At 65.6% G+C, this 228,126-nt stretch carries 202 protein-coding genes, 2 tRNA genes and 1 pseudogene (2 of these 205 only partly in view); 124 read left to right on the forward strand and 81 right to left on the reverse strand.

What is annotated here, in order from left to right; genetic code table 11:
• Together hutI and FHS02_RS06810 are read left to right on the forward strand one after the other, a co-directional pair.
• Positions 1-922, forward strand: partial view of an imidazolonepropionase gene (gene hutI, locus FHS02_RS06805; RefSeq protein ID WP_137314763.1) — the 3' portion only. It extends 350 nt beyond the left edge of the window; 922 of the gene's 1,272 nt are visible here — the last part of the coding sequence; its start codon lies beyond the left edge, outside the window; the stop codon is at positions 920-922.
• 20 nt (positions 923-942) lie between these two features.
• Positions 943-2,469: an ABC transporter permease/substrate-binding protein gene (locus FHS02_RS06810; protein WP_137317524.1), complete on the forward strand. Its 1,527-nt coding sequence runs from the start codon at positions 943-945 to the stop codon at positions 2,467-2,469.
• Positions 2,470-2,684: 215 nt separating this feature from the next.
• On the opposite strand, the gene FHS02_RS06815 is transcribed toward FHS02_RS06810, so the two are convergent.
• A complete protein-coding gene (locus tag FHS02_RS06815; RefSeq protein WP_137314762.1) occupies positions 2,685-3,185 on the reverse strand; it encodes a GNAT family N-acetyltransferase in 501 nt (166 codons plus the stop codon).
• Entirely contained in the window at positions 3,182-4,135 is a 954-nt protein-coding gene (locus FHS02_RS06820) for a DMT family transporter (RefSeq protein WP_137314761.1), read from the reverse strand. The genes FHS02_RS06815 and FHS02_RS06820 overlap by 4 nt, the downstream gene beginning before the upstream one ends.
• Before the next feature lie 167 nt (positions 4,136-4,302).
• On the opposite strand from FHS02_RS06820, the gene FHS02_RS31825 reads away from it, so the two are divergent.
• Entirely contained in the window at positions 4,303-4,434 is a 132-nt protein-coding gene (locus tag FHS02_RS31825) for a hypothetical protein (protein WP_259772473.1), read from the forward strand.
• Between the two features lie 34 nt (positions 4,435-4,468).
• On the forward strand, positions 4,469-4,960 hold the full coding sequence (locus FHS02_RS06825; protein ID WP_137314760.1) for a DNA-deoxyinosine glycosylase: 492 nt from the start codon (positions 4,469-4,471) through the stop codon (positions 4,958-4,960).
• Between the two features lie 85 nt (positions 4,961-5,045).
• On the opposite strand, the gene FHS02_RS06830 is transcribed toward FHS02_RS06825, so the two are convergent.
• Positions 5,046-6,935: a hypothetical protein gene (locus tag FHS02_RS06830; RefSeq protein WP_137314759.1), complete on the reverse strand. Its 1,890-nt coding sequence runs from the start codon at positions 6,933-6,935 to the stop codon at positions 5,046-5,048.
• Between the two features lie 15 nt (positions 6,936-6,950).
• Complete coding sequence (locus tag FHS02_RS06835; protein WP_137314758.1) at positions 6,951-7,187, reverse strand: hypothetical protein; 237 nt, start codon at positions 7,185-7,187, stop codon at positions 6,951-6,953.
• A gap of 658 nt (positions 7,188-7,845) precedes the next feature.
• Here FHS02_RS06835 and infA point away from each other — a divergent pair.
• Both infA and FHS02_RS06845 read left to right on the forward strand, forming a co-directional pair.
• Positions 7,846-8,106, forward strand: coding sequence for a translation initiation factor IF-1 (gene infA / locus FHS02_RS06840; protein ID WP_137314757.1), 261 nt, complete (start codon positions 7,846-7,848; stop codon positions 8,104-8,106).
• Between the two features lie 270 nt (positions 8,107-8,376).
• Positions 8,377-8,934 (forward strand): RNA 2'-phosphotransferase, encoded by a 558-nt coding sequence (locus FHS02_RS06845; RefSeq protein WP_137314756.1) that lies wholly within the window; start codon positions 8,377-8,379, stop codon positions 8,932-8,934.
• Between the two features lie 2 nt (positions 8,935-8,936).
• On the opposite strand, the gene FHS02_RS06850 is transcribed toward FHS02_RS06845, so the two are convergent.
• From FHS02_RS06850 to FHS02_RS06870, 5 genes are all read right to left on the reverse strand, one after another.
• Positions 8,937-9,842, reverse strand: a complete 906-nt coding sequence (locus FHS02_RS06850) for an alpha/beta hydrolase (protein WP_137314755.1) — start codon at positions 9,840-9,842, stop codon at positions 8,937-8,939.
• Positions 9,843-9,929: 87 nt separating this feature from the next.
• Positions 9,930-11,141: a tetratricopeptide repeat protein gene (locus FHS02_RS06855; protein ID WP_229422239.1), complete on the reverse strand. Its 1,212-nt coding sequence runs from the start codon at positions 11,139-11,141 to the stop codon at positions 9,930-9,932.
• A gap of 145 nt (positions 11,142-11,286) precedes the next feature.
• Positions 11,287-13,266 (reverse strand): CocE/NonD family hydrolase, encoded by a 1,980-nt coding sequence (locus FHS02_RS06860; protein WP_137314754.1) that lies wholly within the window; start codon positions 13,264-13,266, stop codon positions 11,287-11,289.
• A 67-nt stretch (positions 13,267-13,333) separates the two neighbouring features.
• Positions 13,334-14,524 carry a hypothetical protein gene (locus tag FHS02_RS06865; RefSeq protein WP_137314753.1) on the reverse strand — a complete coding sequence of 397 codons (1,191 nt, stop codon included), beginning with the start codon at positions 14,522-14,524 and terminating at the stop codon, positions 13,334-13,336.
• 31 nt (positions 14,525-14,555) lie between these two features.
• Positions 14,556-15,434: an HDOD domain-containing protein gene (locus tag FHS02_RS06870; RefSeq protein WP_229422238.1), complete on the reverse strand. Its 879-nt coding sequence runs from the start codon at positions 15,432-15,434 to the stop codon at positions 14,556-14,558.
• A 186-nt stretch (positions 15,435-15,620) separates the two neighbouring features.
• On the opposite strand from FHS02_RS06870, the gene FHS02_RS06875 reads away from it, so the two are divergent.
• Positions 15,621-16,205, forward strand: coding sequence for a DNA-3-methyladenine glycosylase (locus FHS02_RS06875; RefSeq protein ID WP_137314752.1), 585 nt, complete (start codon positions 15,621-15,623; stop codon positions 16,203-16,205).
• Positions 16,206-16,247: 42 nt separating this feature from the next.
• Here FHS02_RS06875 and FHS02_RS06880 read toward each other — a convergent pair whose 3' ends face one another.
• On the reverse strand, positions 16,248-17,918 hold the full coding sequence (locus tag FHS02_RS06880) for a methyl-accepting chemotaxis protein (RefSeq protein WP_137314751.1): 1,671 nt from the start codon (positions 17,916-17,918) through the stop codon (positions 16,248-16,250).
• Between the two features lie 118 nt (positions 17,919-18,036).
• The gene (locus FHS02_RS06885) at positions 18,037-18,495 is read right to left on the reverse strand and encodes a cache domain-containing protein (RefSeq protein WP_137314750.1); all 459 of its coding nucleotides are present in this window, start codon (positions 18,493-18,495) and stop codon (positions 18,037-18,039) included.
• Between the two features lie 181 nt (positions 18,496-18,676).
• On the opposite strand from FHS02_RS06885, the gene FHS02_RS06890 reads away from it, so the two are divergent.
• From FHS02_RS06890 to FHS02_RS06900, 3 genes are read left to right on the forward strand one after another with little or no spacing between them, the layout of a single operon-like run.
• The gene (locus FHS02_RS06890; protein ID WP_137314749.1) at positions 18,677-20,071 is read left to right on the forward strand and encodes a KamA family radical SAM protein; all 1,395 of its coding nucleotides are present in this window, start codon (positions 18,677-18,679) and stop codon (positions 20,069-20,071) included.
• A 2-nt stretch (positions 20,072-20,073) separates the two neighbouring features.
• A complete protein-coding gene (locus tag FHS02_RS06895) occupies positions 20,074-21,375 on the forward strand; it encodes an MFS transporter (RefSeq protein WP_175424840.1) in 1,302 nt (433 codons plus the stop codon).
• Between the two features lie 55 nt (positions 21,376-21,430).
• Positions 21,431-22,276 carry a fumarylacetoacetate hydrolase family protein gene (locus FHS02_RS06900; protein WP_137314748.1) on the forward strand — a complete coding sequence of 282 codons (846 nt, stop codon included), beginning with the start codon at positions 21,431-21,433 and terminating at the stop codon, positions 22,274-22,276.
• Positions 22,277-22,307: 31 nt separating this feature from the next.
• On the opposite strand, the gene FHS02_RS06905 is transcribed toward FHS02_RS06900, so the two are convergent.
• The 4 genes from FHS02_RS06905 to yjgA form a co-directional block, all read right to left on the reverse strand.
• Entirely contained in the window at positions 22,308-23,645 is a 1,338-nt protein-coding gene (locus tag FHS02_RS06905) for an aspartate aminotransferase family protein (RefSeq protein ID WP_137314747.1), read from the reverse strand.
• Positions 23,646-24,010: 365 nt separating this feature from the next.
• Positions 24,011-24,679 carry an alpha/beta hydrolase gene (locus FHS02_RS06910; protein WP_137314746.1) on the reverse strand — a complete coding sequence of 223 codons (669 nt, stop codon included), beginning with the start codon at positions 24,677-24,679 and terminating at the stop codon, positions 24,011-24,013.
• An 11-nt stretch (positions 24,680-24,690) separates the two neighbouring features.
• Entirely contained in the window at positions 24,691-25,365 is a 675-nt protein-coding gene (gene mog / locus FHS02_RS06915; protein WP_137314745.1) for a molybdopterin adenylyltransferase, read from the reverse strand.
• Positions 25,346-25,963, reverse strand: coding sequence for a ribosome biogenesis factor YjgA (gene yjgA, locus FHS02_RS06920; RefSeq protein ID WP_137314744.1), 618 nt, complete (start codon positions 25,961-25,963; stop codon positions 25,346-25,348). The genes mog and yjgA overlap by 20 nt, the downstream gene beginning before the upstream one ends.
• Positions 25,964-26,055: 92 nt before the next feature.
• On the opposite strand from yjgA, the gene pmbA reads away from it, so the two are divergent.
• The 3 genes from pmbA to FHS02_RS06935 all read left to right on the forward strand — a co-directional run bounded on the left by pmbA (position 26,056) and on the right by FHS02_RS06935 (position 32,775).
• Positions 26,056-27,408 carry a metalloprotease PmbA gene (pmbA, locus tag FHS02_RS06925; protein WP_137314743.1) on the forward strand — a complete coding sequence of 451 codons (1,353 nt, stop codon included), beginning with the start codon at positions 26,056-26,058 and terminating at the stop codon, positions 27,406-27,408.
• A gap of 86 nt (positions 27,409-27,494) precedes the next feature.
• Positions 27,495-28,583 (forward strand): TRAP transporter substrate-binding protein, encoded by a 1,089-nt coding sequence (locus FHS02_RS06930; protein WP_137314742.1) that lies wholly within the window; start codon positions 27,495-27,497, stop codon positions 28,581-28,583.
• Positions 28,584-29,079: 496 nt separating this feature from the next.
• Complete coding sequence (locus FHS02_RS06935; protein WP_229422237.1) at positions 29,080-32,775, forward strand: TonB-dependent receptor; 3,696 nt, start codon at positions 29,080-29,082, stop codon at positions 32,773-32,775.
• A 160-nt stretch (positions 32,776-32,935) separates the two neighbouring features.
• Here the strand turns inward: FHS02_RS06935 and FHS02_RS06940 are convergent, their stop codons facing one another.
• From FHS02_RS06940 to FHS02_RS06955, 4 genes are all read right to left on the reverse strand, one after another.
• Entirely contained in the window at positions 32,936-33,712 is a 777-nt protein-coding gene (locus FHS02_RS06940) for a DUF2145 domain-containing protein (RefSeq protein ID WP_137314741.1), read from the reverse strand.
• A complete protein-coding gene (locus FHS02_RS06945) occupies positions 33,709-34,104 on the reverse strand; it encodes a hypothetical protein (RefSeq protein WP_137314740.1) in 396 nt (131 codons plus the stop codon). Before FHS02_RS06945 ends, FHS02_RS06940 begins: the two co-directional genes overlap by 4 nt.
• Positions 34,105-34,188: 84 nt before the next feature.
• Positions 34,189-35,046 carry a DUF2145 domain-containing protein gene (locus tag FHS02_RS06950; RefSeq protein ID WP_137314739.1) on the reverse strand — a complete coding sequence of 286 codons (858 nt, stop codon included), beginning with the start codon at positions 35,044-35,046 and terminating at the stop codon, positions 34,189-34,191.
• Complete coding sequence (locus tag FHS02_RS06955) at positions 35,046-35,441, reverse strand: hypothetical protein (protein WP_137314738.1); 396 nt, start codon at positions 35,439-35,441, stop codon at positions 35,046-35,048. Before FHS02_RS06955 ends, FHS02_RS06950 begins: the two co-directional genes overlap by 1 nt.
• Positions 35,442-35,569: 128 nt before the next feature.
• On the opposite strand from FHS02_RS06955, the gene FHS02_RS06960 reads away from it, so the two are divergent.
• Positions 35,570-36,388, forward strand: a complete 819-nt coding sequence (locus tag FHS02_RS06960) for a helix-turn-helix domain-containing protein (protein WP_137314737.1) — start codon at positions 35,570-35,572, stop codon at positions 36,386-36,388.
• Here FHS02_RS06960 and FHS02_RS06965 read toward each other — a convergent pair.
• Positions 36,309-37,433, reverse strand: coding sequence for a M14 family metallopeptidase (locus FHS02_RS06965; RefSeq protein WP_137314736.1), 1,125 nt, complete (start codon positions 37,431-37,433; stop codon positions 36,309-36,311). The genes FHS02_RS06960 and FHS02_RS06965 overlap by 80 nt on opposite strands.
• Before the next feature lie 107 nt (positions 37,434-37,540).
• Between FHS02_RS06965 and FHS02_RS06970 the strand changes: the two genes are divergently transcribed.
• The 8 genes from FHS02_RS06970 to FHS02_RS32045 all read left to right on the forward strand — a co-directional run bounded on the left by FHS02_RS06970 (position 37,541) and on the right by FHS02_RS32045 (position 47,280).
• Positions 37,541-38,638 carry a TRAP transporter substrate-binding protein gene (locus FHS02_RS06970; protein ID WP_137314735.1) on the forward strand — a complete coding sequence of 366 codons (1,098 nt, stop codon included), beginning with the start codon at positions 37,541-37,543 and terminating at the stop codon, positions 38,636-38,638.
• 129 nt (positions 38,639-38,767) lie between these two features.
• Complete coding sequence (locus FHS02_RS06975) at positions 38,768-39,883, forward strand: type IV toxin-antitoxin system AbiEi family antitoxin (RefSeq protein ID WP_221403797.1); 1,116 nt, start codon at positions 38,768-38,770, stop codon at positions 39,881-39,883.
• Positions 39,880-40,797: a hypothetical protein gene (locus tag FHS02_RS06980; RefSeq protein WP_137314733.1), complete on the forward strand. Its 918-nt coding sequence runs from the start codon at positions 39,880-39,882 to the stop codon at positions 40,795-40,797. Before FHS02_RS06975 ends, FHS02_RS06980 begins: the two co-directional genes overlap by 4 nt.
• 244 nt (positions 40,798-41,041) lie before the next feature.
• Positions 41,042-42,643: an alkaline phosphatase D family protein gene (locus FHS02_RS06985; RefSeq protein ID WP_137314732.1), complete on the forward strand. Its 1,602-nt coding sequence runs from the start codon at positions 41,042-41,044 to the stop codon at positions 42,641-42,643.
• A 265-nt stretch (positions 42,644-42,908) separates the two neighbouring features.
• Positions 42,909-43,250 carry a YciI family protein gene (locus FHS02_RS06990; RefSeq protein WP_137314731.1) on the forward strand — a complete coding sequence of 114 codons (342 nt, stop codon included), beginning with the start codon at positions 42,909-42,911 and terminating at the stop codon, positions 43,248-43,250.
• Between the two features lie 5 nt (positions 43,251-43,255).
• Positions 43,256-44,362 carry a DUF1176 domain-containing protein gene (locus FHS02_RS06995; protein ID WP_217496835.1) on the forward strand — a complete coding sequence of 369 codons (1,107 nt, stop codon included), beginning with the start codon at positions 43,256-43,258 and terminating at the stop codon, positions 44,360-44,362.
• A gap of 132 nt (positions 44,363-44,494) precedes the next feature.
• On the forward strand, positions 44,495-46,054 hold the full coding sequence (locus tag FHS02_RS07000) for an ATPase domain-containing protein (RefSeq protein WP_175424839.1): 1,560 nt from the start codon (positions 44,495-44,497) through the stop codon (positions 46,052-46,054).
• Positions 46,051-47,280 carry a sensor histidine kinase gene (locus FHS02_RS32045; RefSeq protein ID WP_137314729.1) on the forward strand — a complete coding sequence of 410 codons (1,230 nt, stop codon included), beginning with the start codon at positions 46,051-46,053 and terminating at the stop codon, positions 47,278-47,280. The genes FHS02_RS07000 and FHS02_RS32045 overlap by 4 nt, the downstream gene beginning before the upstream one ends.
• Before the next feature lie 15 nt (positions 47,281-47,295).
• On the opposite strand, the gene FHS02_RS07010 is transcribed toward FHS02_RS32045, so the two are convergent.
• The gene (locus tag FHS02_RS07010) at positions 47,296-47,739 is read right to left on the reverse strand and encodes an Rrf2 family transcriptional regulator (RefSeq protein WP_137314728.1); all 444 of its coding nucleotides are present in this window, start codon (positions 47,737-47,739) and stop codon (positions 47,296-47,298) included.
• Between the two features lie 96 nt (positions 47,740-47,835).
• Here FHS02_RS07010 and FHS02_RS07015 point away from each other — a divergent pair, with 96 nt between their 5' ends.
• From FHS02_RS07015 to FHS02_RS07030, 4 genes are all read left to right on the forward strand, one after another.
• Entirely contained in the window at positions 47,836-48,750 is a 915-nt protein-coding gene (locus tag FHS02_RS07015) for an NAD(P)/FAD-dependent oxidoreductase (RefSeq protein WP_137314727.1), read from the forward strand.
• 105 nt (positions 48,751-48,855) lie between these two features.
• Entirely contained in the window at positions 48,856-49,209 is a 354-nt protein-coding gene (locus tag FHS02_RS07020) for a nuclear transport factor 2 family protein (RefSeq protein WP_137314726.1), read from the forward strand.
• Between the two features lie 152 nt (positions 49,210-49,361).
• Positions 49,362-51,230, forward strand: coding sequence for a putative bifunctional diguanylate cyclase/phosphodiesterase (locus tag FHS02_RS07025; protein ID WP_137314725.1), 1,869 nt, complete (start codon positions 49,362-49,364; stop codon positions 51,228-51,230).
• 172 nt (positions 51,231-51,402) lie between these two features.
• Positions 51,403-53,799, forward strand: a complete 2,397-nt coding sequence (locus FHS02_RS07030; RefSeq protein WP_137314724.1) for a diguanylate cyclase domain-containing protein — start codon at positions 51,403-51,405, stop codon at positions 53,797-53,799.
• 27 nt (positions 53,800-53,826) lie between these two features.
• On the opposite strand, the gene paaX is transcribed toward FHS02_RS07030, so the two are convergent.
• A complete protein-coding gene (gene paaX, locus FHS02_RS07035; RefSeq protein ID WP_137314723.1) occupies positions 53,827-54,792 on the reverse strand; it encodes a phenylacetic acid degradation operon negative regulatory protein PaaX in 966 nt (321 codons plus the stop codon).
• Positions 54,793-54,907: 115 nt separating this feature from the next.
• On the opposite strand from paaX, the gene paaA reads away from it, so the two are divergent.
• From paaA to paaZ, 11 genes are read left to right on the forward strand one after another with little or no spacing between them, the layout of a single operon-like run.
• Complete coding sequence (gene paaA, locus FHS02_RS07040; protein ID WP_137314722.1) at positions 54,908-55,897, forward strand: 1,2-phenylacetyl-CoA epoxidase subunit PaaA; 990 nt, start codon at positions 54,908-54,910, stop codon at positions 55,895-55,897.
• Between the two features lie 10 nt (positions 55,898-55,907).
• Positions 55,908-56,192 (forward strand): 1,2-phenylacetyl-CoA epoxidase subunit PaaB, encoded by a 285-nt coding sequence (paaB, locus tag FHS02_RS07045; protein ID WP_137314721.1) that lies wholly within the window; start codon positions 55,908-55,910, stop codon positions 56,190-56,192.
• An 8-nt stretch (positions 56,193-56,200) separates the two neighbouring features.
• Positions 56,201-56,953, forward strand: coding sequence for a 1,2-phenylacetyl-CoA epoxidase subunit PaaC (gene paaC, locus FHS02_RS07050; protein ID WP_137314720.1), 753 nt, complete (start codon positions 56,201-56,203; stop codon positions 56,951-56,953).
• A 2-nt stretch (positions 56,954-56,955) separates the two neighbouring features.
• The gene (gene paaD / locus FHS02_RS07055) at positions 56,956-57,492 is read left to right on the forward strand and encodes a 1,2-phenylacetyl-CoA epoxidase subunit PaaD (RefSeq protein WP_137314719.1); all 537 of its coding nucleotides are present in this window, start codon (positions 56,956-56,958) and stop codon (positions 57,490-57,492) included.
• A 1-nt stretch (position 57,493) separates the two neighbouring features.
• Positions 57,494-58,576 (forward strand): 1,2-phenylacetyl-CoA epoxidase subunit PaaE, encoded by a 1,083-nt coding sequence (gene paaE, locus FHS02_RS07060; protein WP_137314718.1) that lies wholly within the window; start codon positions 57,494-57,496, stop codon positions 58,574-58,576.
• A gap of 22 nt (positions 58,577-58,598) precedes the next feature.
• Positions 58,599-59,390 carry a 2-(1,2-epoxy-1,2-dihydrophenyl)acetyl-CoA isomerase PaaG gene (gene paaG / locus FHS02_RS07065; RefSeq protein WP_137314717.1) on the forward strand — a complete coding sequence of 264 codons (792 nt, stop codon included), beginning with the start codon at positions 58,599-58,601 and terminating at the stop codon, positions 59,388-59,390.
• The gene (gene paaH, locus FHS02_RS07070) at positions 59,390-60,946 is read left to right on the forward strand and encodes a 3-hydroxyacyl-CoA dehydrogenase PaaH (protein ID WP_137317518.1); all 1,557 of its coding nucleotides are present in this window, start codon (positions 59,390-59,392) and stop codon (positions 60,944-60,946) included. Before paaG ends, paaH begins: the two co-directional genes overlap by 1 nt.
• Positions 60,936-61,394, forward strand: coding sequence for a hydroxyphenylacetyl-CoA thioesterase PaaI (paaI, locus tag FHS02_RS07075; RefSeq protein ID WP_137314716.1), 459 nt, complete (start codon positions 60,936-60,938; stop codon positions 61,392-61,394). The genes paaH and paaI overlap by 11 nt, the downstream gene beginning before the upstream one ends.
• A 46-nt stretch (positions 61,395-61,440) precedes the next feature.
• A complete protein-coding gene (paaK, locus tag FHS02_RS07080) occupies positions 61,441-62,751 on the forward strand; it encodes a phenylacetate--CoA ligase PaaK (RefSeq protein ID WP_137314715.1) in 1,311 nt (436 codons plus the stop codon).
• A 6-nt stretch (positions 62,752-62,757) separates the two neighbouring features.
• The gene (locus FHS02_RS07085; RefSeq protein ID WP_137314714.1) at positions 62,758-63,369 is read left to right on the forward strand and encodes a phenylacetic acid degradation protein PaaY; all 612 of its coding nucleotides are present in this window, start codon (positions 62,758-62,760) and stop codon (positions 63,367-63,369) included.
• 47 nt (positions 63,370-63,416) lie between these two features.
• Positions 63,417-65,453 (forward strand): phenylacetic acid degradation bifunctional protein PaaZ, encoded by a 2,037-nt coding sequence (paaZ, locus tag FHS02_RS07090; RefSeq protein WP_137314713.1) that lies wholly within the window; start codon positions 63,417-63,419, stop codon positions 65,451-65,453.
• Here paaZ and FHS02_RS07095 read toward each other — a convergent pair.
• From FHS02_RS07095 to argH, 4 genes are all read right to left on the reverse strand, one after another.
• Positions 65,450-66,679, reverse strand: coding sequence for a M24 family metallopeptidase (locus FHS02_RS07095; protein WP_137314712.1), 1,230 nt, complete (start codon positions 66,677-66,679; stop codon positions 65,450-65,452). The genes paaZ and FHS02_RS07095 overlap by 4 nt on opposite strands.
• A 249-nt stretch (positions 66,680-66,928) precedes the next feature.
• Positions 66,929-68,584 (reverse strand): TRAP transporter large permease, encoded by a 1,656-nt coding sequence (locus tag FHS02_RS07100; RefSeq protein ID WP_137314711.1) that lies wholly within the window; start codon positions 68,582-68,584, stop codon positions 66,929-66,931.
• Positions 68,585-68,597: 13 nt separating this feature from the next.
• Positions 68,598-69,170, reverse strand: coding sequence for a TRAP transporter small permease subunit (locus tag FHS02_RS07105; RefSeq protein ID WP_137317517.1), 573 nt, complete (start codon positions 69,168-69,170; stop codon positions 68,598-68,600).
• Between the two features lie 134 nt (positions 69,171-69,304).
• Complete coding sequence (gene argH, locus FHS02_RS07110; RefSeq protein WP_137314710.1) at positions 69,305-70,702, reverse strand: argininosuccinate lyase; 1,398 nt, start codon at positions 70,700-70,702, stop codon at positions 69,305-69,307.
• A 104-nt stretch (positions 70,703-70,806) separates the two neighbouring features.
• On the opposite strand from argH, the gene FHS02_RS07115 reads away from it, so the two are divergent.
• From FHS02_RS07115 to FHS02_RS07155, 8 genes are all read left to right on the forward strand, one after another.
• Positions 70,807-71,352, forward strand: a complete 546-nt coding sequence (locus FHS02_RS07115) for a hypothetical protein (protein ID WP_175424838.1) — start codon at positions 70,807-70,809, stop codon at positions 71,350-71,352.
• Entirely contained in the window at positions 71,353-71,787 is a 435-nt protein-coding gene (locus tag FHS02_RS07120) for a GNAT family N-acetyltransferase (protein ID WP_137314709.1), read from the forward strand. It abuts the gene before it with no gap.
• A 439-nt stretch (positions 71,788-72,226) separates the two neighbouring features.
• Positions 72,227-73,459: a cyanophycinase gene (locus tag FHS02_RS07130; protein WP_229430033.1), complete on the forward strand. Its 1,233-nt coding sequence runs from the start codon at positions 72,227-72,229 to the stop codon at positions 73,457-73,459.
• A 278-nt stretch (positions 73,460-73,737) separates the two neighbouring features.
• On the forward strand, positions 73,738-75,189 hold the full coding sequence (locus FHS02_RS07135) for a DUF4331 domain-containing protein (protein WP_137317513.1): 1,452 nt from the start codon (positions 73,738-73,740) through the stop codon (positions 75,187-75,189).
• A gap of 10 nt (positions 75,190-75,199) precedes the next feature.
• On the forward strand, positions 75,200-75,442 hold the full coding sequence (locus FHS02_RS31200; protein ID WP_217496834.1) for a hypothetical protein: 243 nt from the start codon (positions 75,200-75,202) through the stop codon (positions 75,440-75,442).
• Between the two features lie 22 nt (positions 75,443-75,464).
• A complete protein-coding gene (locus FHS02_RS07145) occupies positions 75,465-76,610 on the forward strand; it encodes a tetratricopeptide repeat protein (protein ID WP_137317512.1) in 1,146 nt (381 codons plus the stop codon).
• Positions 76,607-77,779: a HupE/UreJ family protein gene (locus FHS02_RS07150; protein WP_137314708.1), complete on the forward strand. Its 1,173-nt coding sequence runs from the start codon at positions 76,607-76,609 to the stop codon at positions 77,777-77,779. Before FHS02_RS07145 ends, FHS02_RS07150 begins: the two co-directional genes overlap by 4 nt.
• 2 nt (positions 77,780-77,781) lie before the next feature.
• Complete coding sequence (locus FHS02_RS07155) at positions 77,782-79,749, forward strand: TonB-dependent receptor (protein WP_137314707.1); 1,968 nt, start codon at positions 77,782-77,784, stop codon at positions 79,747-79,749.
• Positions 79,750-79,791: 42 nt separating this feature from the next.
• Here FHS02_RS07155 and FHS02_RS07160 read toward each other — a convergent pair whose 3' ends face one another.
• Together FHS02_RS07160 and FHS02_RS07165 are read right to left on the reverse strand one after the other, a co-directional pair.
• The gene (locus FHS02_RS07160) at positions 79,792-80,487 is read right to left on the reverse strand and encodes an anti-sigma factor (RefSeq protein ID WP_137314706.1); all 696 of its coding nucleotides are present in this window, start codon (positions 80,485-80,487) and stop codon (positions 79,792-79,794) included.
• Positions 80,484-81,071, reverse strand: a complete 588-nt coding sequence (locus FHS02_RS07165) for a sigma-70 family RNA polymerase sigma factor (protein ID WP_229422235.1) — start codon at positions 81,069-81,071, stop codon at positions 80,484-80,486. Before FHS02_RS07165 ends, FHS02_RS07160 begins: the two co-directional genes overlap by 4 nt.
• Before the next feature lie 112 nt (positions 81,072-81,183).
• Here FHS02_RS07165 and FHS02_RS07170 point away from each other — a divergent pair, with 112 nt between their 5' ends.
• The 3 genes from FHS02_RS07170 (at position 81,184) to FHS02_RS07180 (ending at position 84,591) form a co-directional block, all read left to right on the forward strand.
• Positions 81,184-82,593, forward strand: a complete 1,410-nt coding sequence (locus tag FHS02_RS07170; RefSeq protein WP_137314705.1) for an IgA Peptidase M64 — start codon at positions 81,184-81,186, stop codon at positions 82,591-82,593.
• Positions 82,594-82,725: 132 nt separating this feature from the next.
• Complete coding sequence (locus FHS02_RS07175; RefSeq protein WP_137314704.1) at positions 82,726-83,193, forward strand: hypothetical protein; 468 nt, start codon at positions 82,726-82,728, stop codon at positions 83,191-83,193.
• A 333-nt stretch (positions 83,194-83,526) separates the two neighbouring features.
• The gene (locus FHS02_RS07180) at positions 83,527-84,591 is read left to right on the forward strand and encodes a patatin-like phospholipase family protein (protein ID WP_137314703.1); all 1,065 of its coding nucleotides are present in this window, start codon (positions 83,527-83,529) and stop codon (positions 84,589-84,591) included.
• A 243-nt stretch (positions 84,592-84,834) separates the two neighbouring features.
• On the opposite strand, the gene parC is transcribed toward FHS02_RS07180, so the two are convergent.
• Entirely contained in the window at positions 84,835-87,186 is a 2,352-nt protein-coding gene (parC, locus tag FHS02_RS07185) for a DNA topoisomerase IV subunit A (RefSeq protein ID WP_137314702.1), read from the reverse strand.
• 29 nt (positions 87,187-87,215) lie between these two features.
• Entirely contained in the window at positions 87,216-89,213 is a 1,998-nt protein-coding gene (locus tag FHS02_RS07190) for a DNA topoisomerase IV subunit B (RefSeq protein ID WP_137314701.1), read from the reverse strand.
• Positions 89,214-89,529: 316 nt separating this feature from the next.
• Between FHS02_RS07190 and FHS02_RS07195 the strand changes: the two genes are divergently transcribed.
• The 7 genes from FHS02_RS07195 to FHS02_RS07225 all read left to right on the forward strand — a co-directional run bounded on the left by FHS02_RS07195 (position 89,530) and on the right by FHS02_RS07225 (position 98,275).
• Positions 89,530-89,625 (forward strand): potassium-transporting ATPase subunit F, encoded by a 96-nt coding sequence (locus tag FHS02_RS07195; protein ID WP_137314700.1) that lies wholly within the window; start codon positions 89,530-89,532, stop codon positions 89,623-89,625.
• Positions 89,622-91,340, forward strand: a complete 1,719-nt coding sequence (gene kdpA, locus FHS02_RS07200) for a potassium-transporting ATPase subunit KdpA (protein ID WP_137314699.1) — start codon at positions 89,622-89,624, stop codon at positions 91,338-91,340. The genes FHS02_RS07195 and kdpA overlap by 4 nt, the downstream gene beginning before the upstream one ends.
• Positions 91,341-91,349: 9 nt before the next feature.
• Complete coding sequence (gene kdpB, locus FHS02_RS07205) at positions 91,350-93,440, forward strand: potassium-transporting ATPase subunit KdpB (protein ID WP_137314698.1); 2,091 nt, start codon at positions 91,350-91,352, stop codon at positions 93,438-93,440.
• Between the two features lie 10 nt (positions 93,441-93,450).
• A complete protein-coding gene (gene kdpC, locus FHS02_RS07210; protein WP_137314697.1) occupies positions 93,451-94,035 on the forward strand; it encodes a potassium-transporting ATPase subunit KdpC in 585 nt (194 codons plus the stop codon).
• A gap of 18 nt (positions 94,036-94,053) precedes the next feature.
• Positions 94,054-96,771, forward strand: coding sequence for a DUF4118 domain-containing protein (locus FHS02_RS07215; RefSeq protein ID WP_137314696.1), 2,718 nt, complete (start codon positions 94,054-94,056; stop codon positions 96,769-96,771).
• Positions 96,761-97,477 carry a two-component system response regulator KdpE gene (kdpE, locus tag FHS02_RS07220; protein WP_175424836.1) on the forward strand — a complete coding sequence of 239 codons (717 nt, stop codon included), beginning with the start codon at positions 96,761-96,763 and terminating at the stop codon, positions 97,475-97,477. The genes FHS02_RS07215 and kdpE overlap by 11 nt, the downstream gene beginning before the upstream one ends.
• 93 nt (positions 97,478-97,570) lie before the next feature.
• On the forward strand, positions 97,571-98,275 hold the full coding sequence (locus FHS02_RS07225; RefSeq protein ID WP_137314695.1) for a TorF family putative porin: 705 nt from the start codon (positions 97,571-97,573) through the stop codon (positions 98,273-98,275).
• 97 nt (positions 98,276-98,372) lie between these two features.
• On the opposite strand, the gene FHS02_RS07230 is transcribed toward FHS02_RS07225, so the two are convergent.
• The 4 genes from FHS02_RS07230 to FHS02_RS07245 form a co-directional block, all read right to left on the reverse strand.
• Complete coding sequence (locus tag FHS02_RS07230) at positions 98,373-98,633, reverse strand: hypothetical protein (protein ID WP_229422234.1); 261 nt, start codon at positions 98,631-98,633, stop codon at positions 98,373-98,375.
• 99 nt (positions 98,634-98,732) lie between these two features.
• Positions 98,733-99,902, reverse strand: coding sequence for a vWA domain-containing protein (locus FHS02_RS07235; RefSeq protein WP_137314694.1), 1,170 nt, complete (start codon positions 99,900-99,902; stop codon positions 98,733-98,735).
• Positions 99,896-100,489 carry a GNAT family N-acetyltransferase gene (locus FHS02_RS07240; protein WP_137314693.1) on the reverse strand — a complete coding sequence of 198 codons (594 nt, stop codon included), beginning with the start codon at positions 100,487-100,489 and terminating at the stop codon, positions 99,896-99,898. Before FHS02_RS07240 ends, FHS02_RS07235 begins: the two co-directional genes overlap by 7 nt.
• A complete protein-coding gene (locus FHS02_RS07245; protein ID WP_137314692.1) occupies positions 100,486-101,349 on the reverse strand; it encodes an AAA family ATPase in 864 nt (287 codons plus the stop codon). Before FHS02_RS07245 ends, FHS02_RS07240 begins: the two co-directional genes overlap by 4 nt.
• A gap of 218 nt (positions 101,350-101,567) precedes the next feature.
• Here FHS02_RS07245 and FHS02_RS07250 point away from each other — a divergent pair, with 218 nt between their 5' ends.
• Both FHS02_RS07250 and FHS02_RS07255 read left to right on the forward strand, forming a co-directional pair.
• Positions 101,568-101,897: a c-type cytochrome gene (locus tag FHS02_RS07250; RefSeq protein WP_137314691.1), complete on the forward strand. Its 330-nt coding sequence runs from the start codon at positions 101,568-101,570 to the stop codon at positions 101,895-101,897.
• 11 nt (positions 101,898-101,908) lie between these two features.
• The gene (locus FHS02_RS07255; protein ID WP_137314690.1) at positions 101,909-102,247 is read left to right on the forward strand and encodes a c-type cytochrome; all 339 of its coding nucleotides are present in this window, start codon (positions 101,909-101,911) and stop codon (positions 102,245-102,247) included.
• 252 nt (positions 102,248-102,499) lie between these two features.
• On the opposite strand, the gene FHS02_RS07260 is transcribed toward FHS02_RS07255, so the two are convergent.
• The gene (locus FHS02_RS07260; RefSeq protein ID WP_137314689.1) at positions 102,500-102,931 is read right to left on the reverse strand and encodes a DUF1841 family protein; all 432 of its coding nucleotides are present in this window, start codon (positions 102,929-102,931) and stop codon (positions 102,500-102,502) included.
• Between the two features lie 219 nt (positions 102,932-103,150).
• Complete coding sequence (locus FHS02_RS07265; RefSeq protein ID WP_137314688.1) at positions 103,151-103,780, reverse strand: RNA pyrophosphohydrolase; 630 nt, start codon at positions 103,778-103,780, stop codon at positions 103,151-103,153.
• 231 nt (positions 103,781-104,011) lie between these two features.
• Here FHS02_RS07265 and FHS02_RS07270 point away from each other — a divergent pair, with 231 nt between their 5' ends.
• Complete coding sequence (locus tag FHS02_RS07270) at positions 104,012-105,748, forward strand: proline--tRNA ligase (protein ID WP_137314687.1); 1,737 nt, start codon at positions 104,012-104,014, stop codon at positions 105,746-105,748.
• Positions 105,748-106,383: a lytic transglycosylase domain-containing protein gene (locus tag FHS02_RS07275; RefSeq protein ID WP_137314686.1), complete on the forward strand. Its 636-nt coding sequence runs from the start codon at positions 105,748-105,750 to the stop codon at positions 106,381-106,383. Before FHS02_RS07270 ends, FHS02_RS07275 begins: the two co-directional genes overlap by 1 nt.
• 241 nt (positions 106,384-106,624) lie before the next feature.
• Here the strand turns inward: FHS02_RS07275 and FHS02_RS07280 are convergent, their stop codons facing one another.
• Together FHS02_RS07280 and ffh are read right to left on the reverse strand one after the other, a co-directional pair.
• Positions 106,625-107,008, reverse strand: a complete 384-nt coding sequence (locus FHS02_RS07280) for an SWIB/MDM2 domain-containing protein (RefSeq protein WP_137314685.1) — start codon at positions 107,006-107,008, stop codon at positions 106,625-106,627.
• A gap of 319 nt (positions 107,009-107,327) precedes the next feature.
• Complete coding sequence (gene ffh / locus FHS02_RS07285; RefSeq protein WP_137314684.1) at positions 107,328-108,695, reverse strand: signal recognition particle protein; 1,368 nt, start codon at positions 108,693-108,695, stop codon at positions 107,328-107,330.
• Positions 108,696-108,903: 208 nt separating this feature from the next.
• Here ffh and FHS02_RS07290 point away from each other — a divergent pair.
• Both FHS02_RS07290 and FHS02_RS07295 read left to right on the forward strand, forming a co-directional pair.
• Positions 108,904-109,954 (forward strand): annotated as a pseudogene (locus FHS02_RS07290) (YjgN family protein).
• Between the two features lie 2 nt (positions 109,955-109,956).
• Complete coding sequence (locus FHS02_RS07295) at positions 109,957-110,985, forward strand: M48 family metallopeptidase (RefSeq protein ID WP_137314683.1); 1,029 nt, start codon at positions 109,957-109,959, stop codon at positions 110,983-110,985.
• Between the two features lie 46 nt (positions 110,986-111,031).
• Here FHS02_RS07295 and FHS02_RS07300 read toward each other — a convergent pair whose 3' ends face one another.
• Positions 111,032-113,329 carry an NHL repeat-containing protein gene (locus FHS02_RS07300; protein ID WP_137314682.1) on the reverse strand — a complete coding sequence of 766 codons (2,298 nt, stop codon included), beginning with the start codon at positions 113,327-113,329 and terminating at the stop codon, positions 111,032-111,034.
• Positions 113,330-113,561: 232 nt separating this feature from the next.
• Here FHS02_RS07300 and FHS02_RS07305 point away from each other — a divergent pair, with 232 nt between their 5' ends.
• The 11 genes from FHS02_RS07305 to FHS02_RS07355 all read left to right on the forward strand — a co-directional run bounded on the left by FHS02_RS07305 (position 113,562) and on the right by FHS02_RS07355 (position 126,718).
• Positions 113,562-114,536, forward strand: coding sequence for an ABC transporter substrate-binding protein (locus tag FHS02_RS07305; protein ID WP_137314681.1), 975 nt, complete (start codon positions 113,562-113,564; stop codon positions 114,534-114,536).
• Between the two features lie 9 nt (positions 114,537-114,545).
• Complete coding sequence (locus FHS02_RS07310) at positions 114,546-115,367, forward strand: ABC transporter permease (protein ID WP_137314680.1); 822 nt, start codon at positions 114,546-114,548, stop codon at positions 115,365-115,367.
• 13 nt (positions 115,368-115,380) lie between these two features.
• Complete coding sequence (locus tag FHS02_RS07315) at positions 115,381-116,178, forward strand: ABC transporter ATP-binding protein (protein WP_137317508.1); 798 nt, start codon at positions 115,381-115,383, stop codon at positions 116,176-116,178.
• A 130-nt stretch (positions 116,179-116,308) separates the two neighbouring features.
• Complete coding sequence (locus FHS02_RS07320) at positions 116,309-117,112, forward strand: cytochrome C assembly family protein (RefSeq protein ID WP_137314679.1); 804 nt, start codon at positions 116,309-116,311, stop codon at positions 117,110-117,112.
• A complete protein-coding gene (locus FHS02_RS07325; protein WP_137314678.1) occupies positions 117,109-117,378 on the forward strand; it encodes a PP0621 family protein in 270 nt (89 codons plus the stop codon). Before FHS02_RS07320 ends, FHS02_RS07325 begins: the two co-directional genes overlap by 4 nt.
• A 34-nt stretch (positions 117,379-117,412) precedes the next feature.
• A complete protein-coding gene (locus FHS02_RS07330) occupies positions 117,413-119,128 on the forward strand; it encodes a sensor histidine kinase (RefSeq protein ID WP_229422233.1) in 1,716 nt (571 codons plus the stop codon).
• Positions 119,125-120,645, forward strand: a complete 1,521-nt coding sequence (locus FHS02_RS07335; protein ID WP_137314677.1) for a sigma-54-dependent transcriptional regulator — start codon at positions 119,125-119,127, stop codon at positions 120,643-120,645. The genes FHS02_RS07330 and FHS02_RS07335 overlap by 4 nt, the downstream gene beginning before the upstream one ends.
• A gap of 705 nt (positions 120,646-121,350) precedes the next feature.
• A complete protein-coding gene (locus tag FHS02_RS07340) occupies positions 121,351-124,302 on the forward strand; it encodes a ribonucleoside-diphosphate reductase subunit alpha (RefSeq protein ID WP_137314676.1) in 2,952 nt (983 codons plus the stop codon).
• 175 nt (positions 124,303-124,477) lie between these two features.
• A complete protein-coding gene (locus FHS02_RS07345) occupies positions 124,478-125,584 on the forward strand; it encodes a ribonucleotide-diphosphate reductase subunit beta (RefSeq protein ID WP_137314675.1) in 1,107 nt (368 codons plus the stop codon).
• 520 nt (positions 125,585-126,104) lie between these two features.
• Complete coding sequence (locus tag FHS02_RS07350) at positions 126,105-126,527, forward strand: hypothetical protein (RefSeq protein ID WP_137314674.1); 423 nt, start codon at positions 126,105-126,107, stop codon at positions 126,525-126,527.
• Entirely contained in the window at positions 126,524-126,718 is a 195-nt protein-coding gene (locus FHS02_RS07355; protein ID WP_137314673.1) for a hypothetical protein, read from the forward strand. The genes FHS02_RS07350 and FHS02_RS07355 overlap by 4 nt, the downstream gene beginning before the upstream one ends.
• Before the next feature lie 92 nt (positions 126,719-126,810).
• On the opposite strand, the gene FHS02_RS07360 is transcribed toward FHS02_RS07355, so the two are convergent.
• The gene (locus FHS02_RS07360; protein WP_137314672.1) at positions 126,811-127,116 is read right to left on the reverse strand and encodes a hypothetical protein; all 306 of its coding nucleotides are present in this window, start codon (positions 127,114-127,116) and stop codon (positions 126,811-126,813) included.
• 634 nt (positions 127,117-127,750) lie between these two features.
• Here FHS02_RS07360 and FHS02_RS07365 point away from each other — a divergent pair.
• A complete protein-coding gene (locus FHS02_RS07365) occupies positions 127,751-127,957 on the forward strand; it encodes a hypothetical protein (RefSeq protein ID WP_137314671.1) in 207 nt (68 codons plus the stop codon).
• Positions 127,958-128,087: 130 nt separating this feature from the next.
• On the opposite strand, the gene FHS02_RS07370 is transcribed toward FHS02_RS07365, so the two are convergent.
• Positions 128,088-130,199, reverse strand: coding sequence for a glycoside hydrolase family 43 protein (locus FHS02_RS07370; protein ID WP_137314670.1), 2,112 nt, complete (start codon positions 130,197-130,199; stop codon positions 128,088-128,090).
• A gap of 66 nt (positions 130,200-130,265) precedes the next feature.
• Positions 130,266-131,072 carry a nucleotidyltransferase domain-containing protein gene (locus FHS02_RS07375; RefSeq protein ID WP_175424835.1) on the reverse strand — a complete coding sequence of 269 codons (807 nt, stop codon included), beginning with the start codon at positions 131,070-131,072 and terminating at the stop codon, positions 130,266-130,268.
• 1,085 nt (positions 131,073-132,157) lie between these two features.
• Between FHS02_RS07375 and FHS02_RS07380 the strand changes: the two genes are divergently transcribed.
• Positions 132,158-133,339 carry a hypothetical protein gene (locus FHS02_RS07380; RefSeq protein ID WP_183444248.1) on the forward strand — a complete coding sequence of 394 codons (1,182 nt, stop codon included), beginning with the start codon at positions 132,158-132,160 and terminating at the stop codon, positions 133,337-133,339.
• Positions 133,340-133,507: 168 nt separating this feature from the next.
• A complete protein-coding gene (locus FHS02_RS07385; protein ID WP_371861483.1) occupies positions 133,508-134,017 on the forward strand; it encodes a YggT family protein in 510 nt (169 codons plus the stop codon).
• Between the two features lie 349 nt (positions 134,018-134,366).
• Here FHS02_RS07385 and FHS02_RS07390 read toward each other — a convergent pair whose 3' ends face one another.
• From FHS02_RS07390 to FHS02_RS07425, 8 genes are all read right to left on the reverse strand, one after another.
• Positions 134,367-135,302, reverse strand: coding sequence for a carbohydrate kinase family protein (locus FHS02_RS07390; protein ID WP_137314665.1), 936 nt, complete (start codon positions 135,300-135,302; stop codon positions 134,367-134,369).
• A 15-nt stretch (positions 135,303-135,317) separates the two neighbouring features.
• On the reverse strand, positions 135,318-136,526 hold the full coding sequence (locus tag FHS02_RS07395; RefSeq protein WP_137314664.1) for a DUF3426 domain-containing protein: 1,209 nt from the start codon (positions 136,524-136,526) through the stop codon (positions 135,318-135,320).
• 11 nt (positions 136,527-136,537) lie between these two features.
• Positions 136,538-137,479, reverse strand: coding sequence for a 50S ribosomal protein L11 methyltransferase (gene prmA, locus FHS02_RS07400; RefSeq protein WP_137314663.1), 942 nt, complete (start codon positions 137,477-137,479; stop codon positions 136,538-136,540).
• The gene (gene accC / locus FHS02_RS07405; protein WP_137314662.1) at positions 137,476-138,834 is read right to left on the reverse strand and encodes an acetyl-CoA carboxylase biotin carboxylase subunit; all 1,359 of its coding nucleotides are present in this window, start codon (positions 138,832-138,834) and stop codon (positions 137,476-137,478) included. Before accC ends, prmA begins: the two co-directional genes overlap by 4 nt.
• Before the next feature lie 185 nt (positions 138,835-139,019).
• Positions 139,020-139,487, reverse strand: coding sequence for an acetyl-CoA carboxylase biotin carboxyl carrier protein (gene accB, locus FHS02_RS07410; RefSeq protein ID WP_137314661.1), 468 nt, complete (start codon positions 139,485-139,487; stop codon positions 139,020-139,022).
• A gap of 123 nt (positions 139,488-139,610) precedes the next feature.
• Complete coding sequence (aroQ, locus tag FHS02_RS07415) at positions 139,611-140,048, reverse strand: type II 3-dehydroquinate dehydratase (protein ID WP_137314660.1); 438 nt, start codon at positions 140,046-140,048, stop codon at positions 139,611-139,613.
• A 140-nt stretch (positions 140,049-140,188) separates the two neighbouring features.
• Positions 140,189-140,749, reverse strand: coding sequence for a TlpA family protein disulfide reductase (locus FHS02_RS07420; RefSeq protein ID WP_137314659.1), 561 nt, complete (start codon positions 140,747-140,749; stop codon positions 140,189-140,191).
• Positions 140,746-141,402 carry a hypothetical protein gene (locus FHS02_RS07425; protein ID WP_137314658.1) on the reverse strand — a complete coding sequence of 219 codons (657 nt, stop codon included), beginning with the start codon at positions 141,400-141,402 and terminating at the stop codon, positions 140,746-140,748. The genes FHS02_RS07420 and FHS02_RS07425 overlap by 4 nt, the downstream gene beginning before the upstream one ends.
• An 89-nt stretch (positions 141,403-141,491) precedes the next feature.
• On the opposite strand from FHS02_RS07425, the gene mpl reads away from it, so the two are divergent.
• The 8 genes from mpl (at position 141,492) to corA (ending at position 150,011) form a co-directional block, all read left to right on the forward strand.
• Positions 141,492-142,892, forward strand: a complete 1,401-nt coding sequence (mpl, locus tag FHS02_RS07430; protein WP_137314657.1) for a UDP-N-acetylmuramate:L-alanyl-gamma-D-glutamyl-meso-diaminopimelate ligase — start codon at positions 141,492-141,494, stop codon at positions 142,890-142,892.
• Between the two features lie 2 nt (positions 142,893-142,894).
• Positions 142,895-143,485: a YqiA/YcfP family alpha/beta fold hydrolase gene (locus FHS02_RS07435; RefSeq protein WP_137314656.1), complete on the forward strand. Its 591-nt coding sequence runs from the start codon at positions 142,895-142,897 to the stop codon at positions 143,483-143,485.
• On the forward strand, positions 143,482-144,084 hold the full coding sequence (locus FHS02_RS07440) for a chorismate--pyruvate lyase family protein (RefSeq protein WP_137314655.1): 603 nt from the start codon (positions 143,482-143,484) through the stop codon (positions 144,082-144,084). Before FHS02_RS07435 ends, FHS02_RS07440 begins: the two co-directional genes overlap by 4 nt.
• 2 nt (positions 144,085-144,086) lie before the next feature.
• A complete protein-coding gene (locus tag FHS02_RS07445) occupies positions 144,087-146,177 on the forward strand; it encodes a ribonuclease catalytic domain-containing protein (protein WP_137314654.1) in 2,091 nt (696 codons plus the stop codon).
• A gap of 222 nt (positions 146,178-146,399) precedes the next feature.
• Complete coding sequence (locus FHS02_RS07450; RefSeq protein WP_137314653.1) at positions 146,400-147,281, forward strand: energy transducer TonB; 882 nt, start codon at positions 146,400-146,402, stop codon at positions 147,279-147,281.
• 22 nt (positions 147,282-147,303) lie between these two features.
• The gene (gene aroE, locus FHS02_RS07455) at positions 147,304-148,128 is read left to right on the forward strand and encodes a shikimate dehydrogenase (RefSeq protein ID WP_137314652.1); all 825 of its coding nucleotides are present in this window, start codon (positions 147,304-147,306) and stop codon (positions 148,126-148,128) included.
• Between the two features lie 53 nt (positions 148,129-148,181).
• On the forward strand, positions 148,182-148,895 hold the full coding sequence (gene mtgA, locus FHS02_RS07460; protein ID WP_137314651.1) for a monofunctional biosynthetic peptidoglycan transglycosylase: 714 nt from the start codon (positions 148,182-148,184) through the stop codon (positions 148,893-148,895).
• Positions 148,896-149,045: 150 nt separating this feature from the next.
• On the forward strand, positions 149,046-150,011 hold the full coding sequence (gene corA / locus FHS02_RS07465; protein ID WP_131143941.1) for a magnesium/cobalt transporter CorA: 966 nt from the start codon (positions 149,046-149,048) through the stop codon (positions 150,009-150,011).
• Positions 150,012-150,028: 17 nt separating this feature from the next.
• Here corA and FHS02_RS07470 read toward each other — a convergent pair whose 3' ends face one another.
• From FHS02_RS07470 to thiD, 3 genes are all read right to left on the reverse strand, one after another.
• On the reverse strand, positions 150,029-150,487 hold the full coding sequence (locus FHS02_RS07470; RefSeq protein WP_137314650.1) for a cbb3-type cytochrome c oxidase subunit I: 459 nt from the start codon (positions 150,485-150,487) through the stop codon (positions 150,029-150,031).
• A 182-nt stretch (positions 150,488-150,669) separates the two neighbouring features.
• A complete protein-coding gene (gene hemL / locus FHS02_RS07475; protein WP_137314649.1) occupies positions 150,670-151,956 on the reverse strand; it encodes a glutamate-1-semialdehyde 2,1-aminomutase in 1,287 nt (428 codons plus the stop codon).
• A complete protein-coding gene (thiD, locus tag FHS02_RS07480) occupies positions 151,953-152,804 on the reverse strand; it encodes a bifunctional hydroxymethylpyrimidine kinase/phosphomethylpyrimidine kinase (RefSeq protein ID WP_137314648.1) in 852 nt (283 codons plus the stop codon). Before thiD ends, hemL begins: the two co-directional genes overlap by 4 nt.
• Positions 152,805-152,923: 119 nt before the next feature.
• Between thiD and FHS02_RS07485 the strand changes: the two genes are divergently transcribed.
• The 8 genes from FHS02_RS07485 to FHS02_RS07520 all read left to right on the forward strand — a co-directional run bounded on the left by FHS02_RS07485 (position 152,924) and on the right by FHS02_RS07520 (position 163,805).
• Entirely contained in the window at positions 152,924-153,076 is a 153-nt protein-coding gene (locus FHS02_RS07485) for a rubredoxin (protein WP_131148850.1), read from the forward strand.
• A 352-nt stretch (positions 153,077-153,428) separates the two neighbouring features.
• Positions 153,429-153,827 carry a response regulator gene (locus FHS02_RS07490; protein ID WP_137314647.1) on the forward strand — a complete coding sequence of 133 codons (399 nt, stop codon included), beginning with the start codon at positions 153,429-153,431 and terminating at the stop codon, positions 153,825-153,827.
• 12 nt (positions 153,828-153,839) lie between these two features.
• The gene (locus FHS02_RS07495; protein ID WP_137314646.1) at positions 153,840-154,205 is read left to right on the forward strand and encodes a response regulator transcription factor; all 366 of its coding nucleotides are present in this window, start codon (positions 153,840-153,842) and stop codon (positions 154,203-154,205) included.
• A complete protein-coding gene (locus tag FHS02_RS07500; RefSeq protein WP_137314645.1) occupies positions 154,205-154,837 on the forward strand; it encodes a chemotaxis protein CheW in 633 nt (210 codons plus the stop codon). The genes FHS02_RS07495 and FHS02_RS07500 overlap by 1 nt, the downstream gene beginning before the upstream one ends.
• Before the next feature lie 19 nt (positions 154,838-154,856).
• A complete protein-coding gene (locus FHS02_RS07505) occupies positions 154,857-157,208 on the forward strand; it encodes a methyl-accepting chemotaxis protein (protein ID WP_137314644.1) in 2,352 nt (783 codons plus the stop codon).
• Between the two features lie 15 nt (positions 157,209-157,223).
• On the forward strand, positions 157,224-162,785 hold the full coding sequence (locus tag FHS02_RS07510; protein ID WP_229422231.1) for an Hpt domain-containing protein: 5,562 nt from the start codon (positions 157,224-157,226) through the stop codon (positions 162,783-162,785).
• Positions 162,786-162,958: 173 nt separating this feature from the next.
• Positions 162,959-163,387 (forward strand): hypothetical protein, encoded by a 429-nt coding sequence (locus FHS02_RS07515; protein WP_137314643.1) that lies wholly within the window; start codon positions 162,959-162,961, stop codon positions 163,385-163,387.
• 193 nt (positions 163,388-163,580) lie between these two features.
• A complete protein-coding gene (locus tag FHS02_RS07520; RefSeq protein WP_137314642.1) occupies positions 163,581-163,805 on the forward strand; it encodes a hypothetical protein in 225 nt (74 codons plus the stop codon).
• Positions 163,806-163,902: 97 nt separating this feature from the next.
• On the opposite strand, the gene FHS02_RS07525 is transcribed toward FHS02_RS07520, so the two are convergent.
• Positions 163,903-164,148: a hypothetical protein gene (locus tag FHS02_RS07525; protein WP_137314641.1), complete on the reverse strand. Its 246-nt coding sequence runs from the start codon at positions 164,146-164,148 to the stop codon at positions 163,903-163,905.
• Between the two features lie 94 nt (positions 164,149-164,242).
• Positions 164,243-165,679, reverse strand: coding sequence for a cryptochrome/photolyase family protein (locus FHS02_RS07530; RefSeq protein ID WP_137314640.1), 1,437 nt, complete (start codon positions 165,677-165,679; stop codon positions 164,243-164,245).
• A gap of 257 nt (positions 165,680-165,936) precedes the next feature.
• Between FHS02_RS07530 and FHS02_RS07535 the strand changes: the two genes are divergently transcribed.
• The 6 genes from FHS02_RS07535 to FHS02_RS07560 are packed head-to-tail and all read left to right on the forward strand — an operon-like array spanning position 165,937 to position 170,625.
• The gene (locus FHS02_RS07535; protein WP_137314639.1) at positions 165,937-166,602 is read left to right on the forward strand and encodes a YqgE/AlgH family protein; all 666 of its coding nucleotides are present in this window, start codon (positions 165,937-165,939) and stop codon (positions 166,600-166,602) included.
• Positions 166,595-166,993: a Holliday junction resolvase RuvX gene (ruvX, locus tag FHS02_RS07540; RefSeq protein ID WP_137314638.1), complete on the forward strand. Its 399-nt coding sequence runs from the start codon at positions 166,595-166,597 to the stop codon at positions 166,991-166,993. The genes FHS02_RS07535 and ruvX overlap by 8 nt, the downstream gene beginning before the upstream one ends.
• A 2-nt stretch (positions 166,994-166,995) precedes the next feature.
• Complete coding sequence (pyrR, locus tag FHS02_RS07545; RefSeq protein ID WP_137314637.1) at positions 166,996-167,517, forward strand: bifunctional pyr operon transcriptional regulator/uracil phosphoribosyltransferase PyrR; 522 nt, start codon at positions 166,996-166,998, stop codon at positions 167,515-167,517.
• Positions 167,518-167,526: 9 nt separating this feature from the next.
• Entirely contained in the window at positions 167,527-168,492 is a 966-nt protein-coding gene (locus tag FHS02_RS07550) for an aspartate carbamoyltransferase catalytic subunit (RefSeq protein ID WP_137314636.1), read from the forward strand.
• 8 nt (positions 168,493-168,500) lie between these two features.
• On the forward strand, positions 168,501-169,799 hold the full coding sequence (locus tag FHS02_RS07555) for a dihydroorotase (RefSeq protein WP_137314635.1): 1,299 nt from the start codon (positions 168,501-168,503) through the stop codon (positions 169,797-169,799).
• 4 nt (positions 169,800-169,803) lie between these two features.
• Positions 169,804-170,625, forward strand: coding sequence for a lysophospholipid acyltransferase family protein (locus tag FHS02_RS07560; protein WP_137314634.1), 822 nt, complete (start codon positions 169,804-169,806; stop codon positions 170,623-170,625).
• Positions 170,626-170,766: 141 nt separating this feature from the next.
• Here FHS02_RS07560 and FHS02_RS07565 read toward each other — a convergent pair whose 3' ends face one another.
• Positions 170,767-171,618: a symmetrical bis(5'-nucleosyl)-tetraphosphatase gene (locus FHS02_RS07565; RefSeq protein WP_137314633.1), complete on the reverse strand. Its 852-nt coding sequence runs from the start codon at positions 171,616-171,618 to the stop codon at positions 170,767-170,769.
• A 514-nt stretch (positions 171,619-172,132) separates the two neighbouring features.
• Here FHS02_RS07565 and FHS02_RS07570 point away from each other — a divergent pair.
• The 5 genes from FHS02_RS07570 to waaA all read left to right on the forward strand — a co-directional run bounded on the left by FHS02_RS07570 (position 172,133) and on the right by waaA (position 177,581).
• Positions 172,133-173,230, forward strand: coding sequence for a glycosyltransferase family 4 protein (locus FHS02_RS07570; protein ID WP_137317505.1), 1,098 nt, complete (start codon positions 172,133-172,135; stop codon positions 173,228-173,230).
• Between the two features lie 66 nt (positions 173,231-173,296).
• Entirely contained in the window at positions 173,297-173,605 is a 309-nt protein-coding gene (locus tag FHS02_RS07575; protein WP_137314632.1) for an H-NS histone family protein, read from the forward strand.
• 305 nt (positions 173,606-173,910) lie between these two features.
• Positions 173,911-175,293: a phosphomannomutase/phosphoglucomutase gene (locus FHS02_RS07580; RefSeq protein ID WP_137314631.1), complete on the forward strand. Its 1,383-nt coding sequence runs from the start codon at positions 173,911-173,913 to the stop codon at positions 175,291-175,293.
• Positions 175,294-175,309: 16 nt separating this feature from the next.
• Complete coding sequence (waaC, locus tag FHS02_RS07585; protein ID WP_137314630.1) at positions 175,310-176,284, forward strand: lipopolysaccharide heptosyltransferase I; 975 nt, start codon at positions 175,310-175,312, stop codon at positions 176,282-176,284.
• A gap of 13 nt (positions 176,285-176,297) precedes the next feature.
• Positions 176,298-177,581: a lipid IV(A) 3-deoxy-D-manno-octulosonic acid transferase gene (gene waaA / locus FHS02_RS07590; protein WP_137317504.1), complete on the forward strand. Its 1,284-nt coding sequence runs from the start codon at positions 176,298-176,300 to the stop codon at positions 177,579-177,581.
• A 4-nt stretch (positions 177,582-177,585) separates the two neighbouring features.
• Here waaA and FHS02_RS07595 read toward each other — a convergent pair whose 3' ends face one another.
• From FHS02_RS07595 to FHS02_RS07625, 7 genes are all read right to left on the reverse strand, one after another.
• Positions 177,586-178,647: a M48 family metallopeptidase gene (locus FHS02_RS07595; protein ID WP_307722156.1), complete on the reverse strand. Its 1,062-nt coding sequence runs from the start codon at positions 178,645-178,647 to the stop codon at positions 177,586-177,588.
• Positions 178,593-179,291 carry a lysophospholipid acyltransferase family protein gene (locus tag FHS02_RS07600; protein WP_137317502.1) on the reverse strand — a complete coding sequence of 233 codons (699 nt, stop codon included), beginning with the start codon at positions 179,289-179,291 and terminating at the stop codon, positions 178,593-178,595. The genes FHS02_RS07595 and FHS02_RS07600 overlap by 55 nt, the downstream gene beginning before the upstream one ends.
• A 71-nt stretch (positions 179,292-179,362) precedes the next feature.
• Entirely contained in the window at positions 179,363-179,917 is a 555-nt protein-coding gene (gene gmhB / locus FHS02_RS07605; protein ID WP_137314629.1) for a D-glycero-beta-D-manno-heptose 1,7-bisphosphate 7-phosphatase, read from the reverse strand.
• Between the two features lie 10 nt (positions 179,918-179,927).
• Positions 179,928-182,030 carry a glycine--tRNA ligase subunit beta gene (glyS, locus tag FHS02_RS07610; protein ID WP_137314628.1) on the reverse strand — a complete coding sequence of 701 codons (2,103 nt, stop codon included), beginning with the start codon at positions 182,028-182,030 and terminating at the stop codon, positions 179,928-179,930.
• 10 nt (positions 182,031-182,040) lie between these two features.
• On the reverse strand, positions 182,041-182,940 hold the full coding sequence (glyQ, locus tag FHS02_RS07615; RefSeq protein WP_131143970.1) for a glycine--tRNA ligase subunit alpha: 900 nt from the start codon (positions 182,938-182,940) through the stop codon (positions 182,041-182,043).
• Between the two features lie 113 nt (positions 182,941-183,053).
• The gene (lnt, locus tag FHS02_RS07620; protein WP_229422229.1) at positions 183,054-184,550 is read right to left on the reverse strand and encodes an apolipoprotein N-acyltransferase; all 1,497 of its coding nucleotides are present in this window, start codon (positions 184,548-184,550) and stop codon (positions 183,054-183,056) included.
• A gap of 62 nt (positions 184,551-184,612) precedes the next feature.
• Positions 184,613-185,536: a CorC family transporter gene (locus tag FHS02_RS07625; protein WP_229422825.1), complete on the reverse strand. Its 924-nt coding sequence runs from the start codon at positions 185,534-185,536 to the stop codon at positions 184,613-184,615.
• A 145-nt stretch (positions 185,537-185,681) separates the two neighbouring features.
• Between FHS02_RS07625 and FHS02_RS07630 the strand changes: the two genes are divergently transcribed.
• Positions 185,682-186,695, forward strand: a complete 1,014-nt coding sequence (locus FHS02_RS07630) for a transporter (protein WP_137314626.1) — start codon at positions 185,682-185,684, stop codon at positions 186,693-186,695.
• Between the two features lie 201 nt (positions 186,696-186,896).
• Here the strand turns inward: FHS02_RS07630 and ybeY are convergent, their stop codons facing one another.
• Genes ybeY through miaB form a run of 3 tightly spaced genes read right to left on the reverse strand, consistent with a single transcriptional unit; the run spans position 186,897 to position 189,768 of the window.
• A complete protein-coding gene (ybeY, locus tag FHS02_RS07635; protein ID WP_137314625.1) occupies positions 186,897-187,367 on the reverse strand; it encodes an rRNA maturation RNase YbeY in 471 nt (156 codons plus the stop codon).
• A complete protein-coding gene (locus FHS02_RS07640) occupies positions 187,351-188,406 on the reverse strand; it encodes a PhoH family protein (RefSeq protein WP_137314624.1) in 1,056 nt (351 codons plus the stop codon). The genes ybeY and FHS02_RS07640 overlap by 17 nt, the downstream gene beginning before the upstream one ends.
• Before the next feature lie 30 nt (positions 188,407-188,436).
• Positions 188,437-189,768: a tRNA (N6-isopentenyl adenosine(37)-C2)-methylthiotransferase MiaB gene (gene miaB / locus FHS02_RS07645; RefSeq protein ID WP_137317500.1), complete on the reverse strand. Its 1,332-nt coding sequence runs from the start codon at positions 189,766-189,768 to the stop codon at positions 188,437-188,439.
• Between the two features lie 523 nt (positions 189,769-190,291).
• Here miaB and FHS02_RS07650 point away from each other — a divergent pair.
• The gene (locus tag FHS02_RS07650; protein ID WP_137314623.1) at positions 190,292-190,657 is read left to right on the forward strand and encodes a hypothetical protein; all 366 of its coding nucleotides are present in this window, start codon (positions 190,292-190,294) and stop codon (positions 190,655-190,657) included.
• A gap of 277 nt (positions 190,658-190,934) precedes the next feature.
• Here the strand turns inward: FHS02_RS07650 and FHS02_RS07655 are convergent, their stop codons facing one another.
• Both FHS02_RS07655 and FHS02_RS07660 read right to left on the reverse strand, forming a co-directional pair.
• Positions 190,935-191,777 (reverse strand): HDOD domain-containing protein, encoded by an 843-nt coding sequence (locus FHS02_RS07655; protein ID WP_137314622.1) that lies wholly within the window; start codon positions 191,775-191,777, stop codon positions 190,935-190,937.
• A complete protein-coding gene (locus FHS02_RS07660) occupies positions 191,774-192,061 on the reverse strand; it encodes a hypothetical protein (RefSeq protein WP_137314621.1) in 288 nt (95 codons plus the stop codon). Before FHS02_RS07660 ends, FHS02_RS07655 begins: the two co-directional genes overlap by 4 nt.
• Before the next feature lie 114 nt (positions 192,062-192,175).
• Between FHS02_RS07660 and FHS02_RS07665 the strand changes: the two genes are divergently transcribed.
• The 3 genes from FHS02_RS07665 (at position 192,176) to FHS02_RS07675 (ending at position 193,902) form a co-directional block, all read left to right on the forward strand.
• On the forward strand, positions 192,176-192,721 hold the full coding sequence (locus tag FHS02_RS07665) for a DUF1697 domain-containing protein (RefSeq protein WP_137314620.1): 546 nt from the start codon (positions 192,176-192,178) through the stop codon (positions 192,719-192,721).
• A 36-nt stretch (positions 192,722-192,757) separates the two neighbouring features.
• Entirely contained in the window at positions 192,758-192,934 is a 177-nt protein-coding gene (locus FHS02_RS07670) for a DUF3224 domain-containing protein (RefSeq protein WP_371870559.1), read from the forward strand.
• A gap of 134 nt (positions 192,935-193,068) precedes the next feature.
• Positions 193,069-193,902, forward strand: a complete 834-nt coding sequence (locus FHS02_RS07675; protein WP_137314619.1) for a ChaN family lipoprotein — start codon at positions 193,069-193,071, stop codon at positions 193,900-193,902.
• 158 nt (positions 193,903-194,060) lie between these two features.
• Here the strand turns inward: FHS02_RS07675 and FHS02_RS07680 are convergent, their stop codons facing one another.
• Both FHS02_RS07680 and garD read right to left on the reverse strand, forming a co-directional pair.
• Complete coding sequence (locus FHS02_RS07680) at positions 194,061-194,876, reverse strand: NAD-dependent epimerase/dehydratase family protein (protein WP_137314618.1); 816 nt, start codon at positions 194,874-194,876, stop codon at positions 194,061-194,063.
• Positions 194,877-195,004: 128 nt separating this feature from the next.
• On the reverse strand, positions 195,005-196,573 hold the full coding sequence (gene garD, locus FHS02_RS07685; RefSeq protein ID WP_137314617.1) for a galactarate dehydratase: 1,569 nt from the start codon (positions 196,571-196,573) through the stop codon (positions 195,005-195,007).
• A gap of 186 nt (positions 196,574-196,759) precedes the next feature.
• Here garD and FHS02_RS07690 point away from each other — a divergent pair, with 186 nt between their 5' ends.
• The 5 genes from FHS02_RS07690 (at position 196,760) to FHS02_RS07710 (ending at position 204,849) form a co-directional block, all read left to right on the forward strand.
• Positions 196,760-197,452 (forward strand): FadR/GntR family transcriptional regulator, encoded by a 693-nt coding sequence (locus FHS02_RS07690; RefSeq protein WP_175424834.1) that lies wholly within the window; start codon positions 196,760-196,762, stop codon positions 197,450-197,452.
• Between the two features lie 429 nt (positions 197,453-197,881).
• Positions 197,882-200,587 carry a TonB-dependent receptor gene (locus FHS02_RS07695; RefSeq protein ID WP_137314615.1) on the forward strand — a complete coding sequence of 902 codons (2,706 nt, stop codon included), beginning with the start codon at positions 197,882-197,884 and terminating at the stop codon, positions 200,585-200,587.
• Positions 200,588-200,720: 133 nt separating this feature from the next.
• On the forward strand, positions 200,721-201,497 hold the full coding sequence (locus tag FHS02_RS07700; RefSeq protein WP_137314614.1) for a rhamnogalacturonan acetylesterase: 777 nt from the start codon (positions 200,721-200,723) through the stop codon (positions 201,495-201,497).
• Entirely contained in the window at positions 201,494-202,942 is a 1,449-nt protein-coding gene (locus FHS02_RS07705; RefSeq protein WP_137314613.1) for a pectinesterase family protein, read from the forward strand. The genes FHS02_RS07700 and FHS02_RS07705 overlap by 4 nt, the downstream gene beginning before the upstream one ends.
• Before the next feature lie 8 nt (positions 202,943-202,950).
• Entirely contained in the window at positions 202,951-204,849 is a 1,899-nt protein-coding gene (locus FHS02_RS07710; RefSeq protein WP_229422227.1) for a glycoside hydrolase family 28 protein, read from the forward strand.
• 79 nt (positions 204,850-204,928) lie between these two features.
• Here FHS02_RS07710 and FHS02_RS07715 read toward each other — a convergent pair whose 3' ends face one another.
• Positions 204,929-205,759, reverse strand: a complete 831-nt coding sequence (locus FHS02_RS07715) for a glycosyltransferase family 2 protein (RefSeq protein WP_137314612.1) — start codon at positions 205,757-205,759, stop codon at positions 204,929-204,931.
• Positions 205,760-205,951: 192 nt separating this feature from the next.
• Here FHS02_RS07715 and FHS02_RS07720 point away from each other — a divergent pair, with 192 nt between their 5' ends.
• The 6 genes from FHS02_RS07720 to FHS02_RS07750 all read left to right on the forward strand — a co-directional run bounded on the left by FHS02_RS07720 (position 205,952) and on the right by FHS02_RS07750 (position 213,555).
• Positions 205,952-206,278, forward strand: coding sequence for a thioredoxin family protein (locus FHS02_RS07720; RefSeq protein ID WP_137314611.1), 327 nt, complete (start codon positions 205,952-205,954; stop codon positions 206,276-206,278).
• A 40-nt stretch (positions 206,279-206,318) separates the two neighbouring features.
• The gene (locus FHS02_RS07725; RefSeq protein WP_137314610.1) at positions 206,319-207,590 is read left to right on the forward strand and encodes an MFS transporter; all 1,272 of its coding nucleotides are present in this window, start codon (positions 206,319-206,321) and stop codon (positions 207,588-207,590) included.
• A gap of 124 nt (positions 207,591-207,714) precedes the next feature.
• On the forward strand, positions 207,715-209,559 hold the full coding sequence (locus FHS02_RS07730; RefSeq protein WP_229422226.1) for an amidohydrolase: 1,845 nt from the start codon (positions 207,715-207,717) through the stop codon (positions 209,557-209,559).
• A 10-nt stretch (positions 209,560-209,569) separates the two neighbouring features.
• The gene (locus FHS02_RS07735) at positions 209,570-209,812 is read left to right on the forward strand and encodes a DUF1427 family protein (RefSeq protein WP_137314609.1); all 243 of its coding nucleotides are present in this window, start codon (positions 209,570-209,572) and stop codon (positions 209,810-209,812) included.
• Positions 209,809-209,961: a XapX domain-containing protein gene (locus tag FHS02_RS07740; protein ID WP_137314608.1), complete on the forward strand. Its 153-nt coding sequence runs from the start codon at positions 209,809-209,811 to the stop codon at positions 209,959-209,961. The genes FHS02_RS07735 and FHS02_RS07740 overlap by 4 nt, the downstream gene beginning before the upstream one ends.
• Before the next feature lie 726 nt (positions 209,962-210,687).
• On the forward strand, positions 210,688-213,555 hold the full coding sequence (locus FHS02_RS07750; RefSeq protein ID WP_137314606.1) for a beta strand repeat-containing protein: 2,868 nt from the start codon (positions 210,688-210,690) through the stop codon (positions 213,553-213,555).
• A gap of 148 nt (positions 213,556-213,703) precedes the next feature.
• Here FHS02_RS07750 and FHS02_RS07755 read toward each other — a convergent pair whose 3' ends face one another.
• Positions 213,704-213,955, reverse strand: a complete 252-nt coding sequence (locus FHS02_RS07755) for a hypothetical protein (RefSeq protein WP_137314605.1) — start codon at positions 213,953-213,955, stop codon at positions 213,704-213,706.
• A gap of 157 nt (positions 213,956-214,112) precedes the next feature.
• On the opposite strand from FHS02_RS07755, the gene FHS02_RS07760 reads away from it, so the two are divergent.
• The 3 genes from FHS02_RS07760 to FHS02_RS32050 are packed head-to-tail and all read left to right on the forward strand — an operon-like array spanning position 214,113 to position 218,342.
• Positions 214,113-214,874 carry a hypothetical protein gene (locus FHS02_RS07760; protein ID WP_137314604.1) on the forward strand — a complete coding sequence of 254 codons (762 nt, stop codon included), beginning with the start codon at positions 214,113-214,115 and terminating at the stop codon, positions 214,872-214,874.
• Between the two features lie 23 nt (positions 214,875-214,897).
• Positions 214,898-215,599 carry a hypothetical protein gene (locus FHS02_RS07765; protein WP_137314603.1) on the forward strand — a complete coding sequence of 234 codons (702 nt, stop codon included), beginning with the start codon at positions 214,898-214,900 and terminating at the stop codon, positions 215,597-215,599.
• The gene (locus FHS02_RS32050) at positions 215,559-218,342 is read left to right on the forward strand and encodes an ankyrin repeat domain-containing protein (protein WP_137314602.1); all 2,784 of its coding nucleotides are present in this window, start codon (positions 215,559-215,561) and stop codon (positions 218,340-218,342) included. The genes FHS02_RS07765 and FHS02_RS32050 overlap by 41 nt, the downstream gene beginning before the upstream one ends.
• A gap of 39 nt (positions 218,343-218,381) precedes the next feature.
• On the opposite strand, the gene FHS02_RS07775 is transcribed toward FHS02_RS32050, so the two are convergent.
• The 6 genes from FHS02_RS07775 to FHS02_RS07800 all read right to left on the reverse strand — a co-directional run bounded on the left by FHS02_RS07775 (position 218,382) and on the right by FHS02_RS07800 (position 223,282).
• Positions 218,382-218,458: transfer RNA gene (locus tag FHS02_RS07775), tRNA-Met, on the reverse strand.
• A gap of 76 nt (positions 218,459-218,534) precedes the next feature.
• Positions 218,535-218,611 (reverse strand) — tRNA-Met (locus FHS02_RS07780).
• 142 nt (positions 218,612-218,753) lie between these two features.
• Complete coding sequence (gene miaA / locus FHS02_RS07785; RefSeq protein ID WP_137314601.1) at positions 218,754-219,701, reverse strand: tRNA (adenosine(37)-N6)-dimethylallyltransferase MiaA; 948 nt, start codon at positions 219,699-219,701, stop codon at positions 218,754-218,756.
• 5 nt (positions 219,702-219,706) lie between these two features.
• Positions 219,707-221,617, reverse strand: coding sequence for a DNA mismatch repair endonuclease MutL (gene mutL / locus FHS02_RS07790; protein ID WP_137314600.1), 1,911 nt, complete (start codon positions 221,615-221,617; stop codon positions 219,707-219,709).
• Positions 221,618-221,681: 64 nt separating this feature from the next.
• Positions 221,682-222,386, reverse strand: coding sequence for a hypothetical protein (locus FHS02_RS07795; protein WP_137314599.1), 705 nt, complete (start codon positions 222,384-222,386; stop codon positions 221,682-221,684).
• Entirely contained in the window at positions 222,383-223,282 is a 900-nt protein-coding gene (locus FHS02_RS07800; RefSeq protein WP_137314598.1) for a peptidylprolyl isomerase, read from the reverse strand. The genes FHS02_RS07795 and FHS02_RS07800 overlap by 4 nt, the downstream gene beginning before the upstream one ends.
• Positions 223,283-223,433: 151 nt before the next feature.
• On the opposite strand from FHS02_RS07800, the gene FHS02_RS07805 reads away from it, so the two are divergent.
• Together FHS02_RS07805 and FHS02_RS07810 are read left to right on the forward strand one after the other, a co-directional pair.
• Complete coding sequence (locus tag FHS02_RS07805) at positions 223,434-224,078, forward strand: VTT domain-containing protein (RefSeq protein WP_137314597.1); 645 nt, start codon at positions 223,434-223,436, stop codon at positions 224,076-224,078.
• A gap of 82 nt (positions 224,079-224,160) precedes the next feature.
• On the forward strand, positions 224,161-225,186 hold the full coding sequence (locus FHS02_RS07810) for a carbonic anhydrase (RefSeq protein ID WP_137314596.1): 1,026 nt from the start codon (positions 224,161-224,163) through the stop codon (positions 225,184-225,186).
• Between the two features lie 155 nt (positions 225,187-225,341).
• Here FHS02_RS07810 and FHS02_RS07815 read toward each other — a convergent pair whose 3' ends face one another.
• Genes FHS02_RS07815 through tsaE form a run of 3 tightly spaced genes read right to left on the reverse strand, consistent with a single transcriptional unit; the run spans position 225,342 to position 227,993 of the window.
• Positions 225,342-226,133, reverse strand: coding sequence for a D-hexose-6-phosphate mutarotase (locus tag FHS02_RS07815; protein ID WP_137314595.1), 792 nt, complete (start codon positions 226,131-226,133; stop codon positions 225,342-225,344).
• Positions 226,134-226,143: 10 nt separating this feature from the next.
• Positions 226,144-227,544 carry an N-acetylmuramoyl-L-alanine amidase gene (locus tag FHS02_RS07820; RefSeq protein ID WP_137314594.1) on the reverse strand — a complete coding sequence of 467 codons (1,401 nt, stop codon included), beginning with the start codon at positions 227,542-227,544 and terminating at the stop codon, positions 226,144-226,146.
• The gene (tsaE, locus tag FHS02_RS07825; protein ID WP_137314593.1) at positions 227,508-227,993 is read right to left on the reverse strand and encodes a tRNA (adenosine(37)-N6)-threonylcarbamoyltransferase complex ATPase subunit type 1 TsaE; all 486 of its coding nucleotides are present in this window, start codon (positions 227,991-227,993) and stop codon (positions 227,508-227,510) included. Before tsaE ends, FHS02_RS07820 begins: the two co-directional genes overlap by 37 nt.
• 41 nt (positions 227,994-228,034) lie before the next feature.
• Between tsaE and queG the strand changes: the two genes are divergently transcribed.
• On the forward strand, positions 228,035-228,126 hold the start of the coding sequence (gene queG / locus FHS02_RS07830; protein ID WP_137314592.1) for a tRNA epoxyqueuosine(34) reductase QueG. Its footprint extends 997 nt past the window's final position; 92 of the gene's 1,089 nt are visible here — the first part of the coding sequence; its start codon is at positions 228,035-228,037; its stop codon lies beyond the right edge, outside the window.

A 228,126-nucleotide genomic window follows, 5' to 3' on the forward strand; every position in this document is an offset into this window, starting at 1 on the left:
CATGGCCACCGTGCGCGCCACCCGCGCGGTGGATGAGGAGGCCCTGCTGGAGCAAAGCCTGCCGCGCATCCGCAACCTGCTGGCCGAAGGCGTGACGACGCTGGAAATCAAGTCCGGCTACGGCCTCGATCTGGAAAACGAAGCGAAGATGCTGCGCGTGGCGCGGCGCGTGGCGCAGGTGCTGCCGGTGCGCGTCGCCACCACGTTCCTGGGCGCGCATGCGCTGCCGCCCGAATATGCGGGGCGGGCCGACGACTACATCGATGCCGTGTGCACGATGATCCCCGCACTGGCCGGCGAAGGACTGGCCGACGCCGTGGATGCCTTCTGCGAGCGCATCGGTTTTACCGCGGCGCAGACCGGGCGCGTGTTCGAAGCGGCCCGGCGCGCGGGGCTGCCCGTGAAACTGCATGCGGAACAATTGTCGGACCAGGGCGGCGCCGCGCTCGTGGCGCGCTACCGCGGCCTGTCCGCCGATCACCTGGAACATGTGAGTGAAGCCGGCATCGCCGCGATGGCGGCCGGCGGCACGGTCGCCGTGCTGCTGCCGGGCGCGTACTACTTCCTGCGCGATACCACGCCGCCGCCGGTGGCCGCCTTGCGTGCGGCCGGCGTGCCGATGGCGGTCGCCACCGACTGCAATCCCGGCACGTCGCCGCTGACGTCGCTGCTGCTGGCGCTGAACATGGCCTGCACGCTGTGGCGGCTGACACCGCGCGAGGCGCTGCTTGGCGCCACCATCCATGCCGCCCGCGCGCTCGGCCTGCACGGCGAAACCGGCACGCTGGAAGTGGGCAAGCGCGCCGACTTCGCGCTGTGGCGCATCGCCCGGCCGGCGGACCTGTGCTACGCGATCGGCGGCAATCCCTGCGCGGCGGTCGTCAACGGCGGGGTGTGGCGCATGCCGCAAGTGGCAGCGTGAGGGCCGCCTTCCTTGCCGCCATGGCGGCCGTGGCGCTGCTGTGCGCGTCGCTGGCCCGCGCCGACGACGGCACGCTGCGCGTCGGCTCCAAGCGCTTCACGGAATCGTACATCCTGGCCGAAGTCGTGGCGCAGACGGCCGCCCCCCATGTAAAGGTCGAACACCGGCAGGGGCTCGGCAACACCGCCATCGTGCTGGCGGCGCTGAAGAACGGCAGCATCGACCTGTACCCGGAATACGTGGGCACGATCGACCAGGAAATCCTCAAGCACGGCACACGGGACAAGCGGCCCTCGAGCCTCGCACAGATCCGCGCCGAACTGGCGAAAATGGGCTTCGGCGTCGCCGTGCCGCTCGGCTTCAACAATACCTACGCGCTGGCGGTGCGTAGCGATGCCGGCATCGCTACGCTGTCCGACCTGGCGCGCCAGCCAGACCTGCGCTTCGGCCTTTCCCACGAATTCATCGGCCGCGCCGACGGCTGGCCGGGCCTGGCGCGCCGCTATGCCTTGCCGCAGGAGCCGCGCGGCCTCGATCACGGCATCGCCTATGAAGCGCTGGCGGCGCGGCAGGTGGACGTGATCGACATCTATTCGACGGATGCGAAGATCGCCCGCTACGGCCTGACGGTACTGCGCGACGACCGCGCCTACTTCCCACGCTACGACGCGGTGCTGCTGTACCGCCTCGATGCCGCGCAGCGTTTTCCCCAGGCGTGGAAAGCCATCGAAGGACTGGAGGGAAAGATCGCCGAACGCGACATGATCGGCATGAATGCGGCCGCCGAACTGGAAGGGCAGGCGTTCGCGGAAGTGGCGCGGCGCTGGCTGGCGCGGCAGGATGCGGGCAAACGTGGCGCCGGAGGGGAGCAGGTGGCGGCGCAGGTAGCGGTGGAGGAGCAGCCCGCCGCCGCGCCGCGGTCGCTGGCCGGCGTGCTGTTCGGCCCCGACCTCGCCAGGCTGACAGGGCAGCACGTGCTGCTCGTCGCGCTGTCCGTACTGCTGGCCGCCATCGCCGGCATTCCGCTTGGCGTGCTGGCGGCCTTCCGGCCGCGGCTGCGGCAACCGGTGCTGGCGTTGACGGGCATGTTGCAAACGGTGCCGTCGCTGGCCCTGCTGGCGATGCTGATTCCGCTAATGGGCACCATCGGCATCGTGCCGGCGCTGGTGGCGCTGTTCGTGTATGCGCTGCTGCCCATCGTGCGCAACACGTGCACCGGCATCCTCGGCATCGCCCCCGGCCTGCGGCAAGCCGCGCTGGCGCTGGGGCTGACGCCGCACCAGCGCCTGTGGCACATCGACCTGCCGCTGGCGCTGCCGGTAATCCTGGCGGGCGTGAAGACGGCGGCCGTGATGAGCGTGGGCACCGCCACCATCGCCGCGTTCATCGGTGCCGGCGGCTACGGCGAGCGGATCACCACCGGCCTGGCGCTGAACGACAACATGATGCTGCTGGCCGGCGCCTTGCCCGCGGCGGCGCTGGCGCTGCTGACGCAGGGACTGTTCGAACTGCTCGAGCGGCGCTTTGTCGTTGCACACAGGAAGTAAGCGTTTTACTCCTGGGCGTAAGCATTTGTAAAAGCCCGGGCAGCAGCCGGGAGCACGGGACTATATTGAACCCGTTGATTATCTCCCCTCCCACCTGACACCTGGGTTCACGCCACGCCGCCAAGTGCCGCGTGGCTTCTTTTTATCCCCGCTGCATCTCAGCCGTATCTCAGTCGCATCTCAGCCGCATCTCAGCCGCATCTCAGCCTTATCTCTCAGCGTTGCAATGCCAGCGCCGTCAGCGCATCGCCGGTGACGCGGCAGATGCGCCAGTCGGGCAGTACGGCGGCGCCCATCTTTTCGTAGAACGCGATCGCGTTGGCGTTCCAGTCCAGCACCGACCATTCGAAGCGGCCGCATTGGCGCTCGACGGCAAGTGCCGCCAGCGCCGACAGCATGCGCTTGCCATGCCCGTGGCCGCGCCGATCCTGCTTGACGTAGAGGTCTTCCAGGTACAGGCCCTTGCGGCCGAGGAAGGTGGAAAAATTGTGGAAGAACAGCGCGAAGGTGACCACTTCGCCCGCTTGTCCGTCCTGTGTTTCCTCGCCGACGATCGCCTCGCATGGCGGCCGCGCGCCGAATAGCGCGTCGTGCAGCATCGCTTCGTTGGCGATCACCATGTGTTCCAGTTTCTCGAACACGGCCAGTTCGCGGATCATCGCGAGGATCGGGGCAACGTCGTCGGGGCGGGCAGGGCGGATGTGCAGTGCGGTCATGAGGCTTTCTTCAACAATTCGGGTTCGGGTTCGATGGCGGCCGGGGCAGGGGCGCGCGGGGCGGTTGGCCCCTTCAGCGCCCAGGCCACACTGGCCAGGCACAGCAGCATACCCAGGCATTCGATGACGCCCGGGCGGAAATCTTCGAGGCGGATCGACAGCAGCACCGAGATCACCGGCGTGACCACGCCGATGTACACGGCCTTGCCGGAACCGATCCGGTGGATCAGCGTGAAGTAGCAGGCAAACGCGATCACGGAGCCGAACAGCGACAGGTACAGCAGCCCGCCCCAGTAGCGGGCCGTGGCCGGCAGCACGAACGGCTGGCCGGTGACGACGACCCATGCCGCCACCATCAGCGTGCCCCACAGCATGCCCCACGCCATCGTCAGCAGCACGTTGCTGTCGTGTTCGCGCACTCTCACCACCAGCACGTTGCCGACGGAACTGGCCACCGTGGCCACCAGCGCCAGGACCAGCCCCAGCAGGAAGTGGCCATCGCCGCCGGCGAGGATCTCGCGCACGGCCCCGCCGATCGATTGCCAGAACAGCAGGATCACGCCGAGTACCGAGACGGTACCTGCCGCCCACGTCCGCCACGACAGCGGCGTGCCGAGGATCATGCGGTTCAGGATCGGGTTCCAGAACACCATCAGTGCGAACAGCACGGCGACCAGCGCCGAGACGAGGTATTGCTCCGACGTGTACGTGCAGATGTAGCTGAGGCCGAACGTGGCGCAGCCTTGCACGATCGTCCACCGTTGCGCGCGCCAGGAGAGCCGCAGGCTGTCGCCGCGCAGCTTGCACCAGGCGAACAGCACGGCCGAAGCGAGCGCGAAACGGTAGACGACGGAGACGGACGGCGGCACCTCGCCCAGCTGCAGGGTGATGGCCCAGAACGTGGAACCCCAGATCAGGCAGGCGATAACGAAAAGAACGGGAGAAGGCATTGCGCCAGTATAGGGTGTTTCCGTTTCCTTGCCCTAGAGCATCTTGCGATTGCCGGTGTTGCTGTCACACCCGTGCCACTTGAGTCGTCTCAAGTGAAGCCGATACGTCAACGAAGCTGCAAAAAGCGCAATTACGATGGACGACCAACTAGCCAGGAATCAACATCATGAACTGGACGCTGCATCTGAAAGTCATCACGCTGCTGGCCTATATCGGCGTCCTGGCCGCTTTCCTCGCGACCTGCGCGGAGGGTGCGCTGTCGCACCTCGTTATCCTGCGGCTGGTGTCGCCGCTTTGAACGATTTTCATCGGGCGGCGCTACAATCCGGCGCATGGCATCCGAAACGCTCCTGACCGGCCTGGCGCCGGTGATCGATTCCCGTACCCGCATCCTGATACTGGGCAGTTTTCCCGGCGCCGCATCGCTGGCGGCGCAGCAGTATTACGCACACCCGCGCAACGGGTTCTGGCGGCTGGTCTCCGCGCTGGTCAACGAAGACCTGTTTTCCCTGCCCTACAGTGAAAGGCTGCCGCGGCTCCTGGCCCACGGCATCGGCTTGTGGGATGTGCTCGGCGCTTGCGAGCGCGAAGGCAGTCTCGACTCGGCCATACGCCGGCCCGCCGCCAATGATTTCCAGCGGCTGCATCATCTCTGCCCGCAATTGGAAACGGTAGGGTTCAACGGCCAGGCATCCGGCAAGTTCGCCCCGCAGTTCGCCGCCGCCGGATACCGGACCGTCGTGCTGCCCTCGTCGTCGCCGGCGAACGCTGGAATGACGTTCGAGCAGAAACTGCGGGTATGGTCAGCATTGATCGGAAATTAACCCTGAGCCAGCGATAGGATTGGCCATACTGGATTTCCAGCTGCGCAGGCATGCTTGGGACGAAAGGCGGCGGTTCCTGAGGAGTTCACATGTCTACTGAATTAAATGTGTAATTTTCGAGAATATGGGCTTTGGATGGTGAGGCCGGGATAATTGAAATTGAAGCGGTTTGCAGATTTGCACTTAAAAGATATCCGGCCTTGTAAAGTCCATCAATATCCTGCCAGCGGATCAGGGTACTGGAATTATTTTCAACATCTCTTTCCAGATAAATTTGACCATTGGTTCTTGTTTTATTGATGACTTCCCTGGTAGTGGTCATGAGTTGATCTTTTTCGCCAAGCACGATTGCTATCTTATAAGGTAAGCTGGTCGCCCGATCAAAGGTATCGGTAGAGGTAAATGCATGTGTTAATTTATCGAGACCCTTGGTATCCCTTCCCAGCTTTGACAGCAATTCATTCGCCAATCCCTGTGCCAAAATCGTTCGCGGATCAGGGATGTAATGCAATTTCGCGCCATTCCTGGTTGCTTGTGATAATGCGATCGCTGGAGTGGACGCGCTGGTTGAAGTCCAGACGACGCGAATGCCACTTTCAACAGCCTTTTGGAGAAATGGTATGGCAAAGCTCAGCCGCTGGGCTTTCTCCTGCTCGGGTACCGGATCGTATGTAAACCGGGCTGGGGCCAGGCGGGCAAGTGCCGCAAGCGCAATGACGGCATTTTCCAGAACCACGTCTTCACCTCTGTTTTTCTTCTGCAGGAACGCGTGGAGGTCTGCTGAACGAAAGTCGATTTCGGCCAAAACTGATGCGGCCTCAAGCTGAAGCGTGGCATTTGTGAGGTCATCTTTCTCCACGTCCAGTTTCAGGATTGGCTTTGCAAGGGGAAGAACAGTCCGTTCGGATGTGGTCTTTCGGATGTATCTGAAAGCAGCGGCTTGGGAGACAATATTTTTGTCATTCAAGAAGACTTTCAGAGCGGCGTCCCGAAGCGATGGGTCGAAGCCGAATGTTCGCAGGATCACTGCCTTTTTCTGGGCCGGAAACGCCGGGTCGATCAGCGCGTTTTTTATGACTTCGATCACCCTGCCACGATGCTCACCGCCTCCAATCAGCGAAGATTCTGTCGCCAAAGCAAGCACCAGATCACTGAAGTCAGATTCCGATGTTAACGGGTCAATAATTTCTTTTAGAATTTTATCGATCCAGACTGACGTTATTTTTAGTTCGCCAATCGCAGTCCGGGTTCCAGATCTCGCACGTTCCATGATCAATGCTGTGGTGGCAACACGGGTCGTTAACTTTGTTATGGACCCGTGTAAAGGGGATGATTCATCAGTCACGTCAAGCCATGATTTGACTTTGGCTTCGGCAAAAGATTTGACATGCCTCTGGATTTGGAAATATCCGCCGATTCCTAAAATCGTTCCCCCAGCAATCAGGAGGAGAATCATGTTCTTCGTCAGTTCAACTATTTTAACAACCCGGTCAACTGCAGCGCCCGATGCTTTGTTCGCGGCCTCTTCAATATTCTTAAGTGTTACGGCCTCTGCGGTTTTAAGCGACGCTTCTTTCGCTTCAATGTTTTTTGTCAGCTCGAGAAGGCGATTTTCCAGCTTTAAAACGGCTTCGTTTTGCTCAGGATGTGATGCTTTCGGATTTTCAGTTTCCACGTCAGTTCGAGAGGATTGGTGATGAACTAAGCTACCATCACCTCGGCTGGAATTCAATTTTTGCTGTCCAGTTGCGATTTGATAGTGTTGTGTACGGCTTACGACTGGATGAATATAGTGGCCATGAGGAATAAGTTTTTCTGAATAGGCAAATTGGGTACATTCGGAAGCAATGGTCAGATCAATTGGCCAGTTCGGGAAACCGTAGGTGCGGGATTTCAGTGGGTGCCAGCTAATGACCTGGAGCGGTATCACGGATGCGTACGGCCCGATCCGGGCAGCTGCGCGGCCTCCGGGCATGCCCTGAGCACCTGCCTAAGAGCGCAATTTCTCCAGGATCGTCATCGCCACCCGTTCCGCCTCGGCCTCGGCGGCCTGCTGGTCCAGCAACGTGAGATCGGCCGACACGCGCTTCTTGGGGTAGAGAACGTGCATGTGCATCGGGTTGGCGGACGGCGCCAGGATCGACACGTAGGCACCCCACTGCGCGGTGCCTTCCAGCGCTTCGCCCGTAAACTCGACCTCGTAACTGTCTATGTCCTTGATGGGCACGGTGCTCTCCGGAGAAGGGGATCTGGCGTCCTGCTATAGCTTAGGCAGCAAATCGTCCGATTGCATTGACTGTCAGGCAACTGGTCAACGTTCCGCCAGGTAGGCCACGAACGCTTCCGCTAAGGGCTCCGCCAGATCCTCGTCCGTGGCTGCGATGGCGATGTGCCAGAGCCGGTATTATTCCAGCGCGATCTGCACTGCGCGCCCGGCACACCGACTCGGCAAGCACCAAAAATTTCTTCGCATAATTTTGTGCGTCGCACAAAGGCTTATGCTATACTTTGTTTGTCGGTGAGTTTATTCGCATCGGCCGAAGCAGGTGGCGCGAACAGGCAAGTGTAATGCTGTGACGCGAGCGGTTGAAAAACCGGGACGCCTGCAGGGTTGTCGTTCCAGACTTTGTCGGATTTACACGCCGGCCGCACTGCGCAGATAGCGCAGGCGCCCCGGAGTTTCGCACCATGCAGATAGCATGGGCTGAAACAGCGATACAAGCATTGGCAGCACATTGAAACGAAGCCCGCAGCAAGCGGGCTTTTTTTTCCCCGTTACGCCCTCATCTGCGTAACTTCCCGCTTGCCACCGAGCGCACCCTCACTGTTGCTCATCCATTACTGTAGTATCCGTCCGCGTCATGCGGGCACCATCGAAAGGGAATATGGCTAAAGAAGAACTTATCGAAATGAACGGTCTCGTCACGGAAATCCTGCCGGAAATGCGCTTCCGCGTCGATCTCGACAACGGTCACAAGCTGATCGCCTACACCTCCGGCAAAATGAAGAAAAACCACATCCGTATCATTGCGGGTGACCGTGTGACGCTGGAAATGTCGCCATACGACCTGAACAAGGGTCGCATCACATTCCGTCACATCGAAAAGCGTGGCCCAGTGCCAACGCATCAGCCTCGCCGCCGTTAATCGCTGTACAGCGCGATTTCCTCAGCGCGGCACAAGGTAGTACCCGTTCGTCACCTGCGGGCCGGTCCTGGCTGATTTCAGCTGGCGACTTCAGCTAGCGACTTCAGCTAGCGGACTTCAGGGACGTACGCATCGGCACAGGCGTTGGCACCTGGGCTGAATACAACATGCCAATGGCGACCTGATCGCCTGCCGGTCCGACCGATAACCTCGTACCGGCAAACCCAATACAATCATGGGCAACGCCATCGCCAGACCGATCCGCTGCCCATGCCTGCCCGCAAGCCCAACGAACGTATCAGCCGGTTCCTGTCCCTGATCCTGCGCCACGCGCCCGATACGATCGGCCTCACGCTGGACCGTAACGGCTGGGCCGACGTGGCCGAGCTGCTCGACAAGGCCAGTCAACACGGCACGCCGCTCACGCTGGAAACGCTGCGCGAGGTCGTCGCCGGCAACGACAAACAACGCTTTGCCTTCAGCGAGGACGGTGCGCGCATCCGCGCCAGCCAGGGCCATTCGCTGCGTTCCGTGGACCTGGCGCTGGCCCCATCGATTCCGCCTCGCGTGCTTTACCACGGCACGGCCAGCCGCTTCATCACCGCGATCCGCCAGTCCGGACTGCGGCCGGGCGCGCGGCAGCATGTGCACCTGTCCGCCGACCGGGATACCGCCACCAGGGTGGGAGCACGCCACGGCGTGCCGGTCGTGCTGGAAATCCGCGCAGCCGACCTGCATGCGCAGGGCCAGGTGTTCTACCAGTCCGACAACGGCGTGTGGCTGACCGGCGCGGTGCCGGTGCGCTTCATCGATTTTCCGGGAAAGTGACGCTACGCCGCGGTCGGGGTATCGTCCGTCTGCGTCTGCTGCTGTGTGTCCGGCGTCGGCGCCGGCTGCAACGGCTGGGTGAGCGTGAATTGCGTGGTCAGGAACTGCGCGATCTTCTGCTGCGTGGCCGGCAGGTAGGGAATGTTCATGTGATCCGATTCGGGAATCGTTTCATCCATGTGGACGCGCAGCAGTTTCGATACGAGCACATCGGTATGCATGTGCGGCACCACGTCGTCGCTCGCCGCGCGCAGCACATAGGTCGGGGCGGACAGCAGCGAGGCGTACTTGATCGATTCGAAGCGGTGGCGCAGCAGGTAGCTGACGGGCACGCCGCGGAAACGGCGCTGGGCCAGCGCCAGGATCGAGTCGTAGGGCGTGATCAGCACCACCGAATGCGCCGGCCTTTCCTTGGCCACCTGCACCGCCACGCCGGAACCGAGGCTACGGCCCACGACGGCCATCCGTTGCCGGTCCACGTTGCTGCGGCCGCACAGCCAGTCGAACAGCATGCAGCCATCCTCGACCATGTGTTCCTCGCCCGGCTCGCCGCGCGAATCGCCGTAGCCGCGGTAGTTCATCGCCAGCACGGCCATGCCGGGAAACAGGTTGCCCGCATCGCGCACCACCCACGACACTTCTTCCGAGCGGCCGCCGAAATAGACGACGGCCGGATGCGGCCCCGGCGTAGGCGGCGTCATCAGCCAGCCCGCCAGGCGCGTGCCGTCGTTGGCGCGCAGCACCACGGCGCGCGTGCGATGCGCGCTGCTGCGCGGATTTTGCACTTCACGTACCAGCGTGGGATTGAACAGCAGCTTGCGTTGGCCGGCTGCGATTGCGGAAATCATGCCGGCCCACAGGAAACCGACCACGCCCACGGCGGCGGCGACTTTTCTCGATGTACTCATGAGCCCAGTCTACCGCCAAACGCGGCCGGGCGTCGCGCATGCTGTTGCGTTTTCGCTAGGGGTGTTGCCTGGGAGCCGCTCCAGGATTCAGTGCTGCGGCACGGGTGCCGCCTGCGCGCGCAGGCGGTCCAGCTTGGCCGCATACAGCGCGTGGTCGGTGCGCGTGGTGCTGGTGTCCCTGGCCCGTTTGATATGCTCGTCGGCGCGGCGATGGTCGCCCAGTTGCCGCAGGGCGGCAGCCATCCAGGCATGGAATTCGTGATAATCCGGGTCGCGCTGCAATTCGCGTTCGAACAGCCGGCGGGCGCGGGACCAGTCGCCCATCGCCATCGCCGCACGGCCCAGGTCGAAGTAGTGGAACGGTGCCACCGGCTGCAGCCGCGCCAGCTGCTGGCGCAGCACGCCCGCTTCGGCCTTGCGGCCTTCGGCGTCGAGCAGCTGGGCCAGGTTGTTCAACACCATCGTGCTGTTCGGCTCGCGCTCCAGCGCCCAGCGCAGCGTGCGCTCGGCCAGTGCCGCATCGCCATGGCGGCGGTACACCACGGCCAGCGTGTTGTAGGCATACAGCAGGGCCGGGTCGGCGGCAATCGCCTGGCGCGCCCACCAGTAGGCGTCGTCGAAGCGCTCGCGCGCCAGGGCCTCGGCGGCGCGGTTGTTCATGAACATCGCCACCACCGTGTGGCGGGCGATCACGTTGCCTTCCTTCATGCGGCCGTCGGGCGGCGGCAGGAAGTCGACCACCATGTAGCTGGCGCTGTCGTACGTGCTCACGGTATCCCGGAATATCCTGCCCAGCTTCAGGTTGACGTGGCCGCTGTTGAAATAAAGGTCGCCGCTGCGGCTCCACGCATCGTCGACGGGAATGTCCTGGAACACGACCGGAATGTTCAGCTCGTTTGCGAGCGCCGCCGTCATGATCACCAGCGACAGGCAGTTGCCCTGGCGCGCCTCGAACGCCTGCGATGCCGTGCGCGTCATCGCGGAGTCGTATTCGAGCTGCAGGCCGTCGCGCTGGTACAGCGCCTCGAACAGCGCGCGCCGGATTTCCCGGCCGCGGCGGTGGCGCTGCACTTCACGCGTATAGGTCTGCATGGCCGGCGTCAGCGCGAAGATCTCGGCTTCGGTGAGCGTGGTATTGGCGGGGGCGAACAGGTGATCGGCAAACAGGTCGCCGGGCGGCGCCTGCGGTGCGAGCGCGGTGGCGCAGCCGCCCAGTGCGGCCATGGCGGCCGCGAGAAGCAGGGCCAGCGCCAGCCGCGCGGCGCGCCAGCGCGATTCACGCCGGCGCGATTCACGCAAACGGGATTCAAGCGGGAATTCAAGCGGGGATTCAAGCCGACCAACCAGCGAGGACCCCGGCAGGCAAGCGGGCGAGGAACTGGACATGGCACCCTCCTATCGGGCCAGTATCCTCCCCGCCGTTTCGCTTGTCAAAGCCGCGGCATCAGCGGGACGGCAGCACCAGCAGCTGCAGGCCCGAAGGCGTTTCCGGCGCGTGGTAGACGCGCTGGGTGGCCTTCCTGAAGTCTTCCGGCTTGGCCGTCGGGATATCCGTGAACGTCTGCGGATTCAGGTCGATCAGCGGGAACCACGAGCTTTGCACCTGCACCATGATGCGGTGGCCGCGGCGGAACGTGTGATGCACGTCGCCCAGGTGGAAATTCACGGCCTCGACCTTGTTCGGCACGAACGCCTCGGCCCGCTCGAAGCTGTTGCGGAACTTGCCGCGCAGCGGGTTGCCGCGCACCAGCTGCTGGTAGCCGGCCATCGTCGGGGTCGGTGCCGGCACGTCCTTGCCGCGCTTGCGCTCGCCGTCGGAGGCATCCGGATAATCGTTCGGGTAGACGTCGATCAGCTTCACCACCCAGTCGGCGTCCGTGCCGCTGGTGGAAACGAACAGCTTCGGCGTGACCGGCCCGGCGATCGTCACGTCCTGTTCCAGCGGTTCGGTCTGGTAGACCAGCACGTCCGGCCGGGTGGCGGCGAAGCGCTGGTCGGACACCATGTATTCCTTCGGCACGCCGGTGGCGGGGTAGCCGACGAACGGCACCGGCTTCTTCGGATCGCTCACGTATTCGTCGTAGCCGCTGTCGCGGTCGGCCGCGGTGGCGGGCTTTTGCCAGCCCAGTCCGCCATTGGCGCCGAAGTAGAGGATGCGCGGCTTTGCCGCCTGCGGCGGCCATGCGGTGTACTGGCGCCACACATTGGTGCCCGTTTCGAAGGCCGTCACCTCGGCGATCGGCTTCGCCGGCTTGGCGCCCTTCAGGTGCTGCTCGAAGAACGGGTACTGGATCTGCTTGCGGAAGTAGTCGCCCGTATTGGCATCGAACCGGACCCGGCCCAGGCTCTTGCCGTCGCCGCCGGCCCAGCCGCCGTGCACCCACGGGCCCACCACCAGTCCGTTGAACGTGGTGGGGTTGTATTTCTTGATGGCGTGATACGTGGTGAAGGGGCCCTGCAGGTCTTCCGCGTCGTACCAGCCGCCCACCGTGAGCACGGCCGCCTTCACGTTCTTCAGGTGCGGCGCGATATTGCGGCTCTTCCAGAAATCGTCGTAGGTAGTGTGCTCGATCATCGGCGAAAACAGCGTGCGCTGCTTGTCCGACAGGCTCGACGCGATGTTCGCCAGCGTCAGCCGCTGCAGGAAGTAATCGTAGCCGTCCGGCACGCCGTAGTCGAAGTCGCTCCACGTTTTCGGCAGCGGCGTGGGGTTCGGTTCCTCGGTGAACGCGGCATAGAAGTCGAAGTTGGCGGCCAGCATGAAGGCGCCGCCGTGGTAGGCATCGTCGCCCATGTACAGGTCCGTCACCGGCGCCTGCGGCGACGCGGCCTTGATGGCCGGGTGCGAATCGATGATGCTCGCCGACGTATAGAAGCCGGGGTAGCTGATGCCGAGGATGCCGACCTTGCCATTATTGTTCGGCACGTTCTTCAGCAGCCATTCGACGGTGTCGTGCATGTCCTGCGATTCGTTGCCCTGGCCTGCCACGCGCCGGGCGTTCACGTGCGGCGTCATTTCCTGCCATTTACCCCCGGACATGAAGCGGCCCCGCACATCCTGCTTGACGAAGATGTAGCCGCTGTCCTCGAACTCCTTCGACGGCCCGATCTGCTTCGGCATGAAGTTCACGCCGTAGCGCAGCTGCTCGTCGGCGTACACGCCCGCACTGTAGGGTGTGCGCTGCATCAGGAACGGGTAGCTGCGGCTGCTGTCTTTCGGCACGTAGACCACGGTGAACAGCTTCACGCCGTCGCGCATCGGCACCTGGAATTCGTATTTCGTGTAGCGCTCGCGCAGGTCGCTTTTGGCTTCCTTTGCCGGTTCGTCGTCGTGGACGGCCAGCCCGGCTGCCTGGGCGGTGCCGAATGCACACAGGAGGGAGAGGGCGAGGGCGCTGATTTGCGTGGGGATGGGGCGGGACATCGTTTCCTTCGTTCGGTCGACACAAGAAGCGTGCAGTGTAGCCGAAGTGGAAACGTGCCCGGGCCCGTCAGTCGACCGGCCGTGGATCGACCGGGTTGCCCTGGGCGTCGAAGCGCGCGGCGACAGCCACGTCCTCGATGCCCAGCGTGGCCAGCGCATCGCGCACGTCGTCCACTTCCACCGCCAGGTCGCTGCCCAGTGCCAGCGGGCGCTCGCCCGTGCCGAGCACGGCGTCGCCGCCCACCAGCTGCACACGCAGCACCATGTCGCCCTGTACGTCGGCCGGGCCGACGATGGCCCGCACCGGGCCGGCATGCCCGTCGAGCGCCGCGCCCAGCGTGGCCATCAGCGCCAGCATCGCCTGTTCCGCCAGCCCCTGTTCGCGGGCGCCGAAGAACAGGTCCTGGTACAGGAAATTCAGCTGCAACGGGCGGCCGGCCGGCGCGAACAGGCGCTGTACCAGCGGCGCGGCCTCTTCCGTCCAGCGGCGGAAGCGTTCCGTCCGCGCGTCGAACCATGCCGCGGCCTTTTCCTCGTCTTCCGGCACCGCGTAAAAGGGATCGTCGGCGCGCTTTTGCGAAAAGCCGACCAGGAAGCGCAGTTCCACAGCCGCATCGTCCGCGCCGAACTGGCTATCGGTCCAGCCGGTGATGCTGCGTTCCAGGGCCGGCGCCTCGGCCACTTTCTTGTTGCCCAGCACAACGGACGCTTCGCGCGCCATCGCATGCAGCTGGCTGTAGGTAATGCGGCTGGCTTCCGCGGCATCGTAGGCGTGGCGCACCAGCACCAGTTTCGCGTGCGGGCTCTCCAGGCCGGCGCGCTTCATGCTGTCGAGCAGCGCGTCGTAGGCCGCATCGTCCTGGAAGCCTTCCGCTTCCACCAGGCCGCCGGTGCTGCCGACGAAGACGGGAATGGCAAAGACATCGATTTCCAGTGCCGGCGCATTCTCCCGGCGGATCTGCAGGGACGCCGCGGCTTCCTCGACGGCGGCGCGCAGCAGGCGCCAGGCACCGATATCCTCGTGGCTGGCCTGCTCGATGGCGCCATACAGCAGGTCGTCGTGATTGCCGTTCAGGTAGCGCCGCAGCAGGCGGTTGAACTCCGCTTCCTTCTGGCGCAGCGCATCGCCGAGCGTGTCGCTGTCTTCCTGTTCGGCCAGTTCGAGCGCGAGCGCGCACAGCGCGGCGACCTGCACTTCCTCTTTTTCTTCTGCGGGGAGGGCGGACTTGCGGGGAACGGGCTTTTTATTCTTGGGCATGGGTTTCCCGATGCCTCCGGAGGGGGCATCGTCAATGATCGATGTGGAAGGTGTCGTGCAATTCCTCGAGCAGGTCTTCCGCCTCCCCGGCATCCAGGCCCAGGTGGCGGCAGGCCGGTTCACCGCCTTTTTCCCACTCCAGCGAATCGCGGTTGCCATGGTAGCGCGCAATGCCCCGTTCGGCCAGCACCGACGCGGCCACCAGCGAACGGATCGCGTCGTCGGTGGCGTCGTCGTCCAGCACCGAATAGTCGTGGTGGTGCAGGATCGCCCATGAAACGTCGGGCGACAGCCCCCAGTTGCGGGCCAGCAGGCAGCCGATGGCGGCATGGTTGGTACTGTGGCGCGCATCTTCCACGTCGGTGAAGCGGCGCAGCGTGTCGTGGCCGGCGATCGCCAGCGTGTCGGCGTAATCGGCGAAACGGTCCATCAGCAGCGGTACGCCGATGTCGCAGAACAGGCCGAACGTGTGGGCGATGTCGGGCGGGGCGATGCGCAGCCGGCGGGCGATGAACACCAGCGACTCGGCGCGCCGCGCGCTGGTATCCCAGAACTGGTTCAACGCATTGCTGCCGCCATCGATCGCCTGCCGCGCCAGCAGGCCCGTCAGCAATGCGGCGCACTGGTTGATGCCCAGGAAATTGATCGCCTGCTCGACCGACTTGGCCTTGCGGGCGGCACCGAAGAACGGCGAATTGGCCAGTTTCAGCAGCGCGCCGGACATGCCCACGTCGTTGCCGATGATGCGCGCGATGCGGCGCGGCGACGGGTCGTCCTCCGCCAGCTCGGCCTGCAGGTCGACCAGCAGGCTCGGGCGCGGCGGAATGCGGATCGAGCGCAGCAGCGCGTCTTCTACGGTGGATTCCCTGGCATGGGCGGTGGCGGTGGTCATGGTCGTGGGTTGGAACATCGAACGCGCCATTATCGCTTGTTTCGATGCGGCAATATCATTTTGCCCCAATTTTTGTTCTGGACGAGGTATCGATGTTGTCGATCCGCGCCGGTTCGATAGCGAAAAGAACAGATTGCACTTGCCTGGAAGGCAAGGTCGCCGAGCCCGGCGCTGGCTTTGAAAGCCCGGCGCTACAATCGTCGCATGACCAATTTTCTTGCAGGAATCGACTTCAGCGCACCGTCGCACGAGGTGGCACGGCTGCTGATCGGGGTGACGGTGCTGGTGGATGGCGTGGGCGGCCGCATCGTCGAAACCGAAGCCTACGACCGGGAAGACCCCGCGTCGCACACCTATAACGGCCCCACCGAACGCAATGCCGCGATGTTCGGCCCGCCGGCTCACGCCTATGTGTACCGCTCGTACGGCATCCACTGGTGCCTGAATTTCGTGTGCCGCGAAGAGGGCCATGGCGCTGGCGTGCTGATCCGCGCGATCGAACCGCTGCACGGGCTCGACATGATGGTGGCGCGCCGCGGCCTCGACGATCCGCGGCTGCTGTGCTCGGGCCCGGGGCGGGTCTGCCAGGCGCTGGGCATCACGCGCGAGCACAACGCCAAGCCGCTGGCGCTGCCGCCGTTCCAGCTGCTGCCGCGCGATGCCGCGGCGATGGACTTGCCGGTGGCGGCCGGCCCCCGCATCGGCATCTCGAAGGGAATGGATACGCCGTGGCGCTTCGGCGTCGCCCGCTCGCCCTACCTGAGCAAGCCGTTCAGGCAGGCCGGCTGAACGAACCGGCCAGGCGCGCCGGGTGAGCGGTCCCGCTGGCAGTCAGCCGCGGCGCTGCTGGCGCCCGCTGTCGTTGGCGGGTGCCTCGAGGCGCCGCCCGCGCATCGCACTGTCCGGCACCCGGCGCTCGCCGCCGTGGATCGCCGGGCGGGCCGGCGGCTCGATCGCGGCATCCAGCTCGAACACGTTGACCGCGCGCGACAGGCTCACGGCCTGCTCCTGCAGGCTCTCCGCCGCGGCGGCGGCCTGTTCGACGAGGGCCGCGTTCTGCTGCGTGACGTCGTCGATCTGCCCCACCGCCTGGTTCACTTCCGAGATGCCTTTCGCCTGTTCCGCGCTGGCCGTGCTGATGCAGCCGATGATGTGGTTCACCTGCTGCACCGACGAAACGATGTCGCCCATGCTGCGTCCCGCCAGGCTGACCGATTCGGCACCGTCGTCGATCGTGGCGACGGATGCGGCGATCAGTTCCTTGATTTCCCTGGCGGCGGCGGCCGAGCGCGCCGCCAGCGTGCGCACTTCGCTGGCCACCACGGCGAAGCCGCGGCCCTGTTCGCCGGCCCGGGCCGCCTCCACCGCCGCGTTCAACGCCAGGATATTGGTCTGGAACGAGATGCTGTCGATCACGCCGGTGATTTCCACGATCTTGCGCGAGCTGGCGCGGATCGATTCCATCGTCGTCACGGCTTCGGACACGGCGCTGCCGCCTTTCTCCGCCATCGTGGTGGCGGTCGCCGCCAGCCGGCACGCTTCGCGGGCATTTTCCGCGTTCTGGTGCACGGCCTTCGTCAGGCTGGCCATCGCACAGGCGGTTTCTTCCAGCGAGCCGGCCTGGCGCTCGGTGCGGCTGGACAGGTCCAGGTTGCCCACCGCGATCTCATGCGAGGCAGTATCGATCGACTGCACCGCGCCGCGGATCGTGCGCAGCGTCTGGTTCAGGTTGGCGATGCTCTGGTCCAGCACGCGGGCTGTTTCCGCGATCTCGTCGCGGCCGTCATTCGGCCGGGCCGACGTCAGCCGGCCCGCCGCCAGGCTGCGCACCACGTCGGCGATCGAGCGGATATCGCGCAGCAGCGCTGCCCGCACCAGCATCGATACCAGCAATGACAGCGCTACCGACAGCACGCACAGGGCCGCCATCGCGATGCCCAGCTGGCGGAACTCGGCCTTGGCATCGGCATGCGCCGCCGCCGACAGCGCCTGTTCCCGTGCCGCCAGCCGCTGCAGGTCGCCTTCGAGCAGCACGAACTGGCGCTCCGCCTTCTGCATCGCATTGGTGGCGATCGACTGGTCCATCTGCGCCATCTCGATGGTTTCCAGCACGCTCTTGCGGTAGGCGATCAGTGCGTGGGTGGACGCCTCGACCAGCTTGCGCTCTTCCTGGTCCGACACGCGCGCCAGTTGTACCAGTTGCTGTTCGATGCCGCGGTGGCGGGAATCGATGCGGCCCGTCAGTTCTTCCAGCCGGGTCTTCGTGAAGCTGCCGTTGACCCAGGCCAGCAGCTGGTAGATGTTGGCGTGGGCGAACCTGGCTTCGCCGGCGATGTCGGCCGTGGCTTTCAGCCGCGGCGCATGGACCTGCACCAGCTTTTCCAGCGACGCGTTCTGGCGCACCATGCCGACCCAGGCGCAGGCCGTGATGGCCACCAGCAGGATCAGCACGACGCCAGGCGCCAGCAACAGTTTGGGACCGATTCGTAATTTGTTCAGCATGACTACTCCCGCCAGGGACGATGATGGATGAGTGAATTGTCGAGCGACGCGCTTGCGACGATGGGATGTGCTTGCTTCGTATGCTTGGTGTGCTTGCTGGTCTGCTTTTTCCGACGATTTATTTCTTGTAGATGCCGGCCTCCAGCACGACATCGCCGACACGCAGGATGTACGTGGTCTTCGGCTCGATCTTGCCGCTGACCGGATTCTTGTACATATAGTCGACCCAGCCTTTGCCCTGCTTTGCGGCCAGTTCGATGATCTCGCGGCGATACACCTTGCCGCTGGCGTCCGGCACGTCGGTCAGGTTCTTGCCCACGATCGACGGATTGACCGGATGGGCGATCACGATGCCGGTGTGGATGTCGCGCATGTCCACGTACAGCTCGCCCTGCACGAAGTCCGGATCCTTGGCGGACAGTTTCTTCATCAGCGCTTCCTTGCCGTTTGCCTTGATGAACGCGGCGCCCCGTTCGGCCATGGCAATCGCATCCTTCTCGGTCGGCTGGGCAAACAGGGCGGTGCTGACACTGGCAATTGCAAGGCAGGCCATGCTGCGGATCAGTACTTGTTTCATCGGAAGCTCCCGTGCTTGGTTAAGGTCAAGCCATTGTGCGCCGGTGCTGCCGGGCGGAAATTGCGCTAGCGCAAGGTGTAAAGAAGAACGACGGAAAATTTCCTTATGGATATTGATGCTCGGCAACACGACCGGCTGGCGAGTGCCTACGATGAGGATTCTTTTTCAGGAGAAAACCAACATGACCGCCGACTTCGCCCCGCAAAAATTCAAGCCGTACACCCGCCAGAGCATTCGCCAGGCCCGCCAGTGGCAATGGCTGCCACCGGACCAGCAGGAAGCCGTGCAGGTGCTGTCGCACGTGCTGCCGTTCCGCACCAACGAATACGTGATGGAGAACCTGATCGACTGGAACAACGTGCCGGACGATCCCATCTACCGCCTGGTGTTCCCGCACCGCGACATGCTGCCGGTGGACGAATATCGCCAGCTGCGCGACCTGGTGATGGTGAAGCAGGACGACGCGGCGATCGCCGCGATGGTGCACAGGATCCGCATGCGAATGAACCCGCATCCGGCCGGCCAGATGACGCACAACGTGCCGCGCGTGAACGACCATGTGCTGAAGGGCCTGCAGCACAAGTACAAGGAAACGGTGCTGTTCTTCCCCAGCGCCGGCCAGACCTGCCACGCCTATTGCACGTTCTGCTTCCGCTGGCCGCAGTTCGTCGGCATGGACGACATGAAGTTCGATGCCCGGGAGACCACGGAACTGGTTTCCTACCTGAAGAATCATCCGGAAGTGACGGACGTGCTGTTCACCGGCGGCGACCCGATGATCATGAATACCCGTTCGCTGGCCGAATTCATCGAGCCGCTGCTGGAGCCGGAGCTGGCGCATATCCAGAACATACGCATCGGCACCAAGTCCGTGGCGTACTGGCCACAGCGCTTCGTGACCGACAAGGATGCCGACGACCTGCTGCGCCTGTTCGAGAAGGTGGTCGCCAGCGGCAAGAACCTGGCGATCATGGGCCACTACAACCACGCGGTGGAACTGCGCCAGGACATCGCGCAGAAGGCCGTCAAGCGCATCGTCGGCACCGGCGCCACGCTGCGCATGCAGGGCCCGCTGATCCGGCACATCAACGAAGATCCGCACAGCTGGGCCGAACTGTGGAGCACCGGCGTGCGCCTGGGCGCGATCCCGTACTACATGTTCGTCGAACGCGACACCGGCCCCAGCGAATACTTCCAGCTGCCGCTGGCGCGCGCCCACGAGATCTTCCAGCAGGCCTACCAGATGGTGTCGGGCCTGGCGCGCACGGTGCGCGGTCCGTCGATGAGCGCCTTCCCAGGCAAGGTCGCGATCGATGGCGTGGTCACGATCAACGGCGAGAAGCTGTTCGCGCTGCAGTTCCTGCAGGCGCGCAACCCGGACTGGGTGCGCAAGCCGTTCTTCGCGAAATACGACGAGAACGCGACCTGGCTCGATCACCTGAAGCCCGCCTTCGGCAAGGAGAAATTCTTCTTCGAGACCGACGACACGGCGCCGGCGCTGCACGTGCCGCCGCAGCGCAAGGTGATCCCGATCAGCAGCGCCCGCTCGTGCGCGTCGCAGGGCAACGCCGCCTGAGCATGGATGCATCGGCACCGGCTTCGGCATCGGCATCCGCACCGGCGCCGGCATCGCTGTCCGGTCCGGCCGTGCTGTGCCTCGTGCTGCTGCCGTACGCGCTGGGGCATTACCTGTCATGCCTGCTGCGCACGGTGAACGCGGTGCTGGCGCCGCAACTGGTGGGCGCGGCGGCGCTCACGCCGGGCGACCTGGGACTGCTCACCAGTGCCTACTTCCTGGCGTTCGCGCTGGCCCAGCTGCCGGTCGGCGTGGCGCTGGACCGCTTCGGCCCGCGCGTGGTGCAGGTGCCGATGCTGCTGCTGGCGGCCGCCGGCACGTTCGCCTTCGCGTTCGGCACCGGCTTCATGTCCCTGCTCGTTGCGCGCACGGTGATGGGCCTCGGCCTGGCCGGCTGCTTCATGGCGGCCGTGAAGGCGATCGCCACGTGGATCCCGCCGGCCAGGATGCCGTCGGTGCAGGGCTACCTGATTGCCGCGGGCGGCCTGGGCGCGGCGTCGTCCACGCTGCCGGTGGGCCTGTTCCTGCAGCATGCCGACTGGCGCACGCTGTTCGTCCTGCTGGCGCTGTGCTGCGTCGCGCTGGCCATGCTGATCCTGCTGGTGGCGCCGGCGCAGGCGGCCGCGCCGAAGCAGCCTTTCGGCGTGGCGGTCCTCGCCGAGGTGTTCCGGCATCCGGCGTTCCGCGAAACCGCCTCGCTGGTGCTGGTGCCGCACACGGTGTTCTTCGGCATCCAGGGCCTGTGGATCGGGCGCTGGCTGACGGATGTGGGGCACTACTCGGAAGGAGACGTGGCGTGGCTGCTGTCGATCGGCATGGGCGCCGTGATCGCCGGCGCGCTCGCCGTCGGCATGGTGACCGAATGGGCTGGCCGGCGCGGCGCCGAACCCCTCACGGTGGCCGGCGTGGGCGTGGCGCTGTTCGTCGCCGTGCAGTGCGGCTTCGTACTGGGCTGGCAGCCGGCCCATTTTCATTATTCCGGCATGCTGTCCGTGCTGTTCGCGCTGGCGGGCACGATCACCGGCATCGAATACGCGATCGTGGCGCGCGCGATGCCGCCGGCGCTCACGGGGCGCGCGGCCACATGCCTGAACCTGTTGATTTTCCTGGGCGCGTTCGTCGTGCAGGCGGGCTTCGGCATGATCGTCGGCCTGTGGCAGCCGGACGCCGCGCAGCATTATCCGGCCGCCGCTTACCAGGTTGCGTTCGGCGCGCTGGTGCTGCTGCAGCTGCCCGGCATCGTGCGCTTCTTCCGGCGACGGCGCAGGCCGCTTCTCGCGAACCCTGTAGAATCTCCGCTTTGACCGGAAGCAGGCTACCTGGCAGGCTTCCGCCGCATCACAAGCAGGAGAAGAAAAGATGAAACTGGTTCGTTATGGCCGCGTCGGTAAAGAAAAGCCGGGCCTGATCGATGATGAAGGCAGGCTGCGCGACCTGTCGGGCGTGATCGGCGACCTCGCCGGCGCCAACCTGTCGGACAAGGTGTTGAAGAAGGTCGCCAAGATCCCTCACGACACGCTGCCGCTGGTGCGCGGCAATCCGCGCTTCGGCGTGCCGGTGGGGAAGGTGGGCAAGTTCATCGGCATCGGCCTCAATTACGCCGACCATGCGGCCGAATCGAACCTGCCGGTGCCCAAGGAACCGATCGTGTTCATGAAGGCGATCACCAGCCTGTCCGGCGCGGACGATCCGGTGATGCTGCCCAAGGGCTCGAAGAAGACCGACTGGGAAGTGGAGCTGGGTGTCGTCATCGGCACCCGCGCGCGCCATGTCAGCGAAGCCGATGCCGAGAAATACGTGGCCGGCTACTGCGTGGTGAACGACGTTTCGGAGCGCGAGTTCCAGCTCGAACGGGGCGGCCAGTGGGACAAGGGCAAGGGCTGCGACACGTTCGGCCCGGTCGGGCCGTGGCTCGTCACGCGCGACGAAGTGTGGGACGTCAACGACCTCGACCTCTACCTGGAATTGAACGGCAAGCGCATGCAGACGGGGAACACGTCGACGATGATCTTCAAGGTACCGCAGATCGTCGCGTACCTGTCGCAGTTCATGACGCTGGAACCGGGCGACATCATCTGCACCGGCACGCCGCCCGGCGTCGGCATGGCGCGCAAGCGCTTCCTGAAGAAGGGCGACTTCCTGCGGCTGGGCATCGCCGGGCTGGGCGAGCAGCAGCAGGATGTGATCGGGTTCCAGCAGTTTTGAGGCAAGGGTAGCGGCTGGCCGCCGGACACCGTCAAGCCGGGCGGATCGCCGCCAGCGCCCGCCCCAGCGCATCCGACAGCCGGCTGACGATCTGCGCCATGTCCGCCTCGGTGGCGATGAACGGCGGCGCCAGCAGGATATGGTCGCCGCGCCTGCCGTCGGCGGTGCCGCCCATCGGGTACACCATCAGGCCGCAATCCATCGCCTTTTCCTTCACCGCCGCGAACAGCTTCAGGTCCGGGTCGAACGGGCGCTTGTTCTCGCGGTCCTGCACCAGCTCCATCCCGACCAGCAAGCCGCGCCCGCGAATGTCGCCGACATGCGGATGGGCGCCGAACGCGTCGCGCAGCATGCGGCGCAGCGTGGTGCCGCGCACCGTGGCCGCGCCCAGCAGGCAATCGCGCCTGATCACTTTCTGCACCGCCAGCGCGGCGGCCGCCGCCACCGGGTGGGCGTTGTACGTGTGCCCGTGCTGGAAGACGCCGCTGCCGCCGCGCAGTCGTTCCACCACGTGGTCGCGCGCCAGCACGGCGCCGATCGGCTGGTAGCCGGCCGCCAGGCCCTTGCCCAGCGCGACCAGGTCCGGCACCACGCCATCCTGCTCGATCGCGTACAGGGTGCCGGTGCGGCCCATGCCGCACATGACTTCGTCGGCGATGAACAGGATGCCGTACTTGTTGCACAGCGCACGCACGCCCTTGAAGTAGCCGGGCGTCGGCGGCACGGCGCCGAGCGTGGCGCCAACCACCGGCTCGGCGCAGAAGCCGATGATGTTGTGCGGGCCCGCTTCGAGGATTTTCCGTTCCAGTTCGTCGACCAGGCCGGCGGTGTACTCGTTGACGTCCTGCCCGGCCGGCCGGTCCCGGTACTCGTAGCACGGCGCGACGCGCGCCACGTCCATCAGCAGCGGCTCGAACTGCTTGCGCCGCGCCTCGTTGCCGCCCAGCGCCAGCGCACCCAGCGTATTGCCGTGATAGCTTTGCCGGCGCGAGATGAAGACGCGGCGCTCGTGTTCGCCGTTCTCGACGAAGTACTGGCGCGCCATCTTCAGCGCCGATTCCATGGCTTCGGAACCGCCGGACACCAGGTACACGTTGTTCAGGTCGCCAGGGGCATCGGTGGCCAGGCGGTGCGCCAGTTCCTCGGCCACGTCGGTGGTGAAGAAGCCCGAGTGGGCATAGGCCGTCGATTTCATCTGCGCGCCCATCGCGGCCAGCACGTCCGGATGGCTGTGGCCCAGCGACGATACCGCCGCGCCGCCGCTCGCATCCAGATAGGTATTGCCATTGCTGTCGCGCAGGTACATGCCGAACGCGCACACGGCGGTGGGAGGGGTATGGCGCAGGTTCCGGTGGATCATTTGGGTCATGATGGCCTCGTCGTGGTTGATCGTTCGCACGACGGTAGCCCGCAGGAAACACCCTGGTATTGATCTATCTCCTGCCCTTATCGAATATTTCCCATATGCCAGATCGTCTCCCTGCGATCCCACCAGCACCTATGACGCTGGAACAACAAGCCGCCGGGCGAAACGTCACCGGCCAAAACAGAAAACCGGTGACAGACACCGGTTTTTTTGCAACAGTCATTCCGAAATAACTGGTGTCTGTCACCGGTTTTTTCGCAACAGTCGTTCCAAAGTAACTGGTGTCTGTCACCGATTTTTTTGCAACAGGCGTTCCAAAATAACTGGTGTCTGTCACCGGTTTTTCACCGGTTTTGACCGGTTTTGTCTTACTTGAGGATCTTGTTCAGCCAGCCGGAAATGTCACTGACTTCTTCCGGGCACACGGAGTGCTGCATGTAATAGTCGTGCCACTCGACGTTATAGCCCAGCGATTGCAGCAGGTCGCGCGAGGCGGTGGCGCGGGCCAGCGGGATCACCGGGTCGAGCCGGCCGTGGACGAGGAAGATCGGCGTGTCCTGGTTGGCGGCGCTGCGCTCGGCGGCCACCTTGTCGGCCATCGGCACGTAGCCGGACAGGCACAGCAGCCCGCCCAGCTTTTCCTTGTAGCGCAGGCCGGTCTGCAGCGTCATCGCGCAGCCTTGCGAGAAGCCGCCCAGGATGATCCGGCTGGCCGGGATGCCGCGCGATTTCTCGCGCTCGATCAGCGCTTCCACGTGCGCCTGCGATGCGCGCAAGCCTTTCTCGTCTTCCTGGCGGCCCAGGTCGGTATGGATGATGTCGTACCACGCGCGCATCACGTAGCCGCCGTTGATCGTCACCGGCATCGTGTTCGCGTGCGGGAAGATGAAGCGGATGCCGGGCAGGCCGGACAGGTTCAGCTCTTTCACGAAGGGCACGAAGTCGTTGCCGTCCGCGCCCAGGCCGTGCATCCAGATGATCGCAACCTGCGGCGCGTCGTTGGTGGAAACTTCGATATTCGGTAAGACGTCGATCATGGATGTCCTCCTCATTGCAGGGGCGTCGCCGCCGCCTTGTTGTCGGGTGGATTGCGCAGTGCGGACTTCGGCCGGAATGCCTTGCACACGGCGGCATCGGTCTCGATATACGGGCCGCCGATCAGGTCGATGCAGTAGGGCACGGCGGCGAAGATGCCGGCCGCGACCTGCTTGCCCGCGTCGTCCTTCAGGCCTTCCAGCGTTTCCTTGATGGACTTCGGCTGGCCGGGCAGGTTCATCACCAGGGCAGCATGAGGGGGCGATGCATCCGCGGTTTCGCGGATCACGGCCACCTGCCGCGACAGGATCGCGGTCGGCACGAAATGCAGGCTGATCTGCCGCATCTGTTCGCCGAAGCCCGGCATTTCCTTCGTGCCGATGGCCAGCGTGGCTTCGGGCGTCACGTCGCGCCGGGCCGGGCCGGTGCCGCCGGTGGTCAGCACCAGGTGGCATTTCACCGTGTCGACCAGCTCCGCCAGCGTCGCTTCGATGGTGGCGCGGTCGTCCGGGATCAGGCGCGTCTCCACGCGGAACGGCGTGGTGATCGCGCTTTGGAGCCAGTCTTCCAGCGCGGGAATGCCCAGGTCCTGGTAGACGCCGCCGCTGGCGCGGTCGGAGACCGATACCAGGCCAATCACCAGCTCATTCGGCTCGGTGCCGACGTCGTTATTCGTCGCGTTCGTCATCGTCGTCGTCCTCGCCCTCCGCGTCGGCATCGGCCGCGGCCTTGGCCGCGCCGCGCGTCTTGGCATCGAGTTCCTTGAGCAGTTGGAAGATCTCGCGGTACGCCTTCGGCGGCTTGTTCTCGGCCTGTTCCTTGCGCGCGTTGCGGATCAGCGTGCGCAGGTGCTGCGCATCCAGCTCGGCGTGCTCGGCCAGCAGCGCGGTCAGCGCCTGGTCGTCGGCCAGCAGCTTGTCGCGGCGGCGTTCCAGCGCGTGCAGCGCGGCCGTATCGGCCTTCGACGCGCCTTTCCAGCCTTCGATCGTGCGCTGGATGACCGCCACTTCTTCTTCGGTCAGCGTGCGCATCTTCTTGCCGACGAACTGCAGCTGGCGGCGGCGGCCTTCGTGATTCTTGATGTTCTGGCATTCCAGGATGGCATCCTTCACGTCGTCCGGCATCGGCACGCGCTTCACGCGGTCGCGCGGCTGTTCCACCAGTTCGAGGCCCAGGGCTTGCAGCGCGTCGGAGTGGCGTTTCATTTCGGTCTTGGAAGGACGCTCGTATTTTTCCTGGAATTCGGAGGAATCGAAGCCGACGGCCCCGCGGTTTGCATTTGGCATGATGAAAAACGCGCCACTTCAGGCGCGCCTGTAAAAACGGTAAACGGCTGCTATGATAACTGTTTTAAAGATTAGCCGACTAAAAGCACCCTATGAGCGAATCGCATTTCACCCACAGCCAGGACCAGTTGAAACAGATTGCGCGCGATGTACTGGACTACGCGCGCAAGACCGGCGGCACCGATGCCGCCGTCGAGATCAGCGAGGGTAGCGGGCTGTCGGTGTCGGTGCGCAAAGGCAAGATCGAAACGATCGAGCAGAACAAGGACAAGGGCCTCGGCATCACCGTCTTCGTCGGCCAGAAGCGCGGCAATGCGTCGACGTCGGACTTTTCCACCGCATCGCTGCAGGCCACCGTGGAAGCGGCCTACAACATCGCCCGCTTCACGGCGGACGACGAAGCGGCCGGCCTGGCCGAGGAACACCTGCTGGAACGCGAACCGCGCGACCTGCAACTGTTCTATCCGTGGCCGATTAGCACCGAAGAAGCCGTGGTGCTGGCGCAGCGCGCCGAAGCCGCCGGCTTTGCCGTGGATCCGCGCGTGACCAACAGCGAAGGCGCCGGCGTGCACGTGCAGCAGTCGCACTTCGTGTCGGCCAATACGCGCGGCTTCATCGGCGGCTACCCGTACTCGCGGCACACGATCTCGGCCACGCCGATCGCCGGCAAGGGCGCCCACATGCAGCGCGACGACTGGTACAGCTCGGTGCGCGATCCGCAGAAGCTGGCCACGCCGGAAGCGATCGGCCGCTATGCCGCGGAACGCGCCCTGGCCCGCCTGAACGCGCGCCAGATCACCACGCGCACCTGCCCCGTGCTGTTCGAGGCGCCGCTGGCCGCGGGCCTGCTGGGCGCGTTCGTGCAGGCCACGTCCGGCGGTGCGCTGTACCGCAAGTCCACCTTCCTGCTCGACACGCTGGGCCAGCAGGTATTCCCGGACCACGTGCAGGTCAGCGAAGATCCGCACGTGCCCGGCGGTATCGGCTCGGCGCCGTTCGACGAGGAAGGCGTGCGCACGCAATACCGCGACGTCGTCAAGGATGGCGTGCTGCAGGGTTATTTCCTGTCCACGTACACGGCCCGCAAGCTGGGCATGCAAACCACCGGCAATGCCGGCGGCTCGCACAACCTGTCGCTGACGTCGAAACTCACGCAGCCGGGAGACGATTTCGCCGGCATGCTGAAGAAGATGGGCACCGGCCTGCTGGTCACCGAACTGATGGGCCAGGGTACCAACTACGTGACGGGCGATTACTCGCGCGGCGCCTCCGGCTTCTGGGTCGAGAACGGCATCATCCAGTACCCGGTCGAGGAAATCACGATCGCCGGCAACATGAAGGAAATGTTCCGCCAGATCGTCGGCATCGGCAACGACGTGCTGATCCGTGGCACCAAACAGACGGGTTCCATCCTGATCGAGAAGATGGTGGTCGCCGGCAACTGAACAGTTGCCACGCCATCGGCGTTTCCCTACACTGTCCTGAGCAGTAGCCGTTTTTCCTTACGTTACAAAAAATCTCAGGAGACCGTATGGAACGTCGACGCTTCATTGCGAAGGCTGCCGCGGGCGCCGGTGCGGGCATCATCGCCGCTCCCGCGCTGGCGCAGTCCCAGCCCACCATCAGCTGGCGCCTCGCCTCCAGCTTTCCCAAATCGCTGGACACCATCTTCGGCGCTTCGGACACCTTCACCCGGCGCATTTCCCAGCTCACCAACGGCAAGTTCACCATCCGCTCGTTCGCGGCCGGCGAGATCGTGCCCGGCCTGCAGGTGCTCGACGCGGTGCAGGCCGGCACCGTCGAATGCGGCCACAGCGCCTCCTACTATTACTTCGGCAAGGACGCCGCGTTCGCCTTCGACTGCGCGGTGCCGTTCGGCCTCACGTCGCGGCAGCACACGGCGTGGTACGACCAGGGTGGCGGCCGCGAACTGATGCGGGCGTTCTTCAAGGACTACAACATCGTCAATTTCCTCGGCGGGAATTCCGGCACGCAGATGGGCGGCTGGTTCCGCAAGGAGATCAAGTCGGTGGCCGACCTGAAAGGCACCAAGATGCGCGTGGCCGGTTTCGCCGGCAAGGTGCTGGAACGCCTGGGCGTGGTGCCGCAGCAGCTGGCGGGCGGCGACATCTACCCGGCGCTGGAGAAGGGCACCATCGATGCGGCCGAGTGGGTCGGCCCGTACGACGATGAAAAGCTGGGTTTCTTCAAGGTGGCGCCGTTCTACTACGCGCCGGGCTGGTGGGAACCGTCCGCGTCGTTCTCGTTCTACGTGAACATCAAGGAATGGGAAAAGCTGCCGAAGGATTACCAGGCCGCCATCGAGGTGGCCAGCTACGAGGCGCACGTGACGATGCAGGCCGAATACGACGTGAAGAACCCTACGGCGCTGGCCCGGCTGCTGAAGAACGGTGTCAAGCTGCGCACCTATCCGCGCGACGCGATGGATGCCTGCTACAAGACGTCCGTCGCGGTGATGGAGGAGGAGGCATCGAAGAACGCCAAGTTCCGCAAGATCTACGACCCGTGGAAAAGGTTCCGGCAGGATCAGAACCAGTGGGCGTCGGTGGCCGAGGCGCCGATCCAGAACTACCTGATCAATGCGGGGCGCGCGAAATAAGACCGCTCTGTCGCAAAACAATTAAAAAACCGGAACGAATAGGCCATTCGTTCCGGTTTTTTTTATGCGGCGGTAAATCGCCATTTCATCGGAGGCTATCAAATTGGTATATGGAATTAATATAGCCGAACTGCGATTTTATATACCTCAAAAGCGATGACAATACCAACTATACTTAAATGAATTTGGCTTTTTACAACACAAGCGTTATTGCCGATGGAGGAAATTGTTGCGGTGCAATGCCGCGACATCGATCACATTACTGATCATTCGCGACAAAACGATCAGGAATCTGCTCATGAAAACGCTTTCATTGACGTATCCGTGGCCTTTCCCCGTCGCGTAACACAGCAATCCTTGCTGCAGGTATGACATTTTTTAATTGATCAACTTACTGAGCATTGGACTGCCTGAAACATAAAACACTTCTCCGCCGATTAAATTTCCGTTGCAGGGAATCTAATTAAATTAAATCCAATAAAGTGTGGAGAAGAGAATGCAAGGGTTCAAGTTCCAACCACTGCGGCTCAGTACGCTGAGTGCCGCGGTATCGCTGGCGCTGGCGTCGATGGCCGGCAGCACGCCTGCGATGGCACAGCAGGCAGCCGCGGCTGCCGAAGCGGATACGCCCATCCAGAAGGTGCAGGTGGTGGCCACCCGCGCATCGCAGCAATCGGGCATCGAGCGCAAGAAGAATGCCGCCACGGCGATCGATTCGATCGTCGCCGAGGACGTCGGCGCATTCCCCGACCGTAACGTGGCCGAAGCCATCTCGCGTATCGCCGGTATCGCCGTGGACCGCGGCGATTTCGGCGAAGGCGTCAACGTGGCCCTGCGCGGCAACGGCCCGGAACTGACCCGCGTGGAAATCGACGGCCAGGGCGTGCAGTCCGGCGGCGGTACCGACCTGAACGGCGGTGGCGCCGGGCGCGGCGTGGAATTACGGGAAATCTCCGCGGACCTGATCAAGAGCGTGGATATCGTCAAGGGCGCCACCGCCGACGGCACCGAAGGCGGCCTGGGCGGCAGCGTCATCATCAAGACCCGTACCGGTCTCGACTTCAAGAAGCCGTTTTACTCGCTGCGCCTGTCCGGCGCGCAGAACTCGCTGAACAAGGACTGGACGCCGGACGGCAACCTGGTGATTGCCCGGCAGTTCATGGACGGCCGCCTGGGCGTGGTGCTCAACGGCTCCGCTTCGCAGGTGCGCAACGAGAGCCACTCGGCGCAGAACTGGGCCAACAGCTCCGGTTATGCCCGCGCGATCGACTTCGACGGTTCGCCGGAAAAAACGTTTGCGTACAATCCTTCCACCGTGTCCACCACCGACGCGACCGCCACGCAGCCGGCGCTGCGCAGCCCGCTGGCGGCCGGCGGCTTCTTCGATGCCTCCACGCCGCTCGACGTGGTGACCCGGTCGGCAGCGGCGCAGTCCAAGGCCGACTGCTATGCGGCGTTCCCGAACCTGACCGAGGCGCAAGTCAATGCGATCACTGCCGGCAGCGCCCGCAGCGCCGCCATCAACCACCGCGGCAACGAACAGCTGTCCTGCCTGAACCAGTGGAACGACTACACGCCATCGCTGATCCGCTACGTGCAGAAACGCCAGGTCGACAAGCGCCGCTCGCTCGACCTGCGCGTGGACTTCAAGGTGAACAACGAACTGACCGTGTACGGCAAGGGCAGCTACCAGCGCCGCCGCGTGGACGACAACTTCCTCACCTATAACCTGGGCGGCATGGCCATCAATCCGGCCTCCACGGCCGGCCCGACCTACGCGGGCGCGGCCTTCACCGAAGACGCCGCCAACAACCGCCTGGTGCCGGTGGCCGGTTCCGGCTACTACAGCTATGCCACGCCGTCGTGGCGCCGCGATAACTACCCGTGGACCAACTCGGCGGTCAACGTCGATCCTGGCTCGGTCGCGTACGACGACAAGCACCACGTGACGAAGCTCACGATCTCCGACGGCAACGTCGGCACGGACCAGATCCACAACATCATGGAAACCTCGGCCCGCTACCTGCAGCTGGGCGGCAGCTACCGCAAGGGCGGCCTGTTCGCCGAGTTCCTGGTGGGCGATGCGAAGTCGGACTTCACGCGCGGCGACAAGCGCACCAGCTGGAACTACAACTACGGTCCGGCCACGTTGTCCGTGCTGCCGAACGGCTTGTGGACGTACGAGTTCCCGCAAGGCGGCGGCCCGTCGGCCGTCACGCCGGCGCAATACGCAACGCTGCGGCCCGCATCGAACGCGCTGGTCGAGGTGAAGCCGGGAGGCAATGTCGTCAGTGGCGTACCGGCCTACTCGATCAACCAGCAACCGCTGCAGACGCAGGCCCCGCAGATTGCCTGGACGCCGAAGATCAACGAAACCGGCGAACGCACCGCGAAGCTGGACCTGACCTATGCGCTGCCCGAAGGGATCCCGTTCCTGACCCGCCTGAAGAGCGGCTTCAATTTCCGCGACACCAAGGGCAGCAGCTGGGGGGCCGGCGGCTTCGACGCACAGACGGCGATGGGCGAATTCGGCAAACCGGGTTACCAGCGCGCCGTGCTGGTGCCGCAAGCTAACGTGCGCAGCACGTTCGTCGGCTGCCAGGATACGCCTGGTTCGCTGGGCGCGGGCGGCAAGCCTTGCCAGTACGGCTATGTACCGAGCAATTCCTATGCGCCCAACTCGCTCCAGTCCGGCCAGACGGTGCTGACGCAGGCGCAGTTCCAGGACATCATCGCCCAGTCGATGCACACCGCCACCACCAACTTCTTCAACGGTGCGAAGGATCGTCCGTCCCAGCTGATCAACGGCTGGACCGAGATCGACGTCGAAAAAGTGTTCAGCATGGTCAACTCGCCGAACGTGAATTTCGACTGCGTGAAGGAGTGCACGGGTACCGATGGCCAGGTGTACGCGCAGCCGGTGAACACCTTCCGCGAGCGCACCAGGTCGGGCTACCTGATGACCGACTTCGCGCTCGACCATATTCCGTTCTCGGACCGTCCGCTGCCGTTCGGCATGGAGCTGGAAGGCAACGCGGGTATCCGCATCGTCAATACCCGGGTCGAGGCGACGGGGCGCATGAACTTCGAGTCGATCATCCCGACCGCGAATTTCGACCCGCTGAATCCGAATGCCGACGCCGGCAGGATCAGGGCGACGGTGTCGAAGCTGACCACGCTGGAATCGAGCGAAACGGATTACCTGCCGATCTGGAACCTGGCGCTGTGGGTGGTGCCGAACGAGTGGGTGGTGCGCTACAACCAGGGCAAGGCGGTAGCCAGGCCGCCCGTCGCCCAGCTGATCCCCGCCGGCACCTGCACGTTCGATGCGACGCAGCTGGCCTCCAACGGCGACGACGCCGACATGCGCTGCTCCGGCACGGTGGGCAATCCCGCCCTGCGGCCGCAACAGAACATCAACCAGAACGTGACGCTGGAGTGGTATCCGAACGTCGACACACAGTTCTCGCTGGCCGCGTTCCGCCAGCGCGGCAAGATCGGCCCGTCGCGCACCACCGGCGTCAGCGGCGTGAAGGTGTTCCAGGGCTCGAACCTGGTCGATCCGCTGACCGGCGAGCCGCTCGACGACGTGGACTTCAGCTACAACACCTGGGAAAACGGCGCCGCCACCACGCGCAAGGGCTTTGAATTCTCGTCGAAGACGGCGTTCACCTTCCTGCCATGGTACCTGCGCTACACGGGCCTGGACATCAACTACACCCGCGTGCGTTCGGCCACCTCGGCGGTCAACGTGGTGGACCTGCTCACCGGCGATCCGCTGCCGCCCGTGCGCGAATCGAAGTACTCGTACAACTGGTCGCTGTGGTACGACGATGGCAAGCTGTCGGCCCGCGTGGCGGTCCAGGCCGATACCGGCTTCTTCTACTGTATCGCGGCCTGCGGCGGTAACGCCGTCAACAACTACCCGAACGCCGGCGGCGGCCGCACCAACGTGCTGCCATACAACCCGGGTTCGCCGAACTTCAAGGATGCTTCGAAGTTCATCGACGCCAAGGTCGCGTACCGCATCAACGACAACATCGAAGTGTTCGCCGAAGCCCGCAACCTGGGCAAGGAAACCACGTCGAACAGCCAGGGCAGCTACAACGCTTTCTCCAACGGCACCCCGATGCTGGCCGACTATGCGTACGCCGGCCGCAAGCTGATGTTCGGCATCAACCTGCGCAATTGATGGTGTAAACGTCGCACAAAAAAACCGGTGGCGGAGCAGGGGTTTAAAAACCGGTGACAGACACCGGTTTTTTTGTAACGAATCTGGCTCCCGAGCATCATCGCCCTGTGCCTTGGTGCTCCACGCATATGCCGCAGATCACCTCATGCGCATACAGGCTTCAATCGACGACGAACACCTTTGCCGTGCTATCCGTCGCCTGCACAAAGCGCACGATCGCGTCGGTGGTGATGGTGTCGATTTGCCCCGTCATGCGCTGCTCGAACGGATGATCGTCGAACGCCACGTTGGCGCGGAACATCCGGGCACCCAGCCGCGTGAACATCGGCACCTCGATCGTTAGCGGCGTGAAGCCTGCGCCCTTCAACCAGGCCTGCGCTTCGGCGCGCGTTTCCACCTTGCCCGTTGGCGCGCTCGCGGCGGCGTAAGTCTCCAGTACCCACTGGTTCGAGTTCTGGTAGCGCGTGGAAAACGCATACGCCAGCATGTTGTAGTGCGGCTCGTGCAGCCGTCTCGGCGTGCGCGAGGCGAGCAATGCGGCAAGCCTTGCCTGCACTTGCGGCGCCGGAACCAGCACGTGCGTCGAGTGGCGGTGCAGGCCGATCAGCAGGAAATTGCCGACGCCTTCGTTCCACAAGTCCGAGCCGGCCGTGCCGCAGTCGTTCAGCTCATGCACGACGGTCCAGCGGCCGGCGGCATGGTCGCGCACCACGAACGCCATATGCGAGTACGTGAGGCCGTACTTGCTCAAGTCCTGGCCGGCGCGGGAAATCATCGCCACGGTCGCGCCGCTATCGTCCAGCGCCTTCAGCGTGCGCTGTGCCAGGTTCATCGTCGTCACCACTTCTTCGATCGGTAGCGGGGCTTCTTCGCAACTGCGCCCCGCCAGCGCGAACGGCGAGTGCAATACCAGCGCCACCAGCACCGCCGCCTTCATTGCGGCACCTTTTCGCGGCGCAGCAGTGCTTTGCCAAGTTCGTTCGGAATGAAGGCGATCACCTTGCCCGACAGGACGAGCGCGTGGCCGGTGGACGTGGCAACGACGTCGACCATCGTGCCGGACGCAATCGACAGGCTGGTTGCCGCCTCACCGGACAGGCGCACCGTCGAGCGGCTGGCATTGCCCACGCTTTCGACGACCAGTTCGACGCCGTCACTGACTTTCTCCGACCCGGCGACGATGACGCTTCCAGCCACCAGCGAACCGAAGACGACGACACCGGAAATTTCTCCTGCCGTGTGCGACAGGTCGGACTGGGAAAATGCCGCAGTGTGGACGGCGGCGGTGGAAAAGCACAGGGCAATGGACAGGACGAGCAGGCGTTTCATGGCGGTTCTCCAGGGTTGAGGTGCCGCCATCATCCCGTCCGCCTTGTCCGCTGGTGCTGATCTAAGGCAACATGTGGTCGCCTGTCATTGGACGATGATCACCTTTGCGGCGTGATCAGAGTGCTGCACGAACCGCACCACCGCATCCGTGCTGACCGTATCGATCTTCCCCGCCACCCGGCGGTCGAACGGGTGATCGTCGAATGCCACGTTGGCGCGGAACATCCGTGCGCCGAGCCGCGTGGCCGGCGGGATGTGCACCGTGATCGGCGCGAAGCCGGCGCTTTTCAGCCAGGCCTGCGCTTCCTCGCGCGTGGCCACGTCGCCCGCCGGCGCACTGGCCGCCGCGTAGTTCTCCAGCACCCACTGGTTCGAATTCTGGTAGTGCGTCGCAAACACGTACGACAGCATGTTGTAGCGCTGCTCGTGCAGGCGCCGTGGCGTGCGCCCGGCCAGCAGTTGCGCCAGCCGGGCCTGCGCCACCGGTCCCGGAATGACCAGCTGCGCTTCGTGGCGCACCAGGTCCGTCAGGAAAAAATTGCCCATGCCTTCCTCGTACAGCGCGGAGGAGGCGGTAGCGCATTCGTTGAGTTCGTGCACCACGGTCCAGCGGCCGGCCGGATGGTCGCGCAGCGCGATGCCCATGTGCGAGTAGCGCAGGCCGTACTTGCCCAGGTCCTGGCCGGCGCGGGATACCAGCGCCACCTGCGCGCCGCTGGCATCGAGCGCCTGCACGGTGCGCAGCGCCAGATCCAGCGAGCGGGCCGCGTCGGCGGTGGCCAGCGGCCTGGCCTCGCAGGCCTGGCCGGCCCACGCGGGCAGGGCGGCAAACAAGCCCAAAAACAGGCTGGCACCCAGCCACGCGCACAGCAGCAGGCGGCGCGTCCACAGCCGCCGCGTCAGCAGCTGCCGGGCCGGCAGCCTGCGCAGTGTCAGCTTCATCAGCTCACCTTCCGGCTGTGCAGCAGTGCCTTGCCCATTTCGTTCGGGATGAACGCGATGGCCTTGCCGGAGACGACCAGCAGGTGGCCGGTGGCCGTCGCCGATACATCCACCGCGGTACCGGCGGCAACCGACAGGCCCTCTGCCGCCTTGCCGGACAGCCGCACGGTGGCGCGGCTGCCGTCGACGGCGCTTTGCAGCAGCAGGTCGACGCCTTCGCCGGCCTTCGCCAGTCCGACGGCGACGACGCTGCCGGCGACCAGTACCGTCGCCAGCGAGCCCGCGACGACAAGGCCCGACGCTTCGCCTACCGCCTGCGACGGGCTCGAAGCATCGGCCGCTTGGCCGTTGGCACAGGCCAGCGAAAGCAGGGCGGCGAAGAGCAGGCTTTTCATGATTCGTTCCGTATAAGTGAAAGTGCCTGCATCATCGGCCGCGCCGGTACGGCGGGCAACCGCCATGTGCACGGTGGCAAACCGTTGCTGTTAAAGTATCGTAAATCGATACTTTCAACGGAGCGAGCATGTCGAGCAGCGTGATGCTGGTGGAGGGATTGAAGCGCGAACTGAAGGCGCACGGCATCACGTACGCGGAACTGGCGCGGCGCATCGGCATGTCGGAGGCCAGTGTGAAGCGCATGTTCGCGCAGCGCAGTTTCACCTTGCAGCGGCTCGACGAAGTGCTGGCGGCGGCCGGCATCGACCTGCTCGACCTGACCCGCGCCGCGCTGGAAGCGCCACGGCTGATCGCGCAACTGAGTTATGCGCAGGAAGAGGAGCTGATCGGCGATCCGAAGCTGCTGCTGGTGGCGGTGGCGGCGCTGAATGGCGTACCGGTGGACGAACTGGTGGCGACGTTCGCCCTGACCGAAGCCGAAGCGGTGAAGCATCTGCTGCGGCTGGATAAAATCGGCTTCCTCGTGCTGAAGCCGAACAACCGCGTAAAACTGCTGGTGGCGCGTACGTTCGACTGGATCCCGAACGGCCCGATCCAGACCTGGTTCCGGCGCGAAGCGGCCGCCGACTACCTCGATGCGCGCTTCGACGGCGAAGGCGAGATCCTGCGGCTGGTCAGCGTGATGCTGTCGCCATCCTCCACCGCGGCGCTGCTGGAACGGCTGCGCCAGGTGGCGGACGATTTTTCGCAGCAGCACCAGGCCGATGCCCGGCTGCCGTACGAGGCGCGGCAGTCGATGACGTTCCTGCTGGCCGCGCGGCCGTGGATGCCGGAGGCCTTCGCGGCGCTCCGGCGCGGGGAAGCGGTCAGCGGCGCAGTGCGCCCAGCACCGGTTGCAGCACCGCGGCACCCAGCTTCATCGAACGGGCGCCGTTCCAGCCGTTGACCGGGTCCGGGTCGTTGGCGTTGTCCTTGAACGGCAGTTCCAGCGTCAGCGACAGGCAGCCGAACAGGTGGGTGATGTGCGGCGAACCCATCGTCAGCACTTCCGGCGTGAACGGCGCGTCCGGGTAGCCGAATTCGCTCTGGAAGTCGGGGCTGGCCACCTTGAAGTCGGCGATGAAGGCATCCTGCGCGGCCTTCTGCTCCGGCGTGAAGTTTTCCAGCGAATCGCTGCCGGCCACGAACACGTAAGGCAGGCCTTCGTCGCCATGCACGTCGAGGCACAGGTCGCAGCCGGTTTCCAGCATCGCCTGCTTGACCAGGAAGACTTCCGGGCTGCGCTCCATCGTCGGTGTGTTCCATTCGCGGTTCAGGTTCGCGCCGGCCGCATTGGTGCGCAGGTTGCCGCGCACCGAGCCGTCCGGGTTCATGTTCGGCACCACGTAGAACACGGCCTGTTTCAGGCACTGGCTGGCGAACGGATCGGCCGGGTCGAGCAGCGCTTCGACCATGCCTTCGACGAACCATTCGGCCATCGTTTCGCCCGGATGCTGGCGCGCGATCACCCAGACTTTTTTCGGCGCGTCCGGGTCGCCGATGACCAGCATGTTCAGGTCGCGGCCATCGACGGTGGAACCCAGGTCGACCAGTTCGGCCAGCGGCGACAGCTGCGCATTGTCCAGCAGCGACAGGTGGCGTTCCCACGAATACGGCTCGAAGTAGGCGTAGTACACGCTGTCGTATTCCGGTTCGTGCTCGATGGTCATCACTTCGCCGTCGAAGCTGGTGGGCACGCGGAACCACGTGTCGCGGTCGTAGCTGGCCACCGCCTGGTAATCCTTCCAGCCATCCGGGTAGGCTGCCTGGCCGGCATTCAGGAAGCGGATCGTCAGCGGCATGCCGCCCGCACCCTGGACGCGGAAGTAGAACCACTGGGTAATGTCGGCGTGGGAATCCTTGCGGATGTTCAGGTCGATGTCGCCAACGCTGGTGGCGCTGACGAACTCGATGGCACCAGCGTCGAACTGGCTGCTGATCTTGATAGACATTGTGTGTCCTGTGATGAATGGGAGCGCCGTGTGGCGCGAGGCCGACATGATAACGGCTTTTGTATTTTCGGTACTACAATGGCCCATCCATTCCAAGGAGACCGACGATGCAGCGCCGTTCCTTCCTGACCCGTTCCGCCGCCGCGGCGGGCACCGCAACCATCGCCACGGGCATCGCCACGCCGGCCATCGCGCAGGCGCAGCCCGCCGTCAGCTGGCGGCTGGCATCGAGCTTTCCCAAAACGCTGGACACGATCTACGGCTCGGCCGAGAACTTCGTGAAACGGGTCGCCCAGCTCACCGGCGGCAAGTTCCAGATCCGCCAGTTCGCCGCCGGCGAAATCGTGCCCGGCCTGCAGGTGATGGATGCGGTGCAGGCCGGCACCGTCGAGATGGGCCACACGCCGGCCTACTATTACTTCGGCAAGGATCCCACCTTCGCCTTCGACTGCGCCGTGCCGTTCGGGCTCACGTCGCGCCAGCAGACGGCCTGGTTCGACCAGGGCGGCGGCCGCGAACTGCTGCGCGCGTTCTACCGCGACTATGGCATCGTCAATTTCATGGGCGGCAACACGGGCGTGCAGATGGGCGGCTGGTACCGCAAGGAGATCCGCTCGGTGGCCGACATGAAGGGCCTCAAGATGCGCGTGGCCGGCTTTGCCGGGCGCGTGATGGAGCGCATGGGCGTGGTGCCGCAGCAGATCGCCGCCGGCGACGTGTATGCCGCGCTGGAGAAGGGCACGATCGATGCCGCCGAGTGGGTCGGCCCCTACGACGACGAGAAACTCGGCCTGGTGCGCGTGGCGCCCCACTACTATTCGCCGGGCTGGTGGGAAACGGGCCCGCAGCTGTCGCTGTATGTCAACGGCAAGGGATGGGACAAGCTGCCGAAGCAATACCAGGCCGCGCTGGAGGCGGCCGCGTACGAATGCCACGTGCGCATGCAGGCCGACTACGATGCCCGCAACCCCGCCGCGCTGGCCCGGCTGATCAGGAACGGCGCGAAGCTGCACAATTTCAGCAAGGACGTGATGGACGCCGCCTACCAGCAGTCCACCGCGGTGATGGAAGAGGAAGCGGCGAGAAACGCGAAATTCAGGAAAATCTACGAGCCCTGGAAGAGGTTCCGGCACGACCAGAACCAGTGGGCGTCGGTCGCCGAGGCGGCCATGCAGAATTACCTGATCGCGGCAGGGCGGCGCTGAGTGTCGCGGAAAAGAGCATGTTTAGAGATGCTCCTCTGCGGAGACGAAGATTAGCTGCGCAGCTAATTCGGCACTTCCATCTAACTTAGGTGATTGTCTAATATTAGCTGTGCAGCTAATATGGCACCTATGGATAACGTCTATATTTCCTTACTGCACGATTTCACTGGTTCGCTCCAGAGCGCTACCGGTTTCTTGGCAGAACATGAAGAGCTAGAGGTGCAATTTGGCGAACTTCGTCGAAATGCACGCTTGGACGCACTAGTGAAAACAAAGACTCCGGACGGGGGCTCCTGCGTATTGGCAATCGAGATGAAACGGATAGCCTACCCGCGAGATGTCCGGATGGCGATCAGCCATCTGATGGAGTATCGAGCTACGGCCCCTCAGGACACTCGAGTTGAACTATGCTTCGTCGCCGACTCGATCAGTCCAGGTTCGCGTCAGGCTCTGCGGGAGGCGGGCATCAACTACTATGATCAGAGCGGAACGCTGTACTTCAAATATCACACGTGGTTAGTTGATATCGAGCGCGCACCGATACGTCCAGCCCGTAAAAAGGATTTCGCCCTGTTCAGCGGGGCGCGGGAACAAGTCGTCCATGCCTTGCTCTACCATTGGTATGGAAATGCTGATGAGGGGGACATCACCGGAGCGGAGCTCGCTTCCCTCTCGCATACATCAACCTATACCGTGTCTAGCACGATGCAGGCCCTTGAGCAGCTGGATTTCGTCGAATCGAAGGGCAGCGGGCCCAGCCAACGCCGCCGCTTGCGTGATCCGGCAGCACTCGTTGATGCATGGGCTGAGGAGTGGACCCGGCGGCGAGAAGTGAAGACTCGTTGGTACACATATGCTCCCAGCGGGCACATCACTGACCGGGTCATCGAAGGATTCGTCAGCCACGCGCGGCAGGAATGGGCGCTCACTGGGGCTGCTGCTGCCAACGCCATCGTTCCGCGATTGACCCAGGTTGATCGGGTGGAAGTCATTGTTCAGCCAGGCGAGGCAGAGCAGTTAGCGTCCGCAATAGGGCTGACTCAAGCGGATAAAGGCTCCAACGTAGTCATGATCGAACGGACCGGCGCGTCCTTACTGTTCCTGGACGAGCACCCTGAACGCCCACATTCCCGCTTTGCCAGCCGATTCATACAGTATCTGGATCTTCTCAACGGCTACGGTCGCAACAAAGAGCTCGCGGAAGAGTTCCGCAAGCATGCGCTCAAAATAGGAAGCAGCAAGTGAACACGAAACACAAGACCGCCGCGGAGTACAACACCGACCACACCAAGGCGTGTGAGATCGCACTCGTCGAGCTGCTGCGCGCATTTGGCTCATTGAAGAATGATTTGCGGCTTGTAGGTGGGCTGGTTCCTCGCTATCTGACGCCGTCACAGCCACCGGAAGTTCCTGAGCATGCCGGCACGACCGACGTCGACGTTGTTCTCAACATTACGTTACTCGCCGCGAAAGGAACATACGATAAGCTGAAGCGGCAGCTGAAAGACGGAGGCTTCGTCCGCTATCAACCCGACCCGGAGGGTCCGGTAAGTTCCTGGCAATGGGTGTACAACGTCGGCGGCACACCAATTGTCGTCGAATTTCTGCAGCACACTGACGACCCGCAACAGAGTTCCTTTCTCGTAGAAATTGACGGCGAGGATGTCTCAGCGTGCCAAATCCTGTATGCCGGCATTGCGCATGACTGGTTTGAGGAGAAGGAAATCGTCGTCGACCTTCCCAATAACGGTGGGATAGTCAAGGAGACTATTCGCTACGCAGATGCGGTAGCCTTCATCGTCCTGAAGGCGCTCGCCTTCAAGACCCGCCATGAACGCAAGGATGCTTCGGACCTTATCCATGTGATGCGTTACTGGGGTAGCGTCGAATCAGTCGCCAAATCATTCAGCGAGCGTCTAGCCAGTGGAGCCCACGGCGGCGCAATCGATCGTGCGCTGGCAGCACTGGCAGAGAACTTCTGCGACGAGCCGGAGATTCCTGGTTACCGCAAGGATGGGCCGTCGGCCGTAGCCAACTTTCACGGCCTTCAGGATGGCGACGAAGAAACACGGATCCGAGAGCAACGCGACGTGAGCGGCATGGTGGACTACTTCCTCCAGCGAGTTGCGCAACTCCGTGGCGATGGCGGTGCTGAATGAGTATGGCATCGTTTCGTTACACCGGCGCTGTCGAGCTGCGCGCGATGGCGAAGTTTACTATTGCGAACTGGTAGACTATCCCCCGAAGCCCCGCCGATGCGCAGGGCGCCGCATAACCGGCCAGGCCCGCCAGGGCACCACCAGACACGATGCCGCCGCTGTCAGCGCCACTGCACCCGCCGGCTTCATCGGCGTGTCATATTGGCAACCTACACTTGCCTGCTCACAGATCACCGGAGCAAGCATGACTTCATCTATTTCGCGCCGCCGCTTCCTGTCCCGGGGCGGCGTGCTGGTGGGCAGTTCGGCATTGGGCGGCTCGCTGCTGCTGCAAGGCTGCGGCGGCAGCAGCGCCGCCATCGGCGTCAGTGAAAACGAACGGCCCAAGATGCCGTCGGGAATACAGTTCGGCGACATTACGGACAATAAAGCGATCATCTGGAGCCGCAGCGACCGCAACGCGCAGATGATCGTCGAATACGACACCAGCGACCGTTTCACCAACGCCAGCCGCATCGCCGGCCCGTATGCCAGCGACGCCACCGATTTCACGACCCGTGTCGACCTGAGCGGCCTGCCCGCCGGGCAGACGGTGTTCGTGCGCGTGCGCTACGTGGATCGCGACAATGCGCGGATCGAAAGCGAAACCCTGTCGGGCCAGTTCCGGACCACGCCGGCCGCCGACAGCAACCGCGCCGTGCGTTTCCACTGGAGCGGCGACCAGTGCGGCCAGGGCTGGGGCATCAACACCGATTTCGGCGGCATGAAGATCTACGAGGCGATGCGTTTGCGCGACCCGGACTTCTTCGTCCACAACGGCGACACCATCTATGCCGACGGCCCGATCCTGGCCCAGGTCACGGCGGAAAACGGCCAGGTATGGCGCAACCTGGTCACGGAAGAAGTGAGCAAGGTCGCGGAAACGCTGAAGGAATTCCGCGGCCGTTATGCGTACAACCTGATGGACGCCAACTTCCGCAAGTTCGCAGCCCAGGTGCCGCAGGTCTGGCAATGGGACGACCATGAAGTGACGAACAACTACAGCGACGCCAAGAACCTGTCGGCCGACGCGCGCTATACGGAAAAAAGCATCGCCACGCTGACGGAGCGCGGCCGCCGCGCCTTCCTCGAATATGCGCCGATGCGCTATTACAAGCAAAGCGAACCGCAGCGCATCTACCGCAGCATCTCGCATGGTCCGCTGCTCGACGTGTTCGTGGTGGACATGCGCAGCTACCGCGGTCCGAACAGCACCAACCTGCAAACCACGGAAGACGCCACGTCGGCCTTCCTGGGCAGCGAGCAGATGGAATGGCTGATCGCCGGGCTGAAAGCGTCGAAGGCGACCTGGAAGGTCATTTCCGCCGACATGCCGATCGGCCTGCAGGTCGGCGACGGCAAGGACAGCCAGGGCAACGCATTGTGGGAAGCGGTCGCCAACGGCAACCACGGCGTTCCGCTCGGCCGCGAGCTGGAAATGGCCCGCCTGCTCGGCAGTATCAAGGCGGTGCCCAACGTGGTCTGGATCACCACCGACGTCCATTACTGCGCGGCCCACTATTACGACCCGGCCAAGGCCCAGTTCACGAACTTCAGCCCGTTCTGGGAATTCGTTGCCGGTCCGATGAACGCCGGCAGCTTCGGCCCCGGCCTGCTCGACAACACCTTCGGCCCCACCGTGGTGTTCTCGAAAGCCCCGCCGATCCAGGCCTCGTCGCCGTTTGCCGGCTACCAGTTCTTCGGTGAAGTCAACATCGACCCGCGCACCAAGGCGATGACGGTCGAACTGTTCAACCTCGACGGCGTCTCGCAGTTCGCGCAGACGATCCCGGCGGCGGGCACGTAACGAAGCACCTGTCCGACGCACCTGCCGACGCGCAGGCATCGGCTCCACGCTCCCGGCCCGGGCTTCATCAAGCCCGGGCCGTGGACCATCTTCCTCCCCCGGTTTTCTCGTCCATTCCGGTATCCCCGATGCTGGTAATGTAGGGAAAAGTTGTCTATCGTCGTACCAATGCCCGCTCCTCGCATGGCACCGCACCTGTCTGCCATGACCGAAGCCGGCTTTCGCCCGCCTGCCGCCCGCCAACGTCACCCTCGAGGACCGCACCATGACAAAGTTTCTCATCTCCTTTCCTGCCGATGCGATGGATGTTGCCGCCGAAGAAATTGCCGCTGCCGGCGAGGCGTCGCGCGCGGTCATCCGGGAAGCGAAGGCTGCCGGAATCTACGTGTTCGGCGGCGGCATCAACAGCCAGGTCGCGCCGGTGATGGTGTCTGCCGACGAAGGCTGCATTACCGGCACCTACCGCCAGACCAGGGAGTTCGATGGCGGCTTCTGCGTGCTCGAACTGCCGTCCAGGGCAGCCGCCGTCCAATGGGCGGCCAGACTCGCCGCCGCCTGCCGTTGTGCGCAGGAGCTTCGCGAGTTCCACTATGACGCTGAAAGCTGATGCCGATGACAGTAAAGACAGCCCAGGCCGCCGTAGTGGCACTTGCCTTGCTTGCATCGGGCAGCGCAGTCATGGCGGCCGAGCCGCACGGCATCGCATTCGTCCATCACGATTGGGAACTTGCCTGCGATAACACGCGCACCTGCCGTGCTGCGGGCTATCACCCCCAACCGAACGACGAAGACGACGGCGACAGCGACACGGACACGCTGGAAAAGGCATTGCCGGTGTCGGTCCTGCTGACCCGGAAGGCCGGACCGCACCAGCCTGTCGTCGGTGAACTTCACATCGGCCATTATGGAGAGGAAACGACGGAGTCGTTTCCCGGCAAGCGCTCGTTGACGCTGCTGATCGACACCAGGCCCGTGGGGCAGGTCACGCTCGCGCGGGGACACTGGATCGCAAGCCTGGCGCCTGGCCAAACGGCCGCCTTGCTGGCGGCGCTTCCCGGTCACGGCAATATCCAATGGACGGACGGCAAGCGGACGTGGAAACTGTCGAACAAGGGCGCTGCCGCGGTGATGCTGAAGATGGACGAGTTCCAGGGACGCCTGGACACGCCTGGCGCCCTGCTGGCCAAGGGGACCAGGGACGAACGCGATGTATTACCAGCCGTGCCGGCGCCCGTCGTCGTCGCTCCTGGCGTGCCGGCCGATGCCGATCGCGTCCGTTTGTCCACGCCGGACCTGGCTGCCCTGCGACAGGCCCTTGCCGCGTCCAGTGGCGACGAATGTTCCGCCCTTGCCGATCCTGCCGGGGGGCATTCCATCCATATGCGCCGGCTGTCGCGTACCAGGCTGCTGGCATCCACCACTTGCTGGGCCGGGGCATCCGACGTCGCGGAAGCCTACTGGACGACCAGCGCGATGCCGCCCTTCGCTGCCACGCTCGTTACGACGAACGGCAGGGCGTATTTGCAAGGAAAGATCGACGCTTCGCGGTGGGCCGGCGGTTTCGATTGCATGGATATCGACGAATGGACGTGGGACGGCAAACGCTTCGTGCAGACCAGGAAGGGGACGACGGGCATGTGCCGGGGCATCGACATGGGCGGCGCCTGGTCGTTGCCGGTCATCGTGACCGACGTGCGGCCCGCTCCGGTCCGGCCATAGCGGCGCAGCCCGGCGACGACCAGTCTTGCCGGGCGCATCGGGCTGGACATGCGATCGCAATCCACGATGCTCGCGTGTGCATTGCGCAAACGCATGTTAAGCTGGAATAAACATATGAAAAGGGCAACTCGAATGAATGACTGGGTGAAGACCGGCGTCATGGGTCTTGACGAAATATTGCATGGCGGAATTCCACGGAACAACAACCTGATCGTCGAGGGCCCGCCGGGCTCCGGCAAGACCACGCTCGGCCTGGGCTTCATCTACCATGGCGCGCGCGACCACGGCGAACCGGGCGCCATCGTCTCGTTCGAGCTCGATCCGGCCAAGCTGCTGCGCGACGCGGCCGGCTTCGACTGGGACCTGCAGGGCATGATCGACCAGGGCAAGATCAAGATCATCCAGACCAGCCCGGCTGTACTGCTGAGCGAATTCCGCAGCGAGGATGGCGCTTTCACGGCAGCGCTGCGGGAAATGGGCGCCAAGCGCCTGCTCATCGACGGCCTGACACCGATGCGCCTGTATGCCGAGGTCAACGACCTGCCGTTCCGCGAAGATGTGCACCTGCTGATCGAAGGCTTGACGCGGCTGGGCGTGACCGCCATGGTCACGGCCGAAAAGGACGAGTCGATGACCGGCGTGTCGGCCCACGAGCGCTTTGTCTTCGACACCATCATTTCGCTGACGCGGGAAGAAATGCGCCGCCGCGTGCATCGCCGGCTGGCGGTGATGAAGTCGCGCGGCCAGGATTTCATCGGCGGCAGCCACACGATGCGCATCGAGCCGTCGGTGGGCGTGCATGTGTACCGCCGCGCCCAGTCGCGCCCCGTGGCGTCGGTCGACCAGCCCACGTCGGAAGAACGCCTGTCGACCGGCTCGCCGGCGATCGACAAGATGATGGATGGCGGCATCTACAAGGGCTCCGTCACGCTGGTGAGCGGCATCTCCGGTACCGGCAAGACGGTGCTGAGCGTCCAGTTCCTCACGCATGCGATCAAGAACGGGCACAAGGCGATGCTGGTCAGCCTGGACGAACACCCGGCCCAGCTGATGCGCAACGCCCGCTCGCTCGGCTTCGACCTGCAGGCCCTGGTCGACGCGGGCCAGCTGTTCATCCATTACGAATCGCCGCTGGAGCTGGAACTCGATGTGCACTTCGAGCGTATCGTCAAGCTCGTCGAAGAGCAGGGCATCGACTGCGTGGTGTTCGATTCCATCGCCGTATACGAAATGACCAGCCGGAACGAGGTCGCCGACTACCTGTATGCGCTGGCCACGTTCTTCAAGAACCGCCTGGCCACCACGCTGTTCAATTACGAGAGCCCGGAACTGCTGGGCGTGTCGCAGATCAGCGAAGAGCTCAAGGGCTCGCACCTGGTCGACAACATCATCCTGCTGAACTACGTGGAAGTGTCCACCGTGCTGCGCCGGGCCATTGCCGTGCCGAAAGTGCGCGGCAGCCGCAACCAGCAGGTCACGCGCGAGTACACCATCGGCGTGGGTGGCCTGCTGCTGCTCGACGAGAGCGACAACGATACCCAGTCCGGCGCCGTGCCGCAGCTGCCGTTCTCCTCGTATTACGGTCTGCTGTCGCGCTCCCCATCACGCCAGAGTCCGCTGATCGAGGGCGCCGTCGCCAAGGGCGAGCCCATGCCGGAATCGGCCGACCTGCCAACCGAAAAGCCGCAGTGATCACGGCCAATTTGCCGGGCAATACGCCGGTCGACTGGGCCGACTGGGAAACGCCGCTGCTCCAGTTCAGCGAGGCGACAGGCCTCGTCGCGTCCGCCTTCGACATCGCCGGCGTGCGCCGCATCGGTCCCAAGACGGGCTCGCGCCTGGCCGCCCTGCTGGCCCGTTCCACCCTGTGGGCCGAGGACGGCCCGGGCACGGCGATCGAGCGCTCGCTGGTGCAATCGGTGTGCGCCGACGGCCAGCCCGCGTCGGCACAGTTCTGCGGGCTGCGCGTGTGCACGCAGCCGCTGCTGCTGGGTGGCAAGCTCTACGGCGTGGTGGTGTTCGGCTGGCGCTTCGCCGACTTCAGCTCGCCGCTCGAATGCGAACAGATCGCCCGGCAGATCGGCCTGCCGGGCCACGTGCTGTGGAACGAAGTACGCCTCGACGCGCCCGTGTCCGCGCAGCGCATGGAAACCTATACCACGCTGCTGGGCACGCTGTGCCGCACGCTCGACCGGCAGCGCGAGATCATCGACGACCTGACGCGCGTGAACCGCACGCGCGAGCTGTTCCTGGCCACGGTGTCGCATGAAATGCGCACGCCGCTGTCGGCCCTGTCGCTGCGCATCGAGATGATGCTGCGCACCATCCCCGACCTGCCGCCGGCCGTCGTCAGCGGGCTGGAAACGATGCGTGTGCACGTGCGCCAGGAAGCGGGCATGGTCGACGACCTGATCGATGCCGCGCGCACGCTGACCGGCCAGATGTCGATCACCCGCACGCCGGTCATGCTGGGGCAGGTGCTGCGCGATGCGATCTCGACCGTGGAAACGTCCGCGCACATGAAGCGCATCGTCATGCAGGTCACGCCGGCCGATCATGGCGACGGCATCCGCCTGCAGGCCGATGGCCGGCGCCTGCAGCAGGTGATCTGGAACCTGTTGATCAATGCCACCAAATTCACGCCGGAAGGCGGCATTATCCGCATCAGTGCCGGCTGCAGCGACGGCATGGTCGCGATCGATATCGCCGACTCAGGGCAGGGTATCGAAGCGGACGACCTGCCGCACGTGTTCAATGCCTTCACGCTGCAGCAGGACAATAACGCCACGGGCCTGGGACTGGGGCTGTACATCGCCCGCCGCATCGTCGAGCTTCATCGCGGCACGCTGAGCGTCAGCAGCGCCGGGCGCGGCAAGGGTGCCACCTTTTCGATCCGGCTGCCGGTCGCGGCCGGTTGAACGGGGCTGGTATTCCTAGCCGGCCGGCAGCCGCGTCTTTGCCGTCTTTTTCTTCACACCCCTTGCCAGGTCGGCCAGCGTCACGCTACCGAAGCGCTCCAGCAGGATCCGTTCCGCTTCCCGCATCGCATCGCCGAGCTCCGCGTTGACGGCGCGCTCGACCAGGCAGTTCGCATGTTCGTCCGTCGTGCCGATCGCAAAGACGGGCGGCTCGCCCAGCGCGCGGTGGATGTCGAGCAGCGTGATCCGGTCCAGCGGCCGCGTCAGCAGCCAGCCGCCGCCGTGCCCTTTGCCGGACTGCACATAACCCTGCTCGCGCAAGCCCGCCATCGTCCGGCGCACCACGACGGGATTGGTGCCCAGCATCGCCGCGATTGTCTCCGATGTGGCGGGCGCGTCGAGGCTGTCCATGTGGATCAGCACATGGAGCATGCGGGAAAGGCGGCTGTCGTGTCTCATGCCGCGATCATAGCAAACAGCGCTCAAGTAACAAATGAAGTTTCTTGATCGGATTTTTTGCGATATCATGTAACTCCACAAAGTACATAAGGAGCGATCATGTTCGATGCCATCATCGTGGGCGGCGGCTTTGCCGGCCTGTCGGCGGCGCTGCAACTGGCGCGGGCGCGGCGCAGCGTGCTGCTGGTCGACGCCGGCGCGCCGCGCAACCGGTTCGCCGCCAGCGCGCAGGGCTTCCTGGGGCACGACGGCAAGCCGCCGCAGCAGATCCGCGCCGAGGCCCGGCAGCAGCTGGCCCGCTATCCGACCGTGACGTTCGCGGACGGGGCGGCCACCGCCGCCATCCAGTCGGAAGGCGGCTTTCTCGTGGCGATCGACAGCGTGGCCGGCGAGCGCCAGGAGCGCCAGGAACGCGGTAAGCGCCTCGTACTGGCCACCGGCGTGCGCGACGAACTGCCCGCGTTGCCGGGCCTGGCGGAGCGCTGGGGACACACCGTCATCCACTGCCCGTATTGCCATGGCTATGAAGTGGCGGGCCAGCCGCTGGGCATCCTGGGCGGCGACGCGATGGCCGCGCACAAGGCGGCGATGATTCCGGACTGGGGACCGGCGACGCTGTTTACGCAAGGCGGCGAAGAGCCGGCGGGGGAACAGGCCGCGCTGCTGGCGGCGCGCGGGGTCGCGATCGAGCGCACGCCCATCGTCGCGCTGCTGGGCAGCGCACCGGGTCTCGATGCGGCGTGCCTGGCCGACGGCCGCGTGGTGCCGCTGGGCGCGCTGTTCGTGTCGCCGATGACGCTGCCGGCCAGTCCGCTCGCCGGGCAGCTGGGCTGCGCATTCGACGACGGGCCGTCCGGGCCGTACCTGCGCGTGGACGAGCGCAAGCAGACCACCGTGCCCGGCGTCTTCGCCGCCGGCGACGCGGCCACGCCGATGCATAGCGCGACGCTGGCATCCGCGGCCGGCATGCTGGCCGGCGTGCATGCGCACCAGTCGCTGGTGTTCGGCTAGGGCGCCGCGAAGCGGGTCATCGCGATACGGTCGCGCCGTGCGCGGCGCGGGTCTGCTACTCTCGAATCCGCTGAAGCGGGGCGAACGAAGACAAGGAGAATGCAGATGTCCGATGCGAACAAGCGTGTGCTGCAACAGGCGAATGCGGCGGTCGCCGCCGGTGACAACGAAGGGTTCCTGTCGTACTGCGTGGACGATGTCGTCTGGTCCACCGTGGGCGGCGAAACGCTGCACGGCAAGGAGGCGGTGCGCCGCCTGATGGCAAGGGAATACGTGCAGCCGCCCGTGTTTACCATGCGCGAACTGGTGGCCGAAGGCGATCATGTCATCGCCCTCGGCGAGATCGACAGCCGGGACGATGCCGGCAATACGGTGCACAACACCTACTGCGACGTGTGGCGGCTGCGTGACGGCAAGCTGGCCGAGCTCAGGGCATTCGTCATCCCGGTCGGACGCTAGCGGGAGAACTGGCGGCAGGAACTGGCGGGAAGCCCGGCGAAGCACTGGAGGCCACGGCCTCGCGTGCATGTGGTAATTTGGCAGCTATCATACTTAACGTTACGTATGGGTGAAATGCTGCATTTGTCCACGACAATTCCAAGGGCGATGACATGAACGACTATTCACGTCCGCCGCTGCCTGCCGATGAAGAAGGGAGGCTGGAGGCGCTCTATGCATCCCAGTTGCTCGATACGCTGCCTGAGGAGGTCTTCGACAGGCTCACGCGCATCGTCTGCGCATCGTTGAACGTGCCCGTCAGCCTGATCTCCCTCATCGACAAGGACCGGCAATGGTTCAAGTCGAGTTGCGGGCTGCAGGCGCGGGAAACGGGCAGGGATGTGTCCTTTTGCGGGCATGCCATCCTGTCCGATGAACCGTTCATCGTGACCGATACCAACCGCGACCCGCGCTTTGCGTCGAATCCCCTGGTCGTCGGCGCGCCGGGGATTCGATTCTATGCGGGCGTGCCCATTCATTCGGCGAATCATCGTATCGGCACGCTGTGCGTCATCGACACGGTGCCGCGCGAACTGACTGCCGAGGAAATCCGGCTGCTGAAGTCGCTGGCCCGTACGGTCGAGGACCTGCTCCATTTGCGGCAGGCGACGATCGACTCGGTCGACGCCCTGAACAGCTGGACGATCACTTCCGCCGGGAGCGCGGGCGATCCCATGCAGTTCCTGAACGACCGGCTCGCGCGCGATCATCTGACGGGGCTGCCGAGCAGGTATGCGATCGACAAGGCAATCCATGAGGCCCTGGCGCAAGGCACCGACGGTAACGCGAGCGGGTTGCTGGCGCTGATCGATATCGACAACCTGTCGGCGATCAATGAAAGGCTGGGCCACGTCAGTGGCGACCGGCTCATTGCCGCGATCGGCGAGCGCCTGATCCTGGCCAGCGATCCCGGCGACGTGGCTGCCCGCATCGGCGGTGGCCTGTTTGCCTTCCTGTTGCGCCGCCAGCCCGATTTCCAGTCCGGTATCGCCCGTCTCGGCCACATCCATGAAGCGCTGAACCGGCTGGTCATCGGCGACGCCTTGACCGTGCCTTGCAGTATCACTACCGGCTACGTTCCGCTGGCAAGGGGCAGCGACGATGCGGCGGAGCTGCTCGATACCGCCCATGAGGCCGTGCGGCAGGCCAAGGCGCTCGGCCACGGGCTGATGTGCCAATACAATCGCGCGCTCAGCCGCCTGGGCCACCGTGCGCTCGGACATGACCTGCGCTCGGCCGCCCAGCGCGACGAGTTCTTCCTGGTCTACCAGGTCAAGACATGCCCCGGCACCATGCAGCCGACCGGTGTCGAAGCCCTGCTGCGCTGGCGTCATCCTGCGCTGGGCATCGTTCCGCCTGCCGACTTCATCCCGATCGCCGAGGAGAGCGGCATCATCGTCGAAGTCGGCCGATGGGCGCTTGTCGCCGCGTGCCGGCAAGCGTATCGGTGGTTCAGTGAAGGCAAGGCGTTTTCCGCAGTGGCGGTGAACCTGTCGCCCAGGCAGTTCCTGCATGGCGACATCGTCGGGGCGGTCCGGTCGGCGCTGATCGACAGCGGGCTGCCGGCCAGCCTGCTGGAACTCGAACTGACGGAATCGGTCGCCGTTTGCGATGTCGAGCGCGCCATCGCGATCATGCAGGAGCTCAAGGGGATGGGTATCACCCTCAGCATCGATGATTTCGGCACCGGCTACTCCAGTCTTTCCTACCTGCTGCGCCTGCCGGTCGACAAGCTCAAGATCGACCGCGCCTTCATCGCCGGGCTGCGCGACGATGCGCGGTCCCAGGCCATCGTCAAAGGCGTCATCGACATCTGCGAGGGCCTGGGTATCGACGTCATTGCCGAGGGTGTCGAAACAGCGGATCAGGTGGCGCTGCTGATGAAGCTGGGCTGCCAGGAAATGCAGGGGTTCTACTTTGGACGGCCCATGACACCGGCGCAGCTGGACCAGGCCTCCGCCTTCTCTGCGAGCGAGGCATGACCGGTCATCCGCACGGGACCGGAGGCGTGTACGGCCCCGCAGCGCACCTGGCCGGCATGCCTGCGCCGCTTTCGGAGGCTGGTGCCCGTATCTGCGAATCTTCCTGGAAAGAGGCTGTTTGAACCTGCAACGGTTGTTAGGGGCGACCCTGTTAGTCCTGGGAGCCAACACCATGCTCGGCTGGCTCCTGCAGGTGCCGGGCATGGTGAGTATCGTGCACGGGCTCGTGCCGATGGTGTTCAACACCGGCCTGGGTTTCGCCCTGGCTGGACTTGCCCTGATGCTCGGCGACCATGCCAGGGGCGTGCCGCGCACCCTCATCGGCTGGTTCCTGCTGATCCTGTGCAGCATGACCCTGGTGGAACACATGCGCGACGCCAGCCTTGGCATCGACATGGCATGGGTGCACCACTGGCTCGACTATGGCAATACCCGCCCCGGCCGCATGGCACCCAATACCGCACTGGGATTCATGCTGTTCGGTGCCGTGAATATTGTCTTGCGGCGGGTGGATACGCGCGCAAAGGCCTATTTCGTCGTGGTGCTGACCTTTTGCGTCCTGACCATTGGCCTGACGGGGCTGATCGGCTACCTGCTCGCGCCCGACCTGCTGTTCGGCTGGTCGCGCTCGGCGAGGATGGCGATCCATACCGCATGCGGCATGATTGCCGCCGCCATCGGGCTGTGGGCGAGCTGGTTCGCTGCCGGCTGGTTTGCCGGCCCCGCCTACTTTACCGAGGCGGCAAAAGTGCGCGTGCTGGGGACTGCGATCCTCATTGTCGTGACGACCACCGTGGGGCTCACCGGATTCGTGCTCATGCAGGAGTCGCTGGAGAGGGCCATCGAAGGCCGCCTCCGTTCCGTGGTGCAGGGCAGGGCGCCCTGGCTGGCCACGATCACCGGAGAAATCGTCCAGCATGCGAAGACCGAACTGCGGATGGTCGGCGCGGTCGATGCGGCCCTTCCCATGCTGCTTGGACGTCCGCTGGGCAGCCATGAAGGCACCTTTGACGACGTGGCGAGGCGCCTCCTTGCCGAAGGTTATCCGCATGTTGCCGTCGAAGATGCGGCGCGGCGCGTCGTGAACGAAATGGGCGAATTCGAAGCGCCTGCCAGGTTCGCCGCTCCGCTCGATAACGACGGTACCGAGCTGGTGTGGAACGGCATACAGATGCTGCGGGTGCGCGTGCCTGTCATGCAGGACGGGCGGCTGATCGGCTATGTCCGCCTCGACAGGTCGCTGGAAGCGTTCAACCGCTCGCTGTTCGATGTTGCCACACTGGGGCGCAGCGCCGAGCTGTCCGCATGCATCCGGCAGCGGGACGAACTGGTCTGCCTGCCGAACAGCCGCAACGAAAACGTGTTCCATATCGATCTGCGTGCCGGTCGAGGCAAGCAGAAGTTACCGATGGAATATGCGCTGGAGGGCAAAACCGGCGTCGTCTATGCGCACGATTACCGCCGCAACAATGTCGTCGCCGCATATGGCCCGATATTCCCGGGCCTGGGTCTCGTGGCAAAGCAGGACACCGTCGAGGCTTACAGCGTGATTCGCGGCGCACTCGAATTCGGTGCGCCGGTCATCGTGCTGATCTCCATTGCCGGTGCCTTTGCGCTGTATTCGCAGATGGATCCGCTGGTCACCCGCATGCACGAATCGGAAGCGCGCGCCGAACGCGCCGCCACCGAGATCCGCACGCTGATGTCCGCGGTGGGCGAGGGGATCATCACGATCGACGGCAGGGGGCGCATACGGGAGGCCAATCCGGCTGCCAGCAGCATATTCGGTTACGAAGGCAATGAACTCGTCGGCCAGGACGTGGCCACGCTGATACCGCCGGAGTCGCGCGCGGCGCATGAAAGCGGGCTGGCCCGTGCAGCGGCCGGCGGACCGCCGCGGCTGATCGGAACGCCCAACGTCAAGGTCGAAGGGCTGCGCAAGGACGGCACGCGGTTTGCGCTCGAGCTGACGATCACGGCTGCGTCGGTAGGGTCCGAACGCCAGTTCGTCGGCATCATGCGCGACATCACCGAGCGGCTGGCGCTCGAACAGAAGCTCGAACGGATGGCGCAATACGATTCGCTGACCGGCCTTGCCAACCGCAGCCTGTTCAACGACAGGTTGCGTATCGCCTTGGCGCGCAGCCATCGCAATCGCTGTGCGCTGGCGCTGATGTTCATCGACCTGGATGGGTTCAAGCGGGTCAATGACACGATGGGCCATCACGCGGGGGACGAGCTGCTGGTCGCGGTCGCGGGGCGCATGACCGCGGCGGTACGCAGCACCGATACCGTGGCCCGCCTCGGCGGCGACGAATTCACCGTCATCCTCGAGGATATGAAGCAGCCGGCCCATGAAGCCGCCGGCGCTGTCGCCGGGAAGATCGTGGGCGAAATGCAGGCGCCGTTCGAGATCGGCGGCCGGACGACGCGCATCGGCGCCAGCGTGGGCCTGGTCGTACTGGAGGCCGACGATCCGAAAGACGATATCGAGGCCATCATCCAGCTGGCCGACCAGCGCATGTACCAGGCAAAACTGGGCGGCAAGAACCGCGTCGTCGCGCTGTAGCGAGGCAGGACTGGAGGCTGCCGGCCGTTATCGGTGCCGGTCCGGCTGCCGGCTTTCGCCGCCACTGCGGGCTGGCTGGCGCAACCCGCCGAAGCGTTCGAAGAATGCCGGCCCGGCATCCGGCACATCCGGCTGCTCCTGCCGCAGCGCGTCCAGCACGTACTCTTCGGCGGGTGCGTACGTCGACAGGTACAGCTCGCGCGCCAGCGCATAGGCGGCGGCGCCTGGCCACGGCTCGGGCAGCAGCTCGACAGGCAATTGCGGATCGTGCAGCTGCACGCGCCGGTAGGCGTGGATCAGCAGCGTGCGCACGACGAATGCGCGTTCGGCCGCGACGCCACCGCCGGCGAGCAGCGCGCGCAGCGGCGCGAACCGTTCGATGAAGTTCTCGTAGCCCGCCGCCACCTCCCGCAGATCCCAGCCCTCGGCGACCAGGTCCGCCAGCGGCTTGCCCTGCACGCCGGGCAGCTGGGCGGCCTGCACGACATATACCTTGCCGCGCATGCCGAGCCGGCCGAGCAGGTCGTCGAGCGCCTCGGCATCGCCGGCGGGGTGCCCCGCGATGCCCGGCGCCACCATGCTGTAGCCCTCCCACAGCAGTTCCTTGCGCAGCGCGGCCCGTTCGGGCGTCGACAGGCCGTTGGTGCCCAGCACGAACGTCCAGCTGCCATGCCAGTGCACATTGGGCGCCGCGTACACGCGCCGGAACGCGCGGGCGAAGCGCTGCGCCGCCGCCGGGGTGATCGTGTAATGGCTGCGCCGCCCGTCGCGCTGAGAGACCAGCCAGCCCTCCTGCGCCAGCCGGAACACCGAGGTGCGCAGCAGCCGGTCGTTCACGCCGAACGGCGCCAGCAGGCCGATCAGGCTGCCCAGCCAGGCCAGGCCGCCGTGGGGCACGACCGTATCGCCGAAGACCGTCATCACCAGCGATTTCGCGCGGGGCGGGTCTTCTTGCAGGAAGCGGGTAATCCAGGCAGTCAAGTCATCGTTCATGCCGCCATTGTACCGAGCCGGACACGATACGGGCTTTCAACATGACACACAAAAACAGCTTGCAAATAAAATTGTGTATCGTATTATGGCTGGAAAGTACACGGAGGAGACAAGCATGTACGCACAAATGGTGGAAACCGGGCTGAAGAATGTCCGCACCGTCGATGACATGAGCGCCGAAGAGCGCGCCTTCCAGGCACGCATCGACGACGGCATCAGGATCGAGCCGAAGGACTGGATGCCGGAGGCTTACCGCAAGACGCTGATCCGGCAGATCTCCCAGCACGCCCACTCGGAAATCGTCGGCCAGCTGCCGGAGGGGAACTGGGTGACGCGCGCGCCCACGCTGAAGCGCAAATCGATCCTGCTGGCGAAGATCCAGGACGAAGCGGGCCACGGCCTGTACCTGTACAGCGCTGCCGAAACGCTGGGTGTGTCGCGCGACGAGCTGCTGCAGGCGCTGCATTCGGGCAAGGCCAAGTACTCCAGCATCTTCAACTACCCCACGCTGTCGTGGGCGGACATGGGCGCCATCGGCTGGCTGGTCGACGGCTCGGCGATCATCAACCAGATCCCGCTGTGCCGCTGCTCGTACGGGCCGTATTCGCGGGCCATGATCCGCGTCTGCAAGGAAGAATCGTTCCACGCCCGCCAGGGCTACGACATCATGCTGGCGCTGTGCAATGGCACGGCGGAGCAGAAGGCGATGGCGCAGGATGCGCTGAACCGCTGGTGGTGGCCGTCGCTGATGATGTTCGGCCCGTCGGACGCGAACTCCGTCAACAGCGCGCAATCCACCCAATGGCGCATCAAGCTGTTCTCCAACGACGAGCTGCGCCAGCGCATGGTCGACCAGACCGTGCCGCAGGCCGAGTTCCTCGGCCTGACGATTCCCGATCCCGACCTGAAATGGAACGCCGAACGGGGCCACTACGACTTCGGCGAAATCGACTGGGCCGAGTTCCACGCCGTTTTGCAGGGTAACGGCCCGTGCAACCGCGAGCGCCTGCGCACCCGCGTCAAGGCCTGGGACGATGGCCAGTGGTTCCGCGATGCGCTCGTTGCGCATGCGGAAAAACACGCAACCGACAAAGCCGCAGCCTGAGGAGACAGCAATGAGCAAGGAATGGCCCCTGTGGGAAGTCTTCATCCGCAGCCAGCATGGCCTGGCCCACAAGCACGTGGGCAGCCTGCACGCGCCGGACGCGGCGATGGCGCTCAATAACGCCCGCGACGTCTACACGCGCCGCAACGAAGGCGTGTCGATCTGGGTGGTGCGCGCGGCGGACATCGTGGCCAGCAGCCCGTTCGACAAGGAGGCGCTGTTCGAGCCCGCCAACAGCAAGGTGTACCGCCACCCCACCTTCTTCCCGATGCCGGAAGAAGTGAAGAACCTGTAAGGCCGCCCATGGATGCGAAAGTTCAATACCTGCTGCGCCTGGGCGACAATGCCCTGGTGCTGAGCCAGCGCCTGTCCGAACTGTGCGGCAAGGGCCCGGCGCTGGAAGAAGACATGGCGCTGACCAACGTGGCGCTCGACCTGCTGGGCCAGGCGCGCCTGTGGCTGACCCATGCGGGCGAGCTCGAAGGGCGTGGCCGCGACGAGGATGCGCTGGCCTACCTGCGCGACGCGCACGATTTCCACAACGTGCTGCTGGTCGAGCAGCCGAACGGCAATTACGCGCACACGCTGGTGCGCCAGTTCTATTTCGATGCCTGGCACTATTTCCAGGTCGGCGCGCTGGCGCAGTCGGCCGACGTGCGCATCGCGGAAATCGCCGCCAAATCGCTGAAGGAAATCACCTACCACCTGCGCCGCAGCGGCGACCTGGTGGTCCGCCTCGGCGACGGCACGGCGCTCAGCCACGAGTACACGCAGACCGCGGCCGACGAGCTGTGGATGTACACCGGCGAAGCCTTCCAGTACGACGCCATCGACGAACAGATGGCCGCCGCCGGCATCGCGCCGCCCGCCGCCACGCTGCGCGCCCAGTGGCTGGCCCACGTGGGCGACATCTTCGCCGAGGCAACGCTGGCGATGCCGTCGCCCGATGCCTGGATGCAGAAGGGCGGCAAGACCGGCCGCCACAGCGAACACCTGGGCTACCTGCTGGCGGAGATGCAGTTCCTGCAGCGCGCCTATCCCGGGGCGGCGTGGTGACGATGACGGTCATGCCTGCGGAGCTGGACCAAGCCGCCGTGTGGGCCTGGCTCGCCGACGTTGCCGATCCGGAGATCCCCGTGATCTCGGTGGTCGACCTGGGCATCGTGCGCGCCGTCGAGGTCGCGCACGACAGCGTCACCGTCACGCTCACGCCCACGTATTCCGGCTGCCCGGCCACGCACGTCATCGAGGCGGCCGTGCGCGAGGCGCTGCAGGCGCACGTCGAAGATGTCCGCATCGTCACGCGGCTGTCGCCGGCATGGACGACCGACTGGCTCAGCGACGAAGGCCGGCGCAAGCTGCAGGGCTACGGCATCGCCCCGCCGGCGCAGCAGGTGATCGACATCTCCGCCCTGCGCGGCGGGCTGGCCGCGGCAGTCTCCCGCCGCGCAGGGATCGGGCCCACCGCGGTTCCTTGCCCGCACTGCGGTTCCACCCACACGGAGCTGACGAGCCAGTTCGGCTCCACGCCCTGCAAGGCGCTGTACCGGTGCCGCGCCTGCCGCGAACCGTTCGATTACTTCAAGTGCCACTGACATGAGCAAATTCCATCCGCTGACCGTCGCCCGCGTCGTCAACGAAACGCGCGACTGCATCGCCGTCACGTTCGCCGTGCCACCCGAACTGGCGGGCGATTTCCGCTACCAGCAGGGCCAGCACCTGACCCTGCGCGCCAGGATCGGCGGCGAGGACGTGCGCCGTTCCTACTCGATCTGCTCGGCCGTGCAGGACGGCGCCCTGCGGGTGGCCATCAAGCGTACGCCGGGGGGCATGTTTTCCAGCTGGGCCAACGAATCGCTGAAGGCCGGTGCCGTCATCGACGTGATGCCGCCGATGGGGCATTTCAACGTGCCGCTGCAGGCCGACAACGAACGCAGCTACCTGGCATTCGCCGCCGGCAGCGGCATCACGCCGATCCTGTCGATCGTCAAGACCACGCTGATGACGGAACCGCGCAGCCGTTTCACCCTCGTCTACGGCAACCGCTCGTCGTCGTCGATGATGTTCCGCGGCGAGCTGGCGGAGCTGAAGGACCTGTTCCTGGCACGCCTGAACATCGTCTATGTGATGAGCCGCGAGCAGCAGGACATCGAACTGTTCAACGGCCGCATTACGAAGGAAAAGACCCGGCAGTTCCTGCAGCACTGGATCGACATCGCCGACTACGACACCGCCTTCATCTGCGGCCCGGAAGACATGATGCTGGGCGTTTCCGAAGCGCTGCAGGAAGCGGGCATGCCGAAACCGGCCATCCGGATCGAGCTGTTCGCCGCCTCGATCCCGAAGCACCAGCACAAGCCGCGCGCCCAGTCCGACGCGCAGGCGGCCCGGCACCTGACCGAAGTCACCGTGATCCAGGACGGCAACGCCGCCACGTTCACGATGGAAAAGGACAAGGAATCGATCCTCGATGCCGGCCTGCGCGCCGGGCTGGAAATGCGCTACTCGTGCAAAGGGGGCGTGTGTTCCACCTGCCGCTGCAAGGTGGTCGACGGCAAGGTGGACATGGACGTCAACTATGCGCTGGAGGATTACGAGATCGCCCGCGGCTTCGTGCTGAGCTGCCAGAGTTTTCCCGCCACGGACCGCGTCGTGATCGATTTCGACCAGGCCGAATGACCTTCACTGGAGGAGACAGCCAATGACCTATCAAAACATCCTGTTCGGGATCGAGGGCGGCATCGCCACGCTGACCTTGAACCGCCCCGACAAACTGAACAGTTTCACGCAGGCGATGCATCTCGAGGTGCGCGACGCGTTCGCGCGGATCCGCGCCGACCAGTCCGTGCGCGTGCTCGTGCTGACGGGCGCCGGGCGCGGCTTCTGCGCCGGGCAGGACCTGTCGGACCGCGCCGTGGCGCCCGGCGGCGAGCCCGTCGACCTGGGCGACTCCGTCGAACAGTACTACGCGCCGCTGGTCATGGCGATCAAGGACCTGCCGATGCCGGTGATCTGCGCCGTCAACGGCGTGGCGGCCGGCGCCGGCGCCAACCTGGCGCTGGCCTGCGACATCGTGCTGGCCGCGAAATCGGCCTCGTTCATCCAGTCGTTCTGCAAGCTGGGCCTGATTCCCGACACGGGCGGCACCTGGCACCTGCCGCGGCTGGTGGGCCCGGCGCGGGCGATGGGGCTGGCCATGCTGGGCGACAAGCTCAGCGCCGACCGCGCCGAGGAGTGGGGCCTGATCTGGAAGGCGCTGCCGGACGACGCGCTGATGACCGAAGCCATGGCCATGGCCGAGCACTTTGCGTACGCGCCCACCAAGGGGCTGGCATTCACCAAGCGGGCGATGCAGCTCAGCGCCTGCAACGGGCTGCACGCCCAGCTGAAGCTGGAAACCGACATGATGCGCGAACTGGGCAACAGCCACGACTACCACGAAGGCGTGGCAGCCTTCGTGGCCAAGCGCACGCCGCACTTCAGGGGGGAATGATGGCCGCGCTGACAACTGATGCCATCGTCGCCATTGTCGGCAGCGGCGCGATGGGCGCCGGCATCGCCCAGGTGGCCGCCGCCGCCGGCCACACCGTAAAACTCTACGATGCCCGGCCGGAAGCCGTCGGCAAGGCCGTCGACGACATCGCCGGCAGTTTCGGCAGGCTGGCCGCGAAAGGCCGAATGGGCGCCGCCGAGGCGGAAGCCGCGCGTGGCCGGCTGCAGGCGGCGGCGTCGCTGGCCGACCTGGCCGATGCCGCTCTGGTGATCGAGGCGATCGCCGAGGACCTGGAGGCGAAGCGGGCTTTGTTCGCCGCGCTGGAAGACATCGTTGCCGATGGCGCGATCCTGGCCACCAATACCTCGTCGATTTCGGTAACGGCGATCGCGGCGCCGCTGCGCCGGCCCGAACGCCTGGTCGGCATGCATTTCTTCAACCCGGCGCCGCTGATGGCGCTGGTGGAAGTCGTCAGCGGCCTGGCCACCGACCGCGCGGCGGCCCAGACGGTGCATGACACCGCCGCGGCCTGGGGCAAGAGTCCCGTGCATGCGCGGTCCACGCCCGGCTTCATCGTCAACCGCGTTGCCCGGCCGTACTACGCCGAAGCGTGGCGCCTGCTGGGCGAAGGCGCCGGCGATACCGCCACGCTCGATGCGGTGATGCGCGAGGCGGGCGGCTTCCGGATGGGCCCTTTCGAACTGATGGACCTGATCGGCCACGACGTCAATTACGCGGTGACGAAATCCGTGTTCGACGCTTATTTTGGCGACCCGCGCTTCACGCCATCGGTGCTGCAGCGCGACATGGTCGATGCCGGTTTCCTGGGCCGCAAGACGGGCCGCGGATTCTACCGTTATGCCGATAACGCCGTACCGCAGGAGCCGAAATCCGAACCGAACTGCCCGCGGCCGGAATACGTGGGCTACAGCCTGGAAGCGGGCGCCAGCGGCACGCTGACCGCGCCGATGCTGGCGCGCATGGAAGCGCATGGCCTGCACGTGACCCGGCGCATGTCGGCCGAAGGCCACCAGCATGGCGAAGCGCCGGCCTTCCACTGCAACGGCGCGGCGATCTACCTGACGGACGGCCGCACCGCCACGGCCCGCGCCCGGGCCAACCGCCATGACGACACCGTCGTCTACGATCTCGTGCTCGATGCCGCCAATGCCACGCGCATTGCCGTGGCCCGCGCCGACCAGTGCAGCGAGGCGGCGTACCAGTCCGCGGTGGCGCTGTTCCAGTCCGCCGGCTTTGCCGTGACCCGGCTGGACGACGTGCCGGGCCTGGCCGTGATGCGCACCGTGGCGATGCTGGCCAACGAAGCGGCCGATGCCGTGTACCAGGGCGTGTGCAGCGCCCAGGCGGTAGATACGGCGCTGCAGAAGGGCGTCAACTACCCGAAAGGGCCGCTGGCGTGGGCCGATGCGATCGGCTCCGGCCACGTCGTGCGGGTGCTCGACAACCTGGCTGCCACGTATGGCGACGGCCGCTACCGCGTGTCGCCGCTGCTGCGGCGCCGGCATGCCGCCGGAAAGGCCATCCATGCCGAATGATGCGCTGAAGATGGATGCGGAAGCGGATGCGGATGCGCAGGCGCTGGCCGAAGCGGCGGGCGCGGCGATGTTCGCGCGCGACCCGGCCAGCCGGGGCCTGGGCATGACGCTCGACGCCATCCGCCCCGGCTATGCGCGCATGTCGATGCGCGTGCGCGAGGACATGCTGAACGGCCACCGCACCTGCCACGGCGGCTTCATCTTCACGCTGGCCGACAGCGCGTTCGCCTTTGCCTGCAACAGCCATAACCACAACACGGTGGGTGCCGGCTGCACGATCGATTACCTGGCGCCCGGCCGCGCGGGCGACCTGCTTACCGCCGAAGCGGTCGAGCGGGCGCTGGCCGGCAAGACCGGTATCTACGACGTCGACGTGGTCGACCAGGATGGCCGGCTGGTCGCCACGTTCCGGGGCAAGTCGCACCGTGTGGCGGGCACGGTCGTCTGAGGTTTCGGCACCATTCGGCATCATTCGGCATATAACTGGAGGAGACATGGTCCAACTGATTCCCGCGCCCGGCGATCTCGAGCCGATCGAGCGCGCCAGCCGCGACGAACTGCAGGCCCTGCAACTGCAGCGGCTGAAGAAAACGCTGCGGCACGCGTACGACAACGTGGCGCACTACCGCGCCGCCTTCGATGCGAAAGGCGTGCATCCGGAAGACCTGCGCACGCTGGCCGACCTGGCGAAATTCCCGTTCACCGACAAGAAAACGCTGCGCGACAACTATCCGTTCGGGCTGTTCGCGGTGCCGCGCGAGAAAGTGGTGCGCATCCACGCATCGAGCGGCACCACCGGCAAGGCGACGGTGGTCGGCTACACGCAGAACGACATCGACACCTGGGCCGATGTCGTGGCACGCTCGATCCGCGCCGCCGGCGGCCGCGCCGGCGACATGGTGCACATCTCGTACGGCTACGGCCTGTTCACCGGCGGCCTGGGCGCGCACTACGGCGCCGAGCGGCTCGGCTGCACGGTGATCCCGATGTCCGGCGGGCAGACGGAAAAGCAGGTGCAGCTGATCCGCGACTTCGCACCGTCGATCATCATGGTCACGCCGTCGTACATGCTCAACATCATCGAGGAATTCCACAAGCAGGGTCTCGACCCGGCCGCATCGTCGCTGCAGGTGGGCATTTTCGGCGCCGAGCCGTGGACCGATGCGATGCGCCGCGAGATCGAGGCGCGCGCCGGCATCGATGCGGTGGACATCTACGGCCTGTCGGAAGTGATGGGCCCAGGCGTGGCCAGCGAATGCATCGAAAGCAAGGATGGCCCGACGATCTGGGAAGACCATTTCTACCCCGAGATCATCGACCCCGAAACGGGCGAAGTGCTGCCGGACGGCGCCGAGGGAGAACTGGTGTTCACGTCGCTGACCAAGGAAGCGATGCCGGTGATCCGCTACCGGACGCGCGACCTGACGCGCCTGCTGCCGCCGACGTCCCGCGCGATGCGCCGGATGGGCAAGATCACCGGCCGCTCGGACGACATGCTGATCATCCGCGGCGTCAACGTGTTTCCCACGCAGATCGAGGAACTGATCCTGGCCATGCCGAAACTGGCGCCGCAGTACCAGCTGGTCGTCACGCGCGACGGGCACCTGGACCAGCTGGAAGTCGTCGCCGAGCTGCGCCCGGAAACGCCGGGCGCCGAGGCCGATGCGCTGTCCCGCGAACTGGAACACTGCATCAAGACCCATGTCGGCGTCACCACGCGCGTGAGCGTGGTGGCGGCCGACGGCATCGAACGCACGCTGACGGGCAAGGCCCGCCGCGTGGTGGATAAGCGGCCAAGGAACTGAAACACCATGGTGAAAGTCTATGAAATCAATGGCGTGCGGCCGGTGGTGCATCAGACCGCCTACGTGCATCCGACGGCGGTACTGATCGGCGACGTGATCGTCGGGCCGCGCTGCTATGTGGGCCCGCTGGCATCCCTGCGTGGCGACTTCGGCCGGATCGTGCTGGAAGAAGGCTCGAATGTGCAGGACGGTTGCGTGATGCACGGTTTCGAGAACACCGACACCGTCGTCGAAGTGGATGGCCACATCGGCCATGGCGCCGTGCTGCACGGCTGCCGGATCGGGCGCAACGCGCTGGTCGGCATGAATGCGGTGGTGATGGACAACGCGGTGGTGGGCAGCGAAAGCATCGTGGCGGCGATGAGCTTCGTGAAGGCCAACATGGCGATCCCGCCGCGCAGCATGGTGATGGGCGCGCCGGCACGCATCGTGCGCGACGTCACGGATGCCGAGATCGCGTGGAAAAACGTCGGTACCGCGCAGTACCACGAGCTTGCGGTACGTTCGCGCGAAACGATGTGCGAGGTCGACGCATTGACCGAGCCCGAGCCGGACCGGCCCCGCATCGCGTGGGAGAGTTCGGTACCACTGCACGTACACAAGAAAATTCAAAGCTGAATTCAAAGCTGAATTGCAAGCTGAATACAAGCTGAACGGAGACAACGATGGGAACACTGCAAAGTTTTATCGGCGGCCGCTGGCATGGCAGGGAGGCGCACCAGCCGCTGCACAGCGCCTTGAACAACAGCCTGATCTATCACACGCACGCCGAGGCGATCGACTTCGGCGAGGTACTGGAGTATGGCCGCAAGACCGGCATCCCGGCCCTGATGGCGCTGGACTTCCAGCAGCGCGCGGCACGGCTGAAAGCGCTGGCCCTGTACCTGATGGAGCGCAAGGAGCAGCTGTATGAAATCTCCCGCTTCACCGGCGCCACGCGGCCGGACAGCTGGGTCGACGTCGAGGGCGGCATCGGCACGCTGTTCGCCTACGCCGGCATCGGCAGCCGTGAACTGCCGTCGTCGAACGTGCTGCACGAAGGCCCGGCCATGGCGCTGGGCAAGCGGGGCGGCTTCTCGGGCACGCACATCCTGGTGCCGCGCGGCGGCGTCGCGGTGCACATCAACGCCTTCAATTTTCCCATCTGGGGCCTGCTGGAGAAATTCGCGCCCAGCTTCCTCGCCGCGATGCCGTGCATCGGCAAGCCGGCCACCGCGACCAGCTACCTGACGGAGGCACTGGTGCGGATGATGCACGAATCCGGCCTGCTGCCGGACGGCGCGCTGCAACTGGTGATCGGCGGCACCGGCGACCTGCTGGACCGGCTGACCGGCTTCGATGCCGTCACGTTTACCGGGTCGGCCGACACCGCGCAGAAACTGAGGTCGAACCGCAACCTGATCGCCAACTCCGTGCCGTTCACCGCCGAAGCCGACTCGCTCAATTGCGCGATCCTGGCGCGGGACGTGACGCCGGACGATCCGGAATTCGACCTGTTCGTCAAGGAAGTGGCGCGCGAGATGACGGGCAAGGCGGGGCAGAAGTGCACGGCGATCCGCCGCATCATCGTGCCGCGCACGCAGGCCGACGCGGTGGCCGAACGGCTGCGCGAGCGGCTGGCGAAGATCACGGTCGGCGATCCGTCGGTCGACGGCGTGCGGATGGGCGCGCTGGCCTCGAAGGACCAGCAGCGCGACGTGGCGGCGCAGGTCGAGCGGCTGCTGGCCGGCAACGAGCTGCTCCATGGCGGCGAGCTGCAACTGGTGGGCGACGGCGTACACGAAGGGGCATTCTTCGCGCCCACGCTGGTCATGTGCCGCAACGCGATGGACAACGATGCCGTGCATGACGTGGAGGCGTTCGGCCCGGTCAGCACCTTGATGACCTATGAAGGCATCGACGAGGCGCTGGCGCTGGCCGCGAAGGGCAAGGGCAGCCTGGTCTCCACGCTGGTGACGAAGGATCCCCGTATCGCGGCATACGCGGTGCCGGTGGCGGCATCGCACCATGGCCGCGTGCTGGTGCTGGAGCGCGAGGCGGCGGTCGATTCGACCGGCCACGGTTCGCCGCTGCCGCAGCTGAAGCACGGCGGCCCGGGCCGCGCCGGCGGCGGCGAGGAGCTGGGCGGCATCCGCGCCGTCAAGCACTTCCTTCAGCGCACCGCCGTGCAGGGGTCGCCGACCATGCTGTCGGCCATCACCGGCGAGTATGTGCGGGGCGGCGCGGTGCGCGAATCCGAGGTGCACCCGTTCCGCCGCCACTTCGAGGACCTGCAGGTGGGCGATTCGCTGCTGACGCACCGGCGCACCGTCAGCGAGGCGGACATCGTCAATTTCGGCGGCGTCTCCGGCGATTATTTCTACATGCACTTCGACGACATCGCCGCGAAGGACACGCAGTTCGGCAAGCGCATCGCGCACGGCTACTTCGTGCTGTCGGCAGCGGCCGGGCTGTTCGTCTCGCCCGCGCCCGGCCCGGTGCTGGCCAACTATGGCCTCGACAACCTGCGCTTCATCACACCAGTGGGCATCGGCGACACCATCCGCGCCCGGCTCACGTGCAAGCGCAAGGTGGACCGCAACCGCACCGACGACAAGGGTGTGGGGCAGGGCGTGGTGGCGTGGGACGTGCAGGTGACCAACCAGAACGACGAACTGGTGGCCAGCTACGACATCCTGACGCTGGTGTCGAAGAAGGCCTAAGTCTGGTCGAAAGGGTTGCCGAAAGGGTTGTCAATCGAGCGGGCCGGCCGGGTGAACCAGCGCGGCCCGTGTTCCGTCATGTAGAAGTGGTCTTCATGGCGGATGCCGAATTCGTCCGGCACGCAGATCATCGGCTCGTTCGAGAAGCACATGCCGACGTCCAGCGGCGTCGTGTCGCCGCCGACCAGGTACGGCCATTCGTGGATGTCCAGGCCGATGCCGTGGCCGGTGCGGTGCGGCAGGCCGGGCAGCTTGTAGCCGGGGCCGAAGCCGGCCGCTTCCAGCGAGCGGCGCGCCGCCGCATCGACTTCCTCGCACGGCACGCCCAGTTGCGCCGCATCGAACGCGGCCTGCTGGGCCGCCTTCTCGGCATTCCATACGGCGCGCTGGCGCTCGGTCGGCGTGCCGAACACGTAGGTGCGCGTGATGTCGGAGATGTAGTCGTGCAGCTTGCAGCCGGTATCGATCAGCACCGTGTCGCCGTCCTTCAGTGTCTGCACGTACGACACGCCGTGCGGGAACGCCGTTGCGGCGCCGAACAGCACGATGACGAAGTAGGAGCCGGCCGGGGCACCTGCTTTCCTGTGCGCGCGGTCGATGAAGTCCGCCACTTCCGTCGTCGTGATGCCTTCGCGCAGGATGCTCGCGGTGGCGACGTGCACGGCAAGCGTCATGTCCTTGGCGCGTTGCATCAGCGCGATCTCGGCCGGCGACTTGCGTGCGCGGCAGTGCGCTGTCACGCTTTTCGCGTTTTCCAGCACGTAGCCTTCCGCCTGCTGGCGGATGCCGTCGGCGGTAAAGAACGGCGTGCTTTCGTCGATGCCGATGCGTGCGCCCGGCTCGATGCCCAGCGCCTTCAGCGTGCCGACGAACAGGGCGCAGGGGTTCTCGTGCTCGTGCCAGGTGCGCACCGGGGCATCGACCACCATGAAATCCTGCAGCGTGGCTTCCTCGAACGCCGGCGCGAGATAGGCCAGGCCGCCCTGCGCCGGCAGGACCGCGCCCACCATCCGCTCGCTGGCATGCCACTTCATGCCGGTGAAGTACAGCAGGCTGGTGCCCGCGTTCAGCCACACCGCCGCGATGCCCTGCACCTGCATGAACGCCTGCGCCTTCGCGATGCGCGCCAGGTATTCGTCGCGCCCGATCGGCACCGCACCCGCCGTCATATCCGACAGCGTTGCCAATGCCTGTTCGATGCTCTTGCCGCCAATGCCTGTGCCCATGCTGCCTCCGGAATGCGAAAACCGGCAATGATAGCAGTGCCAGGGCCTAGCCTTGATGCCGCTACGCTAGCGACCGTTGATGCTTCGCCAACGGTGGTGAACTGGTGTCGGACACCGGCCTTTCGGTGTCGGACACCGGTTTTCAACGCATTCTTACCGTTTCTTCCGCAGAAAACCGGTGTCCGACACCTGAAGGTGTCCGACACCAGCGGCTCAAGCTTTGGGGCTTGGCTCCCAGCTCTGGCAACTCTACCGGGCCGGTGTTTTTTCGTCGTTGTCGGTCGAGAAATCGAGCTGCGGCGGGGCGTCGTCCGCGGGGGCGCCGTAGTCGGCGGGCGCGTCGATCTTCAGCTCGACCTCTTCGGTCATGTCGGTGCGCGTTTCGACGGAGACCAGTGTCGGGAACGCGATGATCAGCGCCACCATCACCACCTGGATGCAGACGAACGGGATGGCGCCCCAGTAGATGTCCGACGTTTTCACCGCCTTCGGCGCCACCGAGCGCAGGTAGAACAGTGCGAAGCCGAACGGCGGGTGCATGAACGAGGTCTGCATGTTCACGCCCAGCAGCACGCCGAACCAGATCAGGTCGATGCCGAGCTTCTCCGCCACCGGGCCCACCAGCGGCACCAGGATGAAGGCCAGCTCGAAGAAGTCGAGGAAGAACGCCAGCACGAAGAACAGGATGTTCACGGCGATCAGGAAGCCGGTCGAGCCGCCCGGCAGGCTGGTCAGCAGGTGCTCGACCCACAGGTCGCCGTTCACGCCGCGGAACACCAGCGCGAACACGGTCGAGCCGATCAGGATGAAGATCACGAAGCACGACAGCCGCGTGGTCGACATCAGCGCCTGCGTCAGCAGCGGCCAGGTCAGCCGCCGGTTCATCAGCGCCAGCGCGAGGGCGCCCACGGCGCCCATGCCGCCGCCCTCGGTCGGCGTGGCCAGGCCGATGAAGATGGTGCCCAGCACGAGGAAGATCAGCGCCAGCGGCGGGATCAGCACGAACACCACCTTCTCGGCCATGCGCGACAGCAGTCCCAGCTTCAGGTAGCGGTTGGCCAGCGCGAACAGGAATGCACCGACGATGCCCAGCGCGGCGGCGAAGATGCCCACTTCGTCGCGGTGGGCGTCCGGATGGCGCGCTTCATACCACCAGGCGAAGGCGTACGATACCGCCGCCGTGACCACGAGCAGCACCAGCAGCGAGCGCACGCCCGAGTCGCCGTTCGGTTCGCGCAGGTTGCGCGCTTCCAGCGGCAGCGCCGGCGCCTTGTGCGGCTGGAAAATCGCGATCGCCATCACATAGCCGGCGTACATCGCCGTCAGCAGCAGGCCAGGGCCGAATGCGGCCTTGTACATGTCGCCCACCGAGCGGCCCAGCTGGTCGGCCATCACGATCAGCACCAGCGACGGCGGGATGATCTGCGCCAGCGTGCCGGAAGCGGCGATCACGCCCGACGCCAGCCGCTTGTCGTACCCATAGCGCAGCATTACCGGCAGCGAGATCAGCCCCATCGAGATCACCGAGGCGGCCACCACGCCGGTGGTGGCCGCCAGCAGCGCGCCGACGAAGATGACCGCGAAGGCGACGCCGCCGCGGATCGGCCCGAACAGCTGGCCGATCGTGTCGAGCAGGTCCTCGGCCATGCCGGAGCGTTCCAGGATCAGTCCCATCAGCGTGAAGAAGGGGATGGCCAGCAGCGTGTCGTTGGCCATGATGCCGAAGATCCGGTTCGGCAGCGCCTGCAGCAGTTCCGGCTTCAGCAGGCCCAGCTCGATGCCCACCAGGCCGAAGAACAGGCCGTTGGCTGCCAGCGCGAAGGCCACCGGGAAGCCGCACAGCAGGAACAGCACGAGGGTGCCGAACATGATCGGCGCGATGTTGGCGATGATGAATGCTTCCATGTGCCGTGGCTCCTCAGTCGATCCGGTTGGCTTGCTTGATCGCTTCGATCTCCTGCTGCGGCGTGGGCGCCTGCTTCGTGAACGCGCTCTCGTCGAGCCGTCCGCGCAGGTATTCGATGCGCTTGATGATTTCGGAAAGTCCCTGCAGGATCATCAGCGCGAAGCCGAGCGGCACGAGGATCTTCGCCGGCCACACGATCAGGCCGCCGGAGTTGCTGGACATCTCGGCGCTGCGCAGCGATTCCATTCCGAACGGGATGCCGTAATACAGGATCACGCAGCAGATGGGCAGCAGGAAGAGGAAGAAGCCGAACAGGTCGATCCAGACCTGGGTGCGGCGCGGGAAGCGGCCGACGATCACGTCGATGCGAACGTGCTCGTCGCGGCGCAGCGTGTGGGGAGCCGCAAGCATGAAGACCGCGGCGAACAGGTACCACTGGATTTCCAGCCATGCATTGGAGCTGGCGTTCAAGGAATAGCGGATCAGCGCGTTGGCCGCGCAGACCAGCACCGCGGCCAGCAGCCCCCACGCCACCACCGCCGCGATCCTGTCGTTCAGTCCATCGATTGCCCGTGATATTGCCATCAACATCGTTGTCTCCTCTGCTTCCTTGAAGTGGGCGCTGCTCTGGCGCCCGGATCGCGTGGGTGATGCGGTGACGGGGTCGATGGCTTACATGGCGGTGGCTCCTGTGTTGTGTCGGACCAGTGGCGGGGCGTTTATGCGCCCAGCTGGGCGCGCACGCGGGCAATCGCGGCGCGCACCTGGTTCGGCGCGGTGCCGCCCACGTGGTCGCGCGCGGCCACCGAGCCTTCCAGCGTCAGCACCTCGAAGACGTCCTCGCCGACCAGCGGCGAGAAGGCGCGCAGCTGGTCCAGCGACAGGTCGGCCAGGTCGCAGTTCGCATCCACGCAGGTGCGCACGGCATGCGCCACGGCTTCGTGCGCGTCGCGGAACGGCAGGCCCTTCTTGACCAGGTAGTCGGCCAGGTCGGTCGCGGTGGCGTAACCCTGCAGCGCGGCGGCGCGCATCGCTTCCGGCTTGACGGTGATGCCGCCGGCCATGTCGGCGAAGATGCGCAGCGTGTCGACCACGGTGTCCACGGTGTCGAACAGCGGTTCCTTGTCTTCCTGGTTGTCCTTGTTGTAGGCCAGCGGCTGGCCTTTCATCAGGGTCAGGAGGCCCATCAGGTGGCCGTACACGCGGCCGGTCTTGCCGCGCGCCAGTTCCGGCACGTCCGGGTTCTTCTTTTGCGGCATGATCGACGAGCCGGTGCAGAAGCGGTCGGCGATGTCGATGAAGCCGACCCGCGGGCTCATCCAGATCACCAGTTCTTCCGACATGCGCGACACGTGCGTCATGATCAGCGAGGCGGCGGCCGTGAATTCGATCGCGAAGTCGCGGTCCGACACGGCATCGAGCGAGTTGTGGCATACGTCGTCGAAGCCCAGGCTCTGCGCCACGCGCAGGCGGTCGATCGGGAACGTGGTGCCGGCCAGCGCGGCGGCGCCCAGCGGCAGGCGGTTGACGCGCTTGCGGCAGTCCGCCATGCGCTCGGCGTCGCGGCCGAACATCTCGACGTAGGCCAGCATGTGGTGGCCGAACGTGATCGGCTGCGCCACCTGCATGTGCGTGAAGCCGGGCAGGATGGTGTCGGCGTGCTGCTCGGCCAGGTCCACCAGCGCGCTGCGCAGCTGGGTCAGCAGGCCGGTGATGTCGTCGATGGCGGAACGCACGTACAGGCGGATGTCGGTCGCCACCTGGTCGTTGCGGGAACGGCCCGTGTGCAGGCGCTTGCCCGCATCGCCGGCCAGTTCGGTCAGGCGCTTCTCGATGTTCAGGTGCACGTCTTCCAGGTCCAGCAGCCACTCGAACTGGCCGCCTTCGATCTCGGCGGTGATCTGCGCCATGCCGCTGCGGATCGCGTCCAGGTCGGCGGTGGGGATGATGCCTTGCGCGGCCAGCATTTCAGCGTGGGCCAGCGAGCCTTCGATGTCGGCCTTCCACATGCGCTTGTCGAAGAATACCGAGGCGGTGTAGCGCTTGACGAGATCGGAAACGGGTTCGGAGAAGCGGGCCGACCAGGCCTCGCCTTTTTTGGAGAGTTGTTCAGTCATGATGAGAAGGGTCCAGTAATCCGTCGATTATAGCCAACGTTGGCGCCCTTCCGTCCTTTTGTCGGCCGGTGCTATTGTTGTGTTTTTGACGACAGGAGCCCGTGATGAACAAGTCGATTGCGATGTTCGCGTTGTTGACGGCCATGGCCGGAAGCGCTTTTGCGCAGCAGCCGCCGGCCAAACCTGCCCCGGCGGCTTCCGTTGCGGATGCCGCCAGCGTCGATGCGGTGATCGCCGCGCTGTACGACACCATCTCCGGCCCGGCCGGCAAAGCGCGCGACTGGGACCGCCTGCGCGCATTGTTCCGCGCCGACGGGAAAATGATCGTGCACGGCCGAAGCAAGGAGGGCGTGTTCATCACGCGCGTGCTGTCGGTGGAGGACTATATCGCCCGCGTTACGCCGCTGTTCGCGAAGGAGGGCTTCTTCGAGTCCGAACTGGCGCGCAGGACCGAGCAGTTCGGCCAGATCGCCCACGTGTTTTCCACGTATGAATCGCGCCATGCGAAGGAGGAGGCGAAACCCTTCCAGCGCGGGATCAACAGCATCCAGCTGGTCAACGATGGCCGGCGCTGGTGGGTGCAGTCCCTGGTATGGCAGGCCGAAACGGATGGCAATCCGCTGCCGGAGCGCTACCTGGGAGGCCGATGAATGGAATTCACGGTCGATACGGACAAGGCGCGGCTGGACGTGGCGCGCATCCACCGCTACCTCGGCGAGGAGTCGACGTGGGCCCTCGGCATTCCGCGTGAGACGGTCGATCGCGCAATCGCGCATTCGCTCTGTTTCGGCGGCTACGTGGGCGGCGCACAGGCGGCGTTCGCGCGGGTGGTCACCGACCAGGCCACGTTCGCCTACCTGCTGGACGTGTTCGTACTGCCCGAATACCAGGGCCGTGGCTACGGCACGCGGCTGATGGACGCCGTGATGGCGCACCCGGGCTTGCAGGGCCTGCGCAAGTTCATGCTCACCACCACGACCGCCGCGCCCCTGTATGCCCGCTACGGCTTCACGCCGCCGGCCATGCCCGAAGCGCTGATGGAGCGCGCTTTCGCGGACATGTACCGCCAGCCGCGGGATCGCTGAGAGTCGTTTGTGGATCACGCCGTCCCTGGCACGCTTGGGTTTTGCCGCCGACCGGCGTACATTGTGGCGCGGTCGCATTTGGGCAAATAACCATCTACGCAGACCGCAATCCGGCGATCGGCACGGATGACGGCAGCGTGGTGGCGCCGAATCGCGTGCCCTCGTATTCGCTGTGGGGCATGTCCGCTGCCTGGCAGGCGAGCCGTGCGCTGAAAGTACGCGCCGGGGTGCAGAATATGTTCGACCGCAGCCCGCCGTATTCGACCAGGCGTACCACTTCCTTTCAGGCTGCGACACGACGTACACGGACCCGCGCGGCCGCCGTTTCCATGCGAGTGTGAATTACGCCTTCAAATAGGGGGAGCCGATGTTCAAGCCGATCTTCGCCACGGCCTTCACCAGGACTGTCACCAGGACTGTCACCAGGACTGCTGTCACCATGCTTGTAACCCTGACCGGCATGACCGCCACGGCGCAGACGCTTGCAACCCCTCCCGAGGAGCCCGGGGAAGCACGGGCGCCCCTGCCGGCCGCCAAGGGGTCCCTGGTCATCATCGGCGGCGGCCTGCGCGCCGACAATGCCGACGTATGGCAGAAGATCGTCAGCCTGGCCGGTGGCAAGGGAGCCCGGATCGCGGTGTTTCCATCGGCATCCGGTACGCCCGAACGTGCCGCCGCGACCAGTATCGCCTACCTGAAGAAGTACGGCGCCGAGCCGTTCGCGGTGCCGGTGGCGCAGCGGCTGGCCAACAGCGATTACCGCAAGGCGGCGGACGACGCGGCGCTGGCGGAAAAGATCCGCAAGGCCGATGGCGTGTATTTCGCCGGCGGCGACCAGGCGCGCATCACGCAGGCGCTGATCCGCGAGAACGGCACGCGCACGCGGGCGCTGGAGGCGATCTGGGACCTGTACCGCCGCGGCGGCGTGGTGGCCGGCACCAGCGCCGGCGCGGCCATCATGAGCAGCACGATGTTCTACCGGCCCGACGCGATCCTGGCGATGCTGCGCGGCGGCGTGCGCGACGGGCAGGAAATCGCCCCCGGCCTGGGCTTCATCGGCGACGACGTGTTCGTCGACCAGCACCTGCTGGTGCGCGGCCGCTTCGCGCGGATGATCCCCGTCATGCTGGCCAAGAACTACAAGCTGGGCCTGGGAGTGGACGAGGACAGCGCGATGGTCATCAACGCCCAGCGCGAAGTGGAAGTCATCGGCTATACGGGAGCGCTGCTGATGGACCTGTCGCTGGCGGTGACGGACACCAGCAAGCCCGATTTCAACGTCAGCAACGTGCGCATCAGCTACCTCGACCGGGGCGACAAGTTCAACATCATCACGCAAAGCTACACGCCGTCGCCCGACAAGGCCGGCGGCCGGATCGACCCGGCGCGCACCGCGCTGCGCGGCCCCGTGTTCAGCAACGACATCCTCGGCAACAACGCCGTCGTCAACATCATGGAACGGCTGATCGACAGCGACCAGAACGAAGCGATCGGCATCGCCAGCGGCAATCCCCGTTCCACGGCCCCGGAAGTGGGCTTCGAGTTCCGCTTCACCAAGACGCCGGAAACGGTCGGCTATATCTCCAGCACCGTCGAGGCGTATTCGGTGCTCAACGTGCGGCTCGACATCCGGCCGATCGATATACCCCGCCCGCTCTATAAATACCGCTGAGAGCCGCCAACACAAGCCCCATGGCTGCGTTGCATCGTCTTGCCGTACTAAAGTACTGTCTTCGACGATGCGCCTTGCCCTGGGCTTGTGTTGGCGTCTCGGGGATAGCGTCTCGGGGGTATGGATGAGCATGAAATAATAAATTTAAAATAATTGAATCCGCCCGGCGCGCCGGTGCGTATAAGGCCACGCTGTCTCCACAAATCATAAAGGGGAATATCGTGGCCAACCTGATTCAACGTTCGTTACCCGCAGCACTGCCGTTCGCACTCGCGCTGATGTCCTTGCCGGCGCAGGCATCGAGTCACCGCGAAGCACCGTTCATTGCCGGCATGCCGCGCGCCGATGCGACGGATTTCTACATGTTCCGCAGCTACGAGCCCGGCCGCGAGAAATTCGTGACGCTGGTGGCCAACTACCTGCCGCTGCAGGATGCCTACGGCGGGCCGAATTATTTCCAGCTCGATCCCAACGCGCTGTACGAGATCCACCTCGACAACAACGGCGACGCCAAGGAAGACATCACGTTCCAGTTCCGCTTTGCCAGCACCAACAACAATGATGCGTTCGTGGTGGGTGGCAAGAAAGTGCCGATCCCGCTGATCATCAATGGCGGAGCGATCAACGATGTCAATCCGCCGGGGCTGAACGTGCGCGAAACCTATACGGTGGCCGTGGTGCGGGGCGACCGCCGTACCGGCCCGCGCGAGCGCCTTGCCAACCCCAGCGGCGCGAAGATGTTCGACAAGCCGGTCGACAATATCGGCAACAAGGCCATTCCCGACTACGCCGGCTATGCGGCGCGGCACATTTATGACGTGACGATCCCGGGCTGCGATACGCCGGCGCGGGTGTTCGTGGGCCAGCGCAAGGATCCGTTCGCCGTCAACCTGGGCGAAACGTTCGACCTGGTCAACTACAAGTCGCCGGCGGTGGAATTCGACGCGAACGCCGAACGCAGCGCGCGCGACGATCTCGCCGACAAGAACGTGACGACGATCGCGATGGAAGTGGCGGCCAGCTGCCTGGTGGCGCCGGGCGGTGCCGATCCCGTCATCGGCGGCTGGACCACGGCCAGCGTGCCGCAGGGGCGGCTGATCAATCCGGTGCCGAACAACACCAACACTTCCGCCAAGGAGGGCGGCGCGTGGACGCAGGTGTCGCGCCTGGGCATGCCGCTGGTGAACGAGGTGGTGATCGGGCTGAAGGACAAGGACCGCTTCAACCACAGCCGCCCCAGCGGCGACACGCAGTTCCTCACCTATGTCACCAATCCCACCTTGCCCGCGCTGGTGGAAACGCTGTTCGCGAGTGCCGGCGTGAAAGCGCCCACCAACTTCCCCCGCAATGACCTGGTGACCGTGTTCCTGACGGGCGTGCCGGGCCTGAACCAGCCGGCCAAGGTGACACCTTCCGAGATGCTGCGGCTGAACACGGCGATTGCCGCGCTGCCGAAAGGCGCGCAAAAGCGGCTTGGCGTGATCGATGGCGACAACGCCGGCTTCCCGAACGGCCGCCGGCCCGGCGACGACGTGGTCGATATCGAACTGCGCGTGGCGATGGGCAAGCTGTGCACGCTGAACCTGGGCTGTGCGCCGGCCAATGCGCCATCCGGCGCGATCCGGTTCACCGATGGCGCCTACCTGGATGCCGCCGCGTTCGACGATGAGTTCCCCTACCTGACCACGCCGATCCCGGGTTCGCCGCAATCGGTCGCGTCGCGCCGGTAAGGAGACCATCATGAAAACGGCTTGTTTCGTTGCGGCCCTGCTGCTTGCCGGTTGCGGCGGGGGCGGCGGCGGTGATTCGTTCGCCGGCGGCGGCGCGGCCGGTCCCGCTCCGGCACCGCCTCCTGTGGCGATGGGCGATGCGTTTTTCGCCGGCGTGCAGGCGCTGCTGGGGCGCGAGGCCGATGGCGAACCGGTGGCGGTCGACGGCGAGGGCGCCCCGGCCGAAGGCCTGGAACCGCAGGAGCTGAAGTGAGCCGGGGCGCGCCGTGAAACGCATGCTCGCCACCGCGGCGCTGGCGCTGCTGCCCCTGATGCAGGGGGCGGCGGCGCCGCGCACGCCGGCTTCCGGCACCGAAGTGATTGCCGAACTGCCGCGGCAGGACGACGGCCTGCGCGCATTGCGGGCCGCGGTGCAGGAGGCGCCGCGCGATCCGGTGCCGGCACTGGCGCTGGCCCGGCGCTATGTGGCGCTGGGCCGCGCCAGCGCCGATCCGCGCTACTACGGGCAGGCCCAGGCGGTGCTGGCGCCGTGGTGGGACCGGCCCGATGCGCCGAACGGCGTGCGGCTGCTGCGCGCCACGCTGCTGCAGAATGGCCACCGCTTCACCGAGGCGCAGGCAGAGCTGCGCCGCATTGTCGCCAGCGAGCCGCGCGCCGTCCAAGCCTGGCTGACGCTGGCGACGGTGCAGGCGGTGCAGGGCGACTCCACCGCTGCCATCGCCAGCTGCGGCCGGGTGTCGTCGCTGACGGGCCAGCTGGAGACGTTTGCCTGCCTGGCCGTGGCCGGCGCCAATACCGCCCGGATGCGCGGCGCCGAACAGCTGCTCGCACTCGGTCTCGAGCGCGAAGGCGATGCCGCGCCGGACATCCGGACGTGGGCGCTGACCATGCTGGCCGAATTCGCCGCGCGGCGGGGCGACGCGCCGGTGGCGCAACAGCGCTTCGTCGCCGCCTTGCGCGGGGCACCGTCGGACAGCTACCTGCTGGGCGCCTACGCCGACTTCCTGCTGGACCAGGGGCGCGCGGCCGACGTGCCGGCGCTGCTGCGCGGGCATCACCGCAACGACGCGCTGCTGCTGCGGCATGCGCTGGCACTGCACGCGCTCGGCAGGCAGGATGCGCTGGCGCCGGTGCGGGCCGAGCTGCAGGCGCGGTTCGATGCCGCGGCGCTGCGCGGCGACGCGGTGCACCTGCGCGAACAGGCCCGCTTCACGCTGCACCTGCGCGGCGATGCCCGTGCCGCGCTGGCGCTCGCGCAACGCAACTGGCAGGTGCAGAAGGAGCTGGCCGACACCCGCCTGCTGCTCGAGGCGGGCCTGGCGGCACGCGACCGGACGGCGCTGCAGCCGGTGCTGCGCTGGATCCGCGAGCAGGGACTGCAGGACGTGGTCGTCGCGCGGCTGGCGGAGAAAGCGGCATGAAAGCGCTGTTCGCCCTGTGCGCCCTGTGCCTGTCCCTGCTGGCACCGCCTGCCTTCGCGCACAAGCCCAGCGACAGCTACCTGGTGCTGCGCGTGGATGGCGTCCGCATCGAAGGGCACTGGGACATCGCGCTGCGCGACCTCGACATGGCACTGGGCCTCGATGGCGACGGCGATGGCCGGCTGACGTGGAACGAGCTGCGCGCCCGGCATGGCGCGATCGAGGCCTACGCGCTTTCCCGGCTGAGCATCGCCGCCGGCGGTGCGCCGTGCGTGCTGGCCGCCGGCCCCCAGCAGGTCGACGAGCACACCGACGGCGCCTACACGGTGCTGCCGCTGAGCGGCACCTGCGCCGGCAAGCCGAAAGCACTGACCGTCGCATACCGCCTGTTCGGCGATGTCGATGCCCAGCACCGCGGCCTGCTGCGCATCGGCGAAGGCGAAACGGCGCGCACCGCCATCCTCGGTGGCGAGCGGCCGGTGCAGACGGTACCGCTGGGGCAGGAAAACGCGGCCAGCCAGGCATTGCGCCAGTTCTTCGCCTACGTACGGCACGGTGCCTGGCATATCTGGATCGGCTACGACCACGTGCTGTTCCTCGTCTCGCTGCTGCTGCCGGCCGTGCTGGTGCGGCGCGCCGGCACCTGGCAGCACGTGCCGGCGTTCCGCGCCGCCGCCACCGACGTGCTGAAAACGGTGACCGCCTTCACGCTGGCGCATTCGCTGACGCTGGCGCTGGCCGCGCTGGGCGTGGTGGCGCCACCGTCGCGCTGGGTCGAGTCGGCGATTGCCGCTTCCGTTGTCGTGGCGGCCCTGAACAATGTGTGGCCCGTGATTCCGGGGCCGCGCTGGGCGGCGGCATTGCTGTTCGGCCTGGTGCACGGCTTCGGTTTTGCCGGCGTGCTGGCTGGGCTGGGCCTGGAGCGCGGCGCGCTCACGGTGTCGTTGGTCGGCTTCAACCTCGGCGTCGAGCTGGGCCAGCTGGCGATCGTCGCCGTGGTCCTGCCACTGGCTTTTGCACTGCGCGGTACGCATGCCTACCGCCGTGTGCTGCTGCCGGCCGGCTCGCTGGCGATCGCCATGATCGGCGCGATCTGGCTGGGCGAGCGGGCCTTCGATGTCAGTGCCACCGACGTCCTTGCAGCGAATTTCTTCTCACCGGGGGCCTGACCATGCTGCGTACCGTTTTCGTCGCGGGGAGCCTGCTCGCTGCGGCATCCTGCGCGGCGTCCGATCCCGGCATGGCCGTTGTCCAGGTTACCGGCCAGCGCGAGACGGCAACCGATGCCGCCAGCGCCGGCAGCGTCGGCGCGGCGGAAATCGCGGCCCGCCCGCTGCTGCGCACCGGCGAGCTGCTCGAATTCGTGCCGGGGCTCGCCGTCACCCAGCACAGCGGCGACGGCAAGGCCAACCAGTATTTCCTGCGCGGGTTCAACCTCGACCACGGTACCGATTTCGCCACCTTCGTCGACGGCATGCCCGTCAACATGCGCAGCCATGCGCACGGCCAGGGCTACTCGGACCTGAATTTCGTGATCCCGGAACTGGTGCGGCGCATCGACTACCGCAAGGGGCCGTATGCCGCGGGCGACGGCGATTTCGCGTCCGCCGGCAGCGCCCGCATGGTACTGGCCGACGCCGTGCCGGATACCGCCAGCATCACGGCCGGCCCGCATGGCTACCGGCGCGCACTGCTGGCCGGCACCAGGGACGGACTGCTGTATGGCCTCGATATCCAGCGCAACGACGGGCCATGGACGGTACCCGAAGACGTGCGCCGGATGTCGGGCGTGCTGCGCTGGAGCGGTGGGGACAGGGACGATGGCTGGCACATGACAGCCATGGCCTACCGCAACCGCTGGCAGGCGACGGACCAGATCCCACTGCGCGCCGTGGCGCAGCTGGGCCGTTTCGGCAGCCTCGACGCCAGCGACGGCGGCCGTGCCTCGCGCTACAGCGTGTCCGCCGGGCGCCACGGCCCGTGGAGCGGCGGCCGCGTCGAACTGAACGCCTGGGCGGTGCGCTCGAGCCTCGACCTGTACAGCAATTTCACCTATGCGCTGGACCGGCCCGAGGATGGCGACCAGTTCCGCCAGAGCGAGCGGCGCATGATGCTGGGAGCCGATGCGCAGTATGCGTGGCGCGGCACGCTCGCCGGACTGGAACTGGACAACCGCGCCGGCGTGCAGGTGCGCAGCGACCGGCTGTCGCCTGTCGGGTTGTATACGACCGTGATGCGCCGCACCACGGCCACCGTGCGCGAGGACCGCGTGCGCGAGACCAGTGCCGGCGTGTTCGCGGAAAGCTCGGTGCAGTGGTTGCCGTGGCTGCGCACGGTGGCGGGAGCGCGCGGCGATGCCTACCGCTTCGACGTCGACGGGCGCCGTGCCGGCGCCACCATCGCGACACCGAAACTGGCGGTGATCGCCGGGCCGTGGCGCAAGACCGAACTGTTCTTCAACGCCGGACATGGCTTCCACAGCAACGATGCGCGCGGCGTGGTCGATGGCGTCACGCCGCTGGTGCGCACGCGCGGCGTCGAAGCCGGCTTGCGCAGCGAGCTCGCGCCGGGGCTGGAAACGTCGCTGACCGCGTGGCGCCTGGCCAGCGGGTCGGAGCTGGTTTTCGTCGGCGATGCCGGCACCACGGAGCCGAGCCGCGCCAGCCGGCGGCATGGTGTCGAGTGGAACACCCAGCTGGTGCGGGGCCCATGGCGGATCGATCTCGATATGGCCGTCTCGCGGGCCCGCTACACGCAGACGGCGGAAGAGGGCGACCAGGTACCCGGCGCGCTGGAGCGGATGGCGGCGCTGGACGTCAGCCATGCGCCGGCCGGCGGGCGCTGGTCGGCGGGATTTAACGTGCGGCACCTGGGGCCGCGTGCGCTGGTGGAAGACGGCAGCGTGCGCTCGCGCGCGTCCACGCTGGCCGCGGCACGCATCGGCTTCCGGTTCGGCGAGCGCACCCGGCTCACGCTCGACGTGTTCAACCTGCTCGATCGCCGGGCCAGCGACATCGAGTATTACTACGCGTCCCGGCTGCCGGGCGAGGCGCGGGCCGGACTGCCCGCGCGGGACGACGTGCACTTCCACCCCGTCGAACCGCGCACCGCGCGGCTGACGCTCAGCCACGCGTTCTGACGACAGTATCCGTACTACAGCACCCGTATTACAGCACCCGTATTACAGCACTCGTACCCAGGCACCCTTGTACAGCACCGGCCCGGTGGGCGCGTTCGGATTCGGCGAGCCGCCCTTCGGCTCCAGGCTGACGGCCAGCACCGCGACATCCGGCCCCAGTGCCCGGTCGCTGAGCGCGATGGCGGCGCTGCCCCGTTCGTCGAGGATGCCCAGCGAGCGCGGCGTGCCGGCCTGCGTGATGGCCCACAGCTGCAGCGTGCGGTCGCCAGGCACCGGCGTGCCGCTCGTGGCGCGGATGGCGATCACGTTGTTGCGGCGGTCCGCCGTCACCAGCAGCGCGGCGCGGGCAGTGTCGTCCGTCAGCGCGGCAAAGGTGTCGATGCGCGGTGCCGGCTGCTGCACGGCGAGCAGCACCGCCAGGGCCACGGCCGCCGCCGTGGAAGCGCCGGCCAGCATGCGCCACCATTGCAGCGGCTCGCGGTACCACGGCTGCGCCGCGGCGCCGTCCAGGTGCAGCCGCTGGGCAATGCCGCGCCAGACGCGGGGCGGCGGATCCTGCGGCGGCGCGAACTCGGCCAGCGGCACGAGCCGGTCCTGCCACTCGGCCACGCTGCGGCGCAGCGCCGCGTCGTTGTACAGCCAGCCTTCGAAGCGGCGCCGCGCGCCGCCCCGCAGCGTACCGAGCACGTATTCGGCGGCCAGCCGGTCGCACAGTTCCGGGTAGTTGCGGTGGTTCATGGCGCCTCCACGCGTGCCAGGCACGTCTTCAGCTTGTCCAGCCCGCGGCGTATCCATGTCTTGACCGTGCCGAGCGGCAGTGCCAGCTGCTGCGCCACTTGGCCGTGCGTGAGGTCATGGAAGAAGGCCAGGCCGATGGCCTGCTGGTGGCGGCGTTCCAGCGTGGCCAGGCAGCGTGCCAGCGCCTGCGCCTGGGCCGAGCGCTGCAGCGCGTCCTCCGGGCCGGGACCCGGCGTGGCCAGCGCGGCGACGATGTCGCTGTCGAAACCTTCCGCATCGATTTCCAGCGGCTGATCCTGGCGGCGCCGGATGTCGTGCGCCTTGTTGCGCACGATGGTCGCCATCCACGTCATCGGCGCGGCCAGCGTGGCCTGGTAGGTGGCGGCGGCATGCCAGATCGCCACGTAGCCATCCTGCAGCGCCTCCTCGGCCAGTTCGCGCTTGTGCAGGATGCGCAGGGCAAAGCCGAACAGCCTTGGCGCCGTGGCGTCATACAGCGTGCGGAAGGCCTGCGCATCGCGGCGGGCGGCGGCCAGCAGCAGGCCGTGCAATTGTTCCGGATCGTGGGGGGTGTCGTAGGGCACGGGGCTCGGTCGCTGTCGGATAGTCACTGCAGGTTATCCTGCTTTGTCCGGCCGGGCAAGAACGCCGGTGCCTTGGTTACAATGGCCGCCACATTCGTTCACTGGAGCTTCTATGCGCGCGTTATCCCTCGCCGGCCTGGCCTGCCTCGCATGCGCCGGCACCGCCCTTGCCGCCCAACCCGCCACCGTGCGCCTCGACTACATCCACAGCGGCAATGCGCTGTCGGAGCACTATGCGATGGACCGCGTGGTGATCGAACCGCTGCCGTGGCCGGGCGACATGACGCGCACGCTGGACGATACCGACCGCGGCATCAACAAGGTCGAAGTGGTCGATGCGAAGACGGGCCGGCTGCTGTATTCGCGCGGCTTCTCCACCGTGTTCGGCGAGTGGAAGACGACCGACGAGGCGGCGAAGGCGACCCGCGCGTTCGGCGAATCGGTGCGCTTTCCCAAGCCCGACGCCCCGGTCAAGGTGCGCATCCTGAAGCGGGACGAGCGCAACCAGTTCTCGATCGTGTGGACGGCGGAGGTCGACACCGATGCGCTCGACGTGGTGCGCAGGCAGCCGCCGGCGCCGGCCAGGCCGGTCCCGATCCGGGTCAGCGGGGCGTCGCCGCAAAAGGTCGACTTGCTGATCCTCGGCGACGGTTATACGCGCGCCGAGCTGAAAAAGTTCGAGCAGACCGCGAAGCGGCTGGCCGACTACCTGTTTACCGTGTCGCCGTTCAAGGAGCGCGCGCAGGACTTCAACGTGTGGGGCCTGGCCGTGCCGACGGAGGAATCGGGCGTCAGCCGGCCGTCGACCGACACGCACCATGCGTCCGCGCTGAACACGCGCTACGACATCTTCGGCAGCGAGCGCTATGTGCTGACCACGGATAACCGCGCGCTGCGCGACATCGCCCAGCATGCGCCGTACGAATTCATTGAAATCCTCGTCAACAACGATACCTACGGCGGCGGCGGCATCTATGGCCAGTTCAGCACCGCGGCGGCGAACAACGACTGGGCCAACTACCTGTTCGTGCACGAATTCGGCCACCACTTCGCCGGGCTGGCGGACGAGTACTACACGTCGCCCGTGGCCTACCAGGCCAGCGCCGGGCGGCCGGAACCGTGGGAGCCGAACGTGACGGCACTGCACGATCCGGCCAATGTGAAGTGGCGCCACTTCGTCAAGCCGGGCACGCCGCTGCCGACGCCATGGCCGAAGGACGAATACGAAGCCCACTCGCGCGAGTACCAGAAGGTGCGCGCGCAGCTGCGCAAGGACAACCGGCCGGAAGCCGAGATGAGCAAGCTGTTCGCCGACGATCTCGCGTGGACGGGCCGCCTGTTCTCGAAGGCCCCGCACGCGCACGCGGTGGGCGCGTTCGAAGGCGCGAACTACGAGGCCAAGGGTTACTACCGCTCGCAGCAGCAATGCCTGATGTTCGACCGCAGCGAAGCGTTCTGCGCCGTGTGCGCGGAGGCGGTCGGCCAGACCATCGACCTGTACTCGCGGCCGGCAAGAAAGTAAGAAAGATAACAAAATGTTACTAGGTTCGATACCGCACAGTGGATGGCGGCTGGAAACTTTATTCTGATCACGTGACAGAACGAAACGCATCCAGATACGTAGTCAATTAAAACCACTTGAAAGGTGTCAATCATGAACAAACTGCTCGCAACCCTGATCGCCGGCGTCTTTGCAACCTCTGCCTACGCCCAGTCGAACGACGTGGCCAAGGCCCAGACCGAAGCCCAGCAAGACATCGCCAAGGCACAGCAGAAACAAGCCAAGAAAGTGGCCAACGCGGATGAAGACGTAGCGAAAGCCCAGGCCAAGGCCAACGAGAAAGTGGCCAAGGCCCAGGAGAAAGCCAACAAGGAACACCTGAAGGCCGGTGAAAAAGTCGCCGATGCCGATCCGGAAGACCGCCTGAAGGCCGAAGCCAAGGCCGACAAGAAGATCGCCGCCGCCGATGCAACGGCCGCCAAGAAAATCGCCAAGGCCGATGCCAAGGTAGCCGAGGAAGTGGCGGAAGCCGACAAGGAAAAAGCGCTGGCCGCCGCCAAGACGAACGAAGCCATCGCCAAGGCCAATGCCGACGTGAAGAAGGAAGCCGCCAAGCACTAAGCCGACAGCGGAGCAATGAACGGCTGGGGCCGTGTTCGAAAGAGCACGGCCCCAGCCGTTTTGCCGTTCAGTTTGCGGCACGCGATGTAGCCAGAGGCAGCAGCGCCCTGGTGTCGGACACCGGTCTCATGGTGTCGGACACCGGTGTTTGTTCCCGAGATCCTGCGAAAACCGGTGTCCGACACATGAATGTGTCCGACACCAGTCACGCGAGCGCCATCGGCCATTTCCGCGCCGCTGTTGCTTTCCGCGAGTCGTTGATACGGATCAATACCACCAACCTTCCTCCCGGCAATCTGGAACTTCTCTTGATCTGTTCGATATGGAGGAGTGATGGCAAAGCCAATGGCATTGATCCTGCAAGGTGGCGGCGCGCTGGGCGCGTTCGAGTATGGCGTCGTGACCGCGCTGGTCGACGAGGGCTGGCATCCGCGAGCGGTGACGGGCGTGTCGATCGGCGCGATCAACGCGGCGTCGATCGCCGGGGCGAAGGAGGGCGATATCGCCGCCAGCCTGAAGAACATCTGGCAGGCGATCACGCTGCCCACCGTGCCCTTCCTGCCGCCCGGCAGGCAGGCCAACCTGTCGCTGCTGGGCAATCCGAACTTCTGGCTGTCCCGTACCGATTACTGGAACATGCCGGGCTGGACCAGTTTCTGCACGACGGCGCCGATGCTGGCCACGCTGGCAGCCCATCTCGATTTCGAACAGCTCAACGATCCCGGCCACATGCGCTTCGGCGTCACGGCCACCAGCCTGCATACCGGCGGCCAGACCACGTTCTCCAACCACGTGGCACAGGGCGCGCACGTCGCCGGCGGCCACCACCGGGCGGTGCGCACGACGCTCACGCCATCGCACGTGGTCGCCAGCGGCAGCCTGCCGCCGGGCTTCCCCGCCACGCGCATCGACGGCTGCGAGTACTGGGACGGCGGCCTGTTTTCCAATACGCCGATCGATTCCCTGCTGAACCTGCTGGAGCCGGAGGAAATCGGCTCGCTGCCGATCTTCGTCGTCGACCTGTTCCCGACCGACGGCCAGCCGGCCCCGGCCACGATGCAGGAAGTGCAGACGCGCGCGATCGCGCTGCAATACCAGAACCGCTTCTGGGACCAGTATGGCGGGGATGCCCGGCTCGACGGCTTCGTGGCGATGCTCGACAAACTGGAGACGGTGGCGGCCGGCACGGCCGTCGAAGGCATGCCGGCGTTTGCCTGGCTGATGCGCCTGCGCGCGCTGAGGAACCTGCACGTGATTGCCGCCACGCCGGCACCGGCCGGCGGCGATCACGATTTCTCGCAGCAGGGCGTGGCGGGCCGCTACGAGGCGGGGTACGCGGCGGCGCAGCAATACCTGGCGCGGACGGCGCCGTGGCCGATGCTGCGGTCGGCGGCGTGATTCGCTTCTGGTGTCGGACATTTTTCCCGGGGTTGGGGAAAAGTGTCGGACACCGGTTTTCCATGCCGTGCCGACTGCGAATGAGCACACCGGTGTCCGACACCTTTTCCGGGAAAATCACCCGGAAAAAGTGTCCGACACCAGGGCGCGGGGACACCAGGGGCGCTGGCGTCGCGGACGTAAAAAAGCCCGGGTATCGGCCCGGGCTTTCGATATCGGCAGCGCGAAGTCCGCGCCCGGCAATCAGTTCGCCAGCAATCCCGTCGGCTTGATCCGCGTCGGCATCGGCTTGCCCTTCTTCGCGCGCTTGCCGAAGTGTTCGCCCTCGGCCAGCGCGTTCGGCGTCATCCGCTCTTCCTTCGCCTTCTGCGCGTTGCCGATGCCCAGCACCGTCACGCCTTTCTGGGTGATCGCGCAGGCGGCCACCAGTTTTTCCTTCGGCTCCAGTTCCATCAGGGTGACGCCGCGGCCGCCGTTGGCCAGTACCTTCATCTCGTCCATGCCGAACACCAGCAGGCGCGCCTTTTCGGATACGACGGCGATCGCGCTGGCGTCGGGCAGCACCACGCTGGGCGCCAGCGGCTTTGCGCCATCGTCCAGCGTGAGGAACGACTTGCCGCTCTTCTGGCGGCTGACCATGTCGCCCGCCTTCGTGATGAAGCCGAAGCCGGCGTCGGAGGCCATCAGCAGCTGGGTCGACGCGGGGCCGGCGAAGTAATGCAGCAGGCGTGCGCCGCCGGACAGGTCGACCAGCGTGGTGATCGGCACGCCGTCGCCGCGCGCGTTCGGCAACGCAGCCACCGGCACCGAGTACACGCGGCCGTTGTCGCCGAAGCCGAGCAGCGTGTCGACGGTGCGGCATTCGATCGCGTCGTGCAGCGCATCGCCGGCCTTGAACGTGAACTGGCCGCGGTCATGGCCGATGCCGGTGCGCGCGCGCACCCAGCCCTTCTGCGAAATGATCACGGTCACCGGTTCGTCGACGATCTTCTGTTCGACGGTGGCGCGCTGCGCTTCCTCGATCAGCGTGCGGCGCGCATCGCCATACTGCTTGGCGTCGGCCTCGATCTCGCGGATGATCAGCCGCTTCATCGACGAAGGATTGTCGAGCAGGTCCTGCAAGGTGCCTTTCTCCTTGCGCAGCTCGGCCAGCTCCTGCTGGATCTTGATCGCTTCCAGCCGCGCCAGCTGGCGCAGCCGGATCTCGAGGATATCCTCGGCCTGCCGGTCGGACAGGTTGAAGCGGGCGATCAGCGCCTGCTTCGGCTCGTCCGCATTGCGGATGATGTGGATCACCTCGTCGATGTTCAGCAGGATCGTCTCGCGGCCTTCCAGGATATGGATGCGGTCGTCGACCTTGGACAGGCGGTGCTGCGTGCGGCGCGTCACCGTGGCGAAGCGGAAGGCGATCCACTCCGTCAGGATCTCGGTCAGGCCCTTCTGGCGCGGCCGGCCATCGCCGCCGATCATCACCAGGTTCATCGGCGCCGACGTTTCCAGCGAAGTGTGCGCCAGCAGCATCAGCATGAATTCGTTCTGGTCCTGGTTCTTCGATTTCGGCTCGAACACCAGGCGCACCGGCGCGGCGCGGCCCGATTCGTCGCGGATCGTGTCCAGCGCGCCGAGGATCTGCTGCTTCAGCGCCAGCTGTTCCGGCGACAGCGCCTTCTTGCCCAGCTTGACCTTCGGATTGGTCAGTTCCTCGATTTCCTCCAGCACCTTCTGCGCCGACGTGCCCGGCGGCAGTTCGTAGACGACCGCCTGCCACTGGCCGCGCGCCAGTTCCTCGATCTTCCAGCGCGCCCGCACCTTCATGCTGCCGCGGCCGGAGGCGTACATGTCGGCGATCTGCGCCTGCGGCGTGATCAGCTGCCCGCCACCCGGGAAGTCCGGGCCCGGCATCATGTCCATCAGCTCGGCGTGCGACAGTTTCGGATTGCGGATCAGCGCCACGGTGGCCGCGGCCACTTCGCGCAGGTTGTGCGACGGGATCTCGGTGGCCATGCCGACGGCGATGCCGGAGGCGCCGTTCAGCAGCGCCATCGGCAGCCGCGCCGGCAGCAGCGCCGGCTCTTCCGTCGAGCCGTCGTAGTTAGGGATGAAGTCCACGGTGCCCTGGCCGATCTCGTCCAGCAGCAGCTTGGCGATCGGCGTCAGGCGTGCTTCCGTATAACGCATCGCCGCGGCGCCGTCGCCGTCGCGCGAGCCGAAGTTGCCCTGGCCATCGATCAGCGGGTAGCGCAGCGAAAAGTCCTGCGCCATGCGCACCAGCGCGTCGTACACCGACTGGTCGCCGTGCGGGTGGAGTTTACCCAGCACGTCGCCGACCACGGTGGCCGACTTGCGCGGCTTGGCCGTGGCGTTCAGCCCCAGTTCGTTCATCGAATACAGGATGCGGCGCTGCACCGGCTTCTGGCCGTCGCACACGTCGGGGAGGGCGCGGCCCTTGACCACGGAAATCGCGTAATCGAGGTAGGCGCGTTCGGCAAAGGTGGACAGCGTCAGCGATTCGCCGCCGTCGCCGCCGTTGCCATTATTGGCGCCATTGTCCGGATCATCCGGCGGCGGTGCGTCAAAGAGGTTTGCTTGGCTCATGGTGCTCGTTCAATATAAATGTCGGCGGATCAGATGTCGGCTTCGACTTCGTTGCCGTGTTCCTCGATCCATGCGCGGCGGGCGGCGGCTTCGCCTTTGCCCATCAGCATGTTGAAGCGGGCCGCCGCTTCGGTGTGCGCGAAGTCGCCCAGCGCCACCGGCAGCAGGCGCCGCGTATCCGGGTTCATCGTGGTTTCCCACAGCTGCTCGGCGTTCATCTCGCCCAGGCCCTTGAAGCGGGAGATGCTCCAGCTGCCATCCTTCAGGCCATCCTTGCGCAGCTTGTCCTCGATCGCGGTCAGTTCGCCGTCGTCCAGCGCGTACAGTTTCTGGATCGGCTTCTTGCCCCGCGCCGGCGCATCCACGCGGTACAGCGGCGGGCGCGCCACGCAGATATTGCCGTTCTGGATCAGTGCCGGGAAGTGGCGGAAGAACAGCGTGAGCAGCAGCACCTGGATGTGCGAGCCGTCCACGTCGGCGTCCGACAGGATGCAGATTTTCCCGTAGCGCAGGTTCGACAGGTCCGGCGTATCGGTGAAGCTGTGCGGGTCGACGCCGATGGCCACCGCGATATCGTGGATCTCGTTGTTGGCGAACAGGCGGTCGCGGTCGGTTTCCCACGAGTTCAGCACCTTGCCGCGCAGCGGCAGGATGGCCTGGAATTCCTTGTCGCGGCCCATCTTCGCCGAGCCGCCCGCCGAGTCGCCCTCGACCAGGAACAGTTCGGTGCGGGTGATGTCGGTCGATTCGCAATCGGTCAGCTTGCCCGGCAACACGGCCACGCCGGACGATTTCTTCTTTTCCACCTTCTGCGCCGAGCGCAGGCGCGACTGGGCCTGCTTGATGACCAGTTCGGCCAGCTTCTTGCCCCAGTCGATGTGCTGGTTCAGCCACAGTTCCAGTGCCGGCTTGCTGTAGGTCGACACCAGGCGCACCGCATCGCGCGAGTTCAGGCGTTCCTTGATCTGGCCCTGGAACTGCGGGTCCAGCACCTTCGCCGACAGCACGAAGGAAGCGCGCGCAAACACGTCTTCCGGCAGCAGTTTCACGCCTTTCGGCAACAATGAATGCAGTTCGACGAAGTTCTTCATCGCCCCGAACAGCCCTTCGCGCAGGCCCGATTCGTGGGTACCGCCGTTCGGCGTGGGAATCAGGTTCACGTAGGACTCGCGCATGATCGCGCCTTCTTCCGTCCACGCCACCACCCACGAGGCGCCTTCGCCTTCGGCGAAACCTTCCGCATCGGGGCCGGCGAACTGCTCGCCCTCGAACAGCGGCACGAAGGTTTCGCCGTTGCCGGTCTGCGCCAGCGCTTCGGTCAGGTAGCCGCGCAGGCCGTCGTTGTACTGCCAGGTCTGCACGTCGCCGGTCTTGCCGTTCTTCAGCGTGACGGTCACGCCCGGCAGCAGCACCGCCTTCGAGCGCAGCAGGCGCTGCAGCTCGACCTGGGAAATCAGCGGCGAATCGAAATACTTCGCATCGGGCCATGCCGTGACGCGGGTACCGGATTTCTTGCCGTCCTTGGGCGCCGGGCCGGAGGTCAGGGGCTGGACCAGGTCGCCGTTTTCAAACGCGATGGTGTGGTAGCCGTTGCCCTTGTCGTCCTTGCGCCAGACATTGATTTCCAGGCGCTTCGACAGCGCGTTGGTGACGGACACGCCGACGCCGTGCAGGCCGCCGGAGAACGCGTACGCGCCGCCCGAGCCCTTGTCGAACTTGCCGCCGGCGTGCAGCCGGGTGAACACGATTTCCACCGTGGGCACGTTTTCTTCCGGGTGCAGGCCGACCGGGATGCCGCGGCCGTCATCCTCGACGGTGATGCTGCCGTCGGCATTCTGGGTGACGACGATGTTCCGGCAATGGCCGCCCAGTGCTTCGTCGGATGCGTTGTCGATCACCTCCTGGATGATGTGCAGCGGATTCTCCGTGCGGGTATACATGCCGGGGCGCTGCTTGACGGGCTCCAGGCCCTTCAGCACGCGGATCGATGATTCGCTGTAGTCGGAAACAGGTTTTTTGGTGGCCATACGTGGTGATTGACACAAGAAGTGCAGATTGGGTTAGACCGGCATTCTATCCGAGGGGCCGGGCGGGAAAGCAAGTACTCCCGCGAAACATCTGTATAAATATACAGTAAAAAGGCGTTTTTATACCTTGTTTACACGGGGGCGGCAAGTCTTTACCCCGTTTTTAGACCCCCGTCGATAACCTGCCTTCCATTACAACAGCTGGAAGGAAAGCGATGGATATCGTGTTTTTGGCCCTGATCGGCGCCTTTGCGGCACTGGCCTGCGGCATGGCGGCGGGCTGCGCCCGGCTGCAGGCCGGCCCGGGAACGCAGCCATGAGCGCCGATCTCGTTTATGTCGCCGGCGCCGTCGGCGCCGCCGGCCTGCTCGTCTACCTGGTGGTGGCGCTGCTGAAGGCGGAGGACCTGTGACCACCCCGTCGCTTCTTCTCCTCTCCGCCTTCCTGGTGGTGCTGTTCCTGCTCGCCTGGCCGCTGGGCGCCTTCCTGGCCCGCGTCGGCGCAGGCGACGGCGCGATCCGCGGCCTGGGCTGGCTGCACCGGTTCGAAAGTGCGCTGTACCGCGCCGCCGGGCTGCCCGCCGACCGGGCGATGGGCTGGAAAACCTATGCCGTCGCGCTGGTCGTCTTCAACGCGCTGGGCACGCTGTTCGTCTACGCCGTGCAGCGCCTGCAGGCCTGGCTGCCGCTGAATCCGCAAAACCTGCCGAACGTGAGTCCCGATTCGTCGTTCAACACGGCTGTCAGCTTCGTCGCCAACACCAACTGGCAGGGCTACGCGGGCGAACAGACGATGAGCTACCTGACGCAGATGGTGGCGCTGGCCGGCCAGAATTTCTTCTCGGCGGCCACCGGCATCGCCGTCGTCTTCGCACTGGTGCGCGCCTTCGCAGCCCGGTCGAGCGCATCGGTGGGCAATTTCTGGGTCGACGTCACCCGCGCCACACTGTACGTGCTGCTGCCGCTGTCGCTGCTGCTGGCCATCCTGCTGATGAGCCAGGGCGTGATCCAGAACTTCGACACCTACCGCGCCGTTGCCACGCTGGACGGCGGTGTGCAGACGCTGGCGATGGGCCCCGTCGCTTCGCAGGAAGCGATCAAGCTGCTGGGCACCAACGGCGGCGGCTTCTTCAACGCCAACTCCGCGCATCCGTTCGAGAACCCGACGGCGCTCGTCAACTTCCTCCAGCTGCTGGCGATCTTCCTGATTCCCACCGCGCTGTGCTTCGCGTTCGGCCGCATGGTGGGCGACATCCGCCAGGGCTGGGCCGTGCTGGCCGCGATGACGATCGTGTTCGTGCTGATGACGCTCGCGGTGTTCGCCGCCGAACAGGCCGCGCACCCGGCGCTCGGGGCACTCGGCGTGGACCAGGCGGCGGGCCCGCTGCAATCGGGCGGCAACATGGAAGGCAAGGAAACCCGCTTCGGGGTCAAAGGCTCGGCGCTGTTCGTGGCCGTGACCACGGCCGCCTCCTGCGGCGCCGTGAATGCGATGCACGATTCGCTGATGCCGCTGGGCGGCGCCGTGCCGCTGCTGCTGATGCAGTTCGGCGAGGTGATCTTCGGCGGCGTTGGCTCCGGGCTGTACGGCATGCTGGTGTTCGCCATCCTGGCCGTGTTCGTGGCCGGCCTGATGATCGGCCGCACGCCCGAATACCTGGGCAAGAAGATCGGCCCGCATGAAATGAAGATGACGTCGCTGGCGATCCTCGTCACGCCGATCCTCGTGCTGGGCGGTACCGCCGTCGCCGTCGTGACGGGCGCCGGCACGGCCGGCATCGCCAACCCGGGCGCGCATGGCTTCTCCGAGATCCTGTACGCGTTCACTTCGGCCGCCAACAACAACGGCAGCGCGTTCGCCGGGCTGTCCGCCAACACACCGTTCTACAACACGATGCTGGCGGTCGCCATGTGGTTCGGCCGCTTCGCCGTGATCGTGCCCGTGCTGGCGATCGCCGGCTCGCTGGCCGGCAAGCAGCGCCTGCCCGTCACGGGCGGCACGATGCCCACCCATGGCCCCCTGTTCGTATTCCTGCTGATCGGCACCGTCGTGCTGGTCGTGGTGCTGAACTACGTGCCGGCGCTGGCGCTGGGCCCTGTCGTCGAACACCTGCAACTTTTCCGGTAAGAGGATTCCATGTCACGCACTCCGCTGGCACTTTTCGATGCGCGGCTGGCCGTTCCCGCGCTGGGCGACGCCTTCCGCAAGCTGCACCCGCGCGTGCAGCTGCGCAGTCCCGTCATGTTCGTCGTCTACGCCGGCAGCATCGCCACCACGCTGCTGGCCGCGATGGCCGCCGCCGGCGGGGGCAATGCCGGCTTCACCGCGGCGATCGCCGTCTGGCTGTGGTTCACCGTGCTGTTCGCGAACTTCGCCGAGGCGCTGGCGGAAGGGCGCAGCAAGGCCCAGGCGGCGTCGCTGCGGGCGCTCAAGACAACGGTCACGGCGAAGAACCTGGCCACGCCGGCATATGGCACGCCATGGCTGCCGGTGCCCGCATCCGACCTGCGCAAGGGCATGACGGTGCTGGTCGAAGCTGGCGACGTGGTGCCCGCCGACGGCGAAGTGATCGAAGGCGCCGCGTCCGTCGACGAAAGCGCGATCACCGGCGAATCGGCGCCCGTGATCCGCGAATCGGGCGGCGATTTCTCGGCCGTCACGGGCGGCACCCGCGTGCTGTCGGACTGGCTGGTGGTGCGCATCGCCGTCAACCCCGGCGAGGCGTTCATCGACCGGATGATCGCGATGGTCGAAGGCGCCAGCCGGAAGAAGACGCCGAACGAAATCGCGCTGACGATCCTGCTCGTCGCACTGACCATCGTGTTCCTGGTGGTGACGGTCACGCTGCTGCCGTTCTCGCTGTTTGCCGTGAAGGCGGCCGGCAGCGGCACGCCCGTCTCGATGACGGTGCTGATCGCGCTGCTCGTGTGCCTGATCCCGACGACGATCGGCGGCCTGCTGTCGGCCATTGGCGTGGCCGGCATGAGCCGCATGATGGCGGCGAACGTGATCGCCACGTCCGGCCGGGCGGTGGAAGCGGCCGGCGACGTCGACGTGCTGCTGCTGGACAAGACCGGCACGATCACGCACGGCAACCGCCAGGCGGCCGCGTTCCTGCCGGCGCCCGGCGTGACGGAAGAGCAGCTGGCCCGCTCGGCGCGGCTGGCCTCGCTGGCCGACGAGACGCCGGAAGGGCGCAGCATCGTCGTGCTGGCGCGCCAGCGCGATCCGGCCGGGCAGCGCATCGACGAGAAGGAGCATCAGCTGGCGCTGGCCGATGGCGGCGACGAGATCTCGTTCGTGGCGTTCACGGCGCAGACGCGGATGAGCGGTGCCGACATCGGCGGCCGGCAGGTGCGCAAGGGCGCCGCCGACACGATGCGCAAGTACGTCGAAGGGCAGGGCGGGCGCTGGCCGGCCGAGGTGGCGCGCCTGGCCGACGACGCGGCGCGGCGCGGCAGCACCCCGCTGGTGGTTGTCGACGATGGCCGGGCGATGGGCGTGGTGGAGCTGAAGGACATCGTCAAGGCCGGCATCCGCGAACGCTTTGCCCAGTTGCGCCAGATGGGCATCCGCACCGTGATGATCACCGGCGACAACCGGCTGACGGCGGCGGCCATCGCCGCCGAGGCGGGTGTCGACGACTTCCTCGCCGAAGCGACGCCCGAGGACAAGCTGAAGCTGATCCGCGGCCAGCAGGCCGAGGGCCGGCTGGTGGCGATGACGGGCGACGGCACCAACGACGCGCCGGCGCTGGCCCAGGCCGACGTGGCGGTGGCGATGAACACCGGCACCCAGGCGGCCAAGGAGGCCGGCAACATGGTCGACCTGGATTCGAACCCGACCAAGCTGCTGGAGATCGTGGAGATCGGCAAGCAGATGCTGATGACGCGCGGCGCGCTGACCACGTTCTCGATCGCCAACGACGTGGCCAAGTACTTCGCCATCATTCCGGCCGCGTTTACCGGCACCTATCCGGCACTGGGGGCATTGAACGTCATGCACCTGGCCAGCCCGGACTCGGCGATCCTGTCCGCCGTCATCTTCAATGCGCTGATCATCGTGTTCCTGATCCCGCTGGCGTTGCGGGGCGTGAAATACCGGGCGCTGGGCGCGGCCGTGCTGCTGCGCCGCAATTTGCTCGTCTATGGTCTCGGCGGCCTGGTGCTGCCGTTCGCCGGCATCAAGCTGATCGACATGGCGCTCGCCGCACTCAACCTCGCCTGAAAGACGCATCATGACCAATTATCTCCGCCCCGCGGCAACCATCTTCATCGCCTTGACGCTGCTGTGCGGCATCGTCTACCCCTACGTGGTGACCGGCTTTGGCAGGCTTGCCTGGTCCGGCCAGGCCGCCGGCAGCATCGTCACCCATGACGGCAAGGCGATCGGCTCGCGCCTGATCGGCCAGGCGTTTACGTCGCCGCGCTATTTCTGGGGCCGTCCGTCGGCCACGGCGCCGGTGCCGAACAATGCGTCGGCTTCGGGCGGCTCGAACCAGGGGCCGCTGAATCCGGCGCTGGCCGACGCCGTCAAGGCCCGCATCGCGGCATTGCGTGCGGCCGATCCGGGCAATGCCGCACCGGTGCCGGTGGATCTCGTGACCGCGTCGGCCAGCGGCCTGGATCCGGACATCAGCCTGGCCGCTGCGCATTACCAGGCCGGCCGCGTGGCGCGCGCCCGCGGCATCGCGCCGGCCCGCGTGACGGCCCTGATCGACCAGCATGCCGAGCGGCCGCTGTCCGGTTTCCTGGGCGAGCCGAAGGTGAACGTGCTGGCGCTGAACATGGCACTCGACCAGCTTGCTCCCGATGCGCGGTAATCGACTACACTGCGCCGCATGATTCCCATCGACAGCCAACGCCCCGACCCGGATGCCCTGCTGGCGCAGGTGCAGGCCCGCGAGCAGCGCGAGGCGCGCGGCCGGCTGCGCATCTATTTCGGCGCGTCGGCCGGCGTGGGCAAGACGTACGCGATGCTGTCGGCCGCGCGCAAGCTGCAGGCCGAGGGCGTGCGGCCACTGGTGGGCATCGTCGAGACGCATGGCCGCGCCGATACCGCCGCCCTGCTCGACGGGCTGGACGTACTGCCGTTGAAGGGGGCGGCGTGGCGCGGCAGGACGCTGCCCGAATTCGACCTCGATGGCGCGCTGGCACGGCGGCCGGACCTGGTCCTGGTGGACGAGCTGGCGCACTCCAACGCGCCCGGCGCGCGCCACCCGAAGCGCTGGCAGGATGTCGAGGAACTGCTGGAAGCGGGCATCGATGTGTTCACCACGGTGAACGTGCAGCACCTGGAAAGCCTGAACGATGTCGTCGGCGGGATCACCGGCATCCGCGTGGCCGAAACGCTGCCCGACACCGTGTTCGACCGCGCCGACGAAGTGGTGCTGGTGGACCTGCCCGCCGACGAACTGCTCGGCCGCCTGAAGGATGGCAAGGTTTATCAAGGCGAGCAGGCCGGGCGCGCGGCCAGCAACTTCTTCCGCAAGGGCAACCTGATCGCGCTGCGCGAACTGGCGCTGCGCCGCACGGCCGACCGCATCGGCGACGACGTGCAGGCCTACCGCGTGGAGAAGGCCATCCGGCCGCTGTGGAAATCGGGCGCCGCGCTGCTGGCCTGCGTGGGCCCGCGTTCCGGCGGCGAACAGGTGGTGCGCAGCGCCGCCAGGCTGGCCAGCCAGCTGAATACGGACTGGCATGCCGTGTACGTGGAGACGCCGGCGCTGCAACGCCTGCCCGCCGGCGACCGTGAAAGGATCCTGCAGACGCTCAAGCTGGCCCAGGACCTGGGCGCCACCACGGCGGTGCTGGCCGGCGACGACATCGGCGCCGCCATCGCCCGCTACGCGCTGGCGCAGAACATCGCGAAAGTGGTGCTGGGCCGCGCCGTACCCACATGGCCGTGGCGCATCCCGCACCTGCGCCGCGTCGCCGCCGCCGCCCCGGGCCTGGACCTCATCGAAGTCGCTGCCACCGAGCAAAGTTCCAGCAAAACCGGTGACAGACACCGGTTATTTGGAAACATTCCGGACGGAACGGGCGTGAAACCCTACCTGCTGGCCCTGGCCGCCAGTGGCGTCGTCGCGCTGGCGGGCCTGCCGCTGGCGGAGGCACTGGAAATCACCAATATCGCCATGCTGTTCCTGCTGGCCGTGCTGGTGGTGGCCTTCCGCCTGGGCCGCGGGCCGGCGGTGCTGTGCAGCTTCGCCAGCGTCGCGGCGTTCGATTTCCTGTTCGTGCAGCCGGCGTTCTCGTTTGCCGTCAGCGATTTGCAGTACCTGATCACGTTCGCCGTGATGCTGGTCGTGGGACTGATCACGAGCCACCTGACGGCAAACCTGCGCTTCCAGGTCCGCGTGGCATCGCACCGCGAGGAACGGGTGCGGGCGCTGTACGAATATGCGCGCGAACTGACCGGCGTGCTGCAGGCGGAGCAGGTGGTCGAGATCACGCAGCGCACGCTGGCGCAGGCGTTTCGCGCGCGCGTGGCATTGCTGCTGCCGGACGACGAAGACCGCCTGGTGCCGGCGGCGACGGCGGTACCGGCAGATGGCACCGAGGCCGCCGCTGTCCCCGACCCGGCCATCGCCCAGTGGGCCTTCGACCATGCCGAAGCGGCCGGCATCGGCACCGGTACGCTGCCGGCGTCGCCGCTGTTCTACCTGCCGCTGGTCGCGCCGATGCGCACGCGCGGCGTGCTGGCGCTGCAGCCCGAAGAGCGGCGCTGGCTGCTGATTCCCGAGCAGCGCCGCCAGCTCGACACGTTCGCCGCGCTGGCCGCGATCGCGCTGGAGCGGGTGCACTACATCGACGTGGCGCAGCATGCGCTGGTGCAGATGGAATCGGAACGGCTGCGCAATTCGCTGCTGGCGGCGCTGTCGCACGACCTGCGCACGCCGCTGACGTCGCTGGTGGGGCTGGCCGAATCGCTGGCGATGTCGAAGCCCGCCCTGAGCAGCGGGCAGGTGGACCTGGCGCGCGCCCTGCAGGAAGAAACCGTGCGCATGAGCACCCTGGTCACCAACCTGCTCGACATGGCGCGCATCGAGAGCGGTGCCGTGCGCCTGAACCTGCAATGGCAGGCGCTGGAGGAAACGGTGGGCAGCGCGCTGCGCGCCAGCCGCGCGCTGCTGGCCGGGCACCGCGTCGTCACGCAACTGCCGCGCGACCTGCCGCTGGTGCGCTACGATGCCGTGCTGGTCGAGCGGGTGTTCGGCAACCTGCTGGAAAACGCGGCGAAGTACACACCGGCCGGCAGCACGATCACGCTGGGTGCCCTGGTCCGCGACGACAAGCTGGCAGTGACGGTGGCCGATGATGGTCCCGGCCTGCCGGCCGGCCAGGAAGAAGCGATCTTCGAGAAATTCACGCGCGGCGAACGCGAGTCGGCCAAGCCCGGCGTCGGGCTGGGACTGGCGATCTGCCGCGCGATCGTCGAGGCACACGGTGGCGGCATCTCCGCACGGCGCGGCGACGACGGGGGCGCGGCCCTTGTCTTCACGCTGCCGCTGGGCACCCCGCCCGCGCTGCCGGAGGAAACGTTGGATGACCGATAAGTTGACAGACAAGCTGATGCCGACCGCGCTGCTGGTCGAGGACGAACCGCAGATCCGCCGCTTCGTGCGGCTGGCGCTGGAGGAGGAGGGCTGGCACGTGCAGGAGGCGGCCACCATGCAGCGCGGCCTGATCGACGCCGGCACGCGCCGCCCCGACCTGGTGATCGTCGACCTGGGCCTGCCCGATGGCGATGGCGTGGACCTGATCGCCGACCTGCGCAAATGGTCGCCCGTGCCGGTGATCGTGCTGTCGGCCCGCGTCAGCGAAGAGGAAAAGATCCGCGCGCTCGACGCCGGCGCCGACGACTACCTGACGAAACCGTTCGGCGTGGGAGAGCTGCTGGCCCGGGTGCGGGCGCTGCAACGCCGGCGGCGCGCACCGGAACAGGATGCCGCCGGCGTGGTGCAGTTCGGCGACGTGAAGGTCGACCTGCCGGCGCGCATGGTCACGCGCGCCGGCCAGATGGTGCACCTGACGCCGACCGAGTACCGGCTGCTGTCCGTGCTGGTCAACAATGCCGGCCGGGTCGTGACCAATCCGCAGCTGCTGCGCGAGGTGTGGGGGCCGTCGAATGCCGAGAACGGCCACTACCTGCGCATCTACATGGGCCACCTGCGCCAGAAGCTGGAGCGCGATCCCGCCCAGCCGGCACACCTGCTGACCGAGACGGCGGTCGGCTACCGGCTGCTGCTCGCACCCGGCTAGAACTCCCTTACCACGCAGCACCGGGCCAGCTGCGCCGTGCGCTGTCGCGCGACGGCGAAGGCCCCGTACATCCTTGCATTTTGAAAGATCATCATGAAACGACTGATTTCAGGCCTCTCCATTGCCATGGCATTTGCCGCGAGCGCGTCGGCGCAGGTCACGTACAACGTGGCCGGTGTATCCGACTACCGCTACCGGGGCATTTCGCAGACCCGGCTGCAACCCGCGCTACAGGGCGGCGCCGACTGGACCGGCAAGGGCTTCTACGTTGGGGCCTGGGCCTCGACGGTCAAGTGGACGAAGGATGCCGGCGGCGAAGGCAGCGTCGAGATCGACGTCTACGCCGGCAAGCGCGGCGAGATCGCCGGCGGCATCACCTATGACGTGGGAGTGCTGGGCTACGCCTATCCGTCGAACGGCCTGCATCCGGACGCCGATACGCTGGAAGGCTACGGCCAGCTGGGCTACGGCCCGGCCACGCTGAAATACTCGCATGCGGCAACCAACCTGTTCGGCTTTTCCGACAGCCGGCACAGCGGCTACCTGGATGCCTCGCTCAACCACGACGTGGGCGGCGGCTGGACCGTCAACCTGCACGCCGGCCGGCAAAAAGTGCGCAGCCACGATGCCGCCAGCTATACGGACTGGAAGGCCGGCGTGACGAGGGACTTCGGCATTGTCACCGTGGCGCTGGCTTACATCGGCACCAACGCCAGCGAATCCGCTTACGCGTCGCCCGTCAACGGCAAGTTCACGGGCCGGGATGGCGTGGTGGTGACGGTGTCGAAGGTGTTCTGACGACCGGAGGAAGGGCCGATTGCTGGATACCCATTAGCCAGCCGTCCGGCCAGCAGCATCTTCGCTTCGCAGGCGCCCTCGCTGACGACGGTGACGATCATGATTTCACCATGCGGCCGAACTGGGCGGAGGGCAGGTATTGCATCACTGCCGCCATCAGCGCGCGCATCGCCGGCTCGGTGACACGCAGCCATACGACCATCCTCGTCGCATGCTCGATGGGCTGCATCCGCATGAACGACAGCATGCTGCCGCAATGGCGCACGACAAGGCGGCGCAGGTCGAGCATGCATGCGCTGTCGACAGTGATCTGAAGGAGCAGGGTGGAGCAGGGTACGGTATCGGTCATGGTGGCCATCGCTGTGCAGTTGGACTGGATTCACGATAGCAGCGCATCCCTGGCGGGTCCGTAAAGAAACGGACCGTTCCCGTAACCGCCGTGTAAAAACCGTAACGGCTATTTCGACAGCACCCGCATCGCCCGCTCCAGGCCTTCGAGCGTGGTGGGATACATCCGGTCGTTGACGATCTGCCGGACGATGGCGATCGATTGCCGGTACTGCCAGAACTGTTCCGGCTCCGGATTGAGCCACACGAACTTCGGGAAGGCATGCGTGAAACGGGCCAGCCACTCGGCACCGGCTTCCTCGTTGTTGTATTCGACCGAGCCGCCCGCCTGCAGGATTTCATAGGGGCTCATGGTGGCGTCGCCGACGAAGATCAGCTTGGTGTCGGGCGTGTACTTGCGCAGCACGTCCCAGGTGGAAAAGCGCTCGGCATTGCGGCGCCGGTTATTCTTCCACAGGTAGTCGTAGACGCAGTTGTGGAAGTAAAAGAACTCCATGTTCTTGAATTCCGACTTCGCGGCGGAGAACAGTTCCTCGGTGCGTTCGACGTGGTCGTCCATGGTGCCGCCCACGTCGAACAGCATCAGGACCTTCACGTTGTTGCGGCGCTCCGGCTGCATGCGGATATCGAGCCAGCCGGCGTTGTTGGCGGTGGCGCGGATCGTCTGGTCCAGCGCCAGCTCTTCGTGGGCGCCGTCGCGCGCGAAGCGGCGCAGGCGGCGCAGGGCAACCTTGATGTTGCGGGTGCCGAGCTCCTTGCCGGCGTCGTAATCCTTGTAGGTGCGCTGCTCCCACACCTTGACGGCGGTACGGTTGCCGCCTTTTCCTCCAATCCGGACACCTTCCGGATTGGTGCCGCCATTGCCGAACGGCGACGTGCCGCCGGTGCCGATCCACTTGCCGCCGCCTTCGTGGCGTTCCTTCTGTTCTTTCAGCAGCTCGGCCAGCCGGTCCATCAGCTTGTCGTAGCCGAATTTTTCCAGCGCGGCCTTCTGCTCGTCGGTCAGCTCGCGCTTCATGCGCTGCAGCAGCCAGTCCAGCGGGATCGACGCCTTGCCGTCGAACGCGCCGTCAATGCCCTTGAAGTACTGGGCAAAGGCGCGGTCGTAGCGGTCGTAGTGGGCTTCGTCCTTCACCAGTACCAGGCGCGCCAGGTAATAGAAATCGTCGAGCGATTGCGTGACGACGCCCTTTTCCATCGCCTCCAGCAAGGTGAGGAATTCCTTGATGGTGACGGGGATTTTCGCGTCCTTCAGCGTGAAGAAGAAGTCGATCAGCATGGGCGTGGACGTTGCAGGAGGTCGTCGATATGGGCACGGATTTCCGGCCATTCGCCGCGCACGATGCTGTACATGACGGTATCGCGCACGGTGCCGTCGCGCCGCATCGCGTGGTGGCGCAGTACGCCGTCCTTCTTCGCGCCGAGCCGTTCGATGGCGGCCTGCGAGGCATGGTTGAAGTTGTCGGTGCGCAGGCCAGCGACGGCGCAGCCCAGCGTGTCGAAGGCGTGCGCCAGCAGCATGCGCTTGCAGCTTGTGTTCACGTGGCTGCGCTGGCGGCTTTTCGCATACCAGGTGTAGCCGATCTCGAGGCGGCCGATGGCGGGCACGATGTCGTGGTAGCTGGTGGTGCCCAGGATCTGCCCGGTGGCGGCATCGAGCACGGCGAATGCCAGCCGGCCGGGGCGCATTTCAAGCGCGGTGGCGATGTAGGCCGCCACGTTTTCCGGCTCGGGGACGGATGTGACGCGCAGCTTCCAGAGTTCGCCGTCGCGGGCGGCCGCGCGCAGGCCGTCGGCATGCTCCGGGCCCAGCGGCGCCAGGCGCACGCCGTTGAACTCCAGCGTGACGGGCTGCACAACGATCATCGGTTGGTCCTCGACATGAATACGAGGCGCTCGAACAGGTGCACGTCCTGCTCGTTCTTCAGCAGCGCGCCGTGCAGCGGCGGCACGATGGCCTTGCTGTCCTGGCTGCGCAGCGCCTCGGGCGGGATGTCCTCGGCCAGCAGCAGCTTCATCCAGTCGAGGAATTCGGAGGTCGACGGCTTCTTCTTCAGGCCCGATACGTCGCGCACTTCGTAGAACGTGCGCAGCGCCTGCGCGAGCAATTCCTGTTTCAGGTGCGGGAAGTGCACCTTCACGATCGCTTCCATCGTATCCTTGTCGGGGAAGGCGATGTAGTGGAAGAAGCAGCGGCGCAGGAAGGCGTCCGGCAGTTCCTTCTCGTTGTTCGACGTGATGATGACCAGGGGGCGGTGCTTCGCCACCACCATCTCGCGCGTCTCGTACACGTAGAACTCCATCCGGTCCAGTTCGCGCAGCAGGTCGTTGGGGAATTCGATGTCGGCCTTGTCGATCTCGTCGATCAGCAGCACCACCGGTTCCGGCGCGGTGAACGCCTGCCACAGCACGCCCTTGACGATGTAGTTGTGGATGTCGCGCACGCGCTCGTCGCCCAGCTGGGAATCGCGCAGGCGCGAAACGGCGTCGTATTCGTAGAGCCCCTGCTGCGCCTTGGTGGTCGACTTGACGTGCCATTGCAACAGCGGGCGGTCCAGCGCGGCGGCCACTTCCTCGGCCAGCATGGTCTTGCCGGTGCCCGGTTCGCCCTTGACCAGCAGCGGGCGCTGCAGCGTGAGCGCCGCGTTGACGGCGAGTTTCAGGTCGGCTGTGGCAACGTACTGGGCGGAGCCTTCGAAACGGGGAGTCTGGTGGGGAGCGGTCATGGAAAAGCTTTCCGGAGCGAACAAAAAAGGCCAGTATACGGTAGTTCCGAGCATGCCAGAACGTACTGGAATCGTGGTGGACGACCGGAAACAGCTGCGCTAGAATCGGCCGCTGGTAGCACGAAAAGCAAGTATTTATGCAAGCAGCAAGGGGGACACGGAGACCGCGATGAGAATGAGTCCCCTCCAATTACTCTTTTGGATTCGACTAGCCACCCATGAATAGACTCATAGCAGTGTTCCTGCTTGCCGGCGCCACGCAGGCAACCCCGGTCGCCATCGCCGCGGACGTCGTCGGCAACCCGGCCGCCGCGCCAGCCAAGATCGAAATGTGCATCGGCTGCCATGCCATCCCCGGCTACAAGGCTACCTTCCCCGAAGTGTTCCAGGTGCCGAAGATCGGCGGCCAGAACGCCAGGTACATCGAAGCGGCGCTGAAGGCCTACCAGAAAGGCGATCGCAAGCATCCGTCGATGAAGGGCATCGCCGTCAGCCTGTCCGACCAGGACATCGCCGACATCGCCGCCTATTACGCCAAGCAGAAATGAGGAAGACCACGATGAAGAAAACCCTGCTCGCCGTGGCCTGCTGCATCGCCTCCGCCACCGCCTTCGCCGCCAACATCAACAACGGCAAGGCGCTGGCCGACAAGTACGCCTGCGCCACCTGCCACGGCAAGGACTACAACTCGCCGATCGACCCGAGCTATCCGAAGCTGGCCGGCCAGCACAAGGATTACCTGGCGCACGCGCTGGTCGCCTACAAGCGCGGCGACGGCCCGAACGGCCGCAACAACCCGATCATGGGCGGGCTGGTGAAGCCGCTGTCGAACAAGGATATCGAGGACCTGGCTGCGTATCTGCACAGCCTGCCGGGGTCGATGGTCGTCAAGCGGTAGTTTTCAGGAAAACCGGTGTCCGACGCCAATGCCGTTCAGATAAGCGAAATTCGACATTTGCCGACGGCGCTTGCGTTACTGGTGTCGGACACCTCCAGGTGTCCGACACCGGTTTTCGGCGCCGTTTTTCGCAATATCCGAGCAAAAACCGGTGTCCGACACCAGGAAGCCGGTGTCCGACACCAGAGCGCAACCGCTATCGATTGCACCGGACACTGCTAACTGAACGGTATCAGGGCCTGTCCCTGTTTTTTATTGCTGCGCGCGCCGCTTGACGGCGTCGATGTACGCTTCGCCGTCCGGCGGCAGCCCGCTGCGCTGCGACTTCCAGATCATCTCCCCCAGGCATTCCATGATTTCGTGCTGCGCCTCGTGCGTGGAGTCGAGCTTTTTCGACAACGCTTCGTAGGCGGCGCGGATGCCACGCGGCGAATCGATCGATACCTGTTCGGAAATCGACAAATGCATCGACAGGTGCAGGAAGGGATTGGCCTGGCCGCCTTCCACCGAATAATCGCGCGCCAGCGCCGCGTCCACGTCGGCCAGCGCGTCATCGTATTCGGGATGCAGGCGCACCCAGTCCAGCGCCATCGCTTCGAGCGGGGTCAGGATTTCATGGGCGCGGTCCTTGCGGGACACTTCGCAGAAGAAGCGGCGGACGTCGTTGGAAGAGGGGGTGAACATGGCTGGCGGAGGGCGTGCATTGTGCAGGGAGGCGCACATTGTACAAAGAAACGCCGGCGCATGCCGTGGACGGGCAAGAACGACGCGGAACGCGATGCGGGGAAAAATCCCTGCCGGACACCGGTGCGAGGAAAACCGGTGTCCGACACCCTGCCGAAGGCAGGATGTCCGACACCAGTGCATCCGGCGGCGCGAAACGCCGGCAAACGCCGGCGAACGTCAGCGCTTGGCGGAACCGGCCAGCGCCGCGCCGTCGCAGCCGACCAGTTCCTGCGGTGGCGCCGCAACGTTCTGATGCTGCGGCCGCTGCCCTTGCTGGCCGCGGCCGTGCGGCTGGCGCAGGTAGCGCGATGAATGACGGCGTTCGCCGTGCGCGGGCCAGGTCAGGAAGCGCGACAGCTCCTGCAGCGCGCGCTGGTACACCTCGCGCTTGAATTCGATGACCACGTCCAACGGCACCCAGTATTCGTGCCAGCGCCAGGCGTCGAACTCGGGATGATCCGTCAGGCGCAGGTTCACTTCATTGTCGCGCGCGCACATGCGCAGCAAGAACCAGATCTGCTTCTGGCCACGGTAATGGCCGCGGATCTCGCGCTTGATGAAATGGTCCGGCACCTCGTAGCGCAGCCAGTCGCGCGTGCGGCCCACGATTTTCACGTGTTCCGGCTTCAGGCCGATTTCTTCCTGCAACTCCCGGTACATGGCCTGTTCGGGTGTTTCGCCGTACTTGATTCCTCCTTGCGGAAATTGCCATGAGTGCTCGCGCACCCGCTTGCCCCACCACACCTCGTTATGCGAGTTGAGCAGGATGATGCCGACGTTGGGGCGGAACCCTTCCCGATCGAGCATAGTGCACCTCAAACTTTCTGCGTGCCGATGCAACCCTCTTTACATCTATCTCTTACATTTTTGCCCACAAGTCCGCCTGCCTTCACTGCCTCCCTGGTACGGAGACGGGCGGCAAGCCCGCTGTTGAACGCCGCAGTTGACCAGATTGTATAAATGATGGATGCATCAGCCAGCTAATCCTTTAAAATTAGGTTGATTATAACCCTCTCTTTTTGAAAAGAATTCACAGATATGCGTGCGTCACGGTTTTTTATTTCCACACTTAAAGAGGCTCCTTCGGACGCCGAAATCGTCAGCCACAAACTGATGATGCGGGCCGGCATGATCAAGCGCCTGGGCTCGGGCATCTACACGTACATGCCGATGGGCCTGAAGGTGATCCGCAAGGTCGAAGCGATCGTGCGCGAGGAGATGAACCGCGCCGGCGCCATCGAGCTGCTGATGCCGCTGGTCCAGCCGGCCGAGCTGTGGCAGGAAACGGGCCGCTGGGACAAGATGGGGCCGGAACTGATGCGCGTAAAGGACCGGCATGGCCGCGAGTTCGCGATCCAGCCGACCTCCGAGGAAGTGATCACCGATGTCGTGCGTAGCGAGATCAAGTCGTACCGCCAGCTGCCTTTGAATTTTTACCACATCCAGACCAAGTTCCGCGACGAGCGCCGTCCCCGTTTCGGCCTGATGCGCGGCCGTGAATTCACGATGAAGGATGCGTACTCGTTCGACCGCGACCTGGAAGGCATGCAAAAGTCCTATCAGGTGATGTTCGATGCGTACACCAAGATCTTCACGCGCTTCGGCCTGAAGTTCCGCGCCGTGGCGGCCGACAACGGCGCCATCGGCGGCACCGGTTCGCACGAGTTCCACGTGATCGCCAGCACCGGCGAAGATGCGCTGGTGTATTGCCCCACCTCCGACTACGCGGCCAATATGGAAGCGGCCGAGGCGGTGGCGTCGGGCACGCGCGCCGCGCCGTCCGCCGAACTGGTCAAGACTGCCACGCCGAAGGCCGCCAAGTGCGAGGACGTCGCGAAACTGCTGGGGATCGACCTGTCGAAGACGGTGAAGACGATCGCGCTGACGGCCGAGACGGAGAAGGACGGCAAACTGGATAAACAGTATTTCATGCTGCTGCTGCGCGGCGACCATGAACTGAACGAGATCAAGGCCGCGAAGGTACCGGGCCTGCAGGGCGCTTACCGCTTCTCGACCGAACAGGAAATCCTCGAAGTGTACGGCTGCAAGCCGGGCTACCTGGGGCCGATCGGCACGAAGGCGCCGGTTACCATCGTGGCCGACCGCACCGTGGCCAACATGGCCGACTTCGTCACCGGCGCCAACGAGGAAGACTTCCACTTCACCGGCGCCAACTGGGGCCGCGACGTGGCCGAGCCGCACGTGACGGCCGACCTGCGCAACGTGGTCGAAGGCGATCCTTCGCCGGACGGCAAGGGCGTACTGGCGATCGAGCGCGGCATCGAGGTGGGCCACGTGTTCCAGCTGGGGACCGCGTACTCGGCCGCAATGAACGCCACCTACCTGGACGAGAACGGCAAGCCGGCGCCGCTGCAGATGGGCTGCTACGGTATCGGTGTCACGCGTATCCTGGGTGCGGCGATCGAGCAGAACTTCGACGACAAGGGCATCATCTGGCCGACCTCGATCGCGCCGTTCGAGCTGGTGCTGTGCCCGATGGGTTACGACCGCAGCGAGCTGGTGAAGGAAGAGACCGACAAGCTGTACGCGGCGGCGCTGGCGGCCGGCATCGACGTGATCGTCGACGACCGCGGCCTGCGCCCGGGCGCGATGTTCGCCGACTGGGAACTGATCGGCGTGCCGCACCGCGTGGTGATCGGCGACCGTGGCCTGAAGGACGGCAACCTGGAATACCAGGGCCGCCGCGATACCGAAGCGACCAACGTGCCGCTGGCGGACATCGTGGCCTTCATCAAGGCCCGAGTGCAGCAGTAATGAAGGCGGGCCGGGAACGGCGCCGCTGGTGGGCGCGCCCCCTGCGCTGGTGGCATACGGTGGCTTTCGCCACCGGTGTGCTGTGCGCGCCGTTCGGCTTTGCCGGCAACCAGAAGGAAGAAGCGCTGGCCGACTCGGTGCGGCTGGCGCTGTCCAATGCTATCCTCGACGCCCGCGCGCCGAAGCCGGCGTTCACCAACCCGGCCGACCAGGCCCGCTACGACGCGTGGCTGGCCGACATGTCGGGCCGGCTGAAGCGCAAGCTGCCCGACGAACTGCACCGCCGCGAATTCCTGGAAACCGTGTGGTACGAGGCGCGCCGCGCCGGCCTCGAGCCGTCGCTCGTGCTGGGCCTGATCCAGGTGGAGTCGGCGTACCGCAAGTACGCCATCTCGATCGTGGGCGCGCGCGGCTACATGCAGGTGATGCCGTTCTGGACCAACGTGATCGGCGACAGCGACCGCCGCAAGCTGTTCAACATGCAGACCAACCTGCGCTACGGCTGCGCGATCCTGCGCATGTACCTGGACATGGAGCGCGGCGACCTGTATCTCGCGCTGGGCCGCTACAACGGCAGCCGCGGCAAGCCGGCCTATCCGAATGCGGTACTCAAAGCCTGGAATAACTGGAGGTAGCAGAGCCGGTCACAACAGGTCAAACCGGTGGCGAAGCCGGGGTTTCAAAACCGGTGACAGACACCATTTTTTTGCAACGAAAATAGGTGTCTGTCACCGGTTTTTTTGCAACGAATGTTCCAGAAAAATAGGTGTCTGTCACCGGTTTTGTCACCGGTTTTGCCGCGGGTTCGCCATAAAAAATCCCCGGTCGCATGACACGCCGGGGATGGTGTTCGGTACCGGTCTGGCCGGTGCATGGTCAGCTCAGGTGATCGGAAATCAGCTTCGTCATTTCGAACATGGACACCTGGGCCTTGCCGCCGAAGACAGCTTTCAGCTTGTCGTCCGCGTTGATCATGCGGCGGTTGGCGGCGTCCTGCAGGTTGTGCTTCTTGATGTATTCCCAGACTTTCTTCGTGACTTCCGTGCGCGGCAGCGGGGAGGCGCCTACTACCGGGGACAGCTCTGCGGACGGAGTCATCTCTTTCATGAATGCTGCGTTGGGCTTGCGTGCTGCGGGTTCTGCCTTTTTTGCTGCCGGCTTGGCTGCAGCTTTCGCTGGAGCGGCGGCCTTCTTTGCCGGAGCCGCTTTGGTTGCGGCTTTCTTGGCAGGTGCTGCCGTGGATTTCTTGGCTGTTGCCATATTCGAGCCTCCTTAACAAACACATGGAAATTTGCGCACTACAATCGCACGGCTAATATTGGTGGGCTTTTTACAAGGATGCAAGCGTTTTTCGTCTTATTTGTGGGAAACGGCACGTAAGGAAAGGTTAATAATGGCAAAAACCGCCGCTGGGCTTGCGCGCAGGGCGGTTTCGAGGGAAAAGCGCCTGTGGGATCAGGCTTTGCGAACGCAGAATACAGTCGTTGTGGACTGCGCTGCAACGTGGTCAGGGCAAGGCGCGGCGACGCAGACAGTACTCAGGTACGGCAAGTCGCCGCGCCGCCGCCATGGCCGCGTTTCAGCGCAGGCCGGGCATCATGCCTTTCATGCTGCGCATCATCTTCATCATGCCGCCGCCCTGCAGCTTTTTCATCATGGTCTGCATCTGCTCGAACTGGTTCAGCATGCGGTTTACTTCCTGCACCTGCACGCCGGCGCCGGCCGCGATGCGGCGCTTGCGGGCCGCCTTGATCAGGTCCGGCTTGGCGCGTTCGGCCGGGGTCATCGAATCGATGATGCCGACCATGCGGCGCACCTGCTTTTCCGCCTGGTCCATGTTGGCGTTGCCGGCGGCCTGCTGGAACTGGGCCGGCAGCTTGTCGACCAGGCCGGCCATGCCGCCCATTTTCTTCATCTGGCCCAGCTGCGCCTTGAAATCGTTCATGTCGAACTTGCCGCCCGCCTTGACCTTCGCGGCCAGGTCCGCCGCCGCCTTGGCATCGACGCCCTTGCGTGCTTCTTCCACCAGCGCCAGGATGTCGCCCATGCCGAGGATACGGTTGGCCATCCGCGCCGGATCGAATGCTTCCAGCCCGTCGAGCTTTTCCGACACGCCGGCGAACTTGATCGGCTTGCCGGTGATGTGGCGCACGGACAGCGCCGCGCCGCCGCGCGAGTCACCGTCGAGCTTGGTCAGCACGATGCCGGTCAGCGGCAGCGCGTCGTTGAAGGCCTTCGCGGTATTGATCGCATCCTGGCCCAGCATCGCATCGACGACGAACAGCGTCTCGATGGGCTTGACCGCGCCGTGCACGGCGGCGATTTCCTTCATCATCTCTTCGTCGATGCCGAGGCGGCCGGCCGTGTCGATGATCAGCACGTCGTGGTAATGCTTCTTCGCCCAGTCCAGCGCGGACAGGGCGATGTCCACCGGCTTGTCCTGCGCCGTCGACGGGAAGAAGTCGGCACCGGCCTGGCCCGTCACCGACTGCAGCTGCGCGATCGCGGCCGGGCGGTACACGTCGGCCGAGACGGTCAGCACTTTTTTCTTCTTCTGCTCGCGCAGGTACTTGGCCAGCTTGCCGACGGTGGTGGTCTTGCCGACACCCTGCAGGCCGGCCATCAGGATGATCGCCGGCGGCTGCTGCGCAAAGCTCAGCTGCGCGGCTTCGGGGCCGAGGTCGGCGCCCATCAGCGCGCCCAGCTCGCGCTGCACTACGCCCACCAGCGCCTGGCCCGGCGACAGCGAACCCACCACTTCCTCGCCAAGCGCTTTTTCCTTGACCTTGCCGATGAATTCGCGCACCGCGGGCAGCGCCACGTCCGCTTCGAGCAGCGCAAGGCGCACTTCGCGCAGCATCTCGGCGGTGTTGGTCTCGGTCAGGCGGGCCTCGCCGCGCATGGTCTTGACGACCTTGGCAAGGCGTTGAGTCAGATTGTCTAGCATGTCGGGTGATCAGGTAAGAGGGGCGGGCAGGTGCCCGTAAACAGTGCCATTTTACATGACTGCGAGAGCCCCGGTCCGGCGTGGAGAACGGCCGATGCTCTCCAATTGTCACAGCCGTGCACACTTGATGAGAACGTTTGTCATTTCGAATTGACAACAATTCCACGCCGCTGCATCGTGCTCGTTCACATCAACCATGGGGAGCATCATGAGCAGCATATATAGCGGCGGTGCATTGCAGCAGGAAGAACCTGCGAGCCGGGAAGAGGGCTTTGTATTTACCGCGACCGGCAGCGAATATTTCCGGATCTGGATCGTCAACCTGCTGCTGACGGTCGTCACGCTGGGCATCTATTCGGCCTGGGCCAAGGCGGCGCAACCAGTATTTTTATGCGAACACGCGGCTGGCCGGCGGCGGCTTCGAGTACCACGCCACGCCGGGCGCGATCCTGAAGGGCCGCATCGTGGCCGCCGTGCTGTTCGGCGGCTACAACCTGGCGCTCAAGCTGTCGCTGACCGCCGGCATGGCGATGCTGGCGCTGCTGATGGCCGTGATGCCGTGGCTGATCTGGAAGAGCCTGCAGTTCTCGCTATATAACAGCAGCTACCGCGGCATCCGCTTCGGCTTCGACGGCAGCGCCAGGGGCGCCTACTTCCATTACCTGCTGCTGCCGCTGCTGGGTGTACTGAGCCTGGGCCTGCTGTACCCGTTCGTCCACCAGCGCATCAAGCGCTTCCAGCACACCAACAGCCGCTACGGCAGCGTGCCGTTCTCGTTCGATGCCTCGGTGGGCGGTTTCTACAAGGTTTACCTGTATGGGTTCGGCTTGCTGATGGCGGGCTCCGTCGTCATGGGATTCCTCCTGATGATTGCCATCGCCCTGAAAAAGCTCGAGACGGAGTCGATGGCCTGGGTGCCGGTGGCCATCTATCCCTATGTCCTGGTGGTGATGTTCGTGGCCATGGCCTCGCTGCAGAACCTGATCTGGAACCACACCTATCTCGGCCAGCATGGCTTCCGCTCGACGATGAAAACCGGGAAGCTGGCGTCGCTGTACATCACCAACACGCTGGCAATCATCTTCACGCTGGGCCTGTTCATTCCCTTCGCCGTCGTGCGCGCGCTGAAGTACCGCCTCGAGTGCACGTCGCTGGTCGTGAACGGCAGCCTGGACGACATTACCGCCGGCCAGCGTGCTGATGTCGGCGCAATCGGCGAAGGCGCTGCCGACATCGGTGGCTTCGACCTGGCGCTGTGACGATGGACCGGGAACTGGGCGGCATCTATTTCGACGGCCGCACGTCGCGCGCGCACCGCGTCACGCTGGCGGTGCGCGATGGGACGGTGCACCTGGCGGGCGACGTGGAGCGCAGCACGCCATTGGAAGAAATGCGCGTGGCAGAGCGCATCGCCCGGGCGCCGCGCAAGCTGACCTTCCCCGACGAAGCGACGTTCGAAGCGGACGACCAGGAAGCGCTCGATGTACTGCTGCGCGCCACCGGCCACCGCGACAGCACGGTGGTGCGGGCGCAGCAAAGCTGGCGCGGCGCGCTGGCGGCGCTGTGCGTGACCGCCGGGGTACTGGTGCTGGGCTACCTGTTCGTGCTGCCGGCCAGCGCCGACCTGGTGGCGCGCAACCTGCCGGTATCGGTGGAACGGCAGATGGGGCAGGGCACGCTGGCGCTGCTGGACCGGCACGTGTTCGCGCCCAGCCGCCTGCCCGAAGCGCGGCGCGAAGCACTGGCGGCGCGTTTCGCGCGGCTGGTGCCGCCCGACACCGTGGGCGCCATGCCGGACGGCCCGGCACCGCAGTGGCAGCTGGTGTTCCGCAAGAGCCGCATCGGCCCGAACGCGTTCGCCCTGCCGTCCGGCCACATCGTGATGACCGATGAAATGGTCGAACTGCTGGACGACGACGGCGCCGTGATGGCCACGCTGGCGCACGAACTGGGCCACCTGCACGGGCGCCACCTGACGCGCCGGCTGGTGCAGGGCTCGATCGTTGCCGCCGCCACGCTGGTGCTGTACGGCGATGCCAGCTCGCTGGTGGCCGGCCTGCCCGCGCTGGCGCTGGACTTGCGCCATTCGCGCGAGGCGGAGGGGGAGGCCGACGATTACGCGGTCGCGCTGCTACAGCGCAACGGCTTGCCGCTGGCGCACCTTGAACGGGTGTTCGCGGCGCTGCACGGGCTGGAGAAGGGGATGAAGGTGCCGGCCTACCTGGCCAGCCACCCCGCCACGGCGGAGCGGCTGGCCAAGGTGGCCCGGCTGCGGCGGCACGGCGAGTAAGGTCCGGGCCGGGGGTCTCAGGCCCCCGGGAACCGATGCGCCGCGGCTACCAGAGCCGTGGCACAGAGAACCGCGAACACTCGGTCGCAGTTGCCGTGCAAGGCGGCACCACCACACGCAATACCGCGCCGCCGTCGATCACGACCAGCACTCGGGGTGCCAGCTGCACCATCGTCACCGGTTGGTTCAGCAAAGCCGGCGACTCGCCGCCGATCGTGCCGAGGCGCGGGCCGGGCTGGCCCGATACGCCGACAACGGGGGATGGATAGATACCCACGGAGGAGAACTGGAAACGCTGCAGGGTGCGGTTGCCGACGGTGTATCCCACACCGTCCGGCATCCAGTAGGCATCCCGCCCGGAATATTGCGGGAATTCCGTGCCGTCGCCTGCTTTCTGGGTAGTTACCACGCCCTGGGGCGTGATGCGGCGCAGGTTGGTGAAGTTGTTCAGTTCATCGGCAACGTACACATTGCCCTCCTGGTCCGCCGCGTACGCCACCGGGCGCGTGAAGCGCGCCTCGGCACCGGTGCCGTCGCGCTGCTCGTTGCCGTAGCCCGCCGCCGATGCCGCGCCGGCGAGCAGTGTCAGCTGGCCCTGCGGCGACAGGCGGTACACGGCACCGCCGGCGGTCGTCCTGCCCACGGCGACCGGCACCCTGCGGCTGATGACGAGGCTGCCGTCCGGCATGGCGACGATGCCCGTGGCGACCTCGGAACCGAACTCGTCCTTCTTGAACGTGGTCACGGTGCCGTCGGTGGCGATCCGGCGCACGGTCAGGCCGACGACTTCAGGCGCGTTGCCGGCGAAGAAATCGCCGGGCGCTTCCAGCAGGTACAGCGTGCCGTCCGCCGCGTTGGCCAAGGCATGGGGGCGGACGAAACGGGCGGCTGCGCCGGTGCCATCGCGCGAGGCCAGGCTGTCGCCTTCCAGTCCGGCCAGCGGCGCGAAATTGCCCTGCGCAGTGCCGCGCCAGATCTCGCCGCGGCTGGCCAGCAGCAGCGTGCCGTCCGGTGCCGCCCGCAGCAGCGTGTGCGGCGTGGGCGAAGCCGGCACGGGGGCCCGGGCGGCAACCACTGGATCGGCCACGCGCGCCAGCGACGTCACCACGCCGGCCGCGGTCACGCGCCGGATCACGCGCTGCTCGTCGGGCGCGCTGCCTTCCTTGTCGAGCACCAGCACGCCGCCCGCCGTGGCGGTGAGCGACGTCGGCCACGAGAAGCGTGCCGCCGTGCCGGTGCCGTCCACCACGGCAGCCACGCGGCCGGTGTCGTCGAGCCGGCCCGCGACCGTTGTCACGCGGCCGGTGGCCGGATCGACGGCGCGCACGGCGCAGCGGTCCAGCACGTACAGCCTGCCGTCCGTGCCCAGCGCCGCGTCGATCACGTCGCCGAATACGGCGGCCGCGCCGGTGCCGTCGCGGGGCGTGGCGTCGGCCGTGCCGCCTGCCACCAGTGTCGTTGTCCCGTTGTTCGCGCGCGAGATGCCATGGCGGCCCACCACGTACAGCGTGCCGGCTGCATCGGTAACGAGGCGCACCGCGTCCTGGGGCGTGCGCGCTGCATCGAGCACCGTGCCCACCGACTCGTCGGCGTGAATCACGCGCACGCGGCGCGCATCGGCACCCTGCGCCAGTACATAGACGTCGCCCGCGCGGCCAGGGGCGAGCGACAGCGCCTCGTCGATGCTGGCAGTGCCTGGGGCGCCATCCTCGCTGCCGCTGAAGTAAGCCCGCGAACTGGTGACCACACCGGGTGTCGTCACCCGGCGCACGACTGTCTGGCTGTACGATTCATTGACTGGCTCGGCGTCGGCCACGATGGCTTCGCCCCGCGCGTTGAAAGACAGGTCGCGGATACGGGCGAAGCGCGCGGCGGTGCCCGTGCCGTCGAGCACGCCCAGGCTGCCGAGCGATCCGGCAATCAGCTCCACGCGCGGCGTGCCGGGATCCGGGTAGACGCCGATGCGGATCGGTTTCGACACCCCGCCCGCGCTGGCCGTCACGGTCGCCGTGGTCGGTGCCGCGATGCCGCTGGCGGGCGGCGTGTACACGACGGTGCCGCCGGTCGTCGCGGACAGGCTGCCGGGACTGCCCGCAGCGAGTTGCCACGTCACCGCGCTGCCATCCGAGGCAGAGGCGGAAAGCTGGAACGGGAAGCCGCCGGGCGTTGTCTGCGTGACGTAGGCCGTGGTTATCAGCGTCGGCGCGGGGGGAGCCGGAGGCGTCGGAGGCGTCGTGGGCGCGGGGGCATCGCTGCCGCCGCCGCCGCAACTGGCCAGGAACAGCGGGAAAAACAGGGGGGCAAGACCGGCGCCGATCAACCGGCGCAGCGTGTGTTTCTGCATGAAGGCTCCACTATCTGGTTATGCCGCGGCGCTGTACCTGGCCGCGCGTGCCGTATTATCTGCCAGCCAACATGCGTGAAAATACGCGCATTCTCACGGCTTACCAATTGTTGCAATTGCAGCACGGCAGTGTGTCGCTACCATTTGCCATGGGCGGGCACGGTATGATGCCCAGGCAGGCGGCAGGGCTGGCAAGCGGCCCTGGTCATTTCTCTTACGCGAAGGAGCGGGAATGAAGCTGAAGTCGGTCGCAACGGCATTGCTGGCGCTCGGGATATTTTCCGCCGCCGGCGCCCAGGCGCAGGACGTGGTCAGGCTGGGCAACCTCAAGTTCGCCCATTACGGCGCGGTCTCCTATATCAAGGAGATCGCACCGAAGTGCGGCATCAAGGTCGAGGAGCACGTGTTCGCGAAGGGGCTGGACGTGATGCAGGCGATCATCGCCGGCGAACTCGATGTGGGCGCCACGGCGTCCGAGGCGGCCATCTCCGGGCGCGCCGGCGGCGCACCGATCTACGTGGTGGCCGGCTTCGCCAAGGGCGGCGCGCGACTCGTCGGCCGCGCCGACCTGGCCATGAAGTCGATCAGGGACCTAAAGGGCAAGCGCGTGGGCGTCACGCGCGGCGGCATCCAGGAAGTGCTGCTGCTGGCCGAGCTGCAGCAGGCCGGGCTGACGGCTTCCGACCAGCCGGGCAAGGACGTGCGCCTGGTGCTCCTGGCCTACGCCGACCTGAACCAGGCGCTGCTGGGCAAGAACATCGACGCGATGATGCAGTCCGAACCGCAGTCCTCGCAGGCCATCAACAAGGGTTTCGGCAACGAGATCATGAAGCCGTACAACACGCCGATCGGCGAGCCGGTGCGCACGATGGTGATGACGGAGAAGTTCTACAAGGAACGCCGGCCGGTGGCCGAGAAATTCATGCGCTGCTTCGTCGAAGCCACGCGGACCTTCATCGACAACAAGGCGGTGGCCGAAAAATACGTGCGCGAAGTGGTGTTCAAGGGCCAGATCACCAAGGACGATTTCGAGGACGCGATCGGCAATTCGCCGTATGTGCACGACATCTCGGTCGAGCATATCCAGACCACGACGGACGTGATGGTCAAGACGGGCGTCGGCCGCATGAGCCGCCCGCCGGTGGCCAGGGACTGGGTCAAGACCGACCTGCTGGAGCAGGCCCGCAAGAGCCTCGGCATCAGGTAGGGAGGCGGCATGGCGCGCATCGACTGGCGCGAGGCGGGCATCGGCATGGTGGTGCCGGTGGCCGTGATCGCCGCATGGCAGCTGGCTTCCAGCCAGGAATGGGTGAATCCCCAGGTGCTGCCGTCGCCGTGGGCGGTGGTGACGAAGTGGGTCGAATACCTGCTGCCGCTGCAGCCGCACGACCCGGCCACGCAATCGTGGCTGGCGTGGGCCTTTTCCGGAGAGCTGATCCACGATTCGCTCGGCTCTCTATATAGAGTGGTGGTCGGTTTCCTGATCGGCGCCGGGCTGGCGCTGCCGGTCGGCCTGTCGATGGGCGCCAGCCCGCGGGTGTACGCGTGGCTCAATCCGCTGGTGCAGCTGCTGCGGCCGATCCCGCCGATCGCCTACATTCCGCTGTCGATCCTGTGGTTCGGCCTCGGCAACCCGCCCGCCGTGTTCCTGATCGCGCTGGGCGCGTTCTTCCCCGTGCTGATGAATACCATCGCCGGCGTGCGGCAGGTGGACGGCATCTATATCCGCGCGGCGCGCAACCTTGGCGCTTCGGGCGGCACGCTGTTCGTGCGCGTGATCCTGCCGGCGGCCGTGCCGTATATCCTGTCCGGCGTGCGGATCGGCATCGGCACCGCGTTCATCGTCGTCATCGTGGCCGAGATGATCGCCGTCAGCAACGGGCTGGGGTTCCGCATCACCGAGGCGCGCGAATACTTCTGGTCCGACAAGATCATCGCCGGCATGTTCACCATCGGCCTGATCGGCCTCGCCATCGACGTGGGCGTGAACCGCCTGAACAACCACCTGCTGCGCTGGCACCGCGGCCTGGAGACCTGACATGAGCGCTGGCATGGGCGATCCCCACATTGTTGTTTCGGGCGTCGGCAAGGTGTTCGCCACCGGCGGGCGCGACGTCGTGGCGTTGCAGGACATCGACCTGGCGATCCCGCGCGGCCAGTTCGTCTGCCTGCTGGGGCCTTCCGGCTGCGGCAAGTCGACGCTGCTGAACGCGGTGGCCGGCTTCGCGCTGCCTTCCACGGGCACCATCGTGGCCGACGGCCAGCCGGTCGCCGCGCCCGGCCCGGAGCGCGGCATGGTGTTCCAGGAATACGCGCTGTTCCCGTGGATGACGGTCGAGGACAACATCGCCTTCGGCCTGCAGATCAAGGGCCAGCCGAAGGGGCAGATCCGCGCCACCGTCGACAAGCTGCTGGCGATGCTGTCGCTGGCGGATTTCCGGCAGCGCTACCCGAAGGACCTTTCCGGCGGCATGCGCCAGCGCGTCGCCATCGCCCGCGTGCTGGCGCTCGATTCGCCGATCATGCTGATGGACGAACCGTTCGGCGCGCTCGACGCGCTGACGCGCCGCAACCTGCAGGACGAACTGCTGCGCATCTGGTCCGAACTGCGCAAGACGATCATCTTCGTCACGCACTCGATCGAGGAAGCGATCTACCTGGCCGACCGCATCGTGGTGATGACCTACCGGCCCGGCACGATCAAGCGCGACATCCTGGTCGACCTGCCGCGGCTGCGCGATCCCGCAGCCGCCGACTTCAACGCCCTGAAGCGCGAGCTGGGGCTGCTGGTGATGGAAGAGCAGCAGCGGCATCACCACGACGAACTGCGGCTCGCCGCGGTCGACTAGGCTGCCAGAAACAAATAAATAGGGACGGACCCTGTTTTCCAGGAAATTTCCATAAAAACAGGGTCCGTCCCCATTTTTCAGGAAATATTGCCCAGCCGCCCGCATGGCCGCGTTAGTGTAAACTGCGCGGATGCAGACCATTCTTTTGATCGCAGCCGCGCTGCTGTACATCGTGTGCGCCCTGTTGCCTGCCGCGAAGGCCAGGCCGATTGCCGCCGTCACGGCGCTGGCCTGGCTGGTACATGGCGCCGGCCTGTGGATGGATATCGTGGTGCCCGGCTCGCTGCGGCTCGGTTTCGCGGCGATGCTGTCGTCGGCGCTGTGGATCTCGGTGGGCGCCTACTGGATTGAAAACCGCAACTTCTCGCTCGACGGCCTGCGCCGCATGGTGATGCCGTGCGCCGCCATCGCGTGCGCACTGCAGGCACTGTTCCCGGGCGCGCTGATCGCGCTGGAGGGCCGCTCGCAGATGTTCGGCTGGCACATCGCGGTGGCCACGCTGGCCTACAGCACGCTGACGATCGCCGCGTTCCACGCCGTGCTGATGGCATTGCAGGAGTCGCGGCTGCATACCCGCAGCGAGCAGGTCACGTTCCTGTCCGCCGCGCTGGACCAGCTGCCGGCGCTGCTGACGATGGAAAAGCTGCTGTTCCGCCTGATCGGCTTCGGCTTCGCGCTGCTCAGCCTTACCGTCCTGTCCGGCATCGTGTTTTCCGAGCAGCTGTTCGGCCAGGCGCTGAAATGGGACCATAAATCCGTGTTCACGCTGCTGTCGTGGATACTGTTCGCGGCGCTGCTGGCCGGCCGTCACTTCCGCGGCTGGCGCGGCAAGACGGCGCTGTCGTTCACGCTGGCGGGCTTCGCCACGCTGCTGCTGGCCTATGTCGGCAGCCGTTTTGTTCTGGAAGTAGTGCTACACCGAGGTTTCGCATGACACGTATCCTGTTCTGGCTGGCGCTCGCGCTGCTGGTGTATTTCGCCATCCGCTCCAAGCTCAAGCAATCGCAGCGCCGGCAGCAGCAGCAGTGGGAGGAGCAGCAGCGCGCGCAGCAGCGGCAAGCGCAGTCCGCATCGCGCGAAGTGGCGCAGCCCGAGGCCATGCTGCGCTGCGCCCACTGCGGCGTGCATTTCCCGGCCTCGGAAAACGTGCCCGCCAACGGGCGCGATTACTGCAGCCCGGCCCATGCGCCATTGAAATGACGCCGCAGCGGTCCGCGCGACGGCTCCAACGCCGGTGACCGATTCCCGCTTCAGGACGGGACTGAACGCCGCCAGCCCGCTGCCGGCGCTGTCCCCCGCGGCCCGCGACACATTCTGGCGCTCGCTGCAAACGCTGAACGCCACGCGTGTCGTCATCGCGCTGGTACTGCTGGTCTACCTGAGCTTCGACAGCCGCGGCCCGCAATCGACCGGCGCCTTCCTGTACGCGCAGACCTGCGCGTCGTACCTGCTGCTGGCCATCCTGTTCGCGCTTACCGCTGCCTGGTGGCGGCGCCGTTTCATGCTGCAGCTGCTGTCCCAGATCACCTGCGACCTGGTCGTCATCTCGCTGTTGTATACAGCGGGCGGCGGCGTGCGCAGCGGGCTGGCGATCCTGTACCTGTTCCCGCTGGCCGGCTGCGCGATCCTCGCGCCGCTGGTGCTGGCGCTGTTCTGGGCCGCGCTGGCCTCGCTGTTCATGCTGGCCGAGAGCACCTGGCGCGCGCTGGAAGGCGACGGCGACAAGGCCTTGCTGCAGGCCGGCCTGTATGGCGCGGCCTTCTTTGCCGCCGTGCTGGTGGTGAACCGCATGGCCGCGCGGCTGATCAAGCAGGAAGAGCTGGCGGTACAGCGCGGCATCGAGATCGGCTTGCAGCAGGCCGTCAACCGGCTGGTGATGTCGCAGGCGGGCGACGGCATCGTCGTCGTCGGGCCGGATGGCGAACTGCTGGCCGACAATCCGGCGGCGCGCCAGATGCTGGGCCTGTCCGGCGCGCTGGGCCTGCGGCTGGGCGCGATGCCGTCGCTGCACCCGGTCGCGCAAGCCTACGAGGACTGGCGTGCCGACCCGGCCCGCCATACCGTCTACGTGACGATCAAGCCGTATACCGATCCGGCCCTGCAGGACCTGACCACGGCCTGGAGCGTGCGCGCCGACCTGGCCGCGCACCTGAAAGTGCGCTTTGCCGCCGCGGAAACCATCGAGCTGGGCACCGAGCGCAACGTGATCTTCCTGCAGGACGTGACGGCGATCGAAAACCAGGCGCAGCAGCTGAAGCTGGCGTCGATGGGCCGGCTCACCGCCAGCATCGCGCACGAGGTGCGCAACCCGCTGTCGGCGATCGGCCATGCCAATTCGCTGCTGGCCGAGGACCTCGACACGCCGGTGCATGCCCGGCTGCTGAAGATCATCGGCGACAACGTGGCGCGCGTGAACCGGATGGTGGAAGACATCCTGCAACTGTCGCGCAAGGCGCACGTGCACGGCGAGCCGCTGGCGCTGGCCGCGCTGGTGGCCGAGCTGAAAGCCGAGTTCGACGAGACCCACCGGCTCGATCCGCAGGTGCTCGACATCTCCAGGGTTGCCGACGTGACGGTGCGCTTCGACCCGCTGCACCTGCGCGAAGTGCTGCTCAACCTGCTGGGCAACGCGATCCGCTATGCCAGCCGGCAGCCGGCGTCGATCCGGCTGTTCGTGGTGCGGCTGCAGGGCCGCCCGCCGGAGCTGCACGTGCAGGACGACGGCCCCGGCATCTCCACAGAAGTGCGGGCCCACCTGTTCGAACCGTTCTACACTACCTCGTCGAAAGGCACCGGCCTGGGCCTGTACCTGGCGCGGGAGCTGTGCCTGAACAACGAGGCGATGCTGGACTACGAGTACCGCCTCGATGCCGGCCCGGTGGCCGTGCCGGTATCGTCCGGCCGGTTCGTCATCACGTTCGCGCACCTGTCACGAGACGATAAAGCATGAGTTCCACCTCCCGCAGTTCTCCCCGCGTCCTGGTGGTGGACGATGAAGACGACCTGCGCGACCTGCTGGAGATCACGCTGCTCAAGATGGGACTGGACGTGGACGGCGCGGCCGACCTGGCCAGCGCCCGCGCGCTGCTGGCCGCGCACGACTACGACCTGGTGCTGACGGACATGCGCCTGCCGGACGGCCTGGGCCTCGACCTGGTGCGCGAGATCGCCGCCAGCGGCCGCATCCTGCCGGTGGCCGTGGTCACCGCCTTCGGCAGCGCGGAAAACGCCGTGGTGGCACTGAAGGCCGGTGCCTTCGATTACGTGACGAAGCCGCTGCAGCTCGACCAGCTGCGCCAGATGGTGCAGTCGGCATTGAAGCTGAACGTGCCCGCCGGCCCCGCCGTGCCGGGCGCGGAGCCGGTGGACAGCCGCCTGAAAGGGCAATCGGCGGCCATGCAGGCGCTGCGGGCGCAGATCGCCCGGCTGGCCCGCTCGATGGCGCCGATCGCGATCACCGGCGAATCGGGGTCCGGCAAGGAACTGGCCGCCCGCGAGATCCATGCGCAGGGCGCGCGCGCCGACAAGCCGTTCATCGCCGTCAACTGCGGGGCAATCCCCGAGGCGCTGATGGAAGCCGAATTCTTCGGCTACCGCAAGGGCGCATTCACCGGCGCGGCGGACGAGCGCGACGGCTTCTTCCAGGCCGCCAACGGCGGCACGCTGATGCTCGACGAAGTGGCGGACCTGCCGTTGCCGATGCAGGTCAAGCTGCTGCGCGCGATCCAGGAGCGGCGCGTGCGCAAGATCGGCGCCACCGCCGAGGAACCGGTGGACGTGCGCATCGTCAGCGCCACCCACCAGGACCTGGCGCGCTGCGTGGAGCAGGGCCGGTTCCGGCAGGACCTGTTCTATCGCCTGAACGTGATCGAGCTGTCGCTGCCGCCGCTGCGCGAACGGCTCGACGACCTGCCGGTGCTGACCGGCGCGATCCTGGCCCGGCTGACCGGCGCGGGCGGACAGCCGGCCACGCTGGGGCCGGGCGTCCTGGAGGCGCTGCGCGGCTACAGTTTTCCCGGCAACGTGCGCGAGCTGGAAAACATCCTGGAACGGGCGCTGGCGTTTTCCAACGACGGCGTGATCGGCGTGGCCGACCTGGCGCTGAAGGGCGCCAGGCTGGCCGAACCCCAGGCGGCGGCCCCGGCACCCGCGCCTGCCGCGTCGTCGGCCGCGTCGTCGGCCCCGGTGCTTACGCCGGTTTCCACTCCGGTTTCGGCCCCGGCCGCGGTGCCGCCGGGCGCCCTTGGGCCGGGGCCGGCCGGCGAGCGGATGCCGCCATTGCCCGACCTGTCGGTGCTGCCCTCGAACCTGCCGGCCTACCTGGAGCGGGTGGAGCGGGAGATCATCGTGCGCGCCCTCGACCAGACGCAGTACAACCGCACCCAGGCCGCGCAACTGCTCGGCATCAGTTTCCGGCAGCTGCGCTACCAGATGCAGAAACTGGGGATCCAGGAGCCGGAGGGCTGAACGGGGCGTGCCGCGACACCGGTGTTTGCGTGCCAATCGGAACCGGTGTCCGACACATTTTCCGGGTGATGCGTCCGGAAAAATGTCCGACACCAGTTGCTTCACGCGCCGGCAAGTCGCCATGGGGGTACTAAAAAACCAACATTGGCGCGTGTTGCGATGAACCCTGCTGAATGCTTAGGCAGGCGCCCGGTTCTAGCATATTTCCCAGGTTAGCGTGTGCTCACGCAAGAACGCCTGTTCTTATCGAGGGCTTTAAAAGTCAACTGAATTATTAGCCATTCTGGCAAAAAATTTCCGGCCGTAGCGCTTGTCGTGCGCTATCGCGCTCACTACAATTAGTGTCATAGATTGTGTGGTGCACTAAATCTAGTGCTTTGGTGGATAACCTGGTGGGTAACTTGCCGATATCAGTTGATAACCCGGTTGATAACTCAGTTGATAAGTACGTTGATAACTGCGTTGCTTACTGTGTTGCCAACTGCGTTGCCAACTGCGTCGATAACTTGGCAGACAAGTTGCCCTGACACAGGCCCTTCCTCCGATAGCGCGTAGGCGGCATCACACATGAGCCACCGGGTTGAAGCCGGCAGCCGGCGAGTCATTCGAACATCTGTTTCGAGGGCCGCGGCATTGCCATTTTGACCCCGTTTTTTTGTGGCGAAGAGAATTTGTTCCGAACACTTAATCGGGAGCTGAACACACATGCAATCCAACCAAGACATCACCACCCAGCCGGCCCAGCAAATTCCAGCGGCCGCAGTACAGCCGGACAGCGGCCTGACCACGGCAGCCGACATGGGCGACTACCGCATCATCCGCCGCAACGGCGGCGTCGCCCCGTTCGAGCCGTCGAAGATCAAGGTCGCGATGACCAAGGCCTTCCTGGCCGTGCAGGCACAGCAGGGCGGCCCCGCGGCCGCATCCGCGCGCATCCGCGACCTGGCCGAGCAGCTGACGAACAACGTGGTGAATGCCCTGGTGCGCCGCCAGCCTTCCGGCGGCACGTTCCATATCGAAGACGTGCAGGACCAGGTGGAACTGGCCCTGATGCGCTCCGGCGAGCACGACGTGGCCAAGGCCTACGTGCTGTACCGCGCCAAGCAGATGGAAGAGCGCCGCGCCAAGAAGGCCGCCGCCGGCACCGGCGACGTGGCCGAGCCGCAGCTGCACGTCACGGAAAACGGCCAGCGCCGCCCGCTGGTGGTGCAGGAAGTGCGCGACCTGATCGATGCCGCCTGCTCCGGCCTGGAAAAGCACGTCGATGCCGACGCGATCCTGTCCGAGACGTTCCGCAACCTGTATGACGGCGTGCCCGTCGAAGAACTGTACAAGTCCGCCATCCTGGCTGCCCGCGCGCTGATGGAAAAGGACCCGGCCTACACGCAAGTGACCGCCCGCATCCTGCTGCACGTGATCCGCCGCGAAGTGTTCGGCAAGGAAACCCCGCAGGCGCAAGCCGCGGCGGCCTATGTCGAGTACTTCCCGCAATACATCGCCAAGGGCATCGCCGCCGAACTGCTGGATCCGAAGCTGGCCGAGTTCGACCTGCAGAAGCTGGCCAAGGCACTGGTGGCCGACCGCGACCTGCAGTTCGGCTACATCGGCCTGCAAACGCTGTACGACCGCTACTTCCTGCACATCCGCGACGTGCGCATCGAAATGCCGCAGGCGTTCTACATGCGCGTGGCGATGGGCCTGGCGCTGAACGAGGAAAACCGCGAAGCGCGCGCGATCGAGTTCTACAATCTGCTGTCCTCGTTCGACTTCATGTCGTCAACGCCGACGCTGTTCAACTCGGGCACGCTGCGTTCGCAGCTGTCGTCGTGCTACCTGACGACCGTGTCCGACGACCTGGAAGGCATCTACGACGCCATCAAGGAAAACGCGCTGCTGGCGAAATTCGCCGGTGGCCTGGGCAACGACTGGACGCCGGTGCGCGCACTGGGCGCCCACATCAAGGGTACCAACGGCAAGTCGCAGGGCGTGGTGCCGTTCCTGAAAGTGGTCAACGACACGGCCGTGGCCGTGAACCAGGGCGGCAAGCGCAAGGGCGCCGTCTGCGCCTACCTGGAAACCTGGCACATGGACATCGAGGAATTCCTCGACCTGCGCAAGAACACCGGCGACGACCGCCGCCGCACGCACGACATGAACACGGCGAACTGGATTCCCGACATGTTCATGAAGCGCGTGATGGAAAAGGGCGAGTGGACGCTGTTCTCGCCGTCCGAAACGCCGGACCTGCACGATAAAGTCGGTAAAGCATTCGAAGCAGCCTACCTCGGCTATGAAGCCGCGGCCGCCCGCGGCGAGATCCGCGTCTTCAAGAAGATCCAGGCGCTGGACCTGTGGCGCAAGATGCTGTCGATGCTGTTCGAGACGGGCCACCCGTGGATCACGTTCAAGGATCCGTGCAACATCCGTTCGCCGCAGCAGCACGTGGGCGTGGTCCACAGCTCGAACCTGTGCACCGAGATCACGCTGAACACCGGCCCGGACGAGATCGCCGTCTGCAACCTGGGTTCCGTGAACCTGCCGGCCCACATGAAAGAAGGCAAGCTGGATCATGTGAAACTGCAAAAGACGATCCGCACCGCGATGCGCATGCTGGACAACGTCATCGACATCAACTATTACGCCGTCGACAAGGCGCGCAACGCGAACATGCGCCACCGTCCGGTCGGCATGGGCGTGATGGGCTTCCAGGACTGCCTGCACATGATGCGCGTGCCGTACGCTTCGCAGGAAGCGGTGAACTTCGCCGATACGTCGATGGAAGCGGTGTGCTACTACGCCTACTACGCGTCGACCGAGCTGGCCGAAGAGCGCGGCCAGTACGCTTCGTACAAGGGTTCGCTGTGGGACCGCGGCATCCTGCCGCAGGATTCCGTGAAGCTGCTGGCCGAGGAGCGAGGCGGCTACCTGGAACAGGACATGTCGTCGTCGATGGACTGGACGCCGCTGCGCGAACGCATCAAGCAGTTCGGCATGCGCAACTCGAATTGCGTGGCGATCGCTCCGACCGCGACCATTTCGAACATCATCGGCGTGTCGGCCTGCATCGAACCGACGTTCCAGAACCTGTACGTGAAGTCGAACCTGTCCGGCGAGTTCACCGAAATCAACTCCTACCTGGTGCGCGACCTGAAGGCACGCAACCTGTGGGACGAGGTGATGATCGCCGACCTGAAGTACTTCGACGGTTCGCTGACCAAGATCGACCGCGTGCCGCAAGACCTGCGCGACATCTACGCGACGGCCTTCGAAGTATCGCCGAGCTGGCTGGTGGAAGCCGCCTCGCGCCGCCAGAAGTGGATCGACCAGGCCCAGTCGCTGAACATCTACATGGCCGGCGCCTCGGGCAAGAAGCTGGACGAAACCTACAAGCTGGCATGGCTGCGCGGCCTGAAGACCACGTACTACCTGCGCACGATCGCCGCCTCGCACATGGAGAAATCCACGTCGAAGACCGGCGCGCTGAACGCCGTGTCGCCGGCTGCCATCGGCTCGTCGAGCGCGGCAGCCGAGCAATCGGCAGCGCCGGCAGTGCCGACGCACAGCGCACCGGCCACGGTGCAGCAAGTGGAAGAAGGCGCCGCCTGCTACCTGCGTCCGGGCGATGCGGGCTTTGAAGAGTGCGAAGCCTGCCAGTAATCAGGGCCCAACGAGCCTGCCTGCCCTCCGGCTGCCGCTGAGCCAGCCGGAGAAGGAAGACCACCCGCGGCAGCGCAGGAGCCCCTTGCCCCTGCGCTGCCGAGTCGCCATCTAATATAGACAGGGGCCGCCTGAACATGGCGGCGGTCCCGTTACCGATCAAAGGAAGAACAATATGTTGAACTGGGAAGATGACGTGGCCAAGCCCGTCGCCGCAGCGGGCGCCATCGCCGCCGAGCCGGAAACCACCGCCGAGCAGATCTCGCATCGCGTCAACGCCGACGACAAGCGCATCATCAATGGCAAGACGGACGTCAACCAGCTGGTGCCGTTCAAGTACAAGTGGGCCTGGGACAAGTACCTGGCCGGCTGCGCCAACCACTGGATGCCCCAGGAAGTGAACATGCAGCGCGATATCGAGCTGTGGAAGAACCCGAACGGCCTGTCCGAAGACGAGCGCCGACTGGTCAAGCGCAACCTGGGCTTCTTCGTGACGGCCGACTCGCTGGCCGCCAACAACATCGTGCTGGGCACCTACCGCCACATCACGGCGCCGGAATGCCGCCAGTACCTGCTGCGCCAGGCGTTCGAGGAAGCGATCCACACGCACGCCTACCAGTACATCGTGGAGTCGCTGGGCCTGGATGAGCAGGAAATCTTCAACGCCTACAACGAAGTGAAGTCGATCCGCGACAAGGACCAGTTCCTGATCCCGTTCATCGACACGCTGACCGACCCGGCCTTCACCACCGGCACGATCGAAAACGACCAGAAGCTGCTGAAATCGCTGATCGTGTTCGCCTGCCTGATGGAAGGCCTGTTCTTCTACGTGGGCTTCACGCAGATCCTGGCGCTGGGCCGCCAGAACAAGATGACCGGTGCCGCCGAGCAGTACCAGTACATCCTGCGCGACGAATCGATGCACTGCAATTTCGGCATCGACCTGATCAACACGATCAAGCTGGAAAACCCGCTGCTGTGGACGCCGCAGTTCCGCGACGAGATCAAGGCGCTGTTCCAGGAAGCCGTGGAACTGGAGTACCGCTACGCCGAAGACACCATGCCGCGCGGCGTGCTGGGCCTGAACGCGGCCATGTTCAAGGGCTACCTGCGCTTCATCGCCAACCGCCGCGCCGTGCAGATCGGCCTGGAGCCGATGTTCGACCAGGACGAGAACCCGTTCCCGTGGATGAGCGAGATGATCGACCTGAAGAAGGAACGCAACTTCTTCGAGACGCGCGTGACCGAGTACCAGACGGGTGGGGCGCTGAACTGGGATTGATGTCCAGCTTCAAGTAATACGTTTCAAATGAAGGCCTGTCGAGAGACGGGCCTTTTGCATTGATGGGCAGCGCGAACTGCGCCGGGGAGAAGCGGTTTGCAAGGTCTCGGTAATCGCCAGTCACGCAAACGATGCGCTGCGATTCGCTGCTGGCTCACACTGGAATACGCTGCTTTCTGCTGCGCGGCTTCTTCAAACAACCTTGAAAGCGCAAAGCATCGGCAAAGAGCCGAAAAAAGCAGGGGAGTAGCGAAAATCTCCGCTATGGCCTTTCGCGGGGAAGCACACTGTCTGTCGATGTCGCGCACGGCGTATTGCAGGCTGATCAGGGGTTCGCGTCGATGGAACGCGGATTCCTGGAAGCGGTCCTGCGATCATCCGCTCCCCATCGGCATCGGATGGACAACTCCGCCGCCAGCGCCTCTCACCAAGTACATAACAAAGGCAGGGCTGTCGCAGCGCAAATTGCCAATCATTCCCAGCGATACGCTCACCAGACGTTACTTACCAAGGAGAGAACATGTCGGACTTCTATCGCTACTTTAAGGAAAACATGGATGCGCTTGGGCTGCCAGCGCCGGAATCGCTCTATGGAACGCTTCAAACAGCCGTCGCCAGCGCCGCAGTGCTTCTTGGGCAACTCGACAAGTTTGGACGAAAGGTCACCGTCAGGGATCTCATCGTCGCGGGAACGCGTCTGGAAAAGCTGACTGTTGTGGGAGCACTGTCCGCCGCATTTTACGTTGGTGCAGTGATCGGCAGTATCGCGGTCGCTACTGGCCGGGTACTCGGGCGCGGCACGTCGCTGGCAGACGTCATGATGCTGGCCCACCAGAACCACCTTGACCGGCCGTGGCTTCGTTCCAGTCTGCAGCGCTGGCCAGGTACATATAAGAATGCTCCAGGTCGTAACATGTACCGCCAAGCCGCGGCACAGCGATGAAAGACCACGTCCTGCTGCTCGCCGTCGCGCTGGCGAGCGCATCGGTTGCATGGGCCTTCTGGCATTTCCTGGGGCCGGATGCGCTCGATGTACTCGTTCTCGTGGCGCTGACAGGTACGATCGCCGATAACTGGCGCCTGCGCCGCGCCTTGCAGCGCTGTGAAACAAAAAATGAGGGCGGCGGCACATAAAGCTTCGCCAATGCAGAGCCCAAATAGAAAACGCCAACCCGACAGGTTGGCGTTCCTTGTTTACGCGCCGGGCGATCGTGGGCTCACTGGGCTCAGATAAACCGCGTCCCATCCGCGCTTTCCGTCAGTGACCCCTGGCTGTCCACCGCGATCCGCCGCGACGCCGGATCCACCCGCAGGAAGCGGTTGTTCGCAATCGACATCAGCACCAGCTCCCCGGTCGGCGTCTCGGTCCACTGGAAGCTCTGCGCCTCGCCCGGTGCGCCATCGGCCAGCGACACGGCGCCGTTCGCATCCACCGTCAGGTACTGCCTGCCGGCCCGCAGTGCCACCACGGAGTACGAGAAGCGCGCCTTCTCGGTCAGGAAGTCGGCATCGGCGCGTAGCCACACGCGCACGGCTGACGCTGACTGCCAATCATTCTGTGAACGCAGTCATCGGCTACTTGCCCTCCGCATATGATGCGAGCCTAAGACAAGCCGTTTCGTCGCATCGCGGGCATCGAAAAGTCTTGCGCAGCTCCAAAAGCTGGATATCCAGTGGTGCCACTGTTGCGATGCTTTCAAGCGGAAGCTCCAATTGGAATCCACATTTGGGGCATGCTACCGACAGTCGAAGGTTATCCATGAGTGCCTGACGCAATGTAGCGCCCCATAGTCTTTTAGCAGGCACGCTTCCTGAAAATTTTCCAGGCCGATGTTCATCCCATTGGTTATAGATCTGGAAACCATCGCCAATAAACTTGTGCACCCACTTGGACTCGGATAGCAGCGAAGCTGAGAGAGTTTGGGTTCGTTCCAGAATTTCAAAAACAGGAATTCTATAGTCACGCATAATCTGGTACATTCGCCAGTACACGCTCGCAGTATCCTTCGTGGGCTGACCTCCACATTTGAAGTGTTGTAGTGAGCGTTTCCCAAGATCACCGGTCTGCCCTACATAAAACGGAACCTCTAAATCCGGCTTTCCAACTCGACGTACTCGTTCCTTCATTGCGTAAGTTACGTAGTCGGTTCCATTCAATGGGCACGCGTGGAACTCGCGAACTATGCGCCTGATCTTCTCTTCCAATTCCCGATGCCGAACGCTGTCGAAATTTTGCGCGTTCCGGAGAGGTTTCGTCGTCCAGTGCTGTCGGGTAAATTTCATAATCTGCTCGGCAATGGGAATCTGCTTGAGGCACCAGACCACGAAAATATTGTCTTCGACACTACGCTTCTGGTCAACCAGACTTCTTGATGGGGAACTGCTCACGGATCGAACAGATTAGCTGCTCGGGCCGTTGTGATGGGCAGCCGTCTACGTAACCCGCTGCGGAGGTAGAAGTGAAGAAGACATGTTTAGCAAAGAACGCCAGACGATCGCCAGTTCACCGTGCCCAGATAAACCGCGTCCCATCCCCGCTTTCCGTCAGCGGCCCCGGGCTGTCCACCGCGATCCGCCGCGACGCCGCATCCACCCGCAGGAAGCGGTTGTTCGCGATCGACATCAGCACCAGCTCTCCCGTCGGCGTCTCGATCCACTGGAAGCTCTGCGCCTCGCCCGGCACGCCATCCGCCAGCGACACGGCACCATCCGCATTCACCGTCAGGTACTGCCTGCCGGCCCGCAGTGCCACCCGGCCCAGCTTCATGTCCTGCACGGCGAACCGGGAAGGCGCGCCGCTTGATAAGCGGCCGCCGCCGGCATGCAGTCCCGTCTTTGCACCAAAAGAGGTCAGCGTGATCGATTTCCCGACCGGGATGGCCCGCATCAGGCCGTGCGGGTAGGGCTGGTAGACGTCGATGCTGTCGAAGTCGGCCACGCCGCCCTCGGTGCCCGCGGTGTTGTAGTTGAAGAGGGCATAGCGCACGCCCTGGAACGTCACCAGCTGGAAGACCATCGTGAACTCGTCGCCGAGCGGCACGAAGTGCCTGCCGTCGACGGAGTACGAGAAGCGCGCCTTCTCCGTCAGGAAGTCGGCGTCGGCGCGCAGCCAGACGCGCGCGGCACCGGCATCGAGCTTGACCGGCACCCGCTTCGCCGCATTTCTCGCCTGGTCGAACAGGGCGATCGACAGGCCGCCGGCGGTCTTCTCCACGCCCAGGGTCGCATAGGGCAGGTTCAGCAGGGCCAGGCCGGCCACGTCGCCTTCCTTCAGCCCTGTGACGTCCAGCGCGACAGTCGGCGACGACTTCGGCCCGATGGCGCGCTGGGTCAGGCTGTTCTTCGCTTCCCAGAACGACTTCGCCGGCAGCGCATGCAGCCGCAGGTAGCCCGGCCGCTCGGCCAGCGACCACTTGCCGTCGACCGGCACGTGGTTCCACTGCCAGACCGGTTTCAGGGCCGCGCCGCTGAAATCGTCGCTGCGTTCGAAGGGGACGCGAATTTCTTCAGCCGCCGGTTGCGGCCCGGCCGTCTTCGGCTCGACCGTCTTCGGCTTGACCCAGGTGCGCGGATTGCGGCCCAGGTTGCCCGGCAGGCCGAAATACGGCCAGCCATCCTTCCACGTCACCGGCGACAGCGACAGCAGGCGGCCCACCGAGTTGTAGTCCATCATCGAGTATCCCCACCATTCGCCGGCCGGCGTGAGAATGATGCCGCCCTGGTGGATGGCAGTGGCGTCGTGCCGCTTCGGATCGCCCGCCGCGACTTCGAAGGGCGGCGTGTTCTTCTTCAGCCGGTTGCCCTGGGCCAGGCCGAAGCCCTCGTTGGTGCTGATGGACCAGTTCACCTCCCATGGGCCGAACGGGTGGTCGGCACGCGCGGCCGGCATGCGGAAGCCGCCGGCGTAGTTCGCGCTGAGGATGTAGTACTTGCCGTCGATCTTCAGCAGGTGGGCGCCTTCGCCCATGCCCTGGTCCTTCGCGAAGATGACCTTTTCGGTGCCGGGCACCACGTCGGTCAGGTCGGCGTTGAGCTGGGCCATCTTCATTTCCTGGTGGTCCCACACCACGTAGACCTTGCCGTCGTCGTCGAACAGCACCGACAGGTCGTGCAGGCTGCGCTTCATTTCGCGGTGCGTCCAGGGCCCCTTCGGGTCGGTCGCCGTGAAGACCTGCGTACCGCGTTTGTTGATGTTGGTGAAGATGTAGAAGGTGCCGTCGTGGAAGCGGAAACTGGGCGCCCAGATGCCCTGGCCATAGATCGTCTTGCCGTCCTCGAGCCGGAACTGCGGGCCGAGGTCGAGCTTCGGCGATGCGTAGCTCATGAACTCCCAGTTCACCAGGTCCTTCGAGCGCAGCACCGGCAGGCCGGGCATCGCGTGCATCGTGGTGCCGGTCAGGTAGAAGTAGTCGCCGACGCGGATCATGTCCGGGTCGGAGAACTCGTCGTAGAACAGCGGGTTCGTGAAGGTGCCGTTGCCGTTGTCCGGCGTCCAGGTCTTCGTCGACAGGCCCTGCACTGGGCGCGCTTCGTGCTGGGCCATGGCGGGCGCGGCGAGCAGGGTGGAAGACAGGGCCAGCGCCGCGGCGAGCCGCAGCGAGAGGAGTGTCGGCATGGCAGTATCCTGTGAATGGCGGGGCCCCCAACATAACCGCATGGGCAGCCTGGAGCCAATCAATTTTTAGCGCTCATCCATATGAAGTTGAATATCGCCTGGCGAAGCAGGGAAAGCGATCCCTTCGCTGCGCCATGCCGCCGGCGCCGGTGCCCCGAAGCCTTCCAGCAGCAAGCCGCCATGGGGGGCCAGCGTGCGCCGCACCGCCGTGTCGAACAGCGCCTTGCCGGTGGCTGGCGCGGACGCGATCGCGTTCATCGCGGCAAGGAGATCGGCGGCCAGGCGGGGATCGGTGGCGCGCAGCCGGCGCGCCAGGTGCTTGCCGACACCGGTCCAGGCACCGGCTGCGCGCAGCGCGAACTGGGCCAGCGAGTCGTACAGCTTGACCGCGGTGGCCAGCGTTTCGCCAGGTTCGCTGCCATCGATCAGGTCTTCGAGCAGCGTCGTGATCTCGTAGCGGCGGCTGGCCAGCATCGCCGGCGTCAGCGGCGCCGGCCCGTCATCGATCAGCTGCTGCGCATGAGTGCGCAGCCACGCCGTCGCGGCGCGATAGGGCGGCACGTCCGGCAGCACGCTCACGCCATCGATCGCCATGTTCGCCAGCGGCATGCGGCCGGCGGGCCGGTCGATCTCGCGGCAGAAGTAGTCGAACGTGGCGGGATCGTGGCCGAACAGCTCGACCGTTTGCGTGCCCACCTTCAGCGTGTCGCGCCATGCCTGGTCGACGCGGTCGAATATCAGCAGCAGGTCGATGTCGGAAGTGGGCGTGGCTTCGCCGCGCGCGATCGAGCCGCCGATGATCGCCACTCTGGCGTCGGGCCAGCGCGGCAGCAGTGCGTGGGTCACGAGATGGCGTGCGGCGTCGATATGCATGGTTCGTCTTTCGATATGTGAAGGGGCAGTGTAGCCGGTCCGCCGCGCGTCGGCGAACGCCGCCTTCGGGCCCGGCATGCGCAGCGTGCAGGCCGCCTTCTTGCCGCCTTCATGCTGCCCTCGCACCGTCGCCAGAACGGCGCGATACCGCTGCCGTATGGGTCTTTAGGGATGGGGCGTGCCATCGCGTGTGCATTGGCGCGCACTTTTTTTTCGTGCGGCGTCATCCATGCCGCGCGATCGCGGCGACGCGATCGCGCCTCGCATGCATGCCGGCTCATGCATGTGCCGATGTCGCGCCGCTTCGCATAGAGCCTTTAGGTAAAGGCGTTATGCGAAGCGGTGTGACGTGACGATCATCGTGTGCCGACGCCGGGCGATGGTGTGCGGCGCATGCGGGGCGCTCGGCTATGTGCGCTACCTCGCGCAGCCCAGTAAAAAAAGAGCGCGAAAAGCATGCGTGCCGGTTGCACATCACAAAGGTTTTCGTGTACTTTACGAGCTTGAAAACAAGGGTATTTGCAAGCACTCTTTTTAGAGCGAGCGATTCCCGCAAAAAGCCAAGAACGAAGCCAAGAACGAAGCCAAGAACGAAGCCAAGAACGAAGCCAAGAACGAAGCCAAGAACGAAGCCAAGAACGCAATCAAGAACAACAGGACAAAAGTTCGCACAGATATGCACGACGACCACACGGTTAACTGGTAGGCCGCCTCGCCTGAACTTAGTCAGGCCGGGCGGTTTTTTCTTTGAGGACCAGGACACGGTGTGAGCAGGGCAAAGGTTCGGAGCTGGGTGCACGCCCGAACCGGAGACACGAAGAACAAGAATTTTGAGACCGGCGCCGCGCGCCCGTGCATGAGGCACGAAGCAGGGTATGAAGTACAGGGTACCTGGCGGTGGCGTCGATCGAATGGCTGAAGTGCTGCAGTCGTGAGGAGCTGCAGCAGTTCAGCCGGGTGCCGAATTCATTAGCGCAAACATCGAAATGCTTGTGCCGATGAATAATTCGCCCGCCATGCCGACGGGTATGCCGGACGGGTTTCAACTATGTGCGTATTTTCATCCCGGATGAAGGAGAAATAAAATGGCTACCGCCACCAAGAAGACCGATACGAAGAAGCCAGCCGCCACCAAGGCCGCTGCCGCTCCTGCCAAGAAAGCCGCGACCGCCAAGCCGGCCGCCGCTGCGAAGAAAACCACCGCGGCTGCCAAGCCTGCTGCGGCGAAGAAGACCACGGCCGCGGCAAAACCTGCTGCAGCGAAGAAGACCACGGCGGCTGCGAAGCCTGCCGCGGCGAAGAAGACCACGGCAGCGGCAAAGCCGGCCGCAGCGAAGAAGTCGACCACCGCAACCAAGTCCACCGCAACCAAGTCCACCGCCGCCAAGTCCACGGCAGCGAAGTCGACGGCAGCGAAGAAGTCGACGACGGCAGCCGCCAAGCCGGCAGCGAAGAAGTCGGCAACCAAGGCCGCCGCCAAGCCGGCAGCCAAGAAAGCCGCCAGCAAGACCGCTGCCGCCAAGCCGGCAGCCAAGCCTGCAGCGAAGAAGGCCGCGACCAAGACCGCCGCCGCCAAGCCGGCAGCCAAGAAAGCCGCTGGCAAGACCGCTGCCGCCAAGCCAGCAGCCAAGCCTGCAGCGAAGAAGGCCGCGACCAAGACCGCCGCCGCCAAGCCGGCAGCCAAGAAAGCCGCCGCCAAGCCAGCAGCCAAGCCAGCAGCCAAGCCTGCGGCGAAGAAGGCCGCCACCAAGACCCCCGCCGCCAAGGCGGTAGCCAAGCCTGCGGCGAAAAAGGCGGTAGCCACCAAGGCCGCCGCCAAGCCGGCAGCCAAGCCGGCAGCGAAGGGCGCGGCAACCAAGTCCGCCGCCGCCAAGCCGGCAGCGAAGGGCGCGGCAACCAAGTCCGCCGCCGCCAAGCCGGCCGCCAAGGCCGCCGCGACGAAGACCGCAGCCGCCAAGCCGGCAGCTCCGGCCGCCACCAAGGCAGCAGCGAAGCCAGCAGCGAAAAAGGCCGCAGCAAAAAAGCCTGAGGCCGCGCCGGCCACCGCCCCGGCAGCGACTACGGCCGACAAGCCCGCGGAACAACCAGTAGCGAAGAAAGCCGCTGCGCCGAAGAAGGCGGCAGCGAAGAAGGATTCGGCAGCGAAGAAGGATACGCCGGCGGCAGCACCGGCAGCGGCTCCGGCCGCCGCTTCCGCGCCATCGGCGAAGACCACGCTGGCACCGGCGGCCGCATGGCCGTTCCCGACCAGCACCCGTCCTTCCTGAGCGGCGATGGGCGAGATCCGGCGTCATGCCGGCCGCCCGCCCGGCCGTCGATCGTGGCCGTCGATCCGGATCGGCGATCCGATTAGCGGCCTGATGGGCGCGAATACCGCTGTGTGAGACAATCGCACAGCGGTTTTTTTATGGAGAATGCTCGTGCTTAGTATTGTGATGCTGATCGTCGATACCGTTGCCGTCCTGCTCGGCGGGGTGCTGCTGCTGCGGTTCTGGATGCAGGCGACACGCGTGCGCCCGCCATCGTCGGTGGCGCAATTTACGTTTCAGTTGTCCGACTGGCTGGTACGGCCGATGCGCCGCCTGGTGCCCGGCGTGGGTGGCTACGACTGGGCAAGCCTGCTCGGCGCGTTCCTGATCGTGGTGCTGGCCACGTCGGTGCGCTGGTTTGCCGGCTACCCGTTCGACCTCATCATGCTGATGGCGCTGCACCGCTTCCTGCAGTGGATACTGTACGGTTTCATGATCCTGCTGGTGATCGAGGCGATCTTCAGCTGGGTCAACCCGCACGCGCCGCTGGCGCCGTTCGTGCGCGCGCTGAACGAGCCGATCCTCAAGCCGGTGCGCCGCGTGGTGCCGCTGGTGGGGAACCTCGACCTGTCGCTGCTGGTGGCGCTGGTGCTGCTGCAGATCGCGCAGCTGGTGCTGGACATGCTGTTCCGGTGAGGCTCTGGGGAGCCAATGAAAAAAGGCGCCGATGGCGCCTTTTGTTTTTGGGGTAAAGCTCGATGTCCAGATGGCGGTGAGGCGCTGGGGTCTGTCCCCGGTAAGTGGGAGCTTTCGACCTTGCCAGAGTCGTTGCGAGGGGACTGACCCCGGTTTTTCGCCAGCGTTTCGACAGCGCCCGCAAAACCGGGGGTGGAGCAGGGGTTTCGGGAGCATTGCTCCCGCCTGCGAAACGGAGATGGCATGCATGCCATCTCTCCCTCCAGTCCCCTGAAGACGCTATCGGCAACCGTTAAAGCTAGCACTAACCGGGGACAGACCCCTGTAGCGCAACCGCCATCGGCAAGCGCTAGAACCGGTACCCGAACGCCTGCTCGAACCGGTCGCCGATCTCTTCGCGCGTAAACAGGTGATTCTGGGCGCCCTTGTGGGCGATCTTGATCGCGCCCAGCAGGCTGGCCAGCCGGCCGGTGGTTTCCCAGCCCAGGTCGTGCGACAGGCCGTACAGCAGGCCGGCGCGGTAGGCGTCGCCGCAGCCGGTCGGGTCCAGCACGGCCGCTTCCACGGCCGGGATGTCGATGCGCTGGCCGGCAGTGTAGATCTCCGAACCTTTTTCGCCGCGCGTGACGATCAGCGCTTCCACGCGCGCCGCGATGTCCTCCAGCGCCAGGCCGGTGCGGTCCATCAGCAGCTCGATCTCGTAGTCGTTGCAGGTCACGTAGGTGGCCTGGTCGATGAACTTGACCAGCTGCTCGGGCGTGAACATCGGCAGTTGCTGGCCCGGGTCGAAGACGAACGGAATGCCCAGGCGCGCCAGGTCTTCGGCGTGCTTCAGCATGCCCAGGTGGCCGTCCGGCGAGATGATCGCAATGCGGGCCGGGCCGGCCGCTTCGATGTCGTTCTCGTGCGCGAACGACATGGCGCCCGGGTGGAACGCATTGATCTGGTTGTTATCGGAGTCGGCCGTGACGAAGCACTGCGCGTTGTACGCATCCTTCTTGATCAGGATGTTCTGCGTGCTGATGCCGAGCGTTTGCAGGCGCTCCAGGTAGGCCGCGCAGTCCTGGCCCATCACGCCGACGATGCGGGGATCGCCGCCGAGCAGCTTCAGGTTGTAGGCGATGTTGCCGGAGCAGCCGCCGAACTCGGTGCGCATCGTCGGCACCAGGAACGACACGTTCACCTTGTGCAGCTGGTCGGCCAGCAGCGTGTCGCCGAAGCGGCCCTCGTATTGCATGATGATGTCGATGGCGAGCGAGCCACAGATCAGGGATGTCTGGTTCATGGATGAGAAATCCGTTCAGGGGTAGAAAATGGCGATGTGGTAGCCGGAGGCGCGTAGCCGGTCCAGCTCGAAATACAGTTTGACGGCCTGCTCGCTGCGTGGCCGGAAGCCCTGCGCCATGGCACTCTTGCCCAGGTAGTCGCGCGGCGCGAAGACGCGGCGCAGCACGGGTTTGTCGGCCGCGTCGTTCAGCACCAGTTCGATGTGCGGCCAGGCCTGCACCGAGCGCGACTGGTTGCGCAGCACGGTGGCGAAGCTGAACGTATTGGGGGCGAGCGTCTGCAGCTCGCCCTGTTCGATCGCCAGCGCATCGATCTGGCGCGGCAGCTCGACCGTGCAGCCCAGCGGGCCGCACAGCGCCTGCAGTGCCGGTTTCAGCGCGGGGTAGTCGGCGGCAAGCCGATTGCGCAAGGAGTAGACGCCCTGGCCAAGCAGCGCGAATGCGAGCAGCGGGATGCCGGCCATCATCGCCAGGCGTGCCAGGTGGCGCGAGCGCTCGCGGCGCGCCGCCTGGCGGACGAATTCGGGCTCTTCTTCGTACCCGTCGGCGTCATCGGGCAGGGCAGCGGCGCCACCGGCACCGGCGGCCAGCAGCGCACTTTCCGGCGCGGCCGCCAGCAGGTCGGCCGCGGCGGCATCGTCGGACGCGCGGTCGGCGGCCTCGTTGGCCGCATCGCTGTCCACGTTGCTGGCTCCATCGCTGGAGGTGTCCTTCGGCGCCGGGGGCGGGGCGACCGGTGCGGGTTCGTCGTCGAAATGGTGCAGGTCATCCAGCGCGACCGCCACGATGTGCTCGGACGGCATGTCGAACGCGGGTTCGCGGCGGTGGCTGTCGGCCAATGCCGGCTCGGGCGCCGGCTCGGGTTCCGGCCCGTGCTCAGGTTCCGGTTCCGGTGCAAGTTCAGGTTCCGGTGCAGGTTCCGGTGCAGGTTCAGGCGCCGGCTCCGCCGCCGGTGCGGGCTCGGCTTCCCTTACCTGGACCGCCACGTCATCGAGGTCCAGTTCCAGGTCCAGCTTCGGCGTGGCGGGAGCGGCAGGAGCGACAGGTGCCACAGCCGCCACCGGCGTCACGGCAAACGGCGCCGCGGGCTCCACGAGCGCCGCATTGCCGTCGAAGATCTCGTTACAGGCCCCACAACGCACGATGCCCCCACGCAGCTTCAACTGGTCCAGGGCGACCCGGAACACGGTATGGCAGTGGGGGCATTTCGTGGCGAGCGCCATGCGTCGAGCCGTTACCCTTGGCGTGATGGGGGAGCGCTCTCGGCGCCCTTGCGCCCGTACAGGGCAACCCAGCCCTCGTGCTCGGCCCACACGGACAGCTGGATGAACGGCGCGTACGCGGCCGCCACTTCTTCCGCCTGGCGTGCCAGCACGCCGGACAGCACCAGCGCGCCGCCATCGGCCACGCGGCCGGACAGCATCGGCGCCATCAGTTTCAGCGGCGACGACAGGATGTTGGCCACGACGATGTCGAACTGCGCGCTGGCATATGCCGATTGCGCGAAGTCTTCCGGCACGAAGTATTCGATGTCCGCCACCTGGTTGCGCGCGGCGTTGTCGCGCGCCGACTCGATCGCCTGCGGGTCGATGTCGACGCCGGCGACCGGGGCGGCGCCCAGCTTGCGTGCCACCATCGCCAGGATGCCGGAACCGCAGCCGTAGTCCAGCACCGTCTTGCCGGGTGCCGGATGGGCTTCCAGCCATTCCATGCACAGGCGCGTGGTCGGGTGGCTGCCGGTGCCGAACGCCAGGCCCGGGTCCAGCTCCAGGATCAGCGCGGACGGATCCGGCGCCTCGTGCCAGCTCGGCACGACCCAGATGTTCTTGCCGATATGGATCGGCTCGAACTGCGATTGCGTCAGGCGCACCCAGTCTTCATCGGCCACGCTGCGCGTGGTGTAGGCGGGCAGCGCCTTCAGGCCGACGGCCCGGGCCGCGGCCGCCACGATGAACGAGTGATCGGCATCGACGTCGGCCAGGGCCACCACGCGGCTGTGTTCCCACGCCGCTTCCTTCGGCTCCATGCCCGGCTCGCCGAACAGCGGCTGTTCCGCTTCGGTGCCTTCGTCCGCATCCTCGACGGAGACGGACAGCGCGCCCGCTTCCATCAGCGCGTCGGACAGCGCCTCGGCATGCTCGCGGGCGACTTCGATGACGATTTCGTTCCAGCTCATGCACCCGCCTTCGGCATTTCCGCCAGTCTCTGTTCCAGGTAATGGATGTTGGTGCCGCCTTCGATGAAGCGGGCATCGACCATCAGCTCGCGGTGCAGCGGGATGTTGGTGAGGATGCCCTCGACCACCATTTCCGACAGCGCGATCTGCATGCGGCGGATCGCCTGCTCGCGCGTCGCGCCGTAGGTGATCACCTTGCCGATCATCGAATCGTAGTGCGGCGGTACATAGTAACCCGCATACGAATGGGAGTCGACGCGCACGCCAGGACCGCCCGGCGCGTGCCACGACGTGATGCGGCCGGGCGACGGCGTGAACTTGAACGGGTCTTCGGCGTTGATGCGGCACTCGATCGCGTGACCGGACAGCATCACGTCGCGCTGGCGGAAGCGCAGGCGCTCGCCGCAGGCGATGCGGATCTGTTCCTGCACGATGTCGATGCCGGTGATCATTTCCGTCACCGGGTGTTCCACCTGCACGCGGGTGTTCATCTCGATGAAATAGAACTCGCCGTTTTCATACAGGAACTCGAACGTTCCGGCACCGCGGTAGCCGATCTTGCGGCATGCTTCGGCGCAGCGGTCGCCGATCTTCTCGATCAGCTTGCGTGGAATGCCGGGCGCCGGCGCTTCCTCGATCACTTTCTGGTGACGGCGCTGCATCGAGCAGTCGCGCTCGCCCAGCCAGACGGCGTTCTTGTGTTCGTCGGCGAGAATCTGGATTTCCACGTGGCGCGGATTCTCCAGGTATTTCTCCATATAGACTTCCGGATTGCCGAAGGCGGCACCGGCCTCGCTCTTCGTCATCGTCACCGCATTGAGCAGTGCTGCTTCGGTATGCACCACGCGCATGCCGCGGCCGCCACCGCCGCCGGCCGCCTTGATGATGACCGGGTAGCCGATCTTGCGGGCAATCTGCACGATCGCCTTCGGATCGTCCGGCAATGCGCCGTCGGAACCGGGCACGCAGGGCACGCCGGCCTTGATCATGGCCTGCTTGGCCGACACCTTGTCGCCCATCAGGCGGATCGAATCGGAACGGGGGCCGATGAACACGAAGCCCGATTTTTCGACACGTTCGGCGAAGTCGGCGTTCTCGGACAGGAAGCCGTAGCCGGGATGGATCGCCTCGGCATCGGTCACTTCGGCCGCGCTGATAATCGCCGGCATGTTCAGGTACGACAGGCTCGACGAGGCCGGGCCGATGCAGACGGATTCATCGGCCAGTTTGACGTATTTGGCGTCCTTGTCGGCTTCGGAGTGCACGACGACCGTCTTGATGCCCATCTCGCGGCAGGCACGCTGGATACGCAGCGCGATTTCACCACGATTGGCAATGAGGATTTTTTCAAACATGGCTTGTTCTATGTTTGCGAACACCCGGGCTTGCCGGGTGTCCTGGGAGAGGGAGCTAACTGGCGGCGGACCGCCCGGTCATGCTTTGGCCACGCTTCGGGCCGTTCTTGCAATCAGCCTGCATTCGGCCTTGGCCTGCATTCAGCCTTGAATGATCAGCCCTGGCGTCAGCCGGCGATGATCGATCAGCCGATGACGAACAGCGGCTGGCCGAATTCGACCGGCTGGCCGTTTTCGACGAGAACCTGGGTGATCGTGCCGGATTTGTCGGCATCGATCTCGTTCAGCAGCTTCATGGCTTCGATGATGCACAGCGTATCGCCTTCCTTCACGGTCGCGCCGACTTCGACGAACGGCGCGTTGCCCGGTGCGTTCGAGCGGTAGAAGGTGCCGACCATCGGCGACTTGACGATGTGGCCGGTCGGCTCGGCGGCGGCGGCCGGCACGGCCGGTGCGGCGGCAGCGGCCGGTGCGGGCGCGGCGGGCATGTACTGGGCCGGGGCGCCGCCCTGCGGCATCATCACGACCTGGTTCTGCGGCATGGCGGACGACTTGACGATGCGTACCTTGCTCTCGCCTTCGGTCACTTCGAGTTCTGCAATATCCGATTCGGCAACCAAGTCAATCAAAGTCTTGAGCTTGCGTAGATCCATCTGAGACTCCCGTCTAATCTTGTTTTGTGAAATTGGGCGCGGCTGCCATGTTAATCGAGGACGATACGATCGAGACCGAATACATAAGCGACTACGCTGTAAATAGCGCGCAGATCGCGTAGATTAACTGCTTTTTAATGCAAAGTCGATGGCAAAGCGGTATCCGTCGGTGCCGAGTCCGCAAATCGTTCCCCTGGCAATCGCGCTGAGATATGAGTGGTGGCGAAAGCTTTCGCGCTGATAAATATTCGAAATATGGACTTCGACGAACGGGATCGCCACGCCGGCCAGCGCATCGCGCAGCGCCACGCTCGTGTGGGTATAACCACCGGGGTTGATGACGATGAAGTCCACCCCTTCGTCACGCGCTGCATGGACGCGGTCGATCAGCGCGCCTTCATGGTTGCTCTGGAAAGCGTGCAACTGCGCGCCCGCCGCCGCGGCCTGGTCCCGTGCCGCCTGCTCCACCTGTGCCAGTGTCGTCGCCCCGTAGATTCCAGGCTCGCGGGTACCCAACAGGTTCAGATTGGGGCCGTTCATCAGCAGCAGGTGTTTTGCCATGTTGTGACCTTAGTCCAGCGAAAGTTCCGCATTTTGCCGTCTGACGCGACTATTTGGCAAGAAAAAAGAACTTGCCAAACAGTAAACTGAGTCGTTACCGGCGCGATGGTGCATCGGGTCCCGGCGGGAGGCGCCGGCACTTACAGCGCGGCCAGATCCTGGCGCAGCTGGTCGAACTTCAACAGGCCCAGGTAAGTCTTCTTCACCTGCCCATCCGCGCCGATCAGCACTGTAAACGGCAAGCCGCCCTGGGCGTTGCCGAACTGGCGCGACAGTTCCGTGCCCGCCACGCCATCCACGTACAGCGGATAGGCGATCTGGAATTTCTTCGTGAATTCGGCGATGTTGGTGGGCGAGTCGATGCCGATGCCGATCACCTGCAGGTCCTTGTACTTGCCGCTCGCCTGCAGCGCCGACAGTTCCGGCATCTCCTTCACGCAAGGGGCGCACCAGGTGGCCCAGAAATTGACGAGCAGCGGCCTGCCTTTCCATTGCGCCAGCGGCTGCTGCGTGCCCTGGGCATCGGGCATGGTGCGGGCCAGCAGGGCGTCGACGACGGCGCTGCCGGCCGCGGCCTGTTCCGGGCGGATGGTGGTGGTGACGGGCGGTGCCGGTTCTTTCTTGTTGACGCCGACCCAGGCGCCGATGGCGCCAAACAGGACGGCAATGCCGGCGCAGGCCAGCAGGTGGGAAGTCTTCATTCGTTTCCGTGTTCAGGATGTTCGGTGGCGATCAGCAGGCGCAGCTCGTCGATGTCGACCCGCGCCGGGCGATCGCCGGCTTTTTGCTCGTTTTTCTTCTTCCTTGCGCCGCGCAGATCGTGCTGTTCGTAGAGTTCCGCATGCACGCCTTCGCCGTGCCACAGGAAGCTCACGGTCTCGACCGGATCGTGGCGCGGTCCCTTGAAATGCTCGCTTTCCGAGATCTCTATATTGACGTTCTTATTCAGCAGGAAGATCTGCACTTCCTTGGCGCTGTCGGCGAACAGCTGCAGGCGGATGTCGTCATGTTCGCCGGCGCTGCCGTTCAGTACCGGGCCGGTCAGGAAGGGCTGGTACTCGGCCAGCCGTTCCATCACTTCCAGCGCGATGGTGCGCAGCTTCAGCAGCCGCGCCGGCTGGGTGGCCGCGTTGAACAGCGCGTGATACTGGCGCACCTCTTCCTCGATCTGCGCGTCGTCGGGCAGCGCGTCGCGCAGCGAATTGGCCTGCGCGTCGCCGAGGATGCGGCGCGCCGCCTTGCGTTTCGCGGTGCCGTAGTCGGCGCCATCCTGGGCCACCATCCTGGCCGCGGCGGCGGCGATTTCGGCGCGCAGGAGCGCTACCTGGTCGTTGACATCATGGGTCGGCATCATGGCCGGAATGATACTCTGAACCGGCCAAAGCCAGCGCGTCGGGTAAAATCGCGTCCTCGACCACGGAGCACTACGGAGCACGATCCACCATGCATATTCACATCCTCGGCATTTGCGGCACCTTCATGGGCGGCCTCGCGGTGCTGGCCAAGGAAGCCGGCCACAAGGTGACCGGCTGCGACGCCAATGTCTACCCGCCGATGAGCACCCAGCTGGAAGCCCAGGGTATCGAACTGATCCAGGGCTTCGACGCGGACCAGGTGAAGCTGAACCCCGACCTGTACGTGATCGGCAACGTGGTATCGCGGGGCAACCCGCTGGTCGAGGAAATCCTCAACCGCAGCCTGCCGTACGTGTCCGGTCCGCAGTGGATCGGCGAGCATATCCTGCGTAATAAATGGGTGCTGGCGGTGGCCGGCACGCATGGCAAGACGACGACGTCGTCGATGCTGGCCTGGATCCTGGAGGATGCGGGCTATGCGCCGGGCTTCCTGATCGGCGGCGTGCCGATGAACTTCGGCATTTCGGCGCGCCTGCACGGCCCGGCCGCCGCGCCCGGCGCCGAGTCCGAGTTCTTCGTGATCGAGGCCGACGAATACGACACGGCCTTCTTCGACAAGCGCAGCAAGTTCGTGCACTACCACGCCAAGACGGCGATCCTGAACAACCTGGAATACGATCACGCCGACATCTTCCCCGATATCGGCGCCATCGAAACCCAGTTCCACCACCTGGTGCGCACGGTGCCGGGCATCGGCCGCGTCATCGTCAACGGCGACGAGGAATCCCTGCAGCGCGTGATCCGCCGCGGCTGCTGGAGCGAGAAGGAAACCTTCGGCGGCGACGATAGCGCCAACTGGACGCTGAAGGAACATCCGGACGGCAGCTTCGACGTGCTGTTCAATGGCAAGTTCGAGGCGCTGATCAACTGGAAGCTGACGGGCCGGCACAACCGCTACAACGCGCTGGCCGCGATCGCCGCCGCGCGCAACGTCGGCGTGCCGATCGCCCAGGCGGCCAAGGCGCTGGAGGCGTTCGAGAGCGTCAAGCGCCGCATGGAAGTGCGCGGCGTGGTGAACGGGGTGACCGTCTACGACGATTTCGCCCATCACCCGACCGCGATCGCCACCACGGTGGGCGGCCTGCGCCAGAAGCTGGGGGCCGGCACGCGCATCCTCGCCGTGCTGGAGCCGCGCTCGAACACGATGAAGCTGGGCGCGATGAAGGATGCGCTGCCGGCCAGCCTGAAGGACGCCGATTTCGTGTTCGGCTTCGGCAGCGAAAAGGCGCTGGGCTGGAGCCTGGCCACGACGCTGGCGCCGATGGGCTCGAAGGGCGGCGCGTACGAGGACATCGACCTGATGGTGAAAGCCATCGTCGGCCAGGCGCGGCCGGGCGACCACGTCGTCGTCATGAGCAATGGCGGTTTCGGCGGCGTGCACGGCAAGCTGCTCGAGGCATTGCAGGCGCTGAAGGCGCTGAAGGCCTGAGCATGATCCCTGCGGTAAAGATTCTTTATCTGCACGGCTTTCGCTCGTCGCCGCTGTCGATGAAGGGGCGGCTGCTGGGCGAGCGGATGGCGCAGCTGGGCCGTGCCACCGACTACCTGGCGCCGCAGTTGCCGGCGTCGCCGAAGCTGGCGATCGAAGGAGCGATGGCGCTGGTGGCCGGTGTGCCAGCCCATCGGCTGGCCATCGTCGGCTCGTCGCTGGGCGGCTATTACGCCACCTGGATGGCCGAGCAGCTGGGCTGCCGCGCCGCGCTGCTCAATCCCGCCGTCACGCCGCTGCAAAGCCTCGAGCGATACGTGGGCATGACGACGATGTTCCACAGTGGCGAGCCGTTCGAGTTCAAGCGCGAGTACATCGCCGAGCTGGGCGAGCTGGCGGTACCCGCGATCACGCGGCCGGAACGCTATTACCTGCTGGCCGCCACCGGCGACGAAGTGCTGGACTGGCGCGCCATGGTCGCGCATTACCCGGGCGCCCGGCAGCACGTGATCGACGGTTCCGACCATGGCATTGCCGAATTCGCGGACTACGTGGATGAAGTGCTGGCTTTCTGCGGAATCGGGGCCGGATGAGGGAACGCTCGCTGCGCCGGGCCAACTGGTACCGGCATGTGCTGGCGGTGAACGCGCCGGCGGCGCTGGCGTGCTGGCTCACGTCGGGCGGTTCGCTGACGGCCCGGCTGAAAGCCCGCGCCGATGCGTTCCGGGTGCAGGTGCTGCGCCAGCGGCCCGCACGCTGCCTGGCGGACGAAGCCAGTGCGCTCGGCCTGCCCCGCATGGGTAACATTCGTGGCCGCTGCTGGGAACGGGAAGTGCTGCTGCGGTGTGATAATACGCCCGTGGTGTTCGCGCACACGGTGGTGCCGATGAGCGCGGACGCCGCCGACTGGCCGCTGTTTTCCGCGCTGGGCGAACGGTCGCTGGGCACCACGCTGTTCGGCGACCCGATGGTGGCGCGCGGCCCGCTCGAGTATGCGCGGCTGCGCGGCAGCCATCCGCTGGCGCGCCGCGCGCGCGCCGCCCTGGCGGCGCAGGGGATCGCCATCCCCGATGAACTTTTGCTGTATGCACGGCGCTGCCTGTACCGGCGGCGCCAGGGCACGCTGCTGGTGACCGAGGTGTTCCTGCCCCAGGTCGCGGCGCTGGTGCCGAAAACCTCCAACTCGAGATGAACATGAATGTCTTTTTTGAAGAATCCGGCGATTTCAAGGTCGGACAAGTGCTGTCCACCGCCGGCGAGGCTTACCAGGTCGAGATGGCCAGCGGCAAGCGCACCAAGGTAAAGGCCAAGGACGTGCTGCTGCAGTACGACAAGCCGGCCCCCGAGGAGCTGCTCGAGCAGGCCCGCGCGGTGGCCGCCGATGTCGACCTGGATTTCCTGTGGGAGGTGGCCGGCCAGGAGGAGTTCGGTTTCGCGGAACTGGGCGCCGAGTACTTCGGCCATGCGCCGCTGCCCGCCGAGGCGGCGGGGCTGATCCTGGCGCTGCATACGGCGCCGGTGTACTTCCACAAGAAGGGCCGCGGGCGCTACAAGGCCGCGCCCGAGCAGACCCTGAAGGCGGCGCTGGCCGGCATCGAGAAGAAGAAGCAGCAGGCCATCGTCCAGCAGGGCTACGTGGACGAGCTGAAGGCCGACCGCCTGCCTCCTTCGATGGCCGGCATCGTGCACCAGCTGCTGTTCAAGCCGGACAAGAACACCATCGAATTCAAGGCGCTCGAAGCGGCCTGCAATGAACTGCATACCACCCCGGCGCGCCTGATGCTGGCGGTGGGCGGCATCGGCTCGGCCAAGGACCTGCACATGGCCCGCTTCCTGTTCGAGTCGTTCCCGCGCGGGCACGGCTTCCCGGAGGTGGCGGTGCCGCCGCCGCCGGCCAACCTGCCGGTCGCCGCGGTCGAGGCGTTCTCGATCGACGATGTGACGACGACCGAGATCGACGATGCGATGTCGATCGTCCACCTGGACGGCGGCAAGGTGCGCATCGGCATCCACATCGCCGCGCCGGGCCTGGCCATCCGGCCGGACGATGCGATCGACAAGATCGCACGTGCGCGCCTGTCGACCGTCTATATGCCGGGCGACAAGATCACGATGCTGCCGGATTCGGTGGTCGAGGCCTACACGCTGGCCGAAGGCAAGACCTGCCCGGCGCTGTCGCTGTACGCCACGCTCGATACCGCCGACTGGACCGTGATCTCGACCGAGACGCGCGCCGAGATGGTGCCGATCGCAAACAACCTGCGCCACAACGATCTCGACGACGTGGTGAATGAAGAAACCCTCGCGAGTGGCGAGGGCGACTATCCGCGCAAGGCCGAGCTGACCTTGCTGTGGGCCTGGGCGCAACACCTGGAAGCGGGCCGCATGGCCAAGCGCGAGGCGTTCGGGCTGAGGCCGGAGCAGAACAACCGCGTCGACTTCAATTTCTATGTCGAAGACGACGTCGTCACGATCACGCGCCGCAAGCGCGGCGCACCGCTGGACAAGATCGTGGCCGAGATGATGATCTTCGCCAACAGCACCTGGGGCAAGCTGATGCACGACCACGGCGTGCCGGGCATCTACCGCAGCCAGGGGCGCGGCGTGGGCGGCTGGAACGCCAAGATGCAGGTGCGCATGCTGACCCATGCCGCGCCGCACGAGGGACTCGGTGTCGACCAGTACGCGTGGAGCACGTCGCCGCTGCGCCGCTACACGGACCTGGTCAACCAGTGGCAGATCCTGGCCGTCGCCGAGAAGGGCGTGATGGCGCCGCTGGTCGCACCGTTCAAGCACAAGGATGCGAACCTGTTCGCCATCGTCTCCGCGTTCGACGCCGCGTATGCCGCCTATGCCGACTTCCAGGCGAACATGGAACGCTACTGGTGCCTGCGCTGGCTCGGCCAGGAAAACAAGCACCAGGTCGACGCCGTGGTGCTGAAGGATGAAGTACTGCGCCTGACCGACATCCCGCTGGTGATCCGCCTGCCCGGCATGCCTTCCGCCGCGCGCGGCGCCGCCGTCAAGCTGGACGTGATCCGCTGGGACGAAGTCGACCTGACGATCGAGACGCGCCTGCTGGAAATACAGGAAGCCGCCCCGGCCGCCGTCGACTTCGAAGAAGAAGAGGAAGAAGGAGACGCGGACAAGACGCTGGCCGGCGAAACCGTGCCGGAACTGGTCGCCGATCCCGACCAGCCCGCCGACGAGAAGGCGGAAGTGGCCGAAGCGGCCGCCGACGCCGCCGACGCCGACGAAGCCGCCACCCCGCCCGCTGCCGGCTGAAAAAACCGGTGACAGGCTCCTATTTCGAGGAAATGTTTCAAAATAACTGGAGCCTGTCACCGGTTTTCGATCCCGAACGCTGGCGGAACCTGGTGTCGGACATTTTTTCGGGGCCATGCCACGAAAAGGTGTCGGACACCGGTTTTCGCTGCCGCCGCTGGTAACGCCGGTGGATTCACCGGGTAGAATGATGCCTTTCGCCGACGCTTTTCCTTCCTCTGCGTGAAGTATTTACAAGAAAACCGGTTCCTTGCGATCGCCCTGGCCGTGTCGGTACTCGCGCATGCGGCGTTGCTGGCGGTGCGCTTCGTGGCGCCGCAGGAATTCAAGCTGACGCCCACCGACCCGACGCTGGAGGTCATCCTCGTCAATGCCAAGCACGCCAACCGGCCGCTGAAGGCCGAGGCGCTGGCGCAGGCCAACCTGGATGGCGGCGGCATGGCCGACCAGGGCCGCTCCAAATCGCCGCTGCCGGACATGCGCCGGGTGGCCGACGGCGACAGCGTCGAAGCATCGCGCCGCCGCATCGAGCAGCTCGAGGAGGTGCAGAAGAAGCTGCTGACGCAGGTGAAGACGACGCCGTACCGCGCCGCGCCCGTGACCGAGAACAGCAAGCCGGATCCGACCTCCACCGGCGCCGAGCTGATCGAGAGCAGCAAGGCGATCGCCCGCATGGCGGCCGAGATCGCGCAAACCATCGAAGACCAGAACAAGCGTCCGCGCCGCACCTACATCACGCCCAGCACGCAGCAGGTGGGGTATGCGATGTACTACAAGACCTTCCAGCGCAAGGTGGAAGAGGTGGGCACGCTGAATTTCCCGCAACAGAACGGCCGCAAGCTGTATGGCGAGCTGGTGCTGTCGATCCCGATCTTCCAGGATGGCACGCTGTACATGAAGGAAGGCGGCGTGACGGTGCAGACCAGCTCCGGCAATCCCGCGCTGGACCAGGCGGCGATCGCGATCGTGCGCCGCGCGGGGCCGTTCGGCAAGTTCCCGCCGAACATGCTGTCGAACGACCGCGACGACCTGTGGGTCATCATCACCCGCTTCAAGTTCACCCGCGAACAGAAGCTCGAAGCCCAGCTCGGCGGAGCACGATAACAATATAGAGAGATACTGAAAAATGGAGATTCACGGCGTGGACAAGTACTGCGTGTTCGGCAACCCGATCGCCCACAGCAAATCGCCCGACATCCACGCCGCGTTCGCCGCGGCCACGGAGCAGCGGCTGACGTATGAAAAACGCCTGGCGCCGCTGGACGGCTTCGCCCAGGCGGTCCACGCCTTCATCGCCGAGGGCGGCAAGGGCGCCAACGTGACGGTGCCGTTCAAGCTCGAAGCCTACCGGCTGGCCGGCGCGCTGACCGTGCGCGCGCAGGCCGCCGGCGCCGTGAACACGCTGCTGTTCGATGAATACGGCATCACCGGCGACAATACCGACGGTGCCGGCCTGGTGGCCGACATCACCGTCAATGCCGGCGTGCCGATCGCCGGCAAGCGCGTGCTGCTGCTGGGCGCCGGCGGTGCCGCGCGGGGCGCCGTGCTGCCGATCCTCGAGCATCGTCCCGCCGCGCTGGCGATCGCCAACCGCACCGTGGCCACCGCCGAAGCGCTGGTGCAGCAGTTCGCGCCGCTGGGGGGCGAGGGCGTCGTTTCCGCCAGCGGATTCGACGGCGTCGACGGCAGCTTCGACATCGTCATCAATGCCACGTCGGCCAGCCTGCAGGCCGACCTGCCGCCCGTATCGCCATCGGTATTTCACCAGGGCACGCTGGCATTGGATATGATGTATGGGAAAGAACCGACCGTCTTCATGCGGTTCGCCGCCAGCCATGGCGCCAGCGTGCGTGATGGCCTGGGCATGCTGGTGGAGCAGGCCGCCGAAGCGTTCCACGGCTGGCGCGGCGTGCGCCCGCGCACGGCGGAGGTGCTGGCGAACCTGCGTTGACGGACGTGTCTGCCGATTGCATCTGCTGAACCCATCCTGCGTATAGATAAAGAATGAAAAAAGCGCGCAAGCCCCTGGGCCGCTGGTCCTTCGTCAAATGGCTGTTCATCGTCCCCATCGCATTGTTCATCGCGGTGCAGCTGTATTTCCTCGCGCAGATCTGGTGGTGGCGCGACCATGAGCCGGGCATGACGGCATTCATGCGCCAGCAGTTGTCGGTCATGCAGGAAAAGAACCCGGATGCAAAGATCGTCCAGAAATGGGTGCCATACGAGCGCATCTCGAACAACCTGAAGCGGGCCGTCATCGCGTCCGAGGATGCCAATTTTTCCGATCACGACGGGGTCGACTGGGAAGCGCTGGAAAAAGCCTACGAGCGCAATGAGAAGCGCAAGAAGGTCACGCACGGCGGTTCCACGATCACGCAGCAGCTGGCGAAGAACCTGTTCCTGTCCGGCTCGCGCAGCTACCTGCGCAAGGGCCAGGAACTGATCATCGCGTACATGCTGGAAACGCTGATGGACAAGCGCCGGATTTTCGAGATCTACCTGAACGTCGTCGAATTCGGCCGCGGCATCTATGGCGCCGAGGCGGCGGCGCGGCATTACTACAAGGTGCCGGCCGCGAAACTGGGCGCGGCGCAGGCGGCGCGCCTGGCCGTGATGCTGCCCAATCCCCGTTATTACGATGCCCACCGCGATACGCGCTACCTGAACCGGCGCACCCAGATCATCCTGCGGCGCATGAATTCGGCCGAGCTGCCGTAGCCAAAGCGACAAACAGGCGCATTTAAATAGATTCCGCTGGTAAAAGTGGCTCTCCGGTCTGGTCCCGGCCGGGGCTTTGCCTGTACACTTGCGCTGTTTTATTTTTTGCGTCCTGCAAGTGTCCAGAATCCCAGCCGGCTGAGAGTGCCTATGATTAATGTCTTCGTTCTACAAAATGGCCGGCTGAACCAGGTTCCCATCGAAACGCGCGAAGACCTTGAACAAGTGGCACCGGTATGGGTCGACCTGACCGACCCGGACGACGACGAGCGCGCCTGGGTCAAGGCCATCTACGGCGTGACCCTGCCGGGCGAGGACGAAGTCAAGGACATCGAAGCATCGGCCCGCTACTACGAAGCGGAAAACGGCGACCTGCACCTGCGGACCGACTTCCTGCTCGAAGAAGACGACGGCCCGTCGCGCATCGTCACCGTCGCCTTCATCCTGGCGCGCAAGATGCTGTTCTCCGTCCACACGGACGACCTGCCGGTGTTCCGCCTGGTGCGCATGCGCGCCCGCTCGCGGCCCGGTTCCATCGTCGATTACATGGACGTGCTGCTGGACCTGTACGCCACCGATGCCGAGTACTCGGCCGATGCGCTGGAAGGCATCTACAAGAACCTGGAAGAAGTGTCGTTCCGCGTGCTGCAGGAAGAATTCACCGACAAGGACGCAGCCGACGCGCTGTCGGCCATCGCCCACGAGGAAGACTTGAACGGCCGTATCCGCCGCAACATGATGGATACGCGGCGCGCCGTCAGCTTCCTGATGCGCGGGCGCCTGCTCAATTCCGAGCAGTTCGAGGAAGCCCGGCAGATCCTGCGCGACATCGAATCGCTGGACGGCCACACGTCCTTCCTGTTCGACAAGATCAACTTCCTGATGGATGCCACCGTCGGCTTCATCAACATCAACCAGAACAAGATCATCAAGATCTTCTCGGTGGCCAGCGTGGCCTTCCTGCCGCCGACCTTGATCGCCAGCGTGTACGGCATGAACTTCGACTTCATGCCGGAACTGAAATGGACGCTGGGTTATCCATGGGCATGGGGCCTGATGATCACCAGCGCCATCGCGCCGTTCCTGTATTTCCGGCACCGGGGCTGGCTGAAGTAGGCATTTCCGCCCTGTATTCATGCACGATGGGGGCGAGCCTCCAGCGGCATGCCTGCCGATTCCCGGTTCTTCCTGTTCTGCAGGTTCAGGAAGATATTGGCCGTCATGGCCAGGATCGAGACGGCGGCGGAAATCTCCGAGATGACCAGCACCGGCAGGATCTGGGCGTCTCCGGTCAGCAGCACGTAGGCGAGCGAACCCATCATGAGCGGCAATGCCAGGTTGAGCAGCCAGAAATGGATGCGCGCCAGCGTCGTGCTGCCCGTTTGCGGGAAGACCGTGTAGATGAGTCCGGAAATGGCCAGCGTCGTCCAGCCCAGCAGGTTGACGTGCGCATGCACGGGCCGCAACGTGAAATTCTGGCTGGCGCCCATGCCGATGCCGATGGCCACGCCGACCACCAAGTAAAGGACGGCCAGCTTGATCCAGACGATGCCGGACTGTGCTTGTTGCGGTTGGACAGAATCGCTGTGCATGATGACTTCTCCGTGTGATCGAGTGAAGCAGCGGATTCTAAAGACCGGATGTCATCGAAATGTCGGAAGATTGTCGGCATAAGAAGTTCTTACGGTTGCCCGGTGAATGCACCGGGAGGGCAACCGGAGCAACAAAAAAGGACGGTTGCCCGTCCTTTTTCAGTGCGAACCGCGGCGCGCGCTTATTTCAGCCGCGCAAACACCCGCCGGGCCGCTTCGATGGTTTCATCGATGACCGCATCGTCGTGAGCGGCGGAAACAAAGCCCGCTTCGAACGCGGCGGGCGCGAAATACACGCCTTCATCGAGCATGGCGTGGAAGAACTCGTTGAACCTGGCCCGGTCGCCCGCCATCATTTCCGCGTAGTTGCGCGGCGCCTCGGCGCTGAAGTACAGGCCGAACATGCCGCCCTGGTAATCGGCGCAGAACGTCACGCCTTCCTGGAACGCGGCATCGGTCAGGCCTTCGGCCAGGCGTTTCGCGGTGGCTGTCAGGCGTTCGTAGAAGCCCGGTTCCTGGATCAGTTTCAACGTCGTCATGCCGGCGGCAACGGCGATCGGGTTGCCGGACAGCGTGCCGGCCTGGTAGACGGCCCCGACCGGCGACATATTGCTCATCAACTCGGCGCTGCCGCCGAAGGCCGCCACCGGCAGGCCGCCGCCGATGACCTTGCCCAGCGCGGTCAGGTCCGGCTTGATGCCGTACAGGCCCTGGGCGCCGGCCAGGCCGACGCGGAAGCCGCACATCACCTCGTCGAAGATCAGCAGCGCGCCGTGCCGCGTGCACAGCTCGCGCAGCGCCTGCAGGAACTCAGGCGACGCCTTGATCAGGTTCATGTTGCCGGCCACCGGTTCGACGATCACGCAGGCGATCTCGTCGCCGTATTCGGCGAACGCTTCCTCGATGCCCGGCACGTCGTTATAGTCCAGCACCAGCGTGTGCTTGACGAAGTCTTCCGGCACGCCGGCGGAGGTGGGATTGCCGAACGTGAGCAGGCCGCTGCCCGCCTTGACCAGCAGCGAATCGGCATGGCCGTGGTAGCAGCCTTCGAACTTGACGATCTTGTCGCGGCCGGTGGCGCCGCGCGCCAGGCGCAGCGCGCTCATCGTGGCCTCGGTGCCGGACGATACCAGGCGCACCTGCTCGATCGACGGCACCAGGCGGGCGATTTCCTCGGCCATTTCCACTTCGCCCTGCGTCGGCGCGCCGAACGACAGGCCGCGGGTGGCCGCTTCCTGCACGGCCTTCACCACCTGCGGGTGCGCATGGCCGACGATGGCCGGGCCCCAGGAGCCGATGTAGTCGATGTAGCGCTTGCCGTCGGCATCCCAGAAGTACGGGCCTTCGGCACGGGTGATGAAGCGCGGGGTGCCGCCCACGGAGCGGAAGGCGCGCACCGGCGAGTTGACGCCGCCGGGCGTGGTCTTCTGCGCGCGTTCGAACAGCACATCGTTTTGGGAAATCGTCATTGCTTGTCCTTTGTGTCGGTTGCCGCTATCGCGTGGAAGCGGTTCGGCACCAGCCGGCCCATGCCGTAGCGCTGGGCGTTGCGCAGGGCGCCGAAAGTGTATTGCTGGGCGAGGTCGACGGCTTGCGGCAGCGGCAGGCCGCGTGCCATGTAGGCCGCGATCGCGCCGGACAGCACGCAGCCGGCGCCGACGAACGGACCGGGAAGGTGCTGCCACCGGTCGTGGCGGATCACGCCGCCGTCGCCGTACAGCGTATTGGCGCGCAGGCCCGATTCCGAGCGCGACGTGCCGGCCGGGGTGCCCGTCACCAGCACGTATTCGCAGCCCAGGTCGATCAGGTGCTGGGCATCGTCGCCCATCGTCTCGCCGTTCGACAGGTCGCGCCACGTTTCGGCCATGCGCCCCAGTTCGACCTGCGACAGCATCAGCAGCGTGGCCTGCGGCACCAGCAGCTGGCGCAGCACCGTGAGCAGTTCTTCCGGGTCCGTCTGTTCGGACAGCGGCGGCAATTGCGAGCCGAACGGGTCGAGGATCAGCGGCGCGTCCGGATAATCGGAGACCACTTCGGCGATCGATGAAATGTGTTCCATCTGGTCGACCGCGCCGATCTTGAACGCGGCCACCTGTACATCTTCCAGCACCACCCGGGCCTGGTCGGATACCCAGTCCGGTTCCACGTGCTGCTGGTCTTCCACGCGGGCGCTGTCGCCAATGAGCAAGGCGGTCGTGACCGACAGGCCCTGGCATCCGAGCGCGGCGAAAACGCCGATGTCGGAATGCACGCCCACTGCGCCGATCGGATCGGCCACGCCGAATGTCAGGATGAGGGGTGATGTTTGGTTTTGCACGGCCAGTAGATTAAGATACCCGATTCGGCATTTTACTTGATTGAGGGTGGTACAACGTGAGCGGCAATAATGTAGAAAATAACGTCCGGCAAAACAGCACGGCGGAATTCAAAAGCTGGATGTGCCTGATTTGCGGCTGGATCTATGATGAAGAAGCGGGCCTGCCCGAAGAGGGTATTGCGCCGGGTACGCGCTGGGAAGACGTGCCGATGAACTGGACGTGTCCGGAATGCGGTGCACGCAAGGACGACTTCGAAATGGTGATGCTCTAAAAAGCCGAGTGAGGGGACCCGATAATCCTATCGCGCAGCGCTTGTGGTGGGACCTCGATAAACCTATTGCGCAACGCCAGCCGCTGGTCTCCGGTACTCGCCGTACCTGAGTACGGCTCCGTTCCTCAACCAGGTCTGACGTCGCTCATTACGGTTTCTCGAGGCCCCGAGGCGCCTGCTGGAAAAGCGGTTCGCTACCGATATCGATGCGCAGTTACAAGTCCGAGGTCGCTCATTACGGTTTCTCGAGGCCCCGAGGCGCACGTAAGGGACCTCAATTTCCGTAGGGATTTACTGTCCGCCCCTTGGTTTTTCCCTGTGCTATCGTTAGGGAAACAGGTGGATACATTTTATGACGACGACGCCGCAAGCGAACGGTTTGACCATCATGGTGATCGATGACAGCAGCACGATCCGCCGGTCGGCCGAGATATTCCTGAGCGGGGCCGGTTATGACGTGGTGCTTGCCGAGGACGGGTTCGATGCGCTGGCCAAGATCGTCGACCACCAGCCGGCCCTGATTTTCTGTGACATCCTGATGCCCCGGCTGGACGGTTACCAGACCTGCGCGCTGATCAAGAAAAGCGCGAAATTCCATGCCACGCCCGTGCTGATGCTGTCGTCCAGGGACGGCCTGTTCGACCGCGCGCGCGGCGCGATGGTCGGCTCGGCCGCCTACCTTACCAAACCCTTCAGCAAGGACAGCCTGCTGGCCGCGGTGCGCGAGCATGCCGGCGCCGGGCGTCCATAACGAGAGCACGCCATGGCCATCCACAGAATCCTGATCGTCGACGATTCCCCCACCGAACGCTATTACCTGACCGATATCCTGGCCCGCAACGGCTATGCGGTCACCACCGCCGGGAGTGGCGAAGAAGCGCTGGTCCGCATTCGCGTCGACAAGCCGGAACTGATCCTGATGGACGTGGTGATGCCGGGCGCGAACGGCTTCCAGGTCACGCGCTCGATCGCCCGCGATCCCGAGCTGCAGCATGTGCCGGTGATCATCTGCTCGTCGAAGAACCAGGAAACGGACCGCATCTGGGGCCTGCGCCAGGGGGCCAAGGATTATCTCGTCAAGCCGGTCAGCGCCGCCGAGCTGCTGTCCAAGATCGAAGCGCTGGGCTGATGGGGGACGCGGCCACCGATTCCGGCGAGCGCCGCAGCCGGCTGCGGCAGTACCAGGTGCAACTGCTGGAGCGGATGCAGGCGGCGCAGGGCGCCGATACGACGGCCGCGCGCGAGCTGGGTGCACTGATCGGTGCACGCCACTGCCTGCTGGACCTGACGCAGCTGGGCGAAATCGTGCCGTACCAGCCGGCGGCCGCGGTGCCGCTGACGCAGCCGTGGTACCTGGGCCTGGCCAATGTGCGCGGCAACCTGCTTGGCGTGATCGACCTGGCCGCCTATATCGGCGACGGCTTCGGCGAAGGACCGGGACACGCCACCGAAGACGGGGCGGGCGCGCATGCGGTCCATGCGCCGCCCGCCGGCCCGGAAACCCGCCTGCTGACGTTTGCCGCCGGCATGGGGCTGCCCTGCGCGCTGCTGGCAAACCGCGTGCTGGGCCTGCGCCGGCTGGCCGACATGCGGCCCGATGGCAGCGACGCGGCGGCGCCCGGCTGGTGCGCCGGGCGGTACATCGACGATGGGGGCCAGCCATGGACCCGGCTCGACCTGGCCGGACTGGCGCGCGAGCCGCGCTTCCTGCAGGTCGGCCTGCAGGCAAGCCAGCCAGCGGGCCTGGCCGAGGCCCGATAGGCGAGAGAAAGAAGAAGCGATGCGATTCAAGTTTTCACGGGCCGGCACGCAGGAACCGTCCGGCTTCCCTCCCGATTCCCGCCTTGCCGACGGCGATTCCCGCCTAGCCGACGGCGATTCCCGCTTTACCGACGGCGACTCGCGCTTTACCGACGGCGATTCCCGGTTCGCCGACGATGCCACCGGGACCGACCGGCCGCTGCGCCTGCGCGATGCGCTGCGCCGCGGCGGCACCGGGGGCGCGGTGGCACCCGCACCGGCACGGCTGCCGCTGATCGGCCACCTGCCGGCGCAGCGGCAGCTCAGTTTTCTCGTCACCACGCTGGCCGTCGTGCTGGCCTTGTCCGCCGCCCTGGTCGCGCTGAATGCCCGGCACAGCGCGGCCGATGCCGCGGCCACGCAGGTGGCCGGCGATGCGCTGATGCACTCGCAGCGCATCGGCAAGGCCGCGCCGAACGCCTTGCAAGGCAACGAAGACGCGTTCCGCCAGCTCGCCGAAAGCCGGCGCGAACTGGACGGCGACCTGGCGCTGCTGGGTGGCGGCGGCAGTTACCGGGGCCGCAGCGTCGCGGCGGCCCCGGCCTCATTGCAGCCAGCCGTCGAGGACGTCCGTTCGAAATGGGCCGCCACCGCGAAAGCGGCCGATACGCTGCTGGGGCACCGGGATGACCTGGCCGGCGTCGACAAGTCGCTGCGCGCACTGGAGGCGCTGGCCCCGCAACTGCTGGCGCAAGCCGAGGCGATCGCGGCGCTGCGGCTGCAGCGCGGTGCCGGCGCGCGCGAGATCGCCGCACTGGGCCGGCTGACGATGCTGACGCAGCGGATGAGCCTTGGCACCGCCGGGTTCACGGCGGCCGGCGGCATCCGTTCGGAAACGGCATTCCAGCTGGGGCGCGACATCACGGCGTTCCGCGCCATCGTGGATGCTTTGCTGGATGGCGGCAACGCCGGCGGCGAGGGTGCCGGCATTGCCGCCGTGCGCGAGCCGGACGTGCGCGAACGCCTTGCCGTGTTGCGGGCGGGCTTCGAGCAATACCAGGCCGGCGCCGGCGCGATCCTTGGCCGGCTCGACCGGCTGCTGGCCGCGCGCAATGCCGAACGGCTGATTTTCGGCCAGAACGAGAACCTGCGCGAAAGCCTCGTGCGCCTGCTGGACGGCTACCGTACCGCGCAGGAAACCCTCAACTGGACGTTCTGGCTGATGGTCGCGGGCGGCATGCTGACGTTGCTGACGGGCGCCGCGATCGGCCGCGTGCTGCTGCAGGATTCCTACGACCGCACGCGCGGCGCCGAGCGCCGGCGCCAGCGTGCCGAGGAACAGCGGCTGCAGGCGCAGCGCCAGGAAGAGGAAGCCAGGGCCGCCAACGCGCAAAACCAGGCCGCGATCCTGCGGCTGATGAACGAGCTGCAGGAAGTGGCCGATGGCGACCTGACCGTGCAGGCCACCGTGTCCGAAGACATCACGGGCGCGATCGCCGATTCCGTCAACTACACGGTCGAGGAATTGCGCGGCCTGGTGGGGCGCGTGACGGCGACGGCCGGGCAGGTGGCCGCCGCATCCGGCCAGGCACAGGATATTTCCACCGCACTGCTGTCCGCTTCGCAGCAGCAGGCGCGCGAGATCCGCGATACCAGCGCGACCGTGCTGCGCATGGCGGCCGAGATCACGGACGTATCGAAGTCGGCGGCCGAGTCGGCGGACGTGGCGCGCCGCTCGGTGGCCGCGGCGCGCCAGGGGGCCGCGGCGGTGCAAGACGCGATCGCCGGCATGCACGGGATCCGCGAGCAGATCCAGGAAACCAGCAAGCGCATCAAGCGGCTGGGCGAATCGTCGCAGCAGATCGGTGAAATCACCGAACTGATTTCCGACATCACCGGGCAGACCAACGTGCTGGCACTGAACGCGGCGATCCAGGCGGTGTCCGCCGGCGAGGCGGGACGCGGCTTTTCCGTGGTGGCCGAGGAGGTGCAGCGGCTGGCGGAACGGTCGGCCGACAGCGCCAAGCAGATCGGCGCGCTGGTGCGCACCATCCAGGCCGACACGCACGATGCGGTGGCGGCGATGGAACGGTCGACCCATGGCGTGGTCGAAGGCGCGCGGCTGTCCGATGCGGCCGGCGCCGCGCTGGAAGACATCGAGCGCGTATCGAACCAGCTGGCCGAGCTGATCGAAGGCATGTCGCACGCCACCGGCACGCAGGCGGCTTCGGCCAGCGGCGTGGCGCGGCACATCGGCCACATCCTGCAGGCCACGGAACAGGCGCAGGCGGGCACGCAGCAGACCGCGCAATCGGTGCGCGAGCTGTCGGTGCTGGCCCAGCAGCTGAAGGATTCCGTGTCGCGCTTCCGCATCGGCAACCCAACAACCTGAACAAGCAGCGAGACCATGAGCGAGACCGATTACCCGACCAATTCCTTTGATCCCGGCCCGCTGTCGTGGGTAATGGGCGAGGTCCGCGAGGCGCTGGGCCGTTCGCGCACGGCATTGTTCGAGGCCGGCGGCCTGGAACCGGAAGACCAGGCCACGGCGCTGCGGCTGGCCAAGTCGCACCTGCACCAGGCGCACGGTGCGCTGCAGATGGTGGATGTGGAGGGCGTGGAGGCCATCACGCGGCTGGCCGAGGAAGCGCTGGACCGCTTCAAGGACGGCAGCGTGAAATGCAGCGCCGACCACGTGGGGGCGATCGGGCGGCTGTACGGCGCGCTCGTCGAATACCTGGAAGAACTGCTGGACGGCGCGCCGTCGCAGCCGGTGCGGCTGTTCCCGTATTACGCGGCGGTGCAGCAGATGCTGGGCGCGCCCCGCATCCACCCGGCCGACCTGTTCTTTCCCGACCTGGCGCGGGAACCGTCGCTGCCGGTGCGGGATGGCGGAGATGGAGCGGGCGGGGATGGAGCGGGCGGGGAGGTGGACTATGGCGCGCTGAGGCAGCGCTTCGAGCGCGCGCTGCTGCCGTACCTGAAATCGGGCGATCCGGCCCAGGCGCAGCCGCTGGCCGGGGTCATCGGCGAGGTGGCGGCGGCCCAGGCCGTGCCGCGCGGCCGCGTGTTCTGGCTGGCATTGCAGGCATTCGCGGAACTGGTGGTGGCGGGCCACGTGCCGGGCGGCGTCTACGTCAAGCAATTGTTCGGCGCGGCCAACCTGCAGATGCGCCGGCTGGCGCAAGGGGCCCCGGAAACGCCGGACGCGGTGCTGCGCGACGCACTGTTCTTCATCGCCGCGGCGGAACCGGAACACGTGGCGCCGCTGGCGCGCGACGTGCGTGCCGGCTTCGCGCTGGACGGCATGGTGCCGCCCGACTACGCGGCCGAGCGCTACTGCCGGATCGATCCGGAAGCGCTGGCCCGCGCGCGGGAAGGGCTGGACGACGCCCGCGCCGCCTGGCAGCGGCTGGAAGCGGGCGACGCCACCGCGCAAGCCGGTTTTGGCCAGGCGGTGGCGCTGGTGGCCGCCGCCGGCGACAAGCTGGGCGTGACGCCGCTGGCCAGCCTGATGCGTCAGCTGGCTGCGGTGGCCGATGTCGGCCGCAACGAAGCGCTGGGGCTGGAAATGGCGACGGCGCTGCTGTTCGCCGGCCACGCACTGGACCAGATCCGGCACCTGCCGGACGACTTCGCGGCCAGCGCGGCCACCATCGGCGCGCGGCTCGCCGCGCTGGCGGCAGGGCAGCAACCGCCGGAGCCGGCGCAGTGGCAGCAGGGCCTGGCGCAGCGGCTGCGGCAGGACGATACCGTGGCGGCGCTGGCGCAGCAGATGAAGGTGGCGCTGCGCGACGTGGAGCGCGGGCTGGACGACTTCGCGGCCGACCCGGCGGCCCGGCCGCAACTGGCCGCCCTCGATGGGGTGCTGCACCAGCTCGAAGGGGCGGTGGCCATCACCGACCAGCCGGACGCGCAGGCCGCCGTCGCCCATGTGCGCCGGCAGGTGGCCGCGCTGGCTGCCGGCCCCGCTGCCGATACTTCCCCCGGCGAGGCGGCACAGCTCGATCGTCTCGCGCACAACGTGGGCGCGCTCGGCTTTTTCGTCGACATGCTGGCCCAGAATGCCGCCGGGGCGCGCGAGCGCTTTGCATTCGATGCCGTCCAGGGGACTTTCCGCGCGGTGCCGCTGCGCAAGATCGCCGGGCCTGAATCGATTCCCGTGCTGGACGAGGAAGTGCCGGCGCCGGCGGAACCGGCGCCATCCGCCGGCCTTGCCGCCATGGAGCCCGGCGCGAGCGACGCGGTCATCGAGGAAGAACTGCTGGAAATCTTCATCGGCGAAGCGCAGGAGGTACTGGCGTCCATCCACGCCACGCTGGCCGGGCCGGATGCCGGCAATCCGGGGAACCTGGCACCGCTGCGCCGCGCCTTCCACACGCTCAAGGGCAGCGGCCGCATGGTCGGCCTGAACCAGTTCGCCGACGCGGCGGGCGCGCTCGAGAAAGTGCTGAACGCATGGCTGGCCGATGGGCGCCCCGCCGATGCGGCGCTGGCCGGCCTGCTGGCGTGGACCGCGGCCGAACTGGATGCCTGGGTCGGCGAGCTGGTGGCCAAGGGCATTTCGCCGCGCAGCGCGGCACCGGTGGCGGCCGCCGCCGCACAGGTGCTGGCGGGGCGGCCTTTCGTGGCGCCGGGCAGTGCGGCGGGCCACGCCGCGCCTGCCGTCGAACCGCCACCGGCCGAGCCGTATGTCACGGATGAAAACGCGACGGAAGCGGCGGCCGAACCGGCAATGGCACCGGCAATGGCACCGGCAATGGAACCGGCATTGGAACCGGTAAGCGAAGCAGGCGCAAGCGCTCCCGACACACCGGTGGCGCCGGTCGGCGAGGACATGCGCTTCGTCGGCCGGCTGGCCGTGCCGGCACCGCTGTTCGACATCTACGTGGCCGAAGCCACGGCGCTGGCGGACGCGCTGGCGCGTCAGTTCGACATCTGGCGCCGCCAGGGCGAACTCGATCCGGACGCGCTGCACCTGGCCCATACGCTGACCGGCACCTCGGCCACGGTGGGCTTCAAGGCGTTGCGCGAACTGGCCTTCGCGCTGGAGACCACGCTGCAGGCCGCACCGGCCGCTCTGCACGACCCGGCGCAGCACGACCTGTTCGATCTCGTCACCGGCCGCATGCGTGGCATGCTGGACAGCTTTGCCGGCGGCACCATGCCGCCCGACCAGCCGGAACTGATCGCCGCGCTGGAACGGCTGCGCGACGAACTGGCCCGTGCCCACGCGGCCGGACCGGACGTGGCCGCGCGGCTCGACGGCATGCTGGCAGGGGCGGCCGCAGCGCTGCCGGTGGATGAGCTGGCGGACCGGCTCGACACGCTGTTTACAGACACGTACCACGCGCTGCTCGCCGATCCGCCGGCGCTGCCGGAGCGCGGCGCGCCGCTGCCGCTGCGGCCGAAGCTGGCCACGCAGGACGAGTCGATCGACGACCTGTTCGACGCCGCGTTCGACGATGCCTTCGCCGCGCCGCCGCTGACGCAGGCCGCGGTGCCGCAACTGTCGCTGGTGCCACCGCCGAAGCCGCCAGCCGGTGAAGAAGCCGGCGTGCCGGCACCCGCCGTGGAAGCGGTTGAAGAAGTGGATGAGCTGGTCGGCGTACCGGCGGTTGCCGCGGAAGAGGCCAAAGAAGAGGCCAAAGAAGAGACCAAAGAAGAGGCCAAAGACAAGACCGAAGAAGCGGACGAGGACGCCGACGAGCCGGACGTGCAGGTGCTGGCGCTGCTCGAACCGGAGCCGGACATGCCGGCGGTGGCCGACGAACTCGATCCGGACCTGCTGCCCGTCTTCCTCGAAGAAGGCGCCGACCTGCTGCCGCAGGTCGGTGCCGCGCTGCGCGCGTGGCAGCATGCGCCGGCCGATACGGCCCATCCGGCCACGCTGCAGCGCGTGCTGCACACGCTCAAGGGAAGCGCGCGGATGGCCGGCGCGATGCGCCTCGGACAGCATGCGCACGACATGGAGACCCACATCGAACGCATGGACAGTCCGGTGCCGGCGGCGTTCGACGACTTGCTGGCCCATTACGATCACGCGTTGCTGCTGTTCGAGCAATTGCAGCAGCCGCAGGAAACGGCGGTGGCGCCCACGCCTGCCGGCACGCCTTCCGATACGCCTTCCGACCGCTCCGCACCGGCAGCCCAGGTGCCGCTGGTGAGGGTGCGCGCCGACATCCTCGACCGCCTCGTCAATCAGGCCGGCGAGGTGGCGATCACCCGTTCGCGCCTTGAAAACGAAGTGGGCGCACTGCGCACCGCACTGGCCGATTTCGAGGACAACCTGGGCAAGCTGCGCCAGCAACTGCGCGAAGTGGAGATGCAGGCCGAGTCGCAGCTGGCATCGCAGGCCGCCTCGCGCCTGTCGGCGCAGGGCGAGCGCGAATTCGATCCGCTCGAGTTCGACCGTTACACGCGCCTGCAGGAACTGACGCGGATGATGGCCGAAAGCGTCGACGACGTGGCGTCGTTCCATGCCGGGCTGCTGCAATCGGTGGACAGCGCCAGCGACGACCTGGTGCAGCAGGCGCGCCTGACGCGCGAACTGCAGCGCGACCTGCTGCGCGTGCGGATGGTGCCGTTCGCCAGTATCGCCGAGCGGCTGTACCGGGTGGCGCGGCAGGGTGCCAAGGAGCTGGACAAGCGCGTCAACCTCGATATCCGCGGCGGCTCCGTCGAGATGGACCGGAGCGTGCTGGAACGGATGGCCGGGCCGTTCGAACACCTGCTGCGCAACGCGATCGTGCACGGCATCGAAGCGCGCGCGGCGCGTACCGCCGCGGGCAAGCCGGAAACGGGCGAAGTGGTGGTGCAGGCCAGCCAGCAGGGCAACGAAATCGTGCTGGAATTTGCCGATGACGGTGCCGGCCTCGACCTCGACCGCATCCGCGCCAGGGCGCGCGAGCGCGGCCTGCTGGGGGATGACGATGCGGCGGACGCGGAGATTGCCGGCCTGATCTTCGAGCCGGGTTTTTCCACCGCGGCGGCGCTGACCGAACTGGCCGGCCGCGGCGTGGGCATGGACGTGGTGCGTTCCGAGGCGCAGGCCCTGGGCGGGCGGATCGATACGCATACGGTGCCGGGGCAGGGCACGCGCTTCACGATCCACCTGCCGCTGACACTGGCCGTCACGCAGGTGGTGCTGCTGGCCGCCGGCGGGCGCACGCATGCCGTGCCCGCCGCGCTGGTGGAACAGGTGCTGCAGGTAAAGGGCACGGCGCTGGACGAAGCGGCCGGCCGCGTCGACGTGGCCGGCCAATCGCAGGCGCTGCCGCTTCACTACCTGCCGGCGCTGCTGGGCGAGGCGCGGGCACGGCCGCTGGCGCAGCGCACGGTGCCGGTGCTGGTGCTGCGTGCCGGTACCGGGCGCCTGGCGCTGCGGGTCGACGAGGTGCTGGGCAACCGCGAAGTGGTCGTCAAGAATACCGGGCCGCAGCTGGCCCGCGTGCCGGGCATTGCCGGTGCCACCGTGCTGGGCTCCGGAGAGATCGTGCTGATCCTGAATCCGGTCGTGCTGGCCCAGCACCTGGCGCAGCACCCGGGCCTGCAGGCGCCGCTCCCGGCCGTGCACGCGGCGGCCGGCACCATCATGGTGGTCGACGATTCGCTGACCGTGCGCAAGGTAACGCAGCGGCTGCTGGAACGGGAAGGCTACACGGTGCTGCTGGCGAAAGACGGCGTCGAAGCGCTCGAGCAGGTCGCCGCGCACAAGCCGGACCTGATGCTGGTCGATATCGAAATGCCGCGGATGGATGGTTTCGACCTGACGCGCCACGTGCGCGCCGATCCCGCCACGGCCGACATCCCGATCATCATGATCACGTCGCGCAGTGCCGACAAGCACCGCAACCTGGCGCTGCAACTGGGCGTGAACGCGTATTTCGGCAAGCCTTACCAGCAGACCGTGCTGCTGGGGGCGATTGCCGGCCTGCTGCCGGTGCGGGGGGAGGCGGGCGGGCGATAACGTGACGCATGGCATTCCGCATGCGACCTGCTATCCTGTTCGGAACCCGTGCGGAAATGCCCGGTAATGGGTTTCCGCCCACGGGCGACAGTTCTGCAGGGCATTGAAGTCATCAACGATATTCAGAAGCCGGTCATATTGCTGAGTAAGTGCGATGAGGAAGCCATACGCTCATGGACGAAGAATATAGAGGCTGCCGCCGAACCAACTATGTCCACGCCGCCTATGTCGAGGCGGCCATTCACATCAACAAGGTGCTGGGCTCCGATCGCGCTTACTGGATACTGATCCGTGAGAACGTGCCGGCGTCCGTCATCGACCGGATCGTCAAGAGCCAGGATGGGCGATTGCGGCGCAAGGATCGCCGCTACGCCGCCCGCCGCGCAACGATCACTGGAGCCGAACAGGACCCGCTGTTCGACGACCAGCGCGGCGACCAGCTGACTTCCCAGCGCATCGAAGTGGCGCTGGTATTCAAGACGATGCTTGGAACCGACGCCGCCGCGGAGTACTTGCGCAAAGCCGGCGTGCCCATCTGGACAACGGCGCGGGTACTCGGATCCGCGAAAAGACGGCCATCGCCGGCAATCGTGGTCGAGTGATTCCCCGGCGTTCATGTTGCCGGGCGTGACGGATGAACGTTGTCCCGCAGTCATGCATCTTTGCTGCTCCGGGCGCAATGAAACCTTGCAAACAGCCTGCTTGCCCTGATCTGCTTCCTGATACACCACGCAGCAAGGCGCTTGACCAATCGATGCCGGTCGCCTGTGCCGCCTGTTCATGAAAGCAGGGAATATGAATATCTATCGCGCCGAAGGTCTCGCCGCCTATGCCGAGTATGCGAAAGCCGCGGGAGAGGAATATGCCGTTGCCCATGAACTGGCGCAGTGCGCCAAGGTCGAGGTCTACCACCTGCTTGCCGCGGAACTGTTTATCCGGGTCAAGGAGGCCCGGCAGGCGGCCACGGTGGCGTTTGAAAAATTGACGCGTTTCGAAGGCGAAATGGCTGTCGGCCGGTGACCGCAGGCGGTGAGCCGGCGGCTATTCCCGCATTCGTGGTCCGCACGCCTGGCTGGGTCTTCAACGCGTGGCCGGATCGTCAACGAAGCCCGGCTCTTCAGAGCGTCTGGTCCAGGCCATGGCTGTCCCGCCAATGCATGACCCGCCGTTCCGAAGGCCGGCCCGACAGCACGCGTTCGATCACATCATGCGGAACTTCGCCGGAAGACAGCAGTGCCTTCGCATAGGAGAGGTGGAAAACCTCTCTCAGGATAAGGGCAGCATCGACCAGCGCTGCGAGTCCGGCATCCTGGCGAATCATGATGGGCTCCGGTGAAAACCGCGCATCAAGACCGACGGTCATGGCCTTTCAACGGCACGGATCGCCGTCAGGTTGACATATTATTCACTTATATCTGCCGGCTCTGCAGGAGCTCCCGTGAGACCGTGCTTCACGGTCAGCCACGCGCCTTGACGACCTCGAAACGTTCCAGGGTCCTTTGCCGCGCTTCGGCGTGGTCGACGATGGGGGCCGGGTAGCCGTCCGCGCCGCCGTTCAGCCACGGCGCATGGATTTCTTTCGGCGACAGCTGGCGCAGCTGCGGCAGGTAATGCCGGATGAATTCGCCGTCCCGGTCGAACCGCTCCGATTGCGTGACCGGGTTGAAGATCCGGAAGAACGGCTGCGCATCGCAGCCGCTCGATGCCGCCCACTGCCAGCCGCCGTTGTTGGACGCCAGTTCGTAATCGTTCAGTTTCAGCGCGAAATACGCCTCGCCGCGTTTCCAGTCGATGCCCAGGTCCTTGCACAGGAAGCTGGCGGTCACCATGCGCAGCCGGTTGTGCATGAAGCCGGTGGTGTTGAGCTGGACCATGGCGGCATCGACCAGCGGGTAGCCGGTGCGGCCGTCGCACCATGCGGCAAACAGCGCGTCGGCCGCCGGGCCGGTTTCCCAGTCCACCTTGTCGTACAACGGCTTGAACGACGCATGGACGACGTGCGGGTTGTGGAACAGGATCATCTGGTAGAAATCGCGCCACACCAGTTCGGACAGCCACGTGGCGCCGCCTTCGCCGGCCTGCCCGCGCTCCGACAGTTGCAGTACCGTGCGCACCAGGTGGCGGATCGACACGGTGCCGAAGCGCAGGTGCAGCGACAGGTGCGACGTGCCGTCGCGCGCCGGATAATCGCGTTCGGTACCGTACCCGGCCAGGTGCGGCTGGAAGGCTTCGAACAGCGCGGCTCCACCAGCCATGCCCGGCGCGATGCCGACAGCGGACAGGTCGGTGCCGTCAAAACCGATGTCTTGCAGCGCAAGCAATTGCGAGCGGCCCGGGGCAAAAGCGGCCGTGTGCGGCTCGATCGACCATGGCGCGAGCGCATCGGGCTGCGCTTCGAGGCGCTTTTTCCACGCGTTTTTGTAAGGCGTGAACACGCCGAGCGGCTTGCCCGCCTGCGACAGCACTTCACTCCGGGCAAAGATCACGTGGTCCTTGAACAGCGCCAGCGTGCGGCCCGCCGCGGCCAGCGATTCGCCGACGGCGCTGTCGCGCGCGATCGCGGCCGGGTCGTAGTCTTCGTTGGCGTACACGGCAGCGACGTCCAGTTCGGCCGCCAGCGCCGGGATCTCGCGGCGCGCGTCGCCATGCCGGACGATCAGGTGGCCACCCAAAGCCTCCAGTTCAGTCGCGAGCTCCGCCAGCGAGGCATGAATGAAGGCGACGCGGCGGTCGTCGCGCGGCAAGCCGTCCAGGATCGGGCCGTCGAAGACGAAGGTACAGAAGACAGGGGCGCCCGCCAGCAGCGCATGGTGCAGGGCGGCATGATCGAAGGCGCGCAGGTCGCGGCGGAACCACACGAGGGCGCCGCGCGGAGTGGAATTGCTTTGGGGCATGTTAAAGCTCAAGTTGAATGGGAAATTATTGCCTACCATCAGTTTACGGGGCGCCGTCCTGGTTTGGATGGCCGATCCGGCAATTCATAGTAAACTGTCGATGTGGCGGCGAGTTTCCGCCAGTCATTACAGTAGTGCAGCAATAGCGCAGCAACTTCGCAGCAGCTTTGAAGCAATTCTGCAGCGACCTTGCGGCAACCTCGCAGCAACATCACAGCAACATTACAGTTACAACAGTCCAGCAAAGAGAGCAGCTTATGAAGAAGAGCAAAGTGAGCAAACCGCTACCTGTGCCCGGGCTGTTACAGGAAAGCGGCTCCCCACTGCACACGATGGAACCGAAGGAAGCCTCCGCGACGCCCGCGCTGAACCTGGCGAACCACTTCCTGATCGCGATGCCGTCGATGCAGGATCCCGTATTCGGCGGCACCGTCGTCTACGTGTGCGAGCACAACGAGAACGGCGTGCTCGGCGTGGTCATCAACAAGCCCACCGACATGACGATGGAAGTGCTGTTCGAGCGCATCGACCTGGAGGTGACGGCAGGCGGCGACAACATGACGAGCAAGCCGATCATGTTCGGCGGTCCCGTGCAGGACGATCGCGGCTTCGTGCTGCATACCCCCGGCGCACGCTACTCGTCGTCGCTGACGGTGACGGACGAAGTGGCGTTCACCACCTCGATCGACGTGCTGGAAGCCGTCGCCAAGGGAGCCGGCCCGCAGCGCATGCTGGTGTCGATCGGCTATTCGGGCTGGAGCCCGGGCCAGCTCGAGGACGAAATCAGCCGCAACGGCTGGCTGACCGTGCATGCCGATCCCGCCGTGCTGTTCGAGGTGCCGATCGAGGAACGGTACCTGGCCGCGATGAAATTGCTGGGCATCGATCCATTGATGCTCACTTCCGAAGCGGGCCATGCATAGTCCTTTGGAAACGGTATTCGGCTTCGACTTCGGCATCAAACGTATCGGCGTGGCGATGGGCAACACGATGATTGGCCAGGCCAGCCCGCTGGCGGTCATCAAGGCCATCGACAACGCAGCCCGCTTCGCGGAAATCAAGGCATTGATCGACAAATGGGGCCCGACGAAATTCATCGTCGGGCTGCCGCTGCATCCCGACGGCGCCGAGCACGAGATGACGGCACGCTGCCGCCGCTTCGCCAACCAGTTGCATGGCCGCTTCAATATCCCCGTCGAGCTCGTCGACGAACGCTACTCGTCCGCCGTGCTGTCCCAGAAGCGGGGCGAGGTGATCGACGACCGCGCCGCAGCCGTCATCCTGCAACAGTATTTCGACCAACATTCATATTAACCATGTCCCTTACCGAACCAACTCAGCTGGATGCCGAGGCGCTGTATGCCGCGCTGCTGGACCAGGTGAAGGCCGGCCTCGCCGGCGCGCACGAGCCGGCCATCGTCGGCATCCATTCCGGCGGCGCCTGGATCGCCGAACGCCTCTCCCGGGACCTCGGCATGAGCGAGCGCTGCGGCGTGCTCGACGTTTCCTTCTACCGCGACGATTACGCCAAGAAGGGCTTGCCGGCCGAAGTGAAGCCGACCAGCATCGGCTTCGACGTGGCCGGTGCCACGATCCTGCTGGTCGACGACGTGCTGTACACCGGCCGCACCACGCGCGCCGCGATCAACGAACTGTTCGACTATGGCCGCCCGGCGCGCATCCTGCTGGCCGCGCTGGTGGACCGGGGCGGGCGCCAGTTGCCGGTGGCCGCCGATTTCGTGGCGGCGCATACCCGCGTCGAACCCGGCCAGGCGCTGCGCCTGAAGCAGGCCGACGACGGGCGCTTCCACCTGACCATCGAACAAGACAATGCCTGATAACGAAAAATGCTCAATCCGCAACTGAACAAACACGGTGAACTGCAGCACCTGCTGTCCACCGAAGGCCTGCCGAAGGCCATCATCAACCAGATCCTCGATACCGCCAGTTCGTTCGTCAGCGTGTCCGACCGCGAAGTGAAGAAGGTACCGCTGTTGCGTGGCAAGAGCGTGTTCAACCTGTTCTTTGAAAATTCCACGCGCACGCGCACCACGTTCGAGATCGCCTCGAAACGGCTGTCGGCGGACGTGATCAACCTGAACATCTCGGCATCGTCGGCCAGCAAGGGCGAATCGCTGCTGGACACCATCGACAACCTGGCGGCGATGCACGCCGACATGTTCGTCGTGCGCCACTCGCAGTCCGGCGCGCCGTACCTGATCGCCAAGCACCTGCAGGACACCAGGCAGAACCACGTGCACGTGGTGAACGCGGGCGACGGCCGCCACGCGCACCCGACGCAGGGCCTGCTGGACATGTACACCATCCGGCACTACAAGAAGGATTTCACCAACCTGCGCGTGGCGATCGTCGGCGACATCCTGCACAGCCGCGTGGCCCGTTCGGACATCCACGCGCTGACCACGCTGGGCGTGCCGGAGATCCGCGCGATCGGCCCGCACACGCTGCTGCCGGGCGGCCTGGAACAGCTGGGCGTGCGCACGTTCACGAACATGGACGAAGGCCTGAAGGACGTCGACGTGATCATCATGCTGCGCCTGCAGAATGAACGGATGAGCGGCGCGCTGCTGCCGTCGGCACAGGAATACTTCAAGAGCTACGGCCTGACGCCGGAGCGGCTGGCCCTGGCCGCGCCCGAAGCGATCGTGATGCACCCCGGGCCGATGAACCGCGGCGTGGAAATCGACTCGGCGGTGGCGGATGGCCCGCAGGCGGTGATCCTGCCGCAGGTCACGTTCGGGATCGCGGTGCGGATGGCCGTGATGAGCATTGTCGCAGGGACTCAAGGATAAGTATCAGGATGAGCAATCTTCACATCAAGAACGGCCGCGTGATCGACCCGGCCAACGGCGTCGACGCGGTGCAGGACCTGTTTATCGTCGACGGCAAGGTGGCCGCGCTGGGTGCGGCGCCGGCAGGCTTCACGGCGGCGCGCACGATCGATGCCTCCGGCCTCGTGGTGGCCCCGGGCCTGGTCGACCTGGCGGCGCGGCTGCGCGAGCCGGGCTATGAATACAAGGCCACGCTGGAATCGGAAATGCAGGCGGCGCTGCAAGGTGGCGTGACGAGCCTGGTGTGCCCGCCGGACACCGACCCGGTGCTCGATGAACCGGGCCTGGTGGAAATGCTGAAGCACCGCGCGCGCGGCCGCAACGGCGCCCACGTGCATCCGCTCGGCGCGCTGACGATGGGCCTGAAAGGCGAGGCGCTGACTGAAATGGCCGAACTGACCGAAGCGGGCTGCATCGGCTTCGCGCAGGCGGAGATGCCGGTGACGGACACCAACGTGCTGCTGCGCGCGCTGCAATACGCGAAGACGTTCGGCTTCACGGTGTGGCTGCGCCCGCAGGACGCGTACATCGGCAAGGGCGGCGTGGCGCACAGCGGGCCGCTGGCTTCGCGCATGGGCCTGTCCGGCGTGCCGGTGATGGCGGAAACCATCGCGCTGCACACGATCTTCGAACTGGTGCGTTCCACCGGCGCGAAGGTGCACCTGTGCCGGCTGTCTTCAGCCGCCGGGCTGGAACTGGTGCGCACGGCGAAGGCCGAAGGCCTGCCGGTCACCTGCGACGTGGGCGCGCACCATGTGCACCTGACCGACGCCGACATCAACTTCTTCGACCCGAATGCGCGCATGACGCCGCCGTTCCGCTCGCAGCGCGACCGCGACGCGATCCGCGCTGCGCTGGCCGACGGCACGGTCGACGCGATCTGCTCGGACCACACGCCGGTCGACGACGATGAAAAGCTGCTGCCATTCGCCGAGGCGTCGCCTGGCGCCACCGGCCTGGAGCTGCTGCTGTCGCTGGCGCTGAAGTGGGCCGAGTCGCTCGGTGGCAACGGAGACAAGCACCTGTTCAAGGCGCTGCAGCGCGTGACTGCCGACCCGGCGCGCGTGGCTGGCCTGGATGCGGGCCACCTGCGCGTGGGCGCGGCGGCCGACGTCGTGCTGTTCGATCCGGCCCAGCGCTGGCTGGTCGAAGCGGGAGCGCTGGCCAGCCAGGGCAAGCACACGCCGTTCCTCGGCTACGAAATGCCGGGGCAGGTGCGCGCCACGATCGTGGCCGGCCGGGTTGCCTACGAACGCAAGGCCGCCTGAGCCGATGATCCTGGCACTGCGCATCGCGCGGCTCGTGTTCCACCTGCTGATGGGGATGGCGATCTGCGCGCTGGTCTTTCCGTGGATCGAGCGTGAAGCACGCGAGATCCACATCCGCCGCTGGTCGCGCCACCTGCTGGGCATCTGCAACGTGCACGTGCAGATCACGGCGGGCAGCGCGGCGCCGCGCGCCCAGGCACTGGTGGTGGCCAACCACGTGTCGTGGCTGGACATCTTCGTGCTCAATGCCCTGTATCCGTGCCGCTTCGTGGCGAAGGCCGAGATCCGCGCGTGGCCGCTGGCCGGCTGGCTGGTCGAGCAGGCCGGCACCGTGTTCATCGCGCGCGGCAACCGGCGCGACCTGCGCCGCGCGTTCGAAGGCCTGGTGACGGCGCTGAAGACGGGCGAGCGGGTGGCCTTCTTCCCGGAAGGGACGACGGCGCCGCAAGGCACGCTGCTGCCGTTCCACGCCAACCTGTTCGAGGCGGCCGTCGATGCGAAATCGCGCGTGCAGCCGTACGCGATCCGGTACATCGACCATGAACGCAAGCCGCATCCCGCGGTGGAATTCATTGGCGACATGACGTTCGCCCAGAGCGTGGTGGCGATCCTGTCGGGCAAGGCGATCCATGCCAGGGTCACGATCCTGCGCTCGATGAAGGCAGACGGCGTGGGCCGGCGCGACCTGGCCGAGCGCTCCCACCAGGCGATCCGGGAAGCGCTGGACATTCCCGCTCCGGCCGATGCCGAACCGGCCCCCGATGCGGGCGAAGAGTCCGGCGAAGCCGAAAAGAAGCCGTTGACAGGCTCCGACTGGCAGACCTGACAACAGGCGAAAACCGGTGACAGACACCGGTTTTTCTGGAACGGGTATTGCAAAAAAACCGGTGACAGACACCGGTTTTTCTGGAACGGATGTTGCAAAATAAATGGAGCCTGTCACCGGTTCTGAAGCCTGCGACCGCTGTCAGGTCTTGCCCTTGGCGCGCTGAAACTCGGGGCACTCCACCTGCAGCAGCTGCCGGTCGTCCAGGCACACGGCCGACAGTTGCCCGCCCCACACGCAACCGCTATCGAGCGCGATGTACTGCGGCGTAATGCGCAGGCCCAACGCGGACCAGTGGCCGAACACCACGGTCACGTCCTGCGTGCGCCGGCCCGGCACGTCGAACCACGGCATCAGTCCGGTGGCGGCATCGACGGTGGCGCTTTCCTTCAGCTTGAAATCCATCTCGCCATCGGCACTGCAGAAGCGCATCCGCGTCAGCGCGTTGACGATGCACCGCAGCCGCGCCGTGCCGCGCAGGTCGTCGTCCCAGCGGTCCGGCTGGTTGCCGTACATGTCGGCCAGGAAGCCGGTCCACTCCGCGCTGCGCAGGGCTGCCGTCACTTCGCCGGCCAGTGCGATGGTCTGCGCCGCGGTCCATTGCGGCAGCACGCCGCCGTGGACCAGCAGGTGGTTCTTTGTAAGCAGTGCCAGCGGCCTCTCGCGCAGCCAGTGCAGCAGCGCTTCGCGGTCCGGCGCGGCCAGGATCGTGTCGAGGGTATCGGAGCCCGATTCCGGGCGGATGCCGTTGGCGACGGCCAGCAGGTGCAGGTCGTGGTTGCCCAGCACGGCATCGATGCGGCCGCCGCTGCCTTGCGCCAGCGCCTGCACGTAGCGCAGCGTCGACAGCGAGTCGGGGCCGCGGTTGATCAAGTCGCCGCAGAACAGGATCGACGGTGGTTCATTGCCCCGCTCGCGCTCCAGGATGCGCTCGACCAGCGCAACGGTTTCGGCGTGACACCCTTGCAGGTCGCCGATCGCATAAGTCCTCATACCACGCCACCACTCCATTGCCTGGCCGCCGCAGCCTTGGGCCTCGGCGGCCTTTGCCGTTACAATCGGCGAAAACCAGATTTATTGTTGAATATTCAACCGCTGGACAGGGATACTAAATGATTTTCGTGACAGGCGGGGGGCGGGTTCATCGGCCCGGACTTCGTGCCGGACTGGCCGCGCAATCGGACGAGCCCGTGCTCAACGTCGACAAGCCGACCCGTGCCGGCAGCCTGGACGACCTGGCGCGCCGAAGGACGATGTGCGCCACGCGTTCGCGTTCTCCCGCCATCGTACGGCGAATGCGTTGCCAAGTTGTTTCGAATGGTAATTGATCTGTGGCAACCCGCCTGGTGGCGGTAGAATCCGCGCCTTCCCGGTTCTCCGGCAAATGCCCGGCCTGCAGCCGATTTTCGAGTTTCCCCTTATTAATCCGGTACAATCGCCGGTTGGCATGCAGATAACGCCCGTTGCTGCAGTGCGGCATCGCCCGACCACGACCGATTTACGATACATGTTTTCTTTCCTTGTAAGCTTTGTCGCTTCAGCCTTGCTGACCTTATTGGTCATCAAGGAGGCGCGGCTGCACGGGCCCGCGCTGGATGCCGATTTCCATGGCGTACAAAAGGTCCATGCGCATAACGTCGCGCGAATTGGCGGGCTGTCGATCTTTCTCGCGGTTGCGCTGTCGGCCTGCATTTCCGTCTGGCGCGTGCCCGCATTGACGACCTGGATGCTGTCGCTGATGGCGTGCAGTTCCTGTGCATTTGTCGGTGGCATCGTCGAAGATTACACAGGGCGCGTCTCGGCCGCGCGCCGGCTGCTGCTGACAATGGTCGCTGCATTGCTCGGCTATTATCTGCTCGATGCCCGCATCGACCGCATCGACTGGATCGACTCCGTGTGGCCGTTGCCGTATATCTGGCTGACGCTGCCGCTGACGGTATTGTCGGTAGCCGGTATCGCAAATGCCGTGAATATCATCGACGGATTTAACGGACTGGCCAGCGTCGTCACCATCTGCATGCTGCTTTCCCTCGGCTATGTCGCGCTGCAGGTTAACGACATGTTCGTGCTGGTCGCTGCACTGATGGTGGCGGGTGCCACCGCCGGCTTCCTGATCTGGAACTACCCGGTCGGCCTGATATTCCTGGGCGATGGCGGCGCATACTTTATCGGTTTCATGCTGGGTGAACTGGCGTTGCTGCTGGTGATGCGCAATCCGCAGGTATCCACGTGGTACGCGGCGCTGCTGCTGATCTACCCGGCATTTGAAACACTGTTTTCCGTGTATCGCCGTATGTTCATCCGCGGCAAGTCGCCGGCGATGCCGGACGGTATTCACCTGCACAGCCTTATATTCCGCCGCGTGGTGCAATGGGCGGTCGGTCACAAGGATGCGCGCGCGCTGATGCGCCGCAATTCGCTGACCTCGCCTTACCTGTGGATGTTTTCCCTGATGGCAGTAATACCCGCCACGGTATTCTGGCGCTATACCGGGGTGCTGATGCTATTTTGCCTGCTGTTCGTAATCAGTTATGTCTGGTTATATGTCCGGATTGTCCGATTTAAAGCGCCGCGTTGGATGATTCGCCACAAAAAGAACCAGTAAATACAAACTTGGTGTATATTTCGCACAGAAACACGTTTCCCGATCATTTTTACAAAGGAATAGACGATGGATCTGTCGAATTTGTCAGCCTCCGAATTGCGTAATCTTCAGGAACAGGTCAAGCGCGAGTTGAAAAAACGCGAGACGCATGATCTGCAAAAAGCAAAGGATGAGATTTTCGCGATTGCCCAGCGCGTGGGCCTGCCGCTGAAGGATCTGATCGCCTCGAATCCACGCGGCAAGGGCGGTACCGTTGCCGCGCGTTTCCGCAATCCGAGCGACGGCGCCCAGCAATGGACCGGCCGCGGGCGCCAGCCGAAATGGGTGAAAGACTGGGTCGACGCCGGTAAATCCATCGACGATCTCAGGATCTGAACGGATCACCGATTGCGCAAGTAGATGCGCTCGATGGCCACTTCACGTAGCCAAACTTTTGCCTTGGCGCCTCGGGGCCTCGAGAAACCGTATTGAGCGGTGTCGGATCTGGTTGAGGAACGGAGCCGTACTTTAGTACGGTCGGTCCGCCGCGGCGGAGTACCGGAGACCAGCAGCCGGCGCCGCGCAATAGGTTTATCGAGGTCCCTTCAGCAAGACTTGCCTGCCGCTCCCATCGCACTTACTATACCGGTTGTTTTCATTTCATAAAGCCGGCTGCCTGCTCAGCCCGGGCTCCGACATTCATGGTCTCCCTCTCGAAATCCATCTTCAAAGCTTACGACATCCGCGGCATCATCGATAAAACCCTCGATGCGGGCGTGGCCCGCCAGATCGGCCATGCGTTCGGCGCGGCTGCGCTGGCCAAGGGGGAGCGCGCCGTCGTGATCGGCCGCGATGGGCGCCTGTCCGGTCCGGCACTGGCTGCCGCGCTGGCCGAAGGGCTGCAGGCGGCGGGCGTGGATGTCATCGACCTCGGTGTCGTGGCCACGCCGATGGTGTACTTCGGCACGAACGTGCTGGAAACGAAGTCCGGCATCATGGTCACCGGCAGCCACAATCCGCCGGACTACAACGGCTTCAAGATGGTGCTGGCCGGCGAAGCGATCTACGGCGAGGCGATCACCGGCCTGCATGACCGCATCGCTTCCGGCGAGCTGCAAGCGGCCGCGCAGCCGGGAAGCTATCGCACCCACGACATCCGCGCCGCCTACCTGGAACGCATCATCGGCGACGTCAAGCTGTCCCGGCCGATCAAGATCGCCGTCGATTGCGGCAACGGCGTGGCCGGCGCGTTCGCGGGCGACCTGTATCGCGGCATGGGCTGCGAAGTGATCGAACTGTTCTGCGAAGTGGACGGCAATTTCCCGAACCACCACCCGGACCCGGCGCACCCGGAAAACCTGCAGGACCTGGTCCGCTGCCTGCAGGAGACCGATGCCGAGATCGGCCTGGCCTTCGACGGCGACGGCGACCGCCTCGGCATCGTCACCAAGGATGGCCAGATCATCTACCCGGACCGCCAGATGATGCTGTTCGCGGCCGACGTGCTGTCGCGCGTGCCGGGCGGGCAGATCCTGTACGACGTGAAGTGCACGCGCCACCTGGCGCCGTACATCGAAAAGGCCGGCGGCAAGCCGCTGATGTACAAGACCGGCCACTCGCTGGTCAAGGCCAAGCTGAAGGAAACCGGCGCCCCGCTGGGCGGCGAGATGAGCGGCCACATCTTCTTCAAGGAGCGCTGGTATGGCTTCGACGACGGCCTGTACGCCGGCGCGCGCATGCTGGAAATCCTGACGAAGGAAGCGGATCCGTCCGCGCTGCTCAATTCCCTGCCGCAGTCGGACAGCACGCCGGAACTGCACCTGGAACTGAAGGAAGGCGAGAACTTCGCGCTGATGGACAAGCTGCGCGCGGATGCGACATTCCCCGGCAACGAGCGCATCATCACGATCGACGGCCTGCGCGTCGAGTACCCGGACGGCTTCGGCCTGGCGCGGTCGTCGAACACCACGCCGGTGATCGTGCTGCGCTTCGAAGCCGAAACCCCACAGGCGCTGGCGCGCATCCAGGGCCAGTTCCGCGACGTGATCCTGACCGCCAAGCCGGACGCGCAGTTACCTTTCTGAGCTGCTTTTCCCATCAATGAACATCCTGCTGGTGCGCGTCTCCTCTCTGGGGGACGTGCTGCACAACATGCCGATCGTGGCGGACATCCGCCGCCACTTCCCGGACGCGAACATCGACTGGGTAGTGGAAGAGGGCTATGTCAGCCTCGTCAGGCTGAACCGGGAAGTTCGCCACATCATCCCGTTCGCGCTGCGGCGCTGGCGCAAGAACCTGCGCGACAGGGCGGTGCGCGCCGAGATCGGGGCGTTCTTCCGCCGCGTGCGCGAAGTCGAGTATGACTATGTATTCGACACCCAGGGCCTGCTGAAGACCGGCGTGATCATGGGCGCCGCCCGGATCGTGAAAGGCGGGCAGAAGGTGGGCCTGGCGAACGGCAGCGAAGGCTCCGGCTACGAAGGCATTTCCCGCATCTTCCACACGAAAAGCATTCCGCTGGATCCTCGCACGCATGCGGTGGCGCGCGGCCGCCTGGTCGCCGGCGCGGCGCTCGGTTACGCCGTCGACACGCCGGCCGATTTCGGCCTGCCCGACGTGGCGGCGGACGAGCCCCGGCCGGACTGGATGCCCGCGGAGCCCTATGCCGTGTATTTCCACGGCACCGCTCGCGATGCCAAGAAGTGGGCGCCCGCCAACTGGATCGCGCTGGGCCGCGAACTGGCGCCGATGACGATCCTGCTGCCGTGGGGCTCGCCCAAGGAAAAGGCCGAGGCCGAAGCGCTGGCCGCCGCCATCCCGAACGCACGCGTGCTGCCGAAGCTGTCGATGGCCGATGCGGTGATGCTGGCACGCCGGGCGGCGCTGGCCATCGGCGTCGACACGGGACTGACCCACATCGCCGCCGCGTTCAGCCGGCCGGTGGTCGAGATCTACTGCGATTCGCCGCGCTGGAAAACGGAAGGCAACTGGTCGCCGAAAATCATCAACCTGGGCGACCGGGGCAATCCGCCTGCCGTGGCCGAAGTCGCGGCTGCCGCCAAGAGCCTGCTGTGAAGGTGACGGCTTGATCCGCATGCTGTACTCCCTGGCCTGGCGGCTGGCGTTGCCGCTGGTGCTCGCGCGCCTGTGGTGGCGCGGGCGGCGGGAACCCGGCTACCGGCAATTCTGGAACGAGCGCCTGGGCATCTACGGGCGGCGCGCCGCCAATGACGAGCCGCTGACGATCTGGGTGCACGCGGTGTCGGTGGGCGAGACGCGCGCCGCGGAACCGCTGGTGGAAGCGCTGCTGAAGCGCTATCCGCGCGGGCGGATCGTGCTCACGCACATGACGCCGACCGGCCGCGCCACCGGCAAGAGCCTGTTCGGCAAGCACGGCCTGCGCGTCGTGCAGGCCTACCTGCCGTACGACCTGCCGGCGCTGGTGCAGCGCTTCATCGCGCATTTCGAGCCGCGTGCGTGCATCCTGATGGAAACCGAGGTGTGGCCGAACCTGATCCATGGCTGCAACCGGCGCAACGTGCCGGTGGTGCTGGCCAACGCGCGGCTGTCCGAACGCTCGCTGCGCAAGGCGCGCAAGCTGGGCAGCCTGATGACCGATGCAGCGCGCGGCATTTCGCTGGTGGCCGCGCAGACCGAAGACGATGCGAACAGGGTGCGCGCGCTGGGCGTGGCCAACGTGGCCGTCACCGGCAGCATCAAGTTCGACGTGGCGGTGCCGCCGGCCGCGCTGGCGACCGGCACGCAGCTGAAGAACCAGTTCGGCGCCGGCCGCCCGGTGCTGCTGTGCGCCAGCACGCGTGAAGGCGAGGAAGAACAGATCCTGGACGCCTTCATGTCTGCCGCGCTGCCGGAAGGAACCCTGCTGCTGCTGGTGCCGCGGCACCCGCAGCGTTTCGACGCGGTCGAGGCAATGGTGCGCGAGCGCTCGCTTGCCGTGCAGCGGCGCTCGGCGCTGGCGCAAGCCGGTGCGCGCGTCGATGCGGCCACGCGCGTCGTGCTGGGCGATTCGATGGGCGAGATGTTCGCTTATTACGCCACCTGCGACATCGCCTTCATCGGCGGCAGCCTGGCGCCGCTGGGCGGGCAGAACCTGATCGAGGCCGCGGCACTGGGCAAGCCGGTGCTGATCGGCCAGCACACGTTCAATTTCGCGCAGGTGACGGAGGATGCCGTGGCCGCCGGCGGCACACTGCGCGTCAGCGACGCCGCCGACCTGATGGCGCAGGCTGCCCGCCTGCTGGCCGACGATGCCGCGCGCAATGCGATGGGCCAGGCCGGCCTCGCGTTCGCCAACCGGCACCGCGGCGCCACTGCCCGCACCATCGAGCTGCTGCCGCCGCTGGCGGAGTAAGTACTTACGGGAACAGCACCGGCAGCTCCTGCGAGCGGCGCCGCAGCAGCTGTTTCGCTTCCTCGTAGCGCGGATACACGCGGCCCACGTGGGCCCAGAAGCGCGGGCTGTGGTTCATCTCGTGGATATGCGCCAGTTCATGGGCCACCACGTAGTCGATCAGCGGCAGCGAGAAGAACATCAGCTTCCAGTTCAGCCGGATCACGCGTCCGACCGTACATGAACCCCAGCGCGCATCGGCCGACGAAACCGACATCGACGCGTACTGCACGCCGACGCGTGGCGCGTACAGGTCGAGCCGCTGGGCGAACAGGCCTTCGGCCTGCTGCTTGTACCAGTTCTTTACGCGTTCCTTCACCAGCAATTCGGTGGCGCCCTGTAGCAGGCCCAGTGCCAGTTCCCGCGTCTCGGGATCGAACACGGTGCGGTTGCGCGTCGCATGCTGCAACCGCAGCGTGATCTCGCCGCCGAGGTAAGGCAGTTTCGCGCCGTCCTTCCATTCGACCGGCGGTTTTTCCAGGCGCGCGGCGCGGCGCTGGCGGCGGTCGTCGAGCTTCGACAGGATCCAGTGCTGCTTGGCGCGGATCGCGTTCTCGATATCGGCCAGCGTGCAGCGCTTCGGCGCCGTCACGCGCAGGCCATCGTCATCGACCATGAAGCCGATCGAGCGGCGCGTGGAACGGCGCAGCGCATATTCGAGAATGAAGCTGCCCACCAGCACCTGGCGGCGTTCCATGCCGTCGGCCGGCGGCATGACGGGAGACGGGTCCGGCCGGCGTAGCGGCACCGGAGGGCGCAGCAGGTTGACGGTGGCAGGCGCCGCGATGGGGAAAGACGATGCTGGAGGCCGGGAAGCCGGGAACGAGGAAGGGGAGGGGAATGCCGGCGGCGCCGTGGCTGGACTGGCGCCGCTGGCTTGCGAGCCGGCCTGGAATGCGTCGAGTTGAAGTTCGGCCTGGGCGGCGCCTTCGCCGCCGTTGCCGACTCTCTCGCTGGCCTGGGTGCGGTTCTCTAGCCAGCGCTGTAGGCGTGGGGCGAAATGACGCGCATTTCTGATTCTATCCACTGTTCCACCTGTTCCATCATGCCGTCCGGGGTTTGTCCTTCGGACGATATCGGCTTGCCCACCGAGACGGTGATCTTGCCCGGATACTTGATAAACGAATTCTTCGGCCAGCACTCGCCGGAGTTGACCGCGATCGGGATGACCGGAACGCCGGTCTCGATCGCGAGGCGCGTGCCGCCGCTCTTGTACTTGCCCGCCTGGCCCACCGGGATGCGCGTGCCTTCCGGGAACATGATAATCCATTGGCCGTCTTTCAGGCGACGCTTTCCATGCGCAACCACCATCCGGAAAGCGTTCTTGCCCTGCTTGCGGTCGATCGGGATCATGCGCAGCAGCGCGATGCCCCAGCCGAAGAACGGGATGTACAGGATCTCCTTCTTGAACACGAAGACCAGGGGGCGCGGCAGGTTCGCCAGCAGGAAGATCGTTTCCCACGCCGACTGGTGCTTCGACAGCACGATGGCCGGGCTGTCCGGGAAATTCTCGTGACCCTTGAACTCGTAATGGATGCCGCAGACGACTTTCGCCAGCCACACCACGAACACGTTCCAGCGCGAGGTGACGTAGTAGCGCTTGTTGTATGGCAGCGGTGCCGCCAGCATGCAGACGAACGACCAGATCACCGTGGCGACGGCCATCACCATGGCGAAAACGAGGGAACGCAGGAACAGGACGGCTTTATGCAACGTGGTACTCCAATGATTTCAGGGCGGATCTACTGCGCGGGATTTTTCAGGATGTGCTGCACGGTGGCTGCCAGGTCGGGGAACGTCAGCGTGCCCGGCGGCAGGCCGCCGGTCGCCTCGGTCTTCTCGCCTTTGCCGGTGCGCACCAGGTATGGCACGCAGCCGCCGATGAAGCCGGACTGCAGGTCGCGCAGCGAATCGCCCACCGTGGGCACGCCTTTCAGGCTGACCTGGTAGCGCTTCGAGATTTCGGCGAACATGCCCGGCTTGGGCTTGCGGCAGTCACAGTTGTCGGCCGCCGCATGCGGGCAGAAGAACACCGCGTCGATATCGGCGCCCACCTGCAGGGCCAGCCGGTGCATCTTGGCGTGGATCGCATTGAGGGTGGTGATGTCGAACAGCTGCCGCGCGATGCCGGACTGGTTCGAGGCGATCACCACGCGGTAATTCGCCTGGTTCAGGCGGGCGATCGCTTCCAGCGAGCCGGGAATGGGGATCCACTCCTCGGGCGACTTGATGAAGTCGGGCGAATCGTGGTTGATCACGCCATCCCGGTCCAGGATGATCAGTTTTGGCTGCGGCATCCGTGCTTCCTCAGGCGGCCAGCTTGGAGATGTCCGCCACGCGGTTCATCATGCCGTGCAGCGACGACAGCAGCGCCAGGCGGTTGTTGCGCAGCGCGATGTCGTCGGCCATCACCATCACGTCGTTGAAGAACGCGTCGACGTCGTCGCGCAGCTGCGCCAGCGTCATCAAAGTGCCGGTGAAATCGCCGGCCGCGAAGGCCGCGTCGACTTCCGGCTGCACGCGGGCGACGGCGGCGGCCAGGTTTTTCTCCGCCTCGTCCTGCAGCAGCGCCGGGTTCACCGTGCCGGCCTGCGCCAGCGCTTCCTCGTTCTTCTTGAGGATATTGGTGATGCGCTTGTTGGCGGCGGCCAGCGAAGCCGCTTCCGGCAGCGCGGCGAACGCCTGCACCGCTTCCAGGCGCTGGACGATGTCGTCCAGGCGGTCCGGATTCTGCGCCACCACGGCTTCGATCTCGTTCGGCGTGAAGCCGCGCTCGCGCAGGATGCCGCGCAGGCGGTCCATGAAGAATGCCGTCACCTCGAGCGTCGGATCCTTGAAGCCCGGCACGGAGCCGAACTGCGCCACCGCATCGGCCAGGACTTCGGAGATGGCCAGCGGCAGGCGCTTTTCGATCAGCATGCGCAGCACGCCCAGCGCATGGCGGCGCAGCGCGAACGGATCCTTGTCGCCGGTCGGCTGCAGGCCGATGGCCCAGATGCCCACCAGCGTTTCGAGTTTGTCCGCCAGCGCGACGGCGGTACCGGTCTGCGTGGAGGGCAGTGCATCGCCGGCAAAGCGCGGCTGGTAATGCTCGGACGCGGCCAGCGCCACTTCCTCGTTCTCGCCGTCGTGGCGCGCGTAGTACGTGCCCATGATGCCTTGCAGCTCGGGGAATTCGCCCACCATGTCGGTCAGCAGGTCGGCCTTCGACAGGCGCGCACCGCGTTCGGCCAGCGCAGGATCGGCTTCAATTCGGCGCGCAATGGCGGTGGCGAGCGCGGTGACGCGGTCGCTGCGCTCGGCCTGCGTGCCCAGCTTGTTGTGGTAGACCACGTTCTTCAGCAGCGGCAGGCGCGATTCCAGCGTCTTCTTCTTGTCCTGCTCGAAGAAGAATTTCGCATCCGACAGGCGCGGGCGCACCACGCGCTCGTTGCCGCCGATGATGGCCTGCGGTGTATCGGTGGCGATGTTCGAGACGATCAGGAAGCGCGAGCGCAGCTTGCCGTCGCTGTCGGTCAGCGCGAAGTATTTCTGGTTGGTCTGCATCGTCAGGATCAGGCATTCCTGCGGCACGGCCAGGAATTCGTCCTCGAAGCGGCATTCGTAGACCACCGGCCATTCGACCAGCGACGCCACTTCGTCCAGCAGCGCCTCGGGCATCAGCACCTGGTCGCCGCCGGCCTTGGCCAGCAGCTCCTTGCGGATCTGCTCCTTGCGCGCGTCGAACGACGGGATCACCCTGGCCTTGTCGACCAGCGTGTCGGCGTAGGCGTCGGCGTGCGGCACGGTGACGGCGCGCTGGCCCGGCGCCGTCAGGAAACGGTGGCCCTGCGTGACGTTCGAAGCGGTCAGGCCCAGCAGCGTCAATGGCAGCACGGTGTCGCCGAACAGCGCGATCACGCTGTGTGCCGGGCGCACGAACTGCACCGTGGCGCCGTCCGGGCGCTGGTAGCTCATCACCTTCGGGATCGGCAGCTTGGCCACCGAGTCTTCCAGCGCGGCCTGCAGGCCCGTGACCAGTTGCGAACCCGGCGCGGTGTACGTGTAGAAGAACGATTCGGCCTTGCCGTCCTGGGCGCGTTCCAGGTCGCCGACCTGGAGGTCGGGGAAGCCCAGCGCGGCCAGCTTCTTGGCCAGCGGTGCGGTCGGGTTGCCTTCCTTGTCGAGGGCCACCGTTACCGGCAGTACCTTTTCGCGGATCGATTTATCGGGCGACACGTCGCGCACCTTGGTGATGGACACGGCCAGGCGGCGCGGCGTGGCGTACGACGTGGCGACGCTGTCTTCTTCGAGGAAGTCGCGCGACTTCAGGCCATTGACGATGCCCGAAGCAAAGGCGGCGCCCAGTTTCGACAGGGCCTTCGGCGGCAGTTCTTCGGTCAGCAGTTCGATCAGGAGAGTCTGGGTCATAACTATTTTCTTATGCTTGGGCGGCCATCGGGAAGCCGAGGCGTTCGCGGGAATCGTAGTAGGCTTGGGCGACCAGGCGCGACAGGGTGCGCACGCGGCCGATGTAGGCGGCGCGCTCCGTCACCGAGATCGCGCCGCGCGCGTCCAGCATGTTGAAGCTGTGCGAGGCCTTCATGATCTGTTCGTAGGCCGGCAGCGTCAGCTGCAGCTCGATCAGGCGCTTGGCTTCCGACTCGTGGTTGGCGAACTGGGCGAACAGCAGTTCGGTATTGGCGTGCTCGAAGTTGTAGGTCGACTGCTCCACTTCGTTCTGGTGGAACACGTCGCCGTACTTCAGCACCTTCTTCTGCCCGTTCTCTTCCCACTCGGTCCACACCAGGTCATACACGTTTTCCACGCCCTGCAGGTACATCGCCAGGCGCTCGATGCCGTAGGTGATCTCGCCCAGCACCGGCTTGCAATCGAGGCCGCCGACCTGCTGGAAATAGGTGAACTGCGTGACTTCCATGCCGTTCAGCCAGACTTCCCAGCCCAGGCCCCAGGCACCCAGCGTCGGGCTTTCCCAGTCGTCTTCCACGAAGCGCACGTCGTTCTGCTTCAGGTCCAGGCCCAGTGCTTCGAGCGAACCCAGATACAGGTCGAGGATGTTTTCCGGCGCCGGTTTCAGCACCACCTGGTACTGGTAATAGTGCTGCAGGCGGTTCGGGTTTTCGCCATAGCGGCCATCCTTCGGCCGGCGCGACGGCTGCACGTACGCAGCGCGCCACGGCTCGGGGCCGATCGCGCGCAGGAAGGTGCCGGTGTGGAAAGTACCCGCGCCCACTTCCATGTCGTACGGCTGGAGCAGGGCGCAGCCCTGCTTGTCCCAGTAGGTTTGCAGGGTCAGGATGATTTGTTGGAATGTCAGCATCGTATTCTTTTGTGGCGCGCGCGGCGCGCGCGCTGAATGATTAGCGGGTAAGCGGTGTCGGCGGTTCGCTGAAACGGGTCATTTTAGCGGTTTTTGCAACGGACCAGTAGAGATCAGGCGTTTGCTTTCCTGCGGCGGGAGAGCAGCCAGGCCGCCGCGATGCTGGCTGCGGCAAGTGCCAGGATCAGGCGATTCTGCAGCACGATATACGGCGTGTCGCCCGTCATGCCCTGCACGGTCGCCTTCAGCACGCCGGACTGGTAGTAAGGCAGGCTTGCCTGGATCGCGCCGCGGCCGTCGATGACGACGGTGGCGCCGTTATTGGTGGCCGCCAGCATCGGACGGCCCGTTTCCAGCGTGCGCATCTGCGAGATCTGCAGGTGCTGCGGGATCGCCACCGATTCGCCGTACCAGGCCAGTTCGGACACGTTCAGCAGGATCGTGGCGCGGGAGCCCGCGTCTGCCCCGTTATTCAGTTGCGCCGCGATTTCCTCGCCGAAGTTGTTCTCGTAGCAGATGTTCGGCAGCACGCGCTGGTCCTTCACGGCGAACGACGGCTGCAGCGCGTGGCCGCGCGTCTGGTCGCCCAGCGGGATGCTCATCATGTCCGTGAACCAGCGGAAGCCCAGCGGGATGAATTCGCCGAACGGCACCAGGTGGTGCTTGTCGTAGCGGTAGGGCTTGGCCAGCGCCGGGCCCAGGCCCATCACGCTGTTCGCATAGCGGGTCGGGCTGTCGGCGAACGGCATGCCCAGCACGATCGCGCTGCCGGTCTTGCGGGCGAACTGGCCGTACACGTCGAGGTAGCCGGCCGGCAGCTGTTGCGGGAACAGGGGGATACCCGTTTCCGGGATGGCGATCAAATCCGCCGGCTCGGCCAGCACGGCTGCCTGGTAGCGCTGCAGCGTATTGCCGATGTGGTTCGGGTCGAACTTGGTCTGCAGCGGGATGTTCGCCTGTACCAGCCGCACCGTGAGGGGCTGGCCGGCCGGCGTGGTCCAGTCGATCCACTGCAGCGCCCAGCCGCCCATCCACAGCGCGGCGATCAGCGACAGTGCCGGCTTGCGCACGGGGTGCATCAGCAGCAGCAGGGCGCCGGCGGTGATGGCCACGATCCAGCCGATGCCGAACACGCCAAGCACGGGGGCATAGCCTGCCAGCGGGGTGGCATTGTGCGCATAGCCGCTCGACGCCCACGGGAAGCCGGTGAACAGCCAGCCGCGCGTCCACTCGGAAACGGCCCACAGCGCCGGCAGCACGAGCAGGTTCGCGGCCGGCAGCGACAGTCCCCAGCGCTTGCGCAGCCACGCGGCGCCGCCCATCGCCGCCGCGCAGTGCATGCCCATGTAGACCGCCAGCAGCGCGATGGCGATCCACGCGAGCGGCAGCGGCAAGCCGCCGAAGCGGGAAATCGCGATCGTCAGCCAGTGCACGCCTGCCAGGCACCAGCCGAAGCCGAAGGCCCAGCCGATGAAGGCCGAGGCCTTTACGGATTCGGCGCGCAGTACCTGGTAGAACAGGATCGCCAGCGTAAGCAGCTGGACCGGCCACCAGCCGAACGGCGCGAACGACAGAACGCTCGCGCCGCCGGCAATGGCGGCGATGATCATGCGGCTTCGGGTGCTGCGGGGAGGGGAAGGCGTTGCGCCGGGGGCGGCGCGGCGAAAGCGCATCAGTCCTGCTCGTCGATGGCGGGTGGCAGTTTCTCGACGGTCAGCACGTGGATCTGGCGCGCATCGGCGCGCAGCACTTCGAAGCGCAGGTTGCCGATGTCGAACACGTCGCCCTTGTGGGGCATGCGGGCCAGGTGCTTGGAGACGAAGCCGCCGATGGTGTCCACGTCGTCGTCCGGCAGGTTGGCATCCAGTTCCTCGTTGAACTGGGCAATCTCGGTCAGCGCCTTGACGCGCCAGCGCGGGCCCAGCTGGCCTTCGCGGATCGACAGGATGTTGTCTTCCTCGTCGTCGAAGTCGTATTCGTCCTCGATATCGCCGACGATCTGCTCGAGCACGTCCTCGATCGTGATCAGGCCGGCCACGCCGGAGTATTCGTCGACGACGATCGCCATGTGGTTGTGGTTGGCGCGGAAATCACGCAGCAGCACGTTCAGGCGCTTCGATTCCGGAATGAAGATCGCCGGGCGCAGCATGCTGCGCACGTCGAACGATTCCTCGGCGTAGTAGCGCAGCAGGTCTTTCGCCAGCAGGATGCCGACCACCTTGTCGCGTTCGCCTTCGATCGCCGGGAAGCGCGAGTGCGCCGTTTCCAGCACGAGCGGCATCCACTCGTCGATGGGCTTGGTGATGTCGATGACGTCCATCTGCGAACGCGGCACCATGATGTCGCGCGCGGACAGGTCCGAAACCTGGAACACGCCTTCGATCATCGACAGCGCGTCGGCATCGATCAGGTTGCGTTCGTGGGCTTCGTGCAGGACTTCGAGGAGCTCCGAGCGGTTTTCCGGCTCGGGAGAGATCAGCGCGGTCAGTCGTTCGAGCAGGGAGCGATGGGGCTTCGCTTCGCTCTTGCCGTTACGGGAGGTAAGACTACGGTTGGGGTTAGCGTCATTCCTGACGCTACTAGAGTGCTCTTGCATAGCAGGCATAAAGCCATTTGTTTCGAAGGGATACAGGATACACCAAACGGAATGGATGAGCGCTTTTTAACAAAAAGTCATCGCGCACTCATCCGCTACTATGCCGCTGTCATATTCGTCTGGTAGGCTGATGCCGGGAGGAATCATGCAGGCGCTGGAATACGGATCGGATCACAATGGCTTGGTGTGCGGTTACCTGTTCGGGCGCGGCCCGCAGGCGGTACCGATCGAGGCGGCCGAGGCGGCGCAATGGCTGCACGCGAATGCCGGGCAGCCGGGCGAATTCCTGTGGCTGCACTTCAACCTGGCCAATACGGCCAGCGAAAAATGGCTGCGCGAGCAGGTGCGGCTGTCCGAGGAATTCTACGACTGCCTGCACCAGGGATCGCGCTCGACCCGCATCGAGCAGGCCGACGATACGCTGGTGGCCGTCGTCAACGACGTGCTGCGCGATTTTTCGTTCGAGCCGTCCGACATCGCCAGCCTGTACCTGTCCGTGGAGCGGCAGCTCGTCATCAGCGCGCGACGCAGTCCGCTGCAGGCAATCGAGCGGCTGCGCCAGGCCGTGCGGCGCGGCGAGCCGATCGCCTCGTCCGTCGTGCTGCTGACCCACCTGCTGCGCGACCAGGCGGACGTGCTGACGCGTATCGTGCGCGTGGCCACCGGCAAGGTCGACAACATCGAGGACAACCTGCTGTCCGGCCAGCTGAAATACAAGCGCGCCGACCTGGGCGCGCTGCGGCGCGTGCTGGTGCGGCTGCAGCGGCTGCTGGCGCCGGAGCCGGCCGCCATGTTCCGGCTGCTGCAGCGGCCGCCCGTGTGGGTCACCGTGCAGGATCGCCAGGAATTGCGCGAGGCCAGCGAGGAATTCGCCGTCACGCTGAACGACATCGCCACCCTGCAGGAACGCATCAAGCTGCTGCAGGAAGAAATCGCCGCGCTCGTCAACGAAGGCAATAACCGCAGCCTGTACACGCTGACGATCGTCACCGTGCTGGCGCTGCCGATCAACATCATCGCCGGCCTGCTGGGCATGAACGTGGGCGGCGTGCCGCTGGCCAGCGACGCTTCCGGGTTCTGGATCATTGCCGGGATCGTGGCCGCGTTCACATGCGTGGCCGGGTGGGTAGTGATGCGGCGGCGGCGGGAACTGGAGTAATACAGACAGGCTAACAACCGAAAACCGGTGACAGACACCCATTAATTTGCAACACATGTTCCAGAATAAATGGTGTCTGTCACCGGTTTTGAAGCGAAAACAGCTCGAAAACCGGTGACAGACACCTATTAATTTGCAACACATGTTCCAAAAAAACTGGTGTCTGTCACCAGGTTGTCACCAGGTTTTGCATGCCTGGCGTTACTTCTCCGCCGCGTAGGGATCGGTGTAGCCCAGCCCTTCGAGCAGCTCGGTCTCGAGGCTTTCCATCTCGTTGGCCTCGTCGTCCTCTTCATGGTCGTAGCCCTGCGCATGCAGCACGCCGTGCACGATCAGGTGGGCGGTGTGCTCCTCGACCGTTTTCTTCTGCTCGGCGGCTTCGCGTTCCAGCACGTCGGTGCACAGGATGATGTCGGCACGCGTCGGTTCGTCGTCGGCGATCTCCTCGCCTTCGTTGTAGGCGAACGTGAGCACGTTGGTGGCGTAGTCCTTGCCGCGGTATTCGCGGTTCAGTTCCTGGCCTTCGGCCGCGTCGACGAAGCGGATCGTCAGTTCGGCCGGGGCGAGCAGGGCGGCCTTCACCCATTTGCGGATCAGCGGGCGGGTGATGGTTTCCTGCAGGCGGGTGTCGGCGTACTGCACCGACAGGGTCAGCTTATTTTTTTCGGACATTCCGGGCGGTGCTCTTGACGGGTTTCAGCAATGGCGCGATGTCGGCGGTACTCAGGTGGGCGCTGTCGTAGGCGTCGACGATGCGGGCCACCAGCGGGTGGCGCACCACGTCTTCGCTGGAGAAGTGCGAGAAGGCGATGCCGCGCACGTCGCGCAGCACCTCGATGGCGTCGACCAGACCGCTCTTCTGGTGCTTCTGCAGATCGACCTGCGTGACGTCGCCGGTGACCACGGCCTTGCTGCCGAAGCCGATACGCGTCAGGAACATCTTCATCTGCTCGGCGGTGGTGTTCTGCGCCTCGTCCAGGATCACGAACGCGTGGTTCAGCGTACGCCCGCGCATGTAGGCCAGCGGGGCGATCTCGATCACCTGCTTCTCGAACATCTTCTGCGTGCGGTCGAAGCCCAGCAGGTCGTACAGCGCGTCATACAGCGGGCGCAGGTACGGGTCGACCTTCTGTGCCATGTCGCCAGGCAGGAAGCCCAGCCGCTCGCCCGCCTCCACGGCGGGGCGGCACAGGATGATGCGCTTGACCGCATCGCGTTCCAGTGCGTCGACGGCGCAGGCCACGGCCAGGTACGTCTTGCCGGTGCCGGCGGGGCCGACGCCGAAGCTGATGTCGTGTTCGAGGATATTGCGCAGGTAGCGGATCTGGTGCGGCGTGCGGCCGCGCAGGTCGCTGCGGCGCGTCTTCAGCACGGGGCTGGCGATGTCCGGATCGTTGAACGGCGGTTCTTCCTCTTCCTCGCCATCGGGCGTGGCCTGGCTAGTGCGCTGTTCGACGAGGCCCAGCTGCACCTCCTCGATCGGCACGGCCTTCTCGGCCACCGCGTAGAATTTTTCCAGGATCTGCACGGCGCGTTCGGCATTGGTGCCGCTGACGATGAATTTCTCGCCACGCCGGAAGATCGTCACATCGAGCGCCGCGGAGATCTGGCGCAGGTTTTCATCGAGCGGACCGCACAGATTGGCCAGCCGCGTGTTGTCCAGCGGTTCCGGGATGAAGTAGTGCGGCTGTACAGGGATCTTTGTTTTCAATGTATGGTCGGGGCAGAAGGCGCGGCAGGATCAGGCGAGCTCGCCGCGCAGGGAATAGGACAGGCTTTCCGTAATGATTACATCGACCATCTTGCCATGCAGTGCGGCAGGCGTGTCGCCACCATCGAACAGCACGGTGCGCGTGTTGCCGGCGCGGCCAGCCAGTTCGTTGCCGCCATTCTTCGACGGGCCTTCGACCAGCACGCGCATCGTCTTGCCGACCATGGCCGCGCTGTGCCGTTTCGTGTTGGCGTCGATCAGCGCCTGCAGCCGCTGCAGCCGCGCCAGCTTGACCTCGTGCGGCGTGTCGTCCGCCAGGTTGGCGGCCGGCGTGCCGGGACGCTTGCTGAAGATGAAGCTGAACGAGTTGTCGAAGTCGACGTCGCCGATGAGCTTCATCATCGCGTCGAAATCTTCTTCCGTTTCGCCGGGGAAACCAACGATGAAGTCCGAGGCGATGGTGATGTCCGGCCGCACCGCCTTGACCTTGCGGATGATCGACTTGTATTCCAGGGCCGTATAGCCGCGCTTCATCGCGCCGAGGATCCTGTCCGAACCGTGCTGGGCCGGCAGGTACAGGTGGTCGGCCAGTTGCGGAATGCGCGCGTAGCAGTCGACCAGGCGCTGCGTGAATTCCTTCGGGTGGCTGGTGACAAAGCGGATCCGCTCGATGCCGGGAATTGCCGCCACGTATTCGATCAGCAGCGCGAAGTCGGCCTGCTGGCCATCGGCCATCTCGCCGCGGAACGCGTTCACGTTCTGGCCCAGCAACATCACTTCCTTGACGCCTTGCGCGGCCAGCCCGGCCACTTCGGTCAGCACGTCGTCGAAGCGGCGCGACACTTCCTCGCCGCGCGTATAGGGCACCACGCAATAGCTGCAGTACTTGCTGCAGCCTTCCATGATCGACACGTACGCAAACGCGCCGTCGACGCGCGCCGGCGGCAGGTGGTCGAATTTTTCGATTTCGGGGAAAGTGATGTCCACCTGCGGCTTGCCGCTGTGGCGGCGCAGCTCGATCATTTTCGGCAGCCGGTGCAGGGTCTGCGGGCCGAACACGATATCCACCTGCGGCGCCCGCTTGACGATCGCTTCGCCTTCCTGCGATGCCACGCAGCCGCCCACGCCGATCACGAGATCGGGGTTCTTCTCCTTCAGCTTGCGGAACACGCCCAGGTCGGAAAACACCTTTTCCTGCGCCTTCTCGCGCACCGAGCACGTGTTGAGGAGAATGACGTCCGCTTCTTCCGGGGCGTCGGTGCGCACCAGGCCATCCGTGGCGCCGAGGAGATCCGCCATCTTGTCCGAGTCGTACTCGTTCATCTGGCAGCCGAAGGTCTTGATGAATACTTTTTTCTGCATGGCCGGCAGTTTACCGTAATTCATGTGGATGAAATACGGAAAAACTTCCGGTGCCTCCAGGAATGCGGCTTTCTAGCTCATCAATATCGGCTCGGCAACATCTTGCCGACTTCGTTACTGCTGAGTTGAAGTCTGTAACAATTTCCCACAGGTTCTATCGTGCGCTGCCTACTATTTCCGTGTGGTGAAATAGCATTGTTGTCAAGTTTCTTAGCGAATGATTGATTTCAATTAAATCTTCGCTTGGCATCGCTAGGCTGGAGCGTGCTTGTTTGGGCATAGAATTTTGCAGAAAGTGCAATTTTCAACCCGATGGTCGCCGGCCCTTGCGCCAGGAATCATGGCGTACTTGCTCCGGAACAGGATCTGGAAACAGAATCTGGAAACAGGATTTCGAAACAGGATTCGAAACAGGATTCGAAACAGGATTTGGAACTGAATTTTGAAACCAAGGTGGAAAATCGCGGTCTTTCCCTATGTCCGGAGCAGCATCTTCAATCTACTATATCGACGAGGATCAATCATGGCACACCACGCACTCGCTTCTCAAGAAAGCTACAACCCGAATCACCTGCTCGATATCTTACTGGGCAAGATGCAACTGAAAAACGATGCTGCCCTGTCGCGCCTGCTGGAAGTGGCGCCACCCGTTATCAGCAAGATCCGCCACCATCGGCTGCCGGTGGGTGCTTCGCTGCTGATCCGCATGCATGAAGTGACGGGCATGAGCATCCGCGACCTGCGCGACCTGATGGGCGACCGCCGTACCAAATATCGCCTGTCCGACGCGCAAGGCCGCCCGAAACCAGAGGAAAAGGCCGCACAGCAGGCCGCCGCCGCCGCGGCACAACAAGCTCAGCAGAAGCCAGAAGGCAATTACACGCACTGAGCCATGCCGGCCGGAGCGCCACGCTCCGGCCACTCCTTGCCGCATTCGCCGGCATTGCTGTATTCCATTGCCTGCATTACGTTGGGCCGTAGTACGTTGCCCGTATTACGTTGCCCCGCATTGCATTGCCCCGATCACACCAGCCGGCTTCTTCGTCACCGCGATCTTCCTGCATTCTCGCGTAAATTTGTTACAACAGTATTTATTGCAGCAGTAGTTGTTGCAGCAGTAGTTGTTGCAGCAGTAGTCGTTGCAGCAGTACCTGCGACAGCAGTACCTACGACAGCAGCACCGACGCCATCGCGTCGAATTGCGTTTCCGTTTCTTCGCACACCCGCAGGCACGTTTCCTCGTCCAGCCCGACGGCTTGCCATGCCACGGCCGACAGTGGCGGCACGAGTTCGTCCGCCACGCCGGCCAGGTCGAGCGCATGCGCCATCGCGTCCGCGACGTGGATGATCGTGGCCAGGAAGCCGGCGCCCGGCAATTCCGGCGCGTGGTGATGGCCGATGGCGCGCCGCATCGTCTCGGAAAAATTCCAGTGCTCGGCCAATGCCAGGCCGGCATCGACATGGTCGATGCCGAGCACCGCGCGTTCCGCGTCGAGCCACGGCGTGTCGTGGGCGCTGCGCCACGCGATCACCCGGGCATAGTGGTCGGGGAAACCGCTGACCAGTACCAGCCGGCCCACGTCGTGCAGCAGGCCCGCGGTGAAGGCGTAGTCCTGGTTGAAGCGCAGGTGGCGCGCCAGCGTCTTCGCGCAGATGGCGGTGGCGATCGAATGCCGCCAGAAGGCCGCGTGGGAAAAGCCGGCGCAGCGGTGTTCGGGAAAGCACCCGGTCAGCGCCGCGGCGGTGATCAGGTTGCGCGCGGTCTGGAAGCCGAGATAGGTGATCGCCTGCTGGATCGTCGTGATCCTGACCTGCAGGCCATACAGCGGGGAGTTGGCCAGGCGCAGCGTCTTGGCGGTCAGCGCCTGGTCCTGCGCCACTTTCCTGGCCAGCACCGCGATATCGACTTCTTCCGCATCGATGCTGTTCAACAGTTCCATCACGATGGCGGGCAGGGAGGGCAGGTCGTCCAGGCTGTTCACGACATCGTCGTAGCCCAGCCTGCTCATCGTCGTGCTCCGGAGCGGTAGGCATGAAGGCAGGCGCGCAGCGCGTTGCCGGCCCAGGCATCCGCAGCGCCAGGGTCGAGCCTGCGGAACAGGTAATCGATACGTTCGCGGTGCGGATGGCGCACCGGCACGGTATCGATGCCGTGGCGCGCCAGCGAGGCCAGCATCGCCGGCGTCAGCATGGCTCCTTCCGGTAGCAACGCATGGCCCTGCGCATCGCGCAGTTCGCCCGACAGCACCATGCCGGCGCGTGCTTGCGCCAGCGGCAGATCGCGAATCTCCATCGCTTCCTCCTCGTTCGGGCTGATCTTACACCATGCCCTGCCGGCAAGGCCGGGACCGCAAGCCGGGCGCCCGCTTCGCTGCGGCTGACGCATACTGCGGGCAAAGGGGGATTCATGAGCACACAGCGGCAGATTGCCTTGCTACGGGGCGTCAACGTCGGCCGGGCCAAGCGCATCGCGATGGCGGATCTGCGCACGGTCCTGGGCGACCTGGGCTTTTCCGGCGTGCGCACCCTGCTCAACAGCGGCAATGCCGTGTTCGACTGCCCGGCGGCCGACGCCACGCGGTCCGCCATGCGCATCGAGGAAGCACTGGTGCTCAAGCTCGGCGTGCCGGCCCGCGTGACGGTCCTCGATGCGCCGCAACTGGCCGACATCGTCGCCGCGAACCCCCTGCTGGACATGGCCACCGATCCCTCGCGGCTGATGGTGGCGGTGCTCAGCAACCCGGCCGACCGGAGCAAGCTGGAAGCGCTGGCGCACCAGCAATGGCAGCCCGAAGCATTCGCGCTGGGCCGGTGGGCAGCCTATCTGTGGTGCGTGGACGGCGTGCTGGCCAGCCGCGTCGCCGCCGCGATGGGCAACCTGCTGGGCGATGCCGTGACCACCCGCAACTGGAGTACCATGACCAAATTGCATTCCCTGGCAATGGAACCTTGACTCCATGGAGAAGCGTGTGGCGAAAGCGAGCGGCGAATTCGCGCGGGCAGCTTCGTGCTGCAACATGCCGGCGTGATGGGCGGCGCGCATGCCGGACTGCGCATCGTCATCGCGCCGGACTCGGGCGCCGGCGAACTGGCCGGCATCGCCGGCACGCTGGCCATCCGCGTCGAGGACGGCAAGCATTACTACGATCTCGATTACACGCTGTAGCTTGCGCAGCCGCTGCGGTAGCGTCCCGTCATCGCTTGCCGCGCCGGTCCCGCTGGCGGCGGCATTCCCGGCCCGGCTGTCGCTGCCTGCAGTTGGGGTAGACTGCGCACTTCGATAGCGAACACGACGTTCCCATGAAACATCTCCCACTCGTTGCCGTGCTGGCTGGCGTGCTGCTGGCCGGCTGCGGCGCCATCAAGAAAGACAGCGCGGCCGGCCGCATCACCGGCATGCAGGAAGCGGCCAATCCCCAGGTGCTGCTGCTGGGCGAAGTGCACGACAATACGCAGGGCCACAAGCTGCGCTTCGACGACCTGAAAAAGCGCGTCGATGCGGGCTGGCATCCCGTCATCGCCATGGAACAGTTCGATCACGAAGACCAGGCGCTGCTCGATGATGCGGTGAAAGGCTGCGTCGATGCCGGCTGCGTGATCCGCGTGATGAACAAGAAAGGCTGGGACTGGCAGCAGTACTACCCGGTGATCCAGCTGGCGCTGGACAAGCACCTGCCGGTCGTCGCCGTCAACCTGTCGCGCGCGAATGCGTCGAAGGTGGTGCGCGACGGCGTGGCATCGAGCTTCGATGCGAAGACGGTGGCCGAGTACCGGCTGAACGAGCCGATCTCGGCCGACTGGCGCAAGGCGCAGGAGAACGAGATCCGCACCGGCCATTGCAATATGCTGCCGGCCATGATGATCCCGGGCATGGTCGACGCGCAGATGGCGCGCGACATCTGGATGGCCAAGCTGATCCGCGACCAGCAGCCACGCGACGTGGTGCTCATCGCCGGCAACGGCCACGTGCGCAAGGACATCGGCGTGCCGCGCTGGCTGAACACCGTCGGCAGCAAGCTGACCGTGAAGGCGGTCGGCTACGTGGAGGGCGGCGGCCAGAAGGAGCTGTTCGACGAAGTGCGGTCGATCCCGGCCGCCAAGCGCGCCGATCCCTGCGCCAAGTTCAAGAAATAAAATAGGGACAATAAAATAGGGACGGACCGGGACGCCGGACCGCCTGTTTTTAAGGAAATTTCCTCAAAAACAGGGTCCGTCCCTATTTGTTTCGACACCAGAAACGAGGCTGCGGTTTCAGGCAATAAAAAAGGGCGCTCGATGCGCCCTTTTTGCGGTCAGTCCTTGTACATCGGCCCGTCGAAGATGAACTTGCCGCCGTGGTAGTTGAACGTGGCGTCGTCGGCTGGCGGATATTCGCCGCTTTCCGGCACGTCGGCGCGGAACTGTTCCGAGGAGTCCTTCGGCTGGAAGCCCAGGTGGGCGGCCTTGCGGTTGTCCCACCACTGGCGCTTGTTGTTCGAGGCGCCGAACAGGATCGTGTGGCCCACGCGCGGGGTCAGCAGCGAGACGCGCAGCGCTTCCAGCAGGTCGTCATAGGACAGCCAGGTGCACATCATGCGCGGGTTGTTCACCGACGGGAACGACGAACCGATGCGCAGGCACACGGTCTCGATGCCGGTGCGGTCGAAGTAGTAGCGCGACAGCTGTTCGCCGAACACCTTCGAGATGCCGTACATGCTGTCCGGGCGCGGCGGGTCGTCCGCATCGATCACCTGCGTCTGCGGGTAGAAGCCGATCGCGTGGTTCGACGATGCGAACACGATGCGCTTCACGCCGTGGCGGTGGGCCGCTTCGTAGATGTTGTACGTGCCCTGGATGTTGGCGAACATGATGTTCTCGAACGTGTTCTCGGTCGAGATGCCGCCGAAATGCAGGATGGCGTCGACGCCTTCCACCATTTTCAAAACGGCCTGCTTGTCGGCCAGGTCGGCCTGGAAAATCTCTTCGCCTTCGCCGGCTTCGCCCATGTCCCCGATATCGGACAGGCGGACCACATCCGCCCATGGCTTGATCCGCTCGCGCAGCACTTTACCCAGGCCGCCGGCCGCGCCGGTCAGCAACAGGCGCTTGAAAGGTTTTTTCGTCGTCATTGTCGTCTCTTAGTCTCGTACGAAGGTTCGGGAAGGAGCATCCTAACCGAATCCGCCGGGGGCGGCGGATTGATCGGAAAGATTCGCGGCAGCTTGATCGGGTGACCGCGCCGCAGGAGGAAGCAGCGTCAGGTCACCGGCGCCGGGTTGAACAGGACGAGGGCATTGTGCAGCTTCCAGTGCTCGGCCCAGGTCTTCTTGCCGCTCGCGGTATCGAGCAGCAGCTGGAACAGTTCCCAGCCCACGCTTTCGATGGTCGCCTCGCCCGTGGCGATGCGGCCCGCGTTCACGTCCATCAGGTCGTGCCAGCGGCGCGCCAGGTCGTCGCGCGTGGCCACCTTGATCACCGGGCATTCGGCCAGGCCGTATGGCGTGCCGCGGCCGGTGGTGAACACGTGCAGGTTCATGCCGGCAGCCAGCTGCAGCGTGCCGCAGATGAAGTCCGATGCCGGGGTGGCGGTATACAGCAGGCCCTTGACGCCCTTCGTCGTGGCTTTCTCGCCCGGCGACAGCACGCCCGAAATCGGCACGCTGCCCGACTTGACGATCGAGCCCATCGCCTTTTCGACGATGTTCGACAGGCCGCCTTTCTTGTTGCCCGGCGTGGTGTTGGCGCTGCGGTCGACGCCGCCGCGGGTCAGGTACGCGTCGTACCACGCCATCTCGCGGATCATTTCCTGGGCCACCTCGGCATTGACGGCGCGCGAGGTCAGCTGGTCGATCCCGTCGCGCACTTCCGTCACTTCCGAGAACATCACGGTGGCGCCGGCGCGCACCAGCAGGTCGGTGGCGAAGCCGACGGCCGGGTTGGCGGTCACGCCGGAGAACGCATCGCTGCCGCCGCACTGCACGCCGACCACCAGGTCGGAGGCCGGGCAGGTCACGCGCTGGCGCCTGTTCAGCACTTCCAGCTGCGCCTCGGCCGTCTGCATGATCGAGTCGACCATCGACATGAAGCCCACGTTGCCGGCGTCCTGCAGGCAGACCACCGGCGGCTCGGTCGCCACCGTGTCGTCCTTGCGGCGGATCTGGATCGAGTTGGCCGGGAACAGGCGGGTCGGCTGCAGCTTTTCGCAGCCGAGCGAAACCACCATCGCCTGGCCGCCGAAGTTCGGATTCTTGCTGATGTTGTGGATCGTGCGGATCGGGATGTTGGCCCCCGGCGCATCGATCGCCACGCCGCAGCCATAGGTGTGTTCGAGGCCGACCACGTCGTCCACGTTCGGGTACTTCGGCAGCAGCTCGGCCTTGATGCGCTTGACCGCGAATTCGACGACGCCGGAAACGCACTGCACGGTCGTAGTGATGCCGAGGATATTGCGCGTGCCCACCGTGCCGTCTTCATTGCGGTAGCCCTGGAACGTATAGCCTTCCAGCGGTTCCAGCGGCGGCACCTTGACGGTGGCGATCGGCAGGTTGTCCAGCTCGCGTGCCGGCGGCATCTCCAGCAACTGCTCGGAAACCCAACTGCCTTTCGGAATGTCGCGCACGGCGCGGCCAATCGAAACGTTGTAGCGCAGCACGCTCTGGCCCTGCGCGATGTCGGCCAGCGCCACCTTGTGGCCTTGCGGCACGGCCTCGACCAGCGTAAGGCCGTCATCGAAAACGGTGCCCGCCGGCAGGCCGCCATCGTTGACGACGATTGCCACGTTGTCGTTGGCGTGCATGAGGATACGGCGCGGAATGCTCGCTGTCATGATTCTGTCCTGAGGGGGCCGGCGCCGCATGATCGGCGCTGTTGTAGTTGCGCAACGACCAGACGTACCGGCGAGTTGTCTGATGACTTCAGTATGACAGATGCCCAAATTTTTGGCTAGTCCACATTGCTCATTTGGTCTGACCGGTTTAGAATGGCCTGACCAAATAAAATAATGAAAAGAAAGATGCTGAAACGTCCGCCAGCGCTGAACGAGCACTCCGAACCACGACTTTACCGCGTGGTCGCGGACCGCATCGCGCAGTTGATCCGCGACGAAGGCATCGCGCCGGGAGCGCGCCTGCCGTCCGAGCGCGACCTGGCCACCAAGCTGTCGGTCAGCCGGGCCTCGCTGCGCGAAGCGCTGATCGCCCTGGAGCTGGGCGGCGTGATCGAAGTGCGTGGCGGCTCGGGTGTCTATGTGTGCGAAGCGGAGCAGGAAGCCAGTCTGCCGGAAGCGGGACCGGGTCCGTTCGAGGTGTTGTCGGCGCGCCGCCTGATCGAGGCGGAAGTGGCGGCGATCGCGGCCCGCGTGGCCACCGACAATGCGATCGACGCGATCCTCAAGGCGGTCGAGGAGATGGAAGCGCACCACGCCAACAAGACGACCAACGAGCAGGCCGACCGCAACTTCCACCTGGCGATCGCCCGCGCCACCGGCAACGGCGCGCTGGTGGGCACGATGGATTACCTGTGGAACCAGCGCGGCCGGCTGTGGCACAAGCTGAAGGAGCATTTCCAGACGGAAGAGCTGCGCCAGGAAACGCTGAAGGACCACCGCCGCATCTTCGAGGCGATCGCGGCGCATGACGCGGCCGCGGCGCGGCGGGCGATGCGCGCGCACCTCGAGCGCGTGACGCGGACGTTCTCGCGCGGCTGAGGAAAAACAGCCAGCAATAGGGCTGCAGTAACAAGGCAGCAGTAATAGAGCAGCAGTAATAAAGCGGTAGTAATAAAGCAGCAGAACTGACAACGGGCAGTACCGGAAAAACAGCAGCACAAGACTCGCAGTACCGGAACGGCAACAACGAACACAGCAGCGCGGCACCGCATCGAATGGCGCCGCGACAGGAGACAGGATGTATTCGATACCATCAGCGGAACTACCCGCCACGCTTGCCGGCAGCGCGCGCTCGCGCGCAGCACTGCCGCGCCCCTGATCTCGCCATAAAAAAAGTTTATCCACCGTGTGCGACCCCGGCCTTGGCCTTCGTCGCAGCGGCACCGAGCACGCGAGGTGCTCCATCACCGCCGCCTGCCGCACCATGCAGGCCGGCGCGAACACCATCGGAAAACCCAGGAGACAAGCATGAACAAGCGCGCAAGTATGCAAACCCGCTTCCAGCAACGGCTGGTACTGACCTCGATCGCACTGGCGGCAATCGCCGTCGCCAACGGGGCAGCCGCACAGGAAGCCGCGATGCAGCGCATCGAAGTGACGGGTTCCTCGATCAAGCGACTGGCCAATGAAGAAGCGCTGCCGGTCACCAGCATCAAGGCCGAAGAATTCACCCAGCGCGGCATGACCACGCTGGCAGACGTGATGATGGCGCTGCCGCAATCGGCATCGCTGGCACCGTCGAACGCCGGCTCCGGCACCAACATCAACCTGCGTGGCCTGGGCGTGAACCGCACGCTGGTGCTGCTGAACGGCCGCCGCCTGGCCAACGAGGCGATTTCCGCCGGCTATGCCAACCTGGACGTGATTCCGTTCTCCGCGCTGCAGCGCGTCGAGATCCTGCGCGATGGCGCTTCCTCGCTGTACGGTTCGGACGCCATCGGCGGCGTGGTCAACTTCATCACGAAGAAGGAATTCGAAGGCGTGCAGGTCACCGGCCAGTACGTGACGCCGGAACGCAAGGGCGGTGGCGACGAGCGCCGCGCCACGCTGACCTTCGGCAAGGGCAACCTGAACCGCGACGGCTGGTCGGCCTACGCCACCGTCGACTTCCACGACCGTTCGCGCCTGGCCGCGAAGGACCGCGCCGCATTCAGTTCCGACGAGCTGCTCGCATCGCTGGGCCGTCCGCGCACGCTGGGCACCGGCGGCTACGCGATGCCGGCCAATTTCACCACCGCCACCAACAAATCCGCGCAGAACCCGTACGCCGCCACATGCGCCGAGCCGTATTCGACGATCGGCGCGAAGAACACCTGTACGCTGAACAGCAACGAGTACGGCACCGCGCTGTACGAGAACGAGCAGCTCAGCTTCTACGCCCGTGCCGCCAAGCAGATCAGCGAAGACCACACCTTCACGGTGGAATACACGCGTGGCCAGTCGCAGATCATCGCCGCCCGCAATCCCACCCAGTCGGTGGCCGTCGGCGGCGTAGCGGCACTGCTGCCATTCAGCTCGAAGTGGTACCCGGGCAACAGCGGCGGCGTGCCCGCGGTGGCTGGCATCAACGGCCAGCCGCTGACGGTGACCTGGTCGGTGGCCGACTATGGCCTGGCCACGCAAAAGGACAAGCAGGTCAACCAGCGCCTGGCGTTCGTCGACGAAGGCGTGCTGGCGGGCTGGGATTACCGCGCCGGCCTGGTGATCGGCCTGTCCGACCGCGAAAACTTCTACCAGAACGGCTTCTTCAAGGGCCAGGGTATCCTCGACGGCCTGAAGAGCGGCGCGCTGAACCCGTTCGGCCTGCAGGACCAGGCCGGCCGCGACTACCTGGCATCGATCTCGGTCGACGGCATCAAGAACCGCGATTCGCAGACCACGTACAAGGGTATCGACTTCTCGGCCAGCCGCTCGCTGTTCGCGATGGCCGGCGGCGATGCCGCGATCGCGGTCGGTGCCGACATGAGCCACCAGACCACCCGCGACGACAAGCTGGCGATCCAGAACGAAGTGCAGTACCTGAACAGCACCGCGTCGCATGGCGAAGGCCAGCGCAACGTGTACGCGCTGTACGCCGAACTGGACCTGCCGGTCACGAGCGCGCTGAACGTCAACCTGGCCGTGCGCGACGACTATTTCAGCGACTTCGGCAACACCATCAATCCGAAGGTGAGCTTCCGCTGGGAAGCCACCAAGAACGTGATGTTCCGCGGTTCGGCGAACACCGGCTTCCGCGCGCCGACGCTGTTCGACGCCTACGGCTACCGCCTGCCGGGCGCCACCGGCAAGACCTCCGCGCGCTGGGATGACCCGCTGCAGTGCCCGGGCGGCACGCCGGGCGTGACCGGTACCGGCACCGCGCTGCCGGGCCTGGTGTCGTCCGAAGTCTGCAACGTGCAGCTGAACAAGCAGGTCGGCTCGAACGCCAACCTGCAGCCGGAAAAATCGAAGGGCTTCACGCTGGGCGTGGTGGTGGAACCGACCAAGTCGCTGACGATGTCGTTCGACTACTGGAACATCCGCATGAAGGACATGCTGGCCAACCTGCCGGAGCAGGTGTACTTCCTCGATCCGGCCAAGTACGCGAACCTGTTCGTGCGTAACGCCGACGGCTCGCTGGCCTACATCAACAACACCACGATGAACCTGGGCGGCCAGAAGGCGGCCGGTATCGACGTGTCGGCAAGCTACCGCTTCCCGCGCAACGCCTATGGCGACTTCAGGGTGGAGCTGGATGGCACGTACCTGACGCAGTTCGACAACCAGCTGTTCCCGGGCGAGGAGTATGTCAGCAACATCGGCCGCTTCGGCAATGCATCGAACGGCACCACGTCGAGCTTCCCGATCATCACGTACCGCTGGAAGCACGTGCTGAAGATGTCGTGGGCACTGGGTGACTGGACCGCGCAGGCGACCCAGAACTACAACTCCAAGTACGAAGACCAGAACCTGGTGGCGCAGACCTACTGGCGCGACATCAACTCGTACAAGCCGTGGAACCTGACGGTGGGCTACAAGGGCTTCAAGAACACGCAGCTGACGTTCGGCGTCACCAACGTGTTCGACTCGGCCCCGCCGGTCACGAACCACAGCGGCTACTCGTTCGGCTACCTGTCGAGCGCGGCCAGCCCGATCGGGCGCTCGTACAACCTGCGCGCGACTTACACGTTCTAAGCGGTCAGGCTGGGAAAATAGGGAGCCGTATCGCTGCGGCTCCCTGTTAGAAGGAAACATTGCCTGAAAAATGGGGACGTACCGCGTCGGCGGACCGCCCATTTTCCGGGAAACTTTCAGGAACGGAGCGCATATGAAACAACGTTTCTTGCTTGGCGCGGTCGGTGCCTTGCTTTGCCTCGGTGCTGCGCACGCCGCCGACAAGCCGGTACGCTTCATCCTCGTCGGCGATTCGACGATGGCGTCGAACAGCGGCTATGGCGAGGCGTTCTGCGCGCGCGTGAACCGCGCCCATACCTGCATCAACCTGGCCAAGGGCGGGCGCAGTTCGTCGAGCTTTCGCGCCGAGGGGCGCTGGGATGAAGTGCAGGGCCTGCTGAAGGGCAGCGCGGCCTACCGCGCCACCTATGTACTGATCCAGTTCGGCCACAACGACCAGCCGGGCAAGCCGGGCCGGTCGACCGACCTGAAGACCGAATTCCCCGTCAACATGGCGCGCTATGTCGACGAAGTCAAGGCGCTGAACGGCCTGCCGGTGCTGGTCACGCCGCTGACACGCCGCAGTTTCAAGGAAGGCGTGCTGGAAAACACGCTGGTGCCGTGGGCGGACGCGATCCGCGCCACGGCGAAGGAAAAGCAGGTGCCGTTGCTGGACCTGAATGCCGACAGCTACGCGGCCGTGCAGGCCATGGGCGAGGCGCAAGCCGATACGTTCGCGGTGGCGCCGAAGCCTGCCTCGGCCCCCGTCGCCACCGGAACGGGCGTCGAGCCGCAGGGCGCCGCCAAGAGTGCTTTCGACTACACGCACCTTGGTGCCAAGGGAGCGAAATACTTCGCCGCGATGGTCGAGGGCGAACTGAAGACAGCCATCCCGGCGCTGGCGGCCGAGTTCAAGCCGGAGGGCGAATGATGCGCGCGGCACTGCTGCTCGCGGCCTTGTTCGTTGCCGGAGCGGGCCAAGCAGAGGCACAGGATACCGGTGCCGCCGGCCGTCCGCAGCTGAGCGACGCGCAGGCGAAACGCTATGCGATCGCCGAGGTACTGAAAACCACCGGCCGCGCCGGTGCCGAGAAAACCGATCCGTGGAACCCGCTGGCCGATCCGCTGGCACAAGGCGCCGCGTTGGCGGCGGACTATGTCGTCGATGCCGCCGGCCGTGCCGACGGCGTGACCACGTTCGTCAGCGTGCAGCAGGCGGTCAACCGGGCCATCGCCGACGCCGCCGCGAAGCCGGCAGGCGGCCGGCAATACATCCTCGTCAAGCCGGGCACCTACCGCGAGCTGGTCTACGTGCCCGCCTCCGCGCGACCCATCACGCTGTACGGAGAAGGGCAGGGCGCGGGCGATACCGTGATCTCGGCCGGGCTGGATGCCGCCGTTCCGGTGGCCGACTACCTGAAGCAATACGGGCCGCAGTTTGCACGGCTCGACCCGGCCATCGTGGCCATGCATGCGCAGATCGCCGCGCGCGCGCCCACCATCTCGACCAGTGGTTCGATGACGGTATGGACGCGCAACCACGGCTTCCAGGCACGCAACCTGACCATCGAGAATTCCTACAACAAGGCCACCGGCAATGCGCGCGACGAATGCGGCGAGCGCGTGTGCGGGACGCCGGAGAAACCGCAGGCGCGCGTCAGCCACCAGGCCGTGGCCCTGCTGGTCGAGGGGGCCGACAAGGCGCAGTTCGAGAACGTGCGGCTGATCGGCTTCCAGGACACGCTGTACCTGAAGTCGGCCGAAACCCGCGTCACCGCGCGCAGCTTCTTCCACAAGTCGTACATCGAGGGCGACGTCGATTTCATCTTCGGCGACACCACGGCATACTTCTACCGCAGCGAAGTGAAGTCGCTGGGCGACCGGACGATGTCGTACGTGGGCGCGCCGAACACCAACTGGCGCACGAAGTACGGCTTCGTGTTCAATGAGGTGAAGTTCACCCATGACGGCTCGCCGAACGCGCTGGCCGGCAAGTACTACCTGGCGCGCCAGTGGTTCCACAACTCGCGCTGCAGCCCCTACGCGCCGGTGGCCATTGAAGGCTACGCCTGCACCCTGGGCAGCGCGAGCGTCTACCAGGCGCCGAAGGGCACGATCACGCCGACCGTGCTGGAAACGGTGGGCAAGATGGTGGTGATCCATTCGCGCATCGGCGCGCACATCGACCGCAAGCGGCCCTGGTCGGACTGGAATGCGCCCGGCACGCTGGCCTACCGCCCGGCGCAGTTTTCATCCGACGATTTCTACAAGAACCTGAAGAACGCGGGCTTCGACCCCGTCAACCACCTGGGCTACGGGAAGCAGCCCCTGACGCCGGACGTGTACCTGGCGGAATTCAACAACTTCCACGAGTAGGAGACAGCATGAACCATTTGAACGACCAGCGGGTCAATGAAAAACGCCGCGCAATGATGAAAGCCGTGTCGGCATCCAGCCTGGCGCTGGCCGGTGGCGCTGCCACCCTCGGTGCCGGTACGGCCAACGCGGCGATCGGCGACGACCCGTGGGGCCGCGCCAAGGAAATCGTCGACCGGCTGAACAAGCCGCGGCGCTTCCGCGACCAGGACTTCCCGATCACCGATTTCGGCGCCGCGCAGTGCAAGCTGGTGAAGATCAAGGCATGGATCTCGCATGACGACCAGGCCACCGTTGAAACGCAGGCGCCCGGTTCGCACGATTGCTACCCGGCGATCAAGGCGGCCATCGAGGCCTGCCACAAGGCCGGCGGCGGCCGCGTGGTGATCCCGTCCGGTAACTGGTTCGTGGCCGGGCCGATCGTGCTGCTGTCGAACGTGCACGTGCACCTGAAGAAGGGGGCCAACGTGCTGTTCTCGACGCAGCCGACCGACTATGCCAAGTACGGCGAGTTCGATTGCGGCAAGCACGGCAAGCTGGTGATCACGCGCTGGCAGGGCAACGACTGCCTGAACTTCGCGTCGCCAATCTATGCATACGGCGCCGACAATATCGCGCTGACCGGCGAAGACTGGACCAGTATCCTGAATGGCCAGGGCGGCGTGCCGTTCAATGGCAAGGACGGCGACTGCTGGTGGACCTGGAAGGGCAAGAACCGCACGATCAACCCGGCCTCGCAGGCGAACACGCCGGGCTACGTGGAGGGCAAGCTGACGCAGCGCCTGCCGAACCCGATCAACCCGAAGTCGCTGAAGGACGTGGCGCCGCACCTGACGGAAGCGGAACGCCTGCACATCCAGGGCGAAGGCGAGCGCTGGCGCGCCGACGAGCAGTACCTGCCGGCGCTGTCCGAAGCGGGCGTGCCGCTGGCGCAGCGCGTGTTCGGCCTGGGCCACTTCCTGCGCCCGACGATGATCCACCTGATCGGCTGCACCAACGTGCTGCTGGAAGGCTACGAGGTGAAGGACACGCCGTTCTGGCAGCACCATCCGGTCCACTGCCGCGATATCGTGATCCGCAACGTGCACTGCAACAGCAAGGGCCCGAACAGCGACGGCTTCGATCCGGAATCGTGCGACATGGTACTGATCGAAGGCTGCACGTTCGACACGGGCGACGACTGCATCGCCATCAAGGCCGGCAAGGACCTGGACGTGCAGTACGGCCCGTCGCAGAACATCGTGGTGCAGAAGTGCATCATGCAGAGCGGCCACGGCGCCGTCACGCTGGGCAGCGAGATGGCCGGCGGCATCCAGAACGTCTATGCGCAGGACCTGGTGTTCGAGAACATCCACTGGGCGACCGATCCGCTGAACACGGCGATCCGGCTGAAGACCAACATGAACCGGGGCGGCTACCTGAAGAACTTCTACGTGCGCAACGTGAAGATCCCGAACGGCGTGCAGACCAGCCCGTCGTTCTACGCATCGCTGCCCAATTCGCCGATCGAATCGAAAACCGTGGCCGTGGCCGCCGGCGCCGTCGTCACGTTCGACTGCGACTACACGCCGACGGCCGACACCGTGCGCACCCGGCCGCCGGTGGTCGACAACGTGCAGATTTCCAACGTCACCGTCGGCAACGTGGAAGTGAAGAAGGGGGCGAAGAAAGGGCAGAAGGCGGCGTGCTACCAGGCCATCGTGATCCTCGGCCCGGTGTCCAACAACTACAACGGCCCGCAGCCGATGCCGCAGGTGCCGCCCGTCACCAACGTGACGATCAGCGACTGCGACTTCGGCACCACCGTCAGCACCGAGCAGCCGTACTTCCTGTACAACGTGCGGGGCTTGAAGCTGAACCGCGTGAAGATCGGCGGCACGGAGTACAACACCACGCTGTCGGCATAACCGCACTGCAAAACCGGTGACAGGCACCAGTTATTTTGCAACGAATGTTCCAAAATAATAGGTGTCTGTCACCGGTTTTTCACCGGCTTTCGGTTTCCAGTACGGCCTGCATTTCGGCCACCTTGCGCTTCAGTGCCGGCAGGAAGCGCCGTGCCACGCCGTCGTCGCATTCGTTGCGGTCGTGGCCGGTGAACCAGTGGTCCGGCCGGACGATGTGCGGCGTGCGGTCGGCCGCGCCGATGTCCTGCTTGACCTGCTTGAAGTAGTCGTAGTGCTGGGTCACGTAGTGGTTGATGCGGAAGTGCTCGTACGACGGCGCCAGTGCCGGGTCCTGCAGCATCGGCGCCGTCAGCGGCCGCAGCTGCTCGTCGACCGTGCCGTGCGGGGTGGTGAACAGGTGCGATCCCGTGCAGCGCACCGGCTGCCCGGAACGGACGATCGACTTGATGTGCCGGTTCGGGCCGAAGCCCGGCTCGCTGTGGCGCGGGTAGTCCTCCAGCAGCAGGCCGCCCGGATCGCGCAGATGCCCGTTGCTGCCGTAGCAGATCCAGTACACCCCCAGTGCCGACAGCGGCTTGTCCCGATAGGGTGCCAGCGCCTCGGCCATCGTGGCGGCGCGGGTGGGAAACAGGAACTCGTCGCCGTCGATGAAGGCCATCCAGTCCACTTCCTGCTGGTGGTTGTCCCACGCGTGCTGGTAGGCGGCCAGCTGCGGCTTGTCCTGGTCGCCAATCCGGTAAACAGTGATCGGATAATGCCGCGCCAGCCTGGTCAGCGTGTCCACCATCCCGTCGTCGCATTTGTGGCAGTACAGGTAGAAACGGTCGAAGCCGGCCAGCAGGTGGAAGGCCAGCCACTCGACGATCCAGGGCTGGCGGTTGCGCTGTATGGAGGTAATGCCAAGTCGCATCGTGATCGCGGTGTTGTCGCGGGCTTATTACGCGATGATTGCAGTTGGCGCGAATTAGCGAAAATTAGCGCGGTGATTGTGGGTTGTTACAGTGTCAGGCAGGCGCCATTCTAGCACCCGTCCCCGCCGAGGCATGCGCCTGCGGCCACCGACCCATGTTAAGGTGCGGCCATCATCGTTGTGGAGCAGATCATGGAACGCACTTACCAGGAAGCCGCCCCGTCGCGGTCCGACATCGACGCCCTGGCAGGCCCGGCCCTGCTGGAATTCGGCACCAACTGGTGCGGCTACTGCCGCGCCGCGCAGGTGCCGCTGGCGGAGGCCTACGCGGACTATCCGGGCATCCGCCACTTCAAGGTCGAGGACGGGCCCGGCCGCTTGCTGGGCCGTTCCTTCCGTGTCAAACTCTGGCCGACCATGATCTTCCTGCAAGACGGGAAGGAAGTGGCGCGTGTGGTGCGCCCGGAAAACGCCGGCGAGATCCGCGACGCGTTCGCCCGGATCGCCCCACCCGGCTGACGGCACCTTCTATCGGTTTTTCCATCATCCCGGAGTACGCATGTCCCAGCCTCACCCGGCCGGTCGAGTCAACTCGCCCGGCACCGTGCTGTTTGCCAGCCTGATCGGCACCACGATCGAATTCTTCGACTTCTATATCTACGCGACGGCCGCGGTCCTCGTGTTTCCCCACCTGTTCTTCCCGGCTGGCGACCCCACCGCCGCCACGCTGCAGTCGCTGGCCACGTTCGCGATCGCCTTCTTCGCGCGCCCGGTGGGCTCGGCCGTGTTCGGCCACTTCGGCGACCGCGTCGGCCGCAAGGCCACGCTGGTGGCGGCGCTGCTGACGATGGGCATTTCCACCGTGGTGATCGGCATGCTGCCCACCTATGCGCAGATCGGCGCCTGGGCGCCGGCGCTGCTGGCGCTGTGCCGTTTCGGCCAGGGCCTGGGCCTGGGCGGCGAATGGGGCGGCGCCGTGCTGCTGGCCACCGAGAACGCACCGCCGGGCAAGCGTGCCTGGTACGGCATGTTCCCGCAGCTGGGCGCGCCGATCGGTTTCTTCCTGTCCGGCGGGATCTTCCTGCTGCTGTCCGAAGTACAGACCGACGAGCAGTTCTTCAGCTGGGGCTGGCGCATCCCGTTCCTGGCCAGCGCGCTGCTGGTACTGGTGGGCCTGTATGTGCGGCTGAAAATCACCGAGACGCCCGATTTCCAGAAAGTGCTCGACAAGGGCGAGCGCGTCGAGGTGCCGGTCAAGGCGGTCCTCGTGCAGCACACCCGCGCGCTGGTGCTGGGCACGATGATGGCGATGGCCACCTTCGTGCTGTTCTACCTGATGACGGTGTTCGCGCTGAACTGGGGCGTGGCCGGGCTGGGCTTCTCGCGCCAGCAGATGCTGGTCCTGCAGCTGATCGCCGTGGTGTTCTTCGGCCTGACGATCCCCGTGGCGGCGCTGCTCGCCGACCGTTATGGCCGGCGCGGCACGCTGATCTGGGTATCGGCGGCGATCGCGCTGTTCGGCCTGGTGTTCGGCCCGCTGTTCGATTCGAACAGCGCGGTCCAGGTCACGCTGTTCCTCGCACTGGGCCTGGGACTGATGGGCATGACGTACGGCCCGCTGGGCACGATCCTGTCGGAACTGTTCCCGGCCGAGGTGCGCTACACGGGCGCTTCGCTGACGTTCAACCTGGCCGGCATCATCGGCGCCTCGCTGGCGCCGTACATCGCCACCAAGCTGGCCACCACCTACGGGCTGCAATACGTGGGCTACTACCTGTCGATCGCCGCGGTGCTCAGCCTGATCGCGCTGGTGCTGGCGAAAAAGCAGTAACGGACGGCCGGGGGGACCGCAAGGGCTACCTCTTTCGGCATAGGATTGCCGTGCCCTGTCTAGGGATGACGGGGCACGCCAGGTGCGTATGATGGGGTACACCCATCGTCCACCAAGAAAATCCATGCTGATACTGACCAACGGCCGTTTCCACACGGCCGACAAAGCCAATCCCGTCGCCACGGCGGTCGCCATCGCGGACGGAAAATTCCTCGCCGTGGGCAGCGCCGAAGAGGTGATGCGCCATGCCGCGGCCGACACCCGGGTGATCGACCTGAACGGCCGCACCGTGATCCCCGGCCTGAACGACTCGCACCTGCACCTGATCCGTGGCGGCCTGAACTACAACCTCGAGCTGCGCTGGGAAGGCGTGCCGTCGCTGGCCGACGCGCTGCGCATGCTGAAGGAACAGGCGCTGCGCACGCCGACCCCGCAATGGGTGAGGGTGGTGGGCGGCTGGAACGAATTCCAGTTCGCCGAGAAACGCATGCCGACGCTGGACGAGATCAATGCCGCCGCACCCGATACGCCGGTGTTCGTGCTGCACCTGTACGACCGCGCGCTGCTGAACCGTGCCGCGCTGCGCGCGGTGGGCTACGACAAGAACACGCCGGCGCCGCCGGGCGGCGAGATCCAGCGCGATGCACAGGGCAACCCCACCGGCATGCTGATCGCGCGCCCGAATGCGATGATCCTGTACGCCACGCTGGCCAAGGGCCCGGCGCTGCCGCTGGAACACCAGGTCAATTCGACCCGGCAGTTCATGCGCGAACTGAACCGTCTCGGGCTGACCAGCGCGATCGATGCGGGCGGCGGCTTCCAGAACTATCCGCAGGACTACCAGGTGGTGCAGCAGCTGGCCGAGCAGGACCAGCTGACGATCCGCATCGCCTACAACCTGTTCACGCAGAACAAGGGCGCCGAACTGCAGGACTTCAAAAAGTGGACCGAGATCGTCAAGCCGGGCGACGGCACCGACTGGTACCGCCACAACGGCGCCGGCGAGATGCTGGTGTTCTCGGCGGCCGATTTCGAAGACTTCCTGGAGCCGCGCCCCGACCTGCCGCCCGAGATGGAAGGGCAGCTGGAGCAGGTGGTGCGCCACCTGGTCGAGCAGCGCTGGCCGTTCCGGCTGCACGCCACCTATGACGAGTCGATCTCGCGCATGCTCGACGTGTTCGAGAAGGTCAACCGCGAGATTCCGTTCGATGGCCTGCACTGGCTGTTCGATCACGCCGAGACCATCACTCCCCGCAACATCGAGCGCGTCAAGGCGCTGGGCGGCGGCATCGCGATCCAGCACCGCATGGCGTTCCAGGGCGAGTATTTCGTCGACCGCTACGGTGCCGAGGCGGCCAGCCATACGCCACCGATCAAGCGCATGCTGGAAAACGGCGTGCCGGTCGGCGCCGGTACGGATGCCACGCGGGTGGCCAGCTACAACCCGTGGACGGCGCTGTACTGGCTGGTATCGGGGCGCACCGTCGGCGGCCTGCGCCTGTATGACGCGGGCGCAAGGCTCGACCGCGAGACGGCGATCGAACTGTGGACCGCGGGCAGCGCGTGGTTCTCGAACGAGCAGGGCAAGAAGGGCCGCATCCAGGAAGGCATGCTGGCCGACCTGGCGGTGCTGTCGGCCGACTTCTTCCGCGTCGACGAGGAAGCGATCAAGTCGATCGAATCGGTGCTGACCGTGGTGGGCGGCAGGATCGTCTTCGCGCAGGCCGAGTTCGACAAGCTGGGCCCGCCGCAACTGCCCGTCCTGCCGGACTGGTCGCCGGTGAACAAGGTGCCGGGCCACTACCGCGCGGCGGCGCCGGCGCCGCAGAAGAGCTTACTGCCGCACCAGTGCGCCGGCGCATGCGCGGTGCACCGGCATTCGCACGACGTGGCCCGCAAGTCCAGCGTGCCGGTCTCGGACTACGCCGGCTTCTGGGGCGCGTTCGGCTGCAGCTGCTTTGCGTTCTGACGGAGGGGCGATGAACTACGTGAAGATCCTGGCCGGGCTGGTGCTGTCGTTCGCCGTCGGCTTTGCGTGCCGCAAGTTCGGCATCCCGGCCGCGTCGCCGCCGGTGCTGTCCGGCGCGCTGCTGGTGTTCATGATGAGCAGCGGCTACTGGCTGGTGGACCGCTACGTCGCGCGCCGCGCCGCCGAGAACAAGCGCCACTGCGGCGGCCATGCGCTTGAAACGCCGCCGCCGCAGGCAGGGGGTGCCCGATGATCGCGCTGCTTGCCGGTGCCGTTCTCGGCCTGGTGATCGGCGCGGTGTGCCGCGCCTGCGACATTCCTTCGCCGGCGCCGCCCACGCCGATCGGCGCGCTGCTCGTGGTGGCGATGACGGGCGGCTACGTGGTCGGCGGGCTGGTCTAGCAATCGTCTGGCAAGCCAGCGCGCCGGCGCTGCACTGGCGCGTTCGTGCAATGCAAACGTCCGGTGCAGCGGCGACAGTGTATAGCTGCCGTGCTCGCGACCGGCATCGAAGGCCAGCAGCGAGCAACCCACCAGCATGCCCGGCAGGTCCAGCGTGGTGCCGGCGTTGCTGCCGCCGCGCTGCACCATCATCTCTTCCACCTTCATGGCAAAGGCCAGGAGCACGGGCGGCGCGGCCGTCCTCGGCGAATGCGGGGCCGGCTGCTGTTCGATGTACGGGCCAAGGACGTCAATGGGCGCGTGTCGAATGTCGTTGTCTTTGCTCATGCACGATCTATCATGAAGCATGCGCCAGCAGACATGCCCGGGCTGTGGGCACGTCTCGACAGATAACCGGCAGTCCCAGGCATCGTTCCTCTGCATTGGCCGTCCGCAGGAATCCCTTTCCTTCAGGAAGGGGAGGATGTCGAGGGCAATCAAGCGGCATCCGGACGCTTCAGTTGTTAGCATGTCCGCCTGGTCGGCGCGATGTGTCCTGCGCCGGCATCGCCATGCTCCGGGACGGTTGTGGCTGGGTCGCGACAGGACACGCCAGGATTACTCAACATAATGAGGGGACGACTCATGGGCATCTCTACTTCACCCGCTTCACGTTCACCCGCATCACGTTCACCCGCATCACGTTCTCCCGCTTCACGTTCACCCGCATCACGTCGCGCCACCCGGGTGCGGCTGGTACCACTGCTGCTGGCGCTGGCGGTCGGCCAGGCTTGCGCCGCGGCGGCCGTCAACGGTGCGCCGGGAACACCTGGCACGCACGGTGCGCGGCCGGGCGCGGCGGGCGGCGTCGGAGGCGCCGGCGAGAACGCGATCGCCTCGTCGGGACCGAACAGCGGCAACGGCAATACTGCCGATGCCAGCGGCGGCACCGGCGGTCCGGGTGGCAACGGTGCCGCGGGCGGCTTCGGGCAGAACGGCGGAGCGGCCGGCGCGGGAGGGAACGGCGGCGGCGCCAGCGCCACGGCCGGTTCGCACCCGGTTGCCGGCGCCGCCACGGTGGCAGCCTCGGCAACCGGTGGCACGGGCGGCGCCAGCGGCCTGCCGGGGGCGGGCGGCAACGGTGCCGACGTGGGGGCTGGTGCCATGGGAGGTGCGGGCGGCAACGCCAACGCCGTTGCCGTGGGCAGCGCGCAGGGCAGCGACGCGGTGACGGTACTCGTACATGCAGCCGGCGGTACCGGCGGGACCGGCAACGGCATCGGTGCCGGCGCCGGCCAGGCCGGCACCGCCAGCGCGTCCGCCAACGGAGAGTCCGATACCGGCACCGTCAATGTGCTGGTCACGCAGCGCGGCGGTAGTGGCGGCCATGCGACGCACGCCGACGGCACCGATGGCGGCGGCTCGCAACTGCTGAATGCCGCCACCGGCTACACGGCGGGCCGCCTGACGCTGTTCCAGAACGCCCATGGCGGGGCGGGGGGCGGCAGCGGCGCCGCGGCGGGCGGGAACGGCGGCGCGGCCGGTGCGACGTTGACGCTGAGCGACGGCACGGCCAGCGCGCTGCAAGCCACCCTGCTTTCCCAGGGCGGCAGCGGCGGCAACGGCTTGACGCAAAGCGGCAACGGCGGCACTGCCGGCAGCGCGCTGGAACTGAGATCGACCGCCAAGGCGGCCACCGTGGAAGGCGATACGACCGCATTCGGCGGGTCCGGCGCGGCAGGCCAGGGGGCCGCCGGCAACGGCGCGAGAGCCAGCAGTTCCACCATCCTGGCCGGCATGCGGCAGGTGACCGGTTCGGCGACCGCGATCGGCGGAACAGGCGGCACGGCGTCCGTCGGAAACGCTCACGGCACGGGCGGCATTGCCGTCAGCACGCTGCAACTGTCCGGCGGCAGCGTGTCCGGCAGCAGCAATGCTACGGGTGGCAACGGTGGCGGCAGCGGCGACGTGACGGGCAACGGCGCGCAGGGCGCCGCGGCCGACAGCCGGGCGACGGGAGCGGCAGACGGCGCCGGCGCGGCGACGTTGCTGGCCAGCGCCTACGGCGGCGCCGGCGGCGCGGCCAGCGGCACCGGCAACACGGGTGGCGCCGGCGCCGGGGCCGCCGTTGCGGTGACCGGCAGCAGCACCAGCGGCGACGTGACGCTCAGGGCCCATCTGCAGGGCGGCGCCGGCGGTGTCGGCCTGGATGGCGCCGATGGCGGTGCCGGCGGTGCCGCCACGCTGATCGACACGGTCAGCGGTGCGACCTCGGGCAACTTGTCGCTGACCCAGCAGGCCTACGGCGGTGCCGGCGGCGCCAGCGCAGCGGGGATGGCGGCGCAGGGCGCCGCCGCGGTATCGCGGCTGACGCTCGACGATGCCGCCGCCCGCCGCCTCACGGCCAATGTGGTGGCGGCCGGCGGCAGTGGCGGGGATGCTCCGAATGGCCTGGGCACCGCGGGTGGCAACGGCGAAGCCGTCCTGGTGCTCTCGTCCAGCGTGGCCGCGGCCTACGTTGCCGGGTCCACGAATGCCCAGGGCGGCAGTGCCGGGTTCAGCGGCAGCTCCGCCGGCGTGGGCGGCAATGCGCTGGCCCGCACCACGGTGACGGCTGTCGACCAGGCCCGCGCCCAGGCAGCGGCTACCGGCGGCCAGGGCGGCGGGAGCGCCAATGCGCTGTCGCGCGCCGAGTCCGCGGCGACGGCGCAGGCCTATGCTGCGGCACAGGGTGGCGGCGCCGGGCAGGGCACCGCAAAGGCATTGTCGGAAGCGCGGGGCGGCGCGACAGGCGGCACCAACGCCAGCGCGCAAGCCAGCGGTCTGCAAGCCGATGCCACGGCCCGTTCGTGGGCGCTGGGCACGGCCGTCAACGGTGCGCAGGCGCGGGGCACCGGCGCTGCCGGCACGGTGGCGGCAACCAGTACCTCGACCGGAACGAACGGCGTGCTGGTTGCCACCGGCGCCAGCGCGCCCGTATCCGGCTCCGCGGTGGCCACCACGGGGGCCAACGTGGGCGGCACCGCCTACGGACTGGCGCTGCCCACGGTCGGTTTCCAGGCACAGTCGTATGCGGTGGCCCGGCCGTCGGCAGCCACGGTGGACGGCGTGCTGGCCGCTTCGCCGGCCGTCGCGGCCGCGCTCGAGAATGGCGAGGTGATCGGCATCGGCACGATGGCCGGCGCCTATTCGTCCGCCATGTTCGGCGCGCATACCTACGAGACGTCGGCCAGTTTCGTGTTCAACACGGCACTGGAAAGCACGCTGATACTGGGACTGGCCGGGTCGCTGTCGGCAGGCGCCGACTTCGAGACACTGGAACTGACGCTCAGCAGCCAGGGCGTCGAAATGTTCTCGGAAACGTTCACCAGCGCCGCGGCGGCGCAGCTGTTTTTCGATGACAACGCGCTGACACTGGGAACGCTGGCTGCCGGCGAGCAGGAGCTGCTGCTGACCACCGGCTTCACGCTGAATGCGGAAGGCGGCCTGGGCTTCCAGTACGTGCTTGGCGTGACGCCGGTTCCCGAACCCGGCACGTGGATCATGCTGCTGGCGGGCCTGACGGTATTGCTGGTGCGCTGGCCGGCGCGCCGCAAGCTTGCCGTTGACCGGTAACCGTGCGGACCGTGCCGGCGCATGGCGCTGGTTCGGCGACGCTGGCCCGATTCGAGTCTTGTCCGATTCGAGTCTTGTCCGATTGGAGTCTTGTCCGATTCAATGCTGGTTCGGCTGGCCCGCGGGAAGCTTCTTCCTGCGGGTTTTTTTACGCCTGCGCCAGTTGCGCCAGCACGCGGTCGCGGTTGTTCATCATGAACGTGCGAAATGCCGGCTCCTTGACGGCCAGCCGCACGAGCCCCGGCAGCAGCTCGTAGCAGCAGCCGATGACGGTATTCATCGCCTGCTCGTTCTGCAGTGCCGCTACCGTCCACTCCCCCGGTTTGCCGTCCAGCTTCTGCAGTATCTGCGCGCGGTGCTCGCCGATGACGCGCGATACTGGTTGCATCAGATCGACCATGTTTCCTCCTGTGTGTGAAAACCACAGTGTGCTGCCGGCCGTCATCGATGTTAATGATCTGAAGCAATGATTGCCTTCAGGCATTGATTTCTCGCAATCTCGTTCGTCTCCGCCCCGCTTAGAGTTGGCTTCGGACCAGTTCATCTGCGGGAAAAACATGAAAAACCACGGGACCTTGGCGGTGCTGCTGCTGCTGGCGGGCGGCCTGATCTACTCCGCCATGCAGCAGCCGCGCGACCGGCTGCAATCGAACCGGCGTGGAGCCGAGGCTACGGCAAGCATGGCCCAGGCGCGCGGCCTGTCGCATGGGACGCCGAAGCTTGCTGCCGAAACGGCCGGCGGGCGGATCGACCGGCTGCCGGCAGACACGCTGCACGACATGCCCTCGCACCAGGATACGGGCCGCTTCGTCTGCAAACTGCCCGCGGAGGTGGGACCGGTGCCGCTGCTGGACGCCGTCGACGCCTATCTGCGCGGCTTGCCGGACAGCCGCCGCGATCCGGACCTGCTGCGTGGCCTGCACCGTGCGGCGCAACAGGGCAACTGGCTGGCCAAGGTGCAGCTGTTCCTGTCGACGTTAGGCAACCCGGCACCGGACGACACGACGCTCTTCAGCACGATCACGCTGATCGAGTGGATGCAGGAGCACCGCATCGGCACGCTGTACGCAGCCATCGGCGACGCGGCCGGCGCATCCGGCCAGCACCACGGCGCGCCTGGCAACGCGCTTTCCAGCCTCGATATCTACGCCGCCATGCATCACAACTATCCGTCGCAGTACAAGGTGGGACGCGAGCTGCTGCGCAGCGGCGACGCGCGGCAGGTCGCCACCGGGCGGCGCATGCTCGATTGCGCGGCGCGGGCGCTGCCGGTGTATCGGCAGGCGGACGAAAGCCGGGCGCTGGCGGTGCGCGGTTGATTTTTCAAACATAGGAGAAAGTCATGGCACGTCAATGGATGATCGCGGTCCTGTTACTGCTGGGCCTTGGAACAATTCACATGGCTGGTACACACCGGCCACAAGCGCCTGTTGCTAGCAAGGATCCATACGCCTGGCTGGGGCCATTGCCAGGAAAAATCGACCATATCGACATTGGGCCGCGCTGGAAGCGGCTCGTCGATGAAGTCGTCAAGGATGCCCGGGCTGCCGACGTGCGCCGATTCGTCTGCAAGATCCCGGCGGAAGTCGGAGCGCTGCCGATGATGCAGGCGGTCGTGCGCTACGCAGACGGGCTGCCCGGCAGCCTGGACGACCAAGCGCTGGCAGACGGCCTGTCGCAGGCAGCGGCGCGTGGTAACTGGCTCGCCCGCGCGCAACTGTTTTCCCATCTCCGCGAAACAGAAGACATGGCGACACGCTACCGGCTTCTCCAGCTGGCGGAATGGCTGCACCGGCACCGGCTCGGCCATCTGTATGTGGGACTGGAGGATCAGGTCTGGGCCAGTCCCGACGAGCATGACACCTCGGTCGCTCACGACCCCTCGAGGTTCGTTGCCGCCGCTGCCATGCACCATGACTACGCGGCGCAAGCCAGCGTCGGCAGGGCACTGATTGAAATGGACGATCCGGAGTTGGTTGCGGCAGGAGGCAGGATGCTGGCGTGTGCAGCCAGTGCAAGGGATTTATATCGAAAGACGAAATGAAGCGAACAACAGCCGTAATGCGATAGCCCCGGAAGTGTCCGGACCCCTGATCCAAATGCGTATGCGCCTCAACGCTTGCGCGACGTGGGACACAGCATTGACCAGACGAGACCCGCAAATGTTAAAAACTTTGACTTTCCTGGCGATCATGGCGCTCGCTTCCGCAACCGCGCGTGCCGATACGAACGAAAAAGCGCCGATACACATGACGGAGCAGGAGGCGGCCACGATGTCGTGGCTGGGTCCACCACCGGCGAAGCTGGAAGAGGGGGCATTCACAGGCCTTCTCAACGAATTGGGCGCCGACCTGCCGAAAGATCCGGAGCAGGCTATATTGGACTTCAACTGCAAGCTGCCTGCGGAAGCGGGACCGGTTCCGGCGATGGAAGTGGTCCAACAATTCCTGAAGAATCCCGCGGCCAGCACCGGCGATGCAACTTTACGCTACCGCCTTTTCGCGGCAGCAGCAGAAGGCAACTGGATCGCCCGGAGCCTCGTCTTCGAATTCCTGATGCATAGCGACAAGAAGGGCGTCGACGAGGTGCGAGCATTCCAGCTGATGACCTGGATGCGCCAGAACAAGATCGGTTCGCTGTATTCCTTCTGGTCGGATTTTTTCAGCGCGCGAGGCGGCGGCAGTGGGGATCACAATGTGCATCAAAACCCGCTGATGGTGCTTGCCGCGCTTCAGCACAGCTACGCAGCGCAGCGGCGAGTGGGCCTCGCGCTGGTGGAGACACCCAGGAAGGAGCTGATAGGGGTTGGCGAGGAAATGATCGCGTGCGCGGATTCGGCACTTTCCGGCGCAAGCGCGGTGAGTGGGGATGCCGGCGGGCCAGCCGATGACAGCTATGCCTGGCTTGGCCCACTACCGTCGCATGGCAGGTCGAAGGCGGCAGGGCAGAAAGCCGACAAGGTCATCGATGCTGTGCGGAGGGATGGCATGTTGCGCAAGCCGGTCACCAGTTTCATCTGCAAGTCACCCGTCGAAGTCGGTCCGGTACCAATGATGGAAGCTGTGGAACGCTACCTGGACGCTCTTTTCGAGGCCCGCCTTGATCAAGAAGCGAAACGTGGGCTCGTCCAGGCTGCGGCACGCGGCAACTGGCTGGCCCGCTCGCTCTTGTTGAACATGGTTCGCTCATCCAGCAAGAGTAAAGACCATTACCGTGCGGCGCAACTGCTGGAATGGCTGCATGAACACCGGATCGGCACGGTGTATTCCGCCATCAATGACGAATTGAGGACGAGCCAGCCCTATAACAGCGCGGTGCGGCACGGTGTGTACCTCCTTGATATCGCGGCGGCCCTCAGCCACGACTACTATGCGCAGCTCAGGGTCGGGGAAATTCTGGTTGCAAGCGACAATCAACGGCTCGCCGCTACGGGAAAGAAAATGCTGGCGTGCGCACCACGCCACATCAACGCTTACCGGCGGCTCGCTGGCGGCCAAGCTTGGGCGGCGCGTTTGCGGCGGGTGCAAGAGAAAGACGCGCCGACATTTACGCCAGTGCATCACGCGGTGTGGAACAATAATCCTGGACTGGTGCGGGAGCTCATAGAAAGGGGCGATGTCGATATCAATGCCAGAAGCGGCAACGGCGATACGGCGCTTGAAATCGCGTTGCGCGCCATGCCGCAGAATCCAGAGCTGATCGGGATCCTGCTCGATGCCGGCGCGACTGTCCACGCAGGTCCGGGGTCCGGCACCTGCGGGCAGCAGCCCTGCCCCGCCAGGGCTCCCCTCCGCGCGGCAGTGGAACACAGCGAACCACATCCGCAGGTCATCGCGGCGCTGATCGCGGCCGGAGCGGAACCCTTCCAGCCTTCGCAGACTGATCCGGATGCAGATGGCACGCCTTTCAGCCAGTCGTTCGCGTCGTATGAATCCGGCGGGCACCGCTTTGTGCTCGAACAATTTCTCGCTACCGGCAAGCTCGATCCAAAGTCGGCGCTGGCGAACCTGTACCTTGTGCAGTCGACCAGATACCTGAAGGTGATGGAGCGGTTGTTGAAATACGGGATTACACCCAAGGGATCCGATGATCTCATCAGCTCCATGACCTTGATGGACACCACGCCGGAGGATGAGCGTCGCCGTATCGATATGGTTGACAGGCTCCAGCGACAATATCCATTCTTGCGAAAGCAGATGCGTGGGCAGCAAGGGTACGAGGCCCTGAAGAGTGCCGTCGGAGCATGCAGGCTCGGGCTCGCGCTCTACTTGCTGAAACAGGGGGCGCCTCCCAGCGATGCGTCTTCGCGCAGCGGTATCCTGGATGAGTTCCTGAGCAGTTGCGATCCTCGGGAAGAAATACCGGAGGACGCAGGAAAACCGGCACGCCAGGCTTTTCTGGGGAAGTTGAAGAAGCTGCGTTATGACGTGAACGGCGTGCAGTACGGGGACTGTCCCGCCTGGTTGTACCGCGACGGACCGTGTGGCCTCCCGGAAAACGACGATGTGGTGGGCGCCTTGCTGAACATGGGCGCGCAGCCATATCGGCTGACATCCGATAAAAACAGCAATGTTCTCAGGGCTGCCATCGGTGGCTGCCGCCAGCGTGCGCTGGACATGATTCTGGCGAAATCGCCCGCGCCGCTGGACCAGCAAGGGCGCACAGTAATCGAGCAAGGCCTGGAGCTTGCTGGCGAGGAGCTGGAGCGCCGGGATTTACGCTGCTCGCAGGACTTCTATCGAAAGACTTGTGCCAGCCTGAAGGCCATGCTTGCCCGCGCCAAATAAAAAAACCGCCAGTCTCGCGACCGGCGGCTTTTTCACATCTGGTGGTGATAGGTGGACTTGAACCACCGACCCCAGCATTATGAGTGCTGTGCTCTAACCAGCTGAGCTATATCACCGCAAACTGTACAACGATGTTCCTGAAGAAAAATGACCTGAGCCGTCGCCGGTCAGGCCATTCGTCTTGAATTCTGGTGGTGGTGATAGGTGGACTTGAACCACCGACCCCAGCATTATGAGTGCTGTGCTCTAACCAACTGAGCTATATCACCGCAACGGCAGGCATTATGCAGGCTGCCACCCACCCTGTCAAGGAAAGCGCCAATTTTGCGCTTTCAATGGACAATCGAACAATATAGCGCAAATCGGTAACGTGCAGCGCAAATGCGCGACATCGACGCAACAGCGCCTGGTTCAGCGGTGCGGCACGGGCATCCGCGCGAGGATCTGCCCGGTCGCGTCGGGCGCCAGGCAGTCGATCACGATCCGCTCCGGCATGGCCCGCAGCCACGTCAGCTGGCGCTTGGCGAGCTGGCGCGTGGCGATGATGCCGGTCTCGCGCATGTCCTTGTAGCCGATGCGGCCGTCGAGGTATTCCCACACCTGGCGGTAGCCCACGCAGCGCATCGACGGCAGGCCCGGATGCAGGTCGCCACGCCGGCGCAGCATCGCCACTTCGTCGATCAGCGCATCGTCTTCCAGCATGATGTCGAAGCGGCGCGCGATCCGCTCGTGCAGCACGGCGCGGTCGCCCGGCTCCAGCGCGAACGGCATCAGCTCGAACGGCAGCGGTTCCTTTTCGCGCCGCGCCAGCAGGGCCGACATGGGCTGGCCCGACAGGCGGATGATTTCCAGCGCGCGCCCGATGCGCTGGGCATCGTTCGGATTGAGGCGCGCGGCCGTTGGCGGGTCCAGCGTGGCAAGCCGCGCATGCAGTCCCGGCCAGCCGATCCTGGCCGCTTCGTCTTCCAGTTCGGCGCGCACGGCGGGATCGGCGCCGGGCAGGTCGTCCAGGCCGTCGGCCAGGCCCTTGAAGTACAGCATCGTGCCGCCGACCAGCAGCGGCAGCCTGCCCCGCGCGACGATGTCGGCCACGAGGCGCAGCGTATCGTCGCGGAACTGGGCGACCGAGTAGGCGTCGAGCGGGTCGATGATGTCGATCAGGTGGTGCGGCACGGCGGCCCGTTCGGCGCGCGTGGGCTTGGCGGTGCCGATGTCCATGCCGCGGTAGACCAGCGCCGAATCCACGGAAATGATTTCGGACGGGATGCGTTCGGCGATGGCCAGCGCGGCGGCTGTCTTGCCCGACGCGGTCGGGCCCATGATGGCGACCGCGAGCGGCCGCTTGGCTTGCTGGTTCATGTGGATCACTGTCCCCGCAGGAACAGTTTGTCGAGGGCGGAAATTTCGACCTGCACCCAGGTGGGGCGGCCATGGTTGCATTGGTCCGCGCGTTCCGTGCTTTCCATCTGGCGCAGCAGCGCGTTCATTTCCGGCGCGGTCAGGATGCGGTTGGCGCGCACGGCCGTGTGGCACGCCAGCGTGCCGAGCAGCTCGTTGCGGCGCTCGATCAGCACGCGCGAGCCGCCGAATTCGCGCACGTCGCGCAGCACGTCGCGCGCCAGCGTCTGTGCATCGGCGTTCTTCAGCAGGCTGGGCACGGCGCGCACCGCCAGCGTCGTCGGCGACAGCACGGCGATGTCGAAGCCCAGCGCCGCCAGGGTCTCGCCATGTTCCTGCACGGTGCCCACCTCGACCGGGTCGGCATAGAACGTGACGGGGATCAGCAGCGCCTGCACCTGCATGTCGGTACCGGCGATCTGCGCATCGAGCGCATTCTTCAGCTGTTCGTACAGGATGCGTTCGTGCGCGGCATGCATGTCGACCAGCACCAGGCCCTTGCTGTTCTGCGCCAGGATATAGATGCCGTGCAGCTGCGCCAGCGCGAAGCCGAGCGGAAATTCCTCGTGCGCCAGCGCGGCCGCGGTAGCCGTGTAGCCCGCCGGCTGCGGCATCGCATACGGCGCGGCCTGCTCGGTGGCGCGCGGCGGTTGTGGTTCGGCGAACAGCGCGCCGTAGCGTTCCGTGCTCTGTGCCACGCCGCCGCCGTCGCGCGCGCCGAAGGGCGACGGCGAGAAGGTGGGCGCGTAGGTGGGGTTCATCATCGCGCCGAACGAGGTCTGCTGCTGCGGGCGCCAGGCGTGGCCGCTGAGCGGAACGTCGCCGCCCAGTGTCTGCGCGGCGGGCAGGGGCGCGGGCACGTTGCCGTGCGCCGTGGCCGACGTTTGCGCCAGCGCGCGCTGTACCGCGTGGAACACGAACTGGTGCACGGCACGGCCGTCGCGGAAGCGCACCTCGATCTTCGACGGGTGCACGTTCACGTCGACCAGCGCCGGGTCCAGTTCCAGCGCCAGGACATAGGACGGGAAGCGGTCGCCGTGCAGCACGTCTTCATAGGCGGCGCGCACCGCGTGCACCAGCAGCTTGTCGCGCACGAAGCGGCCGTTGACATAGAAATACTGGCAGTCGGCACGCGCCTTCGAGGCGGTCGGCAAGCCGGCAAAGCCGTGCAGGCGCAGCACGCCGGACGCTTCGTCGATCGGGATGCGCGCCTCGGCAAACGCCTCGCCGAGGATTTGCGCACTGCGCTTGGCCATGTCGCTGGCCATCCAGTGATCCACGGTGCGGCCGTTGTGGGTGAGCGTGAAGGCCACGTCCGGCCGCGCCAGCGCGATGCGGCGCACGACTTCGGCGCAATGGCCGAATTCGGTCTGCTCGGATTTCAGGAATTTGCGGCGCGCCGGCGTGTTGTAGTACAGGTCCTGCGCATTGACCGTGGTGCCGGGCGCGCCGGACGATGGCACGACCGTGCCCAGGTGCGATCCCTGCAGTTCCCAAGCATGGGCCGCGTCGGCCGTGCGCGACGTCAGCGTGACGACCGCGACCGAGGCAATCGAGGCCAGCGCCTCGCCGCGAAAGCCGAGCGTGCCGACGTTTTCCAGGTCGTCCAGCGAAGCGATCTTCGAGGTGGCGTGGCGCTCCAGCGCCAGCGGCATCTGCTCCGGCGGGATGCCCTTGCCGTTGTCGGTGATGCAGATGCGCTTGACGCCGCCTTCCTCGAGGCGGATCGTGACCTGGCTGGCGCCCGCGTCCAGCGCGTTCTCCAGCAGCTCCTTCACCACGGCGGACGGCCGCTCGACCACCTCGCCGGCGGCGATCTGCGAAATGAGCTGGTCGGGAAGAGCCCGGATCGGGCGGGGCGGAATCGGGGCGTTCATGGTGGCGAAATTATACCGGAGCGGCGCCGCACCAGCCCTGCATCGGCGCCGCAGCGGCGCGGCATCAGTGCCGTTCCCACCCGGCGTTGTCGGGCGGGCAGTTGATGCGCCGTTCGCTCGAGCTCGAACGGGGAATGGCACGCAGCTGGTAAGGCGCGGGCATATGGCAGGACACCTCGCCGGAGCTCTTCCGGCGGATCACGCTGGTGCCGTCGGGCGACACGTAGCGATCCTCGGTGAAGCCATGCATGCCGCTTTCGTAGGGGCGGTCGAAATGCCGGTTGCGCCTGGCCGCCAGCGGTCCCTGCGGACGTTGCCCTGGTTCCTGCGCGAGTTCGCGGGCGATTTTCCCGGCACTGCTGCGGGCGCGCTCGGCGAGGGACGGCTGCGCGGCCGGTTCGGCGAACGGATCGGCCGGGGCGGCCGGTGCGACAGGCGCGACAGGCGCGACAGGTGCCGCTGGCGGCAGCGTGATGGCGCCGGCCAGCGACGGCAATGCGGGCGGCAGCGGGGAGATGATCGGCGGCCGCGCTGCGGCATGGCGTTGCCGTGCCGGCGCCCGATCCTGCCGCGCCCCGGCCGGTGGCGGTTCCGCCGGCCGCTGGGTGCGCAATGGCACGAGCAGGAAGGCACGGGCCTGGCCTGCGGGCAGCGTCGGCGGGCGCGCCGCGTCCGCCAGCAGCAGGGCGATGACGGCCGCGTGCAGGCCGGCCGCCACGCCGAGGCCGGCGGCGCGGGAGGGCCGGCACAACACTGCGGCTGGCGTCACGTGCCTGCCGGCCGCACCGGGATCGGCACGTTGCACAGGTCGATGTGGCCGGCGGCCACCTTGGTCCACGGGCCGCCGCGGTTGCGCGCCGCCTCGGCCACGGCCCGGAAGCTGGCCGAGTCGGTGCGCATCACTTCGAGCCTGCTGCGCTGCGCCTCCGGTACGTCGCTGGCCAGCTTCACCGACCTGATCGCCACGCGTTGCGCCGGGTCTTCATAGAATCCCATGGCGCCGGGGCCGCGCGGCATCACGGCCAGCAGCGGCATGCCGTCGACCACGCGGCCGACCACGGTGATGTTGCGGTCCAGCTGGCGCGGCGCCTGGCCGATCACGGCGTACAGTGCGCCGCCGTTGCCGCTGTCCGCACCCACATCGCGCCCCACGCCCACCATGCCGTAGCAGTGCGCCAGCCAGGCCTGGCCGCTCTTCGGGTCGCGCGCGGACGGGAAGCCGTTCGAATGGCCCACCTGCGGCGCGTAGCCGTCGCGGTCCGGCAGGCGCGTGAATTGCCTGACGGTTTTGAGCGGAACCGTGAATTCGCCGTCCAGCTTTGCCTTGGCCGTTTTCAGCGGGCGCGGGCTGGCTTCGTCCGGATCGCCCCACTGCACCACGAAATTGTCCTGCGCGCGCAGGATCGCCAGGCCGTCGAAGTAGCCATCGCGTACCAGCGCGCGCACGTTGTCGACGTGTTTCGGCGCGAACGCGGGCGCCAGTTCGATGACGACGCGGCCGGCCGGCAGTTCCATGTACAGCGTGCTGTCCGGGTCGAGCGCACGCCATTCGGCGCTCTGGGATGCCTTGATCACGTCGGCGACGGAGGCTTTCGGCGGCAGTTCTGCCGCCGCCAGTGGCATTGCGGCGAGGGAGGCGAGAAAATAGAAGGTCCAGCGGTGCATCGGGTCTCCGGGGTCTCATGGATTGCTTGCTCGGCCGAGCAATAAAATTGTAGTCTTTAAAACTTATTCATTGAAAAATTTGTTGCAGCAGTACTAATTCGCCGGCCCCTGCGCTGGTGTATGATTCCCGCCGCAACCTTACAGGACTACTATGGAATTCGTTCAACTGATGGAAATGCTGGTTCACGTCGACAAGGCGCTGGACACGCTGATTGCGCAGTACGGTACGCTGGTCTATGCGATCCTGTTTGCCATCATCTTTTGCGAGACGGGCCTCGTGGTCCTGTTCTTCTTCCCCGGCGACACGCTGCTGTTCATCGCCGGCGCTTTCTGCGCCACCGGGCACATGCACCTGGGGCTGCTGATATTCCTGCTGGTTTGCGCCGCCGTGATCGGCAACACCACCAATTACTGGATCGGCGAAACGATCGGCAGCCGTGTCTTCACGCACAACTACCGCTGGATCAACCGCGACGCGCTGCAGCGCACCCACAACTTCTTCGAACGGCATGGCGGCAAGACCATCATCCTGGCGCGCTTCGTGCCCGTGGTGCGCACGTTCGCACCGTTCGTGGCCGGGGTATCGGACATGACGTTTGCCCGCTTCCAGCTCTATAACATTACCGGCGCCGTGCTGTGGGTGGTGTCGCTGTGCGTGGCGGGCTACTTCTTCGGCAACATTCCGCTGGTGCGCGACAACCTGACGACGATCGTGCTGATCGGCGTGGGCCTGGCCGTGGTACCGGTGGCGCTGGGCGGCCTGTGGAAGATGAGCCGCCGCATGCTCCGCCGCTGATTTCTTTCAAGCAAAAAAACCTCAAGTTTTTCCGTACGGCATCCGTTAACCGGGACAAGTCTGTTTTCTGCCCCGGATTGACATGCGCAAGCTGATTGCCCTCACCGCGTGCTGCCTGGCCCTCGGCTCGGCAAGCGCCAACGATTCCCCGTCCAGGATTGCCGGCGTGCAGCCGTCGTCGCCTGCGCGCGACGATGCCATGGGCATCGGCGATCCGAAGGCCAAGCCCGGCAAGCCGGCCAGGAAGCTGTCGGCACGCGAGCAGGAAGAGCAGGCCGAGGCCGAGCTGTCGGCCAGGATCGCCGAGCGGCTGGCACAGATGAAGGCCAACCAGGCTGCCCGCGCGGCCGCCGCCGCCAGGGCGCGCAAGGCGGCGCAGGCACACGCGGCAAAGGCCACCTACGTGGCTTCGTTGCCGCCGCCGCCCGCGAATGGCACGTTCTGGACGTACGAAGGCGAATTCGGCCCGGCCAACTGGAGCAAGATCAACGCCGCCTGGAACAAGTGCAACGGCGGCAACCGCCAGTCGCCGATCGATATCCGCGACGGCATCAAGGTCGACCTGGAACAGATCGCATTCGATTACCGTCCCTCCGGTTTCTCCGTGACCGACAACGGGCATACCGTGCAGGTGGCCCTGGGCACCGGCAATTTCCTCTCCGTTGCCGGGCGCACCTACGAGCTGCAGCAGCTGCATTTCCACCGCCCGGCCGAAGAGCGCGTCAACGGCAAGACCTACGAGATGGGCATCCACCTGGTGCACAAGGATATCGAAGGCCGCACTGCCGTGCTGGCGCTGATGCTGCAGCGGGGCCGCGCGCAGCCGGCGATCCAGACCGTGTGGAACAACCTGCCGCTGGAAAAGAAGGACACCTTTACGCCATCGATCGTGTTCAACCCGAACGACCTGCTGCCCGAGCGGCGCGACTACTACACGTACATGGGTTCGCTGACCGAGCCGCCCTGCACCGAAGGCGTGCTGTGGCTGGTGATGAAGGAACCGGTACAGGCTTCACCCGAGCAGATGGCGCTGTTCTCGCGGCTGTACCCGCTCAACGCGCGGCCCGTGCAGGCGGCGGCGGGGCGGATGATCAAGGAATCGCAGTAAGGCGGGAAACCAGCTTGTTTGGCAAGGGAGTTTCGGGCGCAGCGATGCGCCCGTTTTTTTACCGAAATGTTTCCTGAAAAATGGGGACGTACCCCATTTTTCGGGAAACATTGCCGAGAAAATGGGGTACGTCCCCATTTTTCGAGCAACATTTCTCAGGCGATCGTGATCGTATGCACACCGGTCCACTCGTCTCCGGTGGCCAGCGGCTTCTGGTCGACGCGTGCCGGCTCGATGCAGACGAAGCGCTGCCATTCGTCGTCCTGCATGTCGGCCAGCTTCGCGGCCGCTTCGGCGCCCGGATTCCACACGACGAATTCGGTGAACCCCTGCTGTGCCAGTTGCACGGTGCCGGTGCCCGGCTGCAGGGTCAGTCCGGCCGGGGCAGGGTAGACATTGTCCAGCGGCGGACCGAAGTGCAGTGGCGACGTCTCCGGCAGGCCGCTCAGCACCGTGCGCGTGAACTCGTCGACCGCATAATAGGTGTGCAGCGCGCAGGCGAAGTCGAACGATTCGCTGCCGGTGTTGCGCACGTGATAGCGCATCTCGAGGCCATTGGGCTGCAGCGTGAAGCGCAGCGCAAGCGCGAAGGCGTGCGGCCAGCCCTGCGCCAGTTCGGCCGGCACGTCGTCGTGCGTCAGCAGGAATTCGGCCCATGACGTGGTGGCGTCATTGCCATGATCGCCCAGGCGCCAGTGCGACAGCCGTGCAATGCCGTGGCGCTGGCCCGGGCCGCGCGTGGAGAACTGCGGGAAGATCACCGGCACGCCGCCGCGGATCGCGGCGCTGCCGTCGCGCGGCGATGCCTCGCTCATGAACAGGCGCTCGCGGCCATCGGCCGTTTTCCACGACACCAGGTGCGCCCCGTACAGCGCGATGGTGGCTTGCGCGCCGTCGGGCGCGGTGATGCTCACGGCCGGGAGCTGGCCGAATGTCGTTTCCTGCATGGGAAGGTCCTCAGGTCAGCCGGTTCTTGGCGAGCGGCGGGTTCTTGGCGAAGTACGCGCGGATGCCTTTCACGATGGCATCCGCGATCTGGTCCTGGTAGTTGTTGTCGAGCAGGCGCGCTTCTTCCTCGGGGTTCGAGATGAACGCCGTCTCGATCAGGATCGATGGGATGTCCGGCGCCTTCAGCACGGCGAAGCCGGCCTGTTCGACAGCGTTCTTGTGCAGCGTGTTGATGCCGCCGATCTGCTGCAGCACGGCCTTGCCGACCTTCATGCTGTCGTTGATCTGCGCCGTCGTCGACAGGTCGAACAGCACACTGGCCAGCTGCGGATCGGCGCCGCCCGACTGGGCGCCGCCGATCAGGTCGGCCTGGTTTTCCTTGTTCGCCAGCCAGCGCGCCGCCGACGAGCTGGCGCCTTTTTCCGACAGCACGAAGACCGACGAGCCGCGCGCGGTGGGCTTGATGAACGCATCGGCGTGGATCGAGATGAACAGGTCGGCATCGACCTTGCGGGCTTTTTCCACGCGCTTGTTGAGCGGTACGAAATAATCGCCGTCGCGGGTCAGCATCACGCGCATGTTCGGGTGCTGTTCCAGCTTGGCTTTCAGGCGCTTGGCGATGGCCAGCACGATGTCCTTCTCGCGGCTGCCGCGCCCGCCGATCGCGCCGGGATCCTCGCCGCCGTGGCCGGGGTCGAGCGCAATCGTCAGCATGCGCACCAGCTTGTCGTTCGGTTTCGGCGGCTCCGGCTTGCGCGGCTCCACCTTGGCGATATCCGGCCGCGGCACCGCCTGGGATGGCACGCCCGGCGCGGGAATGCGGTTGTCCGGCAGCGGCAGGCCCGGCGCGGGATGCTGCTCGGCGACCTGCGGCTGGCCCACCGGCACGCCATCGCTGGACCATTCGCCTTTCTCGATCATCGCCGCGAGCGGGTCCATTTCCTGTACCGGATACAGGTCGAAGATCAGGCGGTGCTTGTATTCGCCCACCGGCGCCAGCGTGAAGACCTGCGGGCGGATCTGCTCTTTCAGGTCGAACACCAGGCGCACCACGCCCGGGCGGTTCTGGCCCACGCGTACCTGCCGGATGTACGGGTCGTTCGACTGGATCTTCGCCACCAGCGACTTCAGCTCGGGATTGAGGTCGAGGCCTTCGATGTCGACCACCAGGCGCTCGGGGTCCTTGACGATGAAGTGCGACGTCTTCAGGTCGGCATCGTTTTCCAGCGTGACGCGGGTATAGTCGTCCGCCGGCCAGACACGCACGGCGAGGATTTGTGCGGCGCGCGCGGGCAACGGCGCCAGTACCGACAGCAGCAGCGCGCCGCCGGCCTTCAGCAGGGTGCGGCGGGTGCGCCCGCGCGAAGGGGCGATCAGAGGATCTGCGGGAAGTGGAGGCGTTGCAGGCATGACAAACCTAATGCAGAGAACGCCTGCAATTCTACATCACGACCGTCGCCCGCCACGCTGAGCGTCACGCGCAGGTCGGGCGGCGGCAGCACGCCTTCGGCTTTTTCCGGCCACTCGACGATGCAGATATTGTGGCCGTCGAAGTCTTCGCGAAAGCCCGTGTCGAGGAATTCTTCCGGACTGCCCATGCGGTACAGGTCGTAATGGATCACGTCGACCGGCTGGCCGTCGAGGGTCACGCGATACGGTTCGGACAGCGTATACGTGGGGCTTTTCACGGTGCCCGCATGGCCGGCCGCGTGCAGCAGCGCGCGCGTGAGCGCCGTCTTGCCGGCGCCGAGGTCGCCGTGCAGGTGGATCGACAGGCCGGGCAGCAGGGCGCGCGCCAGCGAAACGCCGAGGGCGTTCGTGTGGCTTTCATCGCGCAGGTGGGCTTTCATGTGGGTGATCGCATAAAATGGTGGATTGCTGCCGCCATTGTACCGCCCCGATGTCTCTTTCTCCCGAAGTGTTGTCCACGCTGGCCGCCGCCATCAAGCGGTGGGGGCGCGAACTCGGCTTCGCCGAAGTGCGTATCGCCGA

This window comes from Pseudoduganella umbonata (assembly GCF_014192225.1).
GTDB lineage: Bacteria > Pseudomonadota > Gammaproteobacteria > Burkholderiales > Burkholderiaceae_D > Rugamonas > Rugamonas umbonata.

What these genes read in the sequence shown, in the direction of transcription:
- FHS02_RS07295 (WP_137314683.1), top strand. Translation starts at nt 109,957, where the DNA reads ATGGACCGGGAACTGGGCGGCATCTATTTCGACGGCCGCACGTCGCGC.
- FHS02_RS07695 (WP_137314615.1), top strand. Translation starts at nt 197,882, where the DNA reads ATGAACAAGCGCGCAAGTATGCAAACCCGCTTCCAGCAACGGCTGGTA.
- FHS02_RS07085 (WP_137314714.1), top strand. Translation starts at nt 62,758, where the DNA reads ATGGTGAAAGTCTATGAAATCAATGGCGTGCGGCCGGTGGTGCATCAG.
- FHS02_RS07550 (WP_137314636.1), top strand. Translation starts at nt 167,527, where the DNA reads ATGCTCAATCCGCAACTGAACAAACACGGTGAACTGCAGCACCTGCTG.
- FHS02_RS07515 (WP_137314643.1), top strand. Translation starts at nt 162,959, where the DNA reads ATGGACGAAGAATATAGAGGCTGCCGCCGAACCAACTATGTCCACGCC.
- FHS02_RS07555 (WP_137314635.1), top strand. Translation starts at nt 168,501, where the DNA reads ATGAGCAATCTTCACATCAAGAACGGCCGCGTGATCGACCCGGCCAAC.
- FHS02_RS07225 (WP_137314695.1), top strand. Translation starts at nt 97,571, where the DNA reads ATGAAACGACTGATTTCAGGCCTCTCCATTGCCATGGCATTTGCCGCG.
- mog (WP_137314745.1), bottom strand. Translation starts at nt 25,365, where the DNA reads ATGACGAACGCGACGAATAACGACGTCGGCACCGAGCCGAATGAGCTG.
- FHS02_RS07305 (WP_137314681.1), top strand. Translation starts at nt 113,562, where the DNA reads ATGAAGCTGAAGTCGGTCGCAACGGCATTGCTGGCGCTCGGGATATTT.
- FHS02_RS07800 (WP_137314598.1), bottom strand. Translation starts at nt 223,282, where the DNA reads ATGCACCGCTGGACCTTCTATTTTCTCGCCTCCCTCGCCGCAATGCCA.
- FHS02_RS07150 (WP_137314708.1), top strand. Translation starts at nt 76,607, where the DNA reads ATGAAAGCGCTGTTCGCCCTGTGCGCCCTGTGCCTGTCCCTGCTGGCA.
- FHS02_RS06975 (WP_221403797.1), top strand. Translation starts at nt 38,768, where the DNA reads ATGGATAACGTCTATATTTCCTTACTGCACGATTTCACTGGTTCGCTC.
- FHS02_RS06905 (WP_137314747.1), bottom strand. Translation starts at nt 23,645, where the DNA reads ATGACCCAAATGATCCACCGGAACCTGCGCCATACCCCTCCCACCGCC.
- FHS02_RS07495 (WP_137314646.1), top strand. Translation starts at nt 153,840, where the DNA reads ATGGCCATCCACAGAATCCTGATCGTCGACGATTCCCCCACCGAACGC.
- FHS02_RS07155 (WP_137314707.1), top strand. Translation starts at nt 77,782, where the DNA reads ATGCTGCGTACCGTTTTCGTCGCGGGGAGCCTGCTCGCTGCGGCATCC.
- paaZ (WP_137314713.1), top strand. Translation starts at nt 63,417, where the DNA reads ATGGGAACACTGCAAAGTTTTATCGGCGGCCGCTGGCATGGCAGGGAG.
- FHS02_RS06870 (WP_229422238.1), bottom strand. Translation starts at nt 15,434, where the DNA reads ATGTTCCAACCCACGACCATGACCACCGCCACCGCCCATGCCAGGGAA.
- FHS02_RS07115 (WP_175424838.1), top strand. Translation starts at nt 70,807, where the DNA reads ATGAACAAGTCGATTGCGATGTTCGCGTTGTTGACGGCCATGGCCGGA.
- mpl (WP_137314657.1), top strand. Translation starts at nt 141,492, where the DNA reads ATGCATATTCACATCCTCGGCATTTGCGGCACCTTCATGGGCGGCCTC.
- FHS02_RS07665 (WP_137314620.1), top strand. Translation starts at nt 192,176, where the DNA reads ATGAGCACACAGCGGCAGATTGCCTTGCTACGGGGCGTCAACGTCGGC.
- FHS02_RS07530 (WP_137314640.1), bottom strand. Translation starts at nt 165,679, where the DNA reads ATGCCCCAAAGCAATTCCACTCCGCGCGGCGCCCTCGTGTGGTTCCGC.
- pmbA (WP_137314743.1), top strand. Translation starts at nt 26,056, where the DNA reads ATGAGCGAATCGCATTTCACCCACAGCCAGGACCAGTTGAAACAGATT.
- FHS02_RS07380 (WP_183444248.1), top strand. Translation starts at nt 132,158, where the DNA reads ATGGCTACCGCCACCAAGAAGACCGATACGAAGAAGCCAGCCGCCACC.
- FHS02_RS07700 (WP_137314614.1), top strand. Translation starts at nt 200,721, where the DNA reads ATGAAACAACGTTTCTTGCTTGGCGCGGTCGGTGCCTTGCTTTGCCTC.
- FHS02_RS06945 (WP_137314740.1), bottom strand. Translation starts at nt 34,104, where the DNA reads ATGAAACGCCTGCTCGTCCTGTCCATTGCCCTGTGCTTTTCCACCGCC.
- FHS02_RS07805 (WP_137314597.1), top strand. Translation starts at nt 223,434, where the DNA reads ATGGAATTCGTTCAACTGATGGAAATGCTGGTTCACGTCGACAAGGCG.
- kdpB (WP_137314698.1), top strand. Translation starts at nt 91,350, where the DNA reads ATGTCACGCACTCCGCTGGCACTTTTCGATGCGCGGCTGGCCGTTCCC.
- FHS02_RS07100 (WP_137314711.1), bottom strand. Translation starts at nt 68,584, where the DNA reads ATGGAAGCATTCATCATCGCCAACATCGCGCCGATCATGTTCGGCACC.
- FHS02_RS07810 (WP_137314596.1), top strand. Translation starts at nt 224,161, where the DNA reads ATGCGCAAGCTGATTGCCCTCACCGCGTGCTGCCTGGCCCTCGGCTCG.
- FHS02_RS06930 (WP_137314742.1), top strand. Translation starts at nt 27,495, where the DNA reads ATGGAACGTCGACGCTTCATTGCGAAGGCTGCCGCGGGCGCCGGTGCG.
- FHS02_RS06875 (WP_137314752.1), top strand. Translation starts at nt 15,621, where the DNA reads ATGACCAATTTTCTTGCAGGAATCGACTTCAGCGCACCGTCGCACGAG.
- parC (WP_137314702.1), bottom strand. Translation starts at nt 87,186, where the DNA reads ATGAGCCAAGCAAACCTCTTTGACGCACCGCCGCCGGATGATCCGGAC.
- FHS02_RS07255 (WP_137314690.1), top strand. Translation starts at nt 101,909, where the DNA reads ATGAAGAAAACCCTGCTCGCCGTGGCCTGCTGCATCGCCTCCGCCACC.
- infA (WP_137314757.1), top strand. Translation starts at nt 7,846, where the DNA reads ATGGCTAAAGAAGAACTTATCGAAATGAACGGTCTCGTCACGGAAATC.
- FHS02_RS07420 (WP_137314659.1), bottom strand. Translation starts at nt 140,749, where the DNA reads ATGAAGACTTCCCACCTGCTGGCCTGCGCCGGCATTGCCGTCCTGTTT.
- FHS02_RS06815 (WP_137314762.1), bottom strand. Translation starts at nt 3,185, where the DNA reads ATGACCGCACTGCACATCCGCCCTGCCCGCCCCGACGACGTTGCCCCG.
- FHS02_RS07095 (WP_137314712.1), bottom strand. Translation starts at nt 66,679, where the DNA reads ATGGGCACAGGCATTGGCGGCAAGAGCATCGAACAGGCATTGGCAACG.
- FHS02_RS07130 (WP_229430033.1), top strand. Translation starts at nt 72,227, where the DNA reads ATGCTTGTAACCCTGACCGGCATGACCGCCACGGCGCAGACGCTTGCA.
- FHS02_RS06885 (WP_137314750.1), bottom strand. Translation starts at nt 18,495, where the DNA reads ATGAAACAAGTACTGATCCGCAGCATGGCCTGCCTTGCAATTGCCAGT.
- FHS02_RS07740 (WP_137314608.1), top strand. Translation starts at nt 209,809, where the DNA reads ATGATCGCGCTGCTTGCCGGTGCCGTTCTCGGCCTGGTGATCGGCGCG.
- FHS02_RS06940 (WP_137314741.1), bottom strand. Translation starts at nt 33,712, where the DNA reads ATGAAGGCGGCGGTGCTGGTGGCGCTGGTATTGCACTCGCCGTTCGCG.
- FHS02_RS07730 (WP_229422226.1), top strand. Translation starts at nt 207,715, where the DNA reads ATGCTGATACTGACCAACGGCCGTTTCCACACGGCCGACAAAGCCAAT.
- argH (WP_137314710.1), bottom strand. Translation starts at nt 70,702, where the DNA reads ATGACTGAACAACTCTCCAAAAAAGGCGAGGCCTGGTCGGCCCGCTTC.
- FHS02_RS07395 (WP_137314664.1), bottom strand. Translation starts at nt 136,526, where the DNA reads ATGGCGCTCGCCACGAAATGCCCCCACTGCCATACCGTGTTCCGGGTC.
- FHS02_RS06880 (WP_137314751.1), bottom strand. Translation starts at nt 17,918, where the DNA reads ATGCTGAACAAATTACGAATCGGTCCCAAACTGTTGCTGGCGCCTGGC.
- FHS02_RS07000 (WP_175424839.1), top strand. Translation starts at nt 44,495, where the DNA reads ATGAATGACTGGGTGAAGACCGGCGTCATGGGTCTTGACGAAATATTG.
- FHS02_RS07385 (WP_371861483.1), top strand. Translation starts at nt 133,508, where the DNA reads ATGCTGATCGTCGATACCGTTGCCGTCCTGCTCGGCGGGGTGCTGCTG.
- paaE (WP_137314718.1), top strand. Translation starts at nt 57,494, where the DNA reads ATGAGCAAATTCCATCCGCTGACCGTCGCCCGCGTCGTCAACGAAACG.
- FHS02_RS07580 (WP_137314631.1), top strand. Translation starts at nt 173,911, where the DNA reads ATGGTCTCCCTCTCGAAATCCATCTTCAAAGCTTACGACATCCGCGGC.
- kdpE (WP_175424836.1), top strand. Translation starts at nt 96,761, where the DNA reads ATGACCGATAAGTTGACAGACAAGCTGATGCCGACCGCGCTGCTGGTC.
- FHS02_RS07520 (WP_137314642.1), top strand. Translation starts at nt 163,581, where the DNA reads ATGAATATCTATCGCGCCGAAGGTCTCGCCGCCTATGCCGAGTATGCG.
- FHS02_RS06960 (WP_137314737.1), top strand. Translation starts at nt 35,570, where the DNA reads ATGTCGAGCAGCGTGATGCTGGTGGAGGGATTGAAGCGCGAACTGAAG.
- FHS02_RS07470 (WP_137314650.1), bottom strand. Translation starts at nt 150,487, where the DNA reads ATGCACAGCGATTCTGTCCAACCGCAACAAGCACAGTCCGGCATCGTC.
- FHS02_RS07655 (WP_137314622.1), bottom strand. Translation starts at nt 191,777, where the DNA reads ATGAGCAGGCTGGGCTACGACGATGTCGTGAACAGCCTGGACGACCTG.
- FHS02_RS07240 (WP_137314693.1), bottom strand. Translation starts at nt 100,489, where the DNA reads ATGATCGTTGTGCAGCCCGTCACGCTGGAGTTCAACGGCGTGCGCCTG.
- FHS02_RS07565 (WP_137314633.1), bottom strand. Translation starts at nt 171,618, where the DNA reads ATGAGGACTTATGCGATCGGCGACCTGCAAGGGTGTCACGCCGAAACC.
- FHS02_RS07265 (WP_137314688.1), bottom strand. Translation starts at nt 103,780, where the DNA reads ATGCTCGATCGGGAAGGGTTCCGCCCCAACGTCGGCATCATCCTGCTC.
- FHS02_RS07425 (WP_137314658.1), bottom strand. Translation starts at nt 141,402, where the DNA reads ATGATGCCGACCCATGATGTCAACGACCAGGTAGCGCTCCTGCGCGCC.
- ffh (WP_137314684.1), bottom strand. Translation starts at nt 108,695, where the DNA reads ATGCTAGACAATCTGACTCAACGCCTTGCCAAGGTCGTCAAGACCATG.
- FHS02_RS07760 (WP_137314604.1), top strand. Translation starts at nt 214,113, where the DNA reads ATGAAAAACCACGGGACCTTGGCGGTGCTGCTGCTGCTGGCGGGCGGC.
- FHS02_RS06895 (WP_175424840.1), top strand. Translation starts at nt 20,074, where the DNA reads ATGGATGCATCGGCACCGGCTTCGGCATCGGCATCCGCACCGGCGCCG.
- FHS02_RS07025 (WP_137314725.1), top strand. Translation starts at nt 49,362, where the DNA reads ATGAACGACTATTCACGTCCGCCGCTGCCTGCCGATGAAGAAGGGAGG.
- FHS02_RS07505 (WP_137314644.1), top strand. Translation starts at nt 154,857, where the DNA reads ATGCGATTCAAGTTTTCACGGGCCGGCACGCAGGAACCGTCCGGCTTC.
- FHS02_RS07500 (WP_137314645.1), top strand. Translation starts at nt 154,205, where the DNA reads ATGGGGGACGCGGCCACCGATTCCGGCGAGCGCCGCAGCCGGCTGCGG.
- FHS02_RS07105 (WP_137317517.1), bottom strand. Translation starts at nt 69,170, where the DNA reads ATGGCAATATCACGGGCAATCGATGGACTGAACGACAGGATCGCGGCG.
- FHS02_RS06825 (WP_137314760.1), top strand. Translation starts at nt 4,469, where the DNA reads ATGGCATCCGAAACGCTCCTGACCGGCCTGGCGCCGGTGATCGATTCC.
- FHS02_RS07390 (WP_137314665.1), bottom strand. Translation starts at nt 135,302, where the DNA reads ATGAACCAGACATCCCTGATCTGTGGCTCGCTCGCCATCGACATCATC.
- FHS02_RS07375 (WP_175424835.1), bottom strand. Translation starts at nt 131,072, where the DNA reads ATGCATATCGACGCCGCACGCCATCTCGTGACCCACGCACTGCTGCCG.
- paaH (WP_137317518.1), top strand. Translation starts at nt 59,390, where the DNA reads ATGGCCGCGCTGACAACTGATGCCATCGTCGCCATTGTCGGCAGCGGC.
- paaD (WP_137314719.1), top strand. Translation starts at nt 56,956, where the DNA reads ATGACGGTCATGCCTGCGGAGCTGGACCAAGCCGCCGTGTGGGCCTGG.
- FHS02_RS07690 (WP_175424834.1), top strand. Translation starts at nt 196,760, where the DNA reads ATGCTGAAACGTCCGCCAGCGCTGAACGAGCACTCCGAACCACGACTT.
- lnt (WP_229422229.1), bottom strand. Translation starts at nt 184,550, where the DNA reads ATGATCATCGCCGCCATTGCCGGCGGCGCGAGCGTTCTGTCGTTCGCG.
- miaA (WP_137314601.1), bottom strand. Translation starts at nt 219,701, where the DNA reads ATGAACCAGCAAGCCAAGCGGCCGCTCGCGGTCGCCATCATGGGCCCG.
- FHS02_RS07300 (WP_137314682.1), bottom strand. Translation starts at nt 113,329, where the DNA reads ATGCAGAAACACACGCTGCGCCGGTTGATCGGCGCCGGTCTTGCCCCC.
- FHS02_RS07340 (WP_137314676.1), top strand. Translation starts at nt 121,351, where the DNA reads ATGCAATCCAACCAAGACATCACCACCCAGCCGGCCCAGCAAATTCCA.
- FHS02_RS07535 (WP_137314639.1), top strand. Translation starts at nt 165,937, where the DNA reads ATGAAGAAGAGCAAAGTGAGCAAACCGCTACCTGTGCCCGGGCTGTTA.
- FHS02_RS07335 (WP_137314677.1), top strand. Translation starts at nt 119,125, where the DNA reads ATGAGTTCCACCTCCCGCAGTTCTCCCCGCGTCCTGGTGGTGGACGAT.
- FHS02_RS06995 (WP_217496835.1), top strand. Translation starts at nt 43,256, where the DNA reads ATGACAGTAAAGACAGCCCAGGCCGCCGTAGTGGCACTTGCCTTGCTT.
- FHS02_RS07275 (WP_137314686.1), top strand. Translation starts at nt 105,748, where the DNA reads ATGAAGGCGGGCCGGGAACGGCGCCGCTGGTGGGCGCGCCCCCTGCGC.
- FHS02_RS07485 (WP_131148850.1), top strand. Translation starts at nt 152,924, where the DNA reads ATGTGCCTGATTTGCGGCTGGATCTATGATGAAGAAGCGGGCCTGCCC.
- FHS02_RS06985 (WP_137314732.1), top strand. Translation starts at nt 41,042, where the DNA reads ATGACTTCATCTATTTCGCGCCGCCGCTTCCTGTCCCGGGGCGGCGTG.
- FHS02_RS07660 (WP_137314621.1), bottom strand. Translation starts at nt 192,061, where the DNA reads ATGGAGATTCGCGATCTGCCGCTGGCGCAAGCACGCGCCGGCATGGTG.
- FHS02_RS06970 (WP_137314735.1), top strand. Translation starts at nt 37,541, where the DNA reads ATGCAGCGCCGTTCCTTCCTGACCCGTTCCGCCGCCGCGGCGGGCACC.
- FHS02_RS07820 (WP_137314594.1), bottom strand. Translation starts at nt 227,544, where the DNA reads ATGCCTGCAACGCCTCCACTTCCCGCAGATCCTCTGATCGCCCCTTCG.
- paaI (WP_137314716.1), top strand. Translation starts at nt 60,936, where the DNA reads ATGCCGAATGATGCGCTGAAGATGGATGCGGAAGCGGATGCGGATGCG.
- FHS02_RS07680 (WP_137314618.1), bottom strand. Translation starts at nt 194,876, where the DNA reads ATGACGACGAAAAAACCTTTCAAGCGCCTGTTGCTGACCGGCGCGGCC.
- FHS02_RS07600 (WP_137317502.1), bottom strand. Translation starts at nt 179,291, where the DNA reads ATGGTGATGGCCGTCGCCACGGTGATCTGGTCGTTCGTCTGCATGCTG.
- FHS02_RS07245 (WP_137314692.1), bottom strand. Translation starts at nt 101,349, where the DNA reads ATGACCGCTCCCCACCAGACTCCCCGTTTCGAAGGCTCCGCCCAGTAC.
- FHS02_RS07030 (WP_137314724.1), top strand. Translation starts at nt 51,403, where the DNA reads ATGCTCGGCTGGCTCCTGCAGGTGCCGGGCATGGTGAGTATCGTGCAC.
- corA (WP_131143941.1), top strand. Translation starts at nt 149,046, where the DNA reads ATGATTAATGTCTTCGTTCTACAAAATGGCCGGCTGAACCAGGTTCCC.
- FHS02_RS06810 (WP_137317524.1), top strand. Translation starts at nt 943, where the DNA reads ATGGCGGCCGTGGCGCTGCTGTGCGCGTCGCTGGCCCGCGCCGACGAC.
- waaC (WP_137314630.1), top strand. Translation starts at nt 175,310, where the DNA reads ATGAACATCCTGCTGGTGCGCGTCTCCTCTCTGGGGGACGTGCTGCAC.
- FHS02_RS06820 (WP_137314761.1), bottom strand. Translation starts at nt 4,135, where the DNA reads ATGCCTTCTCCCGTTCTTTTCGTTATCGCCTGCCTGATCTGGGGTTCC.
- gmhB (WP_137314629.1), bottom strand. Translation starts at nt 179,917, where the DNA reads ATGCCGCAGCCAAAACTGATCATCCTGGACCGGGATGGCGTGATCAAC.
- FHS02_RS07235 (WP_137314694.1), bottom strand. Translation starts at nt 99,902, where the DNA reads ATGCTGATCGACTTCTTCTTCACGCTGAAGGACGCGAAAATCCCCGTC.
- yjgA (WP_137314744.1), bottom strand. Translation starts at nt 25,963, where the DNA reads ATGCCAAATGCAAACCGCGGGGCCGTCGGCTTCGATTCCTCCGAATTC.
- FHS02_RS07160 (WP_137314706.1), bottom strand. Translation starts at nt 80,487, where the DNA reads ATGAACCACCGCAACTACCCGGAACTGTGCGACCGGCTGGCCGCCGAA.
- FHS02_RS07310 (WP_137314680.1), top strand. Translation starts at nt 114,546, where the DNA reads ATGGCGCGCATCGACTGGCGCGAGGCGGGCATCGGCATGGTGGTGCCG.
- FHS02_RS07715 (WP_137314612.1), bottom strand. Translation starts at nt 205,759, where the DNA reads ATGCGACTTGGCATTACCTCCATACAGCGCAACCGCCAGCCCTGGATC.
- FHS02_RS07195 (WP_137314700.1), top strand. Translation starts at nt 89,530, where the DNA reads ATGAGCGCCGATCTCGTTTATGTCGCCGGCGCCGTCGGCGCCGCCGGC.
- hemL (WP_137314649.1), bottom strand. Translation starts at nt 151,956, where the DNA reads ATGACGATTTCCCAAAACGATGTGCTGTTCGAACGCGCGCAGAAGACC.
- FHS02_RS07435 (WP_137314656.1), top strand. Translation starts at nt 142,895, where the DNA reads ATGATCCCTGCGGTAAAGATTCTTTATCTGCACGGCTTTCGCTCGTCG.
- FHS02_RS07270 (WP_137314687.1), top strand. Translation starts at nt 104,012, where the DNA reads ATGCGTGCGTCACGGTTTTTTATTTCCACACTTAAAGAGGCTCCTTCG.
- FHS02_RS07525 (WP_137314641.1), bottom strand. Translation starts at nt 164,148, where the DNA reads ATGACCGTCGGTCTTGATGCGCGGTTTTCACCGGAGCCCATCATGATT.
- FHS02_RS06850 (WP_137314755.1), bottom strand. Translation starts at nt 9,842, where the DNA reads ATGAGTACATCGAGAAAAGTCGCCGCCGCCGTGGGCGTGGTCGGTTTC.
- FHS02_RS07260 (WP_137314689.1), bottom strand. Translation starts at nt 102,931, where the DNA reads ATGTTCACCCCCTCTTCCAACGACGTCCGCCGCTTCTTCTGCGAAGTG.
- accB (WP_137314661.1), bottom strand. Translation starts at nt 139,487, where the DNA reads ATGGATCTACGCAAGCTCAAGACTTTGATTGACTTGGTTGCCGAATCG.
- FHS02_RS07215 (WP_137314696.1), top strand. Translation starts at nt 94,054, where the DNA reads ATGATTCCCATCGACAGCCAACGCCCCGACCCGGATGCCCTGCTGGCG.
- FHS02_RS07735 (WP_137314609.1), top strand. Translation starts at nt 209,570, where the DNA reads ATGAACTACGTGAAGATCCTGGCCGGGCTGGTGCTGTCGTTCGCCGTC.
- FHS02_RS31825 (WP_259772473.1), top strand. Translation starts at nt 4,303, where the DNA reads ATGAACTGGACGCTGCATCTGAAAGTCATCACGCTGCTGGCCTATATC.
- paaA (WP_137314722.1), top strand. Translation starts at nt 54,908, where the DNA reads ATGTACGCACAAATGGTGGAAACCGGGCTGAAGAATGTCCGCACCGTC.
- FHS02_RS06890 (WP_137314749.1), top strand. Translation starts at nt 18,677, where the DNA reads ATGACCGCCGACTTCGCCCCGCAAAAATTCAAGCCGTACACCCGCCAG.
- paaC (WP_137314720.1), top strand. Translation starts at nt 56,201, where the DNA reads ATGGATGCGAAAGTTCAATACCTGCTGCGCCTGGGCGACAATGCCCTG.
- FHS02_RS07630 (WP_137314626.1), top strand. Translation starts at nt 185,682, where the DNA reads ATGCAGGCGCTGGAATACGGATCGGATCACAATGGCTTGGTGTGCGGT.
- paaX (WP_137314723.1), bottom strand. Translation starts at nt 54,792, where the DNA reads ATGAACGATGACTTGACTGCCTGGATTACCCGCTTCCTGCAAGAAGAC.
- FHS02_RS06950 (WP_137314739.1), bottom strand. Translation starts at nt 35,046, where the DNA reads ATGAAGCTGACACTGCGCAGGCTGCCGGCCCGGCAGCTGCTGACGCGG.
- FHS02_RS06955 (WP_137314738.1), bottom strand. Translation starts at nt 35,441, where the DNA reads ATGAAAAGCCTGCTCTTCGCCGCCCTGCTTTCGCTGGCCTGTGCCAAC.
- FHS02_RS07625 (WP_229422825.1), bottom strand. Translation starts at nt 185,536, where the DNA reads ATGCAAGAGCACTCTAGTAGCGTCAGGAATGACGCTAACCCCAACCGT.
- paaG (WP_137314717.1), top strand. Translation starts at nt 58,599, where the DNA reads ATGACCTATCAAAACATCCTGTTCGGGATCGAGGGCGGCATCGCCACG.
- FHS02_RS07370 (WP_137314670.1), bottom strand. Translation starts at nt 130,199, where the DNA reads ATGCCGACACTCCTCTCGCTGCGGCTCGCCGCGGCGCTGGCCCTGTCT.
- FHS02_RS07720 (WP_137314611.1), top strand. Translation starts at nt 205,952, where the DNA reads ATGGAACGCACTTACCAGGAAGCCGCCCCGTCGCGGTCCGACATCGAC.
- FHS02_RS07320 (WP_137314679.1), top strand. Translation starts at nt 116,309, where the DNA reads ATGCAGACCATTCTTTTGATCGCAGCCGCGCTGCTGTACATCGTGTGC.
- FHS02_RS07180 (WP_137314703.1), top strand. Translation starts at nt 83,527, where the DNA reads ATGGCAAAGCCAATGGCATTGATCCTGCAAGGTGGCGGCGCGCTGGGC.
- FHS02_RS07250 (WP_137314691.1), top strand. Translation starts at nt 101,568, where the DNA reads ATGAATAGACTCATAGCAGTGTTCCTGCTTGCCGGCGCCACGCAGGCA.
- FHS02_RS07280 (WP_137314685.1), bottom strand. Translation starts at nt 107,008, where the DNA reads ATGGCAACAGCCAAGAAATCCACGGCAGCACCTGCCAAGAAAGCCGCA.
- mutL (WP_137314600.1), bottom strand. Translation starts at nt 221,617, where the DNA reads ATGAACGCCCCGATTCCGCCCCGCCCGATCCGGGCTCTTCCCGACCAG.
- ybeY (WP_137314625.1), bottom strand. Translation starts at nt 187,367, where the DNA reads ATGTCCGAAAAAAATAAGCTGACCCTGTCGGTGCAGTACGCCGACACC.
- prmA (WP_137314663.1), bottom strand. Translation starts at nt 137,479, where the DNA reads ATGAGCTGGAACGAAATCGTCATCGAAGTCGCCCGCGAGCATGCCGAG.
- paaB (WP_137314721.1), top strand. Translation starts at nt 55,908, where the DNA reads ATGAGCAAGGAATGGCCCCTGTGGGAAGTCTTCATCCGCAGCCAGCAT.
- pyrR (WP_137314637.1), top strand. Translation starts at nt 166,996, where the DNA reads ATGTCCCTTACCGAACCAACTCAGCTGGATGCCGAGGCGCTGTATGCC.
- FHS02_RS07440 (WP_137314655.1), top strand. Translation starts at nt 143,482, where the DNA reads ATGAGGGAACGCTCGCTGCGCCGGGCCAACTGGTACCGGCATGTGCTG.
- FHS02_RS07575 (WP_137314632.1), top strand. Translation starts at nt 173,297, where the DNA reads ATGGATCTGTCGAATTTGTCAGCCTCCGAATTGCGTAATCTTCAGGAA.
- FHS02_RS07815 (WP_137314595.1), bottom strand. Translation starts at nt 226,133, where the DNA reads ATGCAGGAAACGACATTCGGCCAGCTCCCGGCCGTGAGCATCACCGCG.
- FHS02_RS07355 (WP_137314673.1), top strand. Translation starts at nt 126,524, where the DNA reads ATGAAAGACCACGTCCTGCTGCTCGCCGTCGCGCTGGCGAGCGCATCG.
- FHS02_RS07145 (WP_137317512.1), top strand. Translation starts at nt 75,465, where the DNA reads ATGCTCGCCACCGCGGCGCTGGCGCTGCTGCCCCTGATGCAGGGGGCG.
- FHS02_RS07175 (WP_137314704.1), top strand. Translation starts at nt 82,726, where the DNA reads ATGAACAAACTGCTCGCAACCCTGATCGCCGGCGTCTTTGCAACCTCT.
- miaB (WP_137317500.1), bottom strand. Translation starts at nt 189,768, where the DNA reads ATGCAGAAAAAAGTATTCATCAAGACCTTCGGCTGCCAGATGAACGAG.
- glyQ (WP_131143970.1), bottom strand. Translation starts at nt 182,940, where the DNA reads ATGCTGACATTCCAACAAATCATCCTGACCCTGCAAACCTACTGGGAC.
- FHS02_RS06865 (WP_137314753.1), bottom strand. Translation starts at nt 14,524, where the DNA reads ATGCCCAAGAATAAAAAGCCCGTTCCCCGCAAGTCCGCCCTCCCCGCA.
- FHS02_RS07710 (WP_229422227.1), top strand. Translation starts at nt 202,951, where the DNA reads ATGAACCATTTGAACGACCAGCGGGTCAATGAAAAACGCCGCGCAATG.
- FHS02_RS07445 (WP_137314654.1), top strand. Translation starts at nt 144,087, where the DNA reads ATGAATGTCTTTTTTGAAGAATCCGGCGATTTCAAGGTCGGACAAGTG.
- FHS02_RS07560 (WP_137314634.1), top strand. Translation starts at nt 169,804, where the DNA reads ATGATCCTGGCACTGCGCATCGCGCGGCTCGTGTTCCACCTGCTGATG.
- FHS02_RS07010 (WP_137314728.1), bottom strand. Translation starts at nt 47,739, where the DNA reads ATGAGACACGACAGCCGCCTTTCCCGCATGCTCCATGTGCTGATCCAC.
- garD (WP_137314617.1), bottom strand. Translation starts at nt 196,573, where the DNA reads ATGACAGCGAGCATTCCGCGCCGTATCCTCATGCACGCCAACGACAAC.
- glyS (WP_137314628.1), bottom strand. Translation starts at nt 182,030, where the DNA reads ATGACCCAGACTCTCCTGATCGAACTGCTGACCGAAGAACTGCCGCCG.
- FHS02_RS07510 (WP_229422231.1), top strand. Translation starts at nt 157,224, where the DNA reads ATGAGCGAGACCGATTACCCGACCAATTCCTTTGATCCCGGCCCGCTG.
- FHS02_RS07170 (WP_137314705.1), top strand. Translation starts at nt 81,184, where the DNA reads ATGCGCGCGTTATCCCTCGCCGGCCTGGCCTGCCTCGCATGCGCCGGC.
- FHS02_RS06845 (WP_137314756.1), top strand. Translation starts at nt 8,377, where the DNA reads ATGCCTGCCCGCAAGCCCAACGAACGTATCAGCCGGTTCCTGTCCCTG.
- FHS02_RS31200 (WP_217496834.1), top strand. Translation starts at nt 75,200, where the DNA reads ATGAAAACGGCTTGTTTCGTTGCGGCCCTGCTGCTTGCCGGTTGCGGC.
- FHS02_RS07675 (WP_137314619.1), top strand. Translation starts at nt 193,069, where the DNA reads ATGAAACATCTCCCACTCGTTGCCGTGCTGGCTGGCGTGCTGCTGGCC.
- FHS02_RS06910 (WP_137314746.1), bottom strand. Translation starts at nt 24,679, where the DNA reads ATGATCGACGTCTTACCGAATATCGAAGTTTCCACCAACGACGCGCCG.
- FHS02_RS06900 (WP_137314748.1), top strand. Translation starts at nt 21,431, where the DNA reads ATGAAACTGGTTCGTTATGGCCGCGTCGGTAAAGAAAAGCCGGGCCTG.
- accC (WP_137314662.1), bottom strand. Translation starts at nt 138,834, where the DNA reads ATGTTTGAAAAAATCCTCATTGCCAATCGTGGTGAAATCGCGCTGCGT.
- FHS02_RS07190 (WP_137314701.1), bottom strand. Translation starts at nt 89,213, where the DNA reads ATGGCCACCAAAAAACCTGTTTCCGACTACAGCGAATCATCGATCCGC.
- FHS02_RS07350 (WP_137314674.1), top strand. Translation starts at nt 126,105, where the DNA reads ATGTCGGACTTCTATCGCTACTTTAAGGAAAACATGGATGCGCTTGGG.
- FHS02_RS06860 (WP_137314754.1), bottom strand. Translation starts at nt 13,266, where the DNA reads ATGTCCCGCCCCATCCCCACGCAAATCAGCGCCCTCGCCCTCTCCCTC.
- FHS02_RS07705 (WP_137314613.1), top strand. Translation starts at nt 201,494, where the DNA reads ATGATGCGCGCGGCACTGCTGCTCGCGGCCTTGTTCGTTGCCGGAGCG.
- FHS02_RS07490 (WP_137314647.1), top strand. Translation starts at nt 153,429, where the DNA reads ATGACGACGACGCCGCAAGCGAACGGTTTGACCATCATGGTGATCGAT.
- FHS02_RS07345 (WP_137314675.1), top strand. Translation starts at nt 124,478, where the DNA reads ATGTTGAACTGGGAAGATGACGTGGCCAAGCCCGTCGCCGCAGCGGGC.
- FHS02_RS07315 (WP_137317508.1), top strand. Translation starts at nt 115,381, where the DNA reads ATGGGCGATCCCCACATTGTTGTTTCGGGCGTCGGCAAGGTGTTCGCC.
- FHS02_RS07755 (WP_137314605.1), bottom strand. Translation starts at nt 213,955, where the DNA reads ATGGTCGATCTGATGCAACCAGTATCGCGCGTCATCGGCGAGCACCGC.
- FHS02_RS06830 (WP_137314759.1), bottom strand. Translation starts at nt 6,935, where the DNA reads ATGCCCGGAGGCCGCGCAGCTGCCCGGATCGGGCCGTACGCATCCGTG.
- paaK (WP_137314715.1), top strand. Translation starts at nt 61,441, where the DNA reads ATGGTCCAACTGATTCCCGCGCCCGGCGATCTCGAGCCGATCGAGCGC.
- FHS02_RS07020 (WP_137314726.1), top strand. Translation starts at nt 48,856, where the DNA reads ATGTCCGATGCGAACAAGCGTGTGCTGCAACAGGCGAATGCGGCGGTC.
- ruvX (WP_137314638.1), top strand. Translation starts at nt 166,595, where the DNA reads ATGCATAGTCCTTTGGAAACGGTATTCGGCTTCGACTTCGGCATCAAA.
- FHS02_RS07725 (WP_137314610.1), top strand. Translation starts at nt 206,319, where the DNA reads ATGTCCCAGCCTCACCCGGCCGGTCGAGTCAACTCGCCCGGCACCGTG.
- FHS02_RS07765 (WP_137314603.1), top strand. Translation starts at nt 214,898, where the DNA reads ATGGCACGTCAATGGATGATCGCGGTCCTGTTACTGCTGGGCCTTGGA.
- FHS02_RS07570 (WP_137317505.1), top strand. Translation starts at nt 172,133, where the DNA reads ATGTTTTCTTTCCTTGTAAGCTTTGTCGCTTCAGCCTTGCTGACCTTA.
- aroQ (WP_137314660.1), bottom strand. Translation starts at nt 140,048, where the DNA reads ATGGCAAAACACCTGCTGCTGATGAACGGCCCCAATCTGAACCTGTTG.
- kdpC (WP_137314697.1), top strand. Translation starts at nt 93,451, where the DNA reads ATGACCAATTATCTCCGCCCCGCGGCAACCATCTTCATCGCCTTGACG.
- FHS02_RS06935 (WP_229422237.1), top strand. Translation starts at nt 29,080, where the DNA reads ATGCAAGGGTTCAAGTTCCAACCACTGCGGCTCAGTACGCTGAGTGCC.
- FHS02_RS07120 (WP_137314709.1), top strand. Translation starts at nt 71,353, where the DNA reads ATGGAATTCACGGTCGATACGGACAAGGCGCGGCTGGACGTGGCGCGC.
- FHS02_RS07650 (WP_137314623.1), top strand. Translation starts at nt 190,292, where the DNA reads ATGGCACACCACGCACTCGCTTCTCAAGAAAGCTACAACCCGAATCAC.
- FHS02_RS07135 (WP_137317513.1), top strand. Translation starts at nt 73,738, where the DNA reads ATGTCCTTGCCGGCGCAGGCATCGAGTCACCGCGAAGCACCGTTCATT.
- FHS02_RS06965 (WP_137314736.1), bottom strand. Translation starts at nt 37,433, where the DNA reads ATGTCTATCAAGATCAGCAGCCAGTTCGACGCTGGTGCCATCGAGTTC.
- FHS02_RS06990 (WP_137314731.1), top strand. Translation starts at nt 42,909, where the DNA reads ATGACAAAGTTTCTCATCTCCTTTCCTGCCGATGCGATGGATGTTGCC.
- aroE (WP_137314652.1), top strand. Translation starts at nt 147,304, where the DNA reads ATGGAGATTCACGGCGTGGACAAGTACTGCGTGTTCGGCAACCCGATC.
- FHS02_RS07230 (WP_229422234.1), bottom strand. Translation starts at nt 98,633, where the DNA reads ATGGCCACCATGACCGATACCGTACCCTGCTCCACCCTGCTCCTTCAG.
- FHS02_RS07325 (WP_137314678.1), top strand. Translation starts at nt 117,109, where the DNA reads ATGACACGTATCCTGTTCTGGCTGGCGCTCGCGCTGCTGGTGTATTTC.
- mtgA (WP_137314651.1), top strand. Translation starts at nt 148,182, where the DNA reads ATGAAAAAAGCGCGCAAGCCCCTGGGCCGCTGGTCCTTCGTCAAATGG.